This window comes from Paraglaciecola aquimarina, from assembly GCF_032464635.1.
GTDB lineage: Bacteria > Pseudomonadota > Gammaproteobacteria > Enterobacterales > Alteromonadaceae > Paraglaciecola > Paraglaciecola aquimarina.
The window spans coordinates 4,112,843-4,343,528 of sequence record NZ_JAWDIO010000002.1; the positions used below are offsets into that span (position 1 = coordinate 4,112,843).

Sequence of the window (230,686 nt, forward strand, 5' to 3'; positions counted from 1 at the left end):
TTGATTAATCCGAGCATCAACATCAATCAACGTCACATTGGCAAAAGGCTGCATCAGTTTTGTCACATCATATTTACGCTCTGAAGGTAAGTTAAAGCTAGAAATATAAGTCGGAGTAAAGTGCTGTAAAGCTCTAGGTTCTATCACAAAATAAAAGTTAGGTTGCATAGATTGCCAATACACATCTCTAAAGCTGGTGACTGTTGTAGTGACCATTTCGCTGCCGATATTAAAGGTCAGTTCATCTCCCAACTCAATTCCGATACGTTCTGCTAAGCCTTCTTCAACCGAAACTTGATACGGCGTAGGATCATCATCACTTAATGGATTATCACCAAACCACTTCCCAGCAACCACCTCGGACCCTTTTTGTAGTTCGTTACCCCACGTTAAATTCGCTTCACGACCTAAGCCTCTGCGACTATTATTTTGCTCATCAGGATCATCTTTTGAAGCCGTGGTACGTACTTTTTCACCATTAATAGAGGCAAAGCGCCCACGTACAATAGGAAAGAACCTCTTCACTTCAACATTATTTTCGGCAAAATGCTTGGCTAGCGCAGGTTGCTGAGCTTGACTGATGTTAACCATAAAATAGTTTGGTGTACCCTCAGGCAATTGCTCTTGCCATTGCTTCACCATATCATTGCGCATAACCAACACCACGAGTAACAACATAATGGTCACTGCAAAACTGATCAGCTGCACACTATTATCCATCGCTCGTCGATGAATACGCGCCCAAGCCAACTGCCATGCGCCCATTTTCCCCTGACCCAATTTACGACCAACCCAAATTAAGCCATAGGTCACAAGTAACAGCCCAACAATCAATGCCACGCCAGAAGCAAATAAGATGGCACTAATTCTTAGATCTTGGCTATAAGCCCACATTAAAGAGAATATTGCACCGCCAGAAGCAACAAACTGAATCACTCTTGAACTTAGATTTGCATCTAAGTCACGTCTTAATACACGTAGAGGAGACACCGAAAACAACTTCAACAAAGGGTACAAGGAAAACAGTACCGCACACACTGTGCCAGTAAAAATCGCTATAATTAAAGGTCGCCAATGCCAAACATTTATAGCCACATCCACTTTGTCGGCAATAGCTTGCACCACTAAATGTTGAATGACAAAGCCCAGTATGGCTCCAATTGTGATGCCTAAAGCAGTAATAAATAAAATCTGTAACAGATATATGTTCTGCACCATACGTTTTGTGGCGCCTAATGTTTTTAGAATAGCCACAGGATCATAATGCCTTTGGCTATAGCGCTGTGCAGCGACAGCGATAGATACCGCAGCCAACACAATGGCCAATAAACTAGCGAGTAAAAAGTATTGCCCTGCTCGCCCCACCGAGCGCCCGATAGCAGAATTGTCGTCTTCTACCGAATCCCAATCATGAATTTCTAAGTCTAACTGCGGTTTGAGCCAATCGTAATAGTCTTCTAAGTCAGCACTTTCACCAGTGAAAAAGTAACTATAACCAATGCGACTTCCCGGTCCTTCAATATTAGTAGCGGCGAGATCTGCTCGGGGATCAACACTTTGGGATCTCCACCAAACACATTGAACCCAGCATCTGGTACTTCACTCAGTACCTTGCTTACCGTGAAAACTTTGTCGCCCACTTCAATTTGATCGCCAATCTTAATCGCCAGCGTTTGAAATAGCTGTGATTCAACCCAAGCCTCACCAGCAGCAGGCAACAACTTAGTTGCCTCACCTGTAGTAAAGGGTTTATCAGCAATCTTTACCTGACCTTTTAACGGATAGCCACTGTCTGCAGCCCGTAAATCAACTAAGTCCATTTGGTCATTAGCGAATACCATAGAGCGCGCATAAACCTGATGCGCGGTATTTAGCCCCATGGATTTAGCCTGCTCTATCCAAGCCAAATCCACTGGTTTATCAGCATCTAACACTCTGTCTGCAGCAATAAACTCGGCACTTTTGTCACTCAAAGCTTGTTTAAGACGCTCACTAAATAAAGACAAAGACAGTACAGACGCCACAGACAAAATAATGGCTAACAAAATAATCGTTAATTCACCACGTTTGGTTTCGTGTCGAAACAGTCTCCAAGCCAAACTAAAAGTATGATTTGTCATGTTTTACCCTACTTGCGCCGCAATGTCTGACACTGTACTAGAACTAGCAGATATTTCTGTTAACACGCCCGCTTGCATGTGCAACTGACGCTCACATTGATTAGCTAGCGTTTGATCATGGGTGACTAATACCAGTGTGGTATTAGAATTTTGATTCAGTTCAAATAATAACTTTTCAATTTTGTCGCTGTTCGCTGCATCTAAGTTCCCCGTGGGTTCATCTGCAAATAAAATCTTCGGCTGAGAAATAAAGGCTCTAGCTATCGCTACCCTTTGTTGTTCACCACCAGATAATTGATTAGGGTAATGACCGGCTCGGTGATCTAGGCCCACCTGTTTTAAAATTTCCAACGCCCTTTGCTTGGCATCATCATGGCCGGCTATTTCAGCTGGCAACATAATATTCTCGATAGCGGTCAGACTTTGCACCAACATAAAACTCTGAAAGATAAAGCCTACTTTCGCACCGCGCAATTGTGCTCTTTGTTCTTCATCCATAGCGTGCATAGCTTGACCATCCAAGTAAATCTCGCCCTCGCTGACCTCATCCAAACCCGCTAATAAACTTAATAACGTAGATTTTCCAGAGCCTGATGCGCCAACTATGGCCACAGATTCCCCCGCCTTGACATCAAAGCTGATTGGTTGGAGGATCTTTAATTCACCTTGTGTCGTATTTACTGTTTTACTGATACCCTTTGTACTAATCATATTATCTGGAGTCATAGTGTTGTTTCTTATTGCCAAGTCGTTACGAACTAAATTTTATCTATTACTGTTTTTTATACCCTTGTTAATGATTTCAGATCACTTACAAGCCAAACAAAAAACGTTGCTTATTCTAGGTGATAGCCTATCTGCAGCCTATGGTCTAACGCAAGAGCAAGGTTGGGTAAGTTTGTTACAAGATGCGTGGAAATCCCAGCCTATTGATGTCATTAACGCTGCTATCAGTGGCGAAACCACAGACGGCGCGCTTGCTCGATTACCAAGATTGCTAGCACAACATCAGCCCAGCCATATTTTAATTGAGTTAGGCGGTAATGACGGCCTACAAGGACACTCAGTTACCAAAATGAAAGACAATTTAACGGCCATCATCAAATTATCAAAACAGAATGACACCACTGTATTGTTACAGCAAATGCAGATCCCCACTAATTATGGCAAACGATACACTAGTATGTTTTCTAATACCTATGCACAATTGGCCAAAGAACACGCAGTTGAGTTGTTACCTTTTTTCTTAGAAAACATAGCCTTAAATAAAGAACTGATGCAAAAAGATGGCATCCACCCCAACGCTGAAGCGCAAATTCTGATAGCAAGAGACATGCAGCAAAGGTTGGAGCCCTTAATATTTCCCTAGCCGAATAATAAATAAACAACTAGTATCAGGGATACAGATTTCACTTTCGAAGGAGTTGAAGTATGGACGTAGGTTCCGCAGGCGCTGGCTCGGTTACGCAAAATGTGCCAACTCAAACCGGTTCACAACCACAAGTGGTGCAAGCCGAGCAGCAACAAGAAACACTAAATGTTAATTCTACTAGTGAAAATGCCCCTCAAGCAGGAGAAAGAGTAGGTTCGCAAATCAACATTAGTGTCTAAGATTACTGTACTATTTTAAGAAAGCCCGAATACGCTAGCATTCGGGCTTTTTTATGCTTGCCCATAACTTTCCATTTGTAGCTATTATAGATTCATGTTAATTTCATGTTTCCAATGATAACAATTTACAATTTTATATTTTCTAAATAGGAAGAAATTATGGTGCACCCTAAAGTTTTACTGCTTTTAAGCAGTTTGCTATTGCTGAATGCCCACAGCTATGCAGCAAATTCAGACGCTAAACGACAGGTATTTCCTCACAAGATGCCTGAGCAAAAACCAGACTTTCCTCTAAGCGCCGCAATGGATCGTATGTTTGACTACCCAGCCCCTCGCGCACAAGACAACGAATTATTCACTCAATTCAGATATACCAGACCAATAGGCTTTGACTACAACGGAGGTGACGGTACTATTTCACGTCGTGACCCTACTCGACCTATTCTAGTGGATGGCACCTATTATGTTTGGTACACCAAACGCCATACAAAAACCCCGCCAATAGGCTCCCAAAATGCCGCCCAAGCGACAGACGAAATCCCTTCAACCGACTGGGATTTAGCCGATTTATGGTATGCCACCAGTAAAGATGGCTTTACTTGGCAAGAACAAGGTGTCGCTGTACCAAGACCAGCTAAACCTCATCCCGGATCACGCTCAGTGGCCACCCCAGACATTCTAGTATGGGAAGGTAAATATTATTTGTACTATCAAGCCTTCGACGAACCAAGCGGCTTAAAAGGGGATTTATGCGTGGTCACAGCCTCGGTTGCAGACTCACCCGATGGTCCTTGGACCCCTGTTCATAAAACTATAGTAGGCCCCGGTCCTAAAGGTGATTGGGATCAAAATCTAATTCATGACCCCATGCCCATTGTTTACAAAGGAAAAATACACCTCTACTTTAAAGCCACCTACAATAAATGGCCCGACAACCGTAAAAACTATGCAGTAGCACATGGCTTAGCAATAGCCGACCACCCACTCGGCCCATTTAAAAAACACCCGCTAAATCCTATATCGAATTCAGGCCATGAAGCCATGTACTTCCCCTATAAAGAAGGCGTAGCCACCGTTATCACCACAGATGGTAATGAACGCAATACCGTTCAATATGCTGAAGATGGAGTTAATTTTAATATAGCTTCGGTGATCTCATTGCCTCCCCATGCTGGTGCTCCTTTCACCCCCGATGCGTTTACCAATACCCCTATGGTCGAGGAATTTCATGGGGTATGAACTTTTTCTATGAAGGAGGAAAAGGTAAGCGTTATTCGGTATTGAGTCGCTTTGACGCAGACCTAAGCCTAGATGTGAACGAGCCAGAATTGAAGCAAAGTTGGATGGGCTTAAATTCTCATTTCTACTTTACTCGAGGATTAAACAAGGAACAAAAACAAAGAGCTATCCAGCGCGCTATTAAGCAATAAGTTAGTGTAAAATACTGATATCAAATTACCTCATGTTATAAAGAGAAAAAGTTATCAATACTGACGTTAATATTTATTTTAGGTTTTTGAGCCTAGATAAATTCCAAGCTTATACCTTACCCCGTGAAATACCGGGGTCTTTATTTCACTTAGATGAAAACAAAAACTATTATGTTGGTGAAGTACCTATTAACCAAGACACCTTCGAAGATATTAATAATTTTTATGTGCGCCAAAGAATTAATATCGACACCTGCGATATTCTTGTATCAGTTAACTCAAATCAAAAGCAAGGAATTGTCAGCGCTCCAACTATAGTCAATCGCATGTTGAAATATCTAGATTGTAAAGTAAGCTTTTCCTATACCGTCAGTTAGAGAAAAAGCGGTATAAGCTACTGGTGCAACTTGGGCACGTTTAACCTTTAGTAAGTGGCAAGGCACAGGACGGGATTTTTTAGTCGGTAATACTGACCAGTACTCGAACATACCAGCAAACGATTTAGCCACCCTAATTCAAGTTTTAGATGATGCTCATTTAGCCAGAATAACATTAGTATTAACCCCACTTAGTATTCCATGCTCTCGTTTTTCGCAACACAATAATGGAATATATGACGACAAACTTTTTACCGATAAAACCTATTGGCAGCAGGCAGTAAAATTTTGGCAAGACTTAGCAAATGAGCTCAAAGCTCATCCGGCAATTGTGGCTTACAATTTATTAAATGAACCTGTAGCTGAATTCAAAGCTGGCCAGTTTTATTATTTAATGGAACAAGGAAAAGGTGTTCAATTAAAACGTTCCCCCCATCCCTTATTCGATATAATTACCTAACATATGAAACCTAACATAAATTTAAAATGAGTCCATTCGCTATGACTAAATTATTTCACTTAATATTCCTCTTTTTAATAGGTAATTTACTGTTAATCCCCCAAAGCCAGGGCAAGAAATGAAACCCATAAAGTCGCTGCCAAAATCAGGTAAAACCATTGCATTAACTTTTGACGATGGCATTGTGCCAGTAATCCATGAACAAATGCTTGATATTCTTAAACAAGAACAAGTACCGGCTACTTTCTTCTTAATTGGCAATAACACCAATGAAAAGCAACTGATTACCCGGGCGATAAAAGAAGGACATGAAATTGGCAATCATTCAATGAGTCACCCAGTACTCCCCTCTTTATCAGATACGCAAATATTTGAAGAGATCCAAGGTTTTCAGACTATTATGCAAAAGCAATATAATTATCAGACAAGAGTGTTTCGCGCCCCCAAACTGCGCTACGACACAAGAGTGATGAGAGTATTAACCGAATTAAATTTAGTGCCAGTGAATGCAACTGTAGGTACCAAAGACTATGCAGCAGAAACCACTAGAGAATACATTCTCAAAACAGCAACCCAATCACCTAAATTGACAGATGGTTCAATCATACTGTTACATGAAGTACAAAAAACAGCTGACGTTTTGCCAGCCATCATCAAATACTATAAACAAGCAGGCTATACCTTTATGACCGTGTCACAAATGCTGGCTAGTGAAAGCTATTAAGATCCGTAGGAACATTAACTACAATTAGCACAGTTATTGTTTCTAGCATTTAAAGGCAGTTTATCTTTTTTGAATACAACAGTAGCAAGTATGATGGATTGAATAGTTTCATATGACTTTTTTATTGTAGATAATTAAAGCCGTTGGGATAAATGTAAATTAATTTTAGACGCCGATTATTCAGATTCATTTACGGCTAAAGGGCAAGTCACATCAGACTCGCCCTATCAATCAGATTTATTGACTAACACCCAAATAGTCTTTAGCATTTGGCACCCAAGTTCGATTGTATTTTTGCACTCCCACGTATTCAAAAAAGTTAACCTTACCTTGAGGATCTAACAGCTTGCCCCTTTTATTCAGGGCTGCTGGTGAAGTATCTGGCCATTTACCAGACTTAATACGTTCAATAACCACGTCAATACTGACTAACAACTCTGCCAAACTATAAGTGCAATGACCCCATCTATTAACGTAGGCGGTACGGAAAAAGTCAGCGTAACCATTTTTCTTCACTAGCTCTTCGTAACCTTGGATCAAACTGGCATAAACTAATCCATCACCAGCCGTATTCATGCGCAACATGGGCACTTTAGGCTTACCAATATGAGTTCGCCCTGAGCGCTCCACCACTTAATGGCTTCAGGATCTGCTGATATTCTCTCAAAGGCGTTAATCGCGGCTAAATCATCAGTTAAGCTAACCGGTGAACTTTGATAAAGCGCTTCAACCGCATTTTTATATAGCTTAACCCCATTTTGATAAGACTCTCTATAATCAACACCAAGATTAGATTTTAACTGTCCCGGCGCAGCAAGCTCTAGCATAGTAGTGCCGCCCGTTCCTTTCATTGGGATTAAGCGAACTATGCTTTGATACATACTATTTTGTAAGGCCTCGACATCAGTAGGATCAGGTTTTGCCACTGGCGCTTCACCTTTTCCGCCCCATGCAGGCCATTGACCTATAGTGATAGCTAATGCAATTCTTGCTCGCCCTTCTGGTGTTTGTTGAGCATCATCAATTGCTTTATCCATTTTTTTCCTAAAGCATCTAATTGTTCGTTGGTATAAGAGCCAAGATCAGCAATGGGCAAGTCATTGGCAATAAGCGCCTTTAACACAAACATACCATCTAAATGAGAATTAGCTAACCAGTGACTCGTTGAAGCACACATAGCAATCGCCCCATCAATTCTATCGGGGTGAATCTCAGCCATAGCTAAGGTCACTGTGCCACCGCCCGAACAGCCCATTTGAATGGTAGTCTTAGGCTTACCAAAGGCGTCATCAAAAATATCAAAAATGGTAATAAAATCATGAACCTCATGGGCGGGATCATAATTTTTAAAGCGCCCTTTACGACGTTTAGTACCAGACAAAGCATATCCATGTTCGAGTAAATACATATTCCGCTGAGCATCAGCGGCTTTTATGTAATCAAAATCATTGATCAAAATTCCATTCCAGTTTTCAGGAACGCGGATCATATACTCAGTTTTTCGAATAGGCAGCTCACCTTTTATTTCTTTGAATTTAACGGCTAATTCAGCAGCCGTAGCTGGCTTTGTCAAAAGCCCAGCCAACACTCCCATGGTAATGATAAAAATTATATTTACTATTTTCATGCTAATCCTTAATTTTGCCGAAACTTACTTTTACATAACTACACTTTTTAATAGATGAACGACAAAAAGCAGGTACGGATGATGAATCATCAGCTTCTGCTGCTTATGCCTGTCATAATCAAATCGTAAAATGCAGTTAGTCAATTACCACTTTTTCAACTTTTTTCGCTTTTTCTACTAATTCTTGGTGTAAGTCTTTGTAAAAATTCAACCGCACTTTTTGGTACTGTCCCGCATCCAACAAAACATTATTGGTATTTTCATTGTTCCAGAGCATTCCAAAGCTTGGCTAATTCTTTACGTTTTGCTGGGTTATTTTTAAGAATGTTTGTTGTTTCGTATGGATCGTTCTCCATATCATAAAGCTCAATACCTTGATCCTTAGCATTCATCAGATATTTGGCATCAACCGTGCGCACAGCCCACTGCTTGGCTTCTCGTCGCCAAAATAAAGCAGCATGAGGAGAGCCTTGTTTATCCCCATTTAAATAAGGTATTAAGTTTTTACCTTCAAGCTTATGACCAGATGTATCTCCATTCCCCACAGCCGCAGTGGCAGCAATATCCAGTGATGACACTAAACCATTGAATTCACCCGATTTTTTAATCCCAGCAGGCCAGTGCACAATAAATGGCACGTGTGACCCGCCTTCTACGCATACTGCCTTTGCCATCGCGAAACTTACCACTGTCACTAAATAACTTACCTTTTCTTTTCTTTTTGTAATCCATGCCGGCTAGAGGCGCAGCAGCACCATTATCAGACAGAAAGAAAATCATGGTATTGTCGAACTTACCTGAAGCTTTTAACGAGTCCACCACCATACCTATTCCCCTGTCCATTTCATCAACCATAGCAGCATATATTTGACGGCTTTTGTTTTTAATATGACTATATTTCTTGATGGTTTCTGCAGGTGCTTCTAAAGGCAAATGCGGTGCGTTATAGGCTAAATAAAGCATAAAGGGGTTGTCAGCTTGTGCAACAAACTTAGCGGCGTCGCGACTTAATTGAGTGGTTAAATACTCAGTAAACTCAGCGCTGTTGTCATTGCGTTGCAATGGCCAAATGCTGCCCTCGTTGGCAGAATAGTGAGTTTCACTAGGATTTTTTTCAGACCATAGCGGTGTGGTGGTTGTGACATTTTTGGGGAAATAGGTATGCCCACCAGCTAGAAATCCAAAGAAATAATCAAACCCACGATTATGCGGATGATATTTTTGATTGCCTCCTAAATGCCATTTACCGATTATTCCTGTTTTATAGCCTGCTTTTTGCAATCGCGTAGCAAAAGTTTGCTCAGTTAAAGGCAGACCACTAAATTCGTCATAAAAAGAGTTAGTGACGTTAATCTCCATACCAAACCGAGCTTGATATCGCCCAGTGATTAGTCCGGCACGTGATGGTCCACATACTGGATGAGTAACGTAACCATTATTCATCTTCACGCCATTATTCGCTAACGCATCAAGGTTTGGCGTGAAAATATCTTTTGCCCCAGTAAAGCCTAAATCGGCATAACCTAAATCGTCAGCCATAATGACTAAAATGTTAGGCCGAGTATCGGTTGCAGCAAAACTCACACCACCATGTAACGTGGTTAAGCATAAAGCGAATAAAACGACAGTCTTGAAATTACACACAACCAAATTCCTATATAAAATTCAATAATCAAATATAAAACATAATAATCAACTATCAATACTATTTACATTCCTTTACATTGTGTCCACCTTAAATAATCAACCAACGCTGGAGTGATGATGCAACTCGGTATTAACTTTTTGTTGTGGACAACTCACGTGGCAGAACAACATTTCCATTTATTTCCACTACTCAAAAAGGCTGGTTTTGATGGAATAGAAATCCCTCTTACCATTGGCAATACTGCTCACTATCAAAAAATACAACAAGCATTAGCAGATGAAGGCTTAGCCTGCACAACTACTTCCAATTGTTCGCCCGACAAAAATCTTATCTCAGCAAACGCTAACGTCAGGCAAGCTGGCCTAGACCATTTAAAATGGGCGATTGATTGTAGTCAGGCTTTAGGCAGTCAAATATTAGGAGGGCCAATTCATTCCTCCCCGGCGTATTTACCGGCGTAGGTGCCAGTACGCAAGAACAGGACTGGTGTATTGAAAACCTGATTAAAGCAGCCAGTGACGCAAAACAGGCAAATGTCACCTTATGCCTAGAATTTTTGAACCGTTTCGAATGCTATTTAGTCAATACTACGGGGCAAAGCAAGTACATTGTTGACCAAGTTAATAGCCCTTTTATAGGTATTCACTACGACACTCACCATGCTCATTTAGAAGAATCGAACCTCAAACTTGCTATTCAAGACGCCGGTAATCGCATTAAGCATGTGCATTTTTCCGAAAGTCACAGAGGCATGCTGGGACAGGGACTAGTGGATTGGCAATCCAATGTACAAGGGCTTCAAGCCATTCAGTATGACGGCTGGATAACCATTGAAGCTTTTACTAACAAAGTAGACGGACTCGCCAGTGCATTGCATGTCACTCGACCACTAATTGAAAATGAGCTAGATTGTGCCATATCAGGCGCAGCCTTTATCCGCAATTTGTTAGCATAAAAAGCGATAACGACGCTGACAATTATCGCTATTTTGCTAGTTACTCAACCACTTAAAGAAAGTAGTTTTCAATGGTCTACATGAGCACTAGGCGTAGCGTCGGCGTCAATATCGCCCATCGCATACTGAATACCCGCTAAATAGTGATTCAACATAAGCGGATTAAAATAAATATCATCTCGGTGTCCTAGGCTGGTATAAAATACTCGGCCTTTGCCCACTTCATGGATCCAAGAAATAGCGTAATCATTGTCTTCACGTTCTGGTTTACGTTTAGGCGTATCACTTTTAGATGGGTCTAACGTTAATAAAATTCTCAACTTTTCTCGTGAATAAGGTACATCTTTAAATTGATAAATTTCATCCTTTAAACTAAAACTCTTCATTTTTTTAAATACAGGAGCAATAACTCCATTATCGCTATCTACCACGTTAACGGTAACCGTCATGTTTGACGTCCACGGATGACTAGTAAAAAAACCACCAATAGTCTCACCGTAACCAGCATGAGAATAACAAGCGTCGGTAGCAGCATGAATACCCACTAGCCCCCCACCATTTTTGACGTAATCGATTAGATTATCAACTAAACGGACGTGTCTAGTTTGTAACGCTTGCCATTGCTCGTCGGTAAACTGATCCCGTTGCGAGGCCTTCTTGAATGAAACAGGCATAAAAAAGTCACCTGTAGTATTAAGCAAAACTACGCTATCAAATTGCTTTAAGCCCTGTGGAGTAAAATTGGCGGGGTCATCACTTACCACAGCTGTGTAAGCGTGAGTGGCTAAACCAAGCTTTTCTAAGGCCACTTTACCTACCGGAATAGAACCATGTCTGTATCCGCTGGTTGCACTGTAAATCAACACCTTACGTTTGGCTTTTGCCGGAGCAATAGGTTTATCAGGTAAGGCGGCGTTAATTGCTGCTAGCTTGTCTTGTGACAATGGTTCAGATTTAAAATTTGGCTGCCAGTTAATGTCTGAGGCCGAAACGACAGGGGCTACACAAATCAGTAATACACTTACGAATTGGTTAAATTTCATTCTTTATTCCGTGTTAAGAGGCTAAAAATCATAGGCCGAACAAGCACCCATTATTCATTTTTTTTAATCTACGGCAATAGCTTAACGCGACATTAAGGAGATTTGGGTTCAGCCTATGGCCGAACCACGATTTCTAGTAATGTGGGCCTTTATACAACAACACCAACTGATGGCAAGGGTGGTTCCCTTGCACATTATGTAAGCTTGTAAATTCAGCTGACACTATCACCCGGCTCCACTAGGCTGCTATTGCTCTCGTATAGGGGCGACTAGTTTAAAGCTGTATTATTCTGTTGTTGATTTATCTGTAAACTGTCCAACAAATACTGTTTGGCATCAGCACGCAATTTTGATTGCTCAACTAACGACAATAGTTCGGCCGTCTCTAATTGTTGGCTTTGATAAGACAAACTCATTTCACTAATTAGATTCGCCTCGAACAAGGTGGCTATAGCTGGCTCAAGCTGATCCAAATTTTCTAAATCTTCAATTTGCCCTTGCACCGCATTGACGATCAAAGACGGCATATTCCAAATTTTCATCAGTTCCACACTTAAGCGCATAGACTTTTCACTTAGAAACTTTTTAAACACTAAAGAGTCTTGCTTAAAATCGGGGTTAATTGTTTTGAAAGCCTCCACCATAAATTGAAAAATAACCACCTTTCCTAAATCATGCATCAAGCCAATTGTATAGGCAGCATCTGCGTTTTCATTGCGTTTAGCGGCCAACGCTTTAGAAACGGTTGCAACATCTTGACTGTGCAGCCAAATTTTTTCACCGAAGGTTTTAAAATAAATAGGCTTTTGTTGGCAGAGCTGCTTTATAAAGCGATTTAAAACATATTCTTTAATATCGTTAGCGCCCATAAACATGAAGGCTTGTTGTAGGTTGGTAATGTCTTTATTCCCGCGTTTATAGGCTGGGCTATTCGCTTTTTTCATTAATTCTGTGGCTATGCTCGGCTCTTTTTCAACCACTTTAATAAAGGCATCTAGGTTGAAGTCAGGATCATTCAGCAAGTTAGTTAAAGCAATCACCGACTGCGGCAACACGGGAAAATGCGTCAGTACGCTCTGTGGGGATTTAAGCGCATGATTAACCCTAGTTAAAATATATTGTTCGATTGGATTAAGCGTAATGCTGGCTTGGGAAGGCCCAAGTAAATAATCATAGAATAAAAAATCCAATCGATTTAAGGAGGTAACACTAATTGTAATGGTACGAGTAGGCGTGGGAATATCAATACTTTCGGTTGCTTGTGGGTTGTGCTTACCACTGTCCTTAGGTGCTTCTACTTTGTCGGTTGCGACAAAATGAGTATTGGCTGCATTTCCTTCGCTGAGCTTGTTTTCTTTGTGTTGCGTTTTAGCTGGACTGTTGCGCCTAAAAAGGCGGGATATTAGTTTCTCAAACATAGTTCACATTTTTGCAACTGGTTTGAAACCTAAAATACCCCATCATCCATCTCAAGTATATACCCTATTTACCGCAAAATGCTCATCTCTCGATAATAATGAACAGCTTGTTAATTTAATCCACGCCACCAAGCAACGCGGCTGTTATTTTCTTTAATATCAATTGGTTCCCCCACAATTGGGGTAATAATATCAACCTGAAACTGTTTAGCTAAATCAACAATCCGTTCAAAAGGTTCGTGCCAAGGGTGAAACGCTAAGTCAAATGTGCCGTTATGTGCCGGTAACATTTTTCCGCCTCGCACATCAAGATGAGCTTGTAAGCTTTGTTCTGGTGTCATATGCACATCAGGCCAGTCTTTGTCGTAAGCGCCCGTTTCAATTATGGTTAAATCAAATGGTCCATATTGCTTACCTATTTCAGCAAAACCGTCAAAGTATCCGCTGTCTCCGCTATAAAACAACGAGTTGTCTTGATTTTTTATTACCCAAGAACTCCATAGCGTTTTATTACCATCACTCAGTCCCCTGCCAGAAAAATGCTGCGCTGGGGTGGATGTCAGTGAGAGTTCACCAACTTGTGCCGATTGCCACCAATCTAATTCGATAATGTTATCTGCTGCCACTCCCCAATCTCTTAAATCGTTACCTAAAGCTAGCGGTACAACATATTTACCTACTTTTCCATTTAGCGCTTTGATTGCTGCTTTGTCTAAATGATCATAATGATTATGGGATATGATCACGCCTTCAATATCCGGTAACGCCTCAATATCAATAGGCGTTTCATGAAAACGTTTTGGCCCCATAAAACTGAAAGGAGACGCCCTTTCTGAAAACACCGGATCGATCAACCAATACGCTTGTTTCACTTTGATCAAAAAGCTCGAGTGGCCCAATCTAAAAAGCGTAAAACTATTTTCGGGTAGCGTTGCCAACACCTGCTGTGTAATCTGCTGTACAGGGATAGGCTTTTCAGGTGAGATATCGACCCGTTTTTCACTGAAGTAGCGATGAATATAAGCTGGCAAATCTGCTAAGCCCATATTTTCGAATTGCTTCTTATTGTGGAATTTTCCGGCGTTAAATTGCTCAGAATGCAGCACTTCTGTTTGCTTTGGCTGCGATTGACAAAAAGTAAACAACATAACAAGCACTCCTAAACTAACTAACACTAATTTTTTCATAATCCACGACTCATAGGCCAAATATAAACTACACTGTACAGTGTAATTATTTTATTTGAAAAGTAAACTACTAAGTGTAAAAATAATATTTGGATCAGCATAAAATACAGCAATAGACATGGCGAAAAATAGTAAGAAAAGAAAAGCGATCATAAATTCGGCGATCAGTGAATTTAAGGCGAAAGGCTTCAAAGACACAAGTATGGACCAAATAGCCTTGACCGCCAACGTGTCTAAAAGAACTGTTTATAACCACTTTGCCAGCAAAGACATATTATTCGATGCCATTATCGATGAAATGCTGATGCTATTTAACGCTTCGATTAGCATTCAATATTCAGCAACTGAAGCATTAGCAAATCAATTACAAGATATTGCCCAACAAGAGTTGCAATTACTGGCTGACCCAGCTTTTGTAGATTTAGCTAAAGTTATCATGGCAGAAACCATACATTCTCCGGCGAGGATCAATCAGGCACTAGAGGAAGTTGAAAAGAGAGATGGAAATTTATCAGCTTGGATAATGGCAGCGCAAAAAGATCAGAAGTTAATAGCTGTGGATGTTGATTTTGCTGCGGCTCAATTTTTTGCTCTTCTGAAAGTATTTTGTTTTTGGCCTCAAGTCATTCAGGGCCAAGCATTTCCTGATACCGAACAGCAGCAACAGATTATTGCATCTGCGGTAAGTATGTTCTTAAAACAATATCAGCTGCACCACTGATGATTGTATTGCTTGTGATAAAATAGCGAATCATTCAAAATCACAGATTCAGCCACTAGATGACACAGTCAAACATTCACCACAACCAACAATTAGCGTCGCTAGCTGAGCAATTAGCCCAGACACAAACTAGTACTAAGCAAAAACTAAAATTACTCATCCATGTGGGAACGCCAAAAACCGGTACAACAAGTTTGCAAAGGTACTTAGATAAAAAGCAACGTAAACTCCGAGCCTTAGGCATTCTCTACCCACATAATCTAGACACCATGCCCAACCCCAATACACCTAAGCATCAATGGTTTGAAAAGAACTTGCTCACCACCCACACTGAAAACTTCGTTGCCAATTTTAGAAATATTATCAACCAAATTAAACCAAATACTCATACCATTATTTTGTCGTCGGAAGGTATATTCAATTATTGGTGGGACTTCCCTACGCAATCCAAAAGTATTTTGTCTGAACTAAATAGCCTATTCGAAGTTAACATTTGGGTATGGTTTCGTGAGCCCGTAAGCTTTATCGAAAGTTACTACAAACAATGTATCCGCAACCCAAAAGTAAGCAGTAATCCATGTTATGGCAAGGATCTAAGTGTGGCGCAAATGTTAGACATCGACTGGTTCGTACAACATTTAGACTACCAAGGTTTTGTTAATGACTGCCAAGGTTTATTTGGTGAAGACAGCGTGTATGCATTTGAATATAACGGTGATGTCGTGCAACAAGTCAGCCAAAGACTGGGGTTAGCGACGCCTCACGACAACCCTACCCCAAGGCAAAATCAAAGCTTAAATGCAGCCTCAGTCAACATACTTAGAGTTATCAATCGCTATAACCTCAAAGCTAAAGATAAGGAGCAATTGCTACCGCACATTAAACAAATGAATACGCTGCTAGACGGACATGCAAAAGACAACTTGCTAGACGAAGAATCTAAACAGCGAGTGTTACAATTGGTTAAACCGACAAATTTTGTCCACCAGGTAACAACATCAATGGGCAAAGATTGACTATAAAAAATGAAAATTAATGACGCAATTTCGCTTGAGAGCGCTTTAAACTTTCTAAGCGCAGATCCTGAATAACCATATAAATATTGTAAAGTGTGAGCAACCAACATGTAATGGCAATAACGGCAGAAGAGACAAATAAAACGACAGCAGATCCATAGGTATAAAAGGCTAAAGCAGTACAAATAACCCCAATGGAAAATTCAATAAAAGCAGATTCAACAATAGTTTTAACACTGGTAGCAATAGGTTTCGCGTAATGAATAATTTTGACAGACATACATACTACTCCTAGCTATTATGTTTCATACCCTACATACCCTAGCATAGTTTGAACACATCTTGGGAGAATATTTATCAACTATTATCAACAGAATAACTATAAACATTAACAATTCTCATTTACAATTAATGCATATTCTATTGATAGTATTGAAGTTTCATTTTGTTAAAATTGTGGTTACGTCGAATACACTTATTACTTGCCATTTTTTCTGGGCTATTTTTGATCAGTTCAAGTATTACCGGTGCATTATTGGTTTACGCCAAAGACATTCAACACTTTGTCAATCCAGACTATTGGCGAGTAGAACCTCAATCTAAACCACTGGATTTCTCTCAATTAATCAACCAAGTCGAAGCACAAACGTTACAGCAAGTGTCTAGAGTGGAACCAGCTCATGAGCAAAGCTTAGCATGGCAACTTGCCCTCGCTAACCAGCGTTATGTGAGTGTCAACCCCTATACTGGCAGTGTTTTGTTGGAATACGACTACTATGAAACATTCTATGGTTTCACTATGGCATTTCACCGCTGGTTATTACTGCAAAACAAAGACGGGAGTCACCCTTTTAAAGTATGGGTGTCAATTGCAACATTATGTTTGATCGTAGAAGTGCTACTTGGATTTTACTTATGGATAAGACCTAAGCATCGGCTCAAACGCCTAAAAATTAATAAAAAAGCCAAAGCCAGAACGTTATTTTATCAACTACATACAGTAATCGGTGTTTATCTGTGCCTTCCTATCGCCCTTATTGCTTTTAGTGGCATTGCATTTCATTGGCCAAGCCAAACCTCAAGTGTGGTAGAAGTGATTACCTTTAGCGATATAGAACAAAGGCCGCAAGCCCCAGAGATTACAGCCCAGCCCATCGCAACAAGGCAACTCACTCTGGCTCTGGAACGGGGGTAAATGCCTTACCTGAAGCAACCCTTTATAGGGTGTATATGGCAAAAGAGCCAACTGAGCCAATGGCTCTGAGAATGCAAATGCCGGGCGAAAGTCACGCTTATAGCTGGGTGTGGATTAATCCTTACACAGCCGAGGTGCTGCAAGTCTACGATGCAAGCCGAGCTTCTATCGCAACCCAAGTGTGGAATTTTAAATATAAATTTCATATAGGAGATTTTGCAGGACCCATAGTACAGATATTCTGGCTATTGTTAGCCCTAACCCCGCTGTTTTTCCTGCTATCGGGCATTTACCTTTGGTATTGCCGACATAAAACCACTAAAAGATAACCTAAAACACACTTGCAAATGAAACTCATTATCATTAAGATCCACAAAAAAATAAAGGATCTATGTTTCATCATGAAAAATACACAATTAACACTACTTGCCATCGCGATTTCTGCACAATTATCGACACAGGCTTATGCTCAAACCACTAAAAAAAGCACAGATAATATGGAAAATATTATTGTTACTGGCAGCCGAATCGTTGAAAGTATTGACGAAGTGCCAGCATCAATTACTGTCATAAGCAGAGCCAAAATTGAGCAACATTTAAAAGTATCACCTGAGCTACAAAGCTTGTTAGCTATGTATGTGCCAGGTATGGCGCCAAGCACAGGTACATCGAGTAACGCTGGTCAAACATTACGTGGCCGTGCACCACTAGTAATGATAGATGGTGTCCCCCAATCAACGCCTTTACGAAATGGATCCTTAGGCATCAAGACCCTAGACCCTAGCGCAATCGAACGCATAGAAGTCATTAAAGGAGCCACTTCCATATACGGAAATGGCGCTGCTGGCGGTATCATTAACTATATAACCAAGCAATCCACTGATAAAAAACTAGCCGGCGAAGTAAGTGTATCGAGTCGTTTTAGCTTGGTTGTTCCTGATGAAACAGCCGGTGCCCGTCTAGAAGCGGCAGTTAACGGCACAATTGATAAACTAAGTTATCTATTCACTGCGAGTTATGAACAAAATGGCGTACAACGTGACGCTGAAGGTGATATTCCAGGCTTGCAATATGGCTTGTCTGACGCAGAGACACAGAATTATTTCACTAAACTCGGCTATCAATTTGATCAAGATAAATCACTACAACTTAGTTATAACTTTTATAGCTCACAGCAAAAAACAGACTTAGGCGACGTATCTGGAGACATCAATCTGGGTGAAAAGACTTATGCTATTCATGTTCCCTTAGATCAACAAAAGAAGGGCGAACCTCAAGGGCAAGACGGCAACACTAACCTAATGGTTAAATACGTTGATGCTGACATTTTTTATAACAGCCAAATGACTATCGATTTTTACCAACAAGATATAGAGAACACATTTTTCTATTCGCCCACTTTTGCCAATCCTGATGAAGGCTATACGGGCGGTCAATCGGTTATTAAATCTGAAAAAATGGGTGGCCGGATCACGTTCAATACCCAAGTCGATTTTGACAACGTTGAAGCCTCGTTAATCTATGGCGTTGACTCACTCAATGATATTACATCACAGCCTTTGGTTGATGGTCGTATTTGGGTACCAGAAATGGACATGAAAAACCTAGCTGGATTTTTACAAAGTAAATGGGTGATCGATGACGACATTATTATCAAGTTGGGGATCCGCAAAGAAGACATTGAACTGCAAGTAGACGACTATCAAACCTTAAAACAGTGCAGATCAACTGACCAGTGCCAAGCCTCTATAGCCGTGACTGGCGGTACCATTGACTACAAAGCCACCACATACAATGCCGGAATAAAGTATAATTTATCAGCTTTATTTAGCCCCTTTGCGAGTTATTCACAAGGAGCGGATATCTCAGATATTGGTCGATTACTTCGCGCCGCAACCGTCACCAATATTACTCAAATTCAAACTGAAGCCTCGATCATAGACAATTATGAAATGGGATTTAACTCACAGGTTAACCAAGACTTACGTTTTGAATTCGCGGTTTATCGCAGTACATCTGAACTAGGTACCACTAGCGTATTTGACGAAACGACAGGGGTGTATTTACCGGTGCGAGCTCCACAAAAAATATGGGGTTATGAGGGGTTAGTTGACTACCGTATTACACCAGAATTGCAGATAGTGGCAACATACAGTTACGTTGAAGGTAAAGATACCGCCGCTGATGCCTCTTTGGGAGCGCGACAAATATCACCGCCCAAAGCAACAGTTAACTTAGCTTGGCAACCGCATGAAGACTTATCTATGAGCTTAAGTTATCTACATGTAGCTGATCGCAAACGTTTTGAGCCAAATAGCGAAGGTGTCTACGTTGGAGACCAAGGCCCAGTAAACAGTTACCAAATAGTTAATTTAAGTGGCCAATATGTAATTAGCCCTCAATTAAATGCATTTTTTGGCATAGAAAACTTATTAAACGAAGATTACTTCCCAGCCAAATCACAGTCTTATCGCTATGGGGGCTATAACGTAAAAGGCTTAGGCACAACAGCAAATGTTGGGGTTAAATACCAGTTCTAATACACTGATTGCTTAAACGAAACAAAACGCAGCCATATAGGCTGCGTTTTGTTTTTTATATTAAGCCTCATACTCGCTTTTATCCTATTCCATATTGATAACAGCTCGCTCAGAATGCATCGTTATTTGATGGAATTGTTATTACTTTTGACGTTGCCAAATGGAAGTTGACCGAAATTTTCTAGCATAGTGCGCAGTGCCCTTATTGTTCTATGCCTAAGCCAATAAGACATAGCCGGTCCAATAAGCAACCAAGGCAATATTGCGTTAAAATAATCATCACTAGCCCCACCGATAAAAAACACAAGTAAAGGGGGAAATAAACAAACAAAAATAGACATCCATAACACCCCGCCAAGGTTAGCATCCAGCTTTAACAAGCCTGCTTCTAATTTCAGAGCAATACGTGTTGCCCCCCGAATTGGCGCTTCTTTAGTGCTTTGCATCACAGTCCCGGTGAATACAATAGAATTTGCACTTTTATACAAAACTTTAAACCCATTAGGCAGCAAGGTTGATTCTGCCGTTGAAAAATCAATACTGTCTTCTGTGCCAATATAAATGCTGGATGTATATTTCATGCTATTCAATTCCCTGTGCTGCTTAATTTTATCAACATTAACATTAACCTTGAATTTGCTCCAGTATGCTCGCTGAGTCTTTTAATCGACAAATACGCGTAAACAATTCTTTGGCTTCTGGATATTCACGACTTAAATAACCAAACCATTGTTTAACCCGGTTAGGATAATATTTACCTTTGTCTCCATACAGCTCGTAACCTGAATATGTCACTAATAGCGCCTTAACTTGTTGCCAAGGCATGTGCCCTTGCTCACCTCTAATTACCCTAGCCAAATTAGGCAAAGCTAAAGCCCCCCTACCTAACATAATATTGTCGCAGGCAGATTGTTGTTGGCAATTGACAGCGTCGGCTGCATTCCATATTTCACCATTAGCAACAATAGGAATATCCACATGCTGCTTGATCTTGGCGATGCTCTGCCAATACGCAGGTGGTTTATATCCATCTACTTTAGTACGGGCATGAATCACCAACGAGCTTGCCCCCGCGTCGGCAATGGCTTGAGCGTTCTCGATGGCTAATGAACTGTCATCAAAACCTAAACGCATTTTGGCAGAAACAGGCTGCTCTTGAGGTACAGCTAAGCGCACAGCTTTGACAATTTGATGAATAGTTTCAGGCTCACGCAACAATATTGCCCCACCCTTACTTTTGTTAACGGTCTTTGCTGGGCAACCGAAATTCAAGTCAACACCATGAGAGCCTAATTCAACGGCACGTAGTGCATTTTCGGCCAACCACTGGGCATGTTGGCCAAGCAACTGAACTTTGACCGGTACACCGCTAGGCGTAAATCCGTCGTTTTTTAGCTCTGGGCACAAACGGTAAAACACCTTTTTAGGCATTAGCTGTTCAACCACCCGCACAAACTCGGTAACACATAAGTCAAAGCCACCGACTTGAGTCAACATGTCGCGCATTAGGTGATCAACTACCCCTTCCATGGGAGCTAGAGTAATTTGCATTGCAGAATAAGTACCGTTCAAACATTAAAGGCGGGATGGTAGCAAAACTAGCTAGTTGCTAATAGTGAGAAACAAGCTAGGGCCAAAAATAATTTCAATATGGCTTGTTGTATAGACTCTTATGCTCCAATCGGCGTTTTTCACAGGCATCTAACACTCTTTGCTTTTGTTCATCAGCCGATGCGGACCACTGTAAAATGTCGTCCAGCATACGAAAACAACCCAAACACATATCTTTTTCATCTAGACAACAATTACCGATACAAGGAGACACAATCTCTGACCTTTGCGTCATCTGTTCACGACTCGTTGTCTTTTTTTGTTAAAAACATCGAATCACCATAGCTAAAGAAACGGTATTCTTTTTCAATCGCTTGTTGATAAGCATTGAAGATGTTTTCTTTGCCGGCAAAGGCACTGACTAACATTAGTAATGTAGACTCAGACAAATGAAAATTAGTGAACATGGCATCGATTATTTGAAATTGGTAACCAGGATAAATAAAGATATCGGTATCTGCAAAGAATGGTTTTAGCTCGGTATTGTTCTTAATCGCATCTTGCGCGGCTGACTCTATAGAACGAACCGAGGTAGTACCGACTGCTATCACTCGTTTTCCTGCAGCTTTAGTCGCTAGAATGGCATCTACTACTTGTTGTGACACTTGCGCATACTCAGAATGCATTTTATGCTCAAGTATATTATCCACCCGAACTGGCTGAAAGGTACCAGCCCCCACATGCAAAGTAACAAACTCAGACTTCACCCCTTTAGCCGCTAATTGCGCTAAAATGTCTTCATCAAAATGTAAACCAGCTGTGGGCGCAGCAACGGCCCCAGGCACTTGATTGTAGACGGTTTGATAGCGCTCTTTATCAGAATCTTCGTCTGGGCGATCAATGTAAGGTGGCAAAGGCATATGCCCAAACTCTTCTAAAATAGATAAGACTGGCGCGTCAGCCAAAAATTTCAGTTCGAACAAAGCCTCGTGTCTAGCGACCATTTCTACTTCAACTTTACTCTCGAGAATTAATTTGCTACCGACCTTAGGTGACTTACTAGCTCTAACATGAGCTAGCACACTGTGCTCGTCAAGCACGCGTTCGACCAGTACTTCGACTTTTCCCCCGACTCTTTTTGCCCTAACAAACGTGCTGGTATTACCCGAGTGTTATTAAAAATCAGTAAATCACCACTATCCAGTAGCGCAGGCATTTGGCTAAATTGTCGATCAGTGATAACGCCTGAATTCCCTTCAAGATGCATCAATCGACTGGCGGTCCTTTGTTTGGTTGGGTATCGCGCAATCAGCGATTCGGGTAAATCAAATTGGAAATCGGATAACTTCATACAGCTCTCATTTAGGCCTAAATTTTTCAAAGGCATTTTACGTATATTTTTTAATACCTGCAATTCGCTCAGCATACTAAAGTAGCATTGCGACATGCATTTTACTGCCCTACTATAAATTCACAGTTAGATTATTGACGTTTTCTCCCAAACTGTATTGCCCGGAACATCCATTGTTACCGGGTTTTTTTTTGCTTTTTACTCACTTTGCCCAGCATTCACTCCAATGGACTGCCAAGGTCAGCAAAAATATCCACAATGTCATCTCGCTCAATTCTACGCATATTTAGCACGTACATGATTTGTAACAACAAATCTGCCCCCATAATTCCTTTATTCACTTTATTTCTGAGGTTATCTGCGCTTTGATAAATACCTATTTGGGCTAATCTGTCGCTTAGATCTTGGTATTTTGTGCCGCGCTTCGACATTTCAGCTTTTAATATACGTTGTACTAATTGTCTCCAATCTGCAGAAACATTGGGATTTACTTGATTAACTGATTTATTATCTGTTGTAGACATATTTAAGGGCCGCTATAAAACCAAACAAACGTGAAGTATAATTTACATTTAAAACATATAAATATCAAATGTTGAAAAAAATAAATTGACATTTTAACTTACTGGTGACTAAACTGTGTCACGTAATACGTTCATAGTATTACAACCCACTTATTATTACCTAAGTGGATGACATAAGTACCATTGCTTATTTAGTCATTAGCCTTACAGGAGAGAAGCCATGACTTGGGATCTTAACCAACTTGAGACCCTATTAGCGGATCACAACGATTTAGTGATCACACGAGAAGAAAACTGTTTATTGATTGCCAATGCCGATGGTATTGACGCTTGGTTAGCCATCAGTGGTGAACAAATTTTAGTGGAATCACTATTGTTTGCTAAGTCTGAAGTGAAAGACCAAGCAGCACTAAACGAAGAGATTTTAAAAACCCACATGATCTTCCCACTCACAACGGTTGGAATATCTCAGGTCGCAGGCGACGAGTATTATACGGCATTTGGTTCGTTAAGCTCACAATCCAAAGCTGAAAGTGTGGTCATAGAATTAACAACACTATTTCAAAATGTCGAAGCATTTTTAGATGCTTATCAAGACCATTTGCAATAGTCATTTTGTAAAATTAGGAGAAAGAATATGTCAGTTTGGAGAAAATTAGTCACTGCTGTAAAAGGTGGAGCAACAGAAGCGGCACAATCTGTAGTAGATAGCCAGGCCATTCGTATTCTCGAACAAGAAATTCGCGAAGCCAAAGAAGAGCTACGTAAATCAGATCACGCCAGAACACAAATTTTAGCTAAGTGTAAATTGGCTCAGCAAAAAGTAGATAGTTTACAAGGCTCTATTGAGCAGTACGAAGCTCATGCTAGAAAAGCGGTTGATACTGATCGCCAACTAGCTTTAGATTGTGCGCAAAAAGTCAGTGATTTACGAGCCGAACAAGATACAGAACAAAAGTACCTTGATCAGTTTAAAACGTCTGAAAAGCAGCTAGCGAGCAATATTAGCCAAGCTAAAAACAACCTAAAACGCTTAGAACAACAGGTTGACATGGTAAAGGCTACTGAGTCTGTGCAAAAAGCCCAAGTTGCCGTATCATCACGTCACTTAGGTGCAAACAGCAAAATGAAAACGGCAACTGAATCGTTGTCACGTATTCAAGAAAAGCAAAATTTACGCAATGCTGAATTGCAAGCGGCTGAAGAGCTAGCCACAGAAGAGTCTAGCGATGACTTGTCAAAACGTCTGGCGGAAGCCGGTATTGCTGGCGGCACAACATCTGCTGATGATGAACTGAGTCGTATTTTAGGTAAATAGCGGTAAGTCATAAAATAATATAAGGGGATGAGTGATCCATAAGTTTCCACAATTAAGAGCATTGATTGCCCGAGTATTTTCAGAGATGCGTTGGTACAGCATTGTACTAACGCTTCTGTTTTATGGCCTAAGTAGTTGGATTTTGTTGAATCTAGCAGGCGAAACAGATCTCACAGAACCCACAGAATTTATCTACTGGATCGTCGTCACTGGCTCAACAGTCGGCTATGGGGATTTGTCTCCCACCACCGTTGCCGGTAAATACATCGTATCGTTTTATGTCATTCCGCTGGGCCTCACAATATTTGCTTTAGTACTGGGAAGAACCGCCAGATGGGTGTCTAACCAATGGCAAAAAGGAGCAAAAGGTTTGAAGAATTTACACCTTGAAAATCATATATTGGTATTGGGTTGGAACGGCCAACGTACTATCCGATTACTCAATTTACTACTTCGCGAACGCGCATCAATCGAAGACAAACCAACTATCGTCCTCTGTGTTAGAGCCAATATATCTAATCCCCTGCAAGGCGAGATTGAGTTTATAAAAGTCACCACCTTTAGTAACGACGAAGATATGAACCGAGCTTGTATAGACAAGGCAAGCGTTGTGCTCATGGATAATCCTGAAGATGATTTAACCATGACCACGGCTTTATATTGCAGCCAACGTAATCCCAAGGCGCAAATGGTGGCTTATTTCAACGATGAAAGTTTAGTTAGCCTGCTGCAAAAACACTGTCCTAATGTTGAATGTACACCAAGCGTGGCAGTTGAAATGTTAGCTAAGTCGGCCTTCGATCCTGGCTCTAGCTTGTTGCATCATGACCTGCTTGACGTCAACCTTGGCCAAGCACAGTATTCGGTTCAGATCCCCGATCATCTGCCAGCCATGAAAGTAGAAAATCTTTTTGAACATCTAAAACGTCATTATCGCGCCACCCTTATTGCCACGGTTAAAGCTAATGACAAATTAAAAATTATCGTTAACCCAGATTTAGATATGTTGTTATACCCTGGCGATAAAGTGTTTTATATCGCAGAAAAACGCATTACAGACATACATTGGCAAGCGTTTTTAAAAGCCTGATTGGTGACTAAGGAATAATATGTTTAGTAAATTATTTGGTAAAAAAGAACAAAATAACAAACCCAAGTCTCCAGAAATTATGGGCTTATATCTTGGTGGTTCGTTTGAGCTTGATCCCTTAAAACTACGCTTAATTGAGCCTGAGTTGGTCATTGAAAAAGCCGCCAGCCAACACATAATTCAAGCCGTTGGTGAGGTAAATTTAGACTCTGGCGGAAAAATTCTACGTTTTTACACCGATGATGACGCATTCTTGCAAGTCATTTTAGACGGTGGCGATACCGAAAACCATATCACCGACGTCAAACTCTGGTACTTTTACGAAACCAAAACCATAGGCTCTGATGCACAATGGAAGCAAACCATTGCTAACGGCGTATCAACACCTACTTATAGCCTTGAAGAGAACCAATATCAAAGGGTATGGGACGCAGTTGGTGATGAATCTCCACCCGTGGCGATGACCGAAAGAACCTATGAAGAAGACGGTGATATAAGCGAAACCGACCAATTCGTTATGTTATACGAAAGACACTTAAGCAATGATGAAAATGAAACCTTACTGATCAGCGCTGAAGAAAAATTAGTTAATGATAACTTTGATCGTTGCTTAGTGATTAGTACAGGCTTTAACATTGGCCAAGCTGATATTACTATCAACGGTTAACCCAATACCAACATTTCACATTAGTTAGCAAGGAAAAAAATGGACGCCATTCTCCAATCAATTGCAGGTTTAAGTAATTTTGCTCTGTATTTTGCTGTTTCAATTATTTTATTGTTTGTATTCAAAATTGTTTACGCATTTGTCACACCACATGACGAATGGAAACTGGTTAAAGAAGACAAAAATCAAGCTGCAGCAATTGGCTTTGGCGGCGCGATGGTCGGCTTCAGTATTGCTTTAGCTGGCGCGGTATCCAATTCTGAGTTTTTGTTAGACTATATAGTGTGGGGGGTCGTAGCAATCATTGCCCAAACGTTTGCGTTTGCACTTTTGCGCTTTACCTTTATGCCTAAAATAGCCGACAGAATCGATAAGAATGAGGTTTCTGCTGGCACTATCTTAGCTGCTGTTTCTATTTCTGTTGGGCTGCTTAATGCTGCCTGCATGAGTTACTAGGAGGGCATATGCAATCCAATAAAAGTAAACGCACACGCTCAATAAATTTAGCAAGCATGCGCAAAGGCTTTAGCGTAAAACCTTTGGCCTTAGGTGTCACCGCTATATTTTTATCTTCTTGTGGCGACAAGCAAGATGCCATGGTTTTCACTAGCCCGGAGGAATGTACTAACGCCAACCCTGAACTAGCTGAAAAATGCAACTTAGCTTATCAAGAAGCCTTAGCAGAAGCAGAACGTACTGGGCCCAAATACAATTCACAACGAGATTGTGAGAGCGAATTCGGCAGCAACCAATGTCACGCCGTTAACAACAGTTCTGGCTCATTTTTTATGCCTTTCATGGCGGGTTACATGCTAAGTAATTTAATGTCTCCTAGGGGATATTATTCACAGCCCATGTTTACCTCCTACTCGAGGTATTCGCCCTACAGAAACCGCTGGATTGGTGCTGATGGTTACGATTTTGGTGATTATCGTCGCCGTTCTATGAAAGTCAGTGAAAAAGCCCTGAAACCTAAACCAACGGTAAATAAAACCATGAAGCGTGGTGGTTTTGGCAGCAGTGTTAGAGCCAAGTCCAGTTGGGGTAGTAGCAGTAAAAAAGGCGGCTGGGGTGGATAACCCCCATCCCTCACTGTTTGTGCAAACCCCGCACTTATTCAAACCAGCGACCTTATGCTTAGATTAGACATAAAAGAGCGCAACAATTGGCAGCGTAAAGCAGGCGATTATGGCTTTAAGTTTCATACCATGTACGGCGAACCCTATTGGGATGAATCGGCCTACTACCAATTTACGTTGCAACAAATAGAACAAGACTTAGAAGATCCTACCGAAGAAATTCAGCAAATGTGTTTGGCCGTCGTAGATGAAGTGGTTAAGTCGGAACAACTATTAGAAAAGTTTCAGATACCGCAACATTTCTGGCAACAAATTGCCGATTCTTGGCAGCAAAAACAGCCTAGTTTGTATTCCCGATTAGACTTTGCCTATCACGGAAAAGGCCCAGCCAAACTATATGAAAATAATGCCGACACCCCTACTTCGCTTTACGAGTCTGGTTTTTGGCAGTGGTTATGGCTTGAAGACCAAGTAAACTTAGGCTTACTGCCTAAGCAATCTGATCAATTTAACTCTTTGCAAGAAAAACTGGTGCACAGGTTAGCCCACATTGCTAAACACTATGATGTTCAACACATGCATTTTGCCTGTTGCCAAGACACCGAAGAGGATAGAGGCACGGTGCAATACCTGCAAGATTGTGCCAAAGAATCAGGTCTGTTGAATGACTTTGTCTTTATGGAAGATATCGGTTTAGCCGAATGTGGTAGTTTTAGTGACTTACAAAATAATAAAATTGAGACGCTGTTCAAACTCTATCCTTGGGAATTTATGCAAAGAGAAGAATTTGGCGAGTCTATTCGAGACGCAGGGGTAAACTGGATAGAACCAATTTGGAAATCCATTTTATCGAACAAAGCCTTGATGCCCATGTTATGGAAAATGTTCCCCGAACACCCCAATTTACTAGCTTCCTACTTTGAAGACGAACTTGCCAACGCAACAGAAACTAAATTAGTGAAAAAACCAATATTCTCTCGTGAAGGGGCCAACGTTAGTATCATTGAGCAAGGTAAAACCGTACTACACGCTGATGGCCCATACGGTGAAGAAGGGTTTATATATCAGCAGTTTTGCCCTTTACCAAAATTTGGCAACCACCACACACTAATTGGCTCATGGTTGGTAGGTGACAAACCCGCTGGCATTTCCATGCGCGAGGATTCATCTCTCATTACCCAAGACTCAAGCCGCTTTTTACCGCATATCTGTATTTGAGTCGTGCCTAGTGCCTAGCATCAAGGCACTCACTGTGAGTTAAGAACTCAGTTAACCCACAGTTTATGCCGTTAAGTCCAACACTTATTTTTAAAATTGCAACTTTATATCTAGAAGTTACCAATATAGGAAGGGGTGCTAATAGGTAATTGCATGCTAGTAGCAGACAACAAACCTGTTTCATTATTTCTTGCTAAAACAGAAATATCGCCCGATTTTTGATTCGCAATTAGCAAGTAGTTTTGGTCGGCAGATATGGTTATATCTCTAGGCCAGTTGCCTATAGTAGAATGCTGTTGTAGTAATTTTAACTTACCATTTTTTCCTACCGACAATACCGATATTTTATTTACGCCTCGTACTGCTGCATACACATAGCGGCCATCAGCCGACACTTTAATGGCAGAAGCAGTGTTGCCGTCAGGATCGGTGTCACGCAATAATTCCACTCTTTGTTTGGCGTTTAGCTTTCCTGAATCTAAATCTTGGTCGAATACAGTAATGGTATTCGACAGCTCATTTAAGCCGAATACCCATGCTTTCTGTGGATGTTGAGCTATATGCCGAGGACCATCACCCGCTTGCAACTTAGCCGCTACTTGCGCAGTAAATTCGCTGTCTTGGCTATCAAATAATTTTATTTCATCGGTCCCTAAATCCACTGCATACAAGAATCGACCGGTTTTATCCCATTCAACGTAATGCATATGAGGGGCTTCTTGGCGACTATTGTCTCCTTTGCCTTCATTCTTAAAATATCCGGCTTTACTTAGCGTTAATGATTGCGTATCGACAGAATACATAAACACTTCACCCGAGCCGTAATCAGCAATGGCGACTTTAGATCCATCAGGATTCGTCGCAATATGGCAAGCGCCACGCCCCAAACCTTCTACCTGTTGCACTAAATCAAACTTAGCTGTGTTGTTATTCCATTTAAAACTCGCAATGCCACCTTGTTGTTTCCCGGTTGCAGCCAAGATATTTTTCGTTTGACTATCGATACTCAAATAAGAAGGATTAACAGCACTGGCCACTAGCCCAATATTTTTCAATTCCTGCTTAGTATCGTCCAAAACAATGCGATATACCCCTTCGCTCCCATCTTGAGTATAGGTACCAATCAAAAATTCTTGCTGCGCCGCGAAGGTAGCCTGTGCCGCCAGCATTGATAACCCACAAAGTATTGCTTTTAATTTCATTTAGTTTTCCGTTTTTGATTCTATTCCGCTCAGTGCCCCCTACTTTACAATAGTTTAATATGTTCATACATATTTTTAACGTGTAAAATTATCTGATAGACTTACTTCTTTTTATCTGTGCGACTTGCATATTACCGTTGCAACTAACTACTCCTAGCCTTCACGGCCGTACTTAAGGTTTCAAAATCCATTTATGTCTTTAATTAAAATATTCATTATTAGCATAGTATTTTCCGGCTATGCCTTAGCAGATACAGACGCTAAAAATTGCGTATCATGCCACAAACAAGCGGTATCAGATTGGCAAACATCTGATCATGCCAAAGCCATGGATATTGCCTCTGCCAAGTCTGTACTCGGTGACTTCTCCAATATTACCGCAACCCACCACAGCCAAAGCGCAACCTTTTATAAGAAAGGAGAAGCGTTTCATATTCGCTTTACTGAGGGCGGTAAAACAACAGACTATAAAGTCACTTACACATTTGGCCATTACCCGTTACAACAATATTTAATTGAAACCGATGACAACCGATTTCAAGTATTCCCTTTCTCTTGGGATTCTCGCCCTAAAGAACAAGGGGGCAAAACTGGTACCCTGTTTATGCCGATGAAGATATCCAAGCAGCAGACAGACTGCATTGGAAACAACCTTTACAAAACTGGAATGGCATGTGCGCCGATTGTCACTCAGATGGATTAAAGCGTAAGTACACCCCAGAAACTAACCATTTCGACACTAGCTGGGATAACATCAATGTCGGTTGTTTATCTTGTCATGGTGAAATGAAAGATCACGGCAGTCCCAAGACAAATAAAAATACACTCAACCTCACAGCCAAAGAACAACAAGTCATGGGTCAATGGCTACTCACACTTAAGGTAAAAAAGTAGCCCAGTGGCAAGGTGAAAAACGTGACAATAGCTTTATGGACAACTGCTTTGCCTGTCATTCACTGCGTACCCCGCTGACCGATGGCATCACCCCAAACAGCGCATTTTTAGACCAATTTTCCCCCTCATTTCTGAGTCAACCTATGTACCATGTTGACGGGCAAATAAAAGAAGAAGTGTATGTTTACGGCTCATTCTTACAGAGTAAAATGTTCCACGCTGGGGTAAATTGTATTGACTGCCACAATCAACACACCATGAAAATAAAGGTGCAAGGCAATGGCTTATGTTTACAGTGCCACAATGCAGAAGTATACCAACAGCCTGCACATTTAAACCATCCAGAGGACTCAGCTGGCGGCCAGTGTATCAATTGTCATATGCCAGAAAAAACCTACATGGGCGTCGATGCGCGACGAGACCATAGTTTTAGGATCCCTCGTCCAGAGTTAACCCAAGCATATCAAGCGCCAAATACGTGTAACACTTGCCATCAAGATAAGTCTGCAAGTTGGGCAAAAAATCAAATTACAAAATTATATGGCAACAATAATCCATTAAGTAAAACCGAAGCGGATCTAATAAAACTACAGCATCAGTTTATGCTGCCACTAGATCAACACTTAGCCATTATTAATGACAAAAACATCAACGAAATTTATCGCGCCAGTGCTATTGCCCTACTGCCCAATTCCGCCCAAGAGCTGTCGGATGTGCAAATTAAAAACTGGGTGAATTCTTCAGAACCGTTAATCCGCTTAGCCACTGCACAAGTAGGGTTTTTGTTGCCAATAGCTGAACGCTCAAAGAGTTATTTAAGTTTGTTAACCGACGAATTTAAAGCGGTTCGCGTACAAGCTGCCAATCACTTGTTACAATTAGGGCTCAATCACTCAACACAGCTAGAACAAGCCTTTGACGAGCTCATCAGTTCTCATCAAGTAAGTATGTGGCGCGGAGAAGGTGGGTTAAACATGAGTATGGTTCAACTTAACTTGCAACAGTTAGACCCGGCCATACAATCTTTACAACACTCAATTAACGTTGACCCATACTTTCCGGCGGCTTACATAAATTTGGCTGATATTTATCGCCGTTCACAAGCCCCAGAAAAAGAAAGTGCAACCTATCAAAAAGGCATTGCTGCTAACCCTAAGTCAGGTATTTTACATTACAGTTTTGGTTTACATCAGATCCGTAACGGCGAAAAGCAGGCTTCACTAAACTCATTTAAGCAAGCGATTAAGTTTGAACTATAGGCAATATGCAATATGCCTATGTATATTTTATCGCACTGGATAACCTCGGCAAAACAGCACAGGCGTTAGCACAATTAAAAATGACCATTGGTAAGTACCCAGCACCCTTCCAGTTAGCGCAACTTGGCATGGGCTTCGCCCAAAAACTCAATGACCGAGCAGCCTATGATTTCTTCCAAAAGAAAATGGCACCATAACTCCGCCTTTTGGCTCGTGACTATCAGTTACGAGCCAAAAGGCTGAGCAACATATGGGACTACAGGTGATAATAATACCAACCCTTATTGATACGTAATCAGTTATTTAGAGTTAAAAAGACAACCTAAGGTCTGGATAACAAGTATCGTCGAAGCTAAACAATCCAACGCCGCTAGACACAAAAAGAGCGTTATCCAGAGGTTCGGCTTATCCAGGACTCAGGTTAAATAATTAAGTACTCAATACAGATTGCTGTGAAACCCATACTTACGCTTCAGTTGCTCATATTGTTTTGATTTTAGTACTACCTTTAACGCGGTATTAAATAACGCTACATTCTTAACTTCTTTAAATGCCATTGAGTAATCACTAACAGGAAAAACCGAGTGTATTCTGACTTTATCTAGCTCCCTGCTCCACTCAGATTGTTCGGCCAAGGTATAAAAAATCTGTCTTTCCATCACCACAAAGTCTATTCTTTTTCTAAACAACATTTCTGGTTGTTTAGATTGATCGCTCATTTGCACAAACATAGGACTAGACATAGCCGCTTCGTTAAACTCTGTCCCCAACACTTTATGTGCCAACTGAAAACTGGCAATACTGTGTGTACTTAAGTCGGAAATAGTATCTACCTTGAAATTATTTTCAGCTAGAGAAACAGCAACATTCTGATATTGAATATAAGGGTGAGTTAACACCGACCTGTCAGAAAAAACCTTATCATTGGTACTCATGACGCCATCAACGTCATTCATGTACAACATTTTTGAAGCGCGGCCATAATTCACGTAATGAAATACCGCTGTTTTTCCCATTTCTTTAACAATCATTCTAACCAGTTCAATTTCAAAACCGCTCTCTTTATCCTGAATGACATACGGCGGTTTATGAATTCCTGACATAATTGTCAGCGTGTCGGCACTTATTGCAAAAAAGGGAACAATTAACAGCAAAAGAATTCGGTACATATCACTACTACTTTTAATGAAACTTATATTTATCTTCACAATTTTTGTCATCATGAGACACAGCACTGAATGACAAAAAAATACACTATCTACTAATTTTATCTAACGCTCCCTGCCTTTTAGATTGCCCAAGCTAATACTCAAAAATGTATTGATCCAGTATTAACAGAGCAATTTTGTGCTAAACAGTCATTCAAACTATTTAGTGTGCTTATACATCGTTGAGTATTAATGGCTTAGTGTTTTTATTATCTAAGGCTTATAGTGCTGGTGAGTATGCTGTCGATTGCATAAACACTACATCTATTTTTTTCACCAAAGGTCCATTTACCTTCGAGGCTTTAGCCGCCAATTTCCATTCTGGATCGTTAACAAATGTTTGCCACTTAGCTTTTGCATCGGCCTCGCTATCGTGCTCTAAAATATAAATCAGAGTATTTTCTGAATCTGGGGCTTGAGTTGGCGTCCAATAGGCAATCACTTTCATGCCAAGTCGAGTAAAAATAGCATGAGTATGATTGTTAAATCTCGCATGCAGATCATTCAACTTCCCATCGTAGGTATGATACGTACGTAGCTCATACACTTTTTCAGGCTTTGCGTTGTGCTGGCCAGCGGCAGCATTAAAAATGCTGAAACACATAATCATGCTGATGAGCTGCAAAGCGCTCCTCATGGGTAATCCCGTAAACGTCTTCAAAATATACTTCCTTTAACAATTAGGTCGCCAAATACTACCCCAAACTGTCAAAAATACTACATTTTAACAAGATGACTATCGCCCAAGTAATCGACCACATAAATTAGACACTAGGGAGATGTTTCCCGAACCGTCGTAGTTGTGATAGCATTTTGTGACGCAAAACCAAGGTTATTAACGTGAAGACAAAAGCTACTTCCTTAGACATTGCCTATCAGGCTGGTGTATCCCAATCTACAGTCTCCCGGGCCCTACGAAATAGCCCCTTGGTAAATGAAGAGACCCGCAAAAAAATTCATGCCTTGGCAAAAGAGCTTAACTACAAAGTAGACAAAAATGCCAGCAACCTACGCTCACAACATACCGGCACCTTAGCTCTTTTATTGTTTGAAGATCCCACTTCTGACGACTCTATGATTAACCCCTTTTTCTTGTCAATGTTAGGTTGCATTACTCGTGCAGCCGCCAAAAATGGCTATGATTTATTGGTTTCATTTCAACAGCTCAGCGAAGATTGGCATGCCGATTACGAAGACGCCTCCAAAGCCGATGGCTTAATATTACTAGGCTATGGCGACTACGTAGATTATGAAGACAAACTCAAACAACTTAACGAGCAAGAAACCCACTTTGTACGTTATGGCACAATAGAAGAAGGTCAAACGGGGGTATCCCTCGGTTGTGATAATTTTTCTGGTGGCTACCAGATGACCCAACACCTGATCAGTCTTGGTTACCAGACATTTGCGTTTTTAGGAGGCGCAGACGAACACTGCCCAGAGTTTAAAGACAGATATTTAGGGCATTGTAAAGCACTACGCGAAGCCAATATAAAGATTGTCCCACACAACCAAATTGACGCAATTTCTACCGAAGGATCTGGTTTTAGCGCGGCCAACCAACTGATACAACAACACAATCTACCAGAAGCAGTATTTTGTGCCTCAGACATGATAGCTGTCGGCGCATTAACCGCATTTCAAAAGCAAGGCATTAATGTCCCCAAACAAGTCGCCTTAGCCGGATTTGACGACATCCAGGTCGCTCACCTTACCTCTCCAGAACTAACCACAATGCAGCAAAATACCAAGCTAGCAGCCGAAGTTTTAGTCGAGTCGTTGATCAAAAAGATCCACGATCTACCAGTAGAATCCGCCCTCATCCCCGCGAAGTTAATCATCAGAGAATCCTGTGGCGGCAAACCAAACGGATAATAAGACTTAAAACACTACCTGAATGACAGAAGTATGTAACGTCATTCCTGCATGTTGTTAGCAGGGATCCCAAAGCCCCCAACACAGTCATTCCTGCATGCTTTTAGCAGGAATCCACAGTACCGAATAAGTGACAGTAGTGACCAAAGCCAAACCGATTCCGGCTTAAAACACCACCGGAATGACGTAGGTGAGTAACATCACCCCTACCCCCAACACCGTCATTCCTGCATGCTCTTAGCAGGAATCCACAGTGCCGAATAAGTGACAGTAGTGACCAAAGCCAAACCGATTCCGGCTTAAAACACCACCGGAATGACGGGAATAGAGCGAGACCGATTCCGGCTTAAAACACTACCGGAATGACGAGAGTAGAGAACACCTGCATGACGCCCCAACGTCACCTCTGCCCCCAACAACGTCATTCCTGCATGCTGTTAGCAGGGATCCACACGGCCGAATAAGTGACAGTAGTGACAACCACAAAACCAAACCGATTCCGGCTCAAAACACTACCGGAATGACGGGAATAGAGCGAAACCGATTCCGGCTCAAAACACTACCGGAATGACGTAGGTGAGTAACATCACCCCTACCCCCAACACCGTCATTCCTGCATGCTCTTAGCAGGAATCCACATGGCCGAATAAGTGACAGTAGTGACAACCACAAAAGCAAAACCGATTCCGGCTCAAAACACTACCGGAATGACGGGAATAGAGCGAAACCGACTCCGGCTCAACAGACCACCGGAATGACGAAGGTGAGTTGCGTCATTCCTGCATGCTGTTAGCAGGGATCCACACGGCCGAATAAGTGACAGTAGTTACGTCGGTAAATTTTCTTTCATTTATGTTATTTAGTTACATATCAGCATCATATCGGATTCACGCAACCGTCACATAAATGCCATTGAAATGAAGTGTTACCTGTCTAGTCTGCAGCGATTAATCACGTACTTACTTGTAATTATTCTGTCAACTAAGGAAGCTGCCATGTCGCTCTCAAACTTAAAAAAATCAATTTTACCGCTTGCTCTTGTAGGGGCTTTAACCGCTTGTGAAGGTGACAAAACTTATGTTACCAATGTTGTAGAACAAGTCACAGAACCAGACCCGGTCCCTACTGAAACAGAAAAGCCTGCTTATAACCAATTCAAAATTGGCCTACTCCCAGATACGCAAGGAGGAAGTGATGCAGAAGGACAAGCCCATGTTTCGATGCACCCGATGTCTGAGTTATTAAAACATCAAGCGGCAGCCGGCACCAATATGGTAATTGCCGTAGGAGACTTGACTGACAAAGGATCAGACATTGAATTTGCCGAATGGCGCTCAGTAGCCGAAAGTTATAAAGAGCAAGGCATTGAGTTTTTACCAGTAATGGGAAATCACGAAACAAGTTACGCATATACCTATAACTGGATTGAAAATATGAAACATTTCATTCCTAAAGATGCCGTACACATGCCTAGCTACGAGTGGGTAAATTACTATGTCATACGTGAAAACGTGTTAATCATCGGGCTCGCTTATTACAACCTACCTATTGCTTTTGACTGGATCAAACAAGTCGTACTAGAAAACGAAGATAAAGTAGAACACATAGTGGTAGCCAGTCACGATGGCTTGATTGGAGCCAAATATGGTCAAACACGAGAGCAAATCGTCGACGGCACAAAAGAAGATAACTGGGTGTTTGATGTGCAACCCAAAATTCGCGAATTCTTTGCGCAACGTGATGTGATTTATGTACAAGGACACGAACACCAATATCAACGCTCATTAATCAGTTCACAATCTGCACTTACCACTTTGCCATCAAGCGCAACACCGACTGGCGGCAACTACCGCATGAACACTTATACACAAATCATGTCAGGTAACGCGTCATACAAAGGATATGAATTCCGTTACGGTGAACGCGACTTGGTTCAAATGATAGTGTCACAAAAAAATGCCACCAAAAGCAATGGCTCAACCCATTATGATGTGAATTCATCAATGCTTACCTTTAATCAAGATCGAATAGACTATCAATCTTACTATGCCCAACATACGGCGCAGTCAAACGACCAAGATCAAGGGTTTACCGCCGAATGGCATCTAGCTGATAAATTTTCTCGTACTACTAATCGTTGTGAAACCGTTGTTTACGCCAATTCATTGCTGCACGACACTCGCCCAGTATTGGTATTGTCTCCTGAATACAAAACCAACGACTGTTTTGCTGACGACGGCTCATATGTCAGTTTAGTAGGCGGTGAGAACAACACCTTCAACCGCACTGACACTCGCACCAGAGATATGGGCTTTACGCCTGGATTTAGTCGTGCCGAATCGTTAAATGACTTGATGCGTTTAGCTTATCAGTGGATCTTTCAATATCATGAAAGCTGGTCTCCAAACTTAAATAGTTCGGCTCGAATTATTCCTGACTATGCGAATGATGAAATGATCATTCCAGAAACTACAATAGATCTCAAAGAACACGTAACCTTGAGCTGGACACCTGCCGTGGATACAGCCTCTGACATTCTGATTGTCAGTGGTACGCAAAACCAAACGGGTGTCTACCAGGACGACTACGGAGTATTAAAAGACATACAAGCGGACACTGGATTAGCCATGTCGCAGACCGATTCATCAGCCAAACAAGCCATCACTTTACCCGCAACTGCTACTCAATCTTGGGATATTAGCAATGCCGTAGCCGATGCTTATGCTGTTAGCTTTACCGCCCCAGAAACGATCGACCCAAGCACAGTACAATTGGCCAGCAAAGATACTGAATGGACTGCAATCGCTCCAGATACCTGTGTAATAGATCAGGCATGGGACGAAACATTCTTAACTCAAGCACCACAGCGAGACGAAACTTGTAGCGAGTATCCGCTTGTAGGCTACGACAGTACATTCGGCAATCGTTGGTGGGTAGTACTAACTGCCGACGCTGAACTGGCGTTAATTAATAAATAAGCATACAAATCTACAATTAGTAATCGAATATCAATTAAAAACGGTGCGAGCTCAAAACTTGCACCGTTTTTTTGTTAGCCAAATAACCCTATTTTAGTCACATAAAACCGATCCCGGCTCATACGTCATTCCTGCATGTTGTTAGCAGGAATCCAAAAGCCTCCAACACCGTCATTCCTGCATGCTGTTAGCAGGAATCCACACGGCCGAATAAGTGACAGTCATGACCAAAACAAAACCGATCCCGGCTCAAAACACTACCGGAATGACGAAGGTGAGTTGCGTCATTCCTGCATGCTGTTAGCAGGAATCCACACGGCCGAATAAGTGACAGTCATGACCAAAACAAAACCGATCTCCGGCTTAAAACACTACCGGAATGACGGGAATAGAGCTAAACCGATCTCGGCTCAAAACACCACCGGAATGACGAAGGTGAGTAACGTCATTCCTGCATGCTGTTAGCAGGAATCCACAGTGCTGAATAAGTGACAGTCATGACCAAAGCCAAAACAAAACCGATCCCGGCTTAAAACACTACCGGAATGACGGGAGTAGAGCTAAACCGATCCCGGCTCAAAACACTACCGGAATGACGAAGGTGAGTTGCGTCATTCCTGCATGCTGTTAGCAGGAATCCACACGGCCGAATAAGTGACAGTCATGACCAAAACAAAACCGATCTCCGGCTTAAAACACTACCGGAATGACGAGAGTAGAGCTAAACCGATCCCGGCTCAAAACACTACCGGAATGACGGGAGTAGAGCGACACCGATTCCGGCTCATACGTCATTCCTGCATGCTGTTAGCAGGAATCCACAGTGCCGAATAAGTGACAGCAGTGACCAAAACAAAACCGATCCCGGCTCAACAGACTACCGGAATTACGGGAATAGAGCGAAACCGATTCCGGCTCAACAGACCACCGGAATGACGAGAGTAGAGCTAAACCGATCTCCGGCTCAAAACACCACCGGAATGACGAGAGTAGAGCTAAACCGATTCCGGCTCATACGTCATTCCTGCATGTTGTTAGCAGGAATCCACACGGCCGAATAAGTGACAGTAGTGACAACCACAAAAACAAAACCGATTCCGGCTCAAAACACTACCGGAATGACGAAGGTGAGTAGCGTCATGCCTGCCCCCAACACCGTCATTCCTGCATGTTGTTAGCAGGAATCCAAAAGCCTCCAACTCCGTCATTCCTGCATGCCGTTAGCAGGGATCCTGCAGTGCCCTCTTTCTTTTGTGGGAATAGGGTAAGGTTGTTACTTTTTCTTACGACTTCTTTACTAATTGTTTGCTATTTATTTGCCATCAACTTATCTAGCTCTTGATACAAGCTAGTATTGTTATTTTTTTGTGCGAAGCGCAGTACTTCTACACCGTTGGCCGGAACCGTAACCTCGATACTTCCGTTATTGACCGAATACCATTGGTCGCTTAATTGACTTTGCCATTTCCCATTAGAAATCCATTTATCTAGCACTATCGTTTTAGCAGTGTCTGCCTTATTCAACAACACCAACGCGGTTTCAGTATTTTGTTTATCTTCTAACACTCGTAGAAAACTGGCTGTGTCTTGAGTGAATTCAAGGTTAACCTGCAAACCACGTTGCAGCGCTGGCGTACTTTGTCTGACTAAATTAATGCGCTTAAGATTCTGATAAATAGCGTGTTTAGGTGCTTGGTCAACTCGCTCTTGACCGTAATAATTGCGATTACCTTCATGTTCGCTCAAGCCACGCATAAAACCAATTTCAGATCCGTAATACACCACGGGTATGCCGCGAGAGGTAAATAACCAGTTATTGGCATTAATAAACCCTTTGTCATCGGCATTCATTCGAGCCATGTCGTGATTATCATAAAAGGTCATCAGTTCGTAAGGGTTATAATAAGGCCCGTGAGTTAAATATAAATACGACTGAATGTCCTCGTAACTCGCATCTTGGTTTTCAAACACGCTTGTGATCGCCCGTTGCCCTGGAAAGTCTAATACACTTATTGCGCCATTTTTAGGCAAGGTATGCTGTGCGACCTTTGTGGCTTCATATTCAAAGCTTTCACCAAACATAAAGAAGTCAGGGTGAATTGCTCGAATGCGATCACTGAATTGTTTCCATAATTGGTGTGGCATATGGCGAATGGTATCGATTCTAAAGGCTTCTGCGCCTTGTTCAATCCAATGCAAATAAGCCTCCACAAAATAATCCAACACCGCTGGATTATCGGCGTTCATATCAGACAATTGTGCTAAGTCAGGTTTGTGATTATAAAATTGATGTAGAGGGTTACTGGCGTCAAGTTCACTGGGGGCGAGATTCTGATGATCCGCAACCAATTTGCCATTTCGATCATATATTTCACCAAACTTAGGCAGGTCAGTGGCCATGGTATAAGCGGGAGAACCATGATTCAAAACAATATCTAAAACAGGCTTGATGCCTTTATTTTTCAACGCAAGGTTAAGCTGCTTATAGTGCAATCCCTCCGAGTATAAATGTTCATCCTCGACAAAAAAGTTCACCCCCCAATATCCGTGATACCCCGTTTTTCCGCCATCTTTAAACTGCCCAGCAAATTTTATAGGCTCCCCACCATTAAAAGGTAAATCAGGGTTATCAACAATGGGGTTATCCACAACGCTGAAAACCCCATATCGGTTAAATAATCAATGTTATCGACAATGCCTTTGAAGTCGCCGCCCAAATACCCCACATTTGCATTTTGCTCACCTGCGGGGTTAAACATTTCGCGATTAAAAGTGTGGTGTTCGCCCCCTTGCTCAAGGTGGTTATTGCTTTTATCACCATCAACAAAGCGGTCAGTCATCAAGAAATAGACCGATTCTTTGGCAAATTGATCTTGTGTGCCGTAGTACTCTGGTTGTCCAGTTTTGACCTGTTTTATCGAAGTAGACTGACAAGCCGATAACACGGCCATACTTGCTAGGCTCAATGCCATTAATTTTAAAGGTTTCATTTTTAGCGCTCTCTTAAGCAAGTTTAATTTTAGTTTTCAGGGTAAACAAACCAGCCATTGCCAGACTGGCCGCTCCAATAACGAAAGCGGTAATGGGTTCTGCATCAAGTAGATTCAACAATAAACCTAATAAACTTGCGGCTAATATTTGTGGAATAACAATGAAGAAATTAAATATCCCCATAAATACGCCCATCTTATGGCCAAGTAAACTATTCGATAACATGGCATAAGGCAAAGACAAAATAGATGCCTATAGGCAAAACCTACTCCGACCATAGAAAATATCAATAAGTCAGGATCTGAAATTAACAGAAAACTCAAAAAACCAGCGGCTCCCAAAGCTAAATTTATAGTGTGGGCCATACGCACACCGAATGCTTGTACCATTTTGGGAATAAATATCGCTGCTAAAGCCGCGAACCCGTTGTAGGCGGCAAACAACACTCCCACCCAATCCGCACCTTGGTTGTAGGCAGCATCGTTTGCTACTTGGCTACCAAAGTGAAAACGAGTGACCCCAGAGGTGCTGTAAATCCACATGGCAAATAACGCAAACCAACTGAAAAACTGCACCACAGCTAACTGCTTCATAGTGCTCGGCATGTTCAATAAGTCATGCATCACAATAGCAAAGCCATGTTCATGTTTACCATTCAAAACCAACCGTTTGGCTAAAATAAAACATAAGCCTACACACACTAAACCTATGGATAAAATGTAAAGTTGCTTTTCCCAATCAGCTAAATAAATAGCGAAACTGAACGCCAATCCAATTGCGGTAAACGCCACCGACGGTAGTGAAAACTGAACGCTGTCTATCGCCGTGGCATGGGCAGTTTGCTCTTGCTTGTTATCAAAACTAGCCAGTTCTTCAGGCGAGTATTCCTTGCTACTAAAGGTTGTCCAACCCACCGCAACAAGTAACACCAAAGCCCCCCAATAAAAGGCATACTTAACCGAATCAGCAATTTCACCGACTGGCGCTTCGTTACTCACATCAAACCAATTGGTCATCATCCAAGGTAAAGACGACGCCACAACCGCACCAATTCCAATAAACAAGCTCTGCATGGCATAACCGGTTGGCCGTTGTTGTTCATTAAGATTATCACCCACAAATGCTCTGAAAGGTTCCCATCGAAATGTTGATCGAGGCATCTAAAATCCACAACATTCCCGCAGCAATCCATAAAGATGGCGAGTTCGGCATAAATATCAATGAGATAGAAGCCAGTACCGCACCAATTAAAAAGAATGGTCGTCTGCGGCCTAATCGTCCCCAAGTGTTGTCGCTCATGTAACCAATAATTGGCTGTACCACTAACCCAGTAACAGGGGCTGCAATCCAGAGCAAAGGAATATCGTCAATCTCAGCACCTAAGGATTCGAAAATACGACTGACATTGGCATTTTGCAATGCAAAACCAAATTGAATACCCAAAAATCCAAAACACATATTCCAGATTTGCCAAAACGACAACTGCGGTTTTTCGTTCATCTCATTTCTCTATTTTAAATTAAGGAGGCCATTCGCTCTAACACACAAGATCAAACCGAGCAAAATAACATTGGCGCCAATATATATCTCGAGCCAGCCCATTGACAAATTTATGCATACGTATTCAGCCCCCTTTTGCAACACGGTATTAACTTAGTCGTTACAACCACATAGTGACTTATGCATTTGAAAAATAAAACATTTATTAAGTTTAAGCTGTTTTACCGGCCAATACTTCTGTTAATACATACGATTGCAATCAATTGAAAGTTACCGCTAATATCCTCTACCCTACTCACAATCGAATACTATCTCATTTAAGGTTAGACATGAGTGATTTACCCTGGTGGAAAGGCGCAGTTATTTATCAAATTTATCCACGATCTTTCTACGACAGTAATCAAGATGGCATTGGCGACCTAGCCGGTATTACTCAAAAACTGCCATATATAGCAAGTTTAGGGGTAGATGCGATTTGGGTTTCGCCATTTTTTAAGTCACCAATGAAAGACTTTGGTTACGATATTAGCGATTACCATGCGGTTGACCCTATTTTTGGCAATATGCAAGATTTTGATCTGTTGCTAGAAACAGCACACCAATTGGGCATTAAAGTCATGATCGACCAAGTGCTCAGCCATACCTCAGACCAGCACGCATGGTTTCAACAAAGTCGACAAGACAAAACCAACGACAAAGCCGATTGGTATATGTGGGCCGATCCCAAACCTGACGGAACCCCGCCTAATAATTGGTTATCTATTTTTGGCGGTATGGGCTGGCAATGGGATTCAAGACGTCAACAATATTTCTTGCACAACTTTTTAAGTTCTCAACCCGACCTTAATTTTTTCAATCCTGACGTGCAAAAAGCAGTGCTAGACAATATCGAGTATTGGCTTAAAAAAGGGGTGGATGGCCTACGATTAGACGCCATTACATTTTGCTTCAACGATCAAGCTCTAACCGACAATCCAACCAAACCGGTTGAAGCCCGAAACGGCCGCGGTTTTTCAAGTGATAACCCTTATGCCTACCAGTATCATTATTACAACAATGATCGACCAGAAACTCGAGACTTTATGCTTAAAATACGCGCATTGCTCGATCGCTACCCCGGCACGGCAGCATTAGGAGAAATTAGCTCTGAAGATTCAATAAAATCAATGGCCGAATACACCCACGGGAAACGGCTACAAATGGCGTATAGTTTCGAATTATTGACCGAAGACTTTAACGTAAAACACATCACCGACACAGTTCAGCAATTAGAAGCACAATTAACAGACGGCTGGCCATGTTGGGCAATCAGCAATCATGACGTGGCTCGAGTGGCTTCACGTTGGGGTAAAGAATACGCACAATCAAAGCAATTAACTAAAATGTTTACCGCTTTAGTCACCAGTTTACGTGGCACTGTCTGTAGTTACCAAGGCGAAGAATTAGGCTTAGAAGAAGCCGAAGTCCAATATGCAGAGCTACAAGATCCATTCGGTATTGAATTTTGGCCCACTTTTAAGGGGCGAGATGGCTGTCGCACGCCAATGCCTTGGACCGCAACTCAACAACATGCTGGGTTTAGCCAACATAAGCCTTGGCTCCCGTTTGCCAATCTCACCAATCGTTAGCAGTGGATGTGCAAATAAATGATCCCACCTCAAGCCTAGTGTTTTACCAAAACTGGCTTAACTGGCGTGCTAAGCAAGATATTCTTAGATTGGGTGACATAGAGTTTGTCGATTTGCATCCACATGTGTTGTGTTTTTACCGCCGTTACCAAGGCCAAACATGGTTTCTCGCCTTTAATTTATCAGCAGAAACACAAAGCATCACACTAACCGAATCTAGCGAGCCGTTGCGTCTAGACTTCGATATTTTGCAAGGCCAACAAACGGCTAACGTGGTCAACCTGCCCGCTCATGGCATATTTTTAGCCGAACAAAAGTAATAATAACGACAGACAAAAAAATACGGCGGTAGCTCACAAATATCAGGCAACCTACCCTGCCGCGCGCATAAATCAGCCCCTACTCACTTTCAATGCTAAGTGATTAGGGACTAATCACGATACAAGCTATCAACATGAATGAAAAAAACGTCGTAGAAACCCCGTTAACTTGTTATATTGCACGGCTGTTATTGAGGTTTTATAGTTTGCATGGGTTAAGGTAAATTAACTAGTAAACGTAAATTAATTGGGAATCTGGTCGTATTAATAGCCACTCCAATAAATAAATGTACACTCAGTGAGAATTGAAAAGCACATGCTCAAGGCGCTTGAATGAGCGTATTGAATGACTAACTCGTTATTAAAAAGAAGCCTGTAATCTTTTTAGTTTTGAGCCATACAGCGTAGGTGCTTTTAAAACTCTCCAATAGGACCATCTCAGCGGGTTTTGTACGAGCTTAACGGTATTTGAAAGGGAACAATCATTCCTGCACGCCGTCGCCTTGTTAAAAACCGCGAGTTTGTTCAAAGTGCATAGGTATTTAATGGAATGGGTTTAACCAATACTATTCCAGAACTGTACCCGCAACTGTAATGAGTCATTCGGCGATCGACCTTTTATAGCCAAATTGACCTAAGTCAGATACCAGCCTCTTTATTGATACACGCGTCTTTTAAATTTTCGTGCGGGAATACACGGATACATAATCACTCTGCAGGCCTATGCCCGTAAGTTATGTACCTGTTCCTGCCATTCATAAGTTGAACCGTTATTACGACTATGTGGCACCTTAACACTACCCAATTTGGCTTGGTAACTAACTGATATGACAACGTTAATTGCCCAAGACTTGAATCTAAAAATTGACTCTAAATTTATTTTAAAGAACATCAACCTAGAGGTGAATTCTGGGCAGGTCATGGGAGTGCTTGGACCAAATGGCGCGGGTAAAACAAGTCTATTAAAAATGTTATCTGGTCAAACAGATAGCCAAGGCTGTGTCAGTTGGCAAAATAAGCAACTGAATACTTACGCCCCACAAGAATTGGCGCAACAAATAGCCGTCGTCAATCAACTTAACGAAAGTGTTTTTTCGCTTAACTTACAACAAATTGTGCGCATGGGATTGTTACCCCACAAATCGCTGCTGTCGCGGCAAACCGCCCGCGACGACCAACATATTGCCGATGCAATTGCCCGAGTAGGTTTAGCAGAGAAAACCTATCAAACTTTTAATTCACTATCTGGTGGCGAACAACAGCGGGGCTTAATTGCTAGGGCACTCGTTCAACGAGCGGCCTTTATTGTGCTCGACGAACCGGTCAACCATCTAGATATTTATTATCAACATCAAGTGTTAAGCTTGCTGACATCTTTAGCCCATCAATTCAACATGACGGTTGCAATGAGTTTGCACGACTTAAACTTAGCGGCAAATTACTGCGATCAACTTTGTCTGTTACATGACGGAAAAATGGTCGCACAAGGAACACCGTCACAAGTGCTGCAAGCCGAACGCCTAGAGCAAGTATTTAGAATTCCTTGTCAGGTTAAACACCACGCTGCACAACAACCAAACGCTTTGCGCATTGATTTTTCCCCCTCAAATAGCCAGCCATCAACTTGCGCAACCGCAACATGGCAAACCGAATGGTCGCCCCCCACATGAATAAAGTGCTATTACGCAGAAAATGGACCCTATTAATGTTAGCGGCGCTGTTATCGCCAATGGCCGCGCTATTTTTTGGGGCCGCTGATTTTAACGCCAAAGAGCTATATCAGTGTGTATTTGCCACCTGCGAAAAACCGGTCAACAACCTCATTTTCTGGCAAATTCGGGTGCCAAGAGTATTTGTTGGTTTTTTGGTGGGCGCAGGGTTAGCCGTCGCTGGAGCGACATTACAAAATATTACTCGTAATGGTTTAGCCGACCCCTACTTGTTTGGTGTGGTTTCAGGTGCAGGCCTTGGTGCCAGTATCGCCACGCTTTTGTTTGATAGTCGCTTTGCCGAAAAAGTCGGACTCGTTAATTTAATTCCCGATTTTTCCTTTACCCTAGCCCTGCCCTTCGCGGCGTTTTTGGGGGCATTATTTGCGGTATTTTTGGTACAAATTTTAGCCTCGAAAACTTTTGGTAGCAAAACCGAACACATGTTGTTAGCTGGGGTCGCGGTGTCTTTTATGCTCAGTGCCATGAGCCATTTTTTACTATTTTTAGCCGAGCCTTTTGCCGCCAGTAAAGTGATTTTTTGGTTAATGGGCAGCCTTGCCCGAGTTGAGGTGTGGTATGCGTGGGTTATATTGCCCATAGTATTGTGCAGCGTACTGCTGCTGCTTATTTATGGTCGACACATGGACGCATTGTTGCTCGGCGACGACAACGCCAAAACCTTGGGTGTACAAGTTACTCGCTTGCGGATCATGTCTTTAGCCATTTGTGCTGCGCTCACAGCCTGCATTGTGGCGTATTGTGGCGGCATTGGCTTTGTCGGTTTGATGATCCCGCACATAGTGCGCTCCTGGCTAGGAGTAACGAGTCGAGTGGTCATTATTGGTAGCGTATTGTTAGGCGGTGCTTTTATGGTATGGGTTGACGTTGTCGCGCGAGTCGCCTTGCACGATCAAGAAATTCCCATTGGTATCATCACCTCAGCTATCGGCAGCCTATTTTTCCTTGTGGCCATGAGCCAAAAACAAAGGTAATTCATCTTATGAGCAAACAAAATTTAACCGCCTTAGACGCTGCGTTTTGGCAGATCCCAACACTGGATACAAACCTGTTAGCGGCCATCCAGCACAAAATAGATAACAAAACCAAGCCGCTTGGTGCTTTGGGGCAACTAGAAGAAGTGGCCAGGCAAGTTAGCCCATATACAAAGCCAACCGACTAAACAGCTAACAGCGATAGAAATTGTCAAACCCAGCGTGCTAATTTTTGCCGCCGACCATGGCATTGCCAAACACCCTATCAGCATTGCGCCACGAGAAGTAACAACACAAATGGTGGCGAACTTTTTGGCCGGTGGTGCAGCAATAAACTGCTTTTGCAACAGCCTACAGATTGACTTGAAAATTATTGATGCCGGCATGTTAGCCGACCTAGATCATGCTAATTTAATTAAGCAAAAAATAGCCCCAAGTACCCACGATTTTAGTGAGCAAGCAGCCATGAACAAAGAGCAGCTTGAACAAGCTATAAACCTTGGAGCAAAAGTCGCAGAACAACAAATAAAAGCCGGGACTAATTTGTTAGGTTTTGGAGAAATGGGCATAGGTAACTCCACCACAGCAGCCGCACTATTAAGTGTATTAACCGATTTACCAGCGTTTGAAACGGCTGGCAAAGGCACCGGAATTAGCGATCAACAAATGGATATCAAAATAGCCTTAATCGACAGCGCAATAAAGCGTGTCCAAGCCAAATATGGCCAAGGCCCGCTGTCTGCTGAGCTTGCCCTGTTGGAAGTCGGAGGTTTTGAAATAGCCCAATTAGTCGGAGCCATGTTAGCCACAGCAAGGGCCGGCAAAAGCATAATCGTAGATGGCTTCACGGTTTCTGTGGCCGCCTTATTGGCAATAAGAATAGCCTCCAATGCGCAGCAATTCATGTTGTTTGCGCACTGTTCGGCCGAGCAAGCTCACTCAATGCTATTACAAAAATTGAATGCCAAACCTTTGCTTAACTTAGGATTGCGTTTAGGTGAAGGCACAGGTGCAGCATTAGCCACGCCTTTAATCAAAGCGGCGGCAGAATTTTACAACAACATGGCGACCTTAGAAAATGCTGAAATCAGTTTATAAGCTTGGTGTCATTGGCTTTGCAGCAACTACACCTATGTGGAGACCCAACCCACAGTGAAACGTTATTTTTACTATCAATGGAATTTGATGCTATTGGCCACCAGCTTTTTTACACGCTTACCCATGGCAACAAATATTCAATATAGTCCGTCTAAAATGAAACGTGCCAGTCAATACTTTGCTGTTGTGGGCTGGTTATTGGCCTGCATATTAGTCGGCTTTTATGCCATTTTGCTGCCCATTATTGGCCTGTTGCCAAGTTTATGTGTGTTGCTAATCTTAAGTATACTGTTAACTGGCGCTTTGCACGAAGACGGCTTAGCGGACACCTGCGACGGTTTTTGGGGCGGACACAGCGCACAACAAAAATTAGCCATTATGAAAGACAGCCGAATAGGCACCTACGGCACCTGTGCCTTAGTGCTGGTTTTGCTTACTAAATTTGTTGTGTGGTGGCAACTAGCGCAACAGCAGCAACTTGTTCTTGCCTTATGCATTGCTTACCCATTTTCTAGAGCGATGGCGATTAGCCATGTACAAGACATGGACTACGTGTCGCATTCAAAACCGGGGGCAACAAGTCGCAGCAAAAGTGAACCTGTGGCCAAGCCTTTCAACTCTAAACAATTGAGTTTTGTCTTTTTTAGCGGTGTGGCAGCGGCCCTTACTTTACCTTTGAGCACACTCATTTATTTGATTGTGGCGTGCACGGCGCTGCGTTACCTTTTTAAAGCGCTGTTAAATCGGCATATTCAAGGTTACACCGGAGACAGTTTAGGCGCAGCACAACAGCTTCAAGAACTGCTTATCTACTTGGTTTTATTGGCTAACGTGGTCACCTCTGGGGCCTCACAAGGACTCATCAAATGATACATCTGGTGTTAGGCGGGGCACGCTCTGGTAAATCGAGTTTCAGCCTAGAGCAAGTGAAAAAAGTGCAACAAGACACAGGCAAAGCGGTCACCTTTGTCGCCACAGCAACGGTCACCGACCACGAAATGGCCTCGCGCATTGCCCAGCATCAAAGTGAACGACCAAGCAACTGGCAACTCGCAGAAGTGCCACTTGCACTCGACACGTTTATCGCCCAGCAAAAAGACTCAATTTTACTGATAGATTGTCTCACCCTGTGGCTCAACAATCATTTGTATCAACGCCCTAAGCAAGATTTCAAAAAATTGATTGATAACCTAGTCTCGGCGTTAAGCACTAGCCAATGCCACATACTGCTGGTATCCAATGAAGTGGGCTTAGGCATCATTCCTATGGGTGAAGTGACACGTCAATTTGTGGATCAAGCAGGCTGGCTCAATCAAGCCATTGCCAAGGCTGCCGATCAGGTTACCTTTGTGGCGGCAGGCTTACCCATGATGTTAAAAGGTAACAGATAAATGTCAGCCGCCAAGCAAGTAACCCAAATAGATTTACTCAGACACGGCCAAGTTGATGGCCCAGCCGCATTATACGGAAGAACCGATATTAACCTAAGCGAGTACGGCTTAAAGCAAATGCATAGGCAAGTACAACAGCTTGAGTTTCCAGACAATATCATCAGCTCACCATTAAGGCGTTGTAAAGAATTTGCCGAGGAAATGGCAGTAGACCACAGACTTCCGTTGATGATAGAGCCCGGTTTCCAAGAGTGTAATTTTGGCGCTTGGGATGGCATACAATTCGACGATAAATCGCAACAATGGCCGTTAATGTCGTCGTTTTGGCAAGATCCTAGCGCTAACACACCGCCTCAGGGAGAGTCATTACACACCTTCCACACCAGAGTGATCAGCGCATGGCACACCCTTATTGCGCAATATGCCGAGCAATATAGTCTAGTAGTTTGTCATGGTGGTGTAATACGACAAATACTGGCCCACTTACTCCCCGTCGACTGGCAAGATGGTCAGTGGTACTCGCAATTAAATATTGGGTACGCGAGTTTAACCCGCATCACTATTCCCGCTTTTGAAGGGGCGCAGCCCATTGTCAATTTTATTGGACTGCCCGCCGACTTTGGAACAGACAATGACAACTAAACCAAGGCAATCTATTTTAGAGCCAGAAGCCAACGCAAGCCCCCCAATCAATTCAAAGGTTGAAGGTGCCACTTTGATGGTACAGGGCACCACATCCGACGCGGGTAAGAGCTTGTTGGTAGCGGGGATCTGTCGATGCCTTGTCAAAAAGGTTATCAGGTCGCGCCGTTTAAACCACAAAATATGGCACTGAATAGCGCGGTTACCGCAGACGGCGGCGAAATTGGCCGAGCGCAAGCATTGCAAGCACAAGCTGCGGGCGTAGCACCCAATGTACACATGAACCCCATACTACTTAAGCCCAGTTCAGATATGGGCGCACAGGTCATTGTGCATGGTAAAGCCGTCAATCACATGCAAGCCAAAACCTATCACGACTACAAAAAAGTAGCGATGCAAGCGGTATTAGACTCTCACGCCAAACTCTCTAAACAGTATCAAGTGGTGATGGTAGAGGGCGCGGGTAGCCCAGCAGAAATTAACCTTAGGCAAGGAGATATTGCCAACATGGGGTTTGCCGAAGCCGTAGACTGCCCAGTGATCATTGTCGCCGATATTGACCGTGGCGGGGTATTTGCTCAACTAGTGGGAACCTTAGAGCTGTTATCGCCTTCAGAGCAAAATCGCGTGGTTGGCTTTGTGATTAACAAATTTAGAGGTGATATCGCGCTGTTACAGTCTGGGTTAGATTGGCTCGAAGCCCGCACCAACAAACCTGTGCTCGGCGTTTTACCCTTTATCATGGACTTACAACTGGCAGAAGAAGACGCCATTCAAGCCAATCAGCAGCTCAACCTGCACGACATTCAACTACGTATTGCGGTGCCTGTATTTTCTCGGATCAGCAACCATACCGACTTTGATATGTTGCGAAATCATCCTCAAGTGGACTTAACTTTTGTTAGACAAGGTTCACCTATTCCCCCTTGCGACTTAATTATTTTGCCTTGACAGCAAAAATGTTCGAGCCGATTTAGCTTTAATCAAATCCCTTAGTTGGCAGCAAGACATAGCCAAACATTTACGCTACGGCGGCAAGGTACTAGGCATTTGTGGCGGTTATCAAATGCTAGGGCAAAGCATTGAAGATCCCACTAGCGTGGAAGGGGAAGTCGGCACTTCTCAAGGATTAGGCTATTTGCCCATCAACACGGTTCTACGCGAGCAAAAGCAACTCACTCATAGCCAAGGTAAACTGCTGTTGCCTGTGGACAAATCAGCAACAACTGGCTGCCAAATTAACGGCTATCAAATTCACGTAGGACAAACCACTGTCGAAGCCAACAGCCAAGCTTTTGTACAATTAGATACCGGCGGAACAGACGGCTGTATCAGTGCCGACAATCAAGTGGCTGGTAGTTACTTGCACGGCATGTTTGACTCTCCAGCAGCGTTACAACAAATACTAGCCTAGCGGGAGCCAATACCGCACTGGTCGACACTTATTTTCAGCAACAAGAACAGGAACTAGAACGGTTAGCCGCTGCTTGCCTGCAACATTTAGACTGGCAAAAAATAGAGGGCTTTCTCAACCCAATCAGCAACCATGGTGAGCATACGATATGACAGATAAAAAAGTAACCGAACAAGATAACGCACGGCATAAAGCGCGAATGCAAGAACAAAAAGCCAAAGTGGATCAACGTATTGCCGCAGCCCAGCAAGACAAAGGCTTATTATTAGTCATTACCGGCAACGGCAAAGGTAAATCAACATCTGGATTTGGCACTGTCGCGCGCGCGGTAGGTCATGGGCTTACGGCTGCTGTGGTGCAATACGTAAAAGGCACCCAGGCCTGCGGCGAGCGGGACTTACTAGAAAAAAACGGCGTACAATTTCACGTCATGGGCACAGGATTTACTTGGGAAACCCAAGACAAAGAAACCGACATAAAGGCCGCCCAAGCCGCTTGGCAACACAGCAAGCAGTGGCTTAGCGATCCCACTATCGACTTAGTGTTGTTAGATGAAATCACCTACATGCTCACTTACAAATATATTGACTTAGACGATGTATTAGCCACTCTAGCCGCTCGTCCTAAAGACCAACATGTGGTGATAACGGGCCGCGCTTGTCACCGAGCGATAGTTGAAATGGCCGACACTGTAAGTGAAGTACGGCCAATTAAACATGCGTTTGAAAACGGAATAAAAGCGCAAAAAGGAATTGATTGGTAATGATCCAGCTAAAATCACTACTATGTATGTTGGCGGCCACAATGTTTAGTTTGTCTACTCTCGGACAAACATTGACTAACCAACAAAAACAACAACTACGCATTATTGCTCTTGCACCGCATATTGTAGAATCTTTGTATGAGATAGGGGCCGGTGAGCAGATTATTGGTACGTCTAGCCACGCCGACTATCCGCAGCAAGCTAAAAATATTTTGCGGGTAGGCAACTATGCCAGCTTACAAATTGAGAAAATTCTACAACTGAAACCTGATTCAATTTTAGTCTTACAAACGGGCAACCCCATGAGCGATTTGGCCCGTTTAGAAAAGTATCAATTTAAGATTATTTACTCAAAACCTCGTAAATTATCTGATGTGGCCGACGAATTAATCATGCTAGGCGAGCTCACAGGTCGCCATGACCAAGGCCAAAGAAATGGCCGCTAATTATTTAGCCAAGCTGAATAAGCTAAAACAAACCTACGCCAACCAAGCTCCTGTCACGCTATTTTACGAATTATGGTCGCGGCCATTGCGTACGGTCGCGGCCCAAGCTTGGCCACAGCAACAAATTAATTTATGCGGCGCAGTTAACCCCTTTGAGAATGCAAAAGAAGACTATCCCGCCATTGGACTTGAGCAAGTGTTAGTGAGCAACCCGCAAGTGATCATTCAACCCAGCCAACATGGTAGCGAAAACCCAGACCGAATTAAGTGGAGTCAATGGCCTCACCTGCCTGCGGTAAAACAGAATTTTATCTTTTTGTTAAATGCCGACAAAGTACATAGAATGACCTCTCGCATGCTGCAAGAAGTCGAAGTGATGTGCCAAAAATCCATGAAGCCCGAGAGTTTTACCAAGGCAGCCAAAAACAGAATGGCAAAGCTGGCACTCAAGCGAGCATTAAGCAGCATAATTAACCCCTACTATGATGAATTATCCTCGCTATTTGTATTTATGTCGACATGGCCAAAGTCAGTGGAATGCCCAAGGATTGCTGCAGGGTCAATCGGAAAACAGCTTGTCACCTTTAGGCCAACAACAAGTACAAGAATTAGCCGCAAAAGCCAAACATTGGCAAATTCAGCAAATTTATCATTCGACTCTGGGCCGCGCAGCGCAAACCGCACAAGTCTGCGCCCACGCTTTACGACTTATCGCTCAGCCCCTAATTGGTGCAGAAGAGAGGCATTTTGGTGAATGGCAAGGTCAACCGATAGCCGAGCTAAGCCAGTATCAACACTTTACTCAAAGCCGCTATCAAAAGGTGTATCTAAAACCAAATCCAAGTGGCGAGTCGACGCAAACCGTGCAGCACAGAATGCACAGCGCCATTCGCCAAATAGTCAGTAACACTGACCAGCAGCCCATTACTAACGGCAACCGCAACATCATGTTAATTAGTCATGGTGATGCAATCGATTGTCTTTTAACTTTATGGGTCGCGCCCGTAGAATTAAAAAATTGCCAAGCAGTGAGATTAATTCAAGCTGGTAACACCTTTGTCTGGGACGGGTTAATTGCGTCCAAAGTATACTAGTTGAAGATAGGTCAATGCAGACAAAGCAAATAAACAGGATCACAAATGAATAGCTTACTTATCATTGCCTTACAAATGATAGCGGCTTTGTGTATCGATAAACTTATTGGAGAATTTCCCAAATACCACCCCTTGGTTGGGTTTGGAAACATAGCCAACTGGTGCGAATCTCGCTTCAATCGTGAAGCACACTCGCACCTAGCTAAACTCAAAGGCCAGCTTTGTTGCTTAGCCCTAGTGATGCCTCTGCCCATTTTTATTTTTTTAATCGCCTCCCCTTCGATTTTTTATATCTTACTAGAAACCTTTATTCTGTATTTAGCCATAGGTCAGCAAAGCCTAGCCCAACATGCTATGCAAATTTACCAACCTTTAGTTGCGGGTGATCTTGCTCAAGCTCGCCACTACACGGGCTACATAGTCAGCCGCGAAACGTCAGAATTGTCTGAGAACGAGATGGCCAGAGCCACAGTTGAATCGGTATTAGAAAATGGTCATGACGCAGTTTTGGCCAGTTTAGTGTATTTTTTAATTGGCGGAGCGCCCTTAGTGATCCTCCATCGGCTGGTCAACACCCTAGATGCAATGTGGGGTTACAAAACACCGAGATTCTTATACTTCGGCTGGTTTAGCGCCAAGTTCGACGACATTCTAGGATTTTTCACCGCAATACTAAGCAGCGTTTTGTATTCATTGGCACCCTAAAAAAGTGCCGACCCAACGCACCGCAACAACGACAAAAAACAACCAAACCGATCTCCGGCTCAAAACACTACCGGAATGACGAAGAAGGGAAGCACCGGAATGACGGGAGTAAGTTACCTCATGCCTGCCCCCAACACCGTCATTCCTGCATGCCGTTAGCAGGAATCCAAAAACCAGCCCCGTCATTCCTGCATGACACCCCCACGTCATGCCTGCCCCCAACACCGTCATTCCTGCATGCTGTTAGCAGGAATCCACAGTACCGAATAAGTGACAGTCATGACCAAAGCCAAAACAAAAACCGATCTCGGCTTAAAATATTACCAGAATGACACCCCCACGTCATGCCTGCCCCCAACACCGTCATGCCTGCCCCCAACACCGTCATGCCTGCCCCCAACACCGTCATGCCTGCCCCCAACACCGTCATTCCTGCCCCCAACACCGTCATTCCTGCATGCCGTTAGCAGGAATCCACAGTGCCGAATAAGTGACAGTCATGACCAAAGCCAAAACAAAACCGATCTCCGGCTTAAAATATTACCAGAATGACGAAGGGGGAAGCACCTGCATGACGAAGGCACGAAACACCGGAATGACGAGAGTATAAAACACCTGCATTCCAGTGTGTTTCGAGGTGATTTTTTCAGTGCTTGTTATCTTGCATGGCAACAAAGCAGCCAGTACAAAAGTAAAAATGGTGGCATGTGTATGTCGGCTGGCGCACAAACACTGGGCATTCGTTTAGGTGGCACCTCCTATTACCACGGGCAAAGAACTACCAGTGTCATATTAGGGAAAGGCGTACAAGTTACCGCTAAGGACATACCCAACAGTATTAAGTTAGTCAAACGAAGTGCCTATACCTTTGTCGCTATTATTTTACTGATTGGCGTCATCACTCAAATTGCGGAGTTGTAAAATACATGACAGGCAACTTAACACACGGTGTGGACAGCTAACACATATTGCCCAGCAATATGATATCCCCATTGCAAACTGGTTAGATCTTTCCACTGGCATCGCTCCCACGAGCTACCCAGTACCTCAGATACCAGAGGCTACTTGGCGACGACTACCAGAAAAAAGCAACGCCTTAATCCGCGCAGCACAGCAATATTATCAAGGGCAAAACCTAATGCCGATCAGTGGCAGCCAATCCATGATCCAACTTTTGCCAGAATTAATGACCAGCCAAAACAAAACAGTCAATCGCGCATTCATTCCAGCAATAGGTTATCAAGAGCATAAAAAAGCCTGGGCCAACAGTTGCGCCAAAGTATGCCTCTATCAAGACATCGCACAATTAAACGCACTCACAGCACAGGACCTTGTGGTAGTTATCAACCCCAATAACCCAACAGGAACACGCTACACCACTACACAAATTGGCCACTTATTTGAAAAAATCAAAAAGGTGGGAGCAATGTTAGTCATCGACGAAGCCTTCATGGACGGCAGCCCCGAACACTCGTTTATTCAACACAGTGGCGACCCACAACTAATGATTCTGCGCTCCATGGGCAAATTTTTTGGTTTAGCCGGGTTACGTTTAGGATTTTTGGCCGCCGCCCCTCTTGGCTAGAGCATGCCAGCCAATTGCTAGGCCCATGGAGCGTCAGCGGCCCAGCACAATACATAGGCGAACAAGCCCTGCAGGACACCGCTTGGCAAAAACAGCAAAGAGACAGTTTACAAAAACTCAGCTCAAAGTTAGCAGCGTTACTTGAAAATACATTCAAAACACCACCCACCGGCACCATTTTATTTCAAACCATACAACACAACCAAGCACCAGAAATATTCCAGCAACTATGCCAACAAGGGATTTACGTACGTTTATGTGACGAACAAAACGCCCTAAGATTCGGCATCCCCACAACAGAACAATTCAAAAGACTAGAAAAAGCCCTAAAGACAATCCGATTCCGGCTCAAAACACTACCGGAATGACGAAGGTGAGTAACGTCACCCCTACCCACAACACCGTCATTCCTGCATGCTGTTAGCAGGAACCACCGGAATGACGGGATTAGAGCGACACCTGCATTACACCCCAACGTCATGCCTACCCCCAACACCGTCATTCCTGCATGCTTTTAGCAGGAATCCACAGTGCCGAATAAGTGACAGCAGTGACCAAAGCCAAAACAAAACCGATTCCGGTTCAAAAGACCACCGGAATGACGGGAATAGAGGGACACCGATTCCGGCTCATACGTCATTCCTGCATGTTGTTAGCAGGAATCCACAGTACCGAATAAGTGACAGTCATGACCAAAGCCAAAACAAAACCGATTCCGGCTCAAAACACTACCGGAATGACGAAGGGGGAAGCACCGGAATGACGAAGGCTCAACAGACTACCGGAATGACGAAGGTGATTAACGTCACTATAAAATGGTGTGGTACAAGTCAATCCAATTGGGATTGCTTTTTTCAATAAGCTGGAGCTTCCAATCACGTTTCCATTTTTTCAACTGCTTTTCTCTGACGATAGCTGCATTCATATCGCCGTGTTGCTCGAAATACACTAAAATATGCACTGCATATTTTTTACAGAACCCTTCAACTAAATCGTTCTTGTGTTGCCAAATTCGTTTAACCAAATCACTAGTTACACCTATGTATAAAGTGCCACATTTATGATTAGCAAGTATGTAGGTCACAGGCTGTTTCATAATAATCCTTTAACGTTAACTATAAAGTAAGCGTATTCGGTAACTGCAATAAATCTAGTCCTGTTTAAAAAACCGCATTAACCAAACCGATTCCGGCTCATACGTCATTCCTGCATGTTGTTAGCAGGAACCACCGGAATGACGAAGGTGAGTAGCGTCATGCCTGCCCCCAACACCGTCATTCCTGCATGCTGTTAGCAGGAACCACCGGAATGACGAAGGTGAGTAGCGTCATGCCTGCCCCCAACACCGTCATTCCTGCATGCTTTAAGCAGGAATCCACAGTGCCGAATAAGTGACAGCAGTGACCAAAGCCAAAACAAAACCGATTCCGGCTTAAAAGACCACCGGAATGACGGGAATAGAGGGACACCGATTCCGGCTCAAAAGACTACCGGAATGACGAGAGTAGAGCACCACCTGTATGCCCCCGACACCGTCATTCCTGCATGCTTTTAGCAGGAATCCACAGTGCCGAATAAGCAACAGTCATGACCAAAGCCAAAACGAAACCGATTCCGGCTTAAAAGACTACCGGAATGACGGGAGTAAGTTACCTCATGCCTGCCCCCAACACCGTCATGCCTGCCCCCAACACCGTCATGCCTGCCCCCAACACCGTCATGCCTGCCCCCAACACCGTCATTCCTGCATGCCGTTAGCAGGAATCCAAAAACCAGCCCCGTCATGCCTGCCCCCAACACCGTCATTCCTGCATGCTTTTAGCAGGAATCCACAGTACCGAATAAGTGACAGTCATGACCAAAGCCAAAACAAAACCGATTCCGGCTCAACAGACTACCGGAATGACGAGAGTAGAGCACCACCTGTATGCCCCCGACACCGTCATTCCTGCATGCTTTTAGCAGGAATCCACAGTACCGAATAAGTGACAGTCATGACCAAAGCCAAAACAAAACCGATTCCGGCTCAAAACACTACCGGAATGACGAAGGGGGAAGCACCGGAATGACGGGAGTGGTAAGTCGCCATTTTGCTAAAATTTACATGCGCTTAATCAAGTCGTTTGAATAGGTGGTTGACGCTATAGCATGGTGATTCTTTGACGGCAGTCATAGTGTTCTCAGTCGTAAATCATTGAGGAATTTTTGATAACGTTCGTCCCGCTGTTTTCGCACCACTACACACTCACACAATAGCAACAAAACAACCACATAATTAACATTTTATTGACAAACACCAACAACCAAGCAATAAAATACTTTAAATGAATATTCTTTCGATATATCAATACTTTATAAAAATTAAAAAAGAAACTAAATGACAATTAAAAACAACAATAAGAGAAAGTGTCTATATATTTTACAACTTAAATCAACAGATTAGACCTAGAACCCGCTAAGTAAAATACTGAATAAAAATAACCAATATTTACAATGAGTTAAAAAACAGCATAGAGATGGTTCATTTATTGCTTAAATTTAATTTATAATGACTGATGGTATTTATTAGGTCTCAACACCATAATAGCGCCATACACCAAGCTTTTTTAATTAGGAAGTAACGACATTGAATTCTCAAACTAATGGATCGGTAAAAAATAATACTAATAAATTTGCCGCGTGTTACCGACTTGCAGACATAGTGCTAATTCAGACTCTACTGTATTGCAGTGTGCTTATTTACTCATTGGAGTATACCCAACAATATTTTACTTTGTCCCTTATTGGGTCAGTGGGTTTTGCGCTTATTGCTGAATCTTTCGCCCTTTATAGATCCTAGCGTGCAGGTTTTTTAATCAAATTATTTTTTACACTATTATCAGCTGTATCTTTTCTGGTTTATTTGTCCTCATTTATTTATTTATCTCAAAAACCACCGACGACTATTCCCGTGTAGCTCTTGTTATTTGGATGGTTTTAAGTATTGTTTCGTTATTAGGTTGGCGTTATTTGTTTCAATTGTTTTTATGGAATATGCGTCGTAAAGGCTACAACACCCGTAACATTGCTATTTTTGGTTTGTCAGAAAAAGGGATTCGCTTGGCCAAAGAGGTGATAAACAACCCTGAAACGGGCTACCGCCTGAGTTCTTTTTATGATGACCGAGACAAAAGCAGATTAGACGAGAACTACCATCATTATTTAAAGGGCAATACCGCTGAAGGTATTGAAAACGTGAAAAACCAAAAATATGATGTGGTTTACATCACCTTACCTATACAAGCAAAAGTACGCATTCAAGAAGTGCTGTATGCATTAGGTGATTCAACAGCTACCGTTCACGTAGTGCCAGACTTATTTATGTATTGCCTTATGCATGGAGAAATGTCCCATGTGGGCAACATACAAACCATAAGTGTTTACGACAATCCAATGAAAGGCGGGCTTGCCGTACTAAAACGGTTAGAAGATTTAATTCTAGCCAGCGCAATTTTTATGATCATCGCGATCCCAATGTTATTTATTGCGATGGCGGTAAAGTTCACATCAAAAGGACCCGTTATCTTTAAGCAAGATAGGTATGGCTTAAATGGACGAAAAATTCGCATGTGGAAATTCCGCTCAATGACGGTTACTGAAAATAGTGATGTAGTTACACAAGCCACTAAAGGTGACGCCCGTATTACAAAAGTAGGTGCCTTTTTACGCCGCACCTCGTTAGACGAACTACCGCAATTTATTAATGTACTAAAAGGTGACATGTCGGTAATTGGCCCACGTCCCCATGCTGTGGCCCACAATGAAGAGTACCGAAAATTGGTGGACTACTACATGTTGCGTCACAAAGTAAAACCGGGCATCACCGGCTGGGCACAAGTCAATGGTGCCCGAGGTGAAACAGAAACCGTCGAAAAAATGAAAGCCCGTATTGAGCTCGACCTAGAATACATACGTAACTGGTCGTTGTGGTTAGATTTTAAGATAGTTTTATTTACAATATTTAGAAGTTTTAATGATAAGAACGCGTACTAATTTAAAATAAGGATCAAAAATGAAAGTTACGTTTTATGGGATTGGATACGTTGGTTTAGTTCAAGCTGCTGTGCTAGCAGATGCAGGTCATGATGTGTGCTGCGTCGATATTGACGACACCAAAATAGAAAACCTTAAAAATGGCATAGTGCCAATTTATGAGTTAGGAACTAACCCCGTTAGTCGAACAAAACTATGCTGAAGGGCGTTTGGTTTTTACCACTGACGCTAAATTTGGTGTTGAGTTTGGTGACTTGCAATTTATTGCTGTGGGCACGCCACCAGATGAAGATGGTTCAGCAGACTTACAATATGTATTAAAAGTGGCCGAAACTATTGCCACACATATGCAAACTCCCAAAGTAATCATTGATAAATCTACAGTACCAGTAGGCACAGCTGATAAAGTGCGTTTGAAAGTGCAAGATGTATTAGACAGCCGCGATTCAAATCTAACTTTTTCTATTGTTTCTAACCCTGAGTTTTTAAAAGAAGGGGCTGCGGTCAATGACTGTAAGCGACCAGACCGCATCGTAATAGGCACAGATTCAAAGGACGCAGAAGAATTAATGCGTGAGCTTTATCATCCCTTTAATCGTAACCACGAAAAAATTATCGTGATGGACATTAAAAGTGCCGAACTTACCAAATACGCAGCTAACTGTATGTTGGCAACAAAAATAAGCTTTATGAATGAAATGGCCAACATTGCCGAATTAGTCGGTGCTGATATAGAGCACGTGCGCCATGGCATAGGTTCTGATCCTCGAATAGGTTATCAGTTTATCTATCCTGACTGTGGTTATGGTGGTTCATGTTTCCCCAAAGATGTGCAAGCACTCGTCAGAACAACAGATTCACTAGGTTACAACTCGGAAATTCTTAAAGCGGTAGAAAATGTTAACTTTCGCCAAAAGTGCAAGCTATTTGAATACATTTCAAAACACTTCAATCTAGCGCAAAATCCAGATGCACTAAAAGGTAAAACTTTCGCACTTTGGGGATTATCGTTTAAACCCAATACCGACGATATGCGCGCGGCTTCAAGTTTAGTCCTAATGGAATCCCTATGGGCTGCTGGCGCTAAAGTACAAGCATTTGACCCTGAATCAATGGAAGAAACTCAGCGTATATGCGGAAATCGCGATGACCTATCACTAATGGGTACAAAAGAAGCAGCATTAAATGGCGCCGACGCATTAGTCATTTGCACCGAATGGCAAAACTTTAGAGCACCCGATTTCGACTTAATTAAACAAAAACTCACAACCAATGCATTTTTTGATGGACGCAATATGTTTGAACCAGAACGAATGAAGAAAAAAGGTTTTGATTATTACAGTATTGGCCGTGGGCTTTCTGTAACGGCAACAGAGGTGAAATAATGAAATTTTTGGTAACAGGCGCAGCAGGCTTTATTGGTTCTTTTGTAGCTAAAAGATTATGTGAACAAGGCCATCAAGTCATAGGAATTGATAACTTAAATGACTATTACGACCCCAATTTAAAGCTTGCCCGCCTAGAGCAGCTCAAACATTTTGAAGCATTTACGTTTATTAAAATGGATTTAGCTGACAGAGATGGCATCGCTAAATTATTTGCCGATGAGCAATTCGAACGAGTCATTCACTTAGCTGCTCAGGCTGGTGTACGCTACTCAATTGAAAACCCAATGGCTTACATCGACTCAAATTTAGTCGGTATGGCGACAATTTTAGAAGGCTGTCGTCATAATAAAGTGCAACATTTAGTGTATGCATCATCTAGTTCTGTGTATGGCATGAATGAAAAAATGCCATTTTCTACCGAAGATGCAGTTGATCACCCAGTGTCACTGTACGCAGCTACTAAAAAGTCAAATGAGTTAATGGCCCATAGCTATAGCCACTTGTACGATTTGCCCACGACTGGACTACGATTTTTTACCGTATACGGCCCTTGGGGACGCCCCGATATGGCACCATTTTTGTTTACCGATGCAATACTCAATGATCGAGAAATCAAAGTGTTTAATCACGGCAAAATGAAACGTGATTTCACCTATATCGATGATATCGTTGAAGGCATTGTTCGTATTCAAGATGTCGTACCCGAGCGTAATCCAGAAAACCCAAATACATCTCCTTCTTCAAGTAAGGCGCCTTATAAAGTATTCAATATCGGTAATAATGATCCTATTGAATTAATGACCTTTATTAAGGCAATTGAAAAAGCCGCGGGTAAAGAAGCGACCAAAAACTACATGCCTATGCAGGCAGGTGATGTCCCTGCGACATTTGCTGATATTGATAGTTTAAAAGACGCAGTTGGTTTCAAGCCAGACACTCACATTGAACATGGAATGCAGCAGTTTGTGGCATGGTTCAAAGAATATTATGAACTAGCGTGATAAAGTAAAAAGGTGGCTTGGCATACAAATGCAAGTTACAGAAGTAATTGTAAACTCTATAAACATCAAATTGTGCTTAACCAATTCTGACCTAAGATGGAGATTAGATATGATTCACTCATGTAAGAACTTAATTTGTATGCCCCACGCCATTTTTATTTGGTTAACCATTGCACTGGTCAGTTGCGCTCAGTTTGACGCGCCCCCTATCACAAAAACTGCTACAACAAAGGGTCAACCCGGAGATTATTTTGTAAAGCAAATTAGTCAGCAAAAATTGATTCACCCAAAACAGGTAGTTGCGATGTTGCAACAGTCTGATATTAAGTCTAATAAAAAACACGCTTACTTAATTAAAAACCAACAAGACGCCGCAACATTATTACTAGCCGTTAGTCGCTCACGGGATGTTAGCTAAGGCAGTCATACAACTTTCTAAAACGGCTTCTGACAAAAATGAAACGTGGATAGCCTTAGCCCTAAAGCTTTACCCTATAGATGCATACCGTATTTTAGAGCAACTATATGTTGACTCATATTTCGAAGAATCAACATTAGAATCAGCAGCACTTATTGCAGGGCTGGAGCCCAATTTAATCTTTACAGCTACCGCAACTAACGATCTAGAGTATCGGGTTGTGCCTTTGATACACTCAGCGAGTTTAACCGTTTATAACCAACAACAAGATGCAAACACTCGCTTATGGTTTAAACCTAGTACATCTAGTGAATGGTTACCAACACTAGCTTTACAATGGGAGCCAATCTTAGGGGCTTTGTCTGGCTCTATAGTTCACTTACAACCCAACACTTCCTACGATATTAAACTTGAGTATTTAGACGATACACAAGTTATTGATGAGCGTTTATACAGCTTTCAAACCCGTCCAAACTCCCCTCCTATTGACCCCGAAAAAATCTATTATTTATCTGATATTTATACTGGCGGACAACTTAACTTAACCGATTTGGGGATTGAAGGTAGCGAAGACGGGTGGGCGCTGATTATTGGTGATGGACCTGAAATTATTGCCTCAGTCGAAGACTATGCAGCCATCGATATAGGCAGCCAAAGTTATATTAAGTTTGAAAACATAATGGTTAAGGGCGGGCAAAAATATGGCATTACCGCTAAAGACGCTCACCATTTGTGGATTGATGGTTGCAACGTATCAGAATTTGGTCGAGTGGGCGAAGATATACGTAATGGAGTCGCTTATGAAACAGCTGAAAGTACTAGCCCAATCAACTACGATTCAGGCATCTACCTCAGGAAAACCGGCGTAGTGACCATAGAAAACTGTGAGGTGCATAGCCCAAATGGCAAAGCGAATAGTTGGCAATATGGCCACCCGTATGGACCAAGTGCGATGTTGTTGTGGGCCTATCACTCTACTGAAGAGTACCGAGGTCAATATATTATTCGCAATAACCGTTTTTACGGCACACCAGAGCACCGCTTTAATGATGTCATTGAAAGCCGATCTAATTTTCGACCATGGGGAGGTTTTGTTAGAGACTCAGCAATTCATAATAATTACTTAGCTTACGCCAACGATGATTTAGTCGAGTTAGACGGTGGGCAAAGTAATGTCTTGTTTTATGACAATGAATTAACCCAAGGGTTTTGCGGTATTAGTGTTGCCCCTAATATGTTTGGCCCAAGCTATATTTTTAATAATTATATTCATGATTTAGGCGATGACCGAGATAAAGAGTGGGCAGCAATAAAAATGGGAGGGTTAATAGCCCGTCCAGCTGGCATAACCAACTTATTTGAAAACCTAATTATCATTAACAATAATGGTGTTGCTAGATCAGGGGTCGAAAACGACCGTACATTTTGGCTAAATGCGCAAAATAATATCATTATCTCCAAGAAAAGAGGCGGACGTGGTATTTATGACCAAGAGTTTTATCAAGGCTCAACATTTAAAAATAATATTATTTACAACACCTATAACGGAGCGCCTTATGTAGAGGCCACTATTGATGATGATTTTTATCACCCATGGTCAGAGCAAGCAGATAAAATAAACAGTATTGTTAATTCAGACTCTACATATTACATCGAGTCCGACACTCGTTTTAATATCCCTAATTTTTCAAGTTCCACCTCGGTTATATTTTCTCCCGCCGCCTCTACTCAACTTTTATCTCCTGTAACAACTGACTCAATCGAACCAATTAATTTCTATGACAAATCAATCACACCATTTGATAATCAGGATAAAAATGGAGACTACTTAATTGAAGATAATGGCTACACCATAGTGTTATCTGGCAATGCTTGGAAAAGTATAGATTTACCTTACAAAGTTAACCTTAATACGGTAATTCAGTTGGATGTAAAAACCAACGGTTTGGGTGAAATTATTGGTGTGGCAATTGAAGACGACAATAAATTTACCTCAAACAAACTATTTAAGTTTGCTGGTAGACAACCAACGTCTCAAAATCAATTTAGATCTGATTTATCTGATAGCTTTAAAACGTTGACACTCCCTATCGGAAAATTTATGGCCGGAATGATAGACAGGTTAGTCTTTGTCCTAGACGAAGATAGTGCTAGAAATACACTTCCAGAAGCACAATTCAAAAATGTAAAAATATATGACAAACCAGATATTTACACAAAAACGTTACAACAGTACGGTACAGCTCCAAGCACTACAGAAGTAGACTTTTCGAGTGCTCCTATTTCGTCATTTAGCAACCAAGACAAAGATAATAATTATGTAGTTACGGGTGGTGGCGACGCGCTTACACTTTATGGTAATACATGGAAGAGTGTTAAAATTAACCATAAGATAACCCCTCAAACTTTATTGGAGTTCGAGATGAAAACTAACGGCGCGGGCGAAATTGCCGGAATGGCTTTTGAAAATGATAGTCGTTTAACCAATTCAAGATTATATAAATTAGACGGCCGGCAAAAATGTCAAAACGACTTATTCGAGTACAGTAGTCCAGGGAATTTGAAACCATCACCCTACCTATTGGCCAATTTTCAGCTGCAGATATGGATAGAATAGTATTTGTGATGGACGACGATGCCCCTTTATCTAGGTCAGCCGAAGTGACATTTAGAAATCTAAAATTCTACGAAAATCAACCAGACAAACTCCCAAAAGGCTCTACATTATCAACCATCCGGGTAGGTCTCGCTAATAATTAGGTTTATACACTTGCCATACACAACTAGGTATCAAAATCTCAGCGATTTATAGAAGCGTGACTTAGTTAGTTTGCTTGGTCACGTTTTTATTGTTTAACCTGAATGCTAGATAAGCCAGCATAAGCGAAAGCTAATAATTGCAGCATCCCCTATCGTAAAAGGCAAACTTTCTGGTCTTTGAGTCTTTTTACCGCTAATGTGTAGATAAGCAGTGTAAAGAGATAACCCCATGAAAACGTTCCAATCTATGATTACCTTGTTCAAATCTATTAGCATAATCAAATCTATTATCTTAATAATCTGGGCAACATTAATTTGCTCCCCTTAGCGCAAAGTCAAAGCCACCAAGAAATAGCGCATGATCATAGAGTCATCAACAAAATATCAGCATTAACCATTAATGCCACTCACACAGCTAACCAGAGTGACTTTGATATTGATGTTTCTGCGGGCGGTAATACCTTTACTCTATTATTAAGGCCAAATGTAAAACTCACTAAACTGCTAACTGAAAAGCAACAAAGAAATGTAACGCTATTAAAAGGCAATATAAAAGGGATACCCAACTCATGGGCGAGACTTTCGTTAAAAAGCGGGCATTATACTGGGGTATTTTACGATGGTACCGAGCTTTATTTTATCGAACCTAAAACCTCGATCAGTAAGGTCGTAAAAGGTGATTCAAGAAATTTACTGATCTTAGAAAATGACACTGAACAAGTATTATATAAAGCATCAGACGTTGAAATGAATGCCAGTTGTGCCTTAGAAATACATAATCCACAAGCAAAAACCTTCGATTATTCAGCTTTACAAGACGAACTTTCTAGCATGACCGCCTCAATAGCTGGTAGAAGCATCAATCTAAAAATTATGGCTGACACCGAATTCAACTCAGCTAATAATAACGATGCACTGTCTCGAATGTTAATTGAAATGAATGTAGTCCAGGTGGATTTTTGCAGAGCAAGTAAACGTTGAATTAGACATAACTGACACCCTTGTACTGACCGATAATGGCACACTCAATACAACCGACTCAGTTGAGCTTGTTTATAACTTACGGACAAAAGTCGCGCAAAGTATTGGCAATGAAGGCGTGACACATTTATTCACAGGCAAACGTTTAGATGGCAGCACCGTAGGCATTGCTTTTGTCAATGCCATTTGTAGCTCATACGGGGTAGGTTTATCACGAAATTACGGAAGTCAAACCGCATTAATAGTTGCCCACGAAATCGGCCATAACTTTGGTGCTCCTCACGATGCAGAATCTGGCTCTGCCTGCTCCTCTACTAATAACTCTTTTTTAATGAATCCCTATATTAATAACAGCGACCAGTTTTCTGCTTGTAGTTTAAGCCGAATAGAACAAAGTATTGCCTACGCCAATACCTGGACTGGCAACACTTGTGTTGTCGATATTGCCGAACCGGGTCCTATTCCCCCACTGTTTACCTCTACGGCCAAATTAACGGCAACAGTTGAGCTAGCTTATCAATATGACAGCGACAGCACAGTAGAAGCAAGCGGCAGCACACCACTAACCTTTAGCTTAGATTTCGCTCCAGATGGCATGACTATAGATAGTAATGGGGTTATTAGCTGGACTCCTGCAAGTACGCAAACAGGTAGTAACCCTGTTCAACTTCGCGTTAGCAATAATGCTGGCGAAGATATTCAGGTCTTTGATATCAACGTTAGCGCGGCAACTGAACAAGGCATTGTTAATTTTAATACCGCTGCCAATTTTAGTTATGGTGGATCTTGGGGGATACTGCAAATGGCACTGTGGTAATTGAAGATAATGGCGCTACCATCCATTTAACAGGCAATCGCTGGCGGGCAATCAACTTTGATTATAATGTTACCCCTAACACCATATTGGAGTTTGATTTTAAATCCACAGTAAAAGGTGAAGTCCATGGGGTTGGATTAGATAGCAACCTAATTTTAGACGACCAATCCACCTTCAATTTATTTGGTACTCAAAAACATGGGATACAAACGTTTAGATACCAAGATAATGCTGAATATCAAAGCTTTAGTATCCCCATTGGTCAGTACTATACTGGTGCAATGAGTTATCTATTCTTTGCCACAGATCATGATGTATCAACCCCTACTGCACAAAGTTATTTCAGTAATGTACGTATTTACGAAGCAGCTTTATCTGTACCTGTAATCGATTCACAACCTAATTTACAAGCTCACGTAGGCGCTAGCTATCTTTATGATGATAACAGTACTTTAGAAGTTAGTGGCACGGCCCCTTTCACTTATTCTTTCAACTATGCTCCAGATGGTATGACTATTAGTCATGAGGGTAAAATTACTTGGACACCAAGCGACTTACAGCTTGGCGATCAGCCCGTAGAAGTTGTGGTAAGCAATGCCGAAGGATCCGTTGTACAAACCTTTACGATAAACGTAGCAGAACCTTTTGCCGATAAAATCAACTTAAATAATTACGAGTTAATCAGCTATGGTGGCGACTATGGTGATACTACTAAAGGCACAGTCAATGTTTCGGGATCAGGCGAAAGTATCACCTTAATTGGCAATCGCTGGATAGCGATTGATTACCCTACTCTGTTACTGCTAACACAATTATCGAATTTGATTTTAAGAGTACCATTAAAGGCGAAATTCACGGCATTGGCCTTGATAATGATCTAACTTTAGATGGCTTATCTAGCTTTAAATTGTTTGGAACACAGAAGTTTGGATTTGAAAATTATCCGTATACAGAGATGGGCGAAACAGAACATTTTGTGATCCCTATTGGTGAATATTTAAGCGGAGAGCAACAGTATCTATTTTTTACAATGGACCATGACGTTAATTCGCCCAATGCAACTAGCATTTTCAGTAATATCATGATTTATGAAAAACCTGCTAGTGCGCCAGAAATAACCTCTACCCCAGATTTATCGGGGTTTGTAGGCATACCTTATCGGTACGACACCGATTACAGAGTTAGTGTAAATAGTCAATTACCAGTGACCTACACCCTCAATAATTCTCCAGACGGCATGACTATTGATGAAGTAGGCCAAATCTATTGGACTCCAACTCATACACAAATAGGTAGTCATGAAATATCAATTAACGTATTAAACCAGTTAGGTGCAAATAATCAGCAATTTACCATTGAAGTTACTCAACCAGCAGAAACTATTATTAACTTTAGTTCTCTTACATTTCAAAGCTATGGTGGTAGTTACGGCGATACAAGTAATGGCATAGTGGCCATTGAAGACAATGGCGCAACACTTAAACTAGAAGGTAATCGTTGGCAGGCAGCGGCATTAAATTACATTATAACGCCAAACACCACCTTAGAATTTGCTTTCAAATCAACTTCAAAAGGGGATATTCACGGAATAGGTCTAGACACGGATTTACTCATGTCAGCTGATACAACTTTCAATTTATTTGGTACTCAGCAATATGGTTTTGAAAACTATAAATATACTGGATCGGGTGAATATCAGCACTTCAGTATACCCATAGGGCAATATTACACTGGCACAATGAATTATTTCTTCTTCACTATGGATCATGATAATGAGAAACCGAGCGCTAGCAGCTACTTTAGCCGCGTCCTTTTAATTAACTAATAGAGTATCTACGGTAAAGAATGCGAGATTGGCTAATTTCTAGCAAGGCGTTGTACTCATCAAAGAGTAAGCACTATATTAACTTGCTAGTTTTCTGTGTTCTCTGAGTTGTATTTGTAGTAGAGTGCAAGTATGTGTCAAAAAAACTTACAGTTACAATTTTATAACATCAACAAAGCTCTATATATCATACACTTAAAAATTGGCACAGTTATAGCATTATATTTAGCATCATTATTTTACTAGGAAGTTTTATGAAAAAATTAGTAACCCTTTTATCACTTGGATTAATTTTAGGTTTTACTAGTGCTGCAAACGCATCACTTATAACCTCAACAGACTATTCTTCAGTAGTTACAGCACCACCAGCCAACTGGACTGCGGTTGATACTGAAAGGTTGGTTGATGGTGTTACTGCAACTTCTGGTACAGGCCGATTTGTAGGCCGTATAAATAGTGGAAGTGCATTAACTAGCACAGACTCATATTTAATATCATTAAACTTAGCCAGTTTGTTTGATATTTCTAAAGTTACTTTGTTTAATGACTATGGAGTCCAAATGACTCATTCTGTCAGCACATTAACTCTTTCAGCTCTAGATGCTTTTGGTGCGGAATTATATAGTGCTGATTTAACAGGTTTGGCGACAGGTTTTACACCATCAGAATTGTTCTCTGGCTCTATAGCAGGTGTTAGTACCCTTAATTTTAATATCACGTCTACAAACGCTGATAGCTCATTTGAAATTAGAGAGATACAAGTAGAAGGTAAAGCATCAATGCCGAGTGCGGTTGCTGTGAGCGCACCATCGGCTTTGGGTTTATTAGGTTTAGCTGCCCTTGTACTTTTTAGAATCAGAAGAAAATAATATTCTTATAAGCATAAGCTAGCTGATAGTAAAGTTTTAAAAACCTCGCCATTGGCGAGGTTTTTTTATATAACTTATGTCAATAAACATAAAAATGGCCACGAGAACTTTAGATTAAGACTATTGCATTATTACTTTCAAGATTTAAAAAACGAAAAAATAGGATCTCGTTTTTGATGGAGATTATTAAAGACCTAGTTTTTTCAATGTAACGTCGGTATTTATAAGAAAGTCAGCTGAAATAGCCAAAAAAATAGTTAATATGACTAAATAATGCAGCCGTTACCTATTTACCTCACGAAAGCATAGAAAGTGGCTGGTTAGCTATCAATGATTTCAAAACCAAATGATGCATTGCCGAACGATTAAATTGATGTGATTTTTTTAAAAGCTCGGTGTTTTATCAGAATATAGAAAAGAAGAAATAATTCTCGCGAAGGTAAGATTTAAGATTCGTATGATTTTACATGAGCTGATTTGAGAGTACCATCTGGCTCTATAAAAATCGCTTCAGCTCTAAGAGCATAACCAGTATTTTCTATAACGCTTTCTCGCGCTAAATGAATCAATTCAAGTACATCTTTAGCGCTTGCCCCGCCGTCATTGACAATAAAGTTGGCATGTAACTCAGATATTAACGCTCCACCACGCCTAACGCCTTTTAAACCAGCATCCTCAATAACTTTCCCAAGGGGCCGTAATCCTTGTACATAGCAGGATCACTAACAAACACCGAACCACAATAAGGTAACTTATTGGGAAATTTCAATCGACGTGACCGCAAAATAGAAAGCACTTCACGCTTTATCTCTTTAGGTGCTTTTAGGGTAAGCTCAAGCTCGCAGCGTACGATGGTTTCATTCTTTTGTTTGAAATACTGAGGCACGATAGGCAAATTTGCACTCAGCTTGTGAATAAACTCTCAACTGGCCCGTATCATCAATGGTTGTAACATTTGCAATATGTGAGCCAATGCCTTTACGTTGACTGCCACCGTTCATATAAATCAGGCCACCTAAGGTACCGGGTATACCGCAGATATGTTCAAGCCCACTTAAGCCTTTAGACGCCAACATTCGGGCAAAGCCAGGCACCCAAATACCACTTTCACATACCACCCTATTACCTTTAAAAGTAACATTTGATAAGGCACTACCAATCTGAATTAAAGGTATATCCAAGCCTTCATCGGAAAAAAGCAAATTACTGGTTGAGCCGACAACAAGCTTCGGAATGTTATGGGAATGAAAGAGTTGAAGTAAGGTCGACAAGCCATCAACTGATTTAGGCTCAATAACCAGTTTTGCGACGCCCCCTATTTTCCAGCGAGTAACTTCAGAGAGCAGTACATCCTCTCTGAAATTACAATCGACATCTTCAAGTAGTTTAGAAATGCTTGAAATTTTCATTTAATGTCACTGCAGGCATCACTTTTTATAGGTTGGGCTAAGCGTTGCACCAAGACTGTTCATTTTGTCTATAAATTGATCATAACCACGAGTGATTTGCCAAGCATTCTCAATTTTAGTCTCACCTTCTGCAAAAAGTCCCGCCAATGTCAGTGCAATCCCTGCTCGTAAATCGAGCGCGGTAACTGTGCTTCCTGTAAGTACATTGCCACCATTAATTTTTAACAAATTATCATCAACTGTTGAGTCTAAACCCATTTTATTCAGTTCGGTGGCATATCCATATCGCCTCAGGAAAGCGCAAGTCAACAAATTTTGATTGCCCTAAAGCTTTAGCCGCGTATACCGCAAAAATAGGCTGCATGTCAGAGTTAATTCAGGATAAGGGCCTGTACTCATTTCAAGAGGATAACATTTGGATCCTCTAACGATTAGGGAGTTATCATTGCGATACAAATTAGCCCCTGATTCACGTAGAAAAATAAGGGGTATCTCTAAATGCTGATACGGAAAATCAACTATTTCAATTTCACCGCCAGTCACTGATGCGCCAACTAACCATGTCAAGGCTTCAACGTTATCAGGAATAACAGTATGTGAGGTACCTCGTAGTGAATCCTTACCCACAATTTCAATGTGCTCTTGACCAAATACGGTGATTTCGGCTCCCATTGAATTCATCATATCAATCAAGTCTAGGATCTCTGGGCGTACATGAGGGTTCCAAATACGAGTAATGCCTTGCGCCAATGAGCCTGCTATAATCGCATTCTCAGTAGCGCCAGTAGAACGGATAGGTAAATGAATATCGGCACCAACTAATTTTCCGCCTTTGGATTCTGCACAAAGGTTTCCATCTTCTTCCCATACCCTTGCACCCAGTTTTTCAAGCAACATAATATGTAAATCATAAGCTCGGTCACCACTTCCACCGCCAATACTACAACCACCAGGTAATGGCACAGCACCAAAGCCGGTACGCGCAACAAGCCCACCTAATATAAGCAGGGTATTACGAATAGAGCGTCCATCCCAGTTGAGTTTATTAATTACGCCTGCAGGCTCTTTGACAAACAATATATCGTTTTCAACAACACATTCTTTACCCAATACTTCTAGCATATCCTTGTGCACAATGGCATCTAACAGAGTAGCAGGGTAATTATGGATGGAAATGGGCTCGTCAGTTAATAACGTAGCAGCCATCAAACGAAGCACTGAATTCTTTGCACCACTAACCTTTACTCTACCTTCCAACCTAGCTGGCTTGGCAATTAACGAATCAATCTCTGTATTGCTTCCTACTTCTAACATTTCTACTTTCCTATAACTTTATTTAAAAACCACAGTTTTAATTTACAACTAATACTCTATACATGCCTTGCAATATTCTCTCCATATGGATATACAAACAAAAATGTCTTACATATTTTTAGACTTTTTATTAGCATCAAATAGCGCTAGTAACACCCATGGACTATCCCCTAGTTCAATCAAGAAAAAATAAGTAACGTTATCATAACCAGAACCTAAGAAATATGTAGTATTTTCAGCGATTACTTCATGGCAGGCGGCGTAAACAATAATACTACTTTTAACATTTAACGAATGCACTTTCACATCTTAGGCTATAGATAATTGTGATTAGCTCGCAGGCAAGCAATATAGCCTGCACTGCCCATCTGGTAACTATATAATGGTACTCTTTCTATGTTACTAAATCATTTAACGTCTAGAAAAAGATATTTTATAATTGGTTTTTTCTGAAAGAAATTTCGAAATCAAGCCACCTGCTACACCAAGTATAATGGCAACAATAACATTTAATGATAGACGATAATCAATTGTAGTTTTTACTTTCATCTATGAGCAGCTAGCCGTTACCAGAAACTGTAACCGTTGATTTCATTTACATATATAAGTCGCATTGGGTAATAATAATCCTTTCCTAAATTTAAAGAGAATGTCTAGTATATTTAGAATGCTATGAATAACTCGCTTTATACCAGCCAGCCATCCTTCCATCTTACTAGTTGAATGTCGAACCTATAATCCCTAGCATTTGGCTGACCATATAATAACTACCGGCTTTGGATAAGTGCGCTTCATCAGCTACCATAATTTCTTTATTTCGATATATTGCACACTTAATATGGGGGCAGAATAGCTCCTGAGGCTCAAACAAATTGTCTGCTGGTATCAGTGATTTAAGCTGCTTTGCCGCTCCGGTACCGTAATCAGGTGCTAAAAAATAGTCGGTGGGCCCTTCGTCAGAAGAAGACAACCGCATGGCTAAATATTGAGGATTCTTGACTGCGTAAATTGGTACTTGATTAACTACCAATGGATTGTAACCCCGTTCTTGTAAGGTGTTAAAGGTTGATTGAACCGCCGACAAATCTGCATTTTCATCTTCAACTTTGAACGCCCATGCCCAATTACCAGCCATGATAATGTTATCAATTTGATATTCTGACAAAATATCAAATACATGCTCGTTGTTAGCGCGACATTGTGGATTACGGGGTATATCAGTATTAAACAGTGGCGAGCAGCCCGCACTTGCATATACTAAAATATTCGCCCCAATCTCACGTTGATAGTGTTTCAAGCCCTTTAACAAGTGGAACGCATGTGAGTCGCCCCACAAAAGTATAGTTTTAGATGCTCCTTCTAGCGGAAAATAACACGCATCATGCTGCCACTTATCAAAAAACTGGTCTTGCTTGATAAAACAAGCTGAATCCACATTATTTTTTCGTTCGGCTTGCGCGGCTACTATTCTGTCTTGCAAATCAGGAAAACGCTGTGGCAAGCCCTTTTGCTGCCATATGATCAAACCAACTAAAACCGCTAAACCAGTAAACCCCGCCGTTAAGGTAAAAGCGAGTTTTGGCTTAAAAGGGCTACTTTTGTGAAACCTAAAAGGCACTTCAAACCAACGCCAAGACAGCCAGCTAATTAAATAAGTAAAAATAAGTAAGGCTAATGTATCCCACCACACTAGTTCACGAATTATCCAATAACCGTAAAAAACAACAACAGGCCAATGCCATAGATACATTGAATAAGAAATCTTGCCGGTAAACTGCATAATTGGCAGCGACAAAATTCGCCCCAAGATAACATTTTGATTATTGGCCCAAATAATTAATGCCGTACCTAAACAAGATGGCACTGCTGCCCAGCCGGGAAAAAGGCTGGTTTCGTCTAATAAGAATAAGGGGGCAAGGATCATAATGATCCCTATTCCTGACAAAAATGGTGCAACCTTTTCATTGGGTAGTTTTTTACTTTTCAACAATATGGCAACTAGGGTGCCTAACAACAATTCCCAGAATCTAAAAGGTGATAAGAAAAATACAGCGCTGGTCATTGAATCGATAAAATAAACCGCGCTTATAAACGACGTAATAAAACCTAAAACAATACAGTAAACAAAACACTTAAAACTTACTTTATAACAAAGCCAAACTACAAAGGGAAAAATTAAATAAAATTGTTCTTCAACAGATAAAGACCATGTATGTAATAAAGGTTTAAGCTCTGACGGTCCGGCAAAATAGTCAGCTTTCAACCAAAAAACACGTTTGATAGATATGTAGTAGCACCTACAACGCTTTGCCCAAACTCACGGAACTCCTCAGGCATAAATAGAAAATATGCAACGAGGGTCGACACAATAATGGTTGCAAATAGCGCTGGAAATAATCGACGAACACGCTTTTCATAAAATTGTAAAAAGGTAAACTGCTTCGTCTCAACATCTTTCATTAGTATCGAAGATATTAAAAAACCAGATATAACAAAGAAAACATCAACTCCTGCATACCCGCCCGATAAGGTTGATACACCAAAATGAAATAACACCACTGCCATTACAGCTATAGCACGCAATCCATCTATATCTTGCCTATACTTCATTTTTTTCCTTAGCTAAACGCTGCTTTACCTTCATAGGCTTTTATAGAACCTGTTGCTGATAGTGCCCACCCTATCTTTTTACAACACTCACTCATATTATCCCTAAAATTCATAGACAAATATCTACACATCATATTTGTGTTTCAGCCTACTTCGATAATACTATCACTGGCGTATAAGCCAATTAGATGATAATAAAAATAACACTTGCCGTAAGCGTAATAATGAACTTGATAATCAAAGAATAATGAACCTAGTATTAATGGGTATACTACCTAACTCATTAATAGTGTCATTACACTCATCCTAATTATCATCATTAAAAATTTTGTTCACTTACTAAAAAACCTTTTATTTCAGCTATTATTTTAGGATTTAATAATAAATAACTTGCGCAGTAACTGACGCCAGCTAACACAATAGAAAATAACATAGTTAACCAATTATCATCTATAGTCACAAAATGCATACCCGCCTTCACCGAAAGCCACATAACAACAGAGGCTATAGTGCTATATGTACAACTACGAATAAATGACATATTAACGTTAGACAAAACTTTGCTCATCGCGTAAAAATTAACTGCCATTACCACAAACACCCGAATAGCTAAAGCATAGATAACAGCAATAAGCCCTAAATCACGAATAGTAAAAACCAAAAAAGCAATGCCAGTATAGAGGTGCCAATTTGTCCTTTTAAGCCCAGCTTGGTTTGCCCTTTGGCGACGAACACGCTGGGCAAAAACATAAAATACATGTTAAACGCGGTTAATATTGCAATACCCGCCAAAATATCAATAGAGGGCATCCACTTGTCATCAAATAACTCGCTAATTAATGGCCCAGCAATTAGGCTTAAGCCAACGAACATAGGCATAGTAAATAACAGAGCAATTTTAGTACTGCTGATAAAAAATGATTCTAATGACTCGCCTCTGTTATTTTTGTCTGAAAAAACAGGGTGGGCATACCCCATTAGAGCAGTAACTATGGCCCCTCGAGGCAACTCTACTAATCGATTAGCAAAATTATAAAAACCAACCGCAGCGGTACCTAAAAACGATTCAATAATGAAAATTGTACCTTTAGTAAATAAATTTAAATTTGTTGCTTTTAACGAGGCGGGTAGTCCAACATAAAACTGCTCCTTCGCCCATTTTAAATCAATAATTAAAGGCAAAGGCCGCCGTTCGAAGTACATAAGAAATATTGTTGAGACTAAGCCCATAACAGCCGACTGCGATACAACGGCAAAAGCTCCCATTCCCGAAACGGCCAAGCAAATACCAACGGCCATACCACAGACTTTGCCAAATATCGTTCTATTCGCTAATGCCTTAAACGATTTTTGCCGTCGCAAGTGTACAATATGCACTCGGGTGACGGTTTGTATGGGCAGGTACACCACAGCAATTAAACCAGCCCATAAAGCAATATCATCATCAAAATAAAGATAATAGCCACCAAATGTTATAGCCGCTATCAGAGAACTAACAATTAACAATAACCAAAAAGTGGTACCGTCATTTTCTTTGGTGATTTCTTTTAGCCTAATCATCGAACTATCAACGATGGCAATTAAGAACATGGCCCAAAACTCAATCATACTCAAGAGCAATATCCCTAACCCCAATTCAGACGGAGTAAGGTATTTGGCATAAACTACAAATGAGATGATTGACAGGCCAATCAATCCAAACTTTTCAAAAAACACCCAAAAAAGCCGATTAAGTCGTTTACTAAGTAGACTCATAAATTATCTTCAAACAAAGGGGTTAACGTAAATAGAGAGAACGGCAGTGCGGCAGAACACAAGCGTGGCATCACCACGCCAATAAACTTTTTAAGAAATGGATACCTAGCACTGTAAAGAATAGTGAGAGCAAATAGATTATATGGCAAAATGGTTCTCTTATTAAAACTAACGGTGTAACCCACTACAAAGCACAAAATTACTTATTGGCTTTAAATGACAAAAATGCTATTTGACTAGTCATTTAAAATAATTTCAGTTGCTTTATTTCAACCATTTTTCAGACCTAGGGTGACACTTCATTAGACCTACTATTACTTTATGTAATCGTTCATTCAAGGCCAATTTAGCGACCATTAACACTAGGTTATTTTTCCAATAACTATGTTCTTCAACACTAAATTTCGATAATTTATATGCTGTTTTTTGATCGTTTTGATACAGAAAACACAAGGCTTTATTACTCGTGTAGATAGCCATCGCTTTAGTGCGTTGTCTAAATAAACCTGCCTGAGTACCATATTTCTCTACCAAATCGGGTTTACCAAGTTTTTTCTCTTCGTGTATCTGCATGGCAAAATTCGACAACAACTTTTGCACAATTAATTTATCTATATTGGTGGCTATACCGTCTGCTGCAAAATAACCTCTTTGATAAAGCACTTCCGGGACCAGCGCCATATCGCAGTGTTCGGCCATTCTTAGCCATAGGTCATGATCTTGAGCAAAACGAAAGAAATGCCTGTATCCCCCAACCCGCTCATACAGAGATTTGCGATACATCACCTCACCGTGACCAAAAGGTATCGGGTTTTTGGCAAAATCCTCTATAGTCAATCGAGTCTTCTCGCTGCCTTGACGGGTTTCTAATATTTGTGTGGTGCCGTTATCAAAATTACAATTTTGATAAAAAGCACCCACAGCACCAATATCGGCATGGGCATCAAGGTATGCCGCTTGGGTACTGATTCTTTTGGGCAGCGATACATCACCTGCGCCATGAATGGCGATATACTCACCTTTTGCGTTCTCTATAGCGCAACGCATTGCACCAACAAACCCAGTATTGGTTTGATGAATAACAGTCAACCTAGGGTCGTCGAATTTTTCTAACTCTAGTTTTACATTGGGATCGGGGCTGCCATCGTTGACTACAATGACCTCAAAATCAGTCATATCTTGATTCAAAAGTGAACGGATAGACTCAGGTATTCTTGTGGATCTATTATATTGAGCGACACAGATAGAAACTTTAACGATAGGACTAATCAATTTCAAACTCCTTTTAAGCCAATAATGATGTGTATGCAATTACTTTTGTAGCACAGTAACAAAGCAGCATAACGAATATAAAAAATGTCAAACCAGTTGAGCTTGAGGAGCTATTATCCAAAGTGATATTAAATGAACTATTAAAATTCCAAAATTTATTGAAACTTTACTGTTAATTTTTTATCGGTTCCAATTATTTTAATGACGACTAAAGATGTTTGCAAACAAAAGTTAGTATGAATACGTTTATCGTTTCAAAAAGAGTTAAAAATAATAAACTTTGTGCTTTTGACAAAAAATACTTCACAGATGTGTGTAAGTAATTAAAATACAATTAATCGTCCTTTTTGGCTTTACAAAATGATTACTAATAAAAACGAATATAGAGAGTATTTAAAATCCGATAAGGCGAAAGGTTACTTTTCGACGTCACTCATAAGTTATTTATTTAGCGATACGTGGCGGTTTTTAAGGTTGCTAAGGAGACTAGAATACATCAAAAATACCAAATCCGGTCCTCATTGGAAGCTTTTCATATTAATCAATAAATATAGATTTAATAAATTAAGTAAAAGGCTTGGGTATACAATCCCAATAAACACATGTGGTCCTGGACTATGCCTACCTCACTACGGAAATATCGTGATTAACCCTAGAGTAAAAATTGGCAAGAATTGCAAGATCCATATTGGAGTTAACATTGGCGCGGCATTTAACAATTCGGAAGCTACACCTGTAATTGGTGACGACTGCTATATTGCCCCCGGAGCTAAAATTTTCGGTTCAGTAACAATTGCAAATAATGTAAAAATTGGTGCAAATGCTGTAGTCAATAAAAGTTGTGATATAGACAACGCTACGTTACTTGGTATTCCAGCTAAAATCTATCCTTCATCTTAGGCATTTATATAGATATAAATTTGCATTGGTTACAATATCAGTAACTACATCTCTTTTTACTTGACCATGAGAAGTAGGAGAAAATACCATAGCTTAAAGTGAAATAATTGTTTTAGATTTACAATTAATTTTTAGACTTAAAGTTGTTAGTAATATCAATATATAGTTTTGCCCTAATTGTTGGCAGCCCCGATTAAATATGACCAGCAAAATTAGAACTTTATATTTATTGGGAACTTTTTGATTGACGCATCTCCAAACAGGATTATCCTATTCTTAGAACAATGTGATAGTCTTTTATTTTTGATAAATAGTATTAAATAGTCAGGCGAAGAATGAAACCAAAAGAATTGATTAGCTGCATTATAACTACCTTCAATCGGCCTGATTTAGTAGGCAGTGCGATAGACAGTGTTTTATCCCAAACATATGAAAATATTGAATTGATAGTAGTCGATGACTGTTCCAAAACGTCATACGATAGCGCCATGGCTAATTATAACAATGACCCTAGGGTTACTTTTATCCGCAACGAAATTAACATGGGCCTGTCTGCTAGCAGAAACAACGGTGTTAAACACTCAAATGGTAGCTACATAGCTTTTCTTGATGATGATGATATTTGGCTACCAAACAAAATTGAATCCCAACTTAAAATATTACAGAACAACTCCTCTTATATAGCCTGTTCATCAAGTCATATAGAATCTATCTCAAAAAATATCATAAACCACGAGGTACGTGAATATAAGTTGGCTGATATTTATATAGAAAATTTAATAGGCCCTCCGAGTAAAATATTAGTCAGAAGTGAGGTGTTCAACAAAGTTAGTTTTAATGAAACGGCTAAACATGCCGAAGACTGGGATTTTTACTTAAAATTACTAGAGTACGGCATTATATATTCAATTAAAGAGCCTTTGATTATTTATAATACTGGGCATTTTGAGAGAATGAGCAATGGTTTTGCAAGCTATACTGTCGAAGAAATTCAAAAGAAAGCATACATGACTTACGTAAATAAAGACAAAATTGGTGAAGCAAATTTTAATCTAAGACTAACGAACTATTATTTTTCAAACTTCAAAAAACGGAAGAATAAACTTAGCTTTTTGATCGATGTTGTAAAAGATGTTGGATTTATGACTATGATGTCTGTGTTTACCGAGAAAACTCTCATTATTGTTAAAAGAAAAGCGACTAATATCATCAAGTAATCAATCCTCCGTTCAATTGCGTTAAACCTATACTTAAGATCGACCATATCTTAGGTTTTTAAATGACGATAAATTTTACACCCAATAAAAATAGAGGGACTATATTGTTGTACGAGTACTCTAATAGCAAAGACAAAACAATCAAAGTTATGTACTTTCCTTCCGAGTTAAGAAATGGAATAAACTAAGTTCCAATGGCGCTAGTCAAACCTTATTACATCTCCAATTGTAGCGCCAAGTTAATTATTTTAGTTTAACGTTAATAATTTACTTAGCATGTATTCGATGTTGTAAACCTCCGATATTTTTTTCGTTATTGCTGCCCTTCCCCCTTACTTTTTATTAAACTTGCTTAAAAATAAATGTTAACTTAATCACAGTTTTATTTTTACTATCTTAAGGATGAATTTTGGAAAAGAAAAAGGTTGTTTTTTTGCTCAAGGAATTAATCCTAGATGGCGGAGTGGAAAAAGTCACAGCCAACTTGGGTAAAGCATTCGAAGGTTTTGGTTTTGACGTATATTATTATGTACTTTGGGATGACGAGAAAATAGTTAAAGGTTTGTACGGTGAGAATGTAATTGTTGAGCCGCGCAACTCAGATAATAAGCTTAAAAAGACCTTCTCAGCACTGGGTAAGTTTAAAGATTTTCTAGTAGACAAAGACATCGACATAGTTATTTCAGCAAAAGAAACAGCTAACATAGTGGCGTTTTTGGCTGCTCTCAACAAGTCTAAGACATCATTCATTTTGACTAGGCACGTGGACTTTAAAGGCAGCGGCCAAAAGTTAGGTGCACTCACTCTTAAAATGATGTATGCCCTCTATTCAATGGCAAAACTTAGCATTGTGTGTGTGTCAAATGAATTGGCAAATGAAGTAAAAGCCATACCACTTGTGCGACGGAATAAAGTAAGCTTTGTAGAGAACGCAGTATTTAATCAAGAGGTCATAGAACAAGGCTTAGAGCCATTAAACGATGACAACATTCAAGGCGATTATATATGTGGCGTCGGTCGACTTAAGCACCAAAAAGGCTTTGATATATTGATGAGAGCTTACTCCATATGTATTAAAGCCAAACAAGATATACCTAAGCTAGTATTAGTAGGTGACGGCCCAGATCACGATGCATTGATCAAATTAAGAGCTGAACTCAAGCTTGAAGACAGTGTGGTGTTCGCCGGTTACACCAACAATCCCTATAAGTACATGAAAAATTCAAAATTGTTTGTGCTTTCTTCTCGCTTTGAAGGCATGCCAACGGTTCTAGTTGAAGCGATTTCTCTTGGTGTACCGATTGTTGCAACCGATTGTCCAACGGGTCCATCAGAACTCATTGGTCATATTGATGGTGTGAATTTAGTGCCAGTTGGTGATCACCAAGCACTTGCTGCTGAGATTTTAGCCAAACTTACCGCTCCCCACACCATCGATAAAAAAGCCGTTGAAGGCTATGAGTTTTCTAACGCTGCGCGTTCTTACCTCAAACTTACCGAAGAGTAAATTATGCAAATTGTATCTAATGAAATAGTAATGGATTACCTCAATCGTTTTTATTGTGGTGATGCGCCTTTAACTACTAGTATTGCTGACAGAACCTTAGCGGGTGACTTTGCTTATAAAGACCATTATACAGACTGGGACTTTTATGGCTCTGTTGATATCATTTTCACTCTTTATGTCATGGGACTATTGTACCAATACACAGATGCAAATAGCCGTGCTCAATGGGCAGAAAAAATATTGTCCTGCCAAGATGAAAACGGCTATTTCACCAAAAAAATGCTACAGCTCATGGTAAAGAACATGCTACGGCTTATGCAATATCTGGCTTAATTTTGCTATCGCGAGATGAAAACTACATTAAAAACTTACGCCCTTGCGGCGAATATGTAGCGCTAATAAAATCCAAAGCAAAACTAGCAAAATTCATTGCCCGAATGGGCCTCAGGTTTCCCCAGCTCTACAAAGGTAAAGGGCTTATGGGTAGTATCAAAAAAGCTCTTGGCACTTGGGTTGGCATAACATTTGGCCAGCTTCACACATTGGTGGTGGAGCGCTTGCAGCCATCCAAATGTCGCAAGATATGTATATTCAGGAAGGGTTAGTATCAAAAGAACAGATGGCTACTTTTTTTGATAATGCGATGGAGGAGTTAAATAAACGCGTAGATCCTAATACCGGTTTGTGGAAAAAGGGCTTTCACGATCTATTTATTAAAAATGCTACGGTGAGAGATGTTGGCGGAGCCGCACATTTCTTTTGGATTTATGATGCCACCAAGGCCGAAAAACAATCAAAAATCGCCCTCATTAAGAGCTGCCTGCGTCATCAGACCGAATCAGGCCTATTAAAAGAAAAGCCTTATTGTATCGATTTTGACTTTGTTAATATCCTATGTCGTGCCTACTTTGATCTACCCGAGGACCAACAAAAAGAGGTTTTCGCAGACGTTAATGAGTTTATTGGGCGTAATTATAAGTCGGTAACCACGTTTTTTGAACGTAGAGAAAATCTCGCTCAATATGATAATTCTCATGGTTTCCCGGGTGCATTATGCACACTTGCCGAGGCTCAAAAGTTTGGTGTAGGCAGCAAAGACGAAATGGTTCACCACCCATTTGATAGTGTTTGTTGGTTATAAACTCATTGCTATAACCTTGTATACACACAAATCGTTATTCTAAAAGAAGTCGGCGGTATTCTTGCGCTGAATTAGCTGAGTTAAATCTAGCAACATCTTGGCTATAATCCACCGGCTTATTTTCCTTCAGAACAAGCATCATTGCCTTAGCTAAGGCATCTACATTCAAATACTCAACTAGTGGTGCCACCGTGCCATTTTTGAGTATTTCTTTAGGCCCATGAGGGCAATCATACGCAATTACCGGGGTATTAACCGACATAGCTTCAACAATGGCATTTGGACTACCCTCAAATCTAGAAGACAGTACGTATAAGTCTGCCGCTTTCATTTCGGCCAATGGATTTTGCGTATACCCAGAGCATATCAACGCTATCGTTTAGCCCTAAACTCAATACTTGTTTTTCTAGGTCAGCTCTCAATTCGCCTTCACCGTATATAATTAACCTGCACTTGATTTCGCTTTGCACTAGGCTAAAAGCTTCAAGCAACAAGTCAAAACCTTTTTGATGAGACAAGCGTCCAATACTCAATAATACCGGAATATCGCTGCTCTTAAGCCACTCGTGCTGAGGGGCTGATTGAGAAGCTTGTATTGTTTCATCTGTGATAACGGGGTTACATGCTGTTGTTACATGTTTACGGGTGACTATTGTGTGTTCTACTAAATCGTCTGCCACCCCCTGAGAAACGGCAATAACCGGCTTTCGAAGCGATTGGTAAACAAATGGGGCCATGAAATACACTAACTTCATGACCTTATCTGTTTTCAACGATCGGTCTAGTGAAAAGGCATTTCGCTCACTTACAGACAACTTGTTTTGCCAACCAAGACTAAAACACGTTATACCGGCAATAACGTTGATATGAGCAAGAACAGAAAGGATTGCGTCGGGTTTGATCGCTTTTAACGTTTTGCGTAACTTACCAAAAGATGAGAGGGTCCTTTCGCAACCCAGCTCAACTAGGTTAACGTTTTGATTAACAAACTTTTTGTTAACTCCGCCCTCAGCAATAAGCACCAAATGCACATCGTCGCCGTCGGCAGATAATTGATTAGCCAACCTAACCATCATTTTTTCGGCTCCGCCGCCTCTAAGGTCGTGCATTACGATTGCTATTTTTGCCATTTTTACTGTTACCTTTTAAATTTGTCATTCTATTCTTTAAGTGTCTATGAATAACTTTTGAGCTTATCAGAGTGAAATAGAGTTAGTAGCTAACGAAGAAGATACTGCTCTTTTGAAGAATAACTATTAAACTCGAAAACTTATTACTTATGCGTTTTTGTCGATGAAATTCCAACTGCATTCATACCTAATTGAGTCGTTAAAGAGGTCGCGCAAAAATAACAAAGTGTAAATAAAAACATATCGAATGAGTTATGGTTTAATATCACATAGCCAACATAATTGGTTACAGTTTGCACAATTAAAATCGATAAAAACAAAGCGGATATTTTTGCCGTACTGGTATTTAAAAATAGTTGTAACGCTTTCATAAAAAACGAAATTAGCAACAAAAACAAAGCAATTAAGCCTAGCATACCAGCGTTTAGTCTTGTTTCTACATAACCACTGTGGGCGTTGCCTAAAAACTTCCAAACATCCAAAAAATCCGCTTGAAGCATCGCTAGCCCAAAATGCACCAAAGCCATAGCCAAACCAATATTCTTTCACTAAATATGGGTCAAGCAACTGCCATATGATTGCTCGGTCAGTTAAATTTGCATCACGACCCATTAAGCCCAAGACGAATTCGTACAATACGCTAAGTAACCCTATACCTATTGTTGAGAATATTATGAGAATCATCAATCGATTAAAACTCTGTTGTTTCACCCTGCCTCTAGTTATGCGTATTAACGTTATAATGGTAATGCCTAATACAGCCATAACAATACCCGAAGCCGATTGCGACAATGACAGGGCAAATACAAAACCAAACAATTTCAAATAATCAATTTTTGTAAACTTTTCACTTATGGCAATAAAAATAATTAATCCGTAAGCATAAATACGGGCCGCGCCATTCTTATCGAAATATATGCCTTTAAACGCATTCCTCCTATCACCTAAACCAAAGGCTAATGACTTTCCTGTTGCAATTTCGTAAATAAGGCCAACTACAATTGCCACTAAAATAGCATTCACTAAGAATTTTAATAATGATTTAGCTGAATAAGTAACCGCTAAATAATAAGCAACGACCACTAAGGTCATAAAGGCAATAATTCGGCGAAAAGAAATTGACGGCGCATAGGACCATAAAACCGAGCAAGCTAATATGCTTAGTAAAACAAGCCATGGCCAATTTTCTAAAAAGTGTCGCTTAATAAAGGTATTTAATTGCCGGTATAAAATGAACAAACATAAGCCCAATAAACAAATACCGACCAACTGATTAACTATATTGCCTGATGCAGCACTCTCAAATGAAACACTGGAACCAGCACCAACCAACCTCTGAAAAAAGATAATAAAGCCTAAATAATAAGCAACACTTAGAAACAAAATAAATTTGTGTACAGAGCTAATTTTCATCTAATAGATACTGCCAATATATTTGCCTAAATTAGCTACTGTAAATCTACTGACGAGTCGACTCTCATATCGCTGATTTGAATATGAGTTAATGAAAACCATTTGTACAAAAAATAGAATATTGACTAACACGACTAATCCTTTGCTCTATCCGACTTTTTTATGTCTGTGTTTAATCACACAATAAATCGCATGAGGGTTAGTGGTAATGTATCGCCATAACAATTTACGAGGCTCGGTGAAAGCTCGGTGCAACCATTCTAAGCCTAAAGTCTGAAAAATTTCCGGGGCTCTTTTATAATCACCGGTGACAAAGTTATAACAGCCGCCGCAAGATATAATTACTGGCACGTTGAGCTTTTCTCGATTACGTATGATAAAAACTTGCTCTTTGGGTTTACCTAAACCAACCCAAAGTACATCAGTGCCAGATTGGTTTATTTTATCAACGATAGCTTGTTCTTCTTGCTCTGAAAAATAACCGTGCTGGGTACCTGATATTTTGAAATTACTATATTTAGCGCTCATCACATCAGCACATTTTTCAATTGTTTCTTTGCTTGCGCCTAGTAAAAAATGATTAAGCACTTCACTCGACATTGTAGGTACATCATGAATGGTATCTGTGGTTGCGCTGCGCTCGGGAATTGGGTATTCACTAAAATGCTTTGAAAAAGTCACCACACTTTGGCCATCAGCATGCAAAATGTCTGCTTGATTAAGCATATCCCCCATAACAGGGTCACTATTGGCGATGGAAATACTATGTCCATTAGCTGAAAATATAACTAAAGGCTTTACAGTCTGAGGTGTAGGTGACTGTTTATCCTGCTTTACTTTGGTGACCATCAAATTTACAAGGTCAAGTCGACTAATGCATGCAGTTATTAAACCTCCGACATTAGTCTTTCGTACTTCACTTAGATCCATTTACTATTCCTTTAAAACAAAATGACTTTTCACCACAAATTGTAATGTGCCCGAAAAATCCTTTGATTACGCGGTTATATCGTGACAACATCACTACACACTCGTGCAGTTAAGCAATATTGATACCAGAGAATAAAGTTTACAAAATTCATTAGGTGTTTAGTCAAATTTCTAAAATAACAATTAAAAAACACATCAAGATTACTCAATATATTTAAAAAAGCATCTTAGGGATTGAATTGTTACATTAAATGAACTCAAATAATATTAAATTTATATTACCTCAACCGACAGTTCTTGTGAGTGGTCATGATTTTAATTTTAAACTTAGACGCCTAACTTAAATGCGTATTGCTTTATTTTTTCTCACTCTGTGCATATCTTACGGGATTTTTCATCTAAGTGCGCAAGCCATGTTTGTATTTAATGAGGCGTTTTTTCGAAAGGTAGAGATAACTTTTGGGGATGAAGCAGTTGAAAGGGTCAGAAGTTGGCAAGAACTAATAATAGAGATTAATGATAATAGTGCCCCTGACCAACTATACGAAGTGAATCGTTTTTTTAATCAACTAGAGTTTATTGATGACTTAAGCCATTGGAACAAAAACGATTACTGGGCCACCCCGGTTGAGTTTATCGCCACTAATGGCGGTGACTGCGAAGACTTTAGTATTGCCAAGTATTTCAGTTTACGCGCGCTTGGGATCCCCAGCGAAAAACTCCGTTTAATGTACGTCAAGGCGCTCGATTACAACATGGCGCATATGGTTTTGGCTTATTATGAAACGCCTACCTCTATTCCATTGATACTCGATAATCTAAATCGTAATATTTTACGTGCAACCAAACGCCGCGACCTTCAGCCCGTTTATAGTTTTAACGGTGACGGTTTGTGGCTGGCGAAAGAACAAGGACAAGGTAAAAAGGTGCAAAAAGGCGGCAATAATAGCCTGTGGGAAGATTTAAACAAACGCATGATGCAAGAATTTAATAATAATGAGGATAAATAATATGCCCTTGTCGAGACAACTTGTGCTCAGCTTGTTTTCTATAATTTTGGCGATTTTCATTGGCGCCGTATGGATAAACATTAGCAATACAAAAAGTTTTATTGAACAACAGCTTACATCTCACGCACAAGATACCGCCACATCACTGGGCTTATCAATCACCCCTTATATTGGCGATCAAGATATTTCGCTAATTGACACCATGATTAATGCAATATTCGATAGTGGCTATTACAGTTCTATCGTGCTTAAAGATAATAGCGGCAACACACTAATTGAAAAACGCAATCCTGTTTCACTAGAACATGTGCCTAGTTGGTTTATCAACATGTTTCCTCTTTCTCCGCCAATTCGACAAACAGAAATAAACGATGGCTGGACCATAGCCGGTCAGTTGTCGGTACAAAGTAATCCAGGATTGGTTATGGGCAGTTATGGGACAATTCAGTTGATTCATTTAGACTTATTTTATTGGTGTTTTTGATTGGATTGATACTTGTATGGCTTTTGGTGCGTATGGTCACCATTCCAATTATGGCCCTTGTTAAGCAAGTAGAAGCTATCAGTCAGCAAAAGTTCGACAAGGTAAATTTAAGGCCAAAGACCTTAGAGCTTAGAATCATTGTTGATGCCGTTAACCTTATGTCAGAAAAACTCAGCAGTTTATTTAACAGGCTATCAAACCAAACTGAACGCTATCGCAATTTCGCCTATTCTGATGACTTAACTAAAGTAGGCAATAGACGGGCTTTTGACTTGGCTTTCGAGCAAATATTAGGCGATTCAGAACATCAATCAATTGGCTATTTGATGTTTGTACGATTAAGTAGTTTAAACCAAGTGAATCACACTCAAGGCTTTTTAGAAGGCGATGCCTACATAAACACTGTGCGTGATGTGTTGAGCGAGCACTTACATCAACAAAACATCGACTTTACCCTGTACCGGTTGAATGGTGCAGACTTTGCTTTGATTTTAGAGGAGATCGACAGCGTGACGTGTTTAGATTTGTGTCAACAAATCATTGACAAATGCAATGCATTTGAAAAATTTGAGTATGAATCAGGCACGGCGCATATTGGTGTGGGTAGTTTTACTTTTGGGGATAATAAAAAAGTCATTTTAGAACAAGTCGACAACGCCCTTAACCAAGCGAGTATTAGCCAGCTAAGATGGCAGGCAGTAAATCAATTGCAAGTCGTTAAAAGTAACGATACGTGGCGTCAACAAATTAAAAGTTTGTTGGCAAACAACACTGCAGACTTTATTGGACAACCTATTAAATCATTTTCGGGTGTTGAACTTTATCAGGAATGGCTAGCACGCTTTCCCGATCCTGATGGTGATGGTGATGGTGATGGTGATGGTGATGGTGAGCAATATTTGCCTATGGCAGAGTTAATTCCGGTAGCCATTAGACTCGATTTTTCTCAAAAACTAGATGAGTTGTTAGTGCAATGTGCGTTTAAAAAATTATCACAGCATAATGGTCATATAGGTTTAAATATTTCTCGATTATCATTACTAAAACCGTCATTTCAAACTTGGCTACTTACTCAACTGACGCAATTAGGTGCAAAACGCGCAAACTTAGTGCTCGAAATACCAGAGCGCAGTTTGTTCGGTGATACAACCAACTTTCTAGAATTTATTGCTAAGGTAAAAAAATTAAACGTAAAAATTACAATTGAACGCTTTGGTGCTCAAGTCGCTTCTATTACTCATTTACGCGCAATTAAACCTGATTATTTAAAATTAGATGGTCGGTTTACTAAAAACATTCATGCCGAAAAAGACAATCAACTGTTTGTGCATTCTTTAGTTAATATCGCTCATGGGCTTGATATTAAAGTCATTGCTGAAAAAATAGAAACACAGCAAGAAGCAAAAACCTTAGAAATGATGAAAGTAGATTATATTCAAGGCTACTTAGTAGGTAGGCCAGAAAGTATTGATAGTTAACCAATTAGCCAAGCTTAAAACCTATACTGACGCCAACCAAAGTCTATCGTTACCTGTCAGTTTATTTTACACTTGGATTTACCTCAAACAATTTAGTACTAGCTATTAGCTATTTATGTGCTGATATATAAAGATTTTATTTTAAATGACAAGATTAAGTAACGAATGGCATGTATAATGCTGTGTGTTAAATTCAGGTGTTACATACTAAATATTTTAGTCATCTATTTATTAAGGAAGTTATAGTGAGAGTATTTTCAACATTTTTAATTCTTTTTAGCATGTTATCGAGTGTCGCATGGGCTCAAAGCGCAGATGTGGTGGTTTATGGTGATCAAAATCAACTACAGGCACAAGATTGCATCAAGACATTCAGTCTTTAATGTTAAATGGTGAAACTCTGCTTACTTCTAGTGAGACAGCTATTGATAATGCTTTAAGCGAAGGCAGTACCATACTGCCAAGCAATGCAGTTGAAACGGTATCTGTGAATAAAGAGTCTACTTTAGAGTTTATTCGCAACATGGTAACCGTAAATAATTTATTTGAAGCGACCAAAATCACTATAGAGAATGCGCCTGAAAACATTATGAGCATTATCAACCTTACCGTTGCTTTGTATCCTGATTTTGCCCAAGAAGTTATCAATGCCGCCGTAATGACCGGTGAAATTAATTCAAATGATGCGTTGCTTGCAGCCATTACAGCGGGCGCAGATCCAACAACAGTTGGTGAAGCAACAGCTGCCGGTGGTCCAGTAGAAGTGGCGTTAGCCGCTCCAGTTGGTGTTGGTACTGGTGCCGGTGGAACGGGTGGTGGTGACGCGACAGCGTCGACCAACTAATTAACCTGTATTTGATCTAAAAAGGCCAGACTAATGTCTGGCTTTTTTGTATAGCAAACGATTAAAATCAACAGAAGTACTAATAATAGAGTTACTTTTTAAATTTGAAATATTCATCTCAATCCATCTTGTTTTTTTGCTTCTTAGCTATTTTATTTATAGCCCCCTTACCTTTAGGTTCAAATAGACCTTGGGCTTGGAGTATCTTAGAAATATCAATTTTTGCTTTGATGTTAGGCTGCATATATTTAAATAAACATGTAGCTTTTTTACATCTACATAAATTTAAAGCCGTTATTTTTATATGGATACTTTTTTTAGTGTTTGCCTCACTACAAGTTATTCCACTGCCCGAATTTATGGTTAATTTACTTTCACCAAAAGCACACTTTCCCTCTGATAGCCAATACATGTATCTAAGTAGTGACATAGGCCAAAGTAAAGTGAGTTTATTAAAATCCTTTGCTTATTTTTGTTTGTTTTTATGCAGCTTAATATTGATTAACAACGAGAAAAGAGTGAAACAAGTACTAACGCTTATGTTGATTGTTGGCTCTTTGCAAGGTCTGTATGGCATCCTAGAAATATTACTCGGTACCGAATTCAGTTTAATTTTTAACCTTCCTATTGCAGAGTCTGCCACTGGTAGTTTTGTTTATAGGAACCACTTTGCTAATTTTATTATGCTCTGTTTGTCTGCCGGCACTGGTTTGATATTGGCAAGTATCAATAACAACCAATCAATGTCTGGTCGAGATTGGACCAGAGCTATTGTTTCAAGTTTGTTAGGTAATAAAGCATTAATCAGAATTTGTTTAGCCATTATGGTCATTGCCCTTGTCATGTCGCGATCGAGAATGGGTAACTCGGCCTTTTTTATAGCCTTAACACTAGTCAGTATTTACGCTTTAGTTGTCGATAGAAAACGGTCCAAGGGTTTAAGTATTTTAGTGGTCAGTATGATCATTATAGATTTAGTCATAGTCAGCTCTTGGTTTGGCTTAGATAAAGTGCAAGAGCGTTTAGCTGAGACCAGTTTAGCTAAGGAAGGCCGTGATGAGGTGGTGATTGATGCATCAGTGATTATTGCCGATTACCCACTAATGGGCACTGGTGGCGGCAGTTTTTATAGCGTTTTTCCATCCTATAAAAAAGCCAATGTTTACCCTTTTTACGACCAAGCCCACAATGATTATTTACAAATGCTAATTGAATATGGCTTACTTGGTTTTTCATGTTTAGCTGCTATTGTGTTACTTTGTTTTTTAGTCGCTGTAGCGGTCATCAAGAAACGAAAAAATGCGATGTACAAAGGTGCTGCCTTTGCGAGTTTAATGGCTATCACAGGGATGTTAATTCATATGTCTGTAGACTTTCCACTGCAAGCCCCCGCCAATGCTAGCTATTTTGTTGTTTTTTTGGCTTTAGCTCTACTAAGCAAATTTAATTTAAGCGCAAAACCCTATTCCTCAAAGAGTGGTAGAATGAATCATGGCCATTAAACGCCCTATCTCAGTTCATGAAGATCCCGCATTGCAAAATTTACTCGCTAAGGTGCCCGACCGCGTAAAAGACTCTTTTAATGAAGAGCAGTTATCTCATCTCAGAAACGCAATTGTAAACCGGCAGTGGCGAAACCATGCGATTGATGTGAGAGGTACTATTCCTTGGTTTAAATATCGTTATTACTACGTTTTTATTGCCGGCAAAAATAAACGAGAGTTGAGTCGGGCTGAACAAAAAGCATCGAGATTAATAAATACCGTGTTTGTTGCAAGTTTTTTGGCTATTTCAGTCACCTTAGGCCTGATTGTTTTGTATTTAATAAAGTCGGCTTTGGGGATCAATTTATTTGATGGTTTTTCATTGGGGCTTTGGGGTTGGTTTAAAAGTATATGGGCTTAATCATAGCGCAGGGCAGAATGCTATTTATGGAAACGTTGTCAAACAGAATGCTGTACCAGTGCCAAGCCAATAAACTCGCTTTACCGGCATTTTGAGTCAAGCCATTTAGTGGCATTTTTGTCATCACGCAACCATCTGCAAACTAAATTCTCGGCTTGGTATTTTAAGATAATCTGTTTTACGGCATGGCGACTAAGATGATTTTTAAGCCCTTGAGCTAAGCGCTGATAAAACATAGGTCTTATTTTAAGCAGCATAACGTGATTACTCTTATATAAGGCAATCCCTAAATCTGTAAATAATAAATTCACTTCTGATTTTTTAGGGCCAAGTTTATTGGCTTGCTCTAAGAAAAAAGCATCTCCTCGTCAAACTCTTGCAAACGCCATTTAACCTTAGCCAGAGATGCCCATGTAACTGGCCATAAAGGCCGCAATTGGGTCGCTCGCAAGTAATGTTGCTTTGCTAAGTTTAATCCTTCTACGCTGCTCTCAAACTCAAATATCCCCCCACTCATATACTTGTGCCATAAGGTCTAAGTAAAAAGCATTATCTGGGTGATACTCATTAGCCAATATACTACTAGTTTTTAGCTTCAAGGTATTGTTGTAAATCAATATCTTGGGGATTGGAATGCCACTTTTCGACACTATTTTTAACATTGTAAAAATTTACGCTAGCGATACCATAACGATAAGCAGTGAATATTCCACAAACACTAACCACAACAAGAACAACTAAAAGTAAATAATGATAGCGACTCATTTCTACTTACAACCAGCCCAGTGTTTGGGTTATTTCTTTTGGGTTAGTCTCAACTAAAGTGGTGACATAATCCCTATCACAATGTTCCTGCAAAAACGCTCGACAACGTCCCATATCATTTGGTCTGCGATCTAGGTTATGAGAGTCTGAGGCAATCACTGTGATGGCCTTTTGCTCTAACATTTTCAAGGCTAGTGTTTGAATAGGTTTGGAAAATCGACCAATAACAGAGCCTGCGGTTAATTGAAATAAGCAGCCACAACGCTTTAACATTTCAAACTTACGATAGTCGGCTAAAATATCTCTGTTACGCTCTGGGTGAGCTATCAATGGCTGAATATTATGGTTTAACAACCATCGAATAAGATTATCGGTACCCGCTGGCACGTGACTGTGAGGTAACTCAAGTAAAATGACGTTTTTGCCCTGCCATGTTCCAAGGTATGGCAACGTATTATTTTTATACCAAAACATAATTTCAGGGCATATACGCAACTCTGCTGCACTGGCAATTTTCAATTGACAGCCAGCATCCGTCAGATATTGGGAAAAGGTTTTTGCAACTTCTATAATATTTTCTTGGGTATTATCAAAGTAGCCCTGGTGAATATGTGGTGTACACACTATATGCGTTACACCACACTCCATTGCTTGCTCTGCCATTTGTAAAGATGAGCTAAGCGATTTAGAGCCGTCATCAATACTAAGGCAGAATATGATTGTGTAGATCTATCAAGCTTTTTTAGTTTCGCTTTGGTAATTGTTATAGCCATATTGATCGTAAAATCCAGAATACTCACCTTGTTTCTTGGCTTTTTTCAAATCGACCTGATTTAACACAATACCATCGACCCTATGACCTAAGCTAATAAAGCGGCTTAAGCCACTATTTATCATCTTATGACTTGTGCTATCAGATTTAACTACATAAATAATTGAATCACAGACATTAGATACCACTACGGCATCACTCACAGCTTGAATAGGGGCACTGTCAACTACAATATATTCATACATAGCAGCAAAGCCTTTCATGATTTTCTTAAACTGCTCTGAAGCCAAAAGCTCTTGTGGATTATTCGGAATTGTTCCCGCACAAATTAGGTCAACACCAGAATATTCATCATGCACAATACATTCGTCTAACTTATGGGTACCAGCAATAAGGTTGGCAATACCAGGCTGAAACCCCGGTAAATCAAACTGCTTAGCTAGTGTTGGCCTACGCAAGTCAGTATCAACAATTAACACTTTGTGTAACTGACCTAAAGCAAAACCTAAATTAATAGCAACCGTACTCTTGCCTTCTTTAGGTACACTTGAAGCAACGAGAATTGTTTTCGATGGTTTATCAATATTCAGTAACTGCAAGCTAGTTCTTAAGGTTCTCACCGATTCACTGAATGTATGATGTTTAGAATCAAAAAAGTGGCGTAATGGAATATTCTCTTTTCGTTTGTGGGGCTCCCACGGAATAAGACCTAACATACGTTGAGATAATTTACGCTCTACGTCGTCTAAGGAACGAATACCACTATTTAGAGCATCCAAAACAATCGCTAAAAAGATGCCAAATCCAAGGCTAACTATAAATGCAGCAGCAATAATTAAACCTTTCTTAGGTTTAGCTGGGGCACTCGGTTTTTGAGCGACATCTAATAATCTAGCGTTAGCTGACTCAAAGCCACCTAACTCATTGGTTTCTTTTAAACGAGTAAAAAACGAGCTATAAAGCTGTTGATTCACATCAACTTCACGTTGCAACGTTTTGCTACGATTATCTAAATTAGATAGTTGGCGGAAACGTTGTTTTGCTCTTTCAACTTCTGCTTTTAACTCAACTACTTTTTGACTGGCGTTACGATAATCAACCGTTATTCCGGAAACCAGTTCTTTAATTTGCGCAGCTAAACTAGCCTGAATTGACTCTAACTCTGCGTTAGCAGCAATCATTTGGGGATGCTTAGGCCCATAAACTTTACTTAATTCTGACACTCGGCTCTGGGCAGTCACCTCAGATCTTTTAACAGATACAACTGATGGATGATTGATCACTTCTGTCAACGTTGAGAGCTCGGCTATGTTAGCTCCGCTTTGTTCGACCTGATTATAAATAACTTCATTTTGTTTGAGGCTAGTTTGGGCATCTAATAATTGCTGGCTTAGTTTTTGTAGCTCTTCAGATGCTAAGCCTACTACCCCATCAATATTAACCAGTTGCTCTGATTCGTAAAAATCAGACAATAACTTTTCAGAGGCTGTTAGCTTAGTACGTAAGCCCTCCAAACTTTCATTTAGCCAAGTCGTGGCTTTTTCAGTCATATCGAAACGTGCTTGCAGATAACTTTCTATATAGACATCACCGACAGTGTTAGCGATTAGCGCCGCCAATTCTGGGTCTTCATCTTCATAAGAGATATTAACGATTTGAGTATTAGAAATAGGTAATATTTTTAAACTCTTCATTACCTGACTAACCGCATAATTTTGCTTAATAATCTGCAATCGTTCTGGGGTGTAAACTACCGGTGGTTTTTGTGGCAAAAAAGGTAAAATGCTTGCGAGCTGTTCTTTTAAATTTCCCTTCCATTGTTCAAGTGTACCTACATTTCTTAGTTCAAAATTGTAGTTGGCTTGTTCTGATAAATTTAACTTGCGTACAACGTTTTCAGCGACTTTACGTGAACGAAGAATTTCGTACTGAGTTTGAAAATATTCCTTACGACTTGCATCTAAGCCATAGACTTCTTCAATTGATAAAACTTTGGCTTCATTTGATTCAATTAACAGTTTTGCCGTAGCAATATACCTAGGTGTAATTGTCATGACGATTAAGGCAACCAAAATCGTAATCAATACAGATAAACTGACAATTCGCCATTTAAATTGCATAACAATGCGCCAATATTGGCCTAAGTCGATAGTATCATTTTCAAACAACTTAGCTTCTATTTGTCCATCTCTGGTTTGAGCATTCACTTATTTATTTATCCCTACTTAAAAGAAACTTTGTTGAATTGTGATAATGTCACCTGGTAAAACTATATCAGTTGGTGTCGACTCAATGAGCTGAGGCTCACCAGAGATATCACGCCTTATCATAATTTTGGTACGCGAGGCTCTTTCAGTATAACCTCCGGCAAGGGCGGCAGCTTTATCTACTGACAAGGCGGGTTGGTATGGATAGCCCCCTGGTTTTTTAACTTCACCGTCGATAAAGAAAGGGCGATACTCTTCTACTGTAACCGATATAGAAGGTTCTACTAAATAGTCCCCCTTTAAGCCTTTATAAATGTTAGCTTCAAGTTCCGAGGCAGTTAGACCCTCAACCTGTATATCGCCCAAAAATGGATAGTTAATAACTCCCATATGAGGAACTCTGGTTGTTAACGATAAATTACTTTGACCAAACACAGAAATTTTAATCACATCTCCTGAACCCAAACGATATTGACTTAAACTACTTGTTTGCGAAAAGCTGGTTGCACTGAAACATACAGCACAGTATAAAACACCACATTTTCAAATTCATTTAATCTAAAACCTTCTATAACGAAATTTGTGCTGTAAAGCTAACTAAGCTTCGATTGTAATCAAAATTAGCATTTACACTGTCACTATTTCTATCAAAATAACTTACCGACGCAATCAACTTTATCCAACGTCTAAATTGGTAATTTGCAGCCACTTGAAATTCTTTGATTTTATCGTTTCTTGGAACGCTTCCGCCTTCATAACTATCATCGGAATAATTAATTGAGGCCTTTGTACCAAGACGCTCGAGCCACTCGTGTTTCCAATCCACTGCATAATCAACACGGCGAATATAGTTTCCTTGTCCATTAGTTTCTCGAGTATCACTGGCAGTTGAAAACTCGAAAATGGCTCGTTCAATTGGGCTCCATGTAACACCGGCATCCCACTTTAATCCTGAAAATCCAGCGCGGCTTGCAACATCAAAATCACGCTTTTGATAACCGACTTTAGCAAAACCTGAAGTCGCCGCTGTTGATTCCCATTTAGCCCCGACAAGTATCGATTTGGTTTTACTATCGAGTGATGCCACACCTACAATATCGCCTGTATAATCTGAGATTAAATAATTGGCATCAACCAAGAAGATCGGTTGTGGGAGAAATACCGTAATAAAAAGTCGAGCCTATGTTCTTTTCTTTTCTATCTCGAAGCCTTTCAGGGTTAGAGTCGAGAACATCGATGTCATAATCAATATCTCGAATTAATAAATTCACGTCAAGATTAGCGGATGCGCTCATTGCCCCATAAGAATAAGTGGCTGCAAGTGAATTTCTGGTGTACTTATCAACGCCTTGTAAAAGGTTTCCGGCACCAATTGAGTACACTGTTCCTCTACCATCGTGCCCAGATAAATGATTCAAAGACCCAGAAATGCGGTTACGCCTATCAAATTCAAACTCACCACTAGTAAAAAGTTGATAATCAGTATAATCATCATCTTCACTTGAGTGATAAATACCTTTAGTGGCATTTACCCCTACATACAGTTTGTTTTCACCAATTTGCTTACCTAATTTTAGTTCTGGATTTAGCACTGTAATCCAACTATCAATTTTACCAGTGCTTGAACGTGTAACATTACTGTCTTTATTTAGTGACACATTTAACGTAGGGGTTAATTCAAATGTTCCAACAGGAATACTTGCTTTTTCTTGTGCCTGAGCAGTAGCCCCTACAAGGCTTGATACACCTGCAGTGATAATAATTGTACTTTTTAATCTACCCATTCCATTGCCTCGTCATCTATATTTAGTTATATGTGTTGCTATTTAGTTATAAATTGAATAATTACACGTTGAAAAATTACTTACTGGTTTACTCTAATAGTCCACACTCAACCAAGCCATTTTCATGCCACTATTTTACTTAATCATATTTACCGAAAGTAAACGATTTAGTTAGAACAGCGGGGCAATTCTATACTTACTATTTAGGTGAAAAAACTAGCGTTTCTCAAATATCTGTACTCACGCACTAAAGTCGTGCATAAAACCGTTGGATTGTATCCCATCGAAAAAAAATAATCATTATTGTGACAGCCAAATTCATCAAAACATCATCTTTAGATCGGTGTTAATGATATACTCTAGAATCTCGGTCAAAAAACCAAACATAAAAATAACAAAACGAAAACAACAATTTAACCTTATTGAGAGTTGAACTATTCTATGAAACTCACAAAACAATAACGCATGGTATAAAGTTTGCTTAACGAAACCACTTAACTTGATAAGTCATACTATTTGCAATTGTTAAAACAGTGAGCAGGTTAGGGTTTTAGGTGAAACTTCAATAAAGTAATAAAGTAAATTTAGAAATAATAACTACGCAGTCCTAATAAGGGAGTTAGAGAAATGAGTGCTGAGAAGGTTGTAGGCATGGGTACAAAAGGTATCATTCAAAGTAACAAAAGTAGCTTCTCTACTGTATACCGATTGGTTGATATGATGTTGATTATTTCCATATACTTTTTGGTACTAACTATTTTAGGTCAAAAAGTTGGGGCAGAAGTCGTGATACTACTTTTGTCAATATAATTTGCTACAACATTTGCGCAGAAGCATTAGATTTGTACCGCTCTTGGCGCACAGCTTCGACTACTTTGATGATTAGAAGCGTAACAATTGGCTGGATGATCTCTGCTTTTGTCACAATTACTTTTGCCTATATATTTCCTAATTTAGTTAATATGGATAAGTTTGTCGTAGGCAGTTGGTTGTTGATTAGTATTCTTGCATTGACAAGTTGGAGAGTGGTATTTAGACAAATACTGTTTCGTCATAGACGTAAGGGGCATAATACACGAAAAGCGGTGGTTATTGGCGCGACGCGAGCGGGTTATAGCTTGGCCAATCAAATTTTCGAAAATGAAAGACTTGGTATCATATTTAACGGTATATATGATGATAGATCTCTCGACAGATTGTACTCCCAAGAAATCAATTATCAAATTGCTGGCAATATTAACGACGCGATAATGAAAGCCAAAAATGGTGAAATTGATTATGTCTATATCGCGCTGCCTATGAGCGCAGAGAAACGTATTTCAAAGATACTGACTTTATGTAGCGACACCACTGCAAGTGTATACATTGTTCCTAATTTCTTTATGTACAATTTAATTAATGCTCGTTGGCAGAACGTGGGATCTATTCAAACCCTCAGTGTTTATGACACACCTTTTCAAGGAGGTAGCGAAATACTCAAGCGAGTCGAAGATATTGTTTTCTCAAGCATAATATTAACCTTGATTGCTATTCCTATGCTTATTATCGCCGCGGCTGTGAAGTTAACATCTCCCGGTCCAGTCATTTTCAAACAAAATCGTTACGGACTTGACGGCAGAAAAATTACTATCTACAAGTTTCGTTCAATGACTTCTATGGACAATGGCGAAGTAGTTAAACAAGCAACCAAAAATGATGCCAAGGATAACACCACTTTGGTGCCTTCCTTCGGAAAACATCGCTGGATGAACTCCCACAATTTATCAACGTTTTGCAAGGTAAAATGTCAATTGTTGGCCCTAGACCACATGCTGTTGCTCACAACGAACAGTACCGAAAACTAGTTGAAGGTTACATGTTACGCCATAAAGTACGACCTATGATACCGGATTAGCTCAAGTAAGTGGCTTAAGAGGGGAAACGCAAACGGTCAATAAAATGGTAAAACGTGTAGAGTACGACTTAGATTACATCCACCGTTGGACAGTATGGCTTGATATAAAAATTATTCTCAAAACCATTACTAACGGCTTTCTAAATAAAAATGCCTATTAGATTTAAAAACCGATTGAAACATTACAAATGAAACTATTGGTTAGCTGTGGTGCTGCTTTTATAGGCAGCCACTATTGTCTAGCATATCCTGCGCTCAATATCCGATAAGTTGAAAATGAAGGCTTTTTTGTGTTTTTGCCCTGAATCAGCTAAAAAATTGACTTTCTATCGCCAAGCTGTTGCAAAACCACTACACGAAAACACCAACTTTATTTAGATAACCTATTAAAAAACAATCGATTAGAGACTTTAGTATAAGACTCTTTTAAGGTTGTGCGGTAAATACCACTTACTTATCTCAAGCCCTTCTTTTTGTCTGTATTGTATTATCAAAATCAAACGCTTACAGAGATTACCTATGGAGCAAACAGAAAGTTTTACTAACGGGTAATATTTCGCTAGATTACGTGACATAATATTGCACACTCAAATTACGTGAAAGGAAGTGTTGATGAAATTATTAGTGACGGGTGGCGCTGGATTTATTGGCAGTGCTGTAGTTAGGCATATATTGCAATCATCAGACGATACAGTAATTAATTTAGATAAATTGACTTACGCTGGCAACATTGAATCGATTCCAAAAGAATTACATTCAGATAGGTATATATTCGAACAAGTAGATATTTGTGACGCAAACCAACTAAAGCGCGTGTTTGCTGAGCATCAACCCGATGCCGTTATGCATTTGGCGGCTGAATCACATGTTGACCGTTCAATTGATGGGCCCGGTGAGTTTATTCAAACAAACGTAGTGGGAACTTATACTTTATTAGAAGCAACCAGAGCTTATTGGTCTGCTTTGACTGACGACAAGAAACAATCATTTATTTTTCATCATATTTCTACAGACGAAGTGTACGGTGACTTACCCCACCCCAACGAATTACCCGATGGCGCCGAATTACCATTATTTACCGAAGACACACCTTACGCACCAAGTTCGCCTTATTCGGCGAGTAAAGCGAGCTCTGATCATTTAGTGCGCGCTTGGCAACGCACTTATGGTTTGCCGACTGTGGTAACGAGGTGTTCAAACAATTACGGCCCTTATCATTTCCCTGAAAAATTGGTTCCACATATTATTCTGAACGCTTTGGCAGGTAAGGCATTACCCGTTTATGGCGACGGTAGCCAAATTCGTGATTGGTTATATGTTGAAGACCACGCTCGAGCGCTTTATTTAGTGGCGAAGTCGGGCAAAGTAGGTGAAACCTACAACATCGGTGGTCCATAACGAAAAACGCAACATTGAAGTGGTGACCACCATTTGTGCATTATGCTCGACGAACTGGTTCCTGAAAAACCAGGAAGGCGTGAATCTATATAGTGATTTAATTACCTATGTTACCGACCGTCCTGGTCACGATGCCAGATACGCTATAGACGCGGACAAGATCCAACGTGAATTGGGCTGGAGCCCAGAAGAATCTTTCGAGTCTGGTATTCGCAAAACAGTTGAATGGTATTTGAATAACAAAGACTGGTGGCAGCGTGTGTTGTCTGGTGCATATAAACTAGATAGGTTGAGGCGCCTTAATAACGAGACTGGTGGCTAGGAAAAGGGAGGCTGGGCGCGACTAAAAATCGAAAGATAGAAGCGTCGCAGAAGCGCTGGACGATAGAGGGATCCGGCAAAAGGTAAACAGGGATGAGCGTGGATCTGGTCCCGTCATTCCAGGCGGTGTTTTTGGGCCGGAGATCGGTTTAGCTGTAGAAATGACGCATAAAGCAGCGATGACAGGCTTGCTTTTGGATCCCTGCTGTTATCATGCAGGGGATGACGGCATTCAAGTTCCCGTCATTCCAGTGGTGTTTTTGAGCCTTTGCCGCTCCGGCAGTGTTTTAAGCCGGAATCGGTCTAGCTGTAGAAATGACGTATAAAGCAGCGATGGACAGGCCTGCTTTTTGGATCCCTGCTAAAAACATGCAGGGATGACGGTATCTGGTCCCGTCATTCCGGTGGTGTTTTAAGCCTTCGTCATTCCGGTGGTGTTTCTATGCCGGGAGATCGGTTTTTAAGTCTTTAATTTTGAGGCAGTTGAATAAGTAAGGAGATAAGAAGCGGTGGCCAAGTATAAAAAGGTATTATTTTAGCGGGTGGTTCGGGATCGCGTTTGCACCGGTATTACCCAAAGGTACATCTAAAACGGTTATTTGTGCCCATTTACGATAAGCCAGATGATCTGTTATCCGTTGTCGGTGGTAATGCTGCTGGCTGGTATTAAAGACATTTTGATTATTACCACGCCCGAAGATCAGGCGAATTTCTGTGGCTACTTGGCGATGGTAGTGCTTTTGGCGGTAGGTATTAGCCGAAGCACCATTCAGCCTTCTCCAGATGGCTCTAGCGCAAGCGTTTATTTTTAGGTGAAGAGTTTATCGGTGTTTACGACAACGTAAGTTTAGTGTTGGGCGACAATATTTTTATGGTCGGGCCTCACTTTTCAGACCAAACTAAAAGCGGCCACAAAAAAGCAGAAACTGGAGCAACGCGTATTTGGCTACCATGTTGCCGATCCTGAGACGTTTTGGAGTTGTAGACCTCGACGCAGATGGTAAAGCCATTAGCATTGAAGAAGAAAAGCCAGCAGAACCTAAATCAAACTGTACGCTGTGACGGGTCTATATTTTTACGACAATAGTGTGGCGCAGTACGGAATATGCCAAAAACATTAAACTCTTCTCCCCGTGGCGGGCTTGAAATCACCGATGTTAATGTCGCTTACATGCAAAAGAACAACTTAAATGTGTCTTTGTTAGGTCGTGGCTAGCACATGGTTATGACACGAGGTACGCATGTCCCATTGCTAGAAGCAGGACAATTTGTACAAACGGTAGAGCATCGCCAAGGCTTAAGAAGTGGCGTGTTTAGAAGAGATTGCCTACAACCAAGGTTGGATAAGCACCGAGCAGTTGATTGAACAAGGTAATAGTTTGAAGAAAACCGGCTACGGTCAATATTTGTTGAAAATTGTGAGAAGAAAAAGCACTGAAAAAGCTCAAAGCAGTAGATAGATACAAGTAAATCAACAAACAGAAACGGCCAGTTATTAACGCCTGCTAATAACATGCAGCTATGACATATTTGCCAGCCGTTTCTGGATTTTAGTATCTACAGTTCGTTGATCGCGTTCTTTATGGGCATCAAGAAGATTAACTTTGATTTGAATTTAAGGTAAGTAAATGCAAGTCAAGATAAAACTTAACGATGTATTAATTTTTGAACTGAAGGTCTTTGGTGATGAGCGCGGTTTTTATGCGGAAACTTTTCGCAGCGACTTTTTTGCCGAACAAACAGGTGTAACGGCTTTGGTTCAAGACAGCCACAGTAAGTACTGCACAAGGAATTTTACGTGGTTTGCATTACCAGCAACAGCAAACACAGGTGTAATCGGTCAGTGTCACTGAAGGTTGTGTTTTTGATGTTGCCGTTGATTTACGCCAGTCGTCTTCAACATTTGGGCAATGGGTTGGTGTTGAACTTTCAGCGCAAAATAACCGACAACTATGGGTTCCGCTGCCGATTTGCGCACGGTTTTTGCGGCAATGAGTGAGTCAGCAGAGTTTGTCTATAAATGGCTACGAGATTATTATCACCCGCAATCAGGAAGTGTCACTTCGTTGGGATGATCCTAGCGTAAATATTGAATGGCCTTTGGCAAAATGGACAAGCACCAAGCTTGTCAGCTAAAGATACGGTAGGACTGAGTTTTGGCCGAAACGCCCCCAAGTTTGACTAATTGGAAGTACGTTAATGAGAGTATTGGTTACAGGGAAAGGTGGACAATTAGCTTGGGAACTTGCGATTAACAAACCAGAAAATGTTGAAGTAATAAGTGTAGGTCGCGCCAGAACTTGATATTAGCGACGGCAACTTAGTGGAAAAAGTCATTGCCGAACATCAACCCGATGTGATTATCAACGCAGCGGCTTATACCGCAGTTAGACAAAGCAGAAACAGATTCGGCCATGACAGCCTATGACGTAAACGAAACTGGCGCTAAAAACTTAGCCTTAAGCTGTAAAACACATATTATTCGAGTTGTTACATGTATCTACTGATTTTGTATTTGATGGTACGCGCACCACACCATACCCAACCGACCAACAACCCAACCCTATTAACGTCTACGGGCGTCTAAGCTAGCAGGCGATTTAGCGGTACAACAAACATTAGCCAACGCAGTCATCGTGAGAACAGCTTGGGTATATTCTACGCATGGCAATAACTGTTGTAAAAACCATGCTGCGATTAATGGCCGAAAAGCCTCAATTAGGCATGGTTTATGACCGGGTCGGCACGCCAACTTGGGCTGCGAGGCTAGCCAATTGGTTGTGGGCTGTAGTACAAAAGCCGGAAGTAACAGGCGTTTACCATTGGACGAACGCAGGTGTAGCCTCGTGGTACGACTTTGCTGTGGCAATCCAAGAATTGGCCATAGAAAAAGGCCTGTTAACCAACGAAATAGCTATTTCTGCTATTCCAGCAAGCCAATACCCCACCCCAGCGAAACGCCCTAGTTTTTCTGTTATAGATAAATCTACCGCAGAAGCAGCAGCTAATGTAAAAACCATCCACTGGCGCAAACAACTATCAAACATGCTAGATGAGTTAAAAGGAAAATAAAGCAGACAAAAGCAAAGCAAAACCGATTCCGGCTCAAAACACTACCGGAATGACAGAAGGCTTAAAAGACCACCGGAATGACGGGATTAGATAACGTCATTCCTGCATGACACCACACCGTCATTCCTGCACGCTTTTAGCAGGGATCAAAAAACAACACCGTCATACCTGCATGACACCACACCGTCATCCCTGCCCTCAACTACCGTCATCCCTGCATGTTGTTAGCAGGGATCCACAGTGCCGGAATAAGTGAATGCAGTGACCAAAGCCAAACCGATTCCGCTCAAACACTACCGGAATGACGAGGGCTTAAAAGACCACCGGAATGACGGGATTAGATATCGTCATTCCTGCATGACACCACACCGTCATTCCTGCCCTCAACACCGTCATCCCTGCATGCCGTTAGCAGGGATCCACAGTGCCGAATAAGTGACTGCAGTGACAACCACAAAAGCAAAACCGATCCGGCTGAAAACACTACCGGAATGACGGGACTATATATCGTCATTCCAGCCCCCAACAACGTCATTCCTGTATGTTGTTAGCAGGAACTACCGGAATGACGGGGAGTGCGAGCGAAATCGGTTTCTGCTTATGCTCTTTAGCCTCTATAACCAAACAATTTATGTTCGATGATAGTCTCGGCAACTTGTGAGGAACCGATGATTCCCAGCCGCCTCGGCCCTTAGAAGCTGTTTCAATACTTCCCGTGAGTATAGCTTTTGAATAAGGCTTTATCACTACATTCAATCCCTGAAATAAAGCCGTTCTCCAATAAATGGCGATACAAAAAGCGTAAGTGGTCTTGCACTTTCACATCGGTAAACTCGCTAATTTCACCACTTTGATCAAGCTCTGGGTAAACATATAAACGGGTGTTATCTGGGAATAACTTACCAAAGCCTTCTAAAATCCCGCCTTCTACTCCTCGGTAAGAGTTTTCGTCAAATATCTGCTTGACGTTGATCATTCCTACCACAATACCAATTTGTAATTTAGTGTATTGGCGGAAATAGGCTCTGAGTGAGAAGTAGCGTGTGTAATCCGATATCATTACGTTGTAACCAAGTGAATTCAATATTTGAACCCTTTGCACAATGTCAGCTTCGGGAACATTGTTGTCATGGCCTTTGGCATCATTTAACGAAATTTCGGCGATAGCTACGGTATTAGAATCATCGACATCATTAACCGCATAGAATGACTTTTTGCCTTGCTCAATCATATCGATATTTAAATTGGTAACAGGTCTAAACGAGCCACGAATAGTGAGTACATTTTTTTGTATAGCATCTCAGCTGGCACCGCTACGCTGCCATCTGGGTCTGAACATCACCGCTCGGGTTTCCAGCCACGAATTAAATGTAGGTTAATCGCTCGGTTGTCAATATCTTCGAAATAAGGACCTTGGAAATCGATTGAGTCTATTTCAATGCGATTGTTTTTCATATTATCGGTTAAAGAGTCGATAATTTGTTTAGGGTTTTCGTAATAATAATAGGCGGCGTAAATTAAGTTAACGCCTAGTACACCCAAAGCCTGTTGCTGAGCTTCGGCGTTATCATCTAACATTCTTACGTGTACCACTATATTTAGGTTCGGCGCCTAAGGATACATTTGTACACGAATACCACACCAAGCATGACACTCGTTGTCACGATTAAAGCTTTTCGCCGCTACGGTTGCTGCATAAGCAAAATAGCGCGAAGATCTTGAACGTATTTCACCAACACGATCCACTACCAAATCAAATTCTTGTTCCATCATGAGCTCGAACCCGATTTTTACTTACGTAGCGTCGATCTTCTTGTACGCCATAAATGGCATCCGAAAATTTCATGTCATATGCCGACATAGTTTTAGCGATAGTGACCCGCGGCAGCACCTGCTAGGAAAATTGGCGAGCAACCTCTTGTCCTGCTCCAATTTCAACTATGGTGCCATACTTCTTTTCATCTAAATTCATACGCAGGGCTTTTTGACTAGTCGTAACGATGGCTGACGTTATTTTTTGTCTCGAGTTTTTTGTCCATGATTATCCCAGTAGAGTTAGTCAATAAAGAACATAAATTGTATCGTTTTTGCTAGCAGCAATAAATCTAAATTTGGACGTAAGATAAGATTAATACCAATTCGAATTGGTATAAGTGAGGAAAGGTATTGTCAATAATATTGAAACTGCACGTCAACTGGTGATATTCATTTTCCAGAGGCGCAGTGCCAATTTTTGCATAGATTTTATACCGGCATATAACAATAGTGATGATGTCATGAAGACTATTGCTTATAAAAACCGTTACCTATTTTAGATTGTCAGGCTAGAACTGATATTTTAAACCCACATGTGGTGCTTCACCCGAGGTATAAAATGCCGGTACATCTTGATAGTTGGCGTCAAACAAGTTTTCTACCCGTGCAAAAATTGACAATTGCGGGTTCACTTGGTATTTCGCGCTTACGTCTAGTACTTCGTAGTCTTCTAATTTAACACCGGCATCAATGGCATCTTTAACGATACGCAGATTAGCGGTAAAGGTTAACTTGTCTAACTGATAATGAGTGGCAATATTGGCAATGTTGCGTGGACGACGTCGACGCTGTTCGCCAGCGGTATCTTCGGTTTCGTTATAAGTGTAGTTGGCGTCAATGCCCCAGCCATTGCCTAATTCAATAGAAGCAATCAACTCCACACCTTTTTGAAAAAGACTTGCCAATATCTTGCAAATAGCCAGAAAAATTAGCTAGATCGAAATAGATACTGTCATCGATTTCTTGGTCAAAATAAACGATTTCGTAGTGCGAACCATTTTCGGTTGAATACTCAACGGCCAACTCATAACCTTGAGTTTCTTCTTGTTTTAATTCGGTTTCAGAGGCTGGCGAGGATGCCCATGGGCCTCGGTTGTACTCCACTTCGTATAAGCTTGGTGCTCTAAAACCGGTACCGATAGCGCCACGTAATTTAAGTTCGTTGTTACCGATTGGCCAAATATAGGCACTACTGAGACGATAAGTGGTGTAGTCGCCAAAATCGTCATTGTCGTCGTAACGTAAACCGGCAGTAATGAATAGATTGCTGACTAATTCGCTTTGATATTCAACAAATGCACCGCGATTGTGGCGATATTGCTGTGCTGAGGTAATCGCTTCTTTTTCCAGTCGGCTCCGTACACCAAAGTATGTTGTTGGTTAAAGTCGTTGTGCGCGACATACTCAACTTTTTCAGTACTGCCTTTAGTAAAAGTAGCTGGATGCTTGTTGATTGAAGTTTTCACGCTCAACTAGTGTTTTAGCGTAGGATATTTCATGCTCAGAAGTATCAGTAGTATAATTAACGCTGGTGCGTAAATTGGTTTGTTCAAAGTCACTTTGACAGTCATTGCTGGCACTAGCGCCAAAGCCACATTTATCGAATTCGCCTTCGCCACGGTTGTTTCGGGCCACTAATTGCACGCTAAGGTTTTCAGAAAACAGGTAGCCTAAACGAGTGTGGATCGTGTTATTACGGTAACCGTCGAGATCTTCTGAATTATCGTCTAAGCGAGAGTTAAAACCGTCAGTTTCGGAAGCTAGAACCGGCAACATAATAGTTAAACTTGTCAGACGTGCCGCCCAATGCACCGACTACATTAGTCGTATCGTAACGACCCGCTTCAGCTGACACACTACCTGCTAAAGGTTCGCTAAATTCAGTGCTATGAATATTGATCACACCGCCAGCATCGGCACCATAGGCCGGGCCTTGAGAGCCTCTTAGTATTTCACGCGAGAAACGTTAGCTGCTTGCAAATGACCTAATTGAGGTTGCACTTGCGTGCCAGTTGGGTCTGAGATATCTACACCATCAATACGCACCAACGTGCGATACCCTTCTTCACCTCTAACGCGCAGAGATGTACTAGAGCCTGCACCGCCACTATTGGTTACGCCAATTGCCGGTTGGGTTTTTAATACGTCAGCTAGGTTAGCATAACCTCGTGCTTCAATATCTTCTTGGGTTACCAATGACACAGACGTGGCAACGCTTCACGTAACGGCATAGCTACGCGGCTAGAAACCACAACAATTTTTTTCAATCGATTTTTCGTCACTTGGCTTAGCATCAGCCAAAGAATGAGTGGCGGTTAACGCCAGAGTAATAGCCGTTGCTACTGATGTGTATTCTCATAAAATCCTCAATCTAAAATAAACAAACGATTGAGAGGGGGATAACAGAGGATGCTTTGTTGACTAAACTTAATCAACTCAAAATGCTAAACGCACTTTGTTATTGCCCTATTTAACAGGCAAAAATTTAAACATTCTAATGAAGCCCGCCGCTCCATACGTACAGAAACTATTAATAGGCCGGTGTCGGGCTAGGCTTTCAAAAGCACATAGACTTCTTTTAGCTTACCGTTGCGGGGCAGCGGTGGAATAAATACAGACCATCAAACAGAATGCGATCAACCACACTTCCGCGGTTTACTCCTGTCCAGATAACAAAAATGTTACCGACAGGGCACCTAGAATAGCGGCGCAGAAGATACGTTTTGTCGCCCGCAATTGTCAATGTAAAAGCAGCCAACAACAGCCAAAAGCAAGGAAACAACATGCAGGCATGACGGGGTTGGTTTTTGGATTCCTGCTAACAGCATGCAGGAATGACGATATCCATTCTCGTCATTCCGGTAGTGTTTTGAGCTGGAATCGGTTTTGGCTTCACTCCCGTCATTCCGGTAGTGTTTTAAGCCTTCGTCATTCCGGTAGTGTTTTAAGCCGGAATCGGTTTAGCTTTACTCCCGTCATTCCGGTGGTGTTTTGAGCCGGAGATCGGTTTTCGCTTCTATTCCCGTCATTCCGGTGGTGTTTTGAGCCGGAATCGGTTTGCTTTTGCTTTTCGTCACTGCATTCATTTATTCAGCCTTTGGATCCCTGCTAAAAGCATGCAGGAATGACGTTACATACTCCACGTCATTCCGGTAGTGTTTTGAACCTTCGTCATTCCGGTGGTGTTTTGAGCCGGAGATCGGTTTGCTTTTGCTTTTCGTCACTGCATCCATTTATTCAGCCTTTGGATCCCTGCTAACAGCATGCAGGGATGACGGTGTGGTGTCATGCAGGAATGACGGTGTTGGTTTTTTGGATCCCTGCTAAAAAGCGTGCAGGGATGACGGTGTTGGGGGGCAGAAATGACGGTGTTGGGGGGCAGGAATGACGGCGGGGTGTCATGCAGGTAGTTTCCTACTCCCGTCATTCCTGAGGTGTTGGTTGGTTACATGTTTAGTTCTTTTAGCTTTCTGGTTAGGTGTGTTTCTGCCCCAGCCTAGTCGTTTCGCCGCGTCTTGTTTGTGGCCGTGAGTGTAGTGCAGGGCGCTCGTTCTAGTAAGATCCGCTCAAAGCTCATGATGGCGTCATCTAAAATGTTGTTATGCCCTGATTGCAACTGCGTGTCTGCCCAGTTGGCAAGTAGTGTTTGCCAATCACCGCCACTGCTGGCCTGTTCAGAGGCGACCGGTTGTTGGTGAATTTCTGGTGGTAAATCGCTAACTAAGATTTCCTTACCACTAGCCATTACAGTTAACCAACGGCACATGTTTTCTAATTGACGAACATTTTACAGGCCAAGGTAATTGTTGCAGTACTTTGCTGGTTTCTTTGGCTAGTGTTTTTGCATCAACTTCTAATTCGGCCGCTGCGCGTTGTAAAAAGTGCGCGGCTAATAGGAGTATGTCTTCTCGCCTTTCACTCAATTGAGGAATGTGGATCCGGATGACGTTTAGTCTGTGATACAGATCTTCACGAAACTTACCGTCTGCCACTCGTTGTTCTAAATTTTGATGTGTAGCGGCAATTATTCGCACATCTACTGTGACGGGGTTATGACCACCGACCCGATAAAATTGTCCATCGGCTAACACACGTAGCAAGCGGGTTTGTACGTCTAAAGGCATGTCACCAATTTCATCTAGAAATAATGTGCCTCCATTGGCTTGTTCAAAACGCCCTTGTCGCGCGGCTTGAGCTCCGGTAAAAGCACCCTTTTCGTGTCCAAACAGTTCTGACTCAATTAAGTCAGCGGGAATGGCTGCCATGTTTAGGGCGATAAATGTCTTGTCTGCTCTTGGGCTATGGCGATGTAACGCATCAGCAACCAGTTCTTTACCTGTACCTGATTGGCCATTGATTAACACGCTTATACTGGAACGAGACAAACGCCCAACTGCTCTAAAATACTTCCTGCATCGCCGGCGCTTCGCCAATGATTTCGGAAGCCGCTACCATTTCAGGTGCTTGATAATGTTTAGATTGCTCACGGGCATGGGTCAACGCTCGCTGCACTAAACTGACGGCCTCGTCAATGTCAAAAGGTTTCGGTAAATATTCGAATGCACCACTTTGATAGGCGTTAACTGCACTGTCTAAATCCGAGTGTGCGGTCATTATGATGATGGGAATATGAGCAAAGTTCTTATGCACTTCTTTCAACAACGTCATGCCATCCATTTGTGGCATACGAATATCAGATACGATCACTTCTGGTGGCTGCCCTGATTGCAACTGCAGTAATAAATCTTCTGGGTTTTCGAAACTAAAACATGGAATATTGGCCGCTTGTAAGGCTTTTGTAATACCCAGCGAATCGAACTGTCGTCATCGACTATCCATACGGGTTCTGCACTCATTTCTCTGGATCCTTTCTTTCAATAGGTAAATATAAAGTAAATTCTGTATGACTAGGCCAACTATCCACATCGATTTTTCCTCTGTGGTGGCCGATCAGCGTTTGTGAAATAGAAAGCCCTAAACCACTGCCTTCGTTTTTTGTAGTGACCATAGGATAAAACAAGGTATCTTTTAGCTCTGGTGGAATACCTGGCCCATTGTCAATAATGCTAATTTTTACGCACAATGGCACGCACACGCCTTGTACTATCACTCGTCTGTCTATTCGAGTTTTGATCCTGATAGCCCCCTCAACCTCAGGGGTCTGCATTAACGCCTGCAAACTATTACGCACAATATTCAATGTGGCCTGTTGCAGCATATCTTGATCTAGATAAATGTCGGGAATACTCGGGTCATAATCTCTAACGATAGAAATTGAGTGCCCGCGCTCTAAATTGACTAGTGTGCATATTTTCTCGAGTACCACATGGATATTATGCCAGTTAAATTTAGGTCTTATATTCGGTCCTAACAAACGATCAACTAAATTACGCAGTCGGTCTGACTGGTCAATGATGACACTAGTAAATTCTTTCAACTCATCTGATTGGAGTTCTTTCTCTAATAATTGTGCGGCACCACGGATACCGCCAAGTGGGTTTTTATCTCGTGAGCCAAGCTCTCGTACCAGTTCTTTCGCTGCTTGCTGCTGAGCCCACTGGTGATTGTCTTGGCTAATTTTCTTTTGTTGCTCTATGACTCTAATTTCCTAGTAATAGACAACTTTGTTGTCCTTGCAGCATGTTTGTTACCGATATATCGGCTTGCGTGTGCCGACCATCTAGAAAGGTAATTTTGGCTTCGCTGTCAGAGTAAGATTCTCCATATTTCATCGAATGCGTCAGACGTTCAATATCAATACTAGAGGTCGTAATGAACTGATAAATGGGATAATCGGTCAATAAAGCTAAGCTTCTCTCGAATAGTGCCTGAGCAGCATGATTTGCATATTGAATATGCATTTTTCCATTTAACTGCAATATTGCAGTTGAAAGGTTATCTAATAGGTTTTCTGTGGTGTTCGTTTCTAACATATTCCCAACAATTCAAAGCATTTACCACGCACCAACTAGGTGCATTCATAATATGCAGTATACGATTCATAGCGCGAAGAATGACACTAATTTTATAATTTATACCTAATTAGCATTAAACAGTGCTGTAGTTTTTTGCAAATAAAAAACCTGCTGTGGGGATGATGCAAGGATCTTGCCTGAATTATTAATGAAATGAACTTGTAGTGTATGCGCCCCTCTATTGACATTTTTGATAGAAAATAATGGCGAAGACTGTTCACTATGCAACCTATCATCAAGCATTAATTGAAATGCCCCCTCACCTTTTACCGATAGGCTTGCTCGAATATTTACCGCGCCTGAATTGTCTCGAATAGTTTGTTCGTCAGCAGGAGTCACAATAGAAACCTGGTATCGCACAGGGACGTTAGTGGACAGCGGAGCTTGCTGGCTAATGATTAATACATCGCTGGTTAAGGCTGGTATCACCGCGCGATTGCCTGTGCTTAAATCTACCCTTGTCGACCCTGTGACGGGCATATCAGAATACATTACAGTGCCGTCAGGCTGCGTGGTTTTATAGACATCCTTAGCCGCCACTGTGGCGCAGAATAATAAGCCAATCAAAAATACGGGTCTCACAAAACACTCCTTCAGACTAGCGATGTTGTTAGTAAGTGGAATTCATTGCATTTAGTCTAGCCTTATTCTAGCCAAAAAAAGCCCGCAAAAGCGGGCTTTTAAGCAATTTAAAAACGATTAAACGCTGTAATACATATCAAACTCAACAGGGTGAGTTGTCATGTTAAGTAATTCAACTTCTTGCTTCTTAAGATCGATGTATGCGTCGATCATCTCATCAGTCATAACGCCACCCGCCGTTAAGAAATCACGGTCACTGTTAAGTGCTTCAAGCGCTTCTTCTAGAGAGCTGGCAACTTGAGGGATAGCTGCTGCTTCTTCAGCTGGTAAGTCATATAGATCTTTATCCATAGAATCGCTAGGGTGAATTTTGTTTTTGATCCCGTCAAGGCCAGCCATAAGCATAGCTGAGAACGCAAGATATGGGTTACCAGTTGGGTCAGGGAAACGTACTTCGATACGACGAGCTCTATCGCTAGTTACATATGGAATACGGATAGAAGCTGAACGGTTACGCGCTGAATAAGCTAGCATAACTGGGGCTTCGAATCCTGGAACTAAACGCTTGTAAGAGTTAGTAGAAGCGTTAGCAAAAGCATTGATTGCTTTAGCATGCTTGATAATACCACCAATGTAGAACAAGGCTTCTTCAGACATACCGGCATATTTGTCACCAGCAAAGATGTTTTTACCATCTTTAGAGATTGATTGGTGAACGTGCATACCAGAACCATTATCGCCAACAAGAGGCTTAGGCATGAAAGTCGCAGTTTGACCGTATGCGTGAGCAACGTTATGTACAACATACTTATAGATTTGTACTTCGTCCGCTTTCTTAACTAAGGTGTTGAACAAACAAGCAATTTCGTTTTGACCAGCCGTTGCCACTTCATGGTGATGCGCTTCAACTGTTAGGCCCATTTCTTCCATCACTAAACACATAGCAGCACGAATATCATGAGCTGAATCAACAGGAGGAACTGGGAAGTAACCACCTTTAACACTCTGGGCGGTGAGCTAGGTTACCGTCTTCAAAATCAGCACCTGAGTTCCATTTTGCTTCAGAAGAATCAACTTTATAGAATGAACCAGCCATATCTGTGTGGAATTTAACATCGTCAAACAAGAAGAACTCTGGCTCTGGACCAAATAACGCTGTATCACCTATACCTGTTGACTTTAGGTATTCTTCAGCACGATTTGCAACAGAACGTGGGTCACGGTCGTAACCTTGGTTTGTCGTTGGTTCTAGGATGTCACAACGAATATTGATTTGTGTTTCTTCAGCAAACGGGTCAAGTACCGCAGTTTCTGGGTCAGGCATAAGAATCATGTCTGATTCGTTGATACCTTTCCAACCAGCAATAGAAGAGCCATCAAACATTTTGCCTTCTTCAAAGAAATCTTCGTCTACTTGATGCGTAGGAATTGAAACGTGCTGTTCTTTACCTTTAGTATCGGTAAAGCGTAAATCAACAAATTTAGCTTCGCTTTCTTTGATAAGCTCTAAGGCCTTTTGTGCTGACATAATGTCCTCCAGATTAATAAGTATAAAAAGAGTTAACTAAGCCAAATGACTCAATTAACCAAAAATGTTGCTGTGTAAACGAATATCATGCCACAAAGATTCCTTCTTGGAATGCCTTTTATTCAGTATTTTTACAGACAATGAGAAATGAAAACCAAAACTCATTGCACCACAAACAAGCATTGCACCACCACTTTGGTGCAAGCGCTCTATTATACGGCAAACCATAGGACATGAAGTAACGTAATTATTAAGCCAACGTTAACGAATTCTACCCTTTTAGTTTATTTCATCGCAATATGCATTTGTGATTCGCTTAATGGTTGATAAGGCTGTACAATTCGCGCCCATAAAATTTCAGTTAATTTTGCGGTCTGTTGATTGTTTTGCAACTAGCAGCATCCGCCATCACAGAGTAGAAACAATGAGTGCATCAAACACCTCTATAGAAAATTTGAGGAACATAGCGATAATCGCCCACGTTGACCATGGCAAAACCACCTTAGTTGATAAGTTATTACAACAGTCTGGTACATTAGAAAGCCGCGGCGAAGCCGAAGAGCGCGTGATGGACTCTAACGACATTGAAAAAGAGCGTGGCATTACCATTCTTGCAAAAAACACTGCGATTAAATGGAACGATTACCGTATCAATATCGTAGACACCCCTGGGCACGCCGACTTTGGTGGTGAAGTTGAACGTGTAATGTCTATGGCTGACTCTGTTCTACTACTAGTTGACGCCCAAGAAGGTCCTATGCCGCAAACACGTTTTGTGACGCAAAAAGCCTTCGCTCAAGGCTTAAAGCCAATCGTTGTTATCAACAAAATAGACAAGCCTGGTGCCCGTCCTGATTGGGTTATGGATCAAGTATTTGATTTGTTTGATAATTTAGGCGCGACTGACGACCAACTAGATTTTGAAGTTGTTTATGCTTCTGCACTTAATGGCTGGGCGACTAACGACGTTGACACGCCAAGCGAAGACATGACGCCATTGTTTGAAACTATCGTTGAACACGTTAAAGCGCCAGACGCTGATGTGAACGGCACTTTCCAAATGCAGATTTCGCAACTTGATTACAACTCGTACGTAGGTGTTATCGGTATAGGTCGTATTACTCGTGGTTCAGTAAAACCTAATCAACAAGTCACGATTAAAGGGGCTGATGGAAAAACTCGCAACGGTAAAGTGGGCCAAGTACAAGGTTACTTGGGGTTACAACGCCACGAAGTCGATTCAGCTGATGCTGGTGACATTATTGCCATCACAGGTTTGGGTGAGCTGAAAATTTCTGACACAATTTGTGATCCAAGTGCGGTAGAAGCCTTACCTCCATTGTCTGTAGATGAACCTACCGTTACTATGACTTTCCAAGTAAACAACTCTCCTTTTGCTGGTAAAGAAGGTAAGTTTGTTACTTCACGTAATATTCTAGAGCGTTTACAAAACGAATTAGTACACAACGTAGCACTTAAAGTGGAAGAAATGCCTGATCCAGACAAATTCCGTGTTTCGGGTCGTGGTGAACTGCACTTAGGTATATTGATTGAAAACATGCGTCGTGAAGGATACGAGCTAGCCGTATCACGTCCAGAAGTAATTTTAAAAGAAGTAGACGGCGAAACTCACGAACCTTTCGAAACTGTGACTATTGATGTTGAAGAAGCACACCAAGGTTCAATCATGGAGCAATTGGGTACACGTAAAGGTGAGTTAACCGACATGTCTCCAGATGGCAAAGGCCGTATCCGTATGGACTTCGTCATTCCTAGCCGTGGCTTGATTGGTTTCCAAACAGACTTTATGACCATGACCTCTGGTTCTGGTTTGATGTACCACACCTTCGATCACTACGCTAAACATAAAGGCGGCGAAATCGGTCAGCGTAAAAATGGTGTATTGATTGCCAACGCCACAGGTAAAGCACTAACTAACGCTTTGTTTAACTTACAAGAGCGTGGACGTTTATTTATTGGCCACGGTGTTGAAGTTTACGAAGGTATGATTATTGGTATTCACGCTCGTGAAAATGATCTAACGGTTAACGCCCTTAAAGGTAAGCAATTAACTAACGTTCGTGCTTCTGGTACTGACGAAGCACAAAGCTTGGTACCGCCAATCAATATGTCGTTGGAACAAGCACTAGAATTTATCGATAATGATGAGCTGGTTGAAGTGACGCCTGAGAGCATACGTATACGTAAAAAGTTACTTACTGAGAACTTGCGTAAACAAGCGGGTCGTGCACCAAAATCATAAGCCCCCCATTATGGGTGATAGTAAGCAATGATAAAAAATTGAAAACCGGCGCAAGCCGGTTTTTTGTTTACAGCGATCTGTCATTACAAGTCACCACTCAGCGAGAATTTAAAAGCACATAATCAAGACACTAGAATGAAAGAATAACTTGTTACTACCTGCAACAATCAGCCTTGCTATGCACGAAAAATTTCGTCACCGAGTGAACATTTAGCAGAGGTTATTTAGACAAGACATATTAAGCCATTGAATTATATTGATAGTGTTAGCTTAAACGATAATGCTTATCCAAAACTTTGGTTAAATAGCGACGACAACCTTTTACTTAAAATTTGTATTTTGATAACAATTTTTTGATGCTATTATAGATTCATTCTAGCAAACTATGTGACACAAAACATGAATCTATTGAAAACTTGGTTACTTGTTGTAAGTTTATTCTGTAGTTTTACTTACGCCAATTCAGAGCAACTATCGTTAAACGGCAACTGGCAATTTTCGAATGCGACATTCGATGATCCCAACACCTTGTTAGCTGCCAATTATGCCGATTGGGACATACTTACCGTACCCGGCAACTGGGACACCCATGCTAAGTACAGTGAATTTTCTGGCAAAGGTTACTATCAAAAAACCTTCACGCCCCCCGCCCATTGGCAAAATAAGCACATACGCCTTAAATTTTCTGCTGTATATCAAACTGCTAAAGTGTGGATAAATGGGCATTTATTAGGCAAACATGTAGGCGGCTACACCCCGTTTGAATTTGAAATTAGTCAATACTTGCGGTTTGGAAAAGATAATTCCGTCGTAGTGATGGCCGATAATACCTATCACCGAGGCGCTTGGTGGGCTTGGGGTGGAATTAGCCGTGATGTCACGTTAATTGCCGAGCAAGACACCCGTATTGTGTATCAGCACATTAGCTCGGGACCAGATTTTGCCCAGCAAACTATCAAGTTTACGATTAAATACAAGATACAGAACTATACAGACAAAGCGTTATCACAGACTATTCACAGTGAAATTTTAGATGCTAAACAACAGAAGAAAGCTTTCAGCTTACAAGTAAAACTACCTGCCAACCAATCTATTATCCGAACCACCTCTTTTGTTGAAAAACTGTCGGCCTATAAATTGTGGGACTTACAACAGCCTAATTTATATACGTTGGATACAAAACTGACTGAGCAATCGAAGGTAGTCGCGGCGCACAAAGACTCTTTCGGTATTCGCAAATTTGAAGTAAGAGGCGAGCAGTTTTTCCTTAACAATCAAGCTGTACGCTTAAACGGTGTAAACCGAGTACATGACCATCCTGACTTCGGTAATACTGAACCAGACGAATTGGTGCTAAAAGACTTGCAAGATATTAAACTGCTAGGGGGAATTTCTCGCGGCTAATGCATGCTCCTAATTCGGAGAACTTGTTGGCCATGTGTGATCGATTAGGCTATTTGATCATAGGTGAAATACCAGTATGGGGGGATGATGATCCACAGGCTTTCGCCGATAATCCGCAAACCAAGCAATGGCTAAATGAGATGGTTGAAAGAGATTTTAATCACCCGTCTATTGTTGGCTGGAGCGTTGGCAATGAGTTAAGAGATCCCGTTGCTGAATGGGGCAGTAAAACCCTCACCGCAGAACAGTATGCATACGTCAACTCGATGTTAGATCACTTAGCCGTTATTGACCCTACACGATTGAAAACCTATGTTTCTATTACTGCATACGGCAGCCAAACCAATTTAACCAATGAACCATTTGAAAAATTAGATTTTATGTCGATCAATAGTTACAGCAACGCCGTGAAAAATGTCGAGAAAACTCACAAAACATTTCAGGAAAACCAATATTTCTATCAGAAGTGGGGCTTAAGCAAATTGGTGGCGGCCCGTCAGCTAAACTCGATGACGCCCTAGTGGGCTATCTTCGCACGTTAAAAGATCACCCTTATTTAACCGGGTTTTCTATTTGGTCTTACAACGACTATCGAAGTAACTATAAAGGCACACCTGAGTCAGGATTTCGCGAATGGGGGATTGTTGACCAATACCGCAACAAAAAAGCCGCTTACTATCAACTACGGGATATTTTTCAATACTGGCAACAAGAATAAAGCGACGAGCGAAACAATAGTAGATTAAAAAAAACGGCACTCGCCGTTTTTTTTACCGCTAATTTTAGTCATTGAGCGGAATTAAACGCCAATTTTTTTGTCTATACCTTTGTTATTTTCAAATAATCTGCAATGTATAATGCAGACATGAACAAAATCATTTACTGGTTTTTGTGTATTCATAAGGTAAAGTGTAAATGAAGTATTTAACAGCGATGACTATGCTAACTTGCATAGCAGCCATTAGTTTCGCCACATCAGCAAAACAGCTAGCATTAACTTTCGACGATGCCCCTCGACCCGATACCAGTTATTTCGATAGTGCAGAACGCAACAAACGCTTATTAAATGCGCTTAACAAACATGATGTTAGCGCGATGTTTTTTGTGACCACAAAACATTTAGAAAAAGGCCGAACCCAACGATTAGTTGAATATTCTGAGCATCATCAACTATTGGCCAATCATACTCACTCGCACCGTTCGGCAAACAAGATAGATCCCGTTGAGTTTATAGCGGATGTAGCGAAAGCACATCAGATATTGCTACCCTATAAAAACTATCACCCCTATTTTCGTTTTCCATTTTTACATCATGGAGACACCGATAAGAAAGTCGCGGAGCTAAGGGCCGGTTTGCAGAAAATAGGCCTTAAGCAAGGTTACGTTACAATTGAAGACTCTGATTGGTACTTAGACTCGTTATTTCAAAAAGCCGTGCAATCTGGTATGCCAATAGAATTAGAAAAATGGCGAGATGTGTACGTGTCGCACTTATTAGCTTCGGCTAATTACTACGAGAAACTTGCTGTAAAGAATTTAGATACGCCCGTTAAGCAAGTGATGCTGTTACATGAAAATGATCTGGCTGCATTGTTTATCGACGACTTTATTCAAGCACTCAAAAAAGACCAATGGCAGATCATCTCTCCACTTGAAGCCTATCAAGACAACATCGCCAGCAGGTTTCCAAAAACACTGCACAACAATCAAGGTCGACTGGCTGCCATCTTGGCAGAAAAAGGCATTCCGCCTATCTCTATGGTGTTAATTAATCAACGACCCGAAGCCTTAAAAAAACGTCTACAACGTTTAAATTTGCTGCCCAAGGCCCAATAGTTTATTACTTAGCTAAATATATAGAGCAGCACACTATGCAAATTGAAGTTATCCAAGCAGATTATCATAACCCTAAGCACGCCAGCGATCTCACTCAATTGTTGAACGCCTACGCAAATGATCCAATGGGTGGTGGTCAACCATTAGCACACACTACTCAGACACATTTAATTGCAGAGTTGGCTAAACGCAGTCATGTATTTAGCATCATCTGCTACGTTGACCAGCAACCAGCAGGCATAGTGAATTGTGTTGAAGGATTTTCAACATTTGCCTGCAAGCCTTTGATTAATATTCACGATCTGGCGGTAAGCCAAGAATTTAGGGGCTAGGCATAAGCCAACGATTGCTCCAAAAAGTTGAACAAATTGCGCGACAAAAAGACTGCTGTAAAATCACCCTTGAAGTACTTGAAGGAAATGAAGTCGCCAAAAATGCCTACCTGAAACACGGATTTGCCGGATACGAGCTAGATCCAGAACAAGGCAAAGCTATGTTCTGGCAAAAAGTGCTAGCCTCGTAAGTAATAGCGAACGACGGGGGATTCCACATACCAATTAACCGTCAGTTGGCCTTCTAAAACTTGTCCATCTAAATAGCAGGTCAAGCCCTGATTAGCTTGCTGAAAGTGAGAAAACTGATGCGACGCTTGCTGTTTATTATTTGCATAAACGTGAGAAAAGCCTACCAGCTCTTGTGAGTGGGCCAATCCTAAATAATTTGGACACAGCCAAGCTAACGATCCGCAGAACCAGCTATCTTGGTCGATTAGCTTAAGCAATTTTTCTGAATCAGCGAAGTTACCTGATACTGATAAACTATTCTGCTTTAAGGCAATTTTAAAATTTTGCCCGTTACTGAGCGAAAATTGATGACACAGAGTCTCAACCTTATTTAACAGTAAAAGTGTTTCTGCAAGCATATAACTATCTATGTTTTTCAATTGTTGTCTGGCTTTAGCCGGCCTTTGCTGGTCGGCGCACAATTGCGGTAAAAGCAATTCAAGAACGGGGCTTCGGCCAATTGAAGAGGCGATAACACCTTGAAAGTTTGGCTTTTTTGAAGGTATTACAATAGGGGCTGAACTGAGTAATGACACTAGGTACCTCTTCCAATTAACGGGTTTAAGGTATCTACAGCAGTGTTTATGCCAATATAAATTTATTACTTAAAATCAATAAGATAGGTTTTACAGAACGGTCGTAATTAGATAACGACAAGTTTTTGACTCGATAATCTGCATGCTGCACAACCCCCTACGCTCTCGGGAAAAAGCTGCTGAGTTGGGTCAGCAGCCTTTAGCTTTTGTAAGGGCGATTACAATTAAAACCCCGCTTCTTCGCATTTGGCTTTTCTTTTGTTTAAGCCTTTCAGACGCTTCTCATTGTCAGCTGATTTTTCAATCATCTTTACTACTTTGGCACAACGTTTTTCGCTTGGTTCAAACTCTTTTTTGTCTTTCTTATCAGCGGCCATGGTTAAGCTAGAAACAGTTACCAATGCAGCTAATGTCATCATTTTTAAAAACATACTTAATACCTCAAACGGGTTGCTATGATTCGCAATATCCTATTGCTTTACGCCGTAATCAAGACCCCCTGCCTTGCTTAATATTACGTTCGAACTGTATATTGGCAGAAAAAATAAAATCGCCTATCGACTTTACGCATCTTTACATTTCTTTAAAAAAGATTACAAAACTCGCAAACTAGTAAGCCAATAAGTTTTATGTCTTCAACTAAGCTGGGTATACTGAGCAAGTGAAAATTAAATCGTATATTCAATTAGTTATTGCCACATTATGGAAAGTTCATGCTTAAAGAAGTCGACATTAATTGTGACTTAGGAGAAGGAAAAACGCTGCAAGACTGCGAGCTCGACGCCCAGCTTATGCCTTTTATATCGCGCTGCAATATTGCTTGCGGTGGCCATGCCGGTAACCCAACCACCATGTTAGCGACTCTCAACCACGCTAAACGGTCTGGCATTCAATGTGGAGCACACCCTAGTTACCCAGATCCGGCTAACTTTGGCCGTCAGTCGATGCACATTCCTCTTAAAAATTTGCTCGATAACCTATTAGCACAAATCGCGCAACTCGACGCTCTTGCTTCTAAAACCCAACAATCACTTAGCCATGTTAAACTCCATGGTGCGCTGTACAATGATGCGGAGAAGTCTCCTCAAATGGCCCACGCTATCTGCCAAGGGCTCGCACAACACTATCCGCAATTAACCATATTGGGACTCCCTAACGCCGCAATGCAGTCGGCGGCATTAGCGCAGAAGCTGCCTTTTATGGCAGAAGGTTTTATGGACAGAGCTTATTTGGCGACTGGGCATCTGGCACCAAGAAGCTTAGCGGGCGCGGTTTATCAACAAGTTGAAGTGTGTATCGAGCAAGTCATGGCGATGCTCATGGGCAAACCGCTTAAAGTACTGCAGGCGCAACCGCATTCAAATACTCAGCTTTCAGCCGTAATCATTAGTCCAGACACCTTCTGTTTACACGGCGATAGTGTGATTGCTCATCCTTTGATTGAAGCTTTGCATCAAACCTTATCTAGACATGGTTATGCTGTAATATGAAAAGCCATCAATTTTCGCTAGAGAACAATGGCGACAGCGGTATCAACATATTATTCAAGCAACCCATTAGCCCCGCACTATCTCGAAAAATAATAGCGCTAGCGGACATATGCCACATACACTTTGCTGGTCAGGTAGAACAAATTGTTCCCGCTTATCAAAGCTTGACGTTACGCTATCAACCTTTAAAAATTTCTTATGCACAATTGACTGAGCAACTGCATGAAATATTGCGCTCACCACTAGCTGAAGGTGATTACCAGTCAAAGAAAGTAGTTATTCCAGTATGCTACGAAATGCCATATTCATTGGACTTGGCCAAGGTGGCAGAACACTGTAAATTGACCGAGCAGCAAGTAATAGAGCGTCATTGTCACAGTGAATACTTTGTACACATGTTGGGTTTTTCTCCAGGCTTTTTATATCTAGGAGGCTTAGCTCATGAACTGGCTTGCCCAAGAAAGGCGTCACCAGATCTCAGTGTGCCCGCAGGAAGTGTAGGGATTGGCGGCTCGCAAACGGGTATCTATCCGCAAAACTCCCCCGGTGGTTGGCACATTATAGGTAGAACCCCTATTTCTTTATTCGATATCGAGAAACCTTATCCATGTGTGGCACGTCCTCTCGACACCCTTGTATTCGCCCCAATTAGTGCCACTGAATTCGAACAGATAGAGTCAGAAAAATCATGAGTATTGAGGTCATCAAAGGGGGAATGCAAACCTCTATTCAAGATCAGGGACGACACTTGTGCATGCAATGGGGCATTGCCCAAGGTGGAGCGATGGACACCTTATCTATGTCCATTGCCAATTTGCTATTGGGTAATTGCCAACATCATCCAGTATTAGAAATTTGCCTTATGGGCCCTAGCCTTCACTTTACCACCGCCATTTCGATAGCAATTTGTGGTGCCAAGTTTCAACTTACTGTGGAGAATAAATCTGGGCAACGGCCTGTGTTTAACGATCAAACCATCAACCTTAGCCCCGGAGATACCTTACATTTTGGTAAGCGAATAGAAGGCGCTAGAGCCTATTTAGCATTTGCTGGGCAGTTAACGGTTAGTAAAATACAGCAAAGCTATGCAACGCATTTTTTGGCAAAGTTTGGCGGCACACATGGCCGAGCATTGGTTGCTGATGACCGCATAGAGTTAACAAACTGTGAGTTACGGGCAGCCAAACAACTGCAGACAAAGCACCAACAGCACTATTCAGGCAAGTACTTATTGCGCTGTATTGACGGGCCGGAGAAAGCGCTATTCAACAAGCGGCAAGCAACTGCTTTTTATCAAACTGATTATAAGGTATCCAATGCGTCCAATCGTATGGGCCTGCGCTTAGATGGCTTAGCCTTAGAAGATATGAATTTTGCTGATATGACTTCAAGTGGATTACTACCTGGCAGCATTCAAATTCCGGCCAATGGATTACCGATTATTTCCAGCGTAGACGGCCAGACTATTGGCGGTTATCCAAGAATTGCGAATGTCATTCGTGCCGACTTATTTGCCTTAGGTCAATTACTGGCGGGTGACAGCATCAGGTTTGTACAGGTGGATCTTGAGCAAGCCAGTACCTTGTATATTGATCAACAAGACTGGTTAGCAACAATATGCAGCTAACCCTGCTTGTGCTTTAAACGGTTAAATAGAATCAATATTATAATCGCCAGCACAGTGGCGACCGCAGAGCCCAAGGTAGCATATTGGAAGCTGCCAAACTGCGCTATGACACCAGCGGCTGTTGAACCAAACATTAACCCTACTTTCATACCATTCGAGTAAAATGCCGACGTAAAGCCGATTCGATTGGGCAATTGCTCTTGCATCAAGGTTAAACCAATACCGGCATATAAACCGTAAAAAATCGCGTTAAACAATTGCAAAAGAACAAAGTGCCAGAGCAAGTATGCATTGAAAATACCAATATAAAAAACCAAACCAAATACAAATGACACAGCTAATAGATGGGTTTTATCAAACCAACGACTCAACCTATTGGTAAACAGCATGACTGGGATCTCAATACAAGCAACAAGGCCCATTAGCAAGCCCGGCGTGTAACTAGGTAAAGCTAACTCATTCAGTGTATAGAGCGGTAACGCTGAGGTATACATAGTGTTAGCCATAGAGCCCATTACCACACTTGCCCCTAACAACCAGAAGGACAAAGGCGCTTTATGCTGCGTAGTAGCATGCTGGTGATTGTGCTCGATTTGCTGCTCTGGAACAAAAAACATCACAAATAGCATACCCAACACCGCAAAAAAGATTGCCACCGAGAACGCACCAGCAAACCCTATAGACGCCACCAGCATAAACCCCAAAGGAGGACCTAACATCCAAGCAAAAGAAAAACAGGCTCTAATTCGTGCATTAAACTGCAGAATATTCACCTTGTTATTGCCTGCCCATTGCCTACCTAAGGTCAACATTTGTGGCGTTGTCGCATTACCCAAAGCCATAAGTGTCACGCCGGCGGCCAACACCCATAAAAATGACTGGGTATTGCTATAAATAACCAATGCAGCAATAGTCCCCACAGTCGCCAATATATATAACTTACGCGAACTACTCCCTTTATCAGCGAGATTGCCTAACCACTGACTAATGATTAGCCCAGATAGTGTGAGAGAAATAGTATACAAACCAATGTAAATAGGCGGAACTGCCAACCCATCCACCAAAAAATAAGTCATCAGTGGATTGATAAACGCCCCCACTAAGCCGGTTAGTATGCTTAAGACTATGAATAAATTAGCACTCGCTAACTGTGCTGATGGTGAAGGTAACATGCAAATAACTTATTTAAGGGACAAGGAATTAACAAACGGCTCAATTTGAGCCGTTTAGTGTTGAGGTACGCTTTAATCAAGCCACCTAGATTTGTATATCGACTAGTGAAAGATTAACTATCGACCAACAAATGAGCCAATGCCGAAATAATAAAGGCAGTGGTTTCCTGTGGCAGCCTCTCGTAGAAACACCCCCAAGCATCGATTTTATGTTCATGATAGTCAGCTTGTCTGTCAGGATAGGTTTCAATGTAAGCCAAATTCACTGCATGACCAATGGCCACATCTACCACTATCTCTTCATCAATGATCAAACTAGTATTTTGTTCAAAGTAACTCGCCAAGGCATTTAATGCTTCGATACTGAGCTGACGATATTCAGCAGATTGAATATTATTTAGCATATGCTCAGTTAACATCGCAAATGAGGTTTCGCCTGGCGTCATATCACTCAACACAAGATCACTACAGATACGATTTCGTTTATCCATTTTACTACCGATCACCAAGCCTTTAGTGTGATGCAGTATTAACCATATGCGATTATTGAATTCGGCAGAACGCCTATCGATTATACCTTGGTGTTGACGCCAAGCTAGCCACCCATCGCTAGGTGCTTCTAGTGCCTCCAGCCCAAGGTTTTGCTTCCAGCTAAGCTTATCATGGTTGCCTTTAACATGCAGCTTCTCGATACTTTGCGGCAAGTCAGACAATGAGTGATAATCTTCCATCACCTGCTCTAGCCTTTTTTGAATAGTCGAAGGAGACATTGCCATTAAGGTGTCATATGCCATGTCTGCAGGCACTTTTTCAGCTCGGACAATTTGGCTGGTTAATAACACAATAAAATGACTCACTCTTATAGTAAGCAGCTCACTAAACAGCTCTGGCTTAGATTTAACCAACAAACCTAAACACAGCAATACTTCTTGAGTCAGTATTTTGTCTCGTACATCTTCACGGCAAAAAGTTTGGATTTTAGCTAATAATTCAGCGTCAGATAAGGGCCGAGTAATCAAAGAAGCTTCACTATATGACTGGCCAACTTGAATAATTTTCTGTGCCACAAGCAGCGCACTGACCGCCAATCCTAAGTCACCATCTGCTTTACCCAATAACCCCGAAGCTTGACGTAGTACCGACCAAATTCGTAAATTACCCGCGTTACGATATACCTCTTCGGTTAGCTCTCTTAATTGATAGCTATTGCCCTTGATAACGACGGTATGTTGTAAACTGTGTAACTTGATCAAGTGCGTTAGTAACGCAATTTGCTCGTGCATATTGCTACTAGTGCTTAACCGTTTAATTAACTGCTCGCTATCATTATTCAATCCTATTTCGACACTTTCTAGCTGACTAATAGGTAATTGTTTACCTTTAGTCACTAAGCATCCAAATTCAGTTCTTAGGCAAGCTAACGGAGTGCTAGGTAAAGAATAGCCATGAAGCTGATCAATTCGTTCGTGGGCAGCCGTAGCACTTAATTGCGCTACCGTTCCTTGCAATACTGGTGTACTAGCAATTTCACCGTTGTCGATTTCTTTCATTAACTGATAAAACGAAGTGCGATCTGTGTCTAACAAACTATGAGTTAACAATACTGTCACTATGGGTCGACCAAGTTCAGTCCAATTACGATGTAAATAATGAAGTTCACTTTTAAAGCGTCTTATTAAAAACTCTAAGTCATAGCTTAGGAAAAACGATTGCTGTGTAAAAGATGGCGTTAAACACAAGACTCTTGATTGTCCCAATACATATATGCGACTAGTAGTGAGACTTTTAGGCATCCGATTAGTACGGCCAGATAAACCTAAACTGTCACAACGACCAATTTGAGCATGCACACTGGCAATGTCCTCTGGTCGACATACTTTCACCGGGGCAATACTGTCGAGACTCTCTGTTCTAACCCCATGATCCATCAACTCTTGCTGTAGCGCTTCATCTTCAGCCAAAAATACCAGTTGAACCACTGGTGGAGAAGACGGCTTAATATGTCTCCTACCTAGGGGATCTAAGTCATCAGGAAGTATCAATCCGTCTTGTAACATTTTACCAAGTAAGAATAAGCTCTGCGCCCAAACTAATGGCACATTTTCATTTGGTACACGATCTTGAGAGTCAGGATTCTTACGCTCTAACTCTATGTTTTCTTTTGGCACATAATAAAGCTCGGGCAATAACAAGTCGCCGTTTTGCTCGACCAATACCGAATCCAGTTTCTGGCGATAATGCAGAATTTGCTCTTTGTCATCACGAAAAATGGCATCTAAATATAAATACGAGAAAAACAGCGGCCATTCAGATTCAATATGTTCGAACTGTTTTAATTCTTGCTCTTCGTAATGTAAACGCCCTTCATCTTCTGGCTCGGTTTGATGGCCATCTCGAAGAAAACGCTTTAAACCATAACGCCCCTCCAATTTAGCAATAATTTCGTTGCGAACTTTGCCAGACTGCTCTGGATCAGCCACGGCAAAGGCTGGGTAACCCACCACACTCAGTAAAGCGGCATCAATTTCCTTGGTATTTGACTCCCGTGGTAACAACGCCTTCAAGGTAATATTGGCTTGCGCAATATTGTCGGGTACCACATGGATCACTGAACTTTGGCCCCCTTTAGCACCATACAAGTTAAATCCAGACAAGGCTTCTAAAGCGGCTTTGGCCATCCCTAAAGAGCTAGAGTTTAACTCGACATTACCGCTGTTGGTTTTAGCGCCTCGCTCCCATATTCCAAAATCAGGCGTACGATATGCTCGTTCAATGTAATACACCAAATTTTGAATAAAGCAGACTTCTTCGTCGGTCCAAATTAAATCAAGTCCTGAACCTATCATTTGCGTTAAGGTTAGTAAGAATACCGAGGTTGCATCAATCTGTAGATGCCCCCATTCGTGATCTGCCACCACGCTATCACCTGTAGCGGTATCATATTTGGCGTGCAATGAATCCATTGGGTTTCTAGATTTTTTAAAGGCCTCTACTTTGGCAGACTGAGTCATCATAGAGCGTAACAAAGCCCGCATTAATTTAACGGTTCTCTGTTCTAATTCGTAACCACGACCATTGTCGTTATCTAATTGACGATAGGCTAAAGCTAAGCCCCATACGGCTAAAATACTGTATACGTTATCTCTGACCCATGCATCTTGGTAGTTACCATGGACGGTGATTGCGGTACTCGCAGGCAACAAGCCCGATAATGGATGTTGTTTGTCAATAATAACGGTTTTAATTTGTTTATAATATTCTTCTAGACTGGTGTGTAATTTAAGATTTTTCACAGTAGATCCTTGTATAACGTAAACCCTAGTTATGCGTGCTGGCGGTGACTCACAGCATCGCAAGATGTAAAATCAAAATCACTTTCAGTGTCTCTGAGGTTTTACGGTAATTTATATAATATGTGTCAACTCGCAGCAAGGTTTGCGCCAATTGACTGAATTTCATGTAAGCAAAGGAGAAACATTCATAGGTGAATTGTATCCCTGCGTATTTATTGAGCTAATAGGTCTTATTGGCAACTAAAGCACCTTGCCTCGGGTAAAACCAAATTCAGCAGTTTACCCTTATCGCTCCAATTGAGGGCGATCATGCCTATAGTTCCCCCATAATGTCTACGAATAATTTGGACTAGGTTAAAACATCTCAGATTTCATCCAATCATCATAAAGCTCTGTAAAAATATAATAATATTGGGCGACATCTAAACCGAGGTTTATCGATGTCACATCAGAGAATAGAAAATTAGACTAGTTGGTATGAAAACAATCGTAACAAAATCTGGCATCAGCATAAATTATCAAGCGCAAGGTGACAAATCTGCCCCCGTTATCATCATGATCATGGGCTTAGGTGCACAAATGACCATATGGCCTGATGAGTTGTATTTAGGCCTAGTTGATAAAGGTTATAGAGTCATTCGTTTTGACAACAGAGACGTAGGCTTATCTAGTCAATTAGAAGAATGGGGCAATCCTAGCCTATTAAAAGCATGGCTCAGTAAACGCTTACCCAATCGGTATTCCACACCCTACAAGCTAGAAGATATGGCCAAAGATGTTCTCGAATTAATGGCCGCACTGAAAATAAAGAAGGCCCATTTTGTTGGCGCATCCATGGGAGGCATGATTGCACAGATTTTAGCCTCTCAGCATAAGAAAAAAGTACTCAGTTTAACCTCTATTATGTCGGCAACCTCTCCTATTGTGTCAGCCTCGAATCTGAAGATCATGCTAAAACTAGGGAGTCGGCCACGGATGACCAATAGCGAAGCAGCTATCCGTTACAATATCAGAATGAATCAATTAATCGGCAGTCCTGCATATCCCAGAGATGAATTAAGTTTACACAAACAAGCTAAACGTAGTATCGAGCGAGCCTATAATCCGCTAGGGGTTAAAAGACAATTAGCCGCCTTAACGGCCAGTGGCGACAGACGAAGCAGCCTGCACATGATAAAAGCGCCAACCCTAGTTATTCATGGTGCAGATGACCCAATTATTCCACGTCGAGGCGGGGAACAAACGGCTGAGAGTATTCGTAAGGCTAAACTAAAAATTGTACAAGGTATGGGGCATGACTTTCCGCCAGAATTGATGCAAAAAATGACTAAGTGGATTGCTAAGCACGTAAAAAAAGCAGAAAAAAACACAAGATGAAAAAACAACAAAAGAAAAGCCGCCCCCTGTCGGCCTGCTAACTCAACCAAACCAATCACTAGACTGGATTAGTAGAACAGTGATGCCCCTGCTCTACTGTCTGCCTCGCAGTATTTGAAAGGGAGCAACCATTCTTTCATACTTAGGCTTTGTTCAAGAAACGCTGGATGCATGCAAAGGGAGCATTTATCAATATGGCTTAGTAAAAGTTACGAGTCTGACTTTTCAGGTTTAGGATCTAGCGTATAGTCTCTCAACTCTGGGGCATAGGTATCTCGTAATATTTCAAGCACCGGAGAATGAAAGTCACGCATATACAAAATATAAGTCACCCAAATAGTCGCCACCATAAACACTACCGGATGTAAGAACCAAGTAGAGGCAGCTATACCATAGTAATAAGAACGAATACCGCGATTAAACTCGTTACCGGCGCAAGAGTTCACTCGCGCCATACGTTTAGCCGTTTTTAATCTAAATTCTTCAGAAGGCATGTTGTCACGAAAAGGACTACCGCCAATCAGAATACATAAAAAGTTGAATTGTCTCAGAGACCAAGTGAATTTAAAGTAAGCGTTTACGAAAATAAAGATGAGTAACAGCAATTTAAGTTCAATCAAACCACTCGACACTTCTTGCGCAAATGGCATATCTTCAGAAAAACTCAACAAACGTTCTACCGAGCCAACTAAAGCAAATAAACCAGCGATAATATAAATGGTAGTTGAAGCATAAAATGACACACTGGCCATTAAGTTGCTGACTAAACCAGCACACGCCACCGGTATTTCTCTAGCAGCCGATTCCATAGCCCACTGTAAACGATACTCATGGGTTATACCTATTAGTCCTTTTCGGCCCATTTTTCCGCGTTCTAAAATAAAACGATAGCCCATCCAGCAGCTAAAAAATAACGCCAAGCTTAAATAATCTACCCATGATAAGAGTAAGATAATGTTTTTCAAATCATCCATATTTTTGTGCGCCTTATACCAAAATATATGTCAGGTGTTTATTTGGCTAAAGCTTACAAGCAAATTTACTAGCCGTGAAATAATCACGCCATTAAATACGAAATAGGTTTTATTTTCTACGCTTTAATTAATGTAATTTACTTTATAATCCGTCTATTACAATGAACAGTATGATTTAACGAACATCATAAATTGTTGGCTACTGTGATGAAACGCATTTCTAATGCTCTAGTTCGGCTTAGTTAATGCTAAAATTAAAGCATAAAGTTTAGCCACTGAGAGGGACACAAATAGTGAAAACCTGCAATACTTGGACATGGCCGACATTAATCTATCTAGTACTGGCTATATTCTTTAGTCAGCCTAGTTACTCCGCCTCACCATCTATTAGGCCAATATCCATAGAATCGGATCATATTTATGGGTCTATCGAGGCGCCCGTCAGCATCATTATGTATTCGGATTTCTTTTGTCCTTATTGTAAAAAATTACGTTTAACCTTAAAAAAACTAGTCAATCAGTCCTCAGGAAGAATTAACTGGGTATATCGACATTTTCCATTAGAAGGTGATGATTCAACAAATCTGCGTCAGGCCAATGCAATTGAATGTACTAGTAAAATGTATGGCAATGAGCAATTTTGGACATTAACCCAAACTTTATTCAATTTACCTCAATAACAGATCAGAAAATGTAGATAATCTAATTGCCTTGGCGGCTCAAAAATCAAACATAAATGCCGAAAGTTTATTACAGTGTATAAACAGTAATAGATACAAAAAGCTTATTCAACAAGATCAACAGGAAGCAAAAAAACTAGGCTTAACAGGAACCCCTGGAGTGGTTTTCATAAACAATAAAAACAACAAAACGATAGTGAAACAAGGCGCTCTTAGTTATGCAAACCTCAATAAGTTTATTCGTTCAGTTACTGATCATAGCATTCTATTAACCCATTAAATCATGATTTAGCTGTACAGTTATATCATTCTAGCTAACCTGAATTAGGGACTGCAGGAACTCGTTTGAGTAAGTAACTCCAGGCATAAAAAAGCTCGGAGTGAATACGTTAAAGCTTAAAATTCGTGCAATAACATTTCAATCCGAGCGATTACTATTCAATAATTACCGTTATTTCTGTGCTCGTAATTTAATTTTTTCAACCGCTTTTTCACGACGCTCTTTTTTACGGGCCTCTAACAGCTGCTTTTTATGCGCATTAGACTTCTTGAGCTGTGCAAGCTGCTGTTTTTTAACTTCTTGTATGACTTCAGCGTCTGCTTGAGCGTTTACGTAGGTACTGGATAGCGCCAAACCTAGCACCGTTAACAAGGCAATTTTAAATTGTTTGTTCATTTTATCATTCCTAATCATTCTGTAATCGCCGACCAGAGGCCGGCGAAACGTTAAACACCTATTGTGGGATAGCATCCCATGACCATTCAATCAACACTTCATCGTGGCGAATAACAGGAGATTGGCCTGCAATTGGACGACAATTGTCTACATACGCATCACGATAATAATTGGTCTGGTAATTAGCACTTGAGAAATAATAATAACCATAGGTACCACGGTAATACTATAATTACCATTTTCATCGGTCATAAAATCGATCGAATTAGAATTGTAATAAGTAGTAAATTCTTCATTGGCGATAGGTTCACCAAATACATCGACAAATTTCCCTTCAACTACACAACTTAGGGTACTGTCTAAATCGATATATTTAGTACCACTAACACTTGAAACATTGCCGTAAAAATAGTTAGACGGATTGGATGAAGATACATTCAAATACCCTAAATAAGCGTCAGCCATAAATTCGCCATTGCTATCTGTTGTACCAGATAAATCTATCTCGCCACCATCATTGTTATTCCAAAAGCGAGAAGTAAAACTAATATTAATATCAGGCAAAGGGGCGTTATTAACATCAAATACAGTAACCACGACCGGTACGGTAGTTTGCAAGTTACCTAAATCTACTACACTGCCATCGGTACTGTAGTTATGTACATTATTGTTTTGATAATTCCATTCATCAGCAATTCGATAACTATGTCCAACATGTAGGTCACCTACAGGGGCCATGATTGGGCCAAATGCATCGACTGAATTCGTCAGGTCTAGCAGATTATTCCCTCCAAAAGAAGAATGCGCACCGAAATCATAGAAACTCGTGTTCATGTAGAAATAAGATATATCTGCCGACTCTATATCATCTGGCATATATACCTCTCCACTCACGGGCCCCCAAAGAACCGGTAAATGCAAATCAAACTCACAGACAGTTGTACCATCAGCAACAACTGAGCATTCGGTTAGTGTGCCATTTTCACCTTCTCCATAATAAGAATTATCAATCCTAAACTCAGTACTCCAAGGACTACCAAAGTGCTCATAACTAACTAATATCGCGCCAAAATCGCCGTACCCTTGAAATTCATCAATACAGCTGGCTAGATTGATATTGAAACGATAATTACCACTTGCGTCGGTCACAGTACTATCTTGAAGATCTACGCCATCCATACAGTTATAGTTAACGTAATCCAGAATTTGATTGGCGTAAGGTAAACCATCTGTATCATATAACACGCCACTTACTTCAAACTCAAAACTAGCTGCAACAGGCACCCAGCGGTTAGCAGTTGAAAATAAGCCTTCATCGTCCATTGCTACCAATTCAATTTTACAATATTCAATTGGATAGCTGAGCGTATCTGGCGCAGTCATTACCGCAGTGAATTGCTCACCAGAGGGACCGCTGTCACTAGCAGGAGTCATAAATTCTGAACCGTTGGTGTTACCGTAATATCCACAATTTACCGACCAGTCTAAAGTTACGACTGAGTTTTCAGGATCAGTTACCGTCGCTTTTACGTCTGCTGTTTCACCCGGTAATAATGTCCCACTGCTCACACTAAATTCCATGATAACAGGCGGTAGATTCACGTCAGCCGTTAGAGGCAAAATGCCGTTATCATCAGACTGATGATCGAGATTCATACATGTACCAGATTGAGAATTACTCAAACAGCTGCCTTGTACACTAGGCGTATTGAATATTGCGGCGTCGGCAGTAAGTTGAGTCAAACTATAAGTATTATCTCCATCGTCTGACAAATAGAATTTACTACCACCGATATTGGTATAGACCTTAATTTGTTCGGGGTTATCTATATCAGTCGTGATCTTAACGGTAAAGGAATCAAAATCGGTATTTCCACCATCATTTGAACAAACTCTAGAAGGCGAAGTGCCATTGTAAGTCACGCCTTCAACATACCAAGCCAAGCCGTCTAAGTCGGCATCATTTGATTCAGACTCAATGCTGTACTTCATGCAAGAATGAGTAGAGATGGGTTGATCGTAGTTCCACCAAGTAAAGTGCGCGACTCGACCACAGATTTGCAGTTCACCATCACGGTTTTCAACCGTACCTTGGCCTTCTTCCTTCCAAAGGCCGGCCTGCTCGTCGTAATACCAAAGAGGAACAACATTACCAAGCTCTAAACCAGATGTGGCCTTCATACAGACTTCTGCGGTTTCGCTAAGGGCAAGCGCGGTGATTTCATTACCGTCTTGATCCACTAGATCAAATTCCATCATACCGAATGTTTCAAGGGTAACCTGTCCATCATTCGGATCGGCATCTGCGGGTAAGGCTAATAAATCACCTCCTTGGCGCTGACAATATATCGTCGGTTTCAGGATCTAAATAAGTGATTTCGCCGGTGATACTAGACACTCCAGCTGGCAGAGCTACGGTTGGAATAGTTAACGAGCCAACAGGTGCGCCATCTTTATCAATGTCGACACCTTGCGTGACATCGTCTTCTTCTGTAATGACTTTTGATACTTGTTGTAAATCAATCGTCACTTGATACTCGGTTTTACCTGTTTGCCAAATGACTTTTGGATTGCCCGTGGCAAACCCTTCTGCCACAACTTCGACTGGAAAGAACTTATCGATACCGTCAGAAGATAACTCACCGTTACCCACATTAGCAGTAAACTCTCCACTCAAATCAGTATTGGTATTGACTGTGTTTGTACCTACCTTAACAGCAGCTAAATCAACGGCAGCACCATTACCATAGACAAGTCCCACAATAGTAATACACTCGTTGTTTGGATCTGTGGGGCAAATATCGTCTGAGTCTGGGATCCCATCATCATCGGTATCTGGATCGGTTTCTTCTATATATTGTTGAACTTCTAGCGTGTACTTAAAGGCTCCACGTTTTCTGGCAAACCAAACACGTGTTGTGTCCTCTACTGACGCTAGATCGAAATACGGGTAGCCATTGCTATCAGTACCGGTAGCATTCATCACATCCATAGTGGATGCAGTAACCACTAAACGTAGCATACCCGACAAATCCTCTGTACTGGCGACAGCCATGGTATTGTCGGTGTAGTAACCGGTACCGCGAATATAAAAACGCTGACCTTGTGTAATTGTAACCTCTTCTACTTTTTGCCAACTACCACCGACAGCGATAACAGCAAAAGCACTAAAAGAAATTTGACTAATTAAAGCGGCAAAAAGACAAAAGAGCCAAGCACGATTGCTTCGCCCTTTGGCTTGATTAAAAAAACCTAAACTTACCATTTCCCTTCTCCTTGTCTTAACGACAGGTCCGCCAACAGACTTCAGACTTGTTAGTCAATCCAGCCGGTAAGAAATAATAATGTAATTCTTAAGCGCGAGTACGCTTAAGCCAAATTAAACTTGCTACAAATAAAAATAGTGTCGCTGGTGCAGGCACCGTAGTTATTGGCGCGAAAACTTCTGTAATGTCGATATTAGAAACGGTAAGCGTATCACCAAGAACTAAATCTCCATCTAGCACACCAAATTCTATTGACACGTTGTCGCCAGCATAAGCCGTAACATCAAAACTTCCGCCTAGGGTTAAATCTTTTAGGATGATATCCATATCATCTTTAAGGTAGGCAAAAGCAAAATCATCAAGCGCATCAGTAAGATCAACTAAAATATCCAAAGACAACCACAAACTACTGCCCATCAAAATGCTATCTAACTGAAAATCTTGAAACATGACAACTTCCCAGACTTCACCTCCAGCCGCATCTAAATTGGTGGTTAAGGTGGCACTATCTGCAGCGGTTGAATAGCTATCTGGATAAGTCGAAAATAAATCTCCAGAAGAAGAAATATCGTCAACTCCATCATAAACAGTCACCGCTGCCTGCCAATTATCAAATCCTGAGCTGAAATCTGAATTTAACAATGTAGCATTGGCATTCAAACCAATACACAAACTAGTAAGCAATAAAAACGATTTTGCGAGGTGTTTAAAATTTGTACTCTTACACATATTTTTCTCCATAAAAAACAACGTAATTTCATTAAAAACTTGTCGATAAGACCTGACTTACAGCCAAGTTGAAGTTGAGCAGCAAGAAGTAGACCTGCAAAAAACTACTGTTTATATTTCAACCAGTTACTGAAATCACTCGATATGAATGTAAATACAATGACAACAAATTGTAAAAAATACTGACGATTTTTACTAAAAAATTGCAAGAAGGTGTGACCGTATTATAGAAGAGAATTTTCACCCATAGGCAGCCCATCCATCATAGTGGCTAAGTCATTGTCGAAACACCTGTAGGTGAAAATATCGCTTATTGTTTCGCTACCTTAACCTGAGTCCATACATTGAGCTCAGGTTAACTTATGTGCTTGAATGGCTAACCCTTCACACACCGAGTTAAATGCATCTCCTTCAAGCAAGGGTAAGTCTGGCAACATCACCTCCTGTAGTTCCTTTTTGACGATGGGCGACAAGCTCATTCCTCCGGTAATAAACAACATTTCTGGCTGTTCGGCACTCTTTTGCAAGCACTCGGTGACTAAACTTTTCACTCTACGTAACCAAGACAACATAGAGCGATTTAGGTCATCAAGGTTGATGTTTACATCATAATCAGCCTCGATATAGTGCAAAGGTAGGGTGATTGCATCTTTTGACGAAAGCAACTCTTTCGCTAAACGCGAAGAGTTAACCAGCCTAGCCGATAGTTTTTCTTCTTGCACCGTTTGTAGACGTAAAATCAAACTAGGATCTTTTACCATACATCGGGTTTGCGCTATTTCGAGACCATAATCATCTGAGAAGAAATGATCAAGTTTAGGAATATTATCCACTGCACACATATCCGAATAATAGGTGGGAGGCACCGGTAGGCCATTAAACATCAACTGCCCCAAACCCATTGTTGGCGCAATAGATTTAACAATTAAATTTTTGTCGCACTCCATGCCGCCTAACCGAGTCCCCGTCACTGACAATACATCTTGCTGCCTGTCTAGATCCCCTTGTTTGTCTGGCGATAAGCGAATACAACAAATATCAGTGGTACCGCCCCCAATGTCCACCACTAATGTATTGGTGGCTTTATCTAAGGTTTGTTCGATTTTATAGGCTGCAGCGATGGGCTCTTCCAAAAACTCAACATGCTTGAATCCTGCTTTGTGAGCAGCCTGTTGCATAATGTCAATCGCTTGACTATTACCTTCTTGACCTCGAGTACCGTGAAACTTAACCGGCCGACCAATGACGGCAGTGTCAACTGTTTGTTGCAGTTGTTGTTCGGCACTTTCTCGGAAAAACGCCAGTTGTTTAGCAATCATGCCAACAAAAGCTTGTTGTTGTCCTGCAACTAAGCTGGCGCCCAAAAAGTTTTTAGGCGAATAAATCAAACGACCTTTTTCAGGTGTTTTTAGGTACCGTTTAAACCCTTCTTCACCAAAGGCAAACTTGCCCGTTTCCACCAGCTGTTGCAAAGACAGGTCTTGCACGGTCATATCTTTCAATAACAGTTCTATGGCTCGGCGTTGTAATTCAGGCAGATTATGAAATTGAGATCTTAATTCAGATATCTTATCGCTATAAACTTGCTGTTCACGTGGGTCTTGCGCTTCGTAGTAGCTTTCTTTAGCTTTATCTATTTGTTCGGTAATAGCGCGTTTAATTTGCGCCACTTTCGCTTCAATGACGGGCACAGGTGGTCTTGGCAGTTCGTGCTCATAGTAAATAAACACAGATGACCGGATTTTATTCGCTTCATGCATTGCAGGGTCAAGCTTTATAAAATGATGCTCTTGACCATCAAAGTAAACCACTTCGGAGTTTGAAGTGCCGTAATCTATACCTATTGCTGCCATTATAACCGTAGACGAATGTTGTAAATAAAGTCGCGGATTGTAATAGAAAACCAACCAGCATTCAAAGCAACTGGCTTAAAAACCAGTAATGTAAATAAGCAGCCCCTGCATAACGCTATTTGCGCCTGTTGGATTGAATTTTAAAGAGAGAATATGTCTAAACAACATGTCTGCTGCAAAACGCAGCTTTACAGATAAAAATTGGTAATAGAGGAGGGCTTACCATCAACTTAATTGTTAAACCAATCATAGATTTCGTCCACGTTATAAACCGCAAGGTGAATCACCAGACATCAACCAACTACCTAGCTATTTTCGCTGGCATTATTTGTTAGCGCTGATTGGCATTCATTAACATACTATTCCCCCAATTATTCTTGCGCGCATTTTTGCCCCTCCATTGACAACCATTACAGTCCCATTCGCTAGTGATGTGACGTTGTTTACACGCAGCAAGATCAGAGCAACCATTGCTAGAGAAAATTCATTCGTTACCTGTAAGAACAGAAAAACCTGTCCATTGGATCGTAGCACAGACGTTGGATTTATTGGTTAACCAATTTCAATTAAATGATTCATTTGTTGAATAGCCAATAGCTTGATGTTAAAACTCTTAATAAAAGTTAAGAATACAAATTAGTAGCTGTAATTTAAGCGGTAAATTACCCACCCACTGATATAAAGTGATTACGATTGAATGAAATACCCGATAGTTAAGTTCATAGCCTGTTTATTTTTAGTATTAACCTATACAAATTTATTTGCTGCCACTACTAACAATGCCTGTAAAATTGAGCTTATTGTTAATGGCCAAGTCACTGCGACAGAACAACTTACCCTCAATGTAGATAGCCAGCAACTTATGCCTTCAGGGAGTAATAAACTAAAATTAACCTGCTCTCTTATCGAGCAATCTGTATTTGGTTTCAACAAAGATGAAATACTTGATGTCATTTGGGACAAGAACTCGAGCAATATTTTACAACTTCCCGCCAGTCACCCTTCTTATTTGCTCCCTAGTGGCAATTTCTCGGTACTTTTTACGATTGACACCCACACAAAGTCAATGCAACAAATTTATTGGCAAGACGTGGCCATTTACTTAAATGACAGCCTTGTAAACAATACCACTATGGGGGCTTTTTATGGCCTTTGCCTCACCCTAATTTTGTATGTATTTTTTATGGGCCGCACACTTAATGATAACCGTTTTCAACTATACAGTGTGTATGTCTTTTGCGCCGCGACATTTTTTCTTTTGCAAGAGGGACAGCTAAACATAGTACTGCCCAATCATTCATTCTTACTCAGCCATCAACTGTATTTAATTTTCGCGGGCTTAACTGTTTTCAGCGCTACGGTTTTTATTGTTCGGTTGACAGACTTACACTTAACTTGGCCTAAAACATCACATTATTTCTTGACGCCTAGTGCGGCACTAGCGTTAGCCTTTTCGGTCATTATTCCATTCCTTGAACACAATGCTATCGGCAGTTTTTTCAGTCAATTGATGGCATGGCTGACCCTTTTAATAATGCTAGTCATCTTACTATTAATTGCCATCCAATCGTTTCGCAAGGTGGCAATAGCCAGATTAGTATTTCTCAGTTTGTTATTAATGGTCGCAGCTATGGTATTTCGCATTGCTTTTCATGATTTCAATCCATTTCTAACCCGTTATGCCTTGATCATTGCTTTTGCTATTGAGGCTTTTATTTTTGCCATTGCCGTGTCATCACGAGTAAAGAATATAAACTTGCAAAAAATTAAGGCCGAAAAAGACGCTAACACCGATGCCTTGTGCAAGGTGTATAACCGTAGGGGCTGGGATGTAAAAGCCAATGCGCTGCTAACCCAACACAAACAAGGCGCGGGTATTCTTAGTTTGCTATACATAGACATCAACGATTTCAAAATTATAAATGACACTCACGGCCACGATAGTGGAGATAAAGCATTAATTATCATCTCGAAAATAATAAAAAAACAAGTGAGAGAAAATGACATAGTGGGAAGAATTGGCGGTGACGAATTTGTCATAGTTGGGCTTTTTGAAAATGAAAAACAAGCCAATAATCTGGCCCATAGAATTAAAACACGTTTAAGTAGTCTCACGCTCAGAATTCAAGGGGCAGCGGATATTAGTGCGAGTGCCAGCGTTGGTCAAGTTAAATTCTCTACCTCCCCTGCGTCTGTAACGGCTATGTTAGATTTAGCAGATAAATCAATGTATCAAGCAAAACGAGAGAAAAAGAACGAACGTCAGGGTAACTTGCAAATCGACTAATAGTCAGCCAACTGCGCAGAAACTAACATGACAATACTCACTAGTGGCCAATTACAATCAATGATTACAATCAAGACACCCATGATTACAATCAACAATACAATCAAGACATATATGGACGCTCCGCTATGGTCAAGGCAATATTTGCCTCCATCTTCAATTTGAAGATGTTTACTTCTTTATTTTTATTAGCACATCAACTCTGACGATAAATAATTAATAATACAATCAAGACACCCATAACTAAATTCAATGGTCATCCTAATAAGATTTGCCTTTATGGGTGTCTCGATAAATTCCTGCTTTTCGTTCCTGCTGTCACTTATTCGGCACTGTGGATTCCTGCTAACAACATGCAGGGATGACGTTACTCACTCCCGTCATTCCGGTGGTGTTTTAAGCCGGAATCGGTTTTGCTTTTGCTTTTCGTCACTGCTGTCACTTATTCAGCCTTTGGATCCCTGCTAAAGCATGCAGGAATGACGATATCTATTCTCGTCATTCCGGTGGTCTTTTAAGCCGGAATCGGTTTTGCTTTTGCTTTTCGTCACTGCTGTCACTTATTCAGCCTTTGGATCCCTGCTAACAACATGCAGGGATGACGGTGTTGGGGGACAGGAATGACGTTGGGGTGTCATGTAGGTGTTTCCCTCCCTCGTCATTCCGGTAGTGTTTTAAGCCGGAATCGGTTTGCTTTTGCTTTTCGTCACTGCTGTCACTTATTCAGCCTTTGGATCCCTGCTAACAACATGCAGGGATGACGTTACTCACTCCCGTCATTCCGGTGGTGTTTTAAGCCGGAATCGGTTTTGCTTTTGCTTTTCGTCACTGCTGTCACTTATTCAGCCTTTGGATCCCTGCTAACAACATGCAGGGATGACGTTACTCACTCCCGTCATTCCGGTGGTGTTTTAAGCCGGAATCGGTTTTGCTTTTGCTTTTCGTCACTACAATCAAGACACCCATAACTAAATTCAATGGTCATCCTAATAAGATTTGCCTTTATGGGTGTCTCGATAAATTCCCTCGATGAATTCCTGCTTTTCGTTCCTGCTGTCACTTATTCGGCACTGTGGATCTCCTGCTAACAACATGCAGGGATGACGTTACTCACTCCCGTCATTCCGGTGGTGTTTTAAGCCGGAATCGGTTTTTGCTTTTGCTTTTCGTCACTGCTGTCACTTATTCAGCCTTTGGATCCCTGCTAACAACATGCAGGGATGACGGTGTTGGGGGACAGGAATGACGTTGGGGTGTCATGTAGGTGTTTCCCTCCCTCGTCATTCCGGTAGTGTTTTAAGCCGGAATCGGTTTGCTTTTGCTTTTCGTCACTGCTGTCACTTATTCAGCCTTTGGATCCCTGCTAACAACATGCAGGGATGACGGTGTTGGGGGACAGGAATGACGTTGGGGTGTCATGTAGGTGTTTCCCTCCCTCGTCATTCCGGTAGTGTTTTAAGCCGGAATCGGTTTGCTTTTGCTTTTCGTCACTGCTGTCACTTATTCAGCCTTTGATCCCTGCTAACAACATGCAGGGATGACGGTGTTGGGGGACAGGAATGACGTTGGGGTGTCATGTAGGTGTTTCCCTCCCTCGTCATTCCGGTAGTGTTTTAAGCCGGAATCGGTTTTGCTTTTGCTTTTCGTCACTGCTGTCACTTATTCAGCCTTTGGATCCCTGCTAACAACATGCAGGGATGACGGTGTTGGTTTTTGGAGCCCTGCTAACAACATGCAGGGATGACGTTACTCACTCCCGTCATTCCGGTGGTGTTTTAAGCCGGAATCGGTTTTGCTTTTGCTTTTCGTCACTGCTGTCACTTATTCGGCACTGTGGATCCCTGCTAACAACATGCAGGGATGACATGAGAGTGTCATGCGGATGATACGAAAGATCAGTGTTGATTCAATAACAGATAGTACTGTTGATCAATTAACGCCCTTTCGCCATTGTTGTTAATAATGGTCAACGCATTATTAAATTGATCCATCCAAGCTTGTGCGTTTTCTCGGCTTTTATTGATCACTAAACTTAATGGCACGGCCACTATTTGCTTTGGAAATATTTTAATTAGATTATTATCTAACGATAACTTGTCTGCGTTTATATGGCCATTGATTAGCCCCGCATCACTCCAACCTTTATGGACATGTCTAATACAACCTGTGCTGTCTTTAACACGGTTTACCGTCATAGATAACTTATCTACAACCTCTTTTTCCAGCGTACTCAAGGCATAATCATAAGGAAAGCAAAGACGTTTGTTTGTTAAAGATTCAATATCACTAAAATCGGCATGTTTGGCGACATACATATGAACCGGAACAAAGTTGATGGGATTCGAATATAGCAGCGTTTTAGCTCTTCGCTCAGAATAGACATAAGGAAAGGTAGCAAATAGCTTGTCTTCCCGCGTCCACTTCAGCGCTCGCTCCCACGGTAAAATGGTCAAAGAATACGACAGAGACATTTCTTCCAACACACCTTTAACTATGCTCACAGACCACCCACCGTCCGGTAAACTAGCGTCCACAAAAGGCGAGTAGTGTTTTCCAGTTGCTAGGGTTACATCCACAATTGGCTGCGCATCATGCTCGTCTGCGGCCTTTGCAATTGAGAGCATGGCTAGCGACAATGAAAGTACAATCAAGCACCTAATAATAACAACGTTAATTGGTAATAAAAACGTAGCCACACTTCATTCCTTTAGATTTATATTCCACATAGCACGCACTTTTTCATCACAGTACCCTCACTAAATACTGTGATTATTTAGCGGCATGCTGATCAAGCATTCACTACCAATCGGTCAAAGCAGCCATTGAAAACTCCTGCCCCGAAGTTTCTAAAACTACATATTGTGGCTCTATCCTCACTATTTTCACCTTCTGTGCAATGACATCCCCTTCTACCATTTTTGTACCATTTACTCTCACCCACCTTTGTTCTGGCTCAGATGCATACATATGGGCTGAGAATGACATGCTGGGTAAAGTTGTCATCACCCAAGCTGGTAATTGATCTATACGCGGAACGTCGCCTTTAGAGGGATGTTGTTGACGATCGCTAGCGACAGGTTCATCGGCAACCTGAGCGATAGCTTGATTAAACTTGTTAAGTAGCTCAGCTGAAATTTGGGGCGGCGCTTGCTCAACAACAGGCGTAGTTGGCTTCAGGTCGGCTTTGACTACTTCCGTTGGCGGCCGTTCAACCGTAACTGCAGGCGCAACATTCTCTATTTTTTCCATTGCGCTTTCATCTAGCTTGCTGCCTTTTAGTGGCTCAACGACTTCTGCACTTGGCGGTTGTGTTTTCTCATCTAGCCTGTCTTTAGCTGCGACGGGCTGATTCGCCGTATCTTCTGGTGGGGTTTGATAACTGTCACTAGGCTGCGCCAATTGCGCTGAGAAGAAGGTCAGCACACGTTGATAATTGTAGGTACTAAAACCTAGGCCAAAACCAATTAAAAATACGATTACAATTTGTAGGTAACGTTTGGCATAATATTGCCAAGCCGATGGAATATCTTGTACTGATGGTAAAAATAAACTGCGATGAAATTGATCAGACAAACTGTCGTCAATTCTAGTATTCGTCACCGCGTTACTTTCTAGCATTTTTCTGGTAGTCGATTTTGTCATCACTGGTGGCGCTGCAGATTCTATTTCTACCGTTTGTTCGGGATCAATCTCAACTTGTTGAATTCCCATTTCAAGCAGACCTTGGACCATTTTATGGCTGCTAACTAAACCGGATTTTTTAATTTTAACTGGCCCATTTTGTTTGACCACACGCACAATCACCATGCCTGACTGCAATTCTTTTGTGGTGATGATATTGCTCATATCTGAATTAGCCATTGAGTGCTGCTACCCCATAACCCGCCGCTAATGCAGCGACAAAAATCGCAAACAAAGTATAAGTCCACACTTTCCCCTGACGCTGCTTAACCACGTCGTCACCCAAAATTTGCTCAGCTGCAGCAACAAACAAATGCTGAGGAACAACCGGTAATTGCTTAGTAAAAGTAAGGGTTAAGGCACGGTCACATAAAAGATTAATGACCCTTGGAATACCGCCAGTAATATTGTATGCCGCCTTAATTGTTGCTTTAGAAAAAATACTGACGTCTCCGTTTGCCACTTGCAATCTATGACCGATATAGGCGGCGACTTCAGACTTAGACAAGGGTAATAGGTGATAGCGAGCAGTTATTCGTTGTGCCAATTGTCGTAACTCATTGCGTTTTAACAATTGTTGCAATTCAGGCTGACCGATTAGCACCACTTTTAGTAATTTTTCACGGTGAGTTTCTAAGTTGGTCAATAACCTCAATTGCTCTAACACTTCTGGCAGTAAATGCTGAGCCTCATCCACAATCAATACCGTGTTAATACCTTGTTCATGATTCTGCGCCAATTTAGCTAGAATTTGATCTGTGAAATATTTTAAACTCGCATGCTTGTCTTTGTACTCAATGCCGAGTTCATTACAGATAGTACCAAGTAGCTCTAGTGCAGATAATGTGGGATTGAGGATCATGGCGACTTGTGTGTTCACCGGCAATTGCTGCATTAACTTACGAGATACCGTGGTTTTCCCCGTTCCCACCTCCCCTGTTAACATGACGAAACCGCCGCTTTCTCTTAATCCAAAGATCAAATGGGCCAGCGCCTCTTTATGCCTTGGGCTCATGTACAAATAATCGGGATTAGGGGCGATTGAAAACGGATTATCATTTAATCCAAAATAGCTAAGATACATAAGTTAAAGTGACACATCCGTTAATAATAAAACAAGATTGAGAGGGCGCAGATAAACTAACCACTTAAGCCATTTTTGTCAAAGATATGATACAAAATATCCCTTAGAAAACCTTCTGCAATTCCTGACGATCATGCATAATATCAATTCGAATCAACAAGGTGACATATGCAGCAATATTTAGTTGGCGGAGCCGTGAGAGACAAATTGCTCAATTTACCCATTAAAGACCGAGATTGGGTAGTGGTAGGCAGTACACCAGAGCAAATGATAGCCTTAGGGTTCAAAAATGTTGGCGCCGACTTTCCTGTATTCTTACACCCCAAAAGCAAAGAAGAATACGCCTTAGCTCGAACCGAACGAAAAAACGGGACGGGGTATTCGGGCTTTAGTTGCGATGCATCGGCCGAAGTAACATTAGAACAAGACCTAATGCGGCGCGATCTTACTATTAACGCAATGGCTATGGATAAGAATGGCGAGATTATCGATCCCTACTCAGGGCAAGTAGATTTAGTCAACAAACAACTACGTCATGTATCTGCAGCTTTTGTTGAAGATCCGTTACGTGTGTTGCGGGTGGCTCGCTTTGCCGCTCGTTATCATAAGTTAGGTTTTAGCATCGCTCCCGAAACCATGGCTTTGATGGCACAAATTGTTGAAAGTGGCGAACTAAACGCCTTAACCGCAGAAAGAGTGTGGCAAGAAACCGCTCGGGCACTATTAGAAGCACACCCCGAAGTATACATTCAAACCCTACGCTCATGTGGCGCTCTCAAAGTTTGGTTTCCAGAAATAGATTTACTCTGGGGCATTCCTAATCCAGCCAAATGGCACCCTGAAATTGATACTGGCATACATGTGATGATGGTACTGCAACAGGTCGTTACACTCTCCGACAAACTGTCGGTACGTTTTGCCGCCTTAGTCCATGATTTAGGCAAAGCGCTAACCCCCATAGACAATTGGCCGTCTCATCACGGTCATGAAAAGCTTGGCCTAGACGCCATTAAAAACCTCTGCGCTCGACTCAAAGCCCCTAATGATTGTCGTGAATTAGGTTTATTAGTGAGTGAATATCATAGCCATGTGCATCGTGCGTTTGATTTAAAACCGAGTACCATTTTAAGCATGCTAAACCGCTGTGATGTATGGCGCAAACCTGAACGCTTTAAAGATTTATTGCTTGCCTGCAAAGCCGACGCACGAGGCCGAACCACCTTTGAGAGCATTCCCTACCTGCAGGCAGACTATATATGGCAAACCTATACAAATGCAGTAGCAGTGGATATTAAAGCCATTATCGACAAAGGCTTTACTGGCGCCGATATCAAAGAGCAACTGAATCAACAACGAATAAAAATCATTGCTGAGGTCAAATCGACTTACTCAGCCTCAACTCATTAGACACAGGAACTTCTATGTTAACTTCAATTCAACTCTCCGCCATGTTAACGCTACAGGATGGCATGAATACTAAGGTCAACCCTGCCTGGCTAGGCGCAGGATACGCCTATTTACGGGCGGCAATGATCGAATCTGTCGAAGGTATTGAACACCACGGCTGGAAATGGTGGAAAGCTCAACATAAAGACTTAGCTCAATTGCAAATGGAGTTAGTCGACATTTGGCATTTTGCTCTATCCGACATATTAATAAATTATGCAGGTAATATTCAACAATCTGCTGACACCATTGCAAAAGAATTAGCCTCTGGTCGCAAGCACGTGACCTTTGATGGCAAAAACTATGATTTTACTCAACAAGACATTCTCGATAATTTAGAACTAATGGCTGGATTATGCGCAGCTAAACGTTTTGACGTACCACTGTTCATCCAAATTGTAGAGCAAGCAGAAATGGATTCTGACGAGTTATATCGCCAATATGTAGGTAAAAACGTTCTAAACTTTTTCCGCCAAGATCATGGCTATAAAGAAGGTAGCTATATAAAAATTTGGCAAGGCCAAGAAGATAATGAACACCTAGTTGAAGTATTAGATAAATTAGATATCGGCTTGGCCGATTATAGTGATCAAGTATATCTGGGATTAAAGGAACGCTACCCAAATTAACTCTGCTATCTAATGTGAGCGATAAAACCAACAGTTATTCAAAGTATAATGAGTAACTGTTGTTTGTTAAAACATAAAACCACAGTAAGTACCCACTTACTTTTTGCTAAATGCAACTATTCTATTGCCCGTTAACAATGATATTACGACTAATTTAACCTTTACGCTCAATTGTACTTATTATTTTTCATTCAAATACGATAACCTCTAGGAAGATTAGGGAAATTATCACGCAATGAATTCGCAACTGGCAAAAAATACAAAAGTACTAATAGTCGATGACCAAGCATTAGCCAAAGGATATTTAAAATACTCTTTGGAAGAGCTTGGCTTTAATGACATCACTTACGTCGATAAAATAAACTTGGCATTGAATACCATCAGAAACAGACGTTACGATCTGATCATCTGCTCGTACAATTTGAAGCGGGAACAAGATGGTTATTACTTTTATGATGAAATAAAAACGAATGGTGAACTCCCTTAAGTACCGCTTTTGTGTTTATTAGCGCAGATACCAATTCAGATTTAGTGCAAAGTATAATTGAACTGCAACCCGACGACTTTCTAGCCAAACCTTTTACCGTGAAAGACTTAGATAGAAGATTAGGCCGCGTATTGGCGCGCAAAAAGCCTTGAACGATATTTACTTATCGATAGAAATAAAAAAGTATGAAGATGCCCTTGCGCAAGTTGAGCTATTTTTGGCCACTCCTAAGAACGCCGAGTTTTTCCCAATCGCGCTAAAGATAAAAGGCGAAATGTTATGTGCTGCGGGGCATTTTAAACAAGCAAAAGAATTTTACTTGGCAGTGTTAAAAGTACAACCTTTTACTTGGGCACAATTGGGCTTAGTAAACAGTTACCTAAGATTGGACGAAGACGAATCGGCTGAAAAGCTAGTTTTGCGTTTAGCCTTTAAACCCGAATCTCAACTGGCCGCGTACGACCTATTAACCGCCTTACAAATTAAACAAAATGATTTCGAAACGGCCTTAGAATGCGTATTAATGGCCACCGAGATATCACCTCGAAGTATCCGTCGGCACAAAGCCGCCATGGACTTATCACGCATTACCCATGACTACGAAATACAATTCGAAGCGGCAAAAAAGATCGTTAGGTTTGCCAAGAACTCTATTCACGATAAACCCGAGAATTACTTAAACGTTGCTCGTTCTGGTATTGATTACGCCATGACAACAGATGCAGCAGATACAGAACGGTTAATTAAACAAGCTAAAGAATATGTTAGGCAACTAAAACACGCTTTTCCAAAGGCCGAAATGAATGATCAGTTACAGGTTATTAGCGCGCGCCTATTTTATTTAAACGATGAAAAAGACAATGCGTTAGCACTTTTGGAAAAACTTGACCCAGAAAACTGGGATAACGATAGTGTTGACTCATTGTTAGACAAAGCGAAAATATTTCATGATTTAGGCTTGTATGAACGTTCTCAAGCCATGCTTGAGCAAATAGAAAATAGGTGCAAAAGTGGCGCCGAGCAAGGGGAAATATTTCTTCACTATATCCATCAAGAGAAAGATGAGAAAACCTCAATTAAGCGTAGCTCTAAAGAGCTGAATAACACAGCGGTTGGCTATTATCGTCGAGGTGATTTGGACAACGCTTTAGAGACCTTTACTCAAGCTTTTACATTGATGCCAAAAAGCACCTCTATATCTCTCAATTTATTACAAGTTATCGCACTGAAAGGGAGTAAGCTAGGCTTAAATGATAACACCACCAAATTACTCAAAAATTGTATTAGAAACATTGAAAACAGTAACCTAGATGAAGAACAACAAGAGCGTTATCACAAAATTCGCTTAACCTTAGATGAAGTCGCCAACAATTGAGACAACTAAATTGAACAAACCACAAGCCACCATCCCTGCCAATGTACGCGTAATGATAGCCTTAGTTGCCAGCCCAACATTGATGGTGATAGGCATGCTGTTTTATACACTTTTTACTAGCGGCTGGCGCAGCATATCAATCAGTATGCTAATTTTTTCCCTACTTGGTTCTGTTTGTTATTACATGGTGATTACTGGCAAGCTGCCCTAGGGCGCAAAGGCTAACTAACCTGAATCCTGGATAAGCCAAATCTCTGGATAACGCTTTTTTCGTGTCTAGTGGCGTTGGATCGTTTAGCTTAAACGATACTTGTTATCCAGAAATCAGCTTAACTAAACAGTTTAATTCTTACAATTTTCCACTGTTAGGCTTTATTCTATCGGTTACAATAGTCTCACTTTTGAGCATATACGCACACTTACAATAAAAGGTTAAATCTAATTCAATGGAATACTTTACGTGGAATGTAGATCCGGTACTGATCTCTATTTTAGGGTTAAAAATACACTGGTATGGGGCACTGTTTGCTGCCGCTATATTATCTGGCTTGCAAGTAATGAAATGGATTTTCAAACAAGAAAAAGCCAATCTTGAATTGTTAGACTCATTACTCGTTTATTGCGTTATCGGTATTATTCTTGGCGCAAGATTGGGCCATTGTTTATTTTATGATCCCGCTTATTATCTAAGCAACCCGTTGAAAATCATTGCTATTTGGGAGGGTGGTTTAGCTAGTCATGGAGGCGGTTTAGGGGTAATTATTGCCGTATACCTATTCCAAAGAAAATTCAATGTCAGCTATCTTTGGCTATTAGACCGCTTAGCCATAGCCACAGCCTTGTTTGGTTTTTTTGTACGTTCAGCTAATTTTATGAATTCTGAAATTATTGGAGAGCCAACAGACGTGAAATGGGCGGTGATATTTGAAAGAATCGATTTATTACCCCGACATCCAGCGCAACTATATGAAGCGCTGTCTTATCTTGCCATTTTTATCCTCTTGATTAGTTTATATAAACAAACAAAAATCAAAGATTACGGTGGCGCTTTGTTGGGAAGTTTCTTGAGTTTAGTATTTACCGCTAGATTTATGATTGAGTTTGTAAAAGTAAAACAAGCGGCCTACAACAGCGATATTTGGCTAAATACGGGACAACTACTCAGCATCCCGTTCTTTCTAATTGGCATTTACTTAATCTATCGCTCCCGAAATAATACCAAACTAAGCAGCAATTAATACGCTACCGGCACCTTGTTTTGATGGTTAAATGACAACCGACATAAATAAGGTGCAAATTAATCAGAGTTCTGACTTATCTGGGATTCAGGTTGGTTATAAGCGACCATCTGCAAGACTTATCTGCTTGACCAGCCACCATGTGGCTTCCTCTTGCTGTGAGAAAAACTCGAATTCACAGCCGGCTTTTTTATAAATCTCACTAAGGTGGCGTTTGGCAAAACTAGGAGTATTTGCTTTATCTACCATAATAGCGGTTGCTACCCTACCCAATTCTCGTTCTCGTTTAATTGCTTCGATTAGATATTCGGCAGCTGCAGGTACATAAATAGGGTCGCCATGCAAAACAACTAACACAGCCCATGGCTTGCCAGATAATTGACTGATCAAAGGATTAAATGTTTCACCCGCCTTTTTAACCGACTCGATATTCCACGGCCCAGACCCTTCTACATACAGAATTCTATCTCGGATTTGAAGGTCTACGCTGCCATGTCCTGCAAATAAATCCATACTATATTCAAATATCCAATTGAAAAACTAAAAAGTGCTTATCTAGAAAGGTAATTATATTAACCTTAATATCAATATCTAACAAATCTAATGACGTCATTGCCGATTCCGAATCGAATAAACCAACATCAATTTACAAATTAAATGTTATAAATAATGTTGAATATTTATATTATTTGCTCACGTTAAACTGGGCTTGATACTGACTTGGCGCCACGCCAACAAATTTATTAAAGTTGAACCTGAAGGTTATACTGTTTTCATAGCCCACTCTTAAGGCGAGTTGATCCACCGATAAGCTTTCAGTTTCCAACAATTGTTTGGCTAAATTAATTCTTTGCTGATTTAGCCATATTTTAGGACTCGTTCCTAAGGCATTTTTGAAGTGCCGATCGAAACTTCGTCTGGACATATTTGCTCGCTCAGCCATATCATCAACGGTCAATACCGCATCCATATTTTCGATAGCCCAATCTAATGTGCCGCTAAATGCACCGTTCTGTTTGATAATAGGCGTTTCTATGTATTGTGACTGTCCACCGCTTCGATGCGGCGATACCACCAGCCTCCTAGCAACCTGGTTAGCTATTTTATGGCCAAAATCTTGGCGAACGATCTCAATACCCAAATCTAATGCTGCTGCACTACCTGCTGAACAACTCATATTTCCATCTTGAGTATATAAGACGTCATTTACGTAATTCACTTGGGGAAATCGTTGTTTAAAAATATCCGCATAGCGCCAGTGAGTGGTCGCCTTCAGATTTTGCAAGAGGCCCAGTTGCGCTAGCAAAAATGCCCCAGAGCAAAAACTTATGATACGTTTGCCTGATTCAGCAAACTGACTGATTTTTTCCGCCATATCCAAACGAACATGCTTATTGTGAATATTCCAGCTAGGGATGATCAAAGTGTCGTAATCGACTAATGAATCGATGCACTTAGTATAAATTGAAATGCCGCCTGTCGCTTTTATCGGTTGAGACTCAAAAGACACCACTTCTGTTTGATACCAGTTTTCATATTCAGGTCGGGATAAAGCAAAAATCTCAATTGCACAAGATAACTCAAATGTAGCTAATTTTTCATAAGCTAGTATGGCTACTTTATGCATCACTTCCCCCAAAGCTAAACAACCAATTATTCATCATAATGACCACTAAGGCTAGAACTAATTAAAGGATTAAAAATAATGTAAATAACTGCTATGCAGTCAATTGAATTAACTTCATCCTCGTGTAAACTCATAGTTGCAAAGACGTAAAAGAGTTATAAATAAAAATAATTTAAGCACTTAACTTTTAAGGGAGTACGGATTTATGGCAAAGCAACCATCTCGCTATATCAGTAATTTAACGCGCGATACTTACGCGCTAATTTTAGCTGGCGGCAGAGGGTCACGACTCTATGAATTAACTAATTGGCGAGCAAAGCCAGCACTTTATTTCGGTGGAAAGTTTCGTATCATCGATTTCCCACTTTCCAATTGTATCAACTCTGGTATTCGTAACGTAGGAGTAGTAACACAATACAAATCTCATTCACTCATTCGACATCTTGTCAGAGGTTGGGGTCATTTCAAAAAAGAACTAGGTGAGTCGGTAGAAATACTACCTGCCTCTCAAAGGTTTTCGGACAACTGGTATGAAGGTACTGCCGATGCGGTATTCCAAAATATCGATATTATCCGTGACGAACTTCCCAAATATGTAATGGTGTTATCTGGTGATCACATTTACAGAATGGATTACGGTAATTTAATCGCTAAGCACGCTGAATCAGAAGCAAAAATGACAGTTTGTTGTATTCCAGTTCCACTGGAAGAAGCTGCCGGCCAGTTTGGCGTTATGTCGGTAGATGAAAATTACAAAATTATTGGTTTTGAAGAAAAACCAGAAAACCCAACACCTTTACCCAACGATCCAACCAAGTGCTTAGCTTCTATGGGCAACTATGTTTTTGATACAGAGTTTTTGTTTGATCAATTGAAGCGCGACGCAGAAACCTCTGGATCGGATAGAGATTTCGGCAAAGATATTATTCCTTCAATTATTGAAGACGGCAACGTCTATGCCTTTCCGTTCGGTAGTGGAGACGACGAAACCTATTGGCGTGATGTGGGTACATTAGATTCGTTCTGGCAAGCCAATATGGAACTGGTAGCCCCGGTGCCGGCTCTTAATTTATATGACAAAAGATGGCCTATATGGACGTATCAAGAGCAATTGCCGCCAGCTAAGTTTGTCTGGGAAGAAGATAACAGACGAGGCACAGCGATTAACTCTGTAGTCTCAGGCGGCTGTATCATCTCAGGCGCAACGCTCAGACGCAGTATTTGTTTTTCAAATGCTAGAGTACATTCTTATAGTGAAGTGGAAGATTCGGTATTATTACCAGATGTTGAAATAGAACGAAATTGTCGTATTCGCAAAGCCATTATTGACCGCGGCTGCGTAGTACCAGAAGGTACGTCTATTGGCCACAGTAAAGAAGACGATTTAGCTCGTGGGTTCAGAGTAACAGATAAAGGTGTCACTCTGGTCACTAGGGAAATGTTAGGCCTCAAGGTGGGTTATTAATTAACCTCAGCTAAATGTTACTCGGTAACGAAATTTTTCGTGTTTAGCAAGGCGGATTATTGTACGTAATAACGTGTTATTGCTAAACAATCCTACGCAACTAGACACAAAATAGCGTTATCGAAAGATTTAGCTTACCCAGGGTTCGGGTTAAATAACAAACTCGCCCCTCTTTACATCATGTTAAAGGCCGCTTTCTAAGCGGCTTTTTTATACCCTCAGCATTTATCGACTAAAAAACGCGCAGTCAGTCTACTTTTACCCGTTTCAGCATAGACATCTGACCAGTTAGTGCGTTATAACTACCCCAGCCTTAAATATCAGGATGAACAATGCATATTGATCAACTCTTACGCTCGATTGATGAACAAATGAGCCAACAAGCCAAGTTAACGGCAACCCTATCTGTGCCAGAATCTTGGTCTCAAGGTCGTACTTTGTTTGGAGGCCTTTCGGCTGCACTGACTTTCCATGGAATGAAACATGCCATATCCCATGAGCTAAAGCTAAGAAGCTTAAATACAAGCTTTGTTGGGCCAATTGAAGTTAATACACCATTTGAAATTGATATAGAAGTGTTGCGAAAAGGTAAGAACGTCACGCAAATTTTAGGGAAAATCACGCAAAAAAATAAGAATATGCTAACTGCAATCGCCAGTTTCGGCATTGCCAGAGAATCAAAAGTAGATATTAAAAACAGTCAGCAACATTGCATGCCCTTGCCAACTAAAGCTAATTTCTTACCACAAATACCTAAAGTGACTCCCAAATATATGGCGCAATTTCAATTAGCAAAAACACAAGGTGGATGGCCATTTACTGGCAGCAAACGCTCAGATGTACAAGGTTGGATGCGATTTGATCACCCCCTGAATCATTTACTGACACTCACTTAGTCGCCATAATAGATATTTGGCCACCGACAATATTGCAAATGTTCAGATTACCTAAAATGTCTAGCACTATGAATTGGAGCCTTGAGTTTATTTACCCGCATAATCCGATGAAAAACGACGATTGGTGCGGCTATCAAGCAATCACTAGGCAAGCCTCCGATGGATATGCTCATACAGAAGCGAATGTTTGGGACAGCGCAGGAAATCTGATTGCTATCAGCAGACAAGTTGTCACTGTATTCGGCTAACGGCTATAAAGCATAGCCGATTCGGTTTTATGCTGTAGTTTCAATAAATAGCAAACGTCGATGGACTAAATAAAGCTAACGCACTCATTAACTGTAAATTGCTAAAATCTAACGCATTATCGACACTTTCTATTTCGAGCCCTAAACTTTTATACATGTCAGGAGTTACCCCATCATATTTAGAATAAAAATCACCGTATACGTTATTTAGCGACAGTAAATAACTTAACTGAAGGATCTTCTTTTCTTCGGTGTCAGCTGTACTTTCACTAGCATGGATATTTGCGATCAATTCAGATATGTCTTGAGGAATACCCCATTGCTTTAATAATTCGGCCGATATAGTAGAATATGAAAACCCTAGATTTTTTTCTGCAGACTTAGCGGTCTGTTTTTTTCATCCACTTCAGCCCCCTTTCGAGCGACCTCCGGGTTAAGTTGAACTAGCACTAATTCACCTAAATTATGCAATAAACCACAAACAAATAATTTCTCTGGCTCTTTTACTCCAATCTCTTCTGCTAAATACTTGGCTAACAAACCACAGTTGACCCCTAACTCCCAAAATTTATCTAAATTCACCACACTCTTGTCTATGTTCTTAAACGCGTGGGCAACGCCATAGGCTAGGACCAAATCATAAACCGATCGAGTACCAATCACTTGAATGGCCTTACTGACTGTTGTGATAGTACTGGTAAACTTATAGAGAGCGCTGTTAGAGATCTTTAAGACTTGAGACATGATAGCGGGATCAAAATTTATCACCTCAGCTATGTCTTCGATGGACGATGAATCATCATCAATTAGTTGTTTAATTTTGATTACAGCTTCAGGAAGAACAAAAACGTCATCAGCTTTAATCACATAATCTTGTACTTTCATCAATTAAACTCACCTCAGCGTCACTTGGTATTGGCTGAGTGTAATCGATGAGCCAACGAAACGCATCGATAATCGACTAAAAATAGAAAATTAATAATCTCCCCACCCGAGACTATGCACTCAGAACAACTCAAGGCTTTTTGCGCAGGGCGTAAGTGTGCGGGAATGGTAGTTCCCTCTCAAATATTGAGAACACAGAGCAAAAGCCGCTGTAGCATACCTGTTAGGCGAGATTTATTTATATGCGCTTACCCTCTGTTGCTCAAACGGCAAAGAGTACTGGCTGTTTTTAATAACGAGTTATTAATTCAAAGTCTCACGTTAGCGCATTGCTTAAGTCCATGTACCCCCTCGTAAAGTGGCTACTTTACCTTTGTCATTACTGAACGTTATCAGCACCCTCCACAAGCCATACAAGGCGATTTAGCAACTCGTTATTCATTTAACACACTCATTCATGGGTCTTAACTATGTGCTGTAAACGCTCGCTGAATGCACATTTGATGATTAGAGTTAATATTAGCTAATAGTATGCTCGACCATAATAACATTGCTAAGCCCAACGATATGCCACAATGGTCTTAATGAAATCTAAAAATTCTCTAGGGTACTAAATAATCTCAACGCTGGATAAATCAAACCTCTCGCTAACGCTCTTTTTCTGTCTAGCGGCGTCGGATTATATTGATATTACTCAGCTTAAACGATAGTTCTTATCCAGTACTCAGGTCAGATATTTTGCAATGTACTCTAACACTGGTATTCAGATAAAATAATGAGTTGGATAGCTATAGAGTGAACTAACTGAATTGTTTTATTGGAGCTGACTGAATAAAGCTAAAAACCAGAACGTACAATGATTGGGATAAATATAGACTGGGCTAAGTAGCTGTTCAAAGATGGTGGGTCGTGCTGGATTCGAACCAGCGACCAATTGATTAAAAGTCAACTGCTCTACCAACTGAGCTAACGACCCGCTGTCTTTGATTTATACTTTATTCACACCCTGTGTTGTAAGAAAAATGGTGGGTCGTGCTGGATTCGAACCAGCGACCAATTGATTAAAAGTCAACTGCTCTACCAACTGAGCTAACGACCCTTTTTCTCTTCGCCTCACTGCGAAGGCGGCATATAATACTCAATTCTAATTTCAGTGCAAGCTTAAAAACAGATTATTTTCATAATTAAAACTGTTTGGCGAAAAAGCACACAAAACGGCGATTTTAACAACAGTTTTAACACTGAAAAAGTCGCCGTCCGCGTTAATTAAAGATTAGCAATTCGTTTGGCTGCGAGTTTTGCTGAAGAAGAATCTGGAAATTCTCTTACTACTTGTTCCCATAATTGCTTTGCTCGAGCAATATTTGAACGTTCCATTTCTGTAATACCCAATTTAAGTAAAGCATCAGCTCGTTTGCTTGAATCAGGATAATTAGACACCAATGACTGAAATTGCTCTCCTGCGCCGGCCCAATCTTGTTTATTAAATAATAGCTGCCCTAACCAGTACCTAGCGTTCGGCACGTAGCTCGAATTAGGAAACCGTTGTAAAAAGGCTTTAAATTCTGGAATGGCTTGATCGTAGAGCTTTTCTTTTAAGATTAAATTAACCGCTTTATCATAAGCTTCACTCTCATTTCCCGACATTTCTACAGGCTCGATCAATGGCGTTGTATTTTCCGTGGCTGCATACTGCGTAGATGGCGCCGCCATAACACTTTCCATACGTTTATCTATCTCGAGATAAAGCTCTCTTTGTCGCTCTAGTATTTTTTCGAGTTGATAGTTTTGCACTTCAATAGCACCACGAAGTTCATTCACTTCATTTTGTACTATGTCAAGTTGCTCTTGTTGCCGATGTTGGGCTTCTGTGCGAGTCTTCAACAGTCTTTCTATTTCATCAAGACGTTGTCCATTACTGCCAGTAGTTACGTCTGTCACAGGCGCAGGAACCGCATATACAGCGGTCCCATATAGCCCTAGCAAACATAGCGCTAAGGTGCGTTTTTTCATATTAATTATCTATTATTGATAAACCAATACACCACGACGGTTTTCTGCAAACGCCGCTTCAGTATTGTAGCTATTGATTGGTTTTTCTTCACCGTATGACACGACAGAAATTTGTGAAGCACTCACACCAGCGTTTAGTAAATAAGTCTGTATTGATTTAGCACGAGATTCGCCCAATGCAATATTGTATTCTGGCGTACCACGACTATCACAATGACCTTCAATCACCACAGATTTATCTGAATGTTTGGTCAAGAAGGCAGCATGTTGATCTAACACACTATAAAATTTAGAACTAATCGATGCACGATCGAAATCGAAGTAAACCACTTGATTATTTTCCAGAGCAGCTAATTCTTTGCGCATTTCTTCAACTGGCGTCAACATACGGTTAACTGAACCAGCTTGAATTTGTGCATCTTTAGCTTCTTGCGCTTTACGATCCGCTTCAGCTTGCTCTTGAGCAACTCTGTTACGTTCAGCTTCTAGCTCTGCTTCCGAAGGTCCAGATGAACAAGCCACCATAGTGACAACTGGAAGTGCGATAACTAGCCCTTTAAAAATTTTATTCAATTGCATTCTTCTATTCCTGTTTTTTTCGAGTTCGATTTAAAAGTTAAAATTAAAGTAAAAACGGTGACCAATTAGGCGCTTTAACTTGCCCATCAGCTGCTGGCAATAGCGCTTTAAACCTACCATCCAAAGACACCAAAGATAAAACTTGTTTACCTTGATGTAAGGTACTATAAATAATCATACTGCCATTTGGTGCAATACTTGGCGATTCATCTAAATCTGTCTTAGTTAACACATGTAGACGACCCGTAGTCAAATCTTGTCGAGCTATATGATACTTACCTCGAGTTCGATTGACCACTACCATTTGTTTCCCATCCGGAGTAATGGTTCCTCCAAGATTCATTTCGCCGTCAAAAGTCAAGCGACGGACTTTAGTCGTAGCTAAATTTACGCGATATATTTGAGGTTTACCACCCCGTTCTGAACTAAATATGAGGCTCTTACCATCTGGCGCCCAACTCGGCTCAGTGTCTATGGCACGATTGTTAGTTAATCTGCGAAGACGTTTACTGGCAATGTCCATTACGTACAGTTCAGTATTTCCATCTTTAGATAAAACCAAGGCTAAACTCTTTCCATCAGGGGAGAACTTTGGAGAGCCATTAATGCTAGGAAAATCGGTCATTTGCGTTCTACTCATTGTGTATATGTCTTGAATGAAAATTTGTGGACGCTTATTTTCAAAACTAACATATGCGAGTTTAGTGCCGTCGGGTGACCAAGAAGGAGACATCAACGGTTCTTTAGAACGCAGCAAAACGGTTTCATTGGCACCATCATAATCAGAGACAACCACTTGAAACGGAAAATCGAACTTGTTTTTGTCGCGCACAATGACATAAGCTAAGCGCGTTAAAAACGCCCCTTTTTCACCGGTTAACTTTTCATAAACCACATCGCTGATACGATGCGCATGTTGTCTAAAGCCTTCTGCTGATATCGTCACTCGACTCACCGCTAATACATGTTCATCACTGTCAATTAATTTTCCATTACTTAACTTTTGAGATTGCCCTCCGGTAATCTGCCCCCGTAATACATCAACTAGTTCATAAGACACTTTATATTTATCAGCGCCAACTGATTCAATCGTCCCCACTAACAAGGCTTCAACCCCTTTGAGGCCCAAGCACTGAAATCGACGTTCTGAGCCGAGTTCGGGTATTGCGGCATGCTAGACGCATCTATAGGGTTAAATTTCCCACTACGACGTAAATCATTTGCAATAACGTCAGTGAGATTTTCTGGCATCACGCCACTGCCAATCCACTTAAAAGGCACAACCCCAATCGGACGAGAAGTGTCGACTCCTTCCGTTATTACTATTTCCAAAGCGGCAAAACTTTTCAGATTAAAGGTCAACAAGGTCACAAGGAGAATACAAATTTTATACATTATAATTCGGGCTCAACAGTTAGATTAATATCACGTAATTTCTGATAAACATCAGGTTCTTTAGAAACAGGTAAGGTATCAGCTTTAAAAACCGCAGCTCTTGCTGCTCGACATAGAATGGCATTACCACTCAATTCTTTTACTTGGGTCACCAAACCGTTTGATGCCAAACGAATATTCAAACGGCATGATTTTCCCTTCATAGCATCATCAACAATCAAGTTGCGCTGGATTGTTTGTTTAATCAAGGATTGGTATTTTTGCACCTCTGTCAACACTTGCTTATTTCTGCGCTGCTGCCGAGCAGCTTGCTCAGCTTGTAGCTGTTCTTGTAAGGCGGCATCTTGTTTCGCTTTTTCTTCCGCTTCACGTTTTTTACGCTCGGCTTCTTTACGGGCTTTTTCTTCTCGTTCCCGTTTTTGTTTAGCTTTTTTAGCCAGCTCTTCTTTCTTTTTCTTCTCAAGCTCTTTGCGTTTACGTTCCGCTTCTAGTTTTTGCGCTTTAGCTTTAGCAACTTTTTGCTTTTCTCTGGCCACCGCAGCCGCTTGTTCTGCCTTCTTTTTATCTCTAATTTGCTGCTCGGCTTTTCTCTTTTGTGCCTCAGCTTCAGCCGCTTTACGTTCTAATTCTTTGACACGGCGTTCCTCGTTTAAGCGTTTCTGCCTTTTCTCATCTTCAACTTTTTTTACCTGCGCTTCATATGCACTGCGATCAATCACCACCGCTTCAATAATTGGCTGAGGATTGGAGTATTCTGGAGTAGGTTTAGCATTGGATAACTTACCGCTGACGATCAAAACAATGATAGCCAACAAATGTAAACTAAATGAAATGACCAATGTAGTAGAAAACTTCGACATTATTTTGCCTAACTTTCAGGAGGAGTGGTCATTAAACCAACAGACGGCGCACCGGCTCTTTGCAATAACACCATAAGTTCAACAACTTCACTGTAGGGCACGGCCCCATCACCTCTGACAACCACGGGTGTTTCAGGCTCCTTTTTAAGATGCTCCGCCACCAAAACGGCCAAATCGACGGCTGACATGGCTTCATCTTGAGTGTCTCCAACATTCAAATAGTACTGGCCATCAGCATCAACCGAAGCGACTAAAGGTGGTTTTGATTCTTCATCTAAAGGTTGAGCCTCTGCCTTAGGCAAATCCACCTTTACGCCTTGGGTAATAAGTGGAGCGGTTACCATAAAAATAATCAGTAACACCAGCATGACATCGATATAAGGCACCACATTAATTTCAGATACCGGGCGGCGGCGTTTTCTTACGTAATGGCTCATGACTTATCCAGCTTTCTGTGCAGGATTAACGCTATCCACATTCGCCGCTAAAGCTTGTCTATGCAGAATACTTGAAAACTCTTCCATGAAATTGCCATAACTATTTTCTAGTTTTTCCACTTGATGACTAAAACGGTTGTATGCAATAACCGCTGGTATCGCTGCAAATAAGCCCATAGCTGTGGCAATTAGTGCTTCAGCAATACCCGGCGCCACCATCGCTAAGGTAGCTTGTTGCTGCCCCCCTAGAGCCACGAAAGAATTCATAATTCCCCACACAGTACCAAACAAACCAATATAGGGGCTAATGGACCCAGTAGTTGCCAAAAATGGTAAGCGATTTTCCAGACTATCTATTTCTCTAGATAAAGACACTCGCATCGCTCGTGAGGTGCCATCTACTAAGGCCTCAACCGGTGTTGATGAGCTTTTTCGTAGTCGCACAAATTCTTTAAAACCAGCGGCAAAAATACTGGCCATGCCTTGTACCGATTGCCTAGCGGCAAGCTCTTGGTAAAAGCGATTCAAATCGACTCCTGACCAAAATTTATCTTCGAATTTCTTCATCTCTGAATTAGCCGAACTAAGCACACGGCTACGCTCTAGAATAAATGCCCAAGAGGTAATAGATGCAGCTAATAAAATTAGCATAACAAGCTGAACAAGAAAGCTGGCTTCTAGAACCAGATCAACAAAAGATAACTCAGATGACACGTGTAAATTCCCCTAAAATCATTTTTGGAATTGCTTGTGGTTTCATATTTGACATATTGACACAAGCGACTCTGATTAATGCACTGACCAAACGTTGCTCATTTGGACCTATTACTATCTGTTTAAATACTAAGCTAGCTCGCTTTAATTCTACTATTTCAGATTCAATTCTCAATAGTTGATTAAAACGGGCTGGCGCATGATTATCCATTTCCACTCGTTTGACGACAAACCCTACAGAATGTTCCAATAAAATATCTTGTTCTGTTCCAAAGCTCCTCAACCACTCGGTTCTCGCCCTTTCAAAAAACTTTAAATAATTTGCGTAATAAACAATTCCACCCGCATCAGTGTCTTCGTAATACACACGAATATTGTGAATGTGTTGCTTCATTTATAATAATTCTCGAACATAGCCGGCCAACTAGCGCTAGCTGTATTTGGATATTTACTTGCCGAGTACTCTCAAACTGCCTATCTCATCAAGAACGTCAAATTGAGGTGATTAAACTATATGCTACCAAACCCAATTGAATTAGCACCTTAATTTTTAAGTAAATTTTATGTAAAGACAAAAATATCAAGTTTTTACATAAAAAATTTAACCATAAGAGTAGCAAGAAAAAAGCAAGCCTCTTTTAATCAACAACTTACAGCAGGTGTTTGCGTTATTTAATTGTTAAAAAATATAATCGTTCATTTTTGCAGCGAAAAATAAATAAACCAAAGAACAAGCACTTATGCTTAAATTTGGTTAATAAGAACATGTGAAGTGAGGCAATCGAATAAATGCATTAGTTTTACTAATGCTAAACTTCAATTAAATTCAATTGTGCAATTTTTTAGCTTGGTTAAAATTACTGCGTTTTCGAAGTAGTACAACCTTTACCGACAATCGGTAAAAATTGTATTAGTTTGTTTCAATTGTACATCCCTGGATTTATTCCCTTCAACAATTAGTTGACTTAGCCCATATCATTGATATGGGCTTTTTTTTATCTGCGGTGTTAATTTTTTCAATACCACCATTAATAAGTGACCACTAGCCACTATGAACTGCTTGAATCGGAATAATCTAAGCCAAAGTGCAAGAATGCTCTTTGTGAAGCTATACGTCCTCTGGGTGTGCGTTGTAAAAATCCTTGTTGAATCAAAAAGGGTTCGATTACATCCTCGATAGTATCTCGCTCTTCACCTATAGCAGCAGCTAAATTGTCTAAACCAACAGGTCCCCCCATGAACTTTTCAATTATCGCGAGTAATAATTTACGATCCATATAATCAAAGCCTTCCTTGTCTACATCTAGCATATCCAACGCTTGTCTCGCCACATTGACATCAATGCGTCCATCAGCTTTCACTTCTGCAAAAATCTCGTACTCTGCGCAGTAACCTATTGCTAATTCTTGGCGTACCACGAGAGCGACGTGCTATTTCAATCGCGCCTTCTTCATGCATAGGTAAATCTAGGTAACTTGCCGACCGCTTAACAATTTGAGTTAAGTCTTTCACGTTATAAAACTCAAGACGTTGCACTATACCAAAACGATCACGTAACGGAGAGGTCAAAGAGCCCGCTCTTGTCGTCGCGCCAATTAAAGTAAAAGGTGGAAGCTCCAATTTTATCGAGCGTGCAGCTGGTCCTTCGCCGATCATGATATCAAGCTGATAATCTTCCATCGCCGGATATAGAATTTCTTCTACAACTGGACTTAGGCGGTGTATCTCATCAATAAACAATACGTCGTTTTCTTCTAGATTAGTCAATAGCGCCGCCAAATCCCCTGCCTTCTCCAGCACTGGACCGGAGGTCGTTTTAATGTTCACCCCCATTTCATTTGCTACAATATTAGCTAGCGTGGTTTTTCCTAACCCATGGAGGACCAAAAATTAACAAATGATCTAAAGCATCATTGCGTTTTCTAGCAGCTTCAATAAATATTTCCATCTGCGAGCAGACATGTGCTTGCCCGGTATAGTCTGCCAACATTTTTGGCCGAATAGCGCGGTCAATTACGTCGTCTTCTTTACTAGCTGTGGGTTGTATTAATCGGTCTGCTTCTATCATTTTTGTGGTTCAATCAATCAGTAGGTAGTGTTTTTTTATACAGTAACAGGTTTTCTATTCTGGATCGTCAGAAATTATGCCATTGCTCGCAATGCCTCACGGATCAGCTCTTCACTGCTGACACCTTCTTTGTATACAGAGTTGATGACTTTACTTGCTTGCGGTGGTTTATACCCCAAGGCTAATAATGCACTCAATGCTTCTTCTTTGGCATCTGTACGTTGGACAAAAGTATTTTCTACCGGCAAGTCTGGCGTAAGGTGGACGGTGTCTGCATAGCCCTGATCTTTCGCTAACTTGCTTAATCTATCACGCATTTCAATGACTAAACGCTCAGCGGTCTTTTTACCCACGCCCGGTAACTTGGTTAATCCGGTTACGTCTTCCATGCTGACACATTGCATAAATTGCGCTGCGTTCATGCCAGACAAGATGGTCAATGCCAACTTAGGGCCGACACCACTCGCTTTAATTAATTCGCGAAATACAGCTCTTTCTTTTTTATTTGCAAAACCAAAGAGTAACTGAGCATCTTCACGAACCACAAAATGAATACACAAATTTGCTTCTTGGCCGATGTCGGGTAATTCATAAAAGCTAGTCATCGGCACTTGCACTTCATAACCTACACCTCCCGCCTCAATTAATATTTCGGGAGGTTGTTTTTCTAATAAAATACCGCGAATGTTGCCAATCATATTTGTACCTTTGACTTATGTTGATAGGTTATAGCGTTAATTATCGCAGTCGACCACGAACGGTTTTGGAAGCTTGACCTGACATTTTAATTAAACTTTGCTGAGTATGGTTATGGCATAAAGCCACAGCTAAGGCATCTGCCGCATCCGCCTGAGGAGTGGCACCGAGTTTTAGTAAATAGGTGACCATATGTTGCACTTGAGATTTGTCGGCGCTCCCCTTGCCGACAACGGATTGCTTAATTTGCCTAGCTGAATATTCTGCCACCGGCAAATCAAAAGTCGTCGCTGCAACAATTGCCGCGCCTCGGGCTTGTCCTAACTTCAAAGCTGAATCGGGGTTTTTTGCCATAAAGACTTGCTCAATTGCAAATTCAGTAGGTTGAAATTGATGAATAATTTCACTTACACCATCAAAAATTTGTTTCAGCCTGCCAGCCAATTCCGTGCCTTGCACGCGAATACAACCGCTGCCTAAGTATTCAGAATGGCTGCCTACTTTTCTAATTACGCCATAACCTGTGATCCGGGAACCAGGATCGATCCCTAATATAATCGCCACTTAGTCAACCAACCAAGTTGGCACGACGAGTAACAGGTTGCTACCCATCGGCCAAATACCACTACACATAAATAACCAATTACATAGCATCGGGAACGTACAACTCAATAGCTTGACGATTTGTCTCAGACCACACCTTTTGCATAGCGGCAGTTTTATCTAACCAAACGTAAGCTGAATGCTCGGTGAGCGTCACCACTTCATTATCGGCAACTTCAACGGCAAATACATATTCAGTATTGAAAGGGGTATTAGGCGGATAGCGATGTTTCCACATATCACGAATTTCGTAAGTATTAACTTGTTGGCAATCTTGTAATCGATAACCACGTTTAGCGATATCAATGCCAGTTTCTTCAAACACTTCACGCATAGCCGTATCCCTCGGTTTTTCGTCAGGTTCAAGAGTTCCGGTCACTGATTGCCAAAATTCAGGGTCGTCATTACGTTGCATCACCAACACCTGCCCCGTTTGGTTGTAGACAACCGTAAGGGCAGATTTTGGGATGCGGTAGCGAGCTGTCATCGAAGGAGTACTTAAACAGCTTTATCTTCTGATTCTTTTTCTTTCTTTTCTATTACCGTACGGACAGACAACTCTTTAAGCTGCTCTGGATTAGCCTCACCTGGGGCATTAGTTAACGGACATGCAGCAGTGGTCGTTTTAGGGAAGGCCATTACGTCACGAATTGAAGTCGCCCCTGTCATCAACATTACCATGCGATCTAAACCGAAGGCTAATCCTGCATGTGGTGGCGCACCAAATTTCAGCGCTTCAAGTAAGAAACCAAACTTCATTTCGGCTTCTTCATCACTAATCCCAAGTAACTTAAACACGCAAGCTTGCATCTCTTGGTTATGAATACGAACCGAACCACCACCTAACTCACAGCCATTCAAAACCATGTCATAAGCATTAGACAATGCACCGGCAGGATCTGCCGCTAGCTCTTCTGGCGTCATATCACGCGGCGCAGTGAACGGATGATGCAATGCATGAAACTGCCCGTCTACTTCTTCAAACATAGGGAAATCAACAACCCATAGTGGTTTCCACTCACCTTCTAACAGCTCTAAGTCTTCACCCAGTTTCAACCTCAGTGCACCCAACGCCTCGGTAACAACAGTGTTACTGTCGGCACCAAATAACAGGATATCACCAGATTGTGCTCCAGCACGCTCAACAATAGCTTTTGCTACATCTTCGCTTAAGAATTTAAGGATTGGCGACTGCAAACCTGCCATGCCAGCATCAAGATCGTTGATCTTCATCCAAGCTAAACCTTTAGCACCATAAATTCCGACAAACTTACCGTAGTCATCAATTTGCTTACGAGACAGTTTAGCCCCACCCGGCACTCGAATAACGGCTACACGGCCTTTCGCATCATTTGCCGGACCTGAAAATACTTTGAATTCTACCTCTTTAAGTAGATCAGCCACATCCGTTAATTCTAACGGGTTACGTAAATCAGGTTTGTCGCTACCAAATCGACGCATAGCGTCGGCATAAGTCATACTTGGAAACTCACCCAAATCAACATTCAGCATTTTTTGGAATAAATCTCGGATCAAACCTTCAGTAATTGACATGACGCCTTGGGCATCTAAAAACGTGGTTTCGATATCAATTTGAGTAAACTCAGGTTGACGATCAGCACGTAAGTCTTCATCTCGGAAGCATTTTACGATTTGATAGTACTTGTCCATACCCGACATCATTAACAATTGCTTAAACAACTGGGGCGATTGAGGCAATGCAAAAAATTGACCTTTGTGTGTACGACTAGGAACCAAATAATCACGGGCTCCTTCAGGCGTAGCCTTGGTCAAAATGGGCGTTTCAATATCTAAAAAGCCATCTCCTTCCAGATAGCTTCGCACATTGCTGGTTACTTTCGCTCTAAACTTAAGACGATCACTCATCAACGGGCGTCGCAAATCTAAATAGCGATACTTTAAACGTTGCTCTTCAGAGTTTTCTTGATTCCAATCTAGTGGCAAAGGTGCTGCTTTATTCAAAATCGTTAGAGACTTGCCAAGTATTTCAATTTCACCCGTGGACATATCTTGATTAATTTGTCCTTCGGGGCGGGCACGGACTAACCCTGTTAATTGCACACAAAATTCATTACGTAAACTATTGGCTACGTCAAATACACCGGCTAAATCAGGATCGAAAACCACCTGCACTACGCCTTCGCGGTCACGCAAATCAAGAAATATCACACCGCCTAAATCGCGGCTACGGTTTACCCAACCACACAAGGTGACAGTTTGTCCTACATAAGAAGAATTGATGTTGCCACAATAGTCTGTGCGCATGAAAAACGACCTCTAAAAAGCGTAAATATTGATAAAAATTAAGGTCGCGCAGTATACACCAAAATAGGATTCCATTAACAGACCTATACCGAAACCACCACAAAATGTTGGCTGTTATGAATGCGTTCCTTAGCCTGACTTAGGCTACAATATGTCACCTTCATAGGATACACATGAAAATCCCCCTCATTAGCTGCCAAAACACCTAGTTACAAACAGCGCCTTTTGAAGTACTTTGGGTATAGACAATTCGGTAGGACAATATTAGATTAGCAATTGGAATATAAATTGTTGGTTTTAAATACAAGGAAATAAGTTGATAGAAATCCCCCAGCAAAAGCCTACATCTGAGTTGAAAGTACTTATCATCGATAGTCAGCCCTTAGTGCATACCGTCATTAAAGGCGCGCTATTAGATATCGGCATAAAAGATGTACAAAGTGCACATGATGCATATATTGCACTAAAACTCTGCGAAGACAGCCAATTTGACATGGTTCTGATTGCTTTTGATGTGCAAAGTGACAAAGATGGATTCAACCTGTTTGAAGAGATGAAGTTTAAAAACTACATAACTAAAACCACCTGCGTCATTTTTCTAAGTGCAGATACCAGTGCAGGGTTGGTTAATTGTGTAGTTGAAATGGAACCAACAGATTTTTGGGTTAAGCCTTTAGACAAATCAAGAGTATGTAAACGTCTACAGCAAGTTATGCTCATAGAGAAAAAACTCTATGCTCTGAAATATTGTTTTGATCACAATGAATATCCAACCACTATTTACTATGCAGAGCGACAACTCCTTGATTCTACACTTAGCCATTACCATCCACATATCAATAGATTAATTGGCCGTAGTTTATATAAGCTAGCTGAATATCAAGATGCTTATAATTTTTATTATAAATTAGCCGAAGTCTACGACTATGCATGGGTACAAGTAGGGCTAGCAGCAACGTTACTTAAACTAGATAGAGTGCAAGAAGCCCTCAGATTGACAAAGGTTTTATTGGCAAGGGACGATACAAGATTCGCAACCTATGATTTATTGGCAGATTACCACATTGATAAAGAAGAGTTTCAACAAGGCTACGATATTATTCAACAAGCAACATTACTTGCTCCTAGAAGCATTGAAAGAAATAAGAAATCTTGGAATTTAGCACGCCTCAATCATGACAGAAAAGGCCAGTTTCTGGCGACCAAGAATATGGCGAAATATGCTAAAAACTCGATTCACGACTCACCTGCGCTGACCATGAATATCGTACGCGCTTCAATCGACTTGGCGACCACATTATCAGAAAGTGAATCAGCAAAAGTATTGCTGTCCACAGAAAAGACCCTTGCAAGACTTCATCACGAATATAGCACTGCCGCCGAGCTCAAAGAGCAATTGGGTGTTATACAGGCCCGCATCTTAAATTTGCGAAATAACAAGAAAGACGCTGAATCGATTATGCGAAACAGGGTAAAAGTAAAAATAGAAGCGTCGTTTGAAGACACCCTAGATAAGATAAAAGCCTTTCATGAAGTAGGGTTATGGGAAAGTTCAATGGACCTACTCAATCAATTGAAAAGTAACTTCAAGCACGATTCATTTACAGGAAAAGTGTTGGCTGAGTATTTAGAGCAAGAAACCAAAGCACGGCAAGATGTTCGTTATACACCTAAAGAATTAGGTGAAATGGCCTCAATTCATTATAAGAATCGACGTTACAAGCCTTCCTATAATTTGTTATCTCAGGCCGCACAACTCGCTCCGAATAATACCAATATTGCCCTTAGCTTACTTAAGGTGCTAGTCAAACTCACAGAAGATATAATGCTTAATGAAGACGAAGACAAGCAAATTAAGGAGTGCATACTTTTACTCGAGTCGGAAAAACTCACCTCCACCCAGCAACAAAACTTATCAGAATACAAGAGTATACTGGAGGAAGCTGGGATACTGCTCGTGTAATCCGTAAGCGTTGGCTAATCACAGCGCTAACAAAATAGGAGTTTTGCTGCATCATTCACTTTCACTTATTTCCATTTAAATGGTGATTTTCATATACAAATAAACTAGCATTAATTATTGTTAACAATTATTAATGGTGCTTCTACATGCTAAAACGATCTCACGCTTTCTTACTAATACTATCTACCACAGGATTGGGCGCGTGCAATACCTCAACTCCTGTCGCCAACAGCCCATCAGAGACGCCCCCGCAGCAAGGCTCCAAGCAAATAGTGTTAGCTGATTTTGAAGAGGCTAAATTACCTAGTTTAGTCCGCCAAGAATTTATTAATGCCACCCTAACCAAAGACACTGGCGTGACGAGTGGCAAGCAAGCTATTCACTTAGCGTTCGACTCTAGTCATGAATACTCGACTTTATTTTTGCAACCAGAGCAGCCGTGGAATTTTTCAGAACTAGGTGATATGAACTTAGCGTTTGATGTGACCAACAGTAGCGACGTATCGGTGCATTTATACTTGCGGGTAAATAGCAAACAACAAAATCAAACCAGAAGTATTTCCATCCCAGCGAACAGCAGTGCAACCTATTATGCTGATTTAAGTGGCCAACAAATTTCTGTAGATAGTGGCTTACGAGCCGATCCACCAGCTTGGCAATCAGCTGAGCATAGAATGCCCTACATGAATGGCAACAGATTATTAGATACCAAAGCAATTAGCCAAATCAGTTTTTATATTTCATCTAATATTCAAGACAAAGAAATTACCTTAGACAATGTCAGAGCAAGGACAAATCCAGCAATTGACCCTAATTATTTAGTTGGCTTAGTGGACGCTTTTGGCCAACCCGCCAAGTCAAATTATGCAGATAAAGTAAAATCTGATAGTCACCTAAAACAGCTGGCCAAAGATGAACTAGCCGATTTGGCGGCCAACCCAGTGTTAACGGATCGTTCCAAATTTGGTGGGTGGAAAAACGGCCCTAAGCTTAAAGCGACAGGCTTTTTTAGAACAGAAAAAGTAAATGGTGTATGGTCATTAGTGGATCCTGAAGGTTATCTCTTTTTCTCATCTGGTATAGCGAATATTCGTATCGCAAATACTACCACTTTGACGGGCGTTGATTTTAAAGACGACTCAGTGCGCTACATTGATCCTGAAGACGTAACTCCAGAGGATTCTTTAGGAATACGCCCTGTCTCTAGCGAGGCCCAAAAAACCCGTTATGTGTCATCCGAGCTAAGACACAATATGTTTAACTGGTTGCCAGAGTATGATGATGCACTAGCCAATCACTACTCATATCGCAGGACTACCCACAAAGGACCATTGCCCCACGGCGAAACTTTTAGCTTTTATCAAGCCAACTTAGAAAGACGCTATGGTGAACGCTACCCCGAGTCTTTTATTGATGATTGGCAAGACGTCACCATAAAGCGTATGCGCAGTTGGGGCATGACCTCCTTCGGAAATTGGGTTGATCCAGATTTTTATCAAAAAGATCAATTTCCTTATTTCGCCAATGGCTGGATTATAGGTGACTTTAAAACCGTCACAGCCGACGGTCATGGCTGGTCGCCGATGCCAGATCCTTACGATCCAGAATTTGCGCGTCGAGCCAAAGTGACCACGCAGGTGATAGCCGAAGAAGTGAAAAACAACCCTTGGTGCATTGGCGTATTTATTGATAATGAAAAAAGCTGGGGTAATCCAGCGAATATAAAAAGTCACTACCGCATTCCCATTCAAAATTTTAAAATGGATGCGTCTCAAAGCCCAGCAAAAGCGGTATTTACCCAGTTGTTACAGGATAAATACCAAGATATAACCGAGCTGAATAAAGCTTGGCAAACAAACATTCCTTCATGGCAGTCATTTGCCAAAAAATTTGATGTAGAAAACATCAACGATGCCATGATCGAAGATATGTCGATGATCCTCGAAACCTATACCAGTCAGTATTTTAAAGTGGTAAATAGTGCCCTTAGAGAAGTGATGCCAAATCATTTATACATGGGTGTACGAATGGCTGCTTGGAGCATTAACCCAGAAGGCGTGCGTGCTGCCAAGAAATACGTAGATGTGATGAGTTACAACTATTATCGAGAAGGTATGCATGGATCCACTTGGAATATTCTGCCTGAAATTGATATGCCCAGCATAATTGGTGAGTACCACTTCGGGGCTATGGACACAGGGCTATATCATCCAGGATTAATTCACTCTTCCGATCAACAAGATCGCGCCAGAGGTTACCAAGCTTATATGCGCAAGGTAATAGATAATCCTTACATGGTGGGCGCTCACTGGTTTCAATACACCGACTCGCCAGTCACTGGCCGTGCTTACGATGGTGAAAACTACAATGTGGGCTTTGTCTCCAATGCCGATGTACCCTATAAAGAAATGGTTGAAGCCGCTCGAGAAATAAATCAGGAGTTGTACCCTCGTAAATATAAAAATGCGCTGAAATAACCAATTAGGCCAACCTACCAACAAAAGACGGCCCATGTGCCGTCTTTTTGTTTACTTGATGGCAAACTATTCTTTATACCAATAGGGATTAGTATTAATGCTCAGCGTCTGGCCATTCTTCTATTGCCAACAAGTTATTGGTAATTAATTGTTTCCTTAGTTCATTGATATGCTGTTTAAGCTCGTCACGTATCAGCCGAATGGCTGGGGAAATTAGCTGGCGGCTGGGCAGCACTAACCACATTTCGGTTAACGGAATTTTATAATCTGGCATCAACCTTTGCAGTTTTCCCGAAAGTAAATCTTGGCCCACGTCTATGGCAGATTTTTTAGCGATACCCACGCCATCAATACACCAACGCCTAACTATGTCACCATCATTGACTGCTCGGTTACTGTTCATTTTAATTTTGTATTTTTGCTCTTGGTGATACAGCTCCCATCCATCGTGCACCACTTCATAAAGCTTATACAGTAATGCATTGTGTTGAGGCAGGTCGTCTGGGGTTCGTGGCTGACCGTGCTCAGCGATGTAATTGGGCGCAGCACATAGCACATGGGGAATATTGCAAATTTTAAAACCGTATAAATTAAGCTCTTTGGCAGCATCTTTGGTGATGGCTCTTAATGCCACATCTACCCCATCCCGATAAAAATCGGCACGACTATCACTGGCATGCAAGCGCAATGAAACCGCGCTGTACTTATCCATAATATTATTCAGCAATACCCGCATCAGATTACGGCCCATTTCTGAAGAAACGGCAATACGCACTTCACCACTGATAGACCGCTGTTCTTCGTTAATTAACACCTTAGCCTTGTTGTAGCAAATCTAATGCCTGCTGACAAAGTGGCAAATAGCGCTCACCTTCTGGCGTAAGGCGCAATTGTCTGGTTGTACGCACAAATAACTGAGCGCCCAATTCTTGTTCGATTCGCTTAAGGGATACACTAGCTGCTGATGAACTCATATCTAATTTATTAGCAGCTGCGGTAATGGACAAAAGCTCAGCAACCTTGAGTAGTACTTGTAAATCCGCGATTTTCATTTAGGCCTCTTAGGTTCGAACCAGCTCAGTAGTGGGGAGTGTAAATCTATTATCCACGTTTTCGCGAAAGTGTATTAAAGATTTGCCCATTTATCGAATGAATTATACGCCATAGGATAGCTACATATGCAACTAACGGAGATTTCCAAATGAAACGATTTTTAAAGGCCCTCACTTTAGCCCTAGCAACTGCTCTACTATCCTCACCGACTTTTGCTGCAGATACAGCGTCCAAAGTTGTGGCTGCTAGTGATATTAAATGGGGCTATCTAAACCCACTGCGCGGTGACAAAAGCCCAGGAGCAGCAGATCTTTGGGGCGATCGCACTACAGATACCGCCACGGGTATGTTAGTACGTTTCAAACAAGGCTTTGAGTCTCCCCCACATATTCACAACATCACTTATCGCGGTATTGTGATTGAAGGGCAAATGCATAATGACGACCCCAATGCGGAAAAAATGTGGATGCCGACAGGCTCATTTTGGACCCAACCGGCAGGCGAAGATCACACTACGGCGGCTAATACTGCCACTAACTTAATCTACCTTGAGATTGACTCTGGCCCATACCTAGTGAAACCTTCAACAGAAAAATTTGATAATGGCGAACGCCCTTTAAACCTGCATCGAGACAATATTGTTTGGTTAAACGACAGCGACTTAAACGATATTAATGTTGATGGCGTACAGACGACTTATGTGTGGGGAAGTACAGCTAAAATGAATGGTTCAATGCTTAAACTCCCCGCTGGCTTTGCTGGCAAAATTACCACTGATGCCAAGGAATTTCGTGCAGTCGTGATTGCCGGCACCCTTGAATACCATTCAAAAGAGCAACAAAAATCACAAAATCTCAGTCCGGGCAGCTACCTAGAATCAACGGGTAAGTTTACTCACAGCTTTGCAAACCAAGGGGATACTGCAGCCACTATTTATATTCGAACCAATAGTAAGTACCAAGTAGACTGAAGCTCGTAGCGCCCTTAGTAATAAAACTGAATCCTGGATAAGCCCCATTGTCGATAGCATGATCTATCTAAGCTGTTGACAATGCTGTAGAGATGTTTGAAATAATCCTTTTTCTTCGTCTGTTAAGTGAGATAAAGCGGGCTCATCTGGCTGAAAAACAAAGTATTCAAAAAATGCCTGCCAAGCTTCTCGCTCATTGTCAGGTAAGCTAGAAATGCTGTAAAAGGCATGTAATAATGCTTGCATTGGTGACTCGATTCTTTTCGGCGCAGCATTCCACCAACAATTAACTAAAGCACACAAAGAGCCTGTTGATTCAACATTGTGCCACTCTTGCACTGTCTTCATTCGCTAACATCCTGAGATCTATTAATATTGTTTAAGTTTAACTCGATAAATTATTCACTTAATACCGCTGTCGGTTACAAATTTTCACTTTACAGCTTGATATCGGAATGTAAGGATATAACCCCACAAAATTCAACAAAAGGGAAATATAATGAAGAAAGTGATCGCATTACTATTGGTAAGTTTCGTTGTTATGGGTTGTGCACCAGAAGTAGGTAGCCCTGAGTGGTGTGCCGATATGAAAGAAAAGCCAAAGGGTGATTGGACGGCTTCTGAAGCAACCGATTTTACCAAACACTGTATTTTTTAACGTTTTATAATACTAACTCCAATAAATAAACGTGCACTTAGCAAGAATTTACTGGAATGGGTATAGCTAACCTGAACCCTAGATAATCCGAAGCTCTCGATAACGCTCTTTTTGTGTCTAGCGGCGTTGGATTGTCTAGCAACACACGTTATTAGGTACAACAATCCGCCTTGCCGTACACGAAAAATTTCGTTACTGAGTAACATTTAGCTGAGGTTATTTAGCCAAAAATATATTAAACCATTGAATTATATTGATATTACTTAGCTTAAACGATAGTTCTTATCCAGAACTTAGGTTAGGGTTACCGTAGTTTTATCCCCCAAATGATTAGCCACACAGCTAAACTCACGGCACTGAGTTGATACTTGTAGCTCGATGTAAAACCTGAAATGTATTACTTTGTTGAACGGGAGCGATATGCCCTAACACACTGAGAGTTTGAGATTGGTTTTCTGCATTTTTCCATGAAAGATTCACTGTCACTGTTTTCATATCTGCATATAAAGGTAAATCAGTTGGCATTAACACATTGCCAGAACTGACCCAAGTATCGGCTATGTTATCAAGGTCACTATCGACATAATACAAATCGATCACCTGCCAATAAACGTCAAATTCGTGAGTGTCACCTTCACTCAGAGACAGTACGACATTCTTTCTTCCCGGCGCGATTTTACCGCCTGTATTACTGCTAATATCATTAAAGCTGTACATGCCTTGGGTTGTCATTAAGCACTCAAAAAAGCGTAAGTCTTGTATTTTATCGGTCGCTAACTGAGAGGCGAGATTCCTTAGGTTCAAGTTTCTATCAGCAATCACATATTCAGATTGCAAAGAGACATAACCCGTCACCCCTAGCATAATAACCGCTGACGCGACCAAAACTTCAACTAAGGTAAACCCTTCACTCTTATTAGAGTACATTCAAAAATCTCGCCAACTACCTTAGGCACTTTAGCTAAGCGTTGCAATGTCGTTTGGCCAGTAAGTCGCGTTAAAATTGTTTGGTCGTATACAATTCTCAGCATGCTATCTAGCTGCCCTAACTTATGATTTGATAGCAGCGCTCCATTTATTGCCGAGCCAATATTCATATCAATAAAATGCTCTTGGGTGGCGTTCATTGTCTGATATGACAGTAACAGCCCGTAAAACCTGACATTATCGGCAAAGACTACATTGCCGTCTTCTACCACTAAAACAACAGGTACTGCGCTTGTCCCCACTTGGCCTGCGGTATCAATAACACAATCTCCTTGGACCCAAATAAGGCCTACACTGTGACTGTTGAGTAATTCACAATCTTCATACTGAAAATTGGCTTGCGCTTTAAATTGCTCTATCCCACTAACTGGCGTGTTAAATAAATAACCAAATAAGTTATCAGGAAAGCTGCCAGCGTTATCCAAAATATCCGCCCCTTTATACTGATCATTTGAAATGAATTTTACATCGCACTCAGCATTGTGATAATCGACAGGCTTACATGTCATACTGCCAACTTTAGGTAACAACACTGCTTTGTCCGACCAAATAGACAAGGCCCCTCCTACACCTAGTCCGTTTACATTGGTTACGATCTCCAAACTTCCTAGCGATCCCATTCCTCCTTTTACCATTAAAGGCGCGACCGGAATATTCTGCAAAACCGGGTATACAAGAATATGTTCTGTCAGCGTTACAGTTGCCAATTCATCAGCAGACTTGCCCACAGAGTCTAGTGTGATAAATAACCGCTCGCCGTAAGAGGTATTCATTAGCTTACTGGCTGCGTTAGCCTCGTAGCTGTTTTTCTCAGACTGCAAGCTAGTTACTGCTTGTAACCCATTGCCTTTAGTAACAAGCAAAGCCGCAATTTGTTTTTGTAACCCATTGTCAGCCGCGATTTGGGCCATTCTATAGTTTTGATTATTGAGCATTATTTGATGCTCAAAAGACTGATTTCGCCCTGTGTATAAGGTGGTAAGAGTAACGATTAGCAACAACAAAATCACCGTCATTAACACCACGGCTCCCCGCTGTACACCTCCATGGACAGAAAAGGGAGCCGGCGGACTGTGCCAACCACTAATCATAATTGTTGACCACAAATTGTGTACTGATGTGCCTTGAATGCTCTGGAAATTTAACCAGCTTTGCTTGCAGTACCATTTCAATTCTTACTTGCGCAACTTGCAAGTGTTGTAGCTTTTCAATCCTAAATAGAAGTTGAGTAATCTGCACAACTTTCGTATCCGTTAGATCCTGCCAATAACCATCGGCACATTGATGTCCATCTACTCGTAATTCAACGGCTTTATCTCGCAAACGAAAACCAAACTTTTCATTCACTCCGGTCTTTTCGAGAGCACCATCTTTATCGCGGTCGTAAGCAAACGTAATACAGCTATTCTTATCTTCCAGCCCATATTCAGAAAGCCGCAAACTATCACTAAAAGGATGAACAAAAACCTCAGGCGTAGTGACCATTTCTTCGGCAGCAGCCACAAAGCCAAGTCGTGAAATATCTTGCTCTATAATGGCCATGACAGCATGTAACTCTTCATCTAAACGAGACTTTTCCATCAAACTATTATTCAGTGCCATTCCATGCCCAACTAACGAAGACATGGCGGTCAACGAGGCAAAGCCAAGAGCCATTGAAATCAATAATTCAACTAAACTTGCACCGCCTGCATTTCGTTGATCTAACATGCTTTGTAGCCTCCAATGTCCTTATCTATTGCGCAAATCCTCACTCTTCCCATATTACTTAAAATGAGTTTTAGTTGACGAACACCATCAGAGAAAATTACCGAACCGGCGTGCCCAACCGCCAGTCCCCGCACACCATCAAATACGGCGATGTTGTCCTTGCCAAATCTAATGTCGGTTAAAGTAATAAATGAATAGTCACCAGCATATAACCTTTGCTCTACACCATTGACTGTGCAGCTATCAACAATATTGCAATCACATATCCCCAAGTCGCTGGTACCAACGCACCACGCCTTGCCTTTTGTAAAGGAAGTGGTAACGGGAACTTGTCGAGAAATTGCCACAGCGCGTGACTTTTGTAGGGAGTAATACAGGTTTTCAACCACGCTTTTTAGTTGAATATTTCGCTGAACCGAATGAAAAGCTGGAGCACCTATACCTAACAGTATGAGCGTAATAGAAATGGTAAATAACAGCTCAAGAATGGTTAAACCACGCCAAGTAAACATAACAAAAGTCCCTATTTCATTTTGCAACAACAGCGAATACCTTGCATATCTTAAAGCCATATACTTCGCTACAACCCTGAATTGCAAAGCCAATGCCGCTGGAGCATTCCCTTTAAACGAGCTATAAATTTGCCTACTTAGTGGTGCTGCAGCTCAACACAGCACCTGTTAGTCGGCAATTGTGCGCGCCATTCACGTACTGTGATTAAGCCCAAGTAAACGCTCGCTGATTGGTTACTTATCAATGATGATTGGTATAATTAAATCCCTTAGCTAAAATATAGTGTAATTTAGCCAAAAGACACAAAGGAACTGTGTATGAACATTCAAGTTAAGCATCCGCTAAACTCTAAGGTAACGCATAGCCCAATAGGCATGACCTTAATTGAATTGCTATTCGTCATTGCCATAGTGGGTTTGTTAGCTGCGTTAGCCATGCCTTCTTATCAAACGCAAGTGCTCAAGTCTCGCAGGGGGGATGGAATAAACCAATTACTTAGGCTTAAGTTACAACAAGAATCATATAGAAGCGTCCATCCAACTTATGCCTCGACCGAAGATCTTGAACTCCCCCGTAGTGATTATTTTACCTTTTCAATTAGTGACGAGTCTGCTACCACTTACACCCTCATCGCCAAAGCAAAAGGTGGCCAAGTAAATGATAAGGCTTGTAAGTTACTGAGTATTAATCAATCTATGCAGAGAGCTCCGCAAAAGTGTTTTAAATGACAAATCGCAGTTGAGAATGCGGTAAAGATAGATTTATATGCACTGGATATTAGCTTGGCATAAAGAGAAAACGCTTTTGAATGCGTTTCGAAGGGTAAATGCACCCGAGCATTCGATAACAAGGCAGTCGCTAAGTAGGAGACCGACCAAGAATAGCCCGAGTTTAAATAATGCTAGACCTAATTAACCTGAGTTTTGGATAAGAAGTATCATTTAAGCTAAACAATCCAACACCGCTAGACACAAAAAGAGCGTTATCGAGAGCGTCGGCTTATCCAGGATTCAGGTTAATTATCCATGGTAGCGTAAAGGTAACGCTTGCTTGGCCTAAAAGACTTCTTTCACCCGTAATTCTTTCGGCACCGCAAATTCGATATTCTCTTCTCGCCCAGCTCGTTCAATTGCAGCAGTAGCGCCAAGTTCTTTTAAGCGTTTAACCACCCCTTGTACCAAGACTTCAGGTGCAGAAGCGCCCGCAGTCACGCCAATATTTTTAGCGTCAGTTAACCATTCTGGCTGAATACAATTGGCATCGGCGATCAAATAGGCGGTGGCACCAATCTTATCTGCTAATTCACGCAATCGATTTGAATTAGAGCTATTTTGTGCCCCAACGACCAACAATAAATCACAGTCGCTAGAGAGTTCGCGCACTGAGTCTTGGCGGTTCTGAGTGGCGTAACAAATATCATCTTTACGCGGACCTTCAATACTTGAAAACTTCTCTCGTAAGGCATCGATAACATCGGCAGTGTCATCCACCGACAAGGTAGTTTGGCTACAATAATAGAGTTGAGAATCATTTTTAACTTCTAATTTAGCCACATCTTCAACTGACTCAATTAGGTAAATTCCACCCTCTGGGTTGTCATACTGCCCCATAGTGCCTTCGACTTCTGGGTGGCCGTTGTGGCCAATCAAAATACACTCAATGCCTTTTTTACTGGCTCGCATTACTTCCATATGGACTTTAGTCACTAATGGGCAAGTCGCATCGAATACCTTTAATCCGCGAGAATTGGCCTCTTCTCGTACTTGCTGAGACACCCCATGCGCTGAAAAAATCACAATGCTGTCATCAGGAACCTCTGCAAGTTCATCAACAAACACCGCGCCGCGCTCTCTAAGGCCGTCTACTACAAATTTATTATGCACCACTTCATGGCGCACAAAAATAGGCGCAGGAAAGATTTCTAACGCACGCTCAACGATTGTTATGGCTCGGTCAACACCGGCACAAAAGCCTCGTGGATTAGCAAGATGAATTTGCATAGGTATTCCTCAATATATAGCTAATTAACAGACAGAATTTCCACATCAAAAGTGATGACTTGACCGGCCAATGGATGGTTAAAATCTACCGTCACAGAATCGCCAGCCACCTCACGCACAATACCTAGCATTTCGCTGCCATCTGGTTGCGAAAAGGCCAATATCATACCGACTTCTGCTGGCGCTTCCGCACTAAATCGGCTGCGTTCTAAATGATGGAAATTATCAGGGTTTGGCATACCGAAAGCGTCTTCCGGCTGCAGAGTGAAAGATTTCTTATCTCCCTGCTTTAATCCTAATAAACAGGCTTCAAAGCTCTCAGTTAGATTTCCGTCACCTATTACCAGTTTTGCAGGTTTATCATTTACCCGCGTGCTATCTGCTGCCGACCCATCTTCTAATTTCAAGTCAAAATGCAATACCACTTCGCTATTTTCAGCAATAATATTGCCAGTAAGATCAGTCATTTGTTTGCTCTTTATTTTTAAACATATCTAAAATTAATAATGCCGCGCCTAGTGTAATTGCTGCATCTGCAACGTTAAACGCGGGCCAATACCACGTTTTATAATAAACCACTAGAAAATCGATTACATAGCCATGTATCAGGCGATCATAAGCATTGCCTAATGCACCACCAATAATCAAATTAAACGCTACCGGCAATATCACTTGCTGTTTAGTGGTTTGCTTAGACCACCACAGTATCAACGCCGTAACGAGTAACGCAATCGTGGTGAAAAACCAGCGCTGCCAGCCACCAGCGTCATGTAAAAAACTAAAAGCAGCGCCATAGTTGTAGACATGGGTCAAATTGAAAAAGGTAACACCTGAATCGCTTGGTAAAGCTCAATATTATTAACAATTTGTATTTTGCTATATTGATCTAACACAAACACCAAACAAGCTAACCATAAAAATCGCCAGCCTGTTTGAGTCAATAAATTAAGCATAGGCGCGTTGTTCGCCTTCACCGTCAACGTTATCAACACAACGTAAGCACAGTTCTGGATGCCTATCATTGGCTCCAACATCTTCTCTATGATGCCAGCAACGACTACATTTCTCGGCAGTTGATACTGTCACTTCGACCCATAAACCCTCTACTTCCGTAGTGCTAGCCGTATCTGGGGCTTGCTCAACTTCAACTACCTCAGCTTTAGAGGTAATCAACACAAAACGTAGCTCATCTTCAAGTTTGGCCAATAAGCTTGCCAGTGCTGGTGTCACATATAATTTCACTTCAGCTTGCAATGACCCCTTGATCTTGCCTTCTTTACGGGTGGCTTCGATACAGCGATTCACTTCATTTTTAACCGCGAGTATTTGCTGCCAAAACTCATTGTTAAACTCTGGTGATAACTTAACCTCGTCTAAACCGTCATACCATTGTCCAGTAAAGACAAACTCATCATTTTGCCAAGGTAATTCTTGCCACAATTCTTGGGCAGTAAAACTGGTAATAGGCGCCATCCAGCGAACCAAAGCTTCGATGATATGATACAGCGCACTCTGACAAGAGCGACGAGCATGGCTATCACCTTTGGCGGTATATTGACGATCTTTTATGATATCCAAATAAAAGCTACCCAATTCGATTGAACAGAACTGCATTAACTTTTGGGTAACCACTAGCATGTCATACTTTTCGTAAGCGGCGATAATTTCTTGCTGAATAGTGTGTGCACGACCTACCGCCCATTTATCTAACTCAACCATATCGTCAATGGCAACCAGATCGTTCTTTGGATCAAAACCCTTTAGGTTTGCTAACAAGAATCTAGCAGTATTTCGAATACGTCGATATGCATCTGCTGAACGGTTCAAAATCTCATCAGAAACCGCTATTTCGCTACGGTAATCGGTAGATGCCACCCACAAACGTAGGATATCTGCGCCTAGTTTTCCGGTAACTTGTTGAGGTGCGATAGTATTACCCAAAGACTTAGACATTTTTTTGCCTTCACCATCTACGGTAAAACCGTGCGTTAACACTTGTTTGTAGGGCGCATGACCTTTAGTGGCAACCGATGTCATAAGAGATGACATAAACCAGCCTCTGTGTTGGTCTGAGCCCTCTAAATACAAATCAGCAGAAGCAGGAATATCGTCTCGCTTGTCTACTACGAAATAATGAGTAACGCCTGAGTCAAACCATACGTCTAAGGTATCCGGCACTTTCACAAACGTTTCAGCATCAGCCCCTAAGATGGCGGCGGTATCAATATCCCACTCAGGCTTGAATACCTTTTTGCTCAACCAATACGGCCACTTCTTCTAGCAACTCGTCAGTTCTCGGATGAAGGTCACCTGTGTCTTTATGCACAAATAATGCAATAGGTACGCCCCACGTTCTTTGACGTGAAATACACCAGTCTGGTCTACCTGAAACCATAGTTTCGATGCGGCTTTCGCCCCATTCAGGGATCCATTGGGTTTTATGAATTTCTTGGATAGAATCTTCACGTAGGCCATTTTTATCCATGCTAATAAACCACTGAGGAGTGGCGCGGAAAATGATAGGCGTTTTATGACGCCAGCAATGTGGATAGCTATGACTGTATACATGATGATGTAACAACGCGCCATGCTCTTTTAGTACTTCAACCACATGATCATTGGCTTTAAATACGTGTTCGCCAGCAAATAATTCAGTCCCTTCTAGATACACCCCATTGGCGCCAACAGGATTAGCGACTTCTAAACCATACTTTTTGCCCACATTAAAATCGTCTACGCCATGACCTGGCGCAGTATGTACACAACCAGTCCCCGACTCTGTTGTTACGTGGTCACCCAATATAACAGGGACTTCGAAGTCGTAGAAAGGATGGCGTAAGGCTAGGTTTTCTAAGGCCGCACCTTGGCTATTGCCTAACACGGTGTAATCTTCAAAACCAAAGCGATGCATACAATCTTTAACCAAATCAGCAGCAACCACTAAGCATTGAGCTGCTCCGTCTTTGCTGACCTGTACTAAACTATATTCAATTTCAGGGTGCACACTTACCGCTCGGTTAGCTGGCATTGTCCAAGGTGTCGTTGTCCAGATAACGAGTGAGATATCGCCCTGAGCGTCGCCGCTAGCAAAGCAAGCCGCTAATGCTTGTGCATCTACCGCTTTAAAAGCCACATCAATTGACGGAGAGTTTTTATCTTGATATTCCACTTCAGCTTCGGCTAGTGCTGAGCCACAATCTGTACACCAATGCACTGGCTTGAAACCTTTTTCCATATGGACCTGAACGAACGATATGCCCTAGTTCACGAATAATGTTAGCTTCTGAGGCAAAGTCCATAGTTTTATATGGTTTGTCCCATTCGCCCAGCACACCTAACCGAATAAAGTCGGCTTTTTGACCAGCGATTTGTTTTTCAGCATATTCACGACATTTTTGCCTAAATTGTGCGGCGGTCACCTTTTTACCTGGTTTACCCACTTTTTTCTCAACCATCAATTCAATCGGCAAGCCGTGGCAATCCCAACCTTTAAGACATAAGGCGCATCAAACCCCGATAAGGTTTTCGATTTTACAATAATGTCTTTTAGTATTTTGTTGACTGCATGACCAATGTGAATATCACCATTTGCATAAGGAGGGCCGTCGTGCAAAATAAAAGGAGTATTACCTTTTTTAGCGTCACGAATTTGCTGATAGAGCTTTTTCTCGTTCCACTGTTGTAACATTTTAGGCTCACGCTGGGCTAAATTTCCACGCATAGGAAACTCTGTCTCAGGCAAATTTAAGGTATGTTTATAATCACTCATTGTTGGTTAAGTCCAAGTTGGTCAATGGTTACAGTCAAAATCTTAAGTTACCGCTAGAATAATTTTAGCTTCTGCAGCATCTTTTAATATTTGTTGATGAAGCAATTCAAAAGAATCAAACTTCATTTCTTGTCTAATTTTTTGCTTTATGGCAACGGTAATAAATTGCCCGTATATATTTTCGTTAAAATTAAAAATGTGTACTTCTAATTGTGAACGTTGGCCGTTTACGGTTGGCCTATGACCTATGTTGGCTACACCAAAATAGTGTTGCTGCCCAACCTGCACCTCAACTGCAAACACGCCATTTACTGGAGCCTTGCAACGTTTTAATAAAACGTTTGCGGTTGGAAAACCAATCGTTCGACCTTTTTTATCGCCGTGCAACACTTTACCAGCAATGGTAAATGGTCGTCCCAACATCTGTTCTGCCAAAGAAAAATGATTGTTGCTCAAGGCATCTCGTATTGCTGTAGAGCTGATACGGCAACTTTCCAATCTAAAACTTTGGGTACTGGCAACCGAAAAACCACCCCTTTGCCCAGCTTGTTGGAGCATGGAAAAGTTTCCCACCCGACCTTGACCAAAACGAAAATCATCACCGACAACCAAAAATTTAGTGCCCAATTTATTGACTAATAAGTTCTCAATAAACTGATCAGCACTAAAATTAGAAAAAGCACGATCAAACTTAATACACAGTAAACGATCGACCCCCAATTTTTCTAGTTGGCTATATTTATCGCGCAATAAACTGAGCCGTGCGGGAGCTTGGTCTGGTGTAAATAACTCTTCTGGCTGGGGTTCAAACACCATCACGGTAGCCGGAAGCGCTAAACTTCATAGCTTTTTCAACTACCTGCCTAAGTACCGCTTGATGACCAAGATGCACACCATCAAACTTACCAATTGTTAATACACACCCTCGATGTTTATTTCTTAGGTTATGTATACCGCGGATCAGTTCCAACAAAGCCCTCTATTTCTCAAGGTCAGTCAATATAATTTGAATTCAAAAAAAGTCATTTTACAGATTTTAGTAAAATTCAATCAAAGGCGCGGATTATAGCGAACTCCAGCATGATTGAAAGTAGTAATAATCGACTAGCAAAATTGAGCTAACTCATTCAATTGCAGGTTCGGCCTGAAACGAAGATTTTCTAACCCCTAAAACTAGCAATACCACTACAAAAACAGAAGCCCCTAGTGCGATTAATTTCGCCAATTCAATCACTTTGAATATAAAGCTAAATTCTAGCCATACGCTCACTACCGGATTAAAGTAATAAATTGCTCCCGCCATGCATAAACTAGCAAGCACAATTTTGCCAAGCATCCAAATAGTCTGAATTGACGCTTTATAAATATTACGTTTACGTAAGGTGACATAAAGCAACAACGCATTCATAGTGGCCGACAACGAAGTTGCCATGGCTAATCCAACGTAATCAAATGGCCACACTAAAATCAAATTGAACACCATATTGGCAGCCATGCACCAAATACCAAACTTAACTGGTGTTTTAGTATCTTGCCGAGAAAAAAGCCTAGCGCCAATACCTTCACCAACATAAAGCTCAATAAGCCAAATGAATAAGCCTGTAAACTAAGTGAGGCAAACTTAGCATGTTCAGGTGTAAAAGCGCCCCGTTGAAAAATAGTTAACAACATAGGCTCTGCTAACATGAATAAACCGGTCGCAGCTGGTATACCTAAAATGCATACCATCTTAACTGCCCAGTCGACATTACGACTAAACGCTGCGTCATCTTTGGCCACATGATTACGAGAAAGTGTAGGTAAAATGACAGTGGCAATCGCTATACCAAATAAACCTAGAGGGAACTCCAGCAATCGGTCAGAGTAATACAAATAGGATATTGCGCCAGTTCCCAAAGCCGTGGCAATCATGGTATCTAATAATAAATTGAGTTGCCCCACCGATACGCCAAACATGGCTGGTATCATCAATGTGCGTACCTTAACGATATCGGGGTCAGACCAACCCCACTTCGGTCTAACTAACAATCCCGCTTTCATCAAAAAGGGCAATAAAAAAGTAGCTGACATATACCTCCAATAAAGACTCCCCACGCCAAAGCAAACGCTGGTTGCTCAAAATGTGGGGCCATAAATATTGCGCAGCTAATAATGGCAACGTTCAAGACCACAGGCGTAAAGGCGGCCATTGCGAACTTATTTAATGTATTGAGAATTGCCCCCGCTAAGCCCGCTAATGAAATAAAGAATAAGTAGGGAAAGGTAATTTTAAGCATCAGCGAGGCAAGTACAAACTTATCGCTTTCGGGTCCGTCGTTTAGATAATCAACAAACCACCCCATACCAAACAACGCAGCAATAATTGGCGAGCCTATCACGCCGATAATCGTCACGATAGTGACAACCAAACCAAGAGAGCCAGATACTTTGGCAATAAATTGCCTTAAATGATCTTGATCCCCTTCATTTTTCACATCAGTTAACACTGGAATAAAAGCTTGAGCAAAAGCCCCTTCTGCAAAAAGGCGTCTTAAAAAATTAGGGATTTTATTGGCAAAAAGAAACACATCCGCGCTGGCCCCCGCCCCCATTAAGTTGGCGATTACCGCATCTCGAATCAACCCCAGTATTCGGGAAATAAACGTCATCAGACTGACAATCATCCCCGATTTAAATAACTTACCAGACACGCTTCACTTCCATTAAACTAAAAAACAGTATTATGCTCGAAGCATAGGTGAATACCAATTGAAATAAGTCTTTGAAATATAGATTTAAAAAGCATTAAATAATATTTATGTTTTGTGACTAGGTGAACGGCATATCGACTTTAATATTGTTAAGTGATTAATCTTACTAGCTAATTTAGCCCTATCTGAAGTTTTGCTTATAAATTCCACGAAATATATTGACATAAAGCCATAGATCAGGATAATTCGCCCCCTTGAATTTTGACTAGAATTTTTTGGGAGTTCCAACTTGGCTAACATCAAGTCTGCTAAGAAACGTGCACTACAAGCGGAAAAGCGTCGCCAACATAACGCTAGCCGTCGTTCAATGACACGTACATCTTTGAAAAAAGTACTTTCTGCAATTGCCTCTGGCAATAAAGAAGCTGCTCAAGCTGCATTCACTGCAGCAACACCTATTTTAGACCGTATGGCTACTAAAGGTTTGATCCACAAAAATAAAGCTGCTCGTCATAAGAGTCGCTTAGCTGCACAAATTAAAGCGTTAGGTTAATTTTTGTAGTTATTAGAAAAAAGCGCCTTAGGCGCTTTTTTTATGTCTAAATTTTACCTTATACCCTAAACCCAAACGCAGGCTTTGATTTTCAGCCAAATGACTCGTTATCAATACAAATGAGTATTACAGCAATTTTTCAACTATATCTTCAACCCAAGCCACGACTTCAACTTCTGGCTCTAGTGTTTCACAAGCATCCACTTCTAACAAATCTGCCACCGAGTTACCTTGAAGTGCTGTTAGCAGCTCAAAAATTTGCACGCCAGCTCCACAAAAGCTCTCTCCATAGCTACTGTCCCCTAACGCAGCCACTGCAAATGGTTTACTTTGCATAGAAACAGAGGCATCTTTTAGGTCCTCCATAAAGAACTCTAAGTTTGGCGGAATATCCCCCTGCCCAGTAGTAGAACTAATCATCAACACGCTTGTGGCCTGTTTGAAATCATCAACGCTAGGATCCATGAAAATCTCTGAGGCAATGCCTTTGTTATCCAGCATGCTACTTACATCCTCTGCCACGTGCTGGGCGTTGCCGTATACCGTACCGACAAAAATACTAACTTTACTCATATGTGATTGAATCCGATTTAGGCCAAATATTTAATATTCTGCATTTACAATTGATTGATCTGTTGTTGTTGATGGTGGCTAAGTTGCCACTTTTCTAGTAGTTCGGCCAAATTATTATCTAATTCGCATGATAATGTTAAAGGTAAGTCAGAAATTGGATGTACAAAAGACATCGATTTACAGGTTAAAGCTAATTGATTTAATGCATACTGCTGGCGAATAAAAGCGTTATGTTTGCCATCACCGTGGGTCGTATCACCAACAATCGGATGATTAATATGAGCCATATGTCGACGTAATTGATGCTTTCTGCCTGTTTTAGGCATTAACTTTACTAGCGAATAACGGGCAGTGGCGTAACGCCCAACAGCAAAAGGTAATTCGAAGGTAGCCATCGCGCTAAATTCAGTTACGGCTTGTTGAGCCGGTTTATCTTGTTTAGCCATTTTATCGGCAATCTTGTCTAACTTTTCCTTCAGTGCATAATCAATTCTGCCACTTTCAGGAACATGCCCTCGTACAACAGCTAAATAGGTTTTGCTAATCGATTGGCTAGCAAACTGCTCATTAAGCTTTCTAGCTATGTCTGCAGATAAAGCAAAAACCAATACTCCCGATGTGGGTCGGTCTAATCTATGAACAGGGAACACATGTTGGCCAATTTGATCTCGGACCATTTGCATTGCAAACTGAGTTTCATGTTTATCTAACATACTTCTATGAACTAATAATCCAGATGGCTTATTAATGGCCACCATATATTCATCTTGATAGACAATAGGCAACTCAGTCATTAAAGCATCCATCAATTTTGGCAATGACACTCAGCAAATCCTAGCTATTTTGAACCTTCGAGAACTGCATTTCGGCCATAGGGTATAAAGCCATGTCATTGGGCAACATTTGGTTAGAACGAATTAAATAGCGAATTTGGGGAATAAATATAAATTGCAACCAGCTTTCTAACGCCATTGTGTCATAGGCAAAGGGCACTTTGCTGGCGAGTGCCTCTTCTGGAGGTACAATATCTGACCAAATCTGCGAATTTTTTAAGCAGGACTCTAATTTTATAAGTAGTGTTTCGACTTCTTTATGACTACGTGGCATTATCGCTCACCATAATTATTGAGGTTATTAAGCCTCTTCCATTAAATTCATTCATCATTAAGAATACCATGAGTAATATAGATACAATCAGTGAATTTTTATTACATGCAGGCACCGACTATCGCATTTATGATATGGCGAGAGGCATTAGGCCTGTTAGCTCGCAAACTTTTTTGGACATTGAAAACGGTTTAGTGCCAGCGCCGCTGCCAAGACAACAACATGCTTGGTTCGGAATTTTATTTTTCAATAAACAAGCCAGCAAAGAGCAATATATCTGGTTTGTTAAATTGCCATTGGATGAAAAAGGTTTAGTCATACCTGCCGGAAGACAGCAATTCTTGCAAATAGTGGTTGAAGCACTAGGCCAGTATTTAGAAAATGAAAACAACCCTAACAACCAATTGCCAGAAAACCCATTTACCTTTGTACCTAATCAAAATCAGCTGGCAGACTTTAATAGTATTTGTCGAACGTCACTAGAACTGCCGCCTTCAGCACATTTTGAACAGTTTAAGAATTATCTTGAACAACCTAAAGAACACGATTGGAAAAACCTTGCGATACAAGGCGTTGCCGATTTTTGCGCTACGATATCCACCTCTGATTCGACTGAGTTATTGATCAATACATTTAATGATTTAGCGCCAGAAATACAGAATGCATTGTGCTCTTCATTAGAAAACCATGAAGTAAACTCCAAGTTATGCATGCAACTAATTGACTGGCAACAAGAGAAAACGAATGATCTCCAACGTTTAGCCGCGACCTTACGAGGATTGTGTCAAGGAGTGGATAAACCAGCTATCACCTCTTTTTTACATCAGGTTTTAACCTCTTCTCAGTCTGAAAAGTTAGACATCTTAATTTTAATTGCCGCGAGGCATTGGTCGTACTTAAATGATCAGAGCATTCTAAAAATGTTCATTCAACGGCTAGCAGACTCCGGCTCAGACACGTTTGTTAGTTTGTACTCCGACCTAGTGCAGATACCTGAAATTAGAGTAAGCATGTTGAGTATTCTCAGATGGCCTGACAAAAGCCCGCAACTAACTCAAGCTATTGGCCTATTATTTGGACAAGAATCAGCATGAATTTGTATGACCTAATTCTATTCATCGTTATTTTAGTCGTAGTCGCAAGCTTTTGGCGATTAAGAGCAATTTCTGAATCGGTTAAAGAGTACCTTGATAATTATTGCGAACAACGCCAGTTGCAGTTGATTAGTGTTGCCCGAAATAGCACGCGAATAGGTAGTTATCGAGGAAAATTAGACTTTCAGAGTAGTTTCGTTTTTGAGTTTTCTGGCAATGGCGAAGAGTGTTATCAAGGTAAAGTAACTATGGCTGGGCTGACCGTGCTTGATACCGATATCCCCGCTTACCGAGTGCAGTAAATCACAAAAAATAGACCACTGGCACGAGCACCACCTAGCACATCGCAAAAGTAATCGAAATATATCAGCTAAAAATGAAAAAGGCGTGACTTGACAAAACAAGACACGCCTTTAGAAGAATTCTGAGGGTCCTTCTCTGCATTCCGTCGCAAATCCATCTTAAGCAAATCCAAACTATGCTCTTCCCTCCAGTCTCATTCATCCCGATGAGCCACTCATCCTGAGTGTGTCCTTTGTCCATTCATCTTGTTTCCAAACAAGGCACCATCCCGGTGTGTCCTATATCCCTAACTTGCTTATCCTTAACAAGCTGCACATCACTGTGCTTCCTATCCCTTGGCTTTGTCATCCAGACAAAGACACCATCTTGGTGTGTCCTATATCCCTAACTTGCTTATCCTTAACAAGCTGCACATCACTGTGCTTCCTATCCTTTGGCTTTGTCATCCAGACAAAGACACCATCCTAGTGTGTCCTATATCCCTAACTTGCCTATCCTTAACAAGCTGCACATCACTGTGCTTCCTATCCTTTGGATTTGTCATCCTGACAAATGCTCTCCCTGAGCTCCTTATATCCTTAGTCTACCCGTATTCCTAACGAGGCAATTCCATATGAATTCCAGTCCTGACAGTTTGTATCCTTACAAACTTGTACTTCAATCCTGAAGCCGTCCTGTGTCATCCTTGTGTCTTCCTGACTCGTCGTGTTTCCTTGTGACGGATATAAAGATAGTTGAATTGAAAGATAAAGCGACAAGCAAATTTTGCAAAAAATAGAAATAAATCGACAACAACAAGAGTGTGATTTTAATTTTCTTTTTAATACATAGACTTAAAAATAGTGTAGGTATAAAAGCAGATGAAATTAAGGTGATGACTTACAGCTTTGTACGAAATGTCTTACAAGGAATAGGCGATAAGCTTACATTAGACTTTAGTCTAATTGCGATGCTTAAACATTAAGTGCCCATTAATTCTTCCCACTTGCAATTCTTCAACCAATGAGTAGTGACTATTTTCGAAAAAAGACAAACATTTGGGCAAGGTAACAAACATGGCAACTCCTTCACTAGCAGGATCTTCAAGCATAATGCTATCAATTGCGCCCATTAACACATGACCCAATCCATGGTCTTGTTGATCAGGGTGTACACCTATCAAAGACAACATATGATAATGCTTAGCAGGAATGTGTTCGCGAACTTTAGTTTCCTTTTCGACCATTTGTTTGGTTCCCAAATAGCCAGCAGTTAACAACATTTTAAGCCGCCAATGCCAAAACCTATTTGGGCCTAGAGAGGTATCAGGGCTCAATACACACGCTACAGCAAGTAACCTACTGCCATCAAATAGTCCTATCATTGGCTGTTTTGATAACCAGAACGCATTTAATTCTTCACGAATAGCAGAACGTAAGCGAGATTCATAACCTTCTTTTTCGTATTGAAAAATATCAATAAACAAAGGGTCGTCATGGTAAGCAAGATATAAAATAGACGCCGCAATTTTCAAATCTTCAGCCGCCAAATAAATGGCTTTAATTTGTGAAGGGTCAACTAAACAGTCATCATGTAAATCATTCATAAACGTTGCTCAACTTAATTTTATAACCACTCTACCCTATGATAATTCAGTTGTTAATCTCGAATTCAATGTCAGCCATCAAAAATGTATATTTTATGTTACAAAAACAATTAAACATTCAAATTTTATCACTTGCTGCCATCAAGTTATTGTTAGAATTGGCGGCATCACCTACTTAGCAATAATTTCGAGCGTTTAACGATGAGCAATATCGACTACATTTTGAACCTTTGTCATGACATTAAACATAGTGGAAGAACTCCCTCTGTAGCTTTAATCAAGAATGAAGCGCACAGGCCTATTGCCTTGCCAGAAATAATCAAAGGCCTACAACACTGGAAGACAAACCCTAATCAAGCAAGAAAAAGCCTGGTTGATGCCAAGGTTGAAAAGCAGCCATCGTCATTGGAGCAGCGCGTTGAATTACTCGAACAACAATTAGCCAACGTTTTAGAGCAAGTGAATCGGTTACAAAAGCACATCAATACCAGTTCCCATTGATTACGCGCATTTAAACGCTCCCTGAGTGGCTACGTATCAATACTGATTGGCTTAATGGCTAATCATTTCTGGCTCAAGCAGATCAATAAATTGAGCCAAGTTTGGTGCGAGTATGTCATTTGATTGCAACCCGACTTGTTCCAATAAAACCTGTCCAGTGGAATTATCTAAGGTCAAAATAAAATCTTCTTGATCTGTCACACCAAAAAATAAGGTTTCAGGCTGTCTTAGCCTGCGTTTCATCAAAATATGACCAATAAGATTTTGCTGCAGGCGTTCAAAATCTTGCAGATTCCATGCTTGGAGTAATTGCAAAGCGCCGTTTTTCGCCTTTGCGTTTAGATTGTCACTCCAATACCTGAGCGTAAAACGCTTTTAAATCGGGATGAATAGTCAGTTCCATGGCTTTTTCAAAGCCACTAAAGTCAGCCTGATCATTACGTAATTTTGGACACCATTTAACCCAATCTCCAGCACTGCCACTTTCCTGATAGCACTCAGATGGCCAAGTGGGATCGTACTCAACGGCTAAGCTATTGCTATCCTGCTGCGCCAACAGAATAAAATTCTGAATGAACTTGTCTAACGCTTCAACTACATCATTTTTCATTGTTATTTCTTATTAAATTAAATTGAGTGCTAGTGTATCTTTATGTTTATAAATGAAATACCTAGCCTATTGAGTAAAGATATCATAGGGTAAACTGTCGTATTATAAAAAAGATTGGAATTAATTTAACGTGGACAAAAAAACTGAGGCGATTACTTCCCTTAAAGAATTAAGTTTGGGTAAAGCAACTGAATACAGAGAGACATACACCCCGTCTTTGTTGCAAGCTGTACCAAGAAGTATGAATAGACAAGAAATTAACGTACAAGATAACAATCTGCCTTTTCATGGTTGCGATCGATGGAACGGCTATGAGTTGTCATGGTTGAACCTCAAAGGCAAACCGCAAGTAGCAATATTACAATGTGAAATACCCGCTTCGTCAGCCAATTTAATTGAGTCAAAATCCTTTAAACTCTATTTGAATAGCTTTAATCAAAGCCAGTTCTCTGATTTTACAGAAGTAGCCACATTACTCACTCAAGATTTATCCGCCTGTGCCGGTGAAACGGTGCAGGTTAAATTAGTGCCACCAACAGATTTTGCTCAACAACAAGTAGCCCAATTTGATGCGCACTCAATCGATTCCCTAGATATTGATGTCAATAACTATGCACTAACGCCGGCGCTATTGAGCACAGAAAACGTGGTTGTTAAAGAATCACTTTGCAGTGACTTATTGAAATCCAATTGCCTTATCACCAATCAGCCAGACTGGGGGAGTGTATTCATTCGATACGAGGGCCAACAAATAAACCATGAAAGTCTATTGCGTTACCTAATATCCTTTAGGCAGCACAATGAATTTCATGAGCAATGCGTTGAACGCATATTCTGCGACCTCATGCAGTATTGCAAACCAAGTAAATTGACGGTTTACGCAAGATATACTCGCCGTGGAGGTTTAGATATCAACCCTTTCAGAAGTAATTTTGAACAGATTTATTCTGAAGTAAGACTCGCTAGACAATAGCCGACTCAATACGCAAACGTGCGGTTCGTCGCTATTTGTCTGTCTGTAAGAATAACAAAAGGTCATTATTAACGATGCAAAAAATTCAGCTTAACCCAGTAGGAACCATGAGCCTGTTGTCGCAACTGGAAGTAGATTTACTCAACCAATCTGCCAATGGAGAGCTTCACAAGCTGTTTCGAAATTGTTGTTTAGCCGTTTTATATAGCGGTGCAGAAATTGACAATAGCGAAAGCATTTTCGCTCCTCACCGTGATTTTAATATCAACTTAATCATACGAGAGCGCGGGGTCAAAATAGAATTACTCAACTCTCCAGACATTGCATTTGTAGATGGGGAATTAATACAAGGTGTGCACGAACACCTATTCTCGGCGCTGCGAGATTTGCTATATACCGGGGCAAAATACTCAGCCCAGTCACTGAATTTTCCATCTGACTCCAATTTCATCACCCATAGCGTATTCGATATGTTGCGCCATGCTCAAGCCATTACCTGCTCAGCAGAACTTAATATGGTGGTTTGTTGGGGCGGGCACTCCATTGGCAGTACCGAATACAAATACACCAAAGAAGTGGGCTACCAATTAGGTCTACGTCGTTTAAATATTTGTACAGGATGCGGCCCAGGTGCCATGAAAGGTCCTATGAAAGGTGCCACAATCGGTCACGCTAAGCAACGATACAAAACAGGCCGTTACTTAGGGCTGACAGAACCCGGCATTATTGCCGCAGAACCACCCAATGCCATAGTTAATGAATTGGTCATCATGCCGGATATTGAAAAACGCCTTGAAGCATTCATTCGACTCTCTCATGCCATTGTCATTTTCCCGGGCGGAGCCGGAACAGCCGAAGAACTATTGTATTTAATTGGCATAATGCTAGACGAGAAAAATAGCCAGCAAATACTGCCCATCATCTTAACTGGACCAGAGCAAAGCAAAGCCTATTTTGAATCAATCGACCAATTTATCGGCGCGACACTTGGTTCAGAAGCACAAAAACTCTACGAAATCGTAGTCGGTGAGCCCAGTAAAGTCGCAAAAATTATAAAGAGTAAGCAACAACAGATTCGCGACTACCGAAAACAAACCGGTGATTCATACGATTTCAATTGGTCGTTGAAGATCGCCCCTCAATTTCAAACGCCATTTGATCCAACCCATGAAAACATGGCGCAGCTCAATTTGCATTTTGATCAACCCAAAACCGAATTAGCAGCGGCCTTACGACAAGCATTTTCGGGAATTGTGGCTGGAAATGTAAAAGCCGACAGTGTTAAGCAAATTGAACGAAACGGGCCTTTTCAGCTAAACGGAGAACCCAAGCTAATGGCAATGATGGACAATTTACTTGAGTCATTTGTTGAACAGCAGCGCATGAAATTGCCCGGCAGCAACTATGTGCCCTGTTATCAAATCAGCAAGTAAATCAACACTGACTTAACCAACATTGGGCTTAATAAAAAGCGCTAAGACAATTGAACTTCACTATGTGATGACGTCAAAATTGCTCGTTATTTATCGTGAACAGGCTATTTCGCAGCGACAGCTCCTGGCCACTCGTTCATTCTGTCTTGGCTTATTCAAACTCGCCAAGGCAGAGCCTGATCTGGTTTTTGCTCAACCTCAACTATACAAAGCCGAATATTCTTATATCGAAAACCTCACGTTCAACGCTGCGGTTAATGCCCTGCTAATAAGTGTTCGCAATAACCTAAATGACGCCATTAGCCTGCAATTAATGTGTGCCTGTGTCGGATTAATTGCCGTCGATCAAGATAACATCGCTAACCATTACGTCAAGCAAGGCAAGACTCGTGCTCCGGCACCACTGTCAACCAGCCATAACACGCTGTTACGCAATATTAAAAAGAGTAAACACCATATTTGGTCGTCGGTTCATTTTATTGGGCCTTATATTCACCAAGCTAGTAGAACCAAATTAGCACAGTTCACATTGCTACAAAGTATTGCATATATTGGGCTTAAACTGACTTTGCTGTGCACACCCAACAAAAAATACAAGACACCCAAGTATGCATTTGCTTTTAAACAGCTTTGCCTGCTAAGTCCGGAACATTGGTCTAGGTGCCTCACCCCACTTTTGCCATACCCAAGTTTAACGCCACCGGGAACCTTTGTTAGAGTTAATAATGCCGAACTTTACTTAGTTTTGTCCATTAGTCAGTTGGGCGTGACGGTCAAACGAATAGGTAAAAAATCAGAAGAGCCGATAGTGACTAACCTAAAGCTCACTAAAATTGAAAGCTTAGCTCAATGCTACAGTAACCAAACAGTGCAGAAAATTTCCATGTTAGACCAATGGTGGGATCGATCACTACAGCGTTTCTTGCAAGATCAGCAACCTCAACAGTCCGTCTCACCTTTTGCCTCACGCTCGCCTATTCAAGCAGCCCCTTCTTCTTTGTTGGTTGTGCAAGACCAACTGAATAACACTGACACTGATGTGTCAATCATTGCAAAAGCCATGGCTCAGGAGCCGACTTTCATTAAGCAGTTACAACAGTCTGCCAGTAAGAACAATAGACATAAACAACCCATAACATCGATACAGCAATGTTTGGCGATGCTTGGATACGAACGAGCGAGTAACGTGTTGTTAGAAAATGCCTTGTTACTAAAGTTGAACCAAGAGTATTTCCCACTTCAACAAAGATTATTAATTTTTACCCAGTTAAGTGCTTCAATCGCACAATTCTTAGCTTCTAAAAGCAATCGACAATCGCCCATTCTAGCTAGCAAATCGATGCACTTTTTGCTCTCGGGCCTATTTACTTCGGTAACAATAAAAACACTCAATAGTTGGCCATTAGGCACCGCCCAAGCGTTGAAATTATCTAACCTTATTGCGGTGCCACACAAACAAGATCTTAAGAAAATTAGCCTGTTGCTTGCACAAACTTGGCAACAAAACCAATCTATATTGACTGACCTAGACGAATACGATCTCGCTAACCTGTCAACTGAAAAGCAGACTATACAACCAACCAGTTACTTACTAGGACTTAGCCTTGTAATTGCCAAAAAGGCGTATTTTTCACAAAGTATCGACTCTGTAGAAACAAAAAACTATATCGACTTAGCGCTCAAATCTCTTGATTTAGCACCTAAAATACTTGAAGAAGCCGCCAACACTTGTTTGTGCCTTACCGCAGCCTACTCACCACTTTGTCATACGGAGTCGGCTGCTCGATAATATACTTCAATCATCGCCATGCGAAGCATCTAAGAATTTTTGAAGATAATTTTTTACATTTCTTTACCAACCAAAATCCCTCAACTACATTTATTTTGAAGTATCAGCATTACCATGGAATCAACTACAAGGAATTACCCAATGAAAAAATATACTCATGTATTTTTGCTCTTTATTTTGATGTCTGGCCTGTTTGCCGTGCAATCCTTAGCAGAGCCAACCAAAATAAAAGCTTCTTCAAGTCAGATGCAGTCTAAGACATTTAACTTAAACTCAGCTTCTTTAGAACAGCTAGTAACTTTGCTTGGAGTAGGTAAGAAGAAAGCTGCAGCCATTCTTGAATACCGTAAAAAAATGGAAAATTTAAAAGCGTTGACGATCTAGTCAAAGTGAAAGGAATAGGGAAAAAAATGGTGAATAAATTCAGAAACTTATTAACAGTAAGCTAAAAAGAAAGGGAGTACCTTATGCAGGTACTCCCTCTATTTCATTTAAACGATATTTAATTTAGAACTAAAGCTTTAATTCTTTTAAAAACGTCTTAAAGTCAGCACCTAATTCAGGGTGACGTAAAGCATATTCTACGTTGGCCGTCATATACCCTAATTTGCTACCACAATCGTGGCTTACGCCCTTCATGTAATAGGCGTCAACTTGCTCCATGCTCATCAAAGAAGCAATAGCATCAGTTAGTTGCACTTCATCACCGGCACCTGGAGGAGTAAACTCTAACAAGTCCCAAATGTTTTCAGACAGAACATATCGACCGACAACCGCAAGATCAGATGGCGCATCCTCTATAGCTGGCTTTTCAACCATACCGTGAATTTTGCCAGACTCACCAGATGAGATCTCCAAGCCTTCTAAATCAACCACGCCGTATTTATTAACGTCTTCATGGGGAACTCTTTCAACCATAATTTGACTAACACGACTCGTGTTAAATTTAGACACCATGTCAGCTAAGTTGTCTTTCTTCAAATTACTAGAGTATTCGTCAACAATTACGTCAGGTAATACAACAGCAAAGGGTTCGTCACCAACCATGGGACGTGCACATAACACAGCATGTCCCAAGCCTTTAGCAACGCCTTGGCGCACATGCATGATAGTTACGTCTTTTGGAATAATAGCTTGCACTGCTTCCAATAATTGACGTTTAACTCGTTTTTCTAATGTAGCTTCTAATTCAAAGCTAGTATCAAAATGGTTCTCTATACTATTTTTACTAGCATGGGTTACCAAAATAATCTCTTTAATGCCTGCATTTACGCACTCACTTACCACATACTGAATGAGTGGCTTATCAACCACTGGCAACATTTCTTTAGGAATTGCCTTTGTGGCTGGCAACATTCTTGTACCCAGTCCAGCAACTGGAATAACTGCTTTTTTAACTTGTCCCATCTTACTTCTCCTTAACCGATAAACCTCTACCAATTGCATAGTACTGCAATCCGTATTCCATCATTAATTTTGGCTCAAACAAATTTCTACCATCAAAAAGAAGTGGTAAGGTTAACTTTTCTTTTATCAATTCAAAATCAGGCGCTCTGAATGCTTGCCATTCGGTGCATATCACCAAGAAGTCTGCCCCTTCTAGTGCGGCCTCTTTTGTTCCCATTAATGACAAATCATCTCGACTACCATAAATTCGTTGCGTCTCTTCCATAGCCTCAGGATCAAAGGCTTTTACCTTAGCCCCTGCTTTCCATAATGCTTCCATTAATACTCGACTAGAAGACTCACGCATATCATCGGTATTTGGCTTGAAAGAAAGCCCCCATAACGCAACCGTCTTACCAGCTAAGTCGCCAGAGAAGTGACTAGAAATATAAGAAAATAGTTTTTCCTTTTGCTTATAATTTACTAATTCAACAGATTCTAATATTTGAGCGGTGTAGCCAGCATCAGATGCACTACGAGCGAGCGCTTGCACATCTTTGGGGAAACATGAACCACCATAACCACAACCAGGGTAAATAAACTGATAACCAATGCGCGGGTCTGAACCAATCCCTCTACGTACGTTTTCGATATCTGCACCAAAAACTTCCGCTAGGTTAGACATTTCATTCATGAAACTAATCTTTGTCGCAAGCATGCAATTCGCCGCGTATTTAGTTAACTCGGCACTGCGAATGTCCATGACAATAATTTTGTCGTGATTACGATTAAACGGAGAATACAATTCTCGTAATTTTTTCTCTGCGGTCTCGCTATCTGTACCTAAAACAATACGGTCTGGGCGCATACAATCATTAACGGCCGCGCCTTCTTTCAAAAATTCAGGATTAGACACCACATCGTAAGTAACAGACTTATTAAATTTAGCCAGTGTTTCAGCCAATTTTGCACTGACTTTATCTGCGGTCCCAACAGGAACAGTAGACTTATTAATGACAATTTTATGAGATTCCATATGAGTGGCAATGGTTTCTGCCACGGCCAATACATATTTTAAGTCTGCCGAGCCATCTTCATCTGGCGGTGTGCCTACGGCAATAAAAATCACTTCACCATGTTCGATACCCATTTTGGCATCTGTTGTAAAATCTACCCTTCCAGCCTCATAGTTAGATGTCACTAAAGGTGTTAAACCTGGTTCGTAAATAGGGATGTGACCTTCTTTAAGCCTATCTACTTTATTTTGATCGACATCAATACATACAACATCATGACCTACTTCAGCCATAACAGCGGCTTGTACCAAACCTACATATCCAATTCCAAAAACTGTTACTTTCATTTAACAAACATTCCTGTATTTTTTACAATTAAGTTCTCTATAACCCCGTAAGCACAATATATCAGTATTATTTTTCATTTCTATGACTCACTCAGAATTAAATTATTTAATTTAGGTCGAGTGATTATCAAAATCGAAATGCACGGTCAATTTTTCAACCTAATAACGTTAATTATTGGCAGAGAATTAAGTCGCGTCTATTACTAATAAATGGCTCAAGACTATGACACGACTGCCAATTAAATAAAACCCGCCATGCAGTTAAACATACACCCTACACTTACCAGCCTAAGTAGTGACAATTGTTTAATAATGTTCCGGTTATTCGGTTCCCACCAACATATGAAAATGAGATGATTCGAGCGGCAAAATTTAATGCCCAAATAATGAATAATTATTGAGCTTGGTAGAGTATTCAATTAGACTGTCGACATTACTGTTAATTTACATCTAAGGAAAGTTTTATGAAAAAAGTCCTATTAGCTACTCTTGTAGCCTTTTGTTTTGCTGGCCAATCGTTCGCTCAACAAGAACAAACTGGTGGTAACCAAGCTACTAATTCAGCAACGGGTAACATAGCTAACACTACTATTGTTGCAAGCGCTGTTGGCGTTGGTCTTGTAGCCGCTGTAGTTGCTAACAACCGTGGCAATGTTAAAGCGGAAACCGTTGAGCCGATTGAATGTGGTGCGGGTGAAGAACTAGTGAACGGCGTATGTGTTCCTGTTTCTACTTCAACAACAGCAACTTCAACCGTAACTGCAACTAATACTGTTACTAGTACAGTTACAAATACTGTTACAAGTACTATGACAACTCCGGTTACAGTAACAGCAACTACTACCGCGCTATAAAAATAGAAAATATTTAAAAGCCGCCTCATGGCGGCTTTTTTATTGCAACATTGTCAGAATGTCTATCTGGATAACTCCTTTATGAAAGTGAAAACTTTACTCCTTTACTTGGTTCTTTGTATTGTAACGAGTAGTTGTAGTGGTACCTACCATGCTTATTATCAAACGTTAAAAATTGCATTTTCACAAGCACAAGATGCTCAAGTTACATTGGCAGCAGTCAAACAATCAAAGGTCGATTTAATTGCCGTTAAACGAGGTGAGCGAGCTACCGCCACCATGGCCTTAGCGTATCTTGAAAATAATCAACATAAATGGGTATCAAACGACAATGCAATGCTGGTTATGGAAAAAGGCCGAATCATTCGTACTTTAGGGTTTAAAAAAACCTGCTCTTCATGGCTAATACTAAGAATGACCCTTTGAAATCACTACCACAAGAGATAAATTCAAAATCCAATACTTCACTATGGTCAACTGCAATAGATCTAAATCATGATGAGTATAGCCATCCAATTGAGTCTACATTCGGTCCCCCATCACAACAAACGCTAGTGATATTAGGGCAAAATATAGCCACAAGAATGTATGTTGAAAACTTGAGTTATCAAGCGCCAGCAAAATATATACAGTTAACTAGTCAATGGCAAAACTACTTTTGGTATGCCGAAGACGGCACTCTGATTAAAAGTAAGCAACAAATATCGCCTATTACTGACGCGATAGAAATCACCTACCTAAGCAGAGCTGCACGGATCAGCCAAGTCGCAGTGGATTGAACAAAGCCCATGATTAAACGAACTATATTTTACATAACCTTACTAAGCGCCATTACCTTAAATACTGCTATGGCTTCGGTAACGGTTGAGATTAACCAGCAACAGTATAAATTTGACCATTCACCTAGCGTTGCAGAAGTATTGGCTCCTGTGGCGATGCAGCAAAACTGGTACTGGCCTGCCACGGCTTTATTTGAAATAGGAAAAAGCACACAACTGGAAGAGACACGTCAGCTTGTTGTCGATACTTTAACAAGACTGATAAAACGTCATCAAAAAAGTCAGCCAGAAACAAGTTCACCATTAACAAACCTACGAGATAGTATCGCTAATTGGCGCTTAGCGAGTCGACTCCCGACTAAAATTGACTATGATTTGGCACGATTATTACCCGCCCAAAACCCTCAAATGCCAGCAGGTAATTACCTGCTAACACTAGCGCCTAGAAAAAACTCAGTGCAACTATTTGGTGCGGTCAATAGAACCAGCAATGTGCCTCACCTAGCCCACACTGATGTTAGTGAGTATGTCGCTAAGCAAGTCAAATCAGATTTGGCCAACAACGATTACGTTGTGATTCTTCAAGCAGACGGGCGAATAATAAACGCCCCCGTAGCCTATTGGAATAGGAACCACCAAGAAGTTATGCCTAGTAGCCAGCTATTTGTGCCATTTAAAGAAACGTTATTTTCCCCAGAGTTCGCTCTTCTCAACCAGCAAATAACAACATTAGCGTTACATAGAGTACAGTCATGATATTGAAAAGATATAAAACAAAGGTGACGTGCTCTTCCTTTGCACTCCTATTTGCAATGACGACAGTAGGTCAACCTGCACAAGCACAAGATGCTCCTTTGGCATGGAACATATCTCCTTTAGGTAGTTCATTAATGGTGCATGGCGGTACTGGCCTCATTCAAACGCCTACTTCGCGTATGCTACAAGAAGGAGATTTGCGAGTCAGCTATACCGACAATGATCAGTATCGGTTTTGGTCGGCGACCTTACAATTATTCCCGTGGTTGCAATCTACGGTGCGCTATACAGATGTTCGCACCCGTTTATACAGTCAATTTCCAGGATTCAGTGGTGACCAAACCCTAAAAGATAAAGGAATTGACGCCAAATTTCGCTTACTAAAAGAGAGTTTTTACTTACCCGAGATGGCAGTAGGATTCAGAGATTTTGGTGGGACCGGTTTTTTCGAAAGTGAATTTATCGGGGTAAGCAAGCGCGTAGGAAACTTCGATCTCCATTTAAATATTGGTTGGGGCTACTTAGGCACTGATGCAAATATTACTAACCCTTTCTGTGAGATCAACGACGACTTTTGCAATCGACCTGGTGGGTTTACTGGGCGAGGTGGGAAAATAGACTACCAACGCTTTTTCAAAGGCAGCGCTTCTTTATTCGGTGGAATTGAATATCAAACTCCTTGGGCGCCTTTACGGCTAAAGCTAGAATATGAAGGTAATAATTACCAAAGAGATCGCGCTGGTGCCCTAGAGCAAGACAGCAATTGGAATATAGGTGCCAATTATCAATGGAACAATTTAGACTTTAGCCTCAATTTTCAACGAGGCAATACCATTGGCTTTGGCATTAATTACAATTTCAATTTACACAGCATTAAACAAATTAAGATTGACGAGCCACCAAGAGCGTTAACAAATAAACCAAATGACTTTGCCATTCAACAAGTGAATAAGAGCAGATTAGCGAGAGACTTATATTATCGCGCGGGTTTTGCACTTGACTTGACAACATCTACGTTTAATCAAGATGAAGTAACCTTATACGGTCAACAAAGTAGTTACCGAAACGATCAAGAAGCCATTGAGCGAGTTGGACGGATCACTGCATTTGAACTACCCGATACAGTCAAAAAATATCATATCGTTAATACATTAGGCTCAGTCCCTCTAGTAGAAACGGTTGTCGATGCGGAGGCTTTTAAAACAGAAGCAACCTATCAAACTCTTACACCAGATTTAGCAAGCAGTTATCAACGTCAAGATCTCAGTAAAAACACTATCGAACAGTATAACCCTACCAATACAAGCGGATTTTTTACTGGCCTTGAAACGTTTTGGATCCAAACTTTTGGCAACCCTGAAGATTTCTATTTGTATCAAGGTGGCGTGCTGGTTAACGGAGGCTATAGCTTTAATGGCAAAAGTAGCGTTGCAGGCACAATAAAAGTTAACTTATTTGAGAACTTTGATAAATTCAATTTTACTACCGACTCTGCAAATAGCACGTTGCCTAGAGTTCGTTCCAATGCCAGAGAATATGTATCGAATCAAGATGTCACCTTAGAAAATCTATTTTTGCACTGGAATGATCGTATTGCGCCAAATTTGTATGCACAAGCATATGGCGGATATCTAGAAGCCATGTTTGCAGGAGTGGGGGCTGAATTACTATATCGACCAGTCGACAGCAATTTAGCTTTTGGATTTGACCTAAACTACGTGCGACAACGTTCATACGAAAATGATTTCGATCTTTTTGACTATAAAGTTGTCACCGGTCACGCCAATATTTATTGGCAGCCAGCATTTTTACCCGACACTCAATTAACCTTCAATATTGGTCAGTATTTGGCTAAAGACAAAGGTGTAACAATAGACTTCGCCAAGCGTTTTGATAGTGGTATCGTTATTGGAGCTTATGCGGCGTTGACCAATGTAAGTGCCGAAGAATATGGCGAAGGAAGTTTTACCAAAGGCTTCTATTTATCGATCCCATTTGACTTGTTTTCTTTAAAACCAGCTAAGGGACAAGGACGTATACCATGGGTACCAATCGCTCGCGATGGGGGCCAATCGCTAATACGCCCAATCATGCTGTATAACACGACTCAAGAACGCTCGCCTTTTTTTAAGTAACGAGTATATTTTAGCCAATTACCAATTCACTTATTGTAGTGAATTGGTAATTTTGCCTTATTTTGACAATAACAGTCGATTGCACCACTGGGTATAATTAACGCTTAACTTACCGAATAGTTTTTAACCGCTCGCAGCCTTAAACAACTAGAAAGCAACTACATAAGTTTTCGATTCAACACGTTAAAGCATAATGAAAAGTCGGCCCGCTTAGTGAGCAATAAATTGAGCCTACCCTCGCCTGCCCAGTAAATGTAACAAAGTTATATACAAAAACTTACAAGGTACTAATATATACCGCGCAGCAAAGAAAATTAACCGCTCAATCTAGAGCAAATATTCGAATTGTAGTAATGGCTTCTCAAAAAGCGTGTTATAATTTTTTGGTTTTTTGGATTCATCTTGGAGAGTGATATTTAATGGATGCAATGTCGAGCAGTTATAATTATGTGTTCATGTGGGCATTCGCTGTTGCATGTTTAGCGATAGTTGGCCTACGCCCTATAGCTGCAAATGTTGGATTAGTAGATAGACCTAATGCTAGAAAAAAGCATTTAGGCGATGTGCCGTTAATTGGCGGTATAGCAATTTATTTTACTATGTTAATAGTCTCTCAAGTATTCTTAGAAAAATCTCAGTTAGTTAACCTTTATATGATTTCTTGCTCATTCATGGTGCTTATAGGCGCTTTAGATGATTTTTATGATGTTAGTGCTAAATTGCGGCTTCTGGCTCAGTTATTAATTGCGTCGATTCTGGTTTTAGGGGCCGGACATGCACTATACGACATGGGTAACATTTTAGGTTTGGGTAATGTCAACTTAGGCATAGTGGCAATTCCAGTCACCCTATTAGCCGTAGCAACCGCTATTAACGCTTTTAACATGACAGACGGTATTGACGGTTTAGTTGGCTTTTTAGGCATAGTTACTTTTTCAAGCTTGTGCATACTATTTTATTGGGCAAATAATCAAGAATTATTTGTTATGTCAGCCATTTTCGTGGCTGCTCTCTCAGCCTTCCTGTTATTTAATTTGGGTGGTTTACGTAGAATTTTTGGTAAAATATTCATGGGCGACGCTGGCAGCATGATGATTGGCCTCACTGTAGTCTGGCTACTGGTATTAGGCACCCAGAACGGAGAAGCTAGTTTTCGCCCTGTGACCGCATTATGGATCATTGCTGTGCCATTGATGGATATGTTTGCCGTTATGCATAGACGAGTCAAAAAGGGTAAATCTCCTTTGTCTGCCGACAGAGATCATTTACACCATATATGTATTCGCTTCGGTTTTTCTTCAAAAAGTTCTCTAACAATCATAACCTTTTTTGCCATGCTCTTTGCAGGATTCGGGTTGCTAGGAGAACATTATAAAATTCATGAAGGAATCATGATGCTGAGCTTTATTGTTGTATTTATTATTTATGACTATGCATTTATCCACATTTGGAAAATTTCAAGATTACTGCGCCGATATAAACGTAGACTTTAATTCAGGCAGATAAGTTATCTACAAAAGCTCTCTAACAATAATAACCTTTTTACCATGCTCTTGGCTGGGTTTCAGTTGGTAGACGAACATTATAAGATTCATGAAGGAATCATGATGCTGAGCTTTATTTTTGTATTTAATATTTATGACTACGCATTTATCAATATTTGGAAAATTTCAAGGATATTACGTAGTCGTTATTAGAAGTCTCTTTACTATCGCCTCTCATATACTGTTGGCTAATACAGCCGGGCCACATCGGTGCACAGCCGGTTTTAAGCTTAAATCAGCCAGTAAGCATGCACTAGCTGTACTATAAAACTGTGTTCGGTATTACCTAACCACTTCAATATCTAATTAAAATATCCATCAATTATGTTATACAACTTTTTGACATGATCGCCACTTTCAAAGCTGTCAAGTTGAACTCCTCTTGTATAAAGAAAGCCTTCAGAAAAGTGCATTCCATTCTTAACCGCAACAAAAGCTAATTGGTCAGAAATTTCATAATCTGACACCCCATCTCCAACCAAAAACGTTCCTTTAATTTCTTTAGGATAAGTTAAAGTAACAAATAAACTCTTTCCTCTATTATCAATTTCGTTAAAAATTTTAATTCCGTCACTTAGTGAAATTAACTTACTTAAGTATGCCTTAGCAGAAGATGCATCTTCATTACTTGCAAATTCAATAAGAAAATCACGGGTCATTCTAGGGAAAACTTTTGAATAATTAATGTTAAGAGTAGATAAGAAGTGTTCGTGATCCTTAATTCGCCAGTAATATTTCTCACTTGTGAAAGGAATCTGAGTAAGCCCTGTAGCTAAAACAATGTCGTAATCTAGCGCTAGATACTCCCCAATAATTCTATCGTATAAATTTAACAAATCTAAAAGTGGATCTTTTTCTTTCCCGACATACCAAGAAGGATTTTTGATTGCTTCTGCTTTATCTATGACTTCATAAACTTTTGAATTAAACATATAGTGGTGTTGTATGTGGGCTCCAGCATTTAAGAATACAGTTGAAAAGTTCGTCTTATATTTTCTTAAGAAAGACATATGTATATCATGCAGTAATAAGTCTAAGACCATTGCTTTCGACCATTTTTTGCTCAATGAAGAAATTATTAATTTAAAATATAGAGAATAATTTTTCACTCTAGCAAAACGCAACAAAGCAAGTACAAGAATACAAATGCTATCAACAGAAACCTTACTTTGTGCGTTGTCATTGACAGTCTGCTGAATAGCCTTAGTTAACTTTCGACTCCAAAACGAACCGTCACTATGCGTTTTAGTCCATGGATCAGGCACAAAATAACACGGTTTTTTCAAATTATTAGAGGCATTCATTGGTGATATTGCACCAACTGCATACCCTTTCATCTCTACTTTTTCAAAAATCTGTGGGATTGAACTGTATACTATATCCCCAAGACGAAATATTTTATGAGAAGAATAATCAAGCCCAGTATGAGCAGAAACCCACTGTATCCAAGGCTCAAGCTCCTCATATTTATTTTCTGAAGACGTTCTACAAACTCCTGATTCTAATAATTTTTGAAAATTAGGTAACTTGGCAAGTTTTATGTATTTTTCAACAAACTCAAAGTTAATCTCATTCAACTCTATCAAGAGTAAATTTTTCTTAGCCACCTATATCCCTCAATTCTTTTAATTTATCTGTGTCCAAATGATAAGATAGCTCGATTTAACCAGCTTTATTCGACACATGAATTTTACACTAAATACTAAATATTCTGTACTTGAACTTTATTTAATTATATATCCCATCAATTTAGATGGGTACTTAGATAAAATAGAAAACCAATTAGCCCTGATACCATTTTCTTTACATGATTCAAGCATTTCTTTATTGAGAACATAGTTTGACATCAGACCTGAAGTACTGACACCTCCAAGCCTCATTTTTACAATTTCTTCTTGTAAATACTTGAAAGAAGTATTCGGCAAATAAAAAATACGAAGCAACATATCGAAGTCGGAAGCAATCTTAAAGTCAGTACGATATAAGCCAGCATCGAGGTAACACTGCTTTCTTACATATAAGGAGGGATGAGCAGGCATCATTCCTCGAGAGAATTTCCTTTTATCAAATCCAGCAGACGAATAGTGCCTTTTTTCTTTGAAAAAGAGGATTGCGCGTAAAACCCCACATCGCCATAGATTCCATCATCATTACCGATTCCTCTCACCAAATTTTCGATTGTATTCCTGGAAGCTAATATATCGTCAGAATTAAGAATACCTATAACATCCCCCGTAGCGATCCTAATCCCCTTATTCATAGCATCATATAGACCGTTATCCTTCTCACTTACATGATGTGACACCACATGTGGGTATCTAGAAACGATATCATTTGTACTATCTGACGAGTTCCCATCTACGATAATATATTCTATATTTTGATACTTTTGAGATTGAACAGATATTATCGTCTCTTCAATTGTTGAAGCTGAGTTAAAACAAACTGTGATGATTGAAACTTTCATATATCCTTAAAATATTTAATAAATTAAACAATTAAATTATGATTCTAATGCAAAGACAAAGCACGAATATTTTTTTAGAAATGCCTACCCAATCAGCTTTATTTACAGGCTTTTTTTTCGAATGAAACATAGCAAAAAGTAAAAAGGCAACTATAGGTAAAGCAACTGATAATGCCGAATTTAAAAGAAGAAACAAAAAGATTGATTCGAAGACTCTACGTAATCGTCCATTTTGAATCGCCCCAAAATAATAGGTGCAAAGAATAACTCCCAAAAAGCCTAACTGATATACAAAACTGCCCATATAAGACATAATTTTAGTATGCCCTCCATACCAAAAATATCCTGAATAGTTTTCTTTTAATATCTGTGCAATAGACTGAAATGAAGTCGCCCCTCCATGAGAAATAGATTTTCTATAAGTCCTTCATATGGAAATATAACGCTAGAAACTCTAACATTTATACTCGCATCTTTAAATACAAGCTCCCCAACACCAACATTACTAATCAAATTTAGTATTTTAGCCACACGTATATCAGGAAAATAATTCATTACAGCAGTGCCTGCAAAATACACTGATAATATAATTAAAATAAGATATATAAAACTAATTCGGTATAGGGTTATAAGTGAAACAGCTATTAGCAAAAACAACACCGTCATACTCGATTGGGCTAAAATCATTATAGAGAATAAATTTAATATAATTAGAAACCATAACTGTTTGCTAGGCTTATAATCTGTATAGACTAAATAAAGCCAACTAAAGATTAAAAGTACTATTCCAAAATTGGTAGGCTCGACGGCTAAACTAGTTACACCACGTCCTTCTGTTGTCCTAATAGGTGCAATATAATTAACTAGTCCTTCTCCAATAACAATTTGACAAACCCCAAAAAAATATAAACCAAATTAATAGCCACCAAAGTGCTCATTGGGATTCCATATTGCTCGTAATACAAATAGCAGGCAAAAAACACAGTGGAAAAAAACACATAGGAGAGTAAAACTCTAATAATTAAAAATGAATCACCGTCATAATAAAAGCAAGATACTACTAGCGAGAATATTGGAGCTAAAAACACTAAAAAGATATTTTTGTTTAATATTTTGTGATTAAAAAAAATATATAACTAGATGCAATTAAAAATGCCCAAGGTTGACTATCCATATTATTTGTACGAAAAGATACCCAAGGGAAAAATGTTGCTACGATAAAACATTGGGCAATAATATATTTAATTGATAATTTACCCATAAAAATTTAACTAAGTATAACCTTTCGCATTTTTTGATAATGACATTCCCAGGTGAATTTACTATTAAACTTTTCTCTAGACCACTTACACATTGAAGCTAACTCCTCATTATCTCTAATCAGAAGCTCCATTTTTTGAGCCAAATCATTCACATTAGCATATTCAACGTACTTAGAATTTTTATCATCAACTAAATCAGGGATAGAACGGTAATTCGTTGCAATAATTGCACACGAATATGCCATTGCCTCAATAATACTAACAGGCTGCCCTTCCACGTGATAATTTGTAGGTAGGACTAAAATATCAGCCCTATTTAAAATATCTTTTTTTCGCTCGCCATCAACTGTTCCGATGTAAGAGATCTTACCTTTATTGTTTTTTCGGACTATATTTAGGAACTTGTCTTTTTGTTGTTCTACATCATCGGGGTCATCTGGGCTTTGCATGAAATCACCAGCAAAAACAACCTCAAAATTAAAAACGTTAGACTCAAGCAGTTTGACAGCAGCTTCAGCCAAGTGAGTATATCCTTTACTAAATATCAAATTAGACAAAAACAAAAACGTAACACAATCACTTTTATTTATTTGCTTATTCGGTTTTACATTAAAAGTTAACGCATTCTCAACAACGATTATTTTATTAGCTATCTCTGGCATAAAATCGTACATTTTGGTAAGCGAATCACCCAAAACAATGATTCTACTAGCAGACGACAAAAAGATTCTCACCAACCTTTTTAGCCACGGAGGGCATGAATCATAAAAATGATCATAATTACCCCCTTTCAAATGTACGATGAATTTTGTTCGAGGAGAAAACATGTTTCGCAGCACTACTAATGTAAAGTCTCTCAAAAAACCGAATTTTGTAGAGCCTTTCGTCAAATAAATTGAGTCAGGTCTTTTTACAATTAAAAAATAGGCAAATAGAATAATTATCCGCAGAGTATCCCAAACCCTGTTCCAGCCAAGCCTGCCAGTTATATGGGCCGATTTACTACGGGGGAAGTTTCAACATGAAACAACTCTATATTTGGCTCAAGCCGAAATGTATCTCTTAACTTTTGAAAGGAAACTGATTGACCAGTGAATGGCTCTGGTGTAGGTCCAACCATAACTAACTTCATAATGAGTCTTCTTTTGGTTTATTGATTACTCTTGCTGGTACGCCTACAACACTTACATTCTTTTGTAAGATAGATTGAATAACCACTGAATTTGCCCCAATAAGTACGCCCTCCTCAATATCAATATCTCCCAATAACTTCGCACCAGTACCAACTATTACGTTCATTTTTAAATTTGGCATTCCATCGTTGGTCCCTACATTTTTTTTACCTATAGAAACACCATCAAATAGGCACACATTACCCCCTAACGTGGCATCGGCACCAATAACTACGTTAAAACCATGTACCAAATGGAAACCAGATTGAATATTAGCTGCGGGATGTATATCACACTTAAAAACAAACTTTGCTATTTGGTAGATAATCAATCCTATAGGCCTTAACAATTTTATATGAAAACATTGTGCATAGATTCTGAAAATTAAAACAACCCAAAATTCAAATGACATTAAAGTTGATAATTTTCTTGTCATGGAAAAAGGGGGCGACACTTGCCTACAACTTCCCCCAATGCGGCAATGTAATCAGGTTTAATTTTTTTAATTCTGAAAACATCAATCCCCTCCCTATTAACAGAAAAACCTTCTAGGTTCATACATTTTGAAATGTCTTCAACTTTAGCTCTAAATTTCACTGTAGAAATAAATGGATATTTTTTCCTCGCGTAGCAATGTCTTAACTTCAAGTTAGATAATAATAGTTTGATAATTTCTCTTAGAAAAAAACGTATATTCTTTGAACGTTTACTATTAGTTTCATTAGTAACTGTTTGCACCCCATCATACAAAGACTTGGCAATTAACTCACTAGCGTTGCATTCTGGGTCATACTTTATTATTTCATTCAATTTAGATAGGTTATCTGCCATTAGATACAACCCCTCTTTGTCTCGAATAATATCAACAACTTCTTGAATATTTTCAGCTTTTTCTCCTAATTCGTTTGCTTGCACCAAGTCATATTCGTCTGAAGTAGCAGGTACAAAACTAATAACGGGGACTTCCATAGCTGTAGCTTCAACGCTTGTTGTACACCCATTATGTACCATAACCTCCGCGCAACTTAACCATGAAGCGATATCAAACTGACTAGAAACCAAAATATTTTCAAACTTATTGAAAGTTCGCCAAACACTGTCACATTCGGACGGGTGCGGGCGAACAACAATCATATGTTCAGGAAACTCCCGAGCCAAAGTTGTAGGCAATTGAATAAATTCTTCAAATATTACTTTAGAGTGTTCATAAAAGCCTTTATGAAATGCTCTAGATTTCTCTGTATTCATATATCCATTATCTTCAAGCAATTTAAAGTAATTGATATTCTTTGATAAGTTAACATCTCCAAAACGAGAAACTAACAAAATAATTTTCTTTCCTTTTACCAAACTGTTAATTTTATTTTTATTATTATTATAAAAGCGCCGCTTCCGAGGCGCATAAAAATCAAACCTTGGATTTCCAGTTATAATTAATTTTTCAGATGACTTAACCCATGAAGGAAAACTCGATAGTTCAAGATTTCCATTTACAAAAACGCCTGACAGCATGCTTAATAAATCTTTAGAAAAACGTGTATTTATTGATGAGTCATTTAACGGTGGGAGAATACCTTCTTCATCTAATGAATATACTTTATGCCCCTGAGACAACAGCTTTTCTACGAGTTTAAACTCGAATGACGCCGCACTTTTTAGCAATACAACACCGGGCTTCTGAATAGTATTGAAGACTTCTACATCCCGACCAATAATAACATCAGAAAACCCAATATCTAAAGAGTATAAAGCTACAGCAATTCTGGATGCTAACTCTCTGGACTGAGATTCAACGGGAATATACAATCTGGACATAGTAATTAACCTAATAAAAATCCAATTCTAATAGAAACGCTTTCTGTAGAACATTTAACTAAATAGCAATTAAAAGTGACATAGTAAATCTTCACTCGCTACCCTTCGAAAGCGCATAATTATACATTTACAGGTACTCAAACAAAAGTTTAAATGGTTTTAGTTAAACATCAGTTGTGCGCAATAGACTTGGAAGTAGTTATCGCTAGAAACAATAAAAAAACGTTCGACACTACCGTAGCGTAAGGTAACGCCCACAAACCAAATATTGAAAGCACAAAAAGCAAAATTAAGTACAAAATCATGGATGATACGCTTATCATTGCCAGAATTTTTGTTTTACCAAAATATGAAATATACGAAGAGTAAACGAAATACAACGCATTAATTGAAAACGCCAAAATAAAAGGTTGTACGTATATACCTACATTGGGATAATCTTTACCTAATAAAAATTCGTAAATATCACTCGGAATACAAAGCGATATTCCATAAGGTATTAACCCCAACCCACCATAAGTGACAACCTTTTGATTAATGAATTTTAATGTTAGACCTGATTGTAATTTCGAAAAATATATCGGCTCCACAGCTCTATATATTACAAAACTAATAATAAAAACTATTGATGCTATTTGATAGCCTATAGCGTATTCGCCTAACTCTAAAAGAGAAAACCTATCTTCAATAAAAACCCTATCAAACTGCCCTTTAAAAAAGGAAGCCAAATTATTTGCAAGTAACGGAGTACTAAACGTTATCAAATAGACAAACGCTAACTTGTACTGCCTTACACTATAACTAAATAACTTTCTGCGAAGTCCAAGAACGCAAATTATTGCAACAATTGCATTAGAAATTATTAAGGCATACATTCTACCACCAGCAGACGCATGAAAGTTCTCCAAAATAATAAGAGTAAATAGCACAGATAAAATGCTAGTCACAATTTGAATTACCACATATTGATTGGGTTTTTTATTTGCTTGCCTTACAGTTAGTTCAATTTTAACTAGAGTCTGCGTAGCAGTACAAAGACTCACTATCAGCATAAACTCACTTTCCAAAACCAAACTTATTAAACACAAACCTACAGTAACAGATATACTGTAAAAATAACCTACGCCTACTAAAACGTCTAAAGAGCGTCGTCCATAAAAATACGCATACCTAATAATTGCGGCGTCTTGGGCGTAAGAAACGATTATGATAAGCAGTGAAATCCATGCTTGATATAAAGCTAGTTCACCATACCCTTCAGCACCGAGCTTACGGCTAAGATAGGGCATCAATACAAAAGGGAGTGCCCTAGCAATAAATTCGCCAAGCATGTACACCGAGGTACTTCTAAATATTTTCACTAAGACTCACATGAACTTTGATAAAAGAAAAACACTACCAAGGCTAAAACAGTTAACCGTTGACAAGAAAAAAACAATTTAATTAAACTTCTTACCTGTTATCGCAATGGTCATTAATTTTTCTAATTATCTTTGCAGGACTGCCAACAGCGACACAAAAATCAGGGATAGATTTTGTCACTATACTCCCAGCCCCCACAACAGAATTTTTCCCTACAGTAACACCCGGCAATATAATTGAATTTGCACCAATCCAAGCCCCCTCTCTTACGAGGATGCCTTCTGATGGATAGTACCCTTGCTCTATTAAAGGTATATCAACTCGATCAAATTTATGGTTATTTACATAAAAATGAACTCCTGCGCCCATCATAACGTTGTCTTCAATAATAATTTCGGCAAACTCATCGGCAAATAACATGGTGTTTGGCCTAACGATAACATTGCAACCTAAAGAGATATTTGAACAATGGACCGCATATGCTCCAGCTCGAAAATCTGCAGTTTCATGAAATTGCTTAAACTTACTTTTGCAAAATTGAAGCATTCTTGACTTAAAGTGAAGTCGCCAATGGGTAAAAGGTATATCGGGACCGATACGATCCGTACCTTTACAAAACAAATATTTGTCATATATTTCTTTAATTAACACATTGCCACCTTGCCAAATTCGCATTATTTTCTAGCATGAACTGTCTAGCGTTAGGCAAGCCATTACCAATAAAGTTAAACAAATTCGCTGTTACAACAGCCGAAACCCCTCTTTGCCTTAACCCATCAAGTAAATGCTCTTCATTACCAGCCCCCCATAATTAAGAGTGGAACAGTTACGGATTTTTCGTATTTTTGTAGTGTTGAAAGGTCGTAGCCAAAACCTGTACCATCTTGGTCTATTGAATTAAGAACGATCTCTCCTACTCCTAATCTACTAAGATATTGTAAGTATTCCCCCATACCTAAAGGAATTGCTAGTGTTCCATCTTTAATATAAATGACGGGAATATCTTTTTCTAATCGATAATCTACAGAAGCAACTAAACTCTGTGACCCATAGCGATTAACAATTTCCTTAGCTAGCTCTGGATTCTCGTATAAGGGAGTATTTAAAATCACTTTGTCGGCACCACTTTTAAATAGTAACTCCGCATCTTCTATTTTACGAATTCCACCACCAGCCGCTACTGGAATAAATACATCATCGACCAGGCGTGTAACCACTTTTGCAAACTCTTCAATATTCTTCTCTGTTTTAGTTGCATTAAAAACAACTAATTCATCTAACGAAAAAGAGATTTTTTGAAATTTATAGTTTTTTTCCAACCAATCAATATTACCAACACGCTGCAATCGAAAATTTCGACTTTGCATAAAATAGCCATTGCTGTATATCAACCCAAAAATCAGTCTGTTTCTCAACATCAAAATAACTCAATAAAATTTTTTAGCAGATTAAGTCCATTGGTTTGACTTAACTCTGGATGAAATTGAACTCCAGCAATATTACTGACCTCATAACTAGCAATAAACTCATCACCATACAAACATGGAGTAATACCTATATTAGACCTAGATAGCATCCTAAAGCTATGGGTAAAATAATAATCTGGTGTACCCGTTATATTTTTATAAAGTCGACTACTTTCAAACGGGCGAACCTTAGTTGTACCCAACATGAGGAACAGTCAGTTTATCCACATCAAAAGCTTCAACAACTCCATCAACTAATCCTAGTCCCGTATTTAAACCACTCTCAGTACTAGACATTCCCATAAGCTGCATTCCAAGACAAATACCTAATATCGGTTTCTCATCTCCCAAGACTACATCTTGAAGTTTAGCTGTAAGCTCCAACTCCTTAATTTTACTCATAGCCCTAGCATAGTTACCCACCCCAGGCAAGATTAGTTTGTCAGCGCGATGTAAGACATCAGCGTCGTTAGACAACAAAATGTCATCATAGCCCAAGTAATGCAGAGCACTTGTAACGGACTTAATATTTCCCATTCCATAGTCGACAATTACTAACTTCATATTTCGAAATCTTCACCAACGGTAAATTTAGGTTCCCAAATACCTTCTACTTTTTCAAACAAATCAGTATTTGCATACTTATCTAGTACTGCGTCAAATTCCTCTTTACTCATTTCGTAATAATCTAAATACAAATCAATAAAGTCATGAGGGTATTGATTATCATAAGCCATAACTAAATTGAGAGCCTGCTCTCTTGTCATTGCACCGCGTCGTATTTCAATGCCTGCATCTTGCGTTGCCCGACCAAAACCAAATTTTAGATACATTAAGTAAGCATGAAGAGAATACAAAGCCTGATCATTCTGTGAGAAGTTTGTAAAAGTACCTGCGGTACCTTCTTCCTTTTCTTTTAAACCACAGTGTTCTTTAGCCACGACATAGTTGCGGTAAGAATCCCAAGCTTCAAAATAAGACCAATGGGTAAAGGCTAGCTTGGATTCAGATACTTGCTCATCACTAGGAAAGTTCCAAAAAGCTAGGTCACCTTCTTTCACATCTTCTTGTTTAAGCACCTGTTCAAATACTTTATCGTATCCCCCTTCAAAATAAACACGTTTCATATAAGCTATGTCATACAAAGGGTTGTTCTTACTCTCTGTTGAGCCCCCATATTCCACTTCACCGTCTTCTCCATAAAAGATGAGAGGTATACCAAAATTCATTGCCGTTTGAATAACAGCAGTTTTGATGGCTATTAGCCAACCATAATACGGGAACCCCTTTTCAATAAATCCTAACTTATTGAGTTTCTGCATAATCTTAGCGTCAGGTGAAATATGAATATGGTTAAACCCAGATGCTATGAAATTTGACAGATTTTCATCACCAAGATCTAAGCTTAACGCTGGTCTTATGGTAACCGCCAACGGGTTCATTCCATATTTATGTTTTAGCGTGTAAGCAACATAAGAACCGTCTTTTCCACCACTTACAGGCACAATACAATCAAACCCTTTGCCGTTAGAAGATCGGTACTTATTTAGTAATACATCAAGCTCTTTTTGTCTTGATGTCCAATCAAGCTGTTTTTTCTCTTCTTTCCAATTACAAGCATTGCAACTACCGTTTTCATCAAATGAAATACGAGGCCTCGTCGACATGTTAAGACAGGTAGAACACCAAAAATTTTCTTCATAATATTATCCAAATAAATTTATAAACTAAAACCATCATCAACGATGATATTTTGCCCAGTAACAAACCTTGCCTCTGGCGAAAGTAAAAACATAATTGAGCCGATAACGTCATTTACATCGAGCATCCCTTCTCCGTTCGTTAATGATTTATAAGCCTGCAAAAATGAGTCTGGCTGACTATCAAAAATCCCGCCAGAGCTCACACTATTAATTCTAAACAAACTATTGTTCACATATTTAATCGTGTACTTTGTTAAGTGAAGTATGGCTGATTTAATCGCAGCGTATTCTACCGGCATTGTCATATGGGTGTTTTCGTACACTTCAAACTTAGGCGCAATCACTCCATATATTGATGAGATATTTACCAATGAGAAAGAATGCCCATTTTCTGAGAAGTACTTTGCACACTGTTGAGTAAATAAAAATGCACTACCTAAATGAAGTGCTAGATTTTCGTTAAAGTCGGCGGTTTTCACATCAAAAAAGTGTGCACCATATGCTTTATTTCTAGGATAAGTACAATTGACTGCGCCAGTGATTTTTTCACAGCTTTCAAAGAATGCAATGACTTCATTTTCAACTGTAATATCAAAAGAGTGGCAACTAATATTAGAGTCATTTATATCAACCCCTGCCCCGATTAGTCGAGACTTTAAATTATCAATACCGATATCAGCCGCAATAACTCTTGCGCCTTGAGATAAGGCATGCTTTGTAACTTGGCTTCCTAACAGACCTCCTGCACCCGCAACTAAGATGCACTCACCGCCTAATAAATGTTTCACTTTTGCATCTCCAGTCACTATGGCTTCTGCTAACAAAAAATCGTAAATATCATCAATATCAACAGCTCTATTTTTCGGTATTACTACACTAGTAACTTTTCCGGAAAACAAACTATTGTTTGAACGTATGAAATTTGGCGTACTTGTATACACAACAGTAGTAATATCAAACACATCAGGCGCATCTTGCCTTCTTGTAACCGTACCTTTTGGCTTAATAACTAGCTCACAACTTTCATCATCTAAAAGTTTAACCATGTTAAAATACGGGCTTCTTGAAGCTGGAGTAACTGATATACAAAAGTCAGCTGCACTACTTTCCAACTTAACAATTGAACTCTCTACATCTTCAACGCTCCGAAGAGGACTAGTAGCAGGCAAACTAACAAAATATTGAAACGAGCCATAATTATGTTCAACCCAATTAATGGCGTGCACCCAAGAAAGCCACTCCGGGCTAGTGTCGCTAGCAAGCTCATCGGGGCGCTCAATAATAACAGCCCCCGCTTGTCTAGCAACTTCAGCTATGGCTGTATCATCAGTAGAAACAAAAACCTCATCAATCGATGGGCAATTTTTCGCAACTTCGATTGAATAGTTAATTAATGGTTTTCCTGCTAAAGGTTTTATGTTTTTACCTAGCAAGCCTTTTGAACCACCCCGCGCGAACACGAATGCAAAATTTTTCATTTCACTTCTCGACTTTTGTTGGATTGCAGCTTTATTTGCTCTATAAGGTGAACTGTATTTTCAGCCTCAATAAATGGGATACACGTATGAGGCTTGTTATTTATCATTTGAATAAAATCACTTATCATCTCCAAATACATGTTGTTTCTGTCCCATTTATCATCGTCAAATAACACCGAACATTCGGTAGCCGTAATCAACGTTAGCTTATTTAGCAGCAAGTCCCATTCAATACGCCCTTTACTACCAATAAAACTACATTTTCTATATGCCTTACGCTGTAAAAAGTCTAAATGTATGGTTGCCACGGCATTTGCCTCAGTTAATGCTAGGACGTCAGCCATATCTTCTACATTCAAAGCTAGCTCTTCTGAAGTTCGTAATATTGCACATTGAATCTCTAATGGTCCTAACAACCACTGTGCATAATCTAGTTCGTGGCTGAGCTCATATAAAGCGCCACCCCCTAGTGCCTTTTGCGCTGAAACACTGTCTTTATAATCTTTATTCGGACGCCAATCTGGTAAATATTGACCTATCTCTATATTGGCATTATAAAGCGAACCAATTAAGCCTTCACCTAATAACGCTTTTAACTTTTTAGCAGAGGGTAAATATCGCAAGCAATACCCTATCGAAACGGGCGTTTTATGTAACACCATCGCATGCTTAATAGCTCTTGCGTCCTCTACTGAGGTTGTCACTGGTTTTTCAATTAACGTAGGGATACCAGCTTCAATCAAAGGTATTGCATGCTGAGCATGGTAAGGGGCTGGTGATGCCACAATCACTAATTCAACTTCAGCTTGAATTAGTTCATCGATGGAGGTTACGAGACGGTCACAATCAGAAATATTTTCATTAGGGACACGTCCACTTGCAGACATTGCCAACAACTCTACTGTAGTAAACATTAGTTTCAAATTATGACGGTGACGGGCAGCAATATTACCTAAACCGATTACGGCAACTTTTTCAACTAATTCATTCCCAGAGTTTTGATGTCAATTTGTGCACGATTAAAATCATCTAATCGCCCAATATCTAACCAATACTCGTGAAACGGAAATATAAGCACTTTTCCATCTAGATATCGTTCTAAAAGTGTCGGCATATCAACCACTTCGTTATTATTAACCTGCTCTATTATTTTTCGACTAATGACATATATTCCAGCATTAACATGAAAACGCTGCGTTGGTTTCTCTACCATACTCTTTATTTGATAGCCGTCGCTTTCAATCACACCAAATGGCACTTTATATTCATATTCCCGAACGCACATAGTGGCATCTGCGTCATGTTTATTATGAAACGCAAGTAAAGCCTCTAAATCAACTTTAGTCAGCACATCACCATTCATTAAAATAATTGGAAGGTCGGGTAGGTCCTTAGGTAACAAGCCTAATGCCCCGCCCGTTCCAAGAGGCGACTCCTCATGTACATAGTTTATCGATACTCCCCACTTGGAGCCATCACCAAAATAATCTTTAATCATATCTGGTAAGTAATGGGTAGAAATATAAAAATTATGAAATCCTGATTTTATGAAACTCAACAGTACCGTTTCTAAAATAGGTTTATCACCCACTTTTAATAATGGCTTAGGGCAACTATCGGTTAACGGTTTTAGCCTAGTTCCAAAGCCTCCCGCCATTAAAAAAACTGGATTACTATAAACGTTCTTGTGTAACGCCTTGTGCAATGTTTCTAGCCCTACCACTACCCCGCGCTCAACGAGAGGAATAGATGATAACTCTTTCACTTCCATTAACTTTAAAAGCTCGCCTCTAGGCGTATTATATGGAGCGGTCGTAGGAGATTTATACATGATTTCAAACACTTGGAGTGACAAAGGCTTCTCTTGTATTAAAGCCCTGCGAATATCGCCGTCTGTCACTGTGCCTAAAAGTCTATTACTTTCGTCAACCACAAGCGCCAACTGCAAAGCTTCACTATCAATAACCTTCAAAGCCTGTTGAATTGTTGAATTTGGAGCAATTAATATATTTTTCCAATTATGACTCATTTTATAACCTTTCTTACTGCTCTAGCGGGGTAACAAATTGTACGCGGTTCTACATCACTAGTAATTATTGCCCCTGCGCCAATAACAACATCCCTTTCTATATTAATGTTCTGAATAACAGATGCGCCTGTTCCAACGTGAACAGACTCTCTTGTGTGTACTTGGCCACTCAGAGTGGCGCCTGGCGCAATATGGTTGTTACGGCCAATTATACAACCATGCTCAATAATAGCTCCAGAATTGATAATAGAATTAGCCCCGATAAGGGCATCTGTTTGTATTATTGCACCAGGTAAAACTTGTACGCCTTCTTCTAAATTTGCATATAACGAAATGATACTATTATCAGACACAACCGTTTCAAATTCGTACCCTATCGCCTTAAATTTACTGAAGATAATCGCCCTTAAATCATTTTTGGGCATGGGACCAATACCATTAACTAATTTGATTGAACTTTTGTCAAACTCGAAAACATCTTCGTCTTTAAGAAAGACATTTATCCCTTCAAAAACGTTACTCTCAGCAACAGCCTGCGGGCTCACAATACCAACTATTTCTCGTTTTTGCTGACGTAAAATATCGATCAATACGCTCGCATGTCCACCACCACCAATTATGAGCAGTGACTTAGACAAGAATCACCTCTCCTTCATCATGATCTTGCGGCGATGTTTTACCTACCAATTCCCAAAAAAGATAAGGGCTTGCGCCGTTACCTGGACGTTTAATGGTTAAATTTTCAGGACTATATTTTTCGCCTGCTTTAATAGGCTTTAGCGCAACCAAGCTTTTTCTTGCCACTGACTTATTTTTGACTTCAGACGGCCTTGGACCTTTTACGCCATCACCCAACGCTTTTTCTACTGAACGAATAGCAGAAACCATGTTTGACAATTCTCTAGGATCTAATGATGCTTTATGATCTGGCCCTTCCATTTGTTTATCTAACGTAAAGTGCTTTTCTATAATTTTAGCTCCACGGGCCACTGCTGCAATAGGAATTGTAATTCCTTCGCTATGATCCGAATAACCTACAGGCAGTCTAAAAGCTGACTCTATGCTGTCCATTGCTATTAAATTAATATCCGTCATTGGCGCAGGATATTCAGTTGTACAATGCAAAATAGTCACTTTACTTTTTAAAGCCCGTTGCCCTTCTTCAGAAAAATAAGCTTCTCTGAAAGCCTCGATACTAGGTTGAGCATTTTTATTCGCAGTATATCCAAAGGCGATCACGCCAAGTGCATCTTCTATTTCAGCTAAAGAAGCCATTCCAGTTGACACAATAAGATCGCAACCAGTTTGCGCATGCTCTAAAACCAAAGGTGCGTTAGTTATTTCACCCGATGGTATTTTTAATCGAGTGATACCTAAATCATTGACTAGAAAGTCTAAACTTTCACTATCAAAAGCTGTCGATAGAAACTCGATACCTAGTTTTGAACAATATCTTATAAGACGGTGATGCATTTCATAACTCAATTCTAGTCGACTGAGCATAGCCAATTGAGATTCTGTTTTCTTGGTATTCGCGATCTGATAGTCAGCTTGCTCGGCTCCAGCTGTTACTAATTTAGAGGCTTTAAATGTTTGAAATTTGACAATATCTGCACCTGCCGCATACGCTGCATCAACTAACTTGAATGCAAACTCTTCACTACCATTATGATTCACGCCTGCTTCAGCAATAATTAACGTCATTTATCCCCCTTTATTTCCAAATCATAAAAAGATTTAAAAATGTTCCCTTTATATTCTTTCAACATCTTAATGATCTGACCACTGGCATCCCCGCTACCATAGGGGTTCACTATAGCCTCATTGTTAGTTTTATACGCTTGACTGATGCCATCTTGAATTGCAGCTACAATATCATTTCTATTAGCAGAACAATGGATAACACTTTTAGCTGCTAGCCGGCCTCTTTGTCTCATACCTATATTTACCGTTGCTACATCAAACGAAGAGAACCTCAATTATGCCACTAGAAGAGTTGCCAACCACTGCCGCTGCGTATTTAACTGCACTTAAGTATCTTATTTGCCCTAGAGATTTAATCGCTAACACACGCTTAGGATATTTATCCGCATACGATTCTAACAAAGGTATGATTCTGCGCCCCCCATCATCGGCATTGGGGTAAGTTAGAATAATTTGATGTTCAGAGAACTCATCTAAAGCCTCTAGTAACGCATTAAAGGAACGTTCAGGATCTTCTTCGGCCAATGTAACCGGATGATAAGTCACTAAGAGGTAAGGTTTTATTATAGGGAAATTAAGAGACTCCCCTAATTCTTGAATAGTCATTAATTGGCTTCTAGTTAAATGATCTAAACCAATTGCGCCAACCTTTTTAACTCGTTCAGGCGCTTCACCCAACTGAATAACTCTATTTCGATATTCGCTAGTAGAGGTACAGTGAATATGGCTTAACTTACTTATGGCATGACGAATGGCATCGTCATAAGCCCCTTCAGTAATTTCACCGCCGTGCAAATGTACAATTGGAATACGCAAAACCATGGCAGTTTGTGCAACGGCTAAAGCCTCAAATCGATCACCTAATATAACTAACATATCAGGCTTTAACCTGCTTAGTGCATCAGCAAAACCTAAAACCCCAAGCCCTATGCTCTTTGCAACACCAACCGCAGTATCAGATGATAATACAATTTCTATTTTTTCATCTATAGTGAACCCATCTTGCTCGATTTGCTGATACGTACAACCAAACTCTGGCGATAAATGGGTACCAGTTACCAAAAGTTGCAATTTTAGTTCTTCGTCTGCCTGTATATCTTTCAATAGCCAGTATAGAAGACCATACTCAGCTCTAGTTCCTGTGAAAACTGCAATTTTCGCATTTTATGCTCTCAAACTAAGGGGCGAACTAGGTATATTAACTAAGCATGATTCTAGCCACTCTGAAATAGGAAGCGCCCCATGTTTAGCATGTTGAAACATTGGCAATCTATGCATAAGTTGCCAAATAGGTCGGGTCATCACACCTTGAGCATTGGTTTCTTTAATAAATGTTTCACGTACCTCACTATTAGGGCAAATAATAGCATTCAACCAATAGTTGGATGTGGCATAATCAGGCTCTTTAAAATAACTAAAATCAGTATTTTTAAAGAAGTCCATATAACGTAGAGCCAAGTCTCTTTTCTGTTGCAAAAATTTTGGTAATACTTCCATTTGAGCACAACCAAGCGCAGCATTTAAATTTGGCAAACGATAGTTAAAGCCAGCTTCATCATGATAAAACTCGTAAGGGTGAGGAACTTTAGCAGTGGTCGTAATATGCTTAGTGCGCATACCCATTTCGGCATTTTTGCATAAAACCATGCCGCCGCCGCCAGTAGTAATAACTTTATTGCCATTGAAGCTAATCGCACTGAAATCGCCAAAAGTACCTGTATGCTGTTTTTTATAAAACGAACCTAAACTCTCAGCGGCATCTTCTACTAAAGTGATATTCCATTTGGCACAAACCTGTATTAATTCATCTAATTCAACAGGGTGGCCAAAGGTATGCATAGGCACTACAGCTCGATAAACCTTACCTGTATTAATATCTTCACATAATCCATCAACATTTAAACGCGCATTTTCTTCAAGGTAAAGATCTAATGCTTGGGGGCACAACCCTAGGCTAATCTTAGATACATCAACAAATACAGGTTCGGCCCCCATATGATAAAGAGCATTACAAGTAGCAACAAATGTTAGCGCTTGAGTAATCACTAAATCACCAGATTTGACACCTGCCATATAAAGGGCTGTATGCAAAGCGGCTGTTCCATTGACAGTTGCTATAGCTTTTGCACTACCAGTGAAATCCTCAATCTGCTGCTCAAATTTATCAACATATTTTCCTACACTCGAAACAAATGTGCTGTCGAGAGTACTATTAACATATTTCTTTTCATTTCCTCTAAAACTAGGAGAATGAAGAGGAATAAACTCTTTAGTCTGATATATATCTTGAACAAATTTAACTAACTTATTATGCATTTCCATTCCAATTACATTTTACTGTCGAGATATTTACCCGTTTCTTTATGTCCAAAATCAGGGAGCATTTTAAAAAATAACTCAACAATATTACTCTTACTCCAAGCTCTATCATTCTTAAGCTTAGCAATGGTTTCTTCAAATTCTGCCACTAACTTTGGATCAAATAGCGCATCGTTTTTGATCACGCCTAAATTTGCAAATTTTTCCATATCCAAAGTTTCTTTATCGGTGAAAAATTCTTCGAAATCCTTTTCACCAGTTGTATCACTATCGGTAAATAAACATGGCCACTTACCTTGCTCGGGTAAGGAATCGGCTAATTCTCTAGCCTCATCTTCTGAGGCGCATAAATAAGGTTCATAACCTAAGCTCTCCAAGTACTTAACCGCTATATCTGCAAATGTAATTAAATGCAGCGACTCACTTAATTTAGGAAAAAGATATCTCTATTTTCACCAAATAGGCAGGACATCAAACACAGCTCGCCGGATTCTTGTGGAGTAACAAAATATCGCTTAATATCGCGAGGGGCGACTATAGGTTGGCGCTTTTGAATACGCTGGTTGAAACCATGTAATAAAGAGCCATCAGAAAACGCCACGTTTGCAAAACGAGCAGTAGAAATAGCAATATCCGCACTACGGCGCATTAGAAACATTTCCATAATACGTTTTGAAGCCCCCATCATATTGACTGGGTTTGCAGCTTTATCTGTAGACACACAAAAGTATTTTTTACTGCCATTTAAGGCTGCTTGTTTCATGGTTTTTTCAGTGTTAAATATATTTACATCAATCATGCGCATTAATGTAAAGGGATCTTTTTCACTGCGTACATGTTTTAGCGCAGATAAGTTCAGTACATAGTCGTATTGACCATCAGCCTTGATAAACGCATCATATTCAATAGAACCAATATCCAAGGCAAAAGTTTGAAAATCACCATTGATATAGCCAAAAGAACTTCGAATATCTCGAACTAATTCAACCATGTTGTTTTCGCTGATATCAACAACATGTAATTTTTTAGGATTACGTTTGAATATCTCTTTAGTTACCGCTTGGCCGATTGAACCAGCACCACCTAAAACTAGAAAAGATGAAGTCGATACTATTTCTCTAATCTGTAATTCATTTTTTTCGATATCAGTCGTAAATAATTCTTTTTCTCGACCGATCAAAGATAGAGTAGAGGCCATAGTTATATTCCTTGATGATTAATATTAACAAGTATTGAAAATAGTAGGTATACAGTACTACCCACGAAATTTATCCTGATTATCCAAGAACCATTTATATGCCATTGCCAAACCATCATTTAGAGAAATGCTAGACTTCCAGCCTAACGACTCAAGTCTATCAACTTTCATTAATTTACGTGGTGCACCATCAGGTTTGGAGCTATCAAACTCTATACTGCCACTAAATCCAGTTACTTTAGCCACAGTTTCGACAAGCTCACGAATAGTACAATCTACGCCCGTACCCACATTAATATGACTTAACATAGGTTCAGTATTTTCATCATATGTAGTTTTATCTAAATTCATAACATGGATAGATGCCGCAGCCATGTCATCAACATATAAAAACTCACGCATAGGCTTGCCACTCCCCAAGCCACGACTTTTGAATCACCTTTAAGTTTTGCTTCGTGAAAGCGTCTTAGCAGAGCTGGGATTACATGCGAGTTTTGCGGATGAAAATTATCTTGAGGTCCATATAAGTTTGTAGGCATAACACTACGATAATCGCGACCATATTGGCGGTTATAAGACTCGCATAACTTAATACCTGCAATTTTAGCCAAAGCGTAAGGCTCATTAGTAGGCTCTAACGTACCAGTCAGTAAAGACTGCTCACCCATTGGTTGCTCGGCTAATTTAGGGTAAATACAAGAAGACCCCAAAAATAATAAATGTTGAATATCCGCCAAATGAGCCGCATGAATAATGTTACATTGGATCATCAGATTTTCATAAATGAAATCAGCTGGGTAGGTGTTATTAGCTACAATACCTCCCACTTTAGCTGCCGCTAAATAAACCTGGTGAATATCTTCCGTTTGAAAAAAGTTGCTAACCGCTTGTTGATTAGTTAAATCTAACTCTTTACGTGTACGGGTAATAATTTCACAATCACCTCGTTGTTCTAATTGACGGACTATAGCCGAACCAACCATGCCGTTATGCCCGGCCACAAAGACTTTACTTTTAATTACCATTATTACGCATTCTCAACCGAGACAGCCACATCAAAACCATGTTCTTTTAGCAAAGCATGCTGTTTAGCTTTTCTTAAGTCATTGGTTACCATTTCACTACACATTTCTTCCACGGTAATTTGAGGAACCCAGCCCAACTTTTCTTTTGCCTTTGAAGGGTCTCCGAGAAGAGTTTCAACCTCTGCAGGACGGAAGTAACGTGAATCCACTTTAACAATAACGTCACCGACTTTTAGTGATGGAGCGTTATTTCCGGTAATGGATTTTACTTTGGCGACTTCATCAATCCCTTTCCCTATAAACTCGAGCTCAATACCTATTTCCTTTGCAGATAACCGTACAAATTCACGCACACTAATTTGCTTACCTGTGGCAATAACAAAATCATCTGCTTGTTCTTGTTGTAACATCATCCATTGCATTCGAACGTAGTCTTTTGCATGTCCCCAATCACGCAAGGCATCCATATTTCCAAGGTATAAGCATGGCTCTAAACCTTGAGAGATGTTTGCAAGCGCTCGGGTAATTTTACGCGTAACAAATGTTTCTCCACGGCGAGGAGACTCATGATTGAACAAAATTCCGTTACATGCGTACATGCCATAAGACTCACGATAATTAACCACTATCCAGTAAGCGTACATTTTAGCCACTGCGTATGGAGAGCGAGGGTGAAAGGGTGTAGTTTCTTTTTGTGGAATTTCTTGTACTTCGCCATAAAGCTCAGAAGTTGAAGCCTGATAGAATTTAGTCGTTTTTTCTAACCCTAAAAACCGAATCGCCTCTAATAAACGTAAAGTTCCCATCGCATCAACATCAGCGGTATACTCAGGACATTCAAATGATACGGCCACATGAGATTGAGCCCCTAGATTATAGACTTCATCCGGTTGCACATCTTTTATAATGCGCGTTAAGTTAGATGAGTCAGTTAAATCTCCGTAGTGAAGGAAAAAACTCTGATTACTTTCGTGACTATCTTGATATATATGATCAACGCGCTCCGTGTTTAAAGAAGATGAGCGCCGCTTAATACCATGGACTTCATAGCCTTTTTCCAATAGCAATTCCGCAAGGTATGAACCATCCTGCCCAGTTATGCCAGTAATTAAAGCAACTTTTTGCTTGTCATCATCAAATTCCTTAATACAATTTTTAAATTATTCTTTAGTAGCAGTATGTAAACTAGTTAATCTGATCTGGAGTTATTAGCAGTAAAATAACGAATTAACACCAAAAGTACCGATGTAATACCACCTAGCAGTACACCTAAAATTACAATAAGTGCCCGTTTGGGTTTAGCTTTTACTTCAGGCACTAAAGCTGGGTCAATAGTTTTAAACACATATTCGTCTCGCACTTCTGCAAACATCAACGTTTTAGTTTGCTCTTCGATCAACTGATAAAGTAAAGTCTTATGCTCAAATATTGTGGTTTTATCAATTTGTGACTGAAGATAAGCAATACTTTTTTCTGCTTCTTCCTTATCACGGGTTTTCATTTCAAGATTGAGATCTTCTACTAGCCAATCTACCCATTGTTTAGCTATTTCAGGAGAGAGGTGCTCTACACTAATTGTCACCATTCCTGAGTTTTGGTCTTGCTTCACACTAAATAAAGCCTCGAATTCTTTTTTAGCTTCTTGAATTGATGGGATGACCTTTTTAGGAGCAGTAACTTGTCTGATCCATTCATCACTGTCAGTTAAGTAAATCTCATTATTATATATAAGCGTATTATTTGCCGCATTCCAACTTTTAACGGCCATTAAGTTTGGTAAAACATTGTGCTTTGCTACAAATTTCGCGAAAAATTCTCTAGACTTTAAAATTTCAATTGCTAAAGCCGTTTTATCAACTTTGCTGCTTCCTAAATTAACCCCAGCTAAAGACGCTAGTCCTCCAAATTGGCCAGCTAAAGCCCCCAACCCCCTTGCTGTTCACTTTGAGCCGGGGTAAGCAATGCTTCAGACTTATAAATATTGGGCAAGCTTAAGGCGTAAAATACCGAGGCCACAGCAAATACGCTGGTAATGGCAATAATTATCCATTTGCCAGCCCAAATTACACTCCAAAGCTCTCGTAAATCAACCTCATCACCTTGAGCACTTTGTGAGTTGAGCAAATCGGGCGATATCGCTACATACTGTATTCTATCTTGTTGTAGCTGTGATTTTGTATTGTCGGTCATTTCTATGTGCTCAAATATTGTCGTTCAAAAAGTTATAGGGAACCAATAGCAATGACTGCTACTGCCGACTGATAAAATATCTGCGTCATAGTTTGCCATAAGCCTATACGCTCGTAGTTAACCACATCTCTAGGCACAACAATTGTATCGCCTGTATTCGAGCTCTATTTTGGTCCCATCAAACCAAAAGCTATTATCCGGAATTTTTACTGAGCCATTAGATTTGACTATATACACTTTAGAGGCGTCGGCCCTTTCTGTTACTCCGCCAGAGCGAGAAATATATTGCTCTAAGGTTAGTGAATCATCCAAAACATGAGTAGTCGGTACAAAAACCTCACCAATAACCGACACAAAGGGAGAAATATTAGGGACAAATAACTTATCACCATCTTTTAAGACTAGGTCTGCTCCTTGTTCACCGCTCATCACTGTAAACATATCAACCACTAATCGTCCAATGGGCTTAACTTGCAACAGTTCGTCTAAGATTAATTTCGCATCTTGATAATCAACTGTTTTCACATTTTGATTACCAGAAACATTGCTTGAAATTATCTGTTGTCGAAGTTCTTCCACCGTTTTACTTACATTCGCTCGCTCTCTTTCTTGCAGCTCTTTACGGGTAAAAATAGCAGCTTTAATACTGGCTTCTTTGGTAAACCCTCCTGCTCGCTGAATAACTTCAGATAATGTCTCGTCTTTCTTAATTTCGTATGTGCCATGAAAAACAACCTCTCCTGCCAACTGTATGGTGCGAGTGTCATTCCAATTTGGAATTTTAACACATTCAATTTATCTTTACTTAGCAAAGACTGATTAGAAGCACTTACTCCTAATAAAGCATCGATAAGATTAATATTAACGTGTTCAACTTTAGAGGTATGACTGTCATCTATATAACTTCTTGACAGTTCAGCGTGCTGTGCATAGGCCGACTCTTTCAGGCCACCAGCAGCTAAAATAAGGTCGCGTACTCGCCCGCCTTTTGCAATAGGATAAACCCCAGGGTATTTAACTTCGCCGTTCACCTCTGCCAGCTTGATGGTCTCAAGGTCTGATCCTTCATCTTTTAGTCTCGCGATAATAGGCGCGAGCAGTTTCTTACGGCTATATGTTTTACTACTTTCTGATAAAAGCTGTTTAGCTGTAAATGAGGCGACTTGCGCTTCATGTGCATATTTAGCCTTGCTCTCGTCTAAATCTTCTTGAATGCGATCTACGCTATAATCCGCATCTGCTTCGCTAACTTTGGTTTCGGTGTCGTCTTCGTCATAATCTAAGCGATTAAATAGTGTTATCTGATCAAATTTATTCAAAACCAAATCAAAAGATTGGTCCAATACCTTAGATGGCTCAAATTGAATGACTTCGCTTTGCTTAGAAAATTTGTCTCTTCTAATAATTAAGCCGTAATCCAAATCAGTATTATTTAACAGCGTGTTTTTGTTGATGAGCGACGACAATGTTAAATCAGACTGCCATTGAATAAGTCCAGGGCTGGCATATGCGCCATTTACTACTATTGCATTAGAAAACT

Annotated in this window: 212 protein-coding genes, 2 tRNA genes, 35 pseudogenes and 1 riboswitch (2 of these 250 cut by a window edge); of the genes and pseudogenes, 116 read left to right on the forward strand and 133 right to left on the reverse strand. The window is 40.6% G+C overall.

From position 1 onward, the window contains the following. A pseudogene (locus RS130_RS20290) lies at window positions 1-2,120 on the reverse strand (ABC transporter permease) (it extends 411 nt beyond the left edge of the window). Between the two features lie 3 nt (window positions 2,121-2,123). After that, window positions 2,124-2,831: an ABC transporter ATP-binding protein gene (locus RS130_RS20295; protein ID WP_316028108.1), complete on the reverse strand. Its 708-nt coding sequence runs from the start codon at window positions 2,829-2,831 to the stop codon at window positions 2,124-2,126. Between the two features lie 85 nt (window positions 2,832-2,916). On the opposite strand from RS130_RS20295, the gene RS130_RS20300 reads away from it, so the two are divergent. The 6 genes from RS130_RS20300 to RS130_RS20325 all read left to right on the forward strand — a co-directional run bounded on the left by RS130_RS20300 (window position 2,917) and on the right by RS130_RS20325 (window position 6,722). Continuing rightward, entirely contained in the window at window positions 2,917-3,489 is a 573-nt protein-coding gene (locus RS130_RS20300) for an arylesterase (protein ID WP_428982879.1), read from the forward strand. Window positions 3,490-3,551: 62 nt separating this feature from the next. Next, window positions 3,552-3,731: a hypothetical protein gene (locus tag RS130_RS20305; RefSeq protein WP_316027431.1), complete on the forward strand. Its 180-nt coding sequence runs from the start codon at window positions 3,552-3,554 to the stop codon at window positions 3,729-3,731. A gap of 159 nt (window positions 3,732-3,890) precedes the next feature. Beyond that, complete coding sequence (locus RS130_RS20310; protein WP_316027432.1) at window positions 3,891-4,970, forward strand: glycoside hydrolase family 117 protein; 1,080 nt, start codon at window positions 3,891-3,893, stop codon at window positions 4,968-4,970. After that, a complete protein-coding gene (locus RS130_RS20315; RefSeq protein ID WP_316027433.1) occupies window positions 4,967-5,161 on the forward strand; it encodes a hypothetical protein in 195 nt (64 codons plus the stop codon). The genes RS130_RS20310 and RS130_RS20315 overlap by 4 nt, the downstream gene beginning before the upstream one ends. An 86-nt stretch (window positions 5,162-5,247) precedes the next feature. Next, window positions 5,248-5,538 carry a hypothetical protein gene (locus tag RS130_RS20320; RefSeq protein ID WP_316027434.1) on the forward strand — a complete coding sequence of 97 codons (291 nt, stop codon included), beginning with the start codon at window positions 5,248-5,250 and terminating at the stop codon, window positions 5,536-5,538. 578 nt (window positions 5,539-6,116) lie between these two features. Continuing rightward, complete coding sequence (locus tag RS130_RS20325; RefSeq protein ID WP_316027435.1) at window positions 6,117-6,722, forward strand: polysaccharide deacetylase family protein; 606 nt, start codon at window positions 6,117-6,119, stop codon at window positions 6,720-6,722. Between the two features lie 237 nt (window positions 6,723-6,959). Here the strand turns inward: RS130_RS20325 and RS130_RS20330 are convergent, their stop codons facing one another. The 6 genes from RS130_RS20330 to RS130_RS20355 all read right to left on the reverse strand — a co-directional run bounded on the left by RS130_RS20330 (window position 6,960) and on the right by RS130_RS20355 (window position 9,993). After that, a complete protein-coding gene (locus RS130_RS20330) occupies window positions 6,960-7,307 on the reverse strand; it encodes a hypothetical protein (RefSeq protein WP_316027436.1) in 348 nt (115 codons plus the stop codon). After that, on the reverse strand, window positions 7,295-7,759 hold the full coding sequence (locus RS130_RS20335) for a hypothetical protein (protein ID WP_316027437.1): 465 nt from the start codon (window positions 7,757-7,759) through the stop codon (window positions 7,295-7,297). Before RS130_RS20335 ends, RS130_RS20330 begins: the two co-directional genes overlap by 13 nt. Continuing rightward, window positions 7,699-8,349 (reverse strand): alpha/beta fold hydrolase, encoded by a 651-nt coding sequence (locus RS130_RS20340; protein ID WP_316027438.1) that lies wholly within the window; start codon window positions 8,347-8,349, stop codon window positions 7,699-7,701. The genes RS130_RS20335 and RS130_RS20340 overlap by 61 nt, the downstream gene beginning before the upstream one ends. Before the next feature lie 136 nt (window positions 8,350-8,485). Next, on the reverse strand, window positions 8,486-8,626 hold the full coding sequence (locus RS130_RS20345) for a hypothetical protein (protein WP_316027439.1): 141 nt from the start codon (window positions 8,624-8,626) through the stop codon (window positions 8,486-8,488). Beyond that, window positions 8,610-8,987, reverse strand: coding sequence for a sulfatase/phosphatase domain-containing protein (locus RS130_RS20350; RefSeq protein WP_316027440.1), 378 nt, complete (start codon window positions 8,985-8,987; stop codon window positions 8,610-8,612). The genes RS130_RS20345 and RS130_RS20350 overlap by 17 nt, the downstream gene beginning before the upstream one ends. Then, window positions 8,953-9,993, reverse strand: coding sequence for a sulfatase-like hydrolase/transferase (locus RS130_RS20355; protein ID WP_316027441.1), 1,041 nt, complete (start codon window positions 9,991-9,993; stop codon window positions 8,953-8,955). The genes RS130_RS20350 and RS130_RS20355 overlap by 35 nt, the downstream gene beginning before the upstream one ends. A gap of 117 nt (window positions 9,994-10,110) precedes the next feature. Here RS130_RS20355 and RS130_RS20360 point away from each other — a divergent pair, with 117 nt between their 5' ends. Together RS130_RS20360 and RS130_RS20365 are read left to right on the forward strand one after the other, a co-directional pair. Continuing rightward, window positions 10,111-10,458 carry a sugar phosphate isomerase/epimerase family protein gene (locus tag RS130_RS20360; RefSeq protein WP_316027442.1) on the forward strand — a complete coding sequence of 116 codons (348 nt, stop codon included), beginning with the start codon at window positions 10,111-10,113 and terminating at the stop codon, window positions 10,456-10,458. Next, a complete protein-coding gene (locus RS130_RS20365) occupies window positions 10,413-10,952 on the forward strand; it encodes a sugar phosphate isomerase/epimerase family protein (protein WP_346433350.1) in 540 nt (179 codons plus the stop codon). The genes RS130_RS20360 and RS130_RS20365 overlap by 46 nt, the downstream gene beginning before the upstream one ends. A 68-nt stretch (window positions 10,953-11,020) precedes the next feature. On the opposite strand, the gene RS130_RS20370 is transcribed toward RS130_RS20365, so the two are convergent. The 3 genes from RS130_RS20370 to RS130_RS20380 all read right to left on the reverse strand — a co-directional run bounded on the left by RS130_RS20370 (window position 11,021) and on the right by RS130_RS20380 (window position 14,600). Further along, entirely contained in the window at window positions 11,021-11,995 is a 975-nt protein-coding gene (locus tag RS130_RS20370) for a ThuA domain-containing protein (protein ID WP_316027443.1), read from the reverse strand. A 269-nt stretch (window positions 11,996-12,264) separates the two neighbouring features. After that, complete coding sequence (locus tag RS130_RS20375) at window positions 12,265-13,413, reverse strand: HDOD domain-containing protein (RefSeq protein WP_316027444.1); 1,149 nt, start codon at window positions 13,411-13,413, stop codon at window positions 12,265-12,267. Window positions 13,414-13,523: 110 nt separating this feature from the next. Beyond that, on the reverse strand, window positions 13,524-14,600 hold the full coding sequence (locus RS130_RS20380) for an MBL fold metallo-hydrolase (protein WP_316027445.1): 1,077 nt from the start codon (window positions 14,598-14,600) through the stop codon (window positions 13,524-13,526). A 118-nt stretch (window positions 14,601-14,718) separates the two neighbouring features. On the opposite strand from RS130_RS20380, the gene RS130_RS20385 reads away from it, so the two are divergent. Together RS130_RS20385 and RS130_RS20390 are read left to right on the forward strand one after the other, a co-directional pair. Beyond that, window positions 14,719-15,321: a TetR/AcrR family transcriptional regulator gene (locus RS130_RS20385; RefSeq protein ID WP_316027446.1), complete on the forward strand. Its 603-nt coding sequence runs from the start codon at window positions 14,719-14,721 to the stop codon at window positions 15,319-15,321. 59 nt (window positions 15,322-15,380) lie between these two features. Further along, on the forward strand, window positions 15,381-16,337 hold the full coding sequence (locus RS130_RS20390) for a sulfotransferase family protein (RefSeq protein ID WP_316027447.1): 957 nt from the start codon (window positions 15,381-15,383) through the stop codon (window positions 16,335-16,337). Window positions 16,338-16,353: 16 nt separating this feature from the next. Here the strand turns inward: RS130_RS20390 and RS130_RS20395 are convergent, their stop codons facing one another. Next, window positions 16,354-16,617, reverse strand: a complete 264-nt coding sequence (locus tag RS130_RS20395) for a hypothetical protein (RefSeq protein ID WP_316027448.1) — start codon at window positions 16,615-16,617, stop codon at window positions 16,354-16,356. Between the two features lie 225 nt (window positions 16,618-16,842). On the opposite strand from RS130_RS20395, the gene RS130_RS20400 reads away from it, so the two are divergent. From RS130_RS20400 to RS130_RS20410, 3 genes are all read left to right on the forward strand, one after another. Beyond that, window positions 16,843-17,532, forward strand: coding sequence for a PepSY-associated TM helix domain-containing protein (locus tag RS130_RS20400; protein ID WP_316027449.1), 690 nt, complete (start codon window positions 16,843-16,845; stop codon window positions 17,530-17,532). Window positions 17,533-17,567: 35 nt separating this feature from the next. After that, window positions 17,568-17,861 (forward strand): PepSY domain-containing protein, encoded by a 294-nt coding sequence (locus RS130_RS20405; RefSeq protein ID WP_316027450.1) that lies wholly within the window; start codon window positions 17,568-17,570, stop codon window positions 17,859-17,861. 72 nt (window positions 17,862-17,933) lie between these two features. Next, the gene (locus RS130_RS20410) at window positions 17,934-20,072 is read left to right on the forward strand and encodes a TonB-dependent receptor (RefSeq protein ID WP_316027451.1); all 2,139 of its coding nucleotides are present in this window, start codon (window positions 17,934-17,936) and stop codon (window positions 20,070-20,072) included. A 122-nt stretch (window positions 20,073-20,194) separates the two neighbouring features. Here RS130_RS20410 and RS130_RS20415 read toward each other — a convergent pair whose 3' ends face one another. From RS130_RS20415 to RS130_RS20435, 5 genes and pseudogenes are all read right to left on the reverse strand, one after another. Next, on the reverse strand, window positions 20,195-20,653 hold the full coding sequence (locus RS130_RS20415; RefSeq protein ID WP_316027452.1) for a hypothetical protein: 459 nt from the start codon (window positions 20,651-20,653) through the stop codon (window positions 20,195-20,197). A gap of 43 nt (window positions 20,654-20,696) precedes the next feature. Continuing rightward, a complete protein-coding gene (gene dusC, locus RS130_RS20420) occupies window positions 20,697-21,623 on the reverse strand; it encodes a tRNA dihydrouridine(16) synthase DusC (protein ID WP_316027453.1) in 927 nt (308 codons plus the stop codon). Between the two features lie 94 nt (window positions 21,624-21,717). After that, window positions 21,718-21,897 (reverse strand): DUF1289 domain-containing protein, encoded by a 180-nt coding sequence (locus RS130_RS20425; RefSeq protein ID WP_316027454.1) that lies wholly within the window; start codon window positions 21,895-21,897, stop codon window positions 21,718-21,720. 25 nt (window positions 21,898-21,922) lie between these two features. Next, window positions 21,923-22,974: pseudogene (queA, locus tag RS130_RS20430) on the reverse strand (tRNA preQ1(34) S-adenosylmethionine ribosyltransferase-isomerase QueA). Window positions 22,975-23,192: 218 nt separating this feature from the next. Continuing rightward, window positions 23,193-23,498 carry a DUF6471 domain-containing protein gene (locus RS130_RS20435; RefSeq protein WP_316027455.1) on the reverse strand — a complete coding sequence of 102 codons (306 nt, stop codon included), beginning with the start codon at window positions 23,496-23,498 and terminating at the stop codon, window positions 23,193-23,195. A 220-nt stretch (window positions 23,499-23,718) separates the two neighbouring features. On the opposite strand from RS130_RS20435, the gene RS130_RS20440 reads away from it, so the two are divergent. The 7 genes from RS130_RS20440 to RS130_RS20470 all read left to right on the forward strand — a co-directional run bounded on the left by RS130_RS20440 (window position 23,719) and on the right by RS130_RS20470 (window position 28,870). Beyond that, entirely contained in the window at window positions 23,719-24,108 is a 390-nt protein-coding gene (locus RS130_RS20440; RefSeq protein WP_316027456.1) for a YjfI family protein, read from the forward strand. 27 nt (window positions 24,109-24,135) lie between these two features. After that, window positions 24,136-24,816 (forward strand): PspA/IM30 family protein, encoded by a 681-nt coding sequence (locus tag RS130_RS20445; protein ID WP_316027457.1) that lies wholly within the window; start codon window positions 24,136-24,138, stop codon window positions 24,814-24,816. Between the two features lie 85 nt (window positions 24,817-24,901). Next, window positions 24,902-25,906: a potassium channel family protein gene (locus RS130_RS20450; RefSeq protein ID WP_316028110.1), complete on the forward strand. Its 1,005-nt coding sequence runs from the start codon at window positions 24,902-24,904 to the stop codon at window positions 25,904-25,906. 19 nt (window positions 25,907-25,925) lie between these two features. Next, complete coding sequence (locus tag RS130_RS20455; protein WP_316027458.1) at window positions 25,926-26,573, forward strand: YjfK family protein; 648 nt, start codon at window positions 25,926-25,928, stop codon at window positions 26,571-26,573. Window positions 26,574-26,612: 39 nt separating this feature from the next. After that, window positions 26,613-27,029, forward strand: a complete 417-nt coding sequence (locus RS130_RS20460) for a DUF350 domain-containing protein (RefSeq protein WP_316027459.1) — start codon at window positions 26,613-26,615, stop codon at window positions 27,027-27,029. Window positions 27,030-27,037: 8 nt separating this feature from the next. After that, a complete protein-coding gene (locus RS130_RS20465) occupies window positions 27,038-27,652 on the forward strand; it encodes a DUF1190 family protein (RefSeq protein WP_316027460.1) in 615 nt (204 codons plus the stop codon). 54 nt (window positions 27,653-27,706) lie between these two features. Then, complete coding sequence (locus RS130_RS20470; RefSeq protein ID WP_316027461.1) at window positions 27,707-28,870, forward strand: glutathionylspermidine synthase family protein; 1,164 nt, start codon at window positions 27,707-27,709, stop codon at window positions 28,868-28,870. A gap of 110 nt (window positions 28,871-28,980) precedes the next feature. Here RS130_RS20470 and RS130_RS20475 read toward each other — a convergent pair whose 3' ends face one another. Further along, complete coding sequence (locus RS130_RS20475) at window positions 28,981-30,072, reverse strand: lactonase family protein (RefSeq protein WP_316027462.1); 1,092 nt, start codon at window positions 30,070-30,072, stop codon at window positions 28,981-28,983. 193 nt (window positions 30,073-30,265) lie between these two features. Between RS130_RS20475 and RS130_RS20480 the strand changes: the two genes are divergently transcribed. Genes RS130_RS20480 through RS130_RS20495 form a run of 4 tightly spaced genes read left to right on the forward strand, consistent with a single transcriptional unit; the run spans window position 30,266 to window position 32,422 of the window. Then, on the forward strand, window positions 30,266-30,775 hold the full coding sequence (locus tag RS130_RS20480; protein ID WP_316027463.1) for a multiheme c-type cytochrome: 510 nt from the start codon (window positions 30,266-30,268) through the stop codon (window positions 30,773-30,775). Then, entirely contained in the window at window positions 30,745-30,966 is a 222-nt protein-coding gene (locus tag RS130_RS20485) for a hypothetical protein (RefSeq protein ID WP_316027464.1), read from the forward strand. Before RS130_RS20480 ends, RS130_RS20485 begins: the two co-directional genes overlap by 31 nt. 35 nt (window positions 30,967-31,001) lie before the next feature. After that, complete coding sequence (locus tag RS130_RS20490) at window positions 31,002-32,225, forward strand: cytochrome c3 family protein (protein WP_316027465.1); 1,224 nt, start codon at window positions 31,002-31,004, stop codon at window positions 32,223-32,225. 5 nt (window positions 32,226-32,230) lie between these two features. Continuing rightward, a complete protein-coding gene (locus RS130_RS20495; protein WP_316027466.1) occupies window positions 32,231-32,422 on the forward strand; it encodes a hypothetical protein in 192 nt (63 codons plus the stop codon). A gap of 240 nt (window positions 32,423-32,662) precedes the next feature. Here the strand turns inward: RS130_RS20495 and RS130_RS20500 are convergent, their stop codons facing one another. Beyond that, a complete protein-coding gene (locus tag RS130_RS20500) occupies window positions 32,663-33,394 on the reverse strand; it encodes a substrate-binding periplasmic protein (RefSeq protein WP_316027467.1) in 732 nt (243 codons plus the stop codon). A gap of 259 nt (window positions 33,395-33,653) precedes the next feature. Next, the gene (locus RS130_RS20505) at window positions 33,654-34,094 is read right to left on the reverse strand and encodes an NIPSNAP family protein (RefSeq protein WP_316027468.1); all 441 of its coding nucleotides are present in this window, start codon (window positions 34,092-34,094) and stop codon (window positions 33,654-33,656) included. 179 nt (window positions 34,095-34,273) lie between these two features. On the opposite strand from RS130_RS20505, the gene RS130_RS20510 reads away from it, so the two are divergent. Both RS130_RS20510 and RS130_RS20515 read left to right on the forward strand, forming a co-directional pair. Next, entirely contained in the window at window positions 34,274-35,308 is a 1,035-nt protein-coding gene (locus RS130_RS20510; protein ID WP_316027469.1) for a LacI family DNA-binding transcriptional regulator, read from the forward strand. Window positions 35,309-36,303: 995 nt separating this feature from the next. Next, window positions 36,304-38,286: a metallophosphoesterase family protein gene (locus tag RS130_RS20515; protein ID WP_316027470.1), complete on the forward strand. Its 1,983-nt coding sequence runs from the start codon at window positions 36,304-36,306 to the stop codon at window positions 38,284-38,286. Window positions 38,287-39,594: 1,308 nt separating this feature from the next. On the opposite strand, the gene RS130_RS20520 is transcribed toward RS130_RS20515, so the two are convergent. The 3 genes and pseudogenes from RS130_RS20520 to RS130_RS20530 form a co-directional block, all read right to left on the reverse strand. After that, window positions 39,595-40,935 (reverse strand): alpha-amylase family glycosyl hydrolase, encoded by a 1,341-nt coding sequence (locus RS130_RS20520; protein ID WP_316027471.1) that lies wholly within the window; start codon window positions 40,933-40,935, stop codon window positions 39,595-39,597. After that, window positions 40,878-41,276 carry an alpha-amylase family glycosyl hydrolase gene (locus RS130_RS20525; RefSeq protein ID WP_316027472.1) on the reverse strand — a complete coding sequence of 133 codons (399 nt, stop codon included), beginning with the start codon at window positions 41,274-41,276 and terminating at the stop codon, window positions 40,878-40,880. Before RS130_RS20525 ends, RS130_RS20520 begins: the two co-directional genes overlap by 58 nt. 13 nt (window positions 41,277-41,289) lie before the next feature. After that, window positions 41,290-42,777, reverse strand: a pseudogene (locus RS130_RS20530) (MFS transporter). Window positions 42,778-43,106: 329 nt separating this feature from the next. Between RS130_RS20530 and RS130_RS20535 the strand changes: the two are divergent. From RS130_RS20535 to RS130_RS20600, 14 genes and pseudogenes are all read left to right on the forward strand, one after another. Next, window positions 43,107-44,725, forward strand: a pseudogene (locus RS130_RS20535) (alpha-glucosidase). 827 nt (window positions 44,726-45,552) lie between these two features. Further along, window positions 45,553-46,395, forward strand: coding sequence for an ABC transporter ATP-binding protein (locus RS130_RS20540; protein WP_316027473.1), 843 nt, complete (start codon window positions 45,553-45,555; stop codon window positions 46,393-46,395). After that, window positions 46,392-47,429: a FecCD family ABC transporter permease gene (locus RS130_RS20545; protein WP_316027474.1), complete on the forward strand. Its 1,038-nt coding sequence runs from the start codon at window positions 46,392-46,394 to the stop codon at window positions 47,427-47,429. Before RS130_RS20540 ends, RS130_RS20545 begins: the two co-directional genes overlap by 4 nt. 8 nt (window positions 47,430-47,437) lie before the next feature. Beyond that, window positions 47,438-47,617 (forward strand): nicotinate-nucleotide--dimethylbenzimidazole phosphoribosyltransferase, encoded by a 180-nt coding sequence (locus tag RS130_RS20550; RefSeq protein ID WP_316027475.1) that lies wholly within the window; start codon window positions 47,438-47,440, stop codon window positions 47,615-47,617. 19 nt (window positions 47,618-47,636) lie between these two features. Then, entirely contained in the window at window positions 47,637-48,527 is an 891-nt protein-coding gene (gene cobT, locus RS130_RS20555; protein WP_316028111.1) for a nicotinate-nucleotide--dimethylbenzimidazole phosphoribosyltransferase, read from the forward strand. Window positions 48,528-48,581: 54 nt separating this feature from the next. Further along, the gene (gene cobS, locus RS130_RS20560) at window positions 48,582-49,397 is read left to right on the forward strand and encodes an adenosylcobinamide-GDP ribazoletransferase (protein ID WP_316027476.1); all 816 of its coding nucleotides are present in this window, start codon (window positions 48,582-48,584) and stop codon (window positions 49,395-49,397) included. Continuing rightward, the gene (cobU, locus tag RS130_RS20565; RefSeq protein ID WP_316027477.1) at window positions 49,394-49,918 is read left to right on the forward strand and encodes a bifunctional adenosylcobinamide kinase/adenosylcobinamide-phosphate guanylyltransferase; all 525 of its coding nucleotides are present in this window, start codon (window positions 49,394-49,396) and stop codon (window positions 49,916-49,918) included. The genes cobS and cobU overlap by 4 nt, the downstream gene beginning before the upstream one ends. Beyond that, entirely contained in the window at window positions 49,919-50,560 is a 642-nt protein-coding gene (locus RS130_RS20570) for a histidine phosphatase family protein (RefSeq protein ID WP_316027478.1), read from the forward strand. Window positions 50,561-50,636: 76 nt separating this feature from the next. Beyond that, window positions 50,637-52,126: pseudogene (locus tag RS130_RS20575) on the forward strand (cobyric acid synthase). Continuing rightward, on the forward strand, window positions 52,123-52,737 hold the full coding sequence (cobO, locus tag RS130_RS20580) for a cob(I)yrinic acid a,c-diamide adenosyltransferase (protein ID WP_316027479.1): 615 nt from the start codon (window positions 52,123-52,125) through the stop codon (window positions 52,735-52,737). The pseudogene RS130_RS20575 and the gene cobO overlap by 4 nt, the downstream one beginning before the upstream one ends. After that, the gene (locus tag RS130_RS20585; RefSeq protein ID WP_316027480.1) at window positions 52,737-53,183 is read left to right on the forward strand and encodes an ABC transporter substrate-binding protein; all 447 of its coding nucleotides are present in this window, start codon (window positions 52,737-52,739) and stop codon (window positions 53,181-53,183) included. The genes cobO and RS130_RS20585 overlap by 1 nt, the downstream gene beginning before the upstream one ends. Then, window positions 53,173-53,451: pseudogene (locus tag RS130_RS24095) on the forward strand (cobalamin-binding protein); the annotation flags it as partial. The gene RS130_RS20585 and the pseudogene RS130_RS24095, both read left to right, overlap by 11 nt. A gap of 217 nt (window positions 53,452-53,668) precedes the next feature. Next, window positions 53,669-54,277, forward strand: coding sequence for a histidine phosphatase family protein (locus RS130_RS20595; RefSeq protein ID WP_316028112.1), 609 nt, complete (start codon window positions 53,669-53,671; stop codon window positions 54,275-54,277). Between the two features lie 45 nt (window positions 54,278-54,322). Next, a complete protein-coding gene (locus RS130_RS20600) occupies window positions 54,323-54,982 on the forward strand; it encodes a CobD/CbiB family cobalamin biosynthesis protein (protein WP_316027481.1) in 660 nt (219 codons plus the stop codon). Window positions 54,983-55,259: 277 nt separating this feature from the next. On the opposite strand, the gene RS130_RS20605 is transcribed toward RS130_RS20600, so the two are convergent. Further along, a complete protein-coding gene (locus RS130_RS20605; RefSeq protein WP_316027482.1) occupies window positions 55,260-55,427 on the reverse strand; it encodes a hypothetical protein in 168 nt (55 codons plus the stop codon). A 182-nt stretch (window positions 55,428-55,609) separates the two neighbouring features. Here RS130_RS20605 and RS130_RS20610 point away from each other — a divergent pair, with 182 nt between their 5' ends. Genes RS130_RS20610 through RS130_RS20620 form a run of 3 tightly spaced genes read left to right on the forward strand, consistent with a single transcriptional unit; the run spans window position 55,610 to window position 56,935 of the window. Next, on the forward strand, window positions 55,610-55,903 hold the full coding sequence (locus RS130_RS20610) for a cobalamin biosynthesis protein (RefSeq protein WP_316027483.1): 294 nt from the start codon (window positions 55,610-55,612) through the stop codon (window positions 55,901-55,903). Continuing rightward, a complete protein-coding gene (locus RS130_RS20615; RefSeq protein ID WP_316027484.1) occupies window positions 55,890-56,567 on the forward strand; it encodes an aminotransferase class I/II-fold pyridoxal phosphate-dependent enzyme in 678 nt (225 codons plus the stop codon). The genes RS130_RS20610 and RS130_RS20615 overlap by 14 nt, the downstream gene beginning before the upstream one ends. A gap of 14 nt (window positions 56,568-56,581) precedes the next feature. Further along, the gene (locus tag RS130_RS20620) at window positions 56,582-56,935 is read left to right on the forward strand and encodes an aminotransferase class I/II-fold pyridoxal phosphate-dependent enzyme (protein WP_316027485.1); all 354 of its coding nucleotides are present in this window, start codon (window positions 56,582-56,584) and stop codon (window positions 56,933-56,935) included. 440 nt (window positions 56,936-57,375) lie between these two features. Here the strand turns inward: RS130_RS20620 and RS130_RS20625 are convergent, their stop codons facing one another. After that, window positions 57,376-57,663 (reverse strand): GIY-YIG nuclease family protein, encoded by a 288-nt coding sequence (locus tag RS130_RS20625; protein WP_316027486.1) that lies wholly within the window; start codon window positions 57,661-57,663, stop codon window positions 57,376-57,378. Between the two features lie 1,814 nt (window positions 57,664-59,477). Between RS130_RS20625 and RS130_RS20630 the strand changes: the two genes are divergently transcribed. The 11 genes and pseudogenes from RS130_RS20630 to RS130_RS20680 all read left to right on the forward strand — a co-directional run bounded on the left by RS130_RS20630 (window position 59,478) and on the right by RS130_RS20680 (window position 70,658). Continuing rightward, window positions 59,478-60,599 carry an undecaprenyl-phosphate glucose phosphotransferase gene (locus RS130_RS20630; RefSeq protein WP_316028113.1) on the forward strand — a complete coding sequence of 374 codons (1,122 nt, stop codon included), beginning with the start codon at window positions 59,478-59,480 and terminating at the stop codon, window positions 60,597-60,599. A gap of 19 nt (window positions 60,600-60,618) precedes the next feature. Beyond that, window positions 60,619-61,984 (forward strand): annotated as a pseudogene (locus tag RS130_RS20635) (UDP-glucose dehydrogenase family protein). Beyond that, window positions 61,984-62,988, forward strand: coding sequence for an NAD-dependent epimerase (locus RS130_RS20640; RefSeq protein WP_316027487.1), 1,005 nt, complete (start codon window positions 61,984-61,986; stop codon window positions 62,986-62,988). The pseudogene RS130_RS20635 and the gene RS130_RS20640 overlap by 1 nt, the downstream one beginning before the upstream one ends. Before the next feature lie 139 nt (window positions 62,989-63,127). Beyond that, window positions 63,128-63,406, forward strand: coding sequence for a hypothetical protein (locus RS130_RS20645; protein WP_316027488.1), 279 nt, complete (start codon window positions 63,128-63,130; stop codon window positions 63,404-63,406). After that, entirely contained in the window at window positions 63,396-66,023 is a 2,628-nt protein-coding gene (locus tag RS130_RS20650) for a right-handed parallel beta-helix repeat-containing protein (RefSeq protein ID WP_316027489.1), read from the forward strand. The genes RS130_RS20645 and RS130_RS20650 overlap by 11 nt, the downstream gene beginning before the upstream one ends. Next, window positions 66,011-66,166 carry a hypothetical protein gene (locus tag RS130_RS20655; protein WP_316027490.1) on the forward strand — a complete coding sequence of 52 codons (156 nt, stop codon included), beginning with the start codon at window positions 66,011-66,013 and terminating at the stop codon, window positions 66,164-66,166. Before RS130_RS20650 ends, RS130_RS20655 begins: the two co-directional genes overlap by 13 nt. Before the next feature lie 315 nt (window positions 66,167-66,481). Further along, window positions 66,482-67,147, forward strand: coding sequence for a reprolysin family propeptide-containing metallopeptidase (locus tag RS130_RS20660; RefSeq protein ID WP_316027491.1), 666 nt, complete (start codon window positions 66,482-66,484; stop codon window positions 67,145-67,147). Between the two features lie 25 nt (window positions 67,148-67,172). Beyond that, the gene (locus RS130_RS20665) at window positions 67,173-67,964 is read left to right on the forward strand and encodes a M12 family metallo-peptidase (protein WP_316028114.1); all 792 of its coding nucleotides are present in this window, start codon (window positions 67,173-67,175) and stop codon (window positions 67,962-67,964) included. Continuing rightward, window positions 67,934-68,845: a putative Ig domain-containing protein gene (locus tag RS130_RS20670; RefSeq protein ID WP_316027492.1), complete on the forward strand. Its 912-nt coding sequence runs from the start codon at window positions 67,934-67,936 to the stop codon at window positions 68,843-68,845. Before RS130_RS20665 ends, RS130_RS20670 begins: the two co-directional genes overlap by 31 nt. Before the next feature lie 26 nt (window positions 68,846-68,871). Then, the gene (locus RS130_RS20675) at window positions 68,872-69,789 is read left to right on the forward strand and encodes a putative Ig domain-containing protein (RefSeq protein ID WP_316027493.1); all 918 of its coding nucleotides are present in this window, start codon (window positions 68,872-68,874) and stop codon (window positions 69,787-69,789) included. 254 nt (window positions 69,790-70,043) lie between these two features. Beyond that, complete coding sequence (locus RS130_RS20680) at window positions 70,044-70,658, forward strand: hypothetical protein (RefSeq protein ID WP_316027494.1); 615 nt, start codon at window positions 70,044-70,046, stop codon at window positions 70,656-70,658. A gap of 446 nt (window positions 70,659-71,104) precedes the next feature. Here RS130_RS20680 and RS130_RS23995 read toward each other — a convergent pair. The 10 genes and pseudogenes from RS130_RS23995 to RS130_RS20725 form a co-directional block, all read right to left on the reverse strand. Continuing rightward, window positions 71,105-71,341, reverse strand: a pseudogene (locus RS130_RS23995) (hypothetical protein); the annotation flags it as partial. A 174-nt stretch (window positions 71,342-71,515) separates the two neighbouring features. After that, entirely contained in the window at window positions 71,516-72,067 is a 552-nt protein-coding gene (locus RS130_RS20685; protein WP_316027495.1) for an FAD-binding protein, read from the reverse strand. Between the two features lie 18 nt (window positions 72,068-72,085). Continuing rightward, window positions 72,086-73,381: pseudogene (locus RS130_RS20690) on the reverse strand (UDP-N-acetylglucosamine 1-carboxyvinyltransferase). Between the two features lie 108 nt (window positions 73,382-73,489). Next, window positions 73,490-73,681, reverse strand: coding sequence for a hypothetical protein (locus tag RS130_RS20695; protein WP_316027496.1), 192 nt, complete (start codon window positions 73,679-73,681; stop codon window positions 73,490-73,492). Between the two features lie 415 nt (window positions 73,682-74,096). Beyond that, on the reverse strand, window positions 74,097-75,644 hold the full coding sequence (locus tag RS130_RS20700) for an acyltransferase family protein (RefSeq protein WP_316027497.1): 1,548 nt from the start codon (window positions 75,642-75,644) through the stop codon (window positions 74,097-74,099). Further along, entirely contained in the window at window positions 75,641-75,991 is a 351-nt protein-coding gene (locus tag RS130_RS20705; protein WP_316027498.1) for an acyltransferase family protein, read from the reverse strand. Before RS130_RS20705 ends, RS130_RS20700 begins: the two co-directional genes overlap by 4 nt. A gap of 319 nt (window positions 75,992-76,310) precedes the next feature. Continuing rightward, window positions 76,311-76,652 carry a hypothetical protein gene (locus RS130_RS20710; protein ID WP_316027499.1) on the reverse strand — a complete coding sequence of 114 codons (342 nt, stop codon included), beginning with the start codon at window positions 76,650-76,652 and terminating at the stop codon, window positions 76,311-76,313. Next, a complete protein-coding gene (locus RS130_RS20715; RefSeq protein WP_316027500.1) occupies window positions 76,628-77,746 on the reverse strand; it encodes an oligosaccharide flippase family protein in 1,119 nt (372 codons plus the stop codon). Before RS130_RS20715 ends, RS130_RS20710 begins: the two co-directional genes overlap by 25 nt. Beyond that, on the reverse strand, window positions 77,743-77,895 hold the full coding sequence (locus tag RS130_RS20720) for a hypothetical protein (RefSeq protein ID WP_316027501.1): 153 nt from the start codon (window positions 77,893-77,895) through the stop codon (window positions 77,743-77,745). Before RS130_RS20720 ends, RS130_RS20715 begins: the two co-directional genes overlap by 4 nt. Window positions 77,896-78,010: 115 nt before the next feature. Then, the gene (locus tag RS130_RS20725; protein ID WP_316027502.1) at window positions 78,011-79,018 is read right to left on the reverse strand and encodes a glycosyltransferase family 2 protein; all 1,008 of its coding nucleotides are present in this window, start codon (window positions 79,016-79,018) and stop codon (window positions 78,011-78,013) included. A 642-nt stretch (window positions 79,019-79,660) separates the two neighbouring features. Between RS130_RS20725 and RS130_RS20730 the strand changes: the two genes are divergently transcribed. The 5 genes from RS130_RS20730 (at window position 79,661) to RS130_RS20750 (ending at window position 83,783) form a co-directional block, all read left to right on the forward strand. Then, window positions 79,661-79,918 carry a hypothetical protein gene (locus RS130_RS20730; RefSeq protein WP_316027503.1) on the forward strand — a complete coding sequence of 86 codons (258 nt, stop codon included), beginning with the start codon at window positions 79,661-79,663 and terminating at the stop codon, window positions 79,916-79,918. Between the two features lie 335 nt (window positions 79,919-80,253). Further along, the gene (locus tag RS130_RS20735) at window positions 80,254-81,135 is read left to right on the forward strand and encodes a glycosyltransferase family 2 protein (RefSeq protein ID WP_316027504.1); all 882 of its coding nucleotides are present in this window, start codon (window positions 80,254-80,256) and stop codon (window positions 81,133-81,135) included. A 409-nt stretch (window positions 81,136-81,544) separates the two neighbouring features. Beyond that, window positions 81,545-82,642, forward strand: coding sequence for a glycosyltransferase (locus RS130_RS20740; protein WP_316027505.1), 1,098 nt, complete (start codon window positions 81,545-81,547; stop codon window positions 82,640-82,642). A gap of 3 nt (window positions 82,643-82,645) precedes the next feature. Next, window positions 82,646-82,975, forward strand: coding sequence for a hypothetical protein (locus RS130_RS20745; protein ID WP_316027506.1), 330 nt, complete (start codon window positions 82,646-82,648; stop codon window positions 82,973-82,975). Between the two features lie 175 nt (window positions 82,976-83,150). Further along, window positions 83,151-83,783, forward strand: a complete 633-nt coding sequence (locus tag RS130_RS20750; RefSeq protein WP_316027507.1) for a hypothetical protein — start codon at window positions 83,151-83,153, stop codon at window positions 83,781-83,783. 34 nt (window positions 83,784-83,817) lie between these two features. On the opposite strand, the gene RS130_RS20755 is transcribed toward RS130_RS20750, so the two are convergent. The 4 genes from RS130_RS20755 to RS130_RS20770 all read right to left on the reverse strand — a co-directional run bounded on the left by RS130_RS20755 (window position 83,818) and on the right by RS130_RS20770 (window position 87,256). Beyond that, window positions 83,818-84,114 (reverse strand): glycosyltransferase, encoded by a 297-nt coding sequence (locus RS130_RS20755; protein WP_316027508.1) that lies wholly within the window; start codon window positions 84,112-84,114, stop codon window positions 83,818-83,820. After that, window positions 84,080-84,913 carry a glycosyltransferase gene (locus RS130_RS20760; protein WP_316027509.1) on the reverse strand — a complete coding sequence of 278 codons (834 nt, stop codon included), beginning with the start codon at window positions 84,911-84,913 and terminating at the stop codon, window positions 84,080-84,082. The genes RS130_RS20755 and RS130_RS20760 overlap by 35 nt, the downstream gene beginning before the upstream one ends. A 252-nt stretch (window positions 84,914-85,165) precedes the next feature. Continuing rightward, complete coding sequence (locus RS130_RS20765) at window positions 85,166-86,326, reverse strand: hypothetical protein (RefSeq protein WP_316027510.1); 1,161 nt, start codon at window positions 86,324-86,326, stop codon at window positions 85,166-85,168. Between the two features lie 147 nt (window positions 86,327-86,473). After that, the gene (locus RS130_RS20770) at window positions 86,474-87,256 is read right to left on the reverse strand and encodes a WecB/TagA/CpsF family glycosyltransferase (RefSeq protein WP_316027511.1); all 783 of its coding nucleotides are present in this window, start codon (window positions 87,254-87,256) and stop codon (window positions 86,474-86,476) included. 413 nt (window positions 87,257-87,669) lie between these two features. On the opposite strand from RS130_RS20770, the gene RS130_RS20775 reads away from it, so the two are divergent. The 6 genes from RS130_RS20775 (at window position 87,670) to RS130_RS20800 (ending at window position 92,977) form a co-directional block, all read left to right on the forward strand. Next, on the forward strand, window positions 87,670-88,266 hold the full coding sequence (locus tag RS130_RS20775; protein ID WP_316027512.1) for a transglutaminase-like cysteine peptidase: 597 nt from the start codon (window positions 87,670-87,672) through the stop codon (window positions 88,264-88,266). A gap of 1 nt (window position 88,267) precedes the next feature. Further along, the gene (locus tag RS130_RS20780; protein WP_316027513.1) at window positions 88,268-88,750 is read left to right on the forward strand and encodes a LapD/MoxY N-terminal periplasmic domain-containing protein; all 483 of its coding nucleotides are present in this window, start codon (window positions 88,268-88,270) and stop codon (window positions 88,748-88,750) included. Between the two features lie 32 nt (window positions 88,751-88,782). Beyond that, on the forward strand, window positions 88,783-90,228 hold the full coding sequence (locus RS130_RS20785) for an EAL domain-containing protein (RefSeq protein ID WP_316027514.1): 1,446 nt from the start codon (window positions 88,783-88,785) through the stop codon (window positions 90,226-90,228). Between the two features lie 358 nt (window positions 90,229-90,586). After that, window positions 90,587-91,072, forward strand: a complete 486-nt coding sequence (locus tag RS130_RS20790; RefSeq protein ID WP_316027515.1) for a hypothetical protein — start codon at window positions 90,587-90,589, stop codon at window positions 91,070-91,072. 320 nt (window positions 91,073-91,392) lie between these two features. Then, window positions 91,393-92,574: an O-antigen ligase family protein gene (locus RS130_RS20795; protein WP_316027516.1), complete on the forward strand. Its 1,182-nt coding sequence runs from the start codon at window positions 91,393-91,395 to the stop codon at window positions 92,572-92,574. Further along, window positions 92,564-92,977, forward strand: coding sequence for a 3-phosphoshikimate 1-carboxyvinyltransferase (locus RS130_RS20800; RefSeq protein WP_316027517.1), 414 nt, complete (start codon window positions 92,564-92,566; stop codon window positions 92,975-92,977). Before RS130_RS20795 ends, RS130_RS20800 begins: the two co-directional genes overlap by 11 nt. Before the next feature lie 582 nt (window positions 92,978-93,559). On the opposite strand, the gene RS130_RS20805 is transcribed toward RS130_RS20800, so the two are convergent. From RS130_RS20805 to RS130_RS20830, 6 genes and pseudogenes are all read right to left on the reverse strand, one after another. After that, a complete protein-coding gene (locus RS130_RS20805; protein WP_316027518.1) occupies window positions 93,560-93,742 on the reverse strand; it encodes a hypothetical protein in 183 nt (60 codons plus the stop codon). A gap of 6 nt (window positions 93,743-93,748) precedes the next feature. Next, entirely contained in the window at window positions 93,749-94,405 is a 657-nt protein-coding gene (locus RS130_RS20810; protein ID WP_316027519.1) for a tyrosine-protein phosphatase, read from the reverse strand. A gap of 69 nt (window positions 94,406-94,474) precedes the next feature. Then, window positions 94,475-96,721 carry a GumC family protein gene (locus RS130_RS20815; RefSeq protein WP_316027520.1) on the reverse strand — a complete coding sequence of 749 codons (2,247 nt, stop codon included), beginning with the start codon at window positions 96,719-96,721 and terminating at the stop codon, window positions 94,475-94,477. 18 nt (window positions 96,722-96,739) lie between these two features. Next, window positions 96,740-97,234, reverse strand: a pseudogene (locus RS130_RS20820) (polysaccharide biosynthesis/export family protein); the annotation flags it as partial. A 55-nt stretch (window positions 97,235-97,289) separates the two neighbouring features. Continuing rightward, on the reverse strand, window positions 97,290-97,859 hold the full coding sequence (locus RS130_RS20825; protein ID WP_316027521.1) for an outer membrane beta-barrel protein: 570 nt from the start codon (window positions 97,857-97,859) through the stop codon (window positions 97,290-97,292). Further along, on the reverse strand, window positions 97,852-98,505 hold the full coding sequence (locus tag RS130_RS20830; protein WP_316027522.1) for an outer membrane beta-barrel protein: 654 nt from the start codon (window positions 98,503-98,505) through the stop codon (window positions 97,852-97,854). The genes RS130_RS20825 and RS130_RS20830 overlap by 8 nt, the downstream gene beginning before the upstream one ends. Before the next feature lie 627 nt (window positions 98,506-99,132). Here RS130_RS20830 and RS130_RS20835 point away from each other — a divergent pair. The 10 genes and pseudogenes from RS130_RS20835 (at window position 99,133) to RS130_RS20880 (ending at window position 105,190) form a co-directional block, all read left to right on the forward strand. After that, window positions 99,133-99,315, forward strand: a complete 183-nt coding sequence (locus RS130_RS20835) for a hypothetical protein (RefSeq protein WP_316027523.1) — start codon at window positions 99,133-99,135, stop codon at window positions 99,313-99,315. 68 nt (window positions 99,316-99,383) lie between these two features. Then, a pseudogene (locus RS130_RS20840) lies at window positions 99,384-100,148 on the forward strand (sugar transferase); the annotation flags it as partial. Between the two features lie 128 nt (window positions 100,149-100,276). After that, window positions 100,277-100,399, forward strand: a complete 123-nt coding sequence (locus RS130_RS24100) for a sugar transferase (RefSeq protein ID WP_316027524.1) — start codon at window positions 100,277-100,279, stop codon at window positions 100,397-100,399. Window positions 100,400-100,443: 44 nt separating this feature from the next. Next, window positions 100,444-100,560 (forward strand): sugar transferase, encoded by a 117-nt coding sequence (locus RS130_RS24105; RefSeq protein WP_487369323.1) that lies wholly within the window; start codon window positions 100,444-100,446, stop codon window positions 100,558-100,560. A 451-nt stretch (window positions 100,561-101,011) separates the two neighbouring features. Beyond that, window positions 101,012-102,119, forward strand: a pseudogene (rfbB, locus tag RS130_RS20855) (dTDP-glucose 4,6-dehydratase). Window positions 102,120-102,647: 528 nt separating this feature from the next. Next, window positions 102,648-103,578 (forward strand): annotated as a pseudogene (locus RS130_RS20860) (sugar nucleotidyltransferase). A 168-nt stretch (window positions 103,579-103,746) separates the two neighbouring features. Then, window positions 103,747-104,303 (forward strand): annotated as a pseudogene (gene rfbC, locus RS130_RS20865) (dTDP-4-dehydrorhamnose 3,5-epimerase). 138 nt (window positions 104,304-104,441) lie between these two features. Beyond that, a complete protein-coding gene (locus RS130_RS20870; RefSeq protein ID WP_316027525.1) occupies window positions 104,442-104,546 on the forward strand; it encodes a hypothetical protein in 105 nt (34 codons plus the stop codon). A gap of 59 nt (window positions 104,547-104,605) precedes the next feature. Then, window positions 104,606-104,853 (forward strand): annotated as a pseudogene (locus RS130_RS20875) (sugar nucleotide-binding protein). Next, complete coding sequence (locus RS130_RS20880) at window positions 104,783-105,190, forward strand: SDR family oxidoreductase (protein WP_316027526.1); 408 nt, start codon at window positions 104,783-104,785, stop codon at window positions 105,188-105,190. Before RS130_RS20875 ends, RS130_RS20880 begins: the two are co-directional and overlap by 71 nt. Window positions 105,191-105,797: 607 nt before the next feature. On the opposite strand, the pseudogene RS130_RS20885 reads toward RS130_RS20880, so the two are convergent. From RS130_RS20885 to glnA, 11 genes and pseudogenes are all read right to left on the reverse strand, one after another. Continuing rightward, window positions 105,798-107,162, reverse strand: a pseudogene (locus RS130_RS20885) (TonB-dependent receptor). A gap of 352 nt (window positions 107,163-107,514) precedes the next feature. Next, the gene (locus tag RS130_RS20890; protein WP_316027527.1) at window positions 107,515-107,880 is read right to left on the reverse strand and encodes a TonB-dependent receptor domain-containing protein; all 366 of its coding nucleotides are present in this window, start codon (window positions 107,878-107,880) and stop codon (window positions 107,515-107,517) included. Further along, on the reverse strand, window positions 107,864-108,355 hold the full coding sequence (locus tag RS130_RS20895) for a TonB-dependent receptor domain-containing protein (RefSeq protein ID WP_316028115.1): 492 nt from the start codon (window positions 108,353-108,355) through the stop codon (window positions 107,864-107,866). Before RS130_RS20895 ends, RS130_RS20890 begins: the two co-directional genes overlap by 17 nt. After that, window positions 108,277-108,471 (reverse strand): hypothetical protein, encoded by a 195-nt coding sequence (locus RS130_RS20900; protein WP_316027528.1) that lies wholly within the window; start codon window positions 108,469-108,471, stop codon window positions 108,277-108,279. The genes RS130_RS20895 and RS130_RS20900 overlap by 79 nt, the downstream gene beginning before the upstream one ends. Next, entirely contained in the window at window positions 108,431-108,781 is a 351-nt protein-coding gene (locus tag RS130_RS20905) for a hypothetical protein (protein WP_316027529.1), read from the reverse strand. Before RS130_RS20905 ends, RS130_RS20900 begins: the two co-directional genes overlap by 41 nt. Continuing rightward, window positions 108,753-108,908, reverse strand: a complete 156-nt coding sequence (locus RS130_RS20910) for a hypothetical protein (protein ID WP_316027530.1) — start codon at window positions 108,906-108,908, stop codon at window positions 108,753-108,755. Before RS130_RS20910 ends, RS130_RS20905 begins: the two co-directional genes overlap by 29 nt. Before the next feature lie 41 nt (window positions 108,909-108,949). Then, window positions 108,950-109,207, reverse strand: coding sequence for a TonB-dependent receptor (locus RS130_RS20915; RefSeq protein ID WP_316027531.1), 258 nt, complete (start codon window positions 109,205-109,207; stop codon window positions 108,950-108,952). Window positions 109,208-109,524: 317 nt separating this feature from the next. Next, window positions 109,525-109,719, reverse strand: a riboswitch (cobalamin riboswitch). A 731-nt stretch (window positions 109,720-110,450) separates the two neighbouring features. After that, window positions 110,451-111,861 (reverse strand): annotated as a pseudogene (gene glnG / locus RS130_RS20920) (nitrogen regulation protein NR(I)). After that, a pseudogene (gene glnL / locus RS130_RS20925) lies at window positions 111,858-112,938 on the reverse strand (nitrogen regulation protein NR(II)). The pseudogenes glnG and glnL overlap by 4 nt, the downstream one beginning before the upstream one ends. A 105-nt stretch (window positions 112,939-113,043) precedes the next feature. Continuing rightward, window positions 113,044-113,562: a DUF4124 domain-containing protein gene (locus RS130_RS20930; RefSeq protein WP_316027532.1), complete on the reverse strand. Its 519-nt coding sequence runs from the start codon at window positions 113,560-113,562 to the stop codon at window positions 113,044-113,046. A gap of 117 nt (window positions 113,563-113,679) precedes the next feature. After that, window positions 113,680-115,090, reverse strand: a pseudogene (glnA, locus tag RS130_RS20935) (glutamate--ammonia ligase). A gap of 424 nt (window positions 115,091-115,514) precedes the next feature. On the opposite strand from glnA, the gene typA reads away from it, so the two are divergent. From typA to RS130_RS20970, 7 genes are all read left to right on the forward strand, one after another. Beyond that, window positions 115,515-117,353 (forward strand): translational GTPase TypA, encoded by a 1,839-nt coding sequence (typA, locus tag RS130_RS20940; RefSeq protein WP_316027533.1) that lies wholly within the window; start codon window positions 115,515-115,517, stop codon window positions 117,351-117,353. Window positions 117,354-117,752: 399 nt separating this feature from the next. Then, window positions 117,753-118,757 (forward strand): glycoside hydrolase family 2 protein, encoded by a 1,005-nt coding sequence (locus RS130_RS20945; protein ID WP_316027534.1) that lies wholly within the window; start codon window positions 117,753-117,755, stop codon window positions 118,755-118,757. Beyond that, window positions 118,757-119,278, forward strand: a complete 522-nt coding sequence (locus RS130_RS20950) for a glycoside hydrolase family 2 TIM barrel-domain containing protein (RefSeq protein ID WP_316027535.1) — start codon at window positions 118,757-118,759, stop codon at window positions 119,276-119,278. Before RS130_RS20945 ends, RS130_RS20950 begins: the two co-directional genes overlap by 1 nt. After that, window positions 119,278-119,475 carry a hypothetical protein gene (locus tag RS130_RS20955; protein WP_316027536.1) on the forward strand — a complete coding sequence of 66 codons (198 nt, stop codon included), beginning with the start codon at window positions 119,278-119,280 and terminating at the stop codon, window positions 119,473-119,475. Before RS130_RS20950 ends, RS130_RS20955 begins: the two co-directional genes overlap by 1 nt. A 197-nt stretch (window positions 119,476-119,672) precedes the next feature. Continuing rightward, on the forward strand, window positions 119,673-120,593 hold the full coding sequence (locus RS130_RS20960) for a polysaccharide deacetylase family protein (RefSeq protein WP_316027537.1): 921 nt from the start codon (window positions 119,673-119,675) through the stop codon (window positions 120,591-120,593). A gap of 35 nt (window positions 120,594-120,628) precedes the next feature. After that, a complete protein-coding gene (locus tag RS130_RS20965; protein ID WP_316027538.1) occupies window positions 120,629-120,925 on the forward strand; it encodes a hypothetical protein in 297 nt (98 codons plus the stop codon). Window positions 120,926-120,939: 14 nt separating this feature from the next. Next, complete coding sequence (locus RS130_RS20970; protein ID WP_316027539.1) at window positions 120,940-121,116, forward strand: GNAT family N-acetyltransferase; 177 nt, start codon at window positions 120,940-120,942, stop codon at window positions 121,114-121,116. Here the strand turns inward: RS130_RS20970 and RS130_RS20975 are convergent. Continuing rightward, window positions 121,105-121,692: a hypothetical protein gene (locus RS130_RS20975; RefSeq protein WP_316027540.1), complete on the reverse strand. Its 588-nt coding sequence runs from the start codon at window positions 121,690-121,692 to the stop codon at window positions 121,105-121,107. The genes RS130_RS20970 and RS130_RS20975 overlap by 12 nt on opposite strands. Window positions 121,693-121,916: 224 nt before the next feature. Next, window positions 121,917-122,123 (reverse strand): hypothetical protein, encoded by a 207-nt coding sequence (locus RS130_RS20980; protein WP_316027541.1) that lies wholly within the window; start codon window positions 122,121-122,123, stop codon window positions 121,917-121,919. A gap of 282 nt (window positions 122,124-122,405) precedes the next feature. On the opposite strand from RS130_RS20980, the gene RS130_RS20985 reads away from it, so the two are divergent. From RS130_RS20985 to RS130_RS20995, 3 genes are read left to right on the forward strand one after another with little or no spacing between them, the layout of a single operon-like run. Next, window positions 122,406-123,182, forward strand: a complete 777-nt coding sequence (locus RS130_RS20985; RefSeq protein WP_316027542.1) for a LamB/YcsF family protein — start codon at window positions 122,406-122,408, stop codon at window positions 123,180-123,182. Continuing rightward, entirely contained in the window at window positions 123,179-123,874 is a 696-nt protein-coding gene (pxpB, locus tag RS130_RS20990; RefSeq protein WP_316027543.1) for a 5-oxoprolinase subunit PxpB, read from the forward strand. The genes RS130_RS20985 and pxpB overlap by 4 nt, the downstream gene beginning before the upstream one ends. Beyond that, window positions 123,871-124,809: a 5-oxoprolinase subunit C family protein gene (locus RS130_RS20995; protein ID WP_316027544.1), complete on the forward strand. Its 939-nt coding sequence runs from the start codon at window positions 123,871-123,873 to the stop codon at window positions 124,807-124,809. Before pxpB ends, RS130_RS20995 begins: the two co-directional genes overlap by 4 nt. Here RS130_RS20995 and RS130_RS21000 read toward each other — a convergent pair. Both RS130_RS21000 and RS130_RS21005 read right to left on the reverse strand, forming a co-directional pair. Continuing rightward, window positions 124,806-125,981 carry a sugar efflux transporter gene (locus RS130_RS21000; RefSeq protein WP_316027545.1) on the reverse strand — a complete coding sequence of 392 codons (1,176 nt, stop codon included), beginning with the start codon at window positions 125,979-125,981 and terminating at the stop codon, window positions 124,806-124,808. The genes RS130_RS20995 and RS130_RS21000 overlap by 4 nt on opposite strands. A gap of 113 nt (window positions 125,982-126,094) precedes the next feature. Continuing rightward, a complete protein-coding gene (locus RS130_RS21005) occupies window positions 126,095-129,274 on the reverse strand; it encodes a glycoside hydrolase family 15 protein (protein ID WP_316027546.1) in 3,180 nt (1,059 codons plus the stop codon). A 477-nt stretch (window positions 129,275-129,751) separates the two neighbouring features. Here RS130_RS21005 and RS130_RS21010 point away from each other — a divergent pair, with 477 nt between their 5' ends. After that, a complete protein-coding gene (locus RS130_RS21010) occupies window positions 129,752-130,651 on the forward strand; it encodes an alpha/beta fold hydrolase (protein ID WP_316027547.1) in 900 nt (299 codons plus the stop codon). 209 nt (window positions 130,652-130,860) lie between these two features. On the opposite strand, the gene RS130_RS21015 is transcribed toward RS130_RS21010, so the two are convergent. Then, window positions 130,861-131,625: a DUF599 domain-containing protein gene (locus RS130_RS21015; protein ID WP_316027548.1), complete on the reverse strand. Its 765-nt coding sequence runs from the start codon at window positions 131,623-131,625 to the stop codon at window positions 130,861-130,863. A 293-nt stretch (window positions 131,626-131,918) separates the two neighbouring features. Here RS130_RS21015 and RS130_RS21020 point away from each other — a divergent pair, with 293 nt between their 5' ends. Together RS130_RS21020 and RS130_RS24005 are read left to right on the forward strand one after the other, a co-directional pair. Further along, entirely contained in the window at window positions 131,919-132,305 is a 387-nt protein-coding gene (locus RS130_RS21020) for a DsbA family protein (RefSeq protein WP_316027549.1), read from the forward strand. A 31-nt stretch (window positions 132,306-132,336) separates the two neighbouring features. Further along, window positions 132,337-132,585 carry a DsbA family protein gene (locus tag RS130_RS24005; protein ID WP_428982820.1) on the forward strand — a complete coding sequence of 83 codons (249 nt, stop codon included), beginning with the start codon at window positions 132,337-132,339 and terminating at the stop codon, window positions 132,583-132,585. A gap of 171 nt (window positions 132,586-132,756) precedes the next feature. Here RS130_RS24005 and RS130_RS21025 read toward each other — a convergent pair whose 3' ends face one another. The 5 genes from RS130_RS21025 to RS130_RS21045 all read right to left on the reverse strand — a co-directional run bounded on the left by RS130_RS21025 (window position 132,757) and on the right by RS130_RS21045 (window position 138,829). Then, on the reverse strand, window positions 132,757-132,981 hold the full coding sequence (locus RS130_RS21025; RefSeq protein ID WP_316027550.1) for a hypothetical protein: 225 nt from the start codon (window positions 132,979-132,981) through the stop codon (window positions 132,757-132,759). 147 nt (window positions 132,982-133,128) lie between these two features. Beyond that, window positions 133,129-135,240 carry a hypothetical protein gene (locus RS130_RS21030; RefSeq protein WP_316027551.1) on the reverse strand — a complete coding sequence of 704 codons (2,112 nt, stop codon included), beginning with the start codon at window positions 135,238-135,240 and terminating at the stop codon, window positions 133,129-133,131. Between the two features lie 64 nt (window positions 135,241-135,304). Beyond that, window positions 135,305-136,246: a hypothetical protein gene (locus RS130_RS21035; RefSeq protein WP_316027552.1), complete on the reverse strand. Its 942-nt coding sequence runs from the start codon at window positions 136,244-136,246 to the stop codon at window positions 135,305-135,307. 88 nt (window positions 136,247-136,334) lie between these two features. Then, on the reverse strand, window positions 136,335-136,976 hold the full coding sequence (locus RS130_RS21040; protein WP_316027553.1) for a hypothetical protein: 642 nt from the start codon (window positions 136,974-136,976) through the stop codon (window positions 136,335-136,337). A gap of 350 nt (window positions 136,977-137,326) precedes the next feature. After that, on the reverse strand, window positions 137,327-138,829 hold the full coding sequence (locus RS130_RS21045; RefSeq protein ID WP_316027554.1) for an Hsp70 family protein: 1,503 nt from the start codon (window positions 138,827-138,829) through the stop codon (window positions 137,327-137,329). 697 nt (window positions 138,830-139,526) lie between these two features. Here RS130_RS21045 and RS130_RS21050 point away from each other — a divergent pair. Beyond that, window positions 139,527-141,116, forward strand: coding sequence for a sensor domain-containing diguanylate cyclase (locus RS130_RS21050; RefSeq protein WP_316027555.1), 1,590 nt, complete (start codon window positions 139,527-139,529; stop codon window positions 141,114-141,116). A 1,895-nt stretch (window positions 141,117-143,011) separates the two neighbouring features. On the opposite strand, the gene RS130_RS21055 is transcribed toward RS130_RS21050, so the two are convergent. The 3 genes from RS130_RS21055 to RS130_RS21065 form a co-directional block, all read right to left on the reverse strand. Further along, complete coding sequence (locus RS130_RS21055; protein ID WP_316027556.1) at window positions 143,012-143,812, reverse strand: substrate-binding periplasmic protein; 801 nt, start codon at window positions 143,810-143,812, stop codon at window positions 143,012-143,014. Window positions 143,813-143,915: 103 nt separating this feature from the next. Next, a complete protein-coding gene (locus tag RS130_RS21060) occupies window positions 143,916-144,977 on the reverse strand; it encodes a general secretion pathway protein GspB (protein ID WP_316027557.1) in 1,062 nt (353 codons plus the stop codon). Next, entirely contained in the window at window positions 144,970-145,881 is a 912-nt protein-coding gene (locus tag RS130_RS21065; protein ID WP_316027558.1) for an ExeA family protein, read from the reverse strand. Before RS130_RS21065 ends, RS130_RS21060 begins: the two co-directional genes overlap by 8 nt. Window positions 145,882-146,049: 168 nt before the next feature. Between RS130_RS21065 and RS130_RS21070 the strand changes: the two genes are divergently transcribed. The 6 genes from RS130_RS21070 to lgt all read left to right on the forward strand — a co-directional run bounded on the left by RS130_RS21070 (window position 146,050) and on the right by lgt (window position 151,056). Then, the gene (locus RS130_RS21070) at window positions 146,050-147,288 is read left to right on the forward strand and encodes a multifunctional CCA addition/repair protein (protein ID WP_316027559.1); all 1,239 of its coding nucleotides are present in this window, start codon (window positions 146,050-146,052) and stop codon (window positions 147,286-147,288) included. Window positions 147,289-147,302: 14 nt separating this feature from the next. Continuing rightward, window positions 147,303-147,956: a dUTP diphosphatase gene (locus tag RS130_RS21075; protein WP_316027560.1), complete on the forward strand. Its 654-nt coding sequence runs from the start codon at window positions 147,303-147,305 to the stop codon at window positions 147,954-147,956. Window positions 147,957-148,191: 235 nt separating this feature from the next. Next, the gene (locus RS130_RS21080; protein WP_316027561.1) at window positions 148,192-148,443 is read left to right on the forward strand and encodes a response regulator; all 252 of its coding nucleotides are present in this window, start codon (window positions 148,192-148,194) and stop codon (window positions 148,441-148,443) included. Between the two features lie 11 nt (window positions 148,444-148,454). Continuing rightward, window positions 148,455-148,595, forward strand: a complete 141-nt coding sequence (locus RS130_RS21085; RefSeq protein WP_316027562.1) for a response regulator — start codon at window positions 148,455-148,457, stop codon at window positions 148,593-148,595. After that, on the forward strand, window positions 148,592-149,818 hold the full coding sequence (locus RS130_RS21090; protein WP_316027563.1) for a tetratricopeptide repeat protein: 1,227 nt from the start codon (window positions 148,592-148,594) through the stop codon (window positions 149,816-149,818). Before RS130_RS21085 ends, RS130_RS21090 begins: the two co-directional genes overlap by 4 nt. 446 nt (window positions 149,819-150,264) lie before the next feature. Next, complete coding sequence (gene lgt / locus RS130_RS21095; RefSeq protein WP_316027564.1) at window positions 150,265-151,056, forward strand: prolipoprotein diacylglyceryl transferase; 792 nt, start codon at window positions 150,265-150,267, stop codon at window positions 151,054-151,056. A gap of 96 nt (window positions 151,057-151,152) precedes the next feature. Here lgt and RS130_RS21100 read toward each other — a convergent pair whose 3' ends face one another. Further along, a complete protein-coding gene (locus RS130_RS21100; RefSeq protein WP_316027565.1) occupies window positions 151,153-151,569 on the reverse strand; it encodes a hypothetical protein in 417 nt (138 codons plus the stop codon). Between the two features lie 172 nt (window positions 151,570-151,741). Then, a complete protein-coding gene (locus RS130_RS21105) occupies window positions 151,742-152,683 on the reverse strand; it encodes a helix-turn-helix domain-containing protein (RefSeq protein WP_316027566.1) in 942 nt (313 codons plus the stop codon). A 205-nt stretch (window positions 152,684-152,888) separates the two neighbouring features. Between RS130_RS21105 and glgC the strand changes: the two genes are divergently transcribed. The 3 genes from glgC (at window position 152,889) to RS130_RS21120 (ending at window position 155,292) form a co-directional block, all read left to right on the forward strand. Further along, window positions 152,889-154,148 carry a glucose-1-phosphate adenylyltransferase gene (gene glgC, locus RS130_RS21110; RefSeq protein ID WP_316027567.1) on the forward strand — a complete coding sequence of 420 codons (1,260 nt, stop codon included), beginning with the start codon at window positions 152,889-152,891 and terminating at the stop codon, window positions 154,146-154,148. A 332-nt stretch (window positions 154,149-154,480) separates the two neighbouring features. After that, window positions 154,481-155,044 (forward strand): thioesterase family protein, encoded by a 564-nt coding sequence (locus RS130_RS21115; RefSeq protein WP_316027568.1) that lies wholly within the window; start codon window positions 154,481-154,483, stop codon window positions 155,042-155,044. Window positions 155,045-155,082: 38 nt separating this feature from the next. After that, a complete protein-coding gene (locus tag RS130_RS21120; RefSeq protein ID WP_346433339.1) occupies window positions 155,083-155,292 on the forward strand; it encodes a hypothetical protein in 210 nt (69 codons plus the stop codon). 40 nt (window positions 155,293-155,332) lie between these two features. On the opposite strand, the gene RS130_RS21125 is transcribed toward RS130_RS21120, so the two are convergent. The 16 genes and pseudogenes from RS130_RS21125 to aspS form a co-directional block, all read right to left on the reverse strand. After that, entirely contained in the window at window positions 155,333-155,584 is a 252-nt protein-coding gene (locus RS130_RS21125; protein WP_316027570.1) for a hypothetical protein, read from the reverse strand. Between the two features lie 68 nt (window positions 155,585-155,652). Further along, window positions 155,653-156,177, reverse strand: a complete 525-nt coding sequence (locus tag RS130_RS21130) for an HDOD domain-containing protein (protein ID WP_316028116.1) — start codon at window positions 156,175-156,177, stop codon at window positions 155,653-155,655. A 900-nt stretch (window positions 156,178-157,077) separates the two neighbouring features. Then, window positions 157,078-157,153, reverse strand: a tRNA-Lys gene (locus tag RS130_RS21135). Window positions 157,154-157,200: 47 nt separating this feature from the next. Next, window positions 157,201-157,276: transfer RNA gene (locus tag RS130_RS21140), tRNA-Lys, on the reverse strand. Between the two features lie 167 nt (window positions 157,277-157,443). Next, window positions 157,444-158,190, reverse strand: a complete 747-nt coding sequence (ybgF, locus tag RS130_RS21145; RefSeq protein ID WP_316027571.1) for a tol-pal system protein YbgF — start codon at window positions 158,188-158,190, stop codon at window positions 157,444-157,446. Between the two features lie 12 nt (window positions 158,191-158,202). Next, window positions 158,203-158,769, reverse strand: coding sequence for a peptidoglycan-associated lipoprotein Pal (gene pal / locus RS130_RS21150; RefSeq protein WP_316027572.1), 567 nt, complete (start codon window positions 158,767-158,769; stop codon window positions 158,203-158,205). A 43-nt stretch (window positions 158,770-158,812) separates the two neighbouring features. Then, window positions 158,813-160,164, reverse strand: a pseudogene (gene tolB, locus RS130_RS21155) (Tol-Pal system beta propeller repeat protein TolB). Further along, entirely contained in the window at window positions 160,164-161,024 is an 861-nt protein-coding gene (gene tolA / locus RS130_RS21160; RefSeq protein WP_316027573.1) for a cell envelope integrity protein TolA, read from the reverse strand. Before tolA ends, tolB begins: the two are co-directional and overlap by 1 nt. A gap of 8 nt (window positions 161,025-161,032) precedes the next feature. Further along, window positions 161,033-161,461, reverse strand: coding sequence for a protein TolR (gene tolR, locus RS130_RS21165; RefSeq protein WP_316027574.1), 429 nt, complete (start codon window positions 161,459-161,461; stop codon window positions 161,033-161,035). 3 nt (window positions 161,462-161,464) lie between these two features. Next, entirely contained in the window at window positions 161,465-162,175 is a 711-nt protein-coding gene (gene tolQ, locus RS130_RS21170; RefSeq protein WP_316027575.1) for a protein TolQ, read from the reverse strand. Further along, window positions 162,165-162,569 carry a tol-pal system-associated acyl-CoA thioesterase gene (gene ybgC / locus RS130_RS21175; protein WP_316027576.1) on the reverse strand — a complete coding sequence of 135 codons (405 nt, stop codon included), beginning with the start codon at window positions 162,567-162,569 and terminating at the stop codon, window positions 162,165-162,167. The genes tolQ and ybgC overlap by 11 nt, the downstream gene beginning before the upstream one ends. 655 nt (window positions 162,570-163,224) lie before the next feature. Next, window positions 163,225-164,243: pseudogene (gene ruvB / locus RS130_RS21180) on the reverse strand (Holliday junction branch migration DNA helicase RuvB). A gap of 74 nt (window positions 164,244-164,317) precedes the next feature. Further along, complete coding sequence (ruvA, locus tag RS130_RS21185) at window positions 164,318-164,941, reverse strand: Holliday junction branch migration protein RuvA (protein WP_316027577.1); 624 nt, start codon at window positions 164,939-164,941, stop codon at window positions 164,318-164,320. 40 nt (window positions 164,942-164,981) lie between these two features. After that, window positions 164,982-165,503 carry a crossover junction endodeoxyribonuclease RuvC gene (gene ruvC / locus RS130_RS21190; protein ID WP_316027578.1) on the reverse strand — a complete coding sequence of 174 codons (522 nt, stop codon included), beginning with the start codon at window positions 165,501-165,503 and terminating at the stop codon, window positions 164,982-164,984. A gap of 79 nt (window positions 165,504-165,582) precedes the next feature. Further along, window positions 165,583-166,029, reverse strand: a complete 447-nt coding sequence (nudB, locus tag RS130_RS21195) for a dihydroneopterin triphosphate diphosphatase (protein WP_316027579.1) — start codon at window positions 166,027-166,029, stop codon at window positions 165,583-165,585. A gap of 11 nt (window positions 166,030-166,040) precedes the next feature. Further along, a complete protein-coding gene (gene aspS, locus RS130_RS21200; RefSeq protein WP_316027580.1) occupies window positions 166,041-167,828 on the reverse strand; it encodes an aspartate--tRNA ligase in 1,788 nt (595 codons plus the stop codon). Between the two features lie 316 nt (window positions 167,829-168,144). On the opposite strand from aspS, the gene RS130_RS21205 reads away from it, so the two are divergent. Together RS130_RS21205 and RS130_RS21210 are read left to right on the forward strand one after the other, a co-directional pair. Beyond that, entirely contained in the window at window positions 168,145-169,791 is a 1,647-nt protein-coding gene (locus RS130_RS21205) for a response regulator (protein ID WP_316027581.1), read from the forward strand. A gap of 146 nt (window positions 169,792-169,937) precedes the next feature. Continuing rightward, window positions 169,938-172,268 (forward strand): beta-galactosidase, encoded by a 2,331-nt coding sequence (locus RS130_RS21210; RefSeq protein ID WP_316027582.1) that lies wholly within the window; start codon window positions 169,938-169,940, stop codon window positions 172,266-172,268. A 94-nt stretch (window positions 172,269-172,362) separates the two neighbouring features. Here the strand turns inward: RS130_RS21210 and RS130_RS21215 are convergent. Further along, a pseudogene (locus RS130_RS21215) lies at window positions 172,363-173,320 on the reverse strand (LysR family transcriptional regulator). A gap of 149 nt (window positions 173,321-173,469) precedes the next feature. On the opposite strand from RS130_RS21215, the gene RS130_RS21220 reads away from it, so the two are divergent. After that, window positions 173,470-174,291 (forward strand): DUF4437 domain-containing protein, encoded by an 822-nt coding sequence (locus tag RS130_RS21220; protein ID WP_316027583.1) that lies wholly within the window; start codon window positions 173,470-173,472, stop codon window positions 174,289-174,291. A gap of 63 nt (window positions 174,292-174,354) precedes the next feature. On the opposite strand, the gene RS130_RS21225 is transcribed toward RS130_RS21220, so the two are convergent. Beyond that, on the reverse strand, window positions 174,355-174,639 hold the full coding sequence (locus tag RS130_RS21225; protein WP_316027584.1) for a hypothetical protein: 285 nt from the start codon (window positions 174,637-174,639) through the stop codon (window positions 174,355-174,357). 151 nt (window positions 174,640-174,790) lie between these two features. Here RS130_RS21225 and RS130_RS21230 point away from each other — a divergent pair, with 151 nt between their 5' ends. Then, window positions 174,791-174,949, forward strand: coding sequence for a DUF3012 domain-containing protein (locus RS130_RS21230; protein WP_316027585.1), 159 nt, complete (start codon window positions 174,791-174,793; stop codon window positions 174,947-174,949). A 348-nt stretch (window positions 174,950-175,297) separates the two neighbouring features. Here the strand turns inward: RS130_RS21230 and RS130_RS21235 are convergent, their stop codons facing one another. From RS130_RS21235 to RS130_RS21250, 4 genes are all read right to left on the reverse strand, one after another. Further along, the gene (locus tag RS130_RS21235) at window positions 175,298-175,876 is read right to left on the reverse strand and encodes a type IV pilus modification PilV family protein (RefSeq protein WP_316027586.1); all 579 of its coding nucleotides are present in this window, start codon (window positions 175,874-175,876) and stop codon (window positions 175,298-175,300) included. Next, window positions 175,843-176,952: a hypothetical protein gene (locus RS130_RS21240; protein WP_316027587.1), complete on the reverse strand. Its 1,110-nt coding sequence runs from the start codon at window positions 176,950-176,952 to the stop codon at window positions 175,843-175,845. The genes RS130_RS21235 and RS130_RS21240 overlap by 34 nt, the downstream gene beginning before the upstream one ends. A gap of 67 nt (window positions 176,953-177,019) precedes the next feature. Next, a complete protein-coding gene (locus RS130_RS21245; protein WP_316027588.1) occupies window positions 177,020-177,646 on the reverse strand; it encodes a prepilin peptidase dependent protein B in 627 nt (208 codons plus the stop codon). Next, window positions 177,640-178,188 (reverse strand): GspH/FimT family pseudopilin, encoded by a 549-nt coding sequence (locus tag RS130_RS21250; RefSeq protein WP_316027589.1) that lies wholly within the window; start codon window positions 178,186-178,188, stop codon window positions 177,640-177,642. Before RS130_RS21250 ends, RS130_RS21245 begins: the two co-directional genes overlap by 7 nt. 288 nt (window positions 178,189-178,476) lie before the next feature. On the opposite strand from RS130_RS21250, the gene RS130_RS21255 reads away from it, so the two are divergent. Further along, window positions 178,477-178,887 (forward strand): type IV pilin protein, encoded by a 411-nt coding sequence (locus RS130_RS21255; RefSeq protein WP_316027590.1) that lies wholly within the window; start codon window positions 178,477-178,479, stop codon window positions 178,885-178,887. Between the two features lie 327 nt (window positions 178,888-179,214). On the opposite strand, the gene ispH is transcribed toward RS130_RS21255, so the two are convergent. The 6 genes and pseudogenes from ispH to murJ form a co-directional block, all read right to left on the reverse strand. Continuing rightward, window positions 179,215-180,159 carry a 4-hydroxy-3-methylbut-2-enyl diphosphate reductase gene (gene ispH, locus RS130_RS21260; RefSeq protein WP_316027591.1) on the reverse strand — a complete coding sequence of 315 codons (945 nt, stop codon included), beginning with the start codon at window positions 180,157-180,159 and terminating at the stop codon, window positions 179,215-179,217. A 20-nt stretch (window positions 180,160-180,179) separates the two neighbouring features. Continuing rightward, window positions 180,180-180,626 (reverse strand): FKBP-type peptidyl-prolyl cis-trans isomerase, encoded by a 447-nt coding sequence (gene fkpB / locus RS130_RS21265; RefSeq protein ID WP_316027592.1) that lies wholly within the window; start codon window positions 180,624-180,626, stop codon window positions 180,180-180,182. Next, a pseudogene (lspA, locus tag RS130_RS21270) lies at window positions 180,619-181,112 on the reverse strand (signal peptidase II). The gene fkpB and the pseudogene lspA overlap by 8 nt, the downstream one beginning before the upstream one ends. Further along, window positions 181,105-183,928: pseudogene (gene ileS, locus RS130_RS21275) on the reverse strand (isoleucine--tRNA ligase). Before ileS ends, lspA begins: the two co-directional pseudogenes overlap by 8 nt. Window positions 183,929-183,970: 42 nt before the next feature. Next, a pseudogene (gene ribF, locus RS130_RS21280) lies at window positions 183,971-184,898 on the reverse strand (bifunctional riboflavin kinase/FAD synthetase). Between the two features lie 153 nt (window positions 184,899-185,051). Then, window positions 185,052-186,618: pseudogene (gene murJ / locus RS130_RS21285) on the reverse strand (murein biosynthesis integral membrane protein MurJ). Between the two features lie 289 nt (window positions 186,619-186,907). Between murJ and rpsT the strand changes: the two are divergent. Next, window positions 186,908-187,171, forward strand: a complete 264-nt coding sequence (gene rpsT / locus RS130_RS21290; RefSeq protein ID WP_316027593.1) for a 30S ribosomal protein S20 — start codon at window positions 186,908-186,910, stop codon at window positions 187,169-187,171. Between the two features lie 126 nt (window positions 187,172-187,297). On the opposite strand, the gene RS130_RS21295 is transcribed toward rpsT, so the two are convergent. From RS130_RS21295 to RS130_RS21305, 3 genes are read right to left on the reverse strand one after another with little or no spacing between them, the layout of a single operon-like run. Then, window positions 187,298-187,744 carry a flavodoxin domain-containing protein gene (locus RS130_RS21295; protein WP_316027594.1) on the reverse strand — a complete coding sequence of 149 codons (447 nt, stop codon included), beginning with the start codon at window positions 187,742-187,744 and terminating at the stop codon, window positions 187,298-187,300. 44 nt (window positions 187,745-187,788) lie between these two features. Next, complete coding sequence (gene truC, locus RS130_RS21300) at window positions 187,789-188,538, reverse strand: tRNA pseudouridine(65) synthase TruC (protein ID WP_316028117.1); 750 nt, start codon at window positions 188,536-188,538, stop codon at window positions 187,789-187,791. Between the two features lie 40 nt (window positions 188,539-188,578). Beyond that, window positions 188,579-188,851 (reverse strand): YqcC family protein, encoded by a 273-nt coding sequence (locus RS130_RS21305; RefSeq protein WP_316027595.1) that lies wholly within the window; start codon window positions 188,849-188,851, stop codon window positions 188,579-188,581. 68 nt (window positions 188,852-188,919) lie between these two features. Here RS130_RS21305 and RS130_RS21310 point away from each other — a divergent pair, with 68 nt between their 5' ends. Both RS130_RS21310 and RS130_RS21315 read left to right on the forward strand, forming a co-directional pair. Further along, window positions 188,920-189,945 (forward strand): DUF3549 family protein, encoded by a 1,026-nt coding sequence (locus RS130_RS21310; RefSeq protein ID WP_316027596.1) that lies wholly within the window; start codon window positions 188,920-188,922, stop codon window positions 189,943-189,945. Beyond that, window positions 189,942-190,247, forward strand: coding sequence for a DUF3301 domain-containing protein (locus RS130_RS21315; RefSeq protein WP_316027597.1), 306 nt, complete (start codon window positions 189,942-189,944; stop codon window positions 190,245-190,247). Before RS130_RS21310 ends, RS130_RS21315 begins: the two co-directional genes overlap by 4 nt. 941 nt (window positions 190,248-191,188) lie before the next feature. Here the strand turns inward: RS130_RS21315 and RS130_RS21320 are convergent. Beyond that, entirely contained in the window at window positions 191,189-191,833 is a 645-nt protein-coding gene (locus tag RS130_RS21320; RefSeq protein WP_316027598.1) for a GNAT family N-acetyltransferase, read from the reverse strand. 201 nt (window positions 191,834-192,034) lie between these two features. Here RS130_RS21320 and RS130_RS21325 point away from each other — a divergent pair, with 201 nt between their 5' ends. Continuing rightward, window positions 192,035-192,334 carry a FlaG family protein gene (locus RS130_RS21325; protein WP_316027599.1) on the forward strand — a complete coding sequence of 100 codons (300 nt, stop codon included), beginning with the start codon at window positions 192,035-192,037 and terminating at the stop codon, window positions 192,332-192,334. Between the two features lie 51 nt (window positions 192,335-192,385). On the opposite strand, the gene RS130_RS21330 is transcribed toward RS130_RS21325, so the two are convergent. Both RS130_RS21330 and RS130_RS21335 read right to left on the reverse strand, forming a co-directional pair. Further along, window positions 192,386-192,649, reverse strand: a complete 264-nt coding sequence (locus RS130_RS21330) for a SecY-interacting protein Syd (RefSeq protein ID WP_316027600.1) — start codon at window positions 192,647-192,649, stop codon at window positions 192,386-192,388. A 31-nt stretch (window positions 192,650-192,680) separates the two neighbouring features. Continuing rightward, on the reverse strand, window positions 192,681-192,944 hold the full coding sequence (locus tag RS130_RS21335) for a SecY-interacting protein Syd (RefSeq protein ID WP_316027601.1): 264 nt from the start codon (window positions 192,942-192,944) through the stop codon (window positions 192,681-192,683). A gap of 130 nt (window positions 192,945-193,074) precedes the next feature. On the opposite strand from RS130_RS21335, the gene queF reads away from it, so the two are divergent. The 4 genes and pseudogenes from queF to RS130_RS21355 form a co-directional block, all read left to right on the forward strand. Continuing rightward, complete coding sequence (gene queF / locus RS130_RS21340) at window positions 193,075-193,917, forward strand: NADPH-dependent 7-cyano-7-deazaguanine reductase QueF (RefSeq protein WP_316027602.1); 843 nt, start codon at window positions 193,075-193,077, stop codon at window positions 193,915-193,917. Window positions 193,918-193,991: 74 nt separating this feature from the next. Then, window positions 193,992-195,350, forward strand: coding sequence for a nucleotide 5'-monophosphate nucleosidase PpnN (ppnN, locus tag RS130_RS21345; protein ID WP_316027603.1), 1,359 nt, complete (start codon window positions 193,992-193,994; stop codon window positions 195,348-195,350). 64 nt (window positions 195,351-195,414) lie between these two features. Beyond that, entirely contained in the window at window positions 195,415-197,139 is a 1,725-nt protein-coding gene (locus tag RS130_RS21350; protein WP_316027604.1) for a hypothetical protein, read from the forward strand. 300 nt (window positions 197,140-197,439) lie between these two features. Beyond that, a pseudogene (locus tag RS130_RS21355) lies at window positions 197,440-197,588 on the forward strand (ComEA family DNA-binding protein); the annotation flags it as partial. Window positions 197,589-197,652: 64 nt separating this feature from the next. Here RS130_RS21355 and galU read toward each other — a convergent pair. After that, complete coding sequence (gene galU, locus RS130_RS21360) at window positions 197,653-198,546, reverse strand: UTP--glucose-1-phosphate uridylyltransferase GalU (RefSeq protein WP_316027605.1); 894 nt, start codon at window positions 198,544-198,546, stop codon at window positions 197,653-197,655. 1 nt (window position 198,547) lies between these two features. Further along, the gene (locus RS130_RS21365; protein WP_316027606.1) at window positions 198,548-199,888 is read right to left on the reverse strand and encodes a UDP-glucose dehydrogenase family protein; all 1,341 of its coding nucleotides are present in this window, start codon (window positions 199,886-199,888) and stop codon (window positions 198,548-198,550) included. Between the two features lie 464 nt (window positions 199,889-200,352). Between RS130_RS21365 and RS130_RS21370 the strand changes: the two genes are divergently transcribed. From RS130_RS21370 to wecA, 5 genes and pseudogenes are all read left to right on the forward strand, one after another. After that, window positions 200,353-200,742, forward strand: a complete 390-nt coding sequence (locus RS130_RS21370; RefSeq protein WP_316027607.1) for a hypothetical protein — start codon at window positions 200,353-200,355, stop codon at window positions 200,740-200,742. An 81-nt stretch (window positions 200,743-200,823) separates the two neighbouring features. After that, window positions 200,824-201,521: pseudogene (locus RS130_RS21375) on the forward strand (YjbF family lipoprotein). 9 nt (window positions 201,522-201,530) lie between these two features. Continuing rightward, window positions 201,531-202,277 carry a capsule biosynthesis GfcC family protein gene (locus RS130_RS21380; protein ID WP_316027608.1) on the forward strand — a complete coding sequence of 249 codons (747 nt, stop codon included), beginning with the start codon at window positions 201,531-201,533 and terminating at the stop codon, window positions 202,275-202,277. 56 nt (window positions 202,278-202,333) lie between these two features. Next, window positions 202,334-204,412 carry a YjbH domain-containing protein gene (locus RS130_RS21385; RefSeq protein WP_316027609.1) on the forward strand — a complete coding sequence of 693 codons (2,079 nt, stop codon included), beginning with the start codon at window positions 202,334-202,336 and terminating at the stop codon, window positions 204,410-204,412. Between the two features lie 419 nt (window positions 204,413-204,831). Then, the gene (gene wecA / locus RS130_RS21390; RefSeq protein ID WP_316027610.1) at window positions 204,832-205,905 is read left to right on the forward strand and encodes a UDP-N-acetylglucosamine--undecaprenyl-phosphate N-acetylglucosaminephosphotransferase; all 1,074 of its coding nucleotides are present in this window, start codon (window positions 204,832-204,834) and stop codon (window positions 205,903-205,905) included. 353 nt (window positions 205,906-206,258) lie between these two features. Here the strand turns inward: wecA and RS130_RS21395 are convergent, their stop codons facing one another. From RS130_RS21395 to RS130_RS21525, 26 genes and pseudogenes are all read right to left on the reverse strand, one after another. Then, window positions 206,259-207,563, reverse strand: a complete 1,305-nt coding sequence (locus RS130_RS21395; RefSeq protein WP_316027611.1) for a hypothetical protein — start codon at window positions 207,561-207,563, stop codon at window positions 206,259-206,261. 117 nt (window positions 207,564-207,680) lie between these two features. Further along, complete coding sequence (locus tag RS130_RS21400; RefSeq protein WP_316027612.1) at window positions 207,681-207,998, reverse strand: glycosyltransferase family protein; 318 nt, start codon at window positions 207,996-207,998, stop codon at window positions 207,681-207,683. After that, entirely contained in the window at window positions 207,995-208,423 is a 429-nt protein-coding gene (locus RS130_RS21405) for a glycosyltransferase (protein ID WP_316027613.1), read from the reverse strand. Before RS130_RS21405 ends, RS130_RS21400 begins: the two co-directional genes overlap by 4 nt. A gap of 1,267 nt (window positions 208,424-209,690) precedes the next feature. Then, window positions 209,691-210,359 (reverse strand): glycosyltransferase family 4 protein, encoded by a 669-nt coding sequence (locus RS130_RS21410; protein ID WP_316027614.1) that lies wholly within the window; start codon window positions 210,357-210,359, stop codon window positions 209,691-209,693. Window positions 210,360-210,813: 454 nt separating this feature from the next. Continuing rightward, on the reverse strand, window positions 210,814-211,269 hold the full coding sequence (locus tag RS130_RS21415; protein ID WP_316027615.1) for a serine O-acetyltransferase: 456 nt from the start codon (window positions 211,267-211,269) through the stop codon (window positions 210,814-210,816). Window positions 211,270-211,289: 20 nt separating this feature from the next. Next, window positions 211,290-212,672: a surface carbohydrate biosynthesis protein gene (locus RS130_RS21420; RefSeq protein WP_316027616.1), complete on the reverse strand. Its 1,383-nt coding sequence runs from the start codon at window positions 212,670-212,672 to the stop codon at window positions 211,290-211,292. A gap of 170 nt (window positions 212,673-212,842) precedes the next feature. After that, window positions 212,843-214,033 carry an oligosaccharide flippase family protein gene (locus RS130_RS21425; RefSeq protein ID WP_316027617.1) on the reverse strand — a complete coding sequence of 397 codons (1,191 nt, stop codon included), beginning with the start codon at window positions 214,031-214,033 and terminating at the stop codon, window positions 212,843-212,845. Window positions 214,034-214,124: 91 nt separating this feature from the next. Further along, a complete protein-coding gene (locus RS130_RS21430) occupies window positions 214,125-214,685 on the reverse strand; it encodes an acyltransferase (protein ID WP_316027618.1) in 561 nt (186 codons plus the stop codon). Window positions 214,686-214,828: 143 nt separating this feature from the next. Then, entirely contained in the window at window positions 214,829-215,401 is a 573-nt protein-coding gene (locus RS130_RS21435) for a HisA/HisF-related TIM barrel protein (RefSeq protein WP_316027619.1), read from the reverse strand. Window positions 215,402-215,451: 50 nt separating this feature from the next. After that, on the reverse strand, window positions 215,452-215,706 hold the full coding sequence (locus RS130_RS21440) for a glutamine amidotransferase-related protein (RefSeq protein ID WP_316027620.1): 255 nt from the start codon (window positions 215,704-215,706) through the stop codon (window positions 215,452-215,454). Continuing rightward, window positions 215,690-216,064, reverse strand: a complete 375-nt coding sequence (gene hisH, locus RS130_RS21445) for an imidazole glycerol phosphate synthase subunit HisH (RefSeq protein ID WP_316027621.1) — start codon at window positions 216,062-216,064, stop codon at window positions 215,690-215,692. Before hisH ends, RS130_RS21440 begins: the two co-directional genes overlap by 17 nt. Next, a pseudogene (locus tag RS130_RS21450) lies at window positions 216,061-217,176 on the reverse strand (N-acetyl sugar amidotransferase); the annotation flags it as partial. The gene hisH and the pseudogene RS130_RS21450, both read right to left, overlap by 4 nt. Before the next feature lie 44 nt (window positions 217,177-217,220). Further along, the gene (locus RS130_RS21455; RefSeq protein WP_316027622.1) at window positions 217,221-218,681 is read right to left on the reverse strand and encodes an oxidoreductase; all 1,461 of its coding nucleotides are present in this window, start codon (window positions 218,679-218,681) and stop codon (window positions 217,221-217,223) included. Then, window positions 218,678-219,643: a Gfo/Idh/MocA family protein gene (locus RS130_RS21460; RefSeq protein ID WP_316028118.1), complete on the reverse strand. Its 966-nt coding sequence runs from the start codon at window positions 219,641-219,643 to the stop codon at window positions 218,678-218,680. The genes RS130_RS21455 and RS130_RS21460 overlap by 4 nt, the downstream gene beginning before the upstream one ends. Window positions 219,644-219,660: 17 nt before the next feature. Next, window positions 219,661-220,710 (reverse strand): nucleotidyltransferase family protein, encoded by a 1,050-nt coding sequence (locus tag RS130_RS21465; RefSeq protein WP_316027623.1) that lies wholly within the window; start codon window positions 220,708-220,710, stop codon window positions 219,661-219,663. After that, window positions 220,707-221,348 (reverse strand): acetyltransferase, encoded by a 642-nt coding sequence (locus RS130_RS21470; protein WP_316027624.1) that lies wholly within the window; start codon window positions 221,346-221,348, stop codon window positions 220,707-220,709. The genes RS130_RS21465 and RS130_RS21470 overlap by 4 nt, the downstream gene beginning before the upstream one ends. Continuing rightward, window positions 221,341-222,414: an N-acetylneuraminate synthase gene (neuB, locus tag RS130_RS21475; RefSeq protein WP_316027625.1), complete on the reverse strand. Its 1,074-nt coding sequence runs from the start codon at window positions 222,412-222,414 to the stop codon at window positions 221,341-221,343. Before neuB ends, RS130_RS21470 begins: the two co-directional genes overlap by 8 nt. After that, window positions 222,411-223,569, reverse strand: a pseudogene (gene neuC, locus RS130_RS21485) (UDP-N-acetylglucosamine 2-epimerase). Before neuC ends, neuB begins: the two are co-directional and overlap by 4 nt. A gap of 9 nt (window positions 223,570-223,578) precedes the next feature. Beyond that, the gene (locus RS130_RS21490) at window positions 223,579-224,730 is read right to left on the reverse strand and encodes a LegC family aminotransferase (protein ID WP_316027628.1); all 1,152 of its coding nucleotides are present in this window, start codon (window positions 224,728-224,730) and stop codon (window positions 223,579-223,581) included. 11 nt (window positions 224,731-224,741) lie between these two features. Further along, window positions 224,742-225,931, reverse strand: a pseudogene (locus RS130_RS21495) (UDP-N-acetylglucosamine 4,6-dehydratase). Between the two features lie 57 nt (window positions 225,932-225,988). After that, a pseudogene (gene fcl / locus RS130_RS21500) lies at window positions 225,989-226,956 on the reverse strand (GDP-L-fucose synthase). 2 nt (window positions 226,957-226,958) lie between these two features. Next, complete coding sequence (gmd, locus tag RS130_RS21505) at window positions 226,959-228,104, reverse strand: GDP-mannose 4,6-dehydratase (RefSeq protein WP_316028119.1); 1,146 nt, start codon at window positions 228,102-228,104, stop codon at window positions 226,959-226,961. Between the two features lie 41 nt (window positions 228,105-228,145). Further along, window positions 228,146-229,146, reverse strand: a pseudogene (locus RS130_RS21510) (Wzz/FepE/Etk N-terminal domain-containing protein). 129 nt (window positions 229,147-229,275) lie between these two features. Continuing rightward, a complete protein-coding gene (locus RS130_RS21515) occupies window positions 229,276-229,725 on the reverse strand; it encodes a polysaccharide biosynthesis/export family protein (protein ID WP_316028120.1) in 450 nt (149 codons plus the stop codon). A 105-nt stretch (window positions 229,726-229,830) separates the two neighbouring features. Further along, window positions 229,831-229,893 (reverse strand): annotated as a pseudogene (locus RS130_RS21520) (hypothetical protein); the annotation flags it as partial. Between the two features lie 170 nt (window positions 229,894-230,063). Next, window positions 230,064-230,686: pseudogene (locus RS130_RS21525) on the reverse strand (SLBB domain-containing protein) (its annotated part continues 349 nt past the right edge of the window); the annotation flags it as partial.

Bases quoted from the DNA above. Each gene is read 5' to 3' on its own strand.
- lgt (WP_316027564.1), top strand. From the start codon at position 150,265: ATGGAATACTTTACGTGGAATGTAGATCCGGTACTGATCTCTATTTTA.
- RS130_RS21220 (WP_316027583.1), top strand. From the start codon at position 173,470: ATGAAACGATTTTTAAAGGCCCTCACTTTAGCCCTAGCAACTGCTCTA.
- RS130_RS20435 (WP_316027455.1), bottom strand. From the start codon at position 23,498: ATGTCTACAACAGATAATAAATCAGTTAATCAAGTAAATCCCAATGTT.
- RS130_RS20390 (WP_316027447.1), top strand. From the start codon at position 15,381: ATGACACAGTCAAACATTCACCACAACCAACAATTAGCGTCGCTAGCT.
- RS130_RS21075 (WP_316027560.1), top strand. From the start codon at position 147,303: ATGTTAACTTCAATTCAACTCTCCGCCATGTTAACGCTACAGGATGGC.
- tolR (WP_316027574.1), bottom strand. From the start codon at position 161,461: ATGAGCCATTACGTAAGAAAACGCCGCCGCCCGGTATCTGAAATTAAT.
- neuB (WP_316027625.1), bottom strand. From the start codon at position 222,414: ATGACGTTAATTATTGCTGAAGCAGGCGTGAATCATAATGGTAGTGAA.
- RS130_RS21100 (WP_316027565.1), bottom strand. From the start codon at position 151,569: ATGGATTTATTTGCAGGACATGGCAGCGTAGACCTTCAAATCCGAGAT.
- RS130_RS20830 (WP_316027522.1), bottom strand. From the start codon at position 98,505: ATGGGTAGATTAAAAAGTACAATTATTATCACTGCAGGTGTATCAAGC.
- RS130_RS20715 (WP_316027500.1), bottom strand. From the start codon at position 77,746: ATGAGTCTACTTAGTAAACGACTTAATCGGCTTTTTTGGGTGTTTTTT.
- RS130_RS21465 (WP_316027623.1), bottom strand. From the start codon at position 220,710: ATGAGTCATAATTGGAAAAATATATTAATTGCTCCAAATTCAACAATT.
- RS130_RS21235 (WP_316027586.1), bottom strand. From the start codon at position 175,876: ATGTACTCTAATAAGAGTGAAGGGTTTACCTTAGTTGAAGTTTTGGTC.
- ppnN (WP_316027603.1), top strand. From the start codon at position 193,992: ATGCAAAAAATTCAGCTTAACCCAGTAGGAACCATGAGCCTGTTGTCG.
- RS130_RS20470 (WP_316027461.1), top strand. From the start codon at position 27,707: ATGCTTAGATTAGACATAAAAGAGCGCAACAATTGGCAGCGTAAAGCA.
- RS130_RS20325 (WP_316027435.1), top strand. From the start codon at position 6,117: ATGAAACCCATAAAGTCGCTGCCAAAATCAGGTAAAACCATTGCATTA.
- RS130_RS20480 (WP_316027463.1), top strand. From the start codon at position 30,266: ATGTCTTTAATTAAAATATTCATTATTAGCATAGTATTTTCCGGCTAT.
- RS130_RS21245 (WP_316027588.1), bottom strand. From the start codon at position 177,646: ATGTTAGATCAACGAAATGCAGGCGGTGCAAGTTTAGTTGAATTATTG.
- RS130_RS20475 (WP_316027462.1), bottom strand. From the start codon at position 30,072: ATGAAATTAAAAGCAATACTTTGTGGGTTATCAATGCTGGCGGCACAG.
- RS130_RS20315 (WP_316027433.1), top strand. From the start codon at position 4,967: ATGAACTTTTTCTATGAAGGAGGAAAAGGTAAGCGTTATTCGGTATTG.
- RS130_RS20995 (WP_316027544.1), top strand. From the start codon at position 123,871: ATGAGTATTGAGGTCATCAAAGGGGGAATGCAAACCTCTATTCAAGAT.
- RS130_RS20880 (WP_316027526.1), top strand. From the start codon at position 104,783: ATGGCAATAACTGTTGTAAAAACCATGCTGCGATTAATGGCCGAAAAG.
- RS130_RS21365 (WP_316027606.1), bottom strand. From the start codon at position 199,888: ATGAAAGTAACAGTTTTTGGAATTGGATATGTAGGTTTGGTACAAGCC.
- RS130_RS20405 (WP_316027450.1), top strand. From the start codon at position 17,568: ATGGCAAAAGAGCCAACTGAGCCAATGGCTCTGAGAATGCAAATGCCG.
- galU (WP_316027605.1), bottom strand. From the start codon at position 198,546: ATGGGACAAGTTAAAAAAGCAGTTATTCCAGTTGCTGGACTGGGTACA.
- RS130_RS20395 (WP_316027448.1), bottom strand. From the start codon at position 16,617: ATGTCTGTCAAAATTATTCATTACGCGAAACCTATTGCTACCAGTGTT.
- RS130_RS20495 (WP_316027466.1), top strand. From the start codon at position 32,231: ATGCAATATGCCTATGTATATTTTATCGCACTGGATAACCTCGGCAAA.
- RS130_RS20455 (WP_316027458.1), top strand. From the start codon at position 25,926: ATGTTTAGTAAATTATTTGGTAAAAAAGAACAAAATAACAAACCCAAG.
- aspS (WP_316027580.1), bottom strand. From the start codon at position 167,828: ATGCGCACAGACTATTGTGGCAACATCAATTCTTCTTATGTAGGACAA.
- RS130_RS20305 (WP_316027431.1), top strand. From the start codon at position 3,552: ATGGACGTAGGTTCCGCAGGCGCTGGCTCGGTTACGCAAAATGTGCCA.
- RS130_RS21310 (WP_316027596.1), top strand. From the start codon at position 188,920: ATGAGTAATATAGATACAATCAGTGAATTTTTATTACATGCAGGCACC.
- RS130_RS20680 (WP_316027494.1), top strand. From the start codon at position 70,044: ATGAAAAAATTAGTAACCCTTTTATCACTTGGATTAATTTTAGGTTTT.
- RS130_RS21490 (WP_316027628.1), bottom strand. From the start codon at position 224,730: ATGCATAATAAGTTAGTTAAATTTGTTCAAGATATATATCAGACTAAA.
- typA (WP_316027533.1), top strand. From the start codon at position 115,515: ATGAGTGCATCAAACACCTCTATAGAAAATTTGAGGAACATAGCGATA.
- cobO (WP_316027479.1), top strand. From the start codon at position 52,123: ATGACAGATAAAAAAGTAACCGAACAAGATAACGCACGGCATAAAGCG.
- RS130_RS21255 (WP_316027590.1), top strand. From the start codon at position 178,477: ATGAACATTCAAGTTAAGCATCCGCTAAACTCTAAGGTAACGCATAGC.
- RS130_RS20950 (WP_316027535.1), top strand. From the start codon at position 118,757: ATGCATGCTCCTAATTCGGAGAACTTGTTGGCCATGTGTGATCGATTA.
- RS130_RS20370 (WP_316027443.1), bottom strand. From the start codon at position 11,995: ATGAAATTTAACCAATTCGTAAGTGTATTACTGATTTGTGTAGCCCCT.
- RS130_RS21410 (WP_316027614.1), bottom strand. From the start codon at position 210,359: ATGTACGATTTTATGCCAGAGATAGCTAATAAAATAATCGTTGTTGAG.
- ispH (WP_316027591.1), bottom strand. From the start codon at position 180,159: ATGCAAATTCATCTTGCTAATCCACGAGGCTTTTGTGCCGGTGTTGAC.
- RS130_RS21370 (WP_316027607.1), top strand. From the start codon at position 200,353: ATGAAAAAAGTCCTATTAGCTACTCTTGTAGCCTTTTGTTTTGCTGGC.
- RS130_RS20640 (WP_316027487.1), top strand. From the start codon at position 61,984: ATGAAATTTTTGGTAACAGGCGCAGCAGGCTTTATTGGTTCTTTTGTA.
- RS130_RS20335 (WP_316027437.1), bottom strand. From the start codon at position 7,759: ATGGATAAAGCAATTGATGATGCTCAACAAACACCAGAAGGGCGAGCA.
- RS130_RS20655 (WP_316027490.1), top strand. From the start codon at position 66,011: ATGGATAGAATAGTATTTGTGATGGACGACGATGCCCCTTTATCTAGG.
- ybgC (WP_316027576.1), bottom strand. From the start codon at position 162,569: ATGAAGCAACACATTCACAATATTCGTGTGTATTACGAAGACACTGAT.
- RS130_RS20980 (WP_316027541.1), bottom strand. From the start codon at position 122,123: ATGTTTTTAAAAATGATGACATTAGCTGCATTGGTAACTGTTTCTAGC.
- RS130_RS20310 (WP_316027432.1), top strand. From the start codon at position 3,891: ATGGTGCACCCTAAAGTTTTACTGCTTTTAAGCAGTTTGCTATTGCTG.
- RS130_RS20410 (WP_316027451.1), top strand. From the start codon at position 17,934: ATGAAAAATACACAATTAACACTACTTGCCATCGCGATTTCTGCACAA.
- RS130_RS20485 (WP_316027464.1), top strand. From the start codon at position 30,745: ATGTGCGCCGATTGTCACTCAGATGGATTAAAGCGTAAGTACACCCCA.
- RS130_RS21105 (WP_316027566.1), bottom strand. From the start codon at position 152,683: ATGCATAAAGTAGCCATACTAGCTTATGAAAAATTAGCTACATTTGAG.
- RS130_RS21385 (WP_316027609.1), top strand. From the start codon at position 202,334: ATGACGACAGTAGGTCAACCTGCACAAGCACAAGATGCTCCTTTGGCA.
- RS130_RS20600 (WP_316027481.1), top strand. From the start codon at position 54,323: ATGAATAGCTTACTTATCATTGCCTTACAAATGATAGCGGCTTTGTGT.
- RS130_RS21325 (WP_316027599.1), top strand. From the start codon at position 192,035: ATGAGCAATATCGACTACATTTTGAACCTTTGTCATGACATTAAACAT.
- RS130_RS21030 (WP_316027551.1), bottom strand. From the start codon at position 135,240: ATGATGGAATTTGATCTAGTGGATCAAGACGGTAATGAAATCACCGCG.
- RS130_RS20945 (WP_316027534.1), top strand. From the start codon at position 117,753: ATGAATCTATTGAAAACTTGGTTACTTGTTGTAAGTTTATTCTGTAGT.
- RS130_RS20525 (WP_316027472.1), bottom strand. From the start codon at position 41,276: ATGAAACCTTTAAAATTAATGGCATTGAGCCTAGCAAGTATGGCCGTG.
- RS130_RS21040 (WP_316027553.1), bottom strand. From the start codon at position 136,976: ATGTGTAAGAGTACAAATTTTAAACACCTCGCAAAATCGTTTTTATTG.
- pal (WP_316027572.1), bottom strand. From the start codon at position 158,769: ATGCAATTGAATAAAATTTTTAAAGGGCTAGTTATCGCACTTCCAGTT.
- RS130_RS20490 (WP_316027465.1), top strand. From the start codon at position 31,002: ATGGACAACTGCTTTGCCTGTCATTCACTGCGTACCCCGCTGACCGAT.
- RS130_RS20765 (WP_316027510.1), bottom strand. From the start codon at position 86,326: ATGAAAATTAGCTCTGTACACAAATTTATTTTGTTTCTAAGTGTTGCT.
- RS130_RS21455 (WP_316027622.1), bottom strand. From the start codon at position 218,681: ATGAAAAATTTTGCATTCGTGTTCGCGCGGGGTGGTTCAAAAGGCTTG.
- wecA (WP_316027610.1), top strand. From the start codon at position 204,832: ATGGATGCAATGTCGAGCAGTTATAATTATGTGTTCATGTGGGCATTC.
- RS130_RS21000 (WP_316027545.1), bottom strand. From the start codon at position 125,981: ATGTTACCTTCACCATCAGCACAGTTAGCGAGTGCTAATTTATTCATA.
- RS130_RS20645 (WP_316027488.1), top strand. From the start codon at position 63,128: ATGCCCCACGCCATTTTTATTTGGTTAACCATTGCACTGGTCAGTTGC.
- RS130_RS20960 (WP_316027537.1), top strand. From the start codon at position 119,673: ATGAAGTATTTAACAGCGATGACTATGCTAACTTGCATAGCAGCCATT.
- RS130_RS20585 (WP_316027480.1), top strand. From the start codon at position 52,737: ATGATCCAGCTAAAATCACTACTATGTATGTTGGCGGCCACAATGTTT.
- RS130_RS21415 (WP_316027615.1), bottom strand. From the start codon at position 211,269: ATGTCATTTGAATTTTGGGTTGTTTTAATTTTCAGAATCTATGCACAA.
- RS130_RS20985 (WP_316027542.1), top strand. From the start codon at position 122,406: ATGCTTAAAGAAGTCGACATTAATTGTGACTTAGGAGAAGGAAAAACG.
- truC (WP_316028117.1), bottom strand. From the start codon at position 188,538: ATGACTGAGTTGCCTATTGTCTATCAAGATGAATATATGGTGGCCATT.
- RS130_RS20805 (WP_316027518.1), bottom strand. From the start codon at position 93,742: ATGAGTCGCTATCATTATTTACTTTTAGTTGTTCTTGTTGTGGTTAGT.
- RS130_RS20465 (WP_316027460.1), top strand. From the start codon at position 27,038: ATGCAATCCAATAAAAGTAAACGCACACGCTCAATAAATTTAGCAAGC.
- RS130_RS20625 (WP_316027486.1), bottom strand. From the start codon at position 57,663: ATGAAACAGCCTGTGACCTACATACTTGCTAATCATAAATGTGGCACT.
- tolA (WP_316027573.1), bottom strand. From the start codon at position 161,024: ATGTCGAAGTTTTCTACTACATTGGTCATTTCATTTAGTTTACATTTG.
- RS130_RS21320 (WP_316027598.1), bottom strand. From the start codon at position 191,833: ATGAATGATTTACATGATGACTGTTTAGTTGACCCTTCACAAATTAAA.
- RS130_RS20460 (WP_316027459.1), top strand. From the start codon at position 26,613: ATGGACGCCATTCTCCAATCAATTGCAGGTTTAAGTAATTTTGCTCTG.
- RS130_RS20385 (WP_316027446.1), top strand. From the start codon at position 14,719: ATGGCGAAAAATAGTAAGAAAAGAAAAGCGATCATAAATTCGGCGATC.
- RS130_RS20345 (WP_316027439.1), bottom strand. From the start codon at position 8,626: ATGCTCTGGAACAATGAAAATACCAATAATGTTTTGTTGGATGCGGGA.
- RS130_RS20905 (WP_316027529.1), bottom strand. From the start codon at position 108,781: ATGTTGCCGGTTCTAGCTTCCGAAACTGACGGTTTTAACTCTCGCTTA.
- RS130_RS21400 (WP_316027612.1), bottom strand. From the start codon at position 207,998: ATGATGCCTGCTCATCCCTCCTTATATGTAAGAAAGCAGTGTTACCTC.
- RS130_RS21210 (WP_316027582.1), top strand. From the start codon at position 169,938: ATGCTAAAACGATCTCACGCTTTCTTACTAATACTATCTACCACAGGA.
- RS130_RS21070 (WP_316027559.1), top strand. From the start codon at position 146,050: ATGCAGCAATATTTAGTTGGCGGAGCCGTGAGAGACAAATTGCTCAAT.
- RS130_RS20570 (WP_316027478.1), top strand. From the start codon at position 49,919: ATGTCAGCCGCCAAGCAAGTAACCCAAATAGATTTACTCAGACACGGC.
- RS130_RS20800 (WP_316027517.1), top strand. From the start codon at position 92,564: ATGGCCATTAAACGCCCTATCTCAGTTCATGAAGATCCCGCATTGCAA.
- RS130_RS21045 (WP_316027554.1), bottom strand. From the start codon at position 138,829: ATGGCAGCAATAGGTATAGATTACGGCACTTCAAACTCCGAAGTGGTT.
- RS130_RS21380 (WP_316027608.1), top strand. From the start codon at position 201,531: ATGATTAAACGAACTATATTTTACATAACCTTACTAAGCGCCATTACC.
- RS130_RS20375 (WP_316027444.1), bottom strand. From the start codon at position 13,413: ATGTTTGAGAAACTAATATCCCGCCTTTTTAGGCGCAACAGTCCAGCT.
- RS130_RS20760 (WP_316027509.1), bottom strand. From the start codon at position 84,913: ATGGCAAAAATAGCAATCGTAATGCACGACCTTAGAGGCGGCGGAGCC.
- nudB (WP_316027579.1), bottom strand. From the start codon at position 166,029: ATGACAGCTCGCTACCGCATCCCAAAATCTGCCCTTACGGTTGTCTAC.
- fkpB (WP_316027592.1), bottom strand. From the start codon at position 180,626: ATGACTGATCTTACTGGCAATATTATTGCTGAAAATAGCGAAGTGGTA.
- RS130_RS20440 (WP_316027456.1), top strand. From the start codon at position 23,719: ATGACTTGGGATCTTAACCAACTTGAGACCCTATTAGCGGATCACAAC.
- dusC (WP_316027453.1), bottom strand. From the start codon at position 21,623: ATGCAAATTACTCTAGCTCCCATGGAAGGGGTAGTTGATCACCTAATG.
- RS130_RS20770 (WP_316027511.1), bottom strand. From the start codon at position 87,256: ATGGATCTAAGTGAAGTACGAAAGACTAATGTCGGAGGTTTAATAACT.
- RS130_RS21240 (WP_316027587.1), bottom strand. From the start codon at position 176,952: ATGACGGTGATTTTGTTGTTGCTAATCGTTACTCTTACCACCTTATAC.
- RS130_RS21295 (WP_316027594.1), bottom strand. From the start codon at position 187,744: ATGAGTAAAGTTAGTATTTTTGTCGGTACGGTATACGGCAACGCCCAG.
- RS130_RS20735 (WP_316027504.1), top strand. From the start codon at position 80,254: ATGAAACCAAAAGAATTGATTAGCTGCATTATAACTACCTTCAATCGG.
- RS130_RS20415 (WP_316027452.1), bottom strand. From the start codon at position 20,653: ATGAAATATACATCCAGCATTTATATTGGCACAGAAGACAGTATTGAT.
- RS130_RS21230 (WP_316027585.1), top strand. From the start codon at position 174,791: ATGAAGAAAGTGATCGCATTACTATTGGTAAGTTTCGTTGTTATGGGT.
- RS130_RS20810 (WP_316027519.1), bottom strand. From the start codon at position 94,405: ATGGCAGAGCAAGCAATGGAGTGTGGTGTAACGCATATAGTGTGTACA.
- RS130_RS20445 (WP_316027457.1), top strand. From the start codon at position 24,136: ATGTCAGTTTGGAGAAAATTAGTCACTGCTGTAAAAGGTGGAGCAACA.
- RS130_RS24105 (WP_487369323.1), top strand. From the start codon at position 100,444: ATGGTAAAACGTGTAGAGTACGACTTAGATTACATCCACCGTTGGACA.
- RS130_RS20550 (WP_316027475.1), top strand. From the start codon at position 47,438: ATGAGCAAACAAAATTTAACCGCCTTAGACGCTGCGTTTTGGCAGATC.
- RS130_RS20330 (WP_316027436.1), bottom strand. From the start codon at position 7,307: ATGTTGCGCATGAATACGGCTGGTGATGGATTAGTTTATGCCAGTTTG.
- RS130_RS20685 (WP_316027495.1), bottom strand. From the start codon at position 72,067: ATGAAAATTTCAAGCATTTCTAAACTACTTGAAGATGTCGATTGTAAT.
- RS130_RS21405 (WP_316027613.1), bottom strand. From the start codon at position 208,423: ATGAAAGTTTCAATCATCACAGTTTGTTTTAACTCAGCTTCAACAATT.
- RS130_RS20595 (WP_316028112.1), top strand. From the start codon at position 53,669: ATGAATTATCCTCGCTATTTGTATTTATGTCGACATGGCCAAAGTCAG.
- RS130_RS20965 (WP_316027538.1), top strand. From the start codon at position 120,629: ATGCAAATTGAAGTTATCCAAGCAGATTATCATAACCCTAAGCACGCC.
- RS130_RS20775 (WP_316027512.1), top strand. From the start codon at position 87,670: ATGTTTGTATTTAATGAGGCGTTTTTTCGAAAGGTAGAGATAACTTTT.
- RS130_RS20745 (WP_316027506.1), top strand. From the start codon at position 82,646: ATGCAAATTGTATCTAATGAAATAGTAATGGATTACCTCAATCGTTTT.
- glgC (WP_316027567.1), top strand. From the start codon at position 152,889: ATGGCAAAGCAACCATCTCGCTATATCAGTAATTTAACGCGCGATACT.
- hisH (WP_316027621.1), bottom strand. From the start codon at position 216,064: ATGAAGTTAGTAATTGTCGACTATGGAATGGGAAATATTAAGTCCGTT.
- RS130_RS20380 (WP_316027445.1), bottom strand. From the start codon at position 14,600: ATGAAAAAATTAGTGTTAGTTAGTTTAGGAGTGCTTGTTATGTTGTTT.
- RS130_RS21065 (WP_316027558.1), bottom strand. From the start codon at position 145,881: ATGTATCTTAGCTATTTTGGATTAAATGATAATCCGTTTTCAATCGCC.
- RS130_RS21115 (WP_316027568.1), top strand. From the start codon at position 154,481: ATGCATATTGATCAACTCTTACGCTCGATTGATGAACAAATGAGCCAA.
- RS130_RS21130 (WP_316028116.1), bottom strand. From the start codon at position 156,177: ATGAAAGTACAAGATTATGTGATTAAAGCTGATGACGTTTTTGTTCTT.
- RS130_RS20295 (WP_316028108.1), bottom strand. From the start codon at position 2,831: ATGATTAGTACAAAGGGTATCAGTAAAACAGTAAATACGACACAAGGT.
- RS130_RS21315 (WP_316027597.1), top strand. From the start codon at position 189,942: ATGAATTTGTATGACCTAATTCTATTCATCGTTATTTTAGTCGTAGTC.
- RS130_RS20755 (WP_316027508.1), bottom strand. From the start codon at position 84,114: ATGAAAGCGGCAGACTTATACGTACTGTCTTCTAGATTTGAGGGTAGT.
- RS130_RS20340 (WP_316027438.1), bottom strand. From the start codon at position 8,349: ATGAAAATAGTAAATATAATTTTTATCATTACCATGGGAGTGTTGGCT.
- RS130_RS21440 (WP_316027620.1), bottom strand. From the start codon at position 215,706: ATGTTGGGTACAACTAAGGTTCGCCCGTTTGAAAGTAGTCGACTTTAT.
- RS130_RS21035 (WP_316027552.1), bottom strand. From the start codon at position 136,246: ATGGTAAGTTTAGGTTTTTTTAATCAAGCCAAAGGGCGAAGCAATCGT.
- pxpB (WP_316027543.1), top strand. From the start codon at position 123,179: ATGAAAAGCCATCAATTTTCGCTAGAGAACAATGGCGACAGCGGTATC.
- RS130_RS20785 (WP_316027514.1), top strand. From the start codon at position 88,783: ATGGTCACCATTCCAATTATGGCCCTTGTTAAGCAAGTAGAAGCTATC.
- RS130_RS21305 (WP_316027595.1), bottom strand. From the start codon at position 188,851: ATGCCACGTAGTCATAAAGAAGTCGAAACACTACTTATAAAATTAGAG.
- RS130_RS21025 (WP_316027550.1), bottom strand. From the start codon at position 132,981: ATGAACAAACAATTTAAAATTGCCTTGTTAACGGTGCTAGGTTTGGCG.
- RS130_RS20300 (WP_428982879.1), top strand. From the start codon at position 2,917: ATGATTTCAGATCACTTACAAGCCAAACAAAAAACGTTGCTTATTCTA.
- RS130_RS21080 (WP_316027561.1), top strand. From the start codon at position 148,192: ATGAATTCGCAACTGGCAAAAAATACAAAAGTACTAATAGTCGATGAC.
- RS130_RS20450 (WP_316028110.1), top strand. From the start codon at position 24,902: ATGCGTTGGTACAGCATTGTACTAACGCTTCTGTTTTATGGCCTAAGT.
- RS130_RS21050 (WP_316027555.1), top strand. From the start codon at position 139,527: ATGAAATACCCGATAGTTAAGTTCATAGCCTGTTTATTTTTAGTATTA.
- RS130_RS21015 (WP_316027548.1), bottom strand. From the start codon at position 131,625: ATGGATGATTTGAAAAACATTATCTTACTCTTATCATGGGTAGATTAT.
- RS130_RS20705 (WP_316027498.1), bottom strand. From the start codon at position 75,991: ATGAAGTATAGGCAAGATATAGATGGATTGCGTGCTATAGCTGTAATG.
- RS130_RS20540 (WP_316027473.1), top strand. From the start codon at position 45,553: ATGACAACGTTAATTGCCCAAGACTTGAATCTAAAAATTGACTCTAAA.
- RS130_RS20500 (WP_316027467.1), bottom strand. From the start codon at position 33,394: ATGTACCGAATTCTTTTGCTGTTAATTGTTCCCTTTTTTGCAATAAGT.
- RS130_RS21060 (WP_316027557.1), bottom strand. From the start codon at position 144,977: ATGGCTAATTCAGATATGAGCAATATCATCACCACAAAAGAATTGCAG.
- RS130_RS21225 (WP_316027584.1), bottom strand. From the start codon at position 174,639: ATGAAGACAGTGCAAGAGTGGCACAATGTTGAATCAACAGGCTCTTTG.
- ybgF (WP_316027571.1), bottom strand. From the start codon at position 158,190: ATGAAAAAACGCACCTTAGCGCTATGTTTGCTAGGGCTATATGGGACC.
- RS130_RS21010 (WP_316027547.1), top strand. From the start codon at position 129,752: ATGAAAACAATCGTAACAAAATCTGGCATCAGCATAAATTATCAAGCG.
- cobU (WP_316027477.1), top strand. From the start codon at position 49,394: ATGATACATCTGGTGTTAGGCGGGGCACGCTCTGGTAAATCGAGTTTC.
- RS130_RS21420 (WP_316027616.1), bottom strand. From the start codon at position 212,672: ATGTCCAGATTGTATATTCCCGTTGAATCTCAGTCCAGAGAGTTAGCA.
- RS130_RS21120 (WP_346433339.1), top strand. From the start codon at position 155,083: ATGTTCAGATTACCTAAAATGTCTAGCACTATGAATTGGAGCCTTGAG.
- RS130_RS20780 (WP_316027513.1), top strand. From the start codon at position 88,268: ATGCCCTTGTCGAGACAACTTGTGCTCAGCTTGTTTTCTATAATTTTG.
- RS130_RS21435 (WP_316027619.1), bottom strand. From the start codon at position 215,401: ATGCAAAGTCGAAATTTTCGATTGCAGCGTGTTGGTAATATTGATTGG.
- RS130_RS20650 (WP_316027489.1), top strand. From the start codon at position 63,396: ATGTTAGCTAAGGCAGTCATACAACTTTCTAAAACGGCTTCTGACAAA.
- RS130_RS20835 (WP_316027523.1), top strand. From the start codon at position 99,133: ATGAGTGCTGAGAAGGTTGTAGGCATGGGTACAAAAGGTATCATTCAA.
- RS130_RS20515 (WP_316027470.1), top strand. From the start codon at position 36,304: ATGTCGCTCTCAAACTTAAAAAAATCAATTTTACCGCTTGCTCTTGTA.
- RS130_RS21335 (WP_316027601.1), bottom strand. From the start codon at position 192,944: ATGAAAAATGATGTAGTTGAAGCGTTAGACAAGTTCATTCAGAATTTT.
- RS130_RS20545 (WP_316027474.1), top strand. From the start codon at position 46,392: ATGAATAAAGTGCTATTACGCAGAAAATGGACCCTATTAATGTTAGCG.
- ruvA (WP_316027577.1), bottom strand. From the start codon at position 164,941: ATGATTGGCAACATTCGCGGTATTTTATTAGAAAAACAACCTCCCGAA.
- RS130_RS20360 (WP_316027442.1), top strand. From the start codon at position 10,111: ATGATGCAACTCGGTATTAACTTTTTGTTGTGGACAACTCACGTGGCA.